We start from the raw sequence: 166,008 nt of genomic DNA on the forward strand, positions 1-166,008 counted from the left end.
GGCAGGAACCGGCGTGAGCGCCTGCCGTCGACGCGGTCGAGGCGGTGCAGGGCGATGAGGGAGGCGATCACCGCCAGCACGCCGACCACCATGGCGAGCAGCTTGAGCGTCGAGGGCGTCGAAGTGAAGCGCGAGTCGAGTTCCGCGGTGACATGCAGGCCTGCGGGCGCCGCACCCTGCAGGTCGGTGAACACCCCGACCATCTGGGGACGGAGGTCACCCTCGCGCACGGTCGGCGCGATCCCGGACCCGGTGATCTCGGCGGTGGTCCCCGTCGCATCGGAGGACACGGCGATCGCGCAGTCGCCACCCGCGAGGCGGTCGAGTGGCGCGGACAACAGCACCGTGTCGCGTAGGACCACCTCGACGCGACCGGGGTCATCCGCGCCCGCGGGCGTGACCTTGGCCACGAAGCCGTAGCGCTCGGCGTCGGGGGCGCCGTTCGGGGCGGTGGCGACAAGGGTGCCGCCTCGCTCGGAAAGCGGGCCGATCGCCGCACAGGGGATCTCGACGTCGAGGCTCAGCGGCGAGTACGAGACGAGCGGCGCCGAAACGCTGCGTGCCAGGTCCTGCTGCGGCCACGAGAGCACCGTCTCGTCCGTCTCGACGGGCAGCAGCGGCACCGACAGGGTGAGGAGCATGCCGATAAGACCCGTGACGATCGCGGTCCAGCGGACGCCACGCAGCGCCGACTTCGCGTGCGCCGGGTGGGGATCGTGCTCTGGACCGTTTGCCGATGCGGGTCTCGTCGCCACGATGCTGTCAACCACGGGTTCGGATGCTAACCGGAATCAACTCGTCGACGAAACGAGCGACTCCTGCGCTCACTCCCGCAGCGTGGCGAGGAATGCGACCCGATCTCCGCGGTAGATCGAGCGGACCCGCTCGATCGGTACGGCGTCCGTATCCAGGGAAATCCGGTTCAGCAACAGCATCGGCATCGCGGTCGTCGAGTCGAGCAGGGCGGCCTCGCGCGGCGACGCCAGCACCGTCTCGATCCGCTCGGTGGCCGAGTCGAAAGTCACGCCGGTGGCGCGTATGGCGGCGTACAACGAGGTGCCCGGATCGAACGACCGGGCCATCGAGGCGAACCGGCGGGCAGGCAGGTACGTACTCTCGAGTCCGATCTTCTGCCCGTCCGCAAGCAGCACCCGTTCGAGGTGGATCACGGTGGATCCAACGGACAGTCCGAGGTCCGCGGCGACCTCGGCGTCGGCGGGCACGTCCTCGAAGGTGACCAACTCCCGGCCAGGCACCCGGCCCTGACTGACCGCGCCCTCCGTGTACGAACGGAGCGAGAGCGGCTGGGTGAGTTTCGGGCTGGCCACCACGGTGCCCCGGCCACGACGCTGGATCCTGCCCTCCACCAGTAGTTCGTGCACGGCCTGGCGCACCGTCTCCCTCGACACCTCGAAGCGCACCGCGAGGTCGCGCTCCGCGGGCACGGGGTCGCCCTCGTCGAGGTCGTCGATGATGGCCGCGAGTTCGGTGCGCACCCGGTAGTACTTGGGCGCGGACTCCCCCGCATCGATGCGGGCGTTGATCTCGGTCATCGTGACGTCCCCATCCCGGCGCGTACCCGTCTCGCCACCGCGAGCACCTCGTCGATCGACGGAGCTTGCGCGCCTGCGACTTTCGCGCCGTCATCGTAACGTCGCAGCCGCACCGCATCGGGCCACCGCGGATCGGCGCTGAGCACCGGGTCGACGCCCGGCCCACCCTGCGCGTGCAGCGTGTGGACCGACTCCGCCGAAAGGGTCGCGACATACCCGGGCTCCGTGGCGACCAGGTAGCGCTTCGCGGCGACGTGTGCGCCCGCCAGCCATCCGACCCGCTCGCCGAATCGCGGGGTGAGCCACCGCCTCGCCGCGACGTCGTGCGCCGCGTCGTCTGGCAGTCCGAGCAGCGGACTGCGCGCGACGTCGTGCAGCGCGCTGGCGAGGACGAGCTCGTCGTCCGCACCGTCGGCCACCGCGCGTCCCGCCGCCTGCAGGGCGTGGTCCAGTTCGTCCACCGCGTCCTCGTCGAACACCCCGCGCAGCGAGCGCAGCACGATGGCCGTTTCCTCCAGTACGGCCTCGCCCGATCCGATCCCCTCGTCGTTCATGCAGGTCAGCGTACCTCAAATTGGTCTATACCAATTGTTCATCCGGCGTTCCCCTGGCCATCACCGGTTGGTCTAGACCAAACTGCATGCTCCTCGTCATGCGAATTCTGATCGTGGGCGGAGGCATCATCGGCACGACCCACGCCGACGAGGCGATCCGCCGCGGACACGACGTCATCCAGCTCGAGCGCGAGACCGAGGCCCGCGGGGCGACCGTGCGCAACTTCGGCCTGGTGTGGGTCTCCGGCCGCGCCGAACACGAGCTCGACGCCGCCCTGCGCTCGCACGAACTGTGGGAGGACCTCGCCGCCCGTGTCCCGGCGATCGGCTTCCGCGCGGCCGGCTCGATGACGCTGCTGCGCACCCCCGCGGAGGTCGCGGTCGCCGAGGAGGCGATGGCCCGCCCGGACGCCGAGGCCCGCGGCTTCGCCCTCCTCGAGCCGGAGCGGGTGCTCGCCGTCAACCCGGCCCTGCGCGGCAAGTTCCTCGCCGGCCTGCACTGCGGCCGCGACGGCGCCGTGGAATCCCGCGTCGCCCTGCCCGCGATCCGCCGCCACCTCGAGGCGAGCGGCCGCTACGCCTTCCACGCAGGCACCGAGGCCCGCGCGGTGACCTCCGACGGGGCGGGCGTCCACATCCGCGACGACCACGGCCGCGTATTCGACGCCGACCTGGCCATCGTCTGCCCCGGCGCGACGCTCGGCGGCCTGGCCCGGGACCTGGCCGGGGAGCTGCCCCTGCGGCGGGTCCGGCTTCAGATGATGCAGACCGCCCCGCTCGGCGAGGAGCTGACCACGGCCATCGCCGACGGCGACAGCCTGCGCTACTACCCGGGCTTCGCCGGCGCCGCGCTCGAGAACCTCAGGACCGTCCAGCCGCAGGCCCCGACCGCGGAGGCGCACCGCATGCAGCTGCTCTGCGTGCAGCGCCTCCACGGCGGACTGACCATCGGTGACACCCACGAGTACGACGAGCCGTTCGACTTCGACGTCGACGAGGCGCCGTACGAACACCTGACCGGAGTGGTCGAGGAGCTGCTCGGCCGCAGACTCCCCCCGATCGTCAAGCGCTGGGCGGGCGTATACAGCCAGTGCCTGGACCCCGGCGAGCTCGTGCACCGCGGCAGCCCCGCGGACAACGTCTGGGTGGTGGCAGGCCCAGGCGGCCGCGGCATGACCCTCGGCCCCGCCCTCGCCGAACAGACCGCCGACCAGCTCGGCCTCTGAATCACCGACCCATCCATCGCCCCAGGAGAAATCGTGACCGCCACCCCCATCGCCCTCGCCGTGCTCGACATGGCCGGCACCACCGTCTCCGACGACGGTCTGGTGCTGCGGGCCTTCGCCGCGGCGGCCGACGCCGCAGGCCTGCCCCCCGAGGGCGCCGAGGCAGACAACGCGCGCCGGTACGTACTCGACACCATGGGCCAGTCCAAGATCGTCGTCTTCCGCGCGCTGCTGCGCGACGAGGATCGCGCCCAGGCCGCCAACGCCGCCTTCGAGTCCGCCTATGACCGGCTGATCGAGGAGGGCAATGCCGAGCCGATTCCCGGTGCGGCGGAGTCGATCACCGCGCTGCGCGAGGCCGGGATCAAGGTCGCGCTGACCACCGGGTTCAGTCGCGGCACCCAGGACAAGCTGCTCGCCGCCCTCGGCTGGCAGACCATCGCCGACCTCACCCTGTCCCCCGCCGAGGCCGGGCGCGGTCGGCCCTATCCGGACCTCATCCTCACCGCACTGCTGCGCCTGCAGGTCGATGACGTGAAAGGCGTTGCCGTGCTGGGCGACACCTCCAATGACGTCACCAGCGGGCTGCGCTCGGGCGCGTCGATCGTCGCGGGCACCCTCACCGGCGCCCACGGCGAGGCCCAGCTCCGCGCGGCCGGCGCCACCCACGTCGTGCCCTCGGTGCGCGAGTTCGCCCAGCTCCTCCTGAAGTCCTAGCCGTTCCCCCACACCCACACCCACAGTTAGGAATCCGTCATGCGCATCCGCCCCAGCCTGGCCGCAGCCGCCCTCGCCGCGACCCTGCTCACGCTCACCACCGCCTGCGGTGGCACCGGCACCGCAGCGAGCTCCGGCACCGAGACCGTCACCGTCTACAGCGCCGACGGCCTGAGCAACTGGTACAAGGCCAGATTCGACGAGTTCACCGAGGAGACCGGCGTCGCCGTCAACCTGGTCGAGGCCGGCTCCGGCGAGGTGGTCTCCCGCGTCGAGAAGGAGCAGTCCAACCCGCAGGCCGACATCGTCGTCACGCTGCCGCCGTTCATCCAGAAGGCCGACGCGCAGGGCCTGCTCCAGCCCAGCGGGATCGACACCTCCGCGGTCCCGGCCGAGGAGAAGGACCCGGCGGGCAAGTACGTCCCCGTCGTCAACAACTACCTCAACTTCATCGCCAACCCTGGCGCGAACCCGGCCCCCGCGACCTGGGACGACCTCCTCGGCGAGCAGTTCAAGGGCAAGCTGCAGTACTCGACCCCCGGCCAGGCGGGCGACGGCACCGCGGTGCTGCTGCTGCTCCAGCACCTCAAGGGCAAGGAGGGCGCGCTCGAGTACTTGAACAAGTTGCAGGCCAACAACGTCGGGCCGTCCTCCTCCACCGGCAAGCTGCAGCCGAAGGTCAGCAACGGTGAGCTGCTCGTCGCGAACGGCGACGTGCAGATGAACCTCGCGTCCATCGCGGACGACGGCTCGAAGTTCAACATCTTCTTCCCGGCCGAGGCGGGCGGTGCCCGCACCACGGTGGCGCTGCCCTACGTGATGGGACTGGCCAAGGGCGCACCGCAGTCCGAGCAGGCCAAGAAGCTGATGGAGTACCTGCTCTCGGAGCAGGCGCAGAAGACGGTCGGACCCGACGCGCTCGGTGTCTCGGTCCGCAAGGACGTGCGCGAGGCCGCGACCGTCGACGTCAATGACAAGTCCACCCCGGCCGGCCTGCTGAACGGCGTCACGGTGTGGACCCCGAACTGGAACACCGTCATCACCGAGCTCGACGCCGACGTCGCCGCCTACCAGAAGGCCACCGGGAACTGACATGAGGAAGATCAACACCGGGCAGGCCTGGCCGAGAATCGGATCGGCTTCGACGAGAACGGCCGAATCCGGCATCCTCGGGGCCACCGACTACTCCGCTCCCGCCATCACCTTCGACCGCGTCAACGTGGCCTACGGGCGGGGCAGGAACGCCACCCGGGCGTTGATCGACTTCAACCTGCGGGTGTCCCCGGGAGAGACCGTCGCTCTCCTGGGGCCCAGCGGGTCCGGCAAGTCCACCGCTCTCAAGGCGCTGGCCGGCTTCACCCGGCCGGTCTCGGGCTCGGTCCGGCTGGCAGGCAGGGACGTCACAGACCTGCCGCCCGCCAAGCGTGGCATTGGCGTGGTCGTGCAGTCGTACGCGCTGTTCCCGCACATGCGGGTCTCGGAGAACGTCGCGTTCGGCCTGCGCTCGCACCGCGTGCCCCGCGCGGAGATCGGCACGCGGGTCGCCGAGGCACTCGAGATGGTGGGGATGTCCGCCTACGGCAAACGACTGCCCCGCGAGCTGTCCGGCGGGCAGCAGCAGCGGGTCGCCATCGCGCGCGCCCTTGCCATCCGTCCGAAGGTACTGCTACTCGACGAGCCGCTGGCCGCGCTCGACGCCCAACTCCGGCAGAGCATGCTGGCCGAGCTGCAACAGCTGCGGGCGGCCCTGCCGGACACCGCGATGCTCTACGTGACGCACGACCAGAGCGAGGCCCTGGCGCTGGCCGACCGGATCGCCGTGATGCGCGACGCCCGGCTCGTCGACATCGACACCGCGGAGAACCTGTGGAAGCGGCCGCCGAGCAGCTTCACGGCGGCCTTCCTCGGCGGCGCGAACCTGCTGCCCTGCACCGTGACCCGGGTGATCGGCACCTCGGCCCTGGTGTCGGTCGGCGGCACACCGGTCACCGCGCACGCCCCTCGGCCTGCCATCAGCCCGACCGAGTGGGAGTCCGACGCCGGGGCCCTGCTCTGCGTGCGCCCGCACGCGATCACCCTCACCGCGCCCACCGAGCGCGGCGCGCTCCCTGGACGGGTCACCGCCAGCGTCTGGCGCGGCTCGACCACCAGGCACACCGTCGCGCTCGCCGCCCTGCCCGACGCCCTGCTCGAGGTGGACGTGACCGGGCACGACGAACGACCGGCGGGAACCGCTGTCGGCGTTCGCATCCCGGACCAGGGTGCGGTGCTCGTCCCCGCACCGGGGCAGGCGTCATGACCGCGGTCCTCGATCCGGTACGCCTCGATCCCCCGCCGGTCCGGCCCGAGCCGCGCCGGTGGCGGTCGGTGGCCTTGGCGCTGCCGCCCCTGCTGCTGGTGCTGGGCTTCGCGGTCTACCCGATGGCCCGCGTGCTGGCCGAGTCCACGGTCACCGACGAGGGCAGGGGGCTGTCCACCTGGGCGGAGGTGCTCGCGTCCGCGCAGTTCCGGAACGCGTTGTGGCGCACGATCGAAATCGCGGTCGCCTCCACGCTGGGCTGCCTGGTGCTCGGCACCTTCCTCGCGCTGGTGCTCGCCTTCGTGCCCTTCCCCGGGTCGAAGGTGGTCGGCCGGCTGATCGACACCATCCTGTCGCTGCCCTCGTTCCTCATCACGCTGGCGTTCACGTTCCTGTACGGAACCGCGGGCGCGGTCAATGCTCTCCTCGCCCGGCTCACCGGCGCCGACGGCGGACCGCTGAACTTCGTGAACACCCCGCTCGGCGTGATCGCCGCCGAGATCACCTTCTTCACCCCGTTCGTGGTGCGGCCGCTGCTGGCCGCGTTCACCCAGATGCCCCGCGAACAGCTCGATGTCGCGGCAAGCCTCGGTGCCTCCCCGCTCCGGGTGCTGCGGACCGTCGTGATGCCGGAGGCCTGGCCCGCGCTGATGGCGGGCGGCTCGCTGGTGCTGCTGTTGACGCTCAACGAGTTCGGCATCGTGCTGTTCACCGGGGCCAAGGACGTCGTGACGCTGCCGGTGCTGATCTACACCCACGGCATCGTGACCTTCGACCTGCCGGGCGCCGCGGTGATCGCGAGCGTCCAGGTGGTGCTGTCACTGTCGCTGTACAGCGGCTACCGATTCCTGTTCAACCGACTGCTTGGAGGCCGCCGTGCTGCTGTGGACCACGCGTGCTAGGGCGTTGGCCCTCGCCCTCTTCGGCGTCGTGGTGGTCGTGGTGTTCGTCGCCCCCATCGCCACCGTCGTCGCCGCGGCGCTCGCGGGGGCCTGGACCGGGCCGCTGCCGTCGAACCTCGGCCCGAAGAACCTCTCCGCCGCGCTTTCCGACGAGAACCTCGCCAGCCTCACCGTCAGCCTGCAGACCGCGTTCATCGCGGGGGCGCTGGCGTTGTTCGTCGGCACCTGGGCGGCGCTCGCGGCCCGCGAGGCGCCCGCCTGGCTGCGCAAGACCACCGACGCGGTGTTCCACCTGCCGATCGCGGTGCCGTCGGTGGCGATCGGACTCGGACTTCTGATCGCGTTCAACGCCGAGCCGTTGCTGCTCGGGGGCACCAAGTGGATCGTGATCCTCGCGCACACCGTGCTGGTGCTCGCGTTCGCCTTCAGCGCGGTCTCGGCGGCGCTGGACCGGCTCGACCCGGCCTACCGGCAGGCCGCCGAGTCGCTCGGCGCCGGACCGACGCGGGTGCTCCTGCGGATCACCCTGCCGCTGTTGCTGCCCGCGCTCGGTGCGGCCGCGGGCCTGGCGATCGCGCTGTCGATGGGCGAGCTCGGCGCGACCATCATGGTGTACCCGGCCACCTGGAAGACCCTGCCCGTGACCATCTTCGGGCTGACCGACCGCGGCCAGGTGTTCCTCGCCGCCGCCGACACCACCCTGCTGCTGGCCGTCACCCTGGTCGCCCTGCTGGCGGTCGGGCGCATCCGAAGGCGCTGACGCGCCTGTGCGCGGTTGACGAGTCCCTGGACTCGTCAACCGCGCACGGGCGGCGCAGCCGCCTACTTCTGGCGGAGCAGGTAGCGCTGCACCTTGCCGCTGGGGGTCTTCGGCAGCGACGGCACGAAGTGCACGGTCCGCGGGTAGGCGTGCGCGGCGAACTTCTTCTTGACCAGCGTCTGCAGCTCGGCCTCGAGCTCGTCGGTGCCCTCGGTGCCGTCGCGGAGCACCACGAAGGCCTCGAGGACCTCGCCGCGCAGCTCGTCGGGCATGCCGACGACGGCCGCCTCGATCACCTGCTCGTGCATGACCAGGACGCTCTCCACGTCGAAGGGCCCGATGCGGTAGCCGGCCATGATGATCACGTCGTCGTCGCGCGAGGAGAAGAAAAAGTGGCCGTCCTCGTCGGTCTTGCCCGCGTCGCCGGTGATGTACCAGCGGCCGTCCGCACTGAACCGCTGCGCGGTCTTCTCCGGGGCGTCGACGTAGCCGGTGAACCACATCAGCGGGCTGGCCTGCGTGTCGATGGCGACGCGGCCAGGGGTGCCCGCGGGCGCGACCTCGTCCGCGTCGTCGAGCAGCACTGCGCAGCTCCAGCCCGGCAGCGGCCGGCCCATCGAGCCGGGCCGCACGTCCTCACGCAGGCCGTCCGCCCACGCGTTGACGATGAACATGCCGTGCTCGGTCTGCCCGTAGTGATCGCGCACCTCGACGCCGAGTGCGCTCTGCGACCAGGCCACCACGTCGGGGGTGAGCGGTTCGCCCGCCGAGGACGCGCGGCGCAGCGACAAACCCTCGGGTACCGGACTGGTGTCGGCGCGCAGGCTGCGGTAGACGGTCGGCGCGGCGGCGAAGTTGGTGACGCCGAACTTCTCGATGATCTGCCAGGTGAGCGGCGCGGAGAAGCCCGCGTGCAGCAGCAGGCTGCGGGTGCCCGCCGCCAGCGGACCCAGCAGCGCGTAATACAGCCCGTAGGCCCAGCCGGGGTCCGCGGCGTTCCAGAACACGTCGTCGGGGCGGACGTCGAGGCCGAACTCCTGGTAGGCGTGGAACGAGGCCAGCGCACGCACCGGCACCGGCACGCCCTTCGGGGTCCCGGTGGTACCACTGGTGAACAGCTGTACGAGCGGGCCGTTGCCGCCGACCGCGACCGCGGTGCCCGCCGCGTCGTCGGCGGTGTGCGCCCCGAGCAGATCGGCGAACCGCAGCTGGTCCTCGGACTCGGGCTCGCCCGCCGCGACGATGACCCGCCAGGGCGCGTCGGCCGGGATGTCCTCACCCGGCGCCAGCTTGGCGAGCTGGTTCTGGTCGGACACCACGAACTTGGCGCCGCTGGAGTCGAGCCGGAACGCGATGGCAGGGGACGCGAACGCGGTGAACAGCGGCACGTGCACGGCGCCGCGACGCCAGATGCCGAGCAGCGCGATGACCAGCTCCGCGGACTTGCCCATCAGCGTCGCCACGCAGTCGCCCGGCTCGACGCCGAGCTCCGCCAGCGCGGCCGCGAACTTGGTCGATTCCGCCCGCAGCTCGCCGTAGCTGAGGTCACGCGAGGTCAGATCGCCCTCGATCACCGTGAACGCGACATCGGTGTCGGGATGCCGGTCACACAGCAGGTCCGCGGCGCAGGCCTGCGGCGTGTCGTACTGCTCCAGCAGCTCGCGCACCCGCGAGGTGGCATCGGTGCCCATGGTTTGCTCCTTCAACAGCGGTCCGGCGGACACCGGACTTCTCCATGGCCCTATGATCTAGCTCACAAACAACACGCACCACCCCCGGAAAGGGGTAGTCAATGCTCTCCCGCACCCCACCCCTGCTGCGGCCCCGCGACGGCGACGCCCTGCGCGCCGAACTGCGCGCGGTCGCGGGACGGGCGAACGTGCCCGTGCTGTTCGGCGGCGAGGTCTCCGCGGGCACGCTGCACCTGACCGAGTTCTTCGGGACCAGGACCAACGGACTCAAGGGCCTGGTCATCCCCCCGAGCTCGGGCCTGGGCGGCCGGGTGGTGCTGCAGCGTCAGCCGGCCTCGGTGCCCGACTACGGCAGCGCGATGTCGATCACCCACCACTACGACCGGCCGGTCCTCGGCGAGGGCATCCGCTCGGTGCTCGCGGTCCCCGTCCTGGTCGACGGCGCCTCGAGGGCGGTCCTCTACGCCGCGGTCCGGGAATCGATGCCGATCGGCGACCGCACCGCCGAGATCCTGGTGCAGGCCGGCCGCCGACTCGGCACCGAGATCGCCATCCGCGACGAGGTGGACCGCCGCCTGCAGATGCTCGGGGTGCTCGACAGCAACCGGGGCAACGCCAGCGCGGCGGTGGCCGAGGGCATCCGGGACGCCCACGCCGAGCTGCGCGGGCTCGCCCAGTCGGTGCCCGACGGCCCGCTCCGGGGACGGCTGCGCGCGGTGTCCGAGAAGCTGGCAGCGCTGGTCAACGACGAGGTGGAGGCCGGCGACACCCCGGTCACCCTGTCTCCTCGCGAGCTGGATGTGCTCGCCCACATCGCCCTCGGCTGCACCAACAACGAAGTGGCCCATCGACTCTCGCTCCAGCCGGAGACGGTGAAGAGCTACCTGCGTGCCGCGATGGGCAAGCTCGACGCCCACTCACGGCACGAAGCGGTGGTCGCCGCCAGGAGGTTGGGTCTGCTTCCGTAAGCACCGCGGCCGGTCCGGCCGCCCTCACCGAGGGGATGCGCAGTGACGAAACCACCAGCCGCCGTGAGCGAATCGAAGGACGAACCGACCCTCAAGCGGGTGATGGGTCCGTGGCTGCTGCTGCTGTTCATCGTCGGTGACATCCTCGGCACCGGCATCTACGCCCTGACCGGGCAGGTCGCCAACGACGTCGGCGGCGTGGTGTGGCTGCCCTTCCTCGTCGCCTTCGTGGTCGCGCTGATCACCGCGTTCAGCTACCTCGAACTGGTCACCAAGTACCCCCAGGCCGCCGGTGCCGCGCTTTACACCCACAAGGCCTTCGGCATCCAGTTCTTCACCTTCATGGTGACTTTCGCGGTCATGTGCTCGGGGATCACCTCCGCCGCGACCGCCTCGCGCGCGTTCGCCGCCAACTTCGCCGAGGCCTTCGACCTGGACGTGCGGACAGGGGTCGGGATCACGCTGATCGGCATCGTCTTCATGATCGCGGTGGCTGCGGTCAACTTCCGGGGCGTCGGCGAGTCGGTCAAGCTGAACGTGCTGCTGACCTGCATCGAGCTGTCCGGGCTGCTGATCATCGTCTTCATCGGCATGTGGGCGCTCGGCATCGGCGAGGGCGATTTCTCGCGGGCGGCGACGTTCGACACCGGCGACCGCTCCGCGCTTGGTGGCGTCATCGCGGCCACCACCCTCGCCTTCTACGCGATGGTCGGCTTCGAGGACTCGGTGAACATGGCCGAGGAGTGCAAGGAGCCGAGCCGGATCTTCCCGAAGGTCCTGCTCATCGGCCTCGTCTCCACCGGCGTCATCTACGTGCTCGTGTCGGTCACGGCGATCGCCCTCGTGTCGGCGGACGAGCTCGGCGAGGGAGACACCCCGCTGCTCAAGGTCGTCCAGGCGGGCGCACCGGGCTTCCCGATCGGGATCTTCGCGTTCATCACCATGTTCGCGGTCGCCAACTCGGCGCTGATCAACATGCTGATGGCCAGCCGACTGCTCTACGGCATGAGCCGTCAGCACGTGCTGCCGCCGCAGCTCGGCCGGGTGCACCGCACCCGGCGGACCCCGTACATCGCGATCGGGTTCACCACGCTGCTGGCGCTGGGACTGATCACGATCGTCGGCGAGGTGCCCCAGCTCGGCGGCACCACCGCGCTGCTGCTGCTGTGCGTGTTCACCGTCGTCAACGTCGCCGTCCTGGTGTTGCGCAAGGACACGGTGGACCACAAGCACTTCCGCGCGCCGACCGTGCTGCCGATCATCGGCGCGCTCAGCTGCGCCTTCCTGGCAACGCCGCTCACCGACCGCGATCCCGCGCAGTACAGGATCGCGGGCGTGCTGCTGGCCATCGGCGTGGTGCTGTGGTTCGTCAACAACCTGGCCAACAAGAAGCTGGGCGTGAAGGCCGAGCTGCACCCCGAGTTCCTCGGCGAGGAGGGCGTGCCGCCCGGTCCGACGAACTGAGCGGGCACGGCGAAAGAATCTAGAACAAGTTCTACCTTTCCTGGCATACTCCGATCGACCGTCCGACGCCGATCCCAGGGGTGCCATGTCCGCGAATCCGTCCACCGACGACCTGCTGGCCCTTGCGCGCTCCTCCCCCACGGCCGTCGCCGTGCACGACAAGGCCGCGTGGCTCGGCCTGTTCGCGCGCCAGCACATCATCGAGGACCCGGTCGGCGGCCGCCCCGTGCTCGGCGGCCTGCACGACCGGAAGTCGGGCCGACGCGGCGGCGACCCGCTGGCCCGGTTCTGGGACACCTTCATCGCGCCCAACGGCATCAGCTTCGACATCGAGAACGAGGACATCGTCGACGGCCTGCACGTGGTCCGCGACGTGACCATCGAGACCCGGCTCTCGGCCGGGGTCGTGGCCAGGGCGCCGATGCACCTGCTCTACGAGGCCACCCTCGACGACGGCGAGCCGCGGATCCGCCGCATCGCCGCGCACTGGGAGGTGACGCCGATGTTCGCGCAGGTGGCAGGCGTCAGCGCCGAGCGGTTGACGGTCGCCGCCTCGATGAGCGCGCGGATGCTGCGCCTGCAGGGCCTCGGCGGCACGCTCGCCTTCGGCAAGGCCGCGCTGAGCGTGGGCAAGCGGGGCAAGGACGCGGTCCGGCGACTGGTCGATTCGGCGCAGCGCGGGGATGCCGATGCGCTGAAGATGCTCGGCGGCAACGTGATCACCGACCTGACCAAGGTGATCGCCGCGGGCGACGCGGTCACCGCGACCGGGACCGTTGACGGCGCGCACGCCGTGCTGTTCGCCTACCTCGACCGCCGGACGATGCGGGTGGTCAGCGCCGACGTCTACCGCTGAACCAACGGGGCCGACGGAACAAGTCGTCCGCCATCGGCTCGTCCACGGCGCGGATGCGAACCTCGGCCTCCTGCCCGCACCACCCGGACCCGAGGTGCCGCACCGACACGCACACGCCGGTCTGCACGTCGAGCCGCACCACCGAGTCCGCGGTCGGCACCCACGGGTCGGGATCGAGCTCGCCGTTGCCGGAGAGCAGCGCGCAGCACGTGCAGCGCGGGTCGTACTCCGGCGTCGGGCGCACGTGCGCCTGCCACGTCGGCCGGCCGTGGTGCGACACCGCCTCCACGGCCAGCACGTCGACACCGTCGGCGAGTTCGGCGGGATCGAGCAGCGCAACCCAGAAGTAGTCGTCGTGGAAGGGCGGGTCATAGTCGATCGCAAAGTCGTCCGGGCGCACCGCCACGAGCCCGTCCGCGTCGTAACCCGGCTCGACGTCGGCCGGCCAGACCCGAGCGAGCGGCACGCCGCCGCTATCGCTGTACGCGACCGCCACCGGGCGGTTGCGGCCCGTCGTGACGTGCACCCGACCGTCGCCATCCTCGACCCGCAGGTGGTCCGGCCGTCGGATCCAGGCGTGCTCGAGATCGTCACGGTCCAGGTCGAACTCGAGCGTCGACCAACGCCAGGGGGACGATCGCGCGAGGGCGCGGAATCGCTCGACGGTCGGGGCCAGATCGGTGTTCACACCCCGAGTCTGGCGCCTCCCCCGCGACGGGGCCATCGATTTTCCGGCGCTCAGTACCCACCAACCGGCCGAGCCGTCAGTACCCTTCCGGCAACGCCGTGAACATGTCCCGGGTCACGGCCACCGCGTTGTCGGAGCTGCCGCCCCTGACCACGAGCGTCGCGAACGCGATGTCGCCTCGGTACCCCACGAACCAGGCGTGCGAGCCGCCGTCGACCTCGGCCTCACCGGTCTTGCCGTAGATCTCGCCCTGGTCGGCGATGCGGGTGGCGGTACCGCTGGTGACCACGTCGCGCATCATTCCGCGCAGGCCCTCGACCATCTCCCGGCTGATGGGCGGGTGAGCGCCCTCGATCTTGGTCTCCTCCCCCGAGATCAGCGTCGGCACCGGCGTCGACCCGTTCGCGATCGTCGCGGCCGCCAGCGCCATGCCGAAGGTGCTCACCACGACCTTGCCCTGTCCGAAGCCGTCCTCGGTGCGCTGCACCAGTTCCGGTGCGGGCGGGACGGATCCGGAATCTGTCGGCAGGCCGGGCACGTCGTAGTCGGGCCCGATGCCGTAGCGCGCGGCCGCCACCGTCAGGGCGTCGGGCTTCATCTCGCTGGCCAGCTTGGCGAAGGTGGTGTTGCACGAGCGCGCGAACGCGGTGCTCATCGGCACCGTGCCCAGCGCGAACTCGTTGTAGTTGGGCACCGACCGTTCCCCGATCACGATCCGACCAGGGCAGCCGACGGGGGTACCGGGCTGGGCGAGGCCGTTGTCGATGGCCGCACCCGCGGTGATGATCTTGAAGGTGGAGCCGGGCGGGTACAGGCCCGTCGTCGCGACCGGGCCGTCCTTGTCGGCGGCCTTGTTCTGCGCGACCGCCAGGATCGCGCCGGTCGACGGCTGCAGCACCACCATCATCGCCTGTTCGACCCGCGCGTTGACCGCGTTCTGCGCGGCCACCTGGATGGGCCGATCCAGGCTCACGGAGAAGGACGGCGCCGGTTGGGGTTTGGTCTCGGTGAGGACATCGATGTCCACGCCGTTCTTGTTGACGGTGACCACACTCCAACCGGCCTTGCCGTCCACCTCGTCGATGACCCGCTTCTTGACCTGGCCGATCAGGTCGGGGGCGAAGCCGCGGTCGGTGGAGACCAGGTCCGCCTCCTCCGAGACCGTCACCCCGGACAGGCCGCTCAGCGCGGCGGCGACCGTCTCGTAGTCCTCCTGTCGCAGGCTCGCCACCAGGTAGGCGCCGCTGACCGAGGTCGCCGACTCCACGATCGACTGCGGGGTGAGGGTCGGGTCGAAGGGCTCCAGCGCGGTCGCCAGCGCGGTCGCGACGGCGGTCGGGTTGCCGGAGTCCTTGGCGTTGAACTTGATCCGCTCGATGGTCCCCGGCACGAGCACGTCCGAGCCGGCCCGCTCGTTCACCCGGGCCCGCGGCGCCGGGGTGGCCCGCAGCGTCATCGTCTGGGTGTCGCCGAGTTTCGGGTGCAGATCGGTGGCGCTCCAGCGGACAGCCCACTCCCCGTTCTTCCGCCCCATCTGCAGGTCGCCGCTGTAGGTCCACACCCGGTCCTTCGGCAGATGCCATTCGTAGGTGTAGCCGACGGTCGCGGTGTCGCCGTCCACCCGCACCGATCCCGTCGTCGCGGTGAGGGATTCGGCCTGCAGGCCCTCCCACGCGGCATCGATCGCGGGCTGGGCGTCCGCGGGCCGGTCGGACAGCGCGGCGGCCCGCTCGGATTCCCGGTCGGCCACGGCGTCGAGGAACTCCTGGGCTGCCGGTTCGGGGCCAGCCGGTTTCGGGGTGCACGCGACCGCGCCGAGCACGAGGGCGCCCGTGACGACGAGCGAGGAGAGGATGCGGGGTGCGGCGGTGGAGATCATCGCCTGCCATCGTAGGTCGGCCCACCGCCCAGGCCGGGAAGGCACCCGCACCGCGAGCGCTTTTCACCCCGATCGGGGTACGACTCGCGCACGGGCGGCGAAGCCGCTAGTCCAACAGGACCGTGGAGAACATGCCGACCTGGGTGAACCCGATGCGCTGGTAGGTCCGCCGCGCCTGGTGGTTGAAACTGTTCACGTAGAGGCTCGCGGTGCGGCCCGACGCCACGACCGCCGCCGCCACCGCTGCGGTCCCGGCCGCGCCGAGACCGTGGCCCCGGTACCGAGGATGCACCCACACGCCCTGGATCTGGCCGACCTGCGCGGACATCGAGCCGACCTCCGCCTTGAAGGTCACCTCCTCGCCGTCGAACCTGGCCCAGGCCCGTCCCGCGGCGATCAGGCCCGCGACCCGGCGGCGGTAGCCGCGGCCACCGTCGTTGGAGCGCGGGTCGACCCCGACCTCCTCGATGAACATCGCGATCGCGGCCGTGAGGTACGGCTCGAGCTGATCCATCCGCACCGGACGCACGTACGGATCCGGCGCGACGACGGGCGGCGCCGAGAGAGCGAGCAGCGGTTGCTCGGCGCGCACCTCGCGCGCCGGACCCCAGTCGGTCTCGAGCATCTCCCACAGCGGCAGTGCCAGCTCGCTGCGGCCGACCACCGACGAGCACATCCGCGGTCCCCGGCACGCCCGGTCCGCGAAGGCCCGCAGGTCGTCGAGGTCACCGCGCAGGGGAACCATGTTCGCGCCCGAGAAGCACAGCGACTCGGCCGGGCCGCCGCGGCTCCAGAGCTCGCCGTTGATCGCCCGCGGATCGATCCCGAGGTCCTGGATCCGCGCCGCGACCATGCACGAGGCGATCGGATCGGCGTCCAGCACGCGCAACACGTGCACCCTGTCGCGCGCACCGAGCTGCCTGGCGCCGAGCAGTTTGAGCACCGAGTCACCCCCGGGTCGGGTCGTCGGGATTCGAGTGGTCTTGTGATCCCACGATACGTGCGAGCGTCAGCTGACGGTAACGACCGGGGATCCCGATGCGGATTGGTCCTCGCCGAACTCCTCCGCGATCCGCATCGCCTCCTCGATCAGCGTCTCCACGATCATCGCCTCCGGCACCGTCTTGATGACCTTGCCCTTGACGAAGATCTGACCCTTGCCGTTGCCGGACGCGACCCCGAGGTCGGCCTCGCGGGCCTCGCCGGGACCGTTGACGACGCACCCCATCACGGCAACCCGCAGCGGGATCTCCATGCCCTCGAGACCGGCGGTGACCTGCTCGGCGAGGGTGTACACGTCCACCTGGGCGCGCCCGCAGGACGGGCAGGACACGATCTCCAGCTTGCGTGGACGCAGGTTCAGCGACTGCAGGATCTGGGTGCCGACCTTGATCTCCTCGGCGGGCGGCGCGGACAGCGAGACCCGGATGGTGTCGCCGATGCCCTCCGAGAGCAGCGCGCCGAAGGCGACCGCGGACTTGATCGTGCCCTGGAACGCCGGGCCCGCCTCGGTCACGCCGAGGTGCAGCGGGTAGTCGCACTGCGCGGCCAGCTGGCGGTACGCCTCGACCATGATCACCGGGTCGTTGTGCTTGACCGAGATCTTGATGTCGCCGAAGCCGTGCTCCTCGAACAGGCCCGCCTCCCACAGCGCCGACTCGACGAGCGCCTCCGGGGTGGCCTTGCCGTACTTCTGCATCAGGCGCGGGTCGAGCGAGCCGGCGTTGACGCCGATCCGGATCGGGATTCCCGCGTCGCCCGCGGCCTTGGCCACCTCGGCGACCCGGCCGTCGAACTCCTTGATGTTGCCGGGGTTCACCCGCACCGCCGCGCACCCGGCGTCGATGGCGGCGAAGATGTACCGCGGCTGGAAGTGGATGTCCGCGATGACCGGGATCTGGCTCTTCTTCGCGATCGTCGCCAGCGCATCGGCGTCCTCCTGCCGGGGGCAGGCCACGCGCACGATGTCGCAGCCGGACGCGGTCAGCTCGGCGATCTGCTGGAGGGTGGCGTTGACGTCGTGCGTCTTGGTGGTGCACATCGACTGCACCGATACCGGGAAGTCGCTGCCGACCCCGACGGATCCGACCTGGAGCTGTCGGGTCTTGCGGCGCGGCGCGAGGACGGCGGCCGGGCCTTCTGGCATGCCCAATCCGACGGGGCTGGTCACGTGGATGCCTTCTTTCGTAGCGTCAGGACAAGTTTAGCGAGCACTAGAAGATCTTGATCGGGTTCACGATGTCCGCGGTCAGCGTGAGCAGCATGTACGCGCCGCCCAACGCGATGACCACGTAGGTGATCGGCATCAGCTTCATGTAGTTGACAGGTCCGCCCGCGGGGAGTCCGCGGCGCGCGCGGATCGAGTCGCGGATCTTCTCGTAGATGGTCACCGCCATGTGCCCGCCGTCGAGCGGGAGCAGCGGCAGCAGGTTGAAGATGCCGAGGAAGAAGTTCAGCGTCGCGAGCAGGCCGATGAACAGGTCGATGTAGCCGCGTTCGGCCATCTGACCGCCGATGACGGAGGCGCCGACCACGCTGATCGGGGTCTCGATGTCGCGTTCGCCGCCGGTGACGGCGGTCCACAGGTCCGCGACCTTCGACGGCATCTGGACCAGGGCGTCGACGCTGCGGACGAAGACGTCGCCGGTGTAGACGAAACTGCCCGGGATGGCGGAGAGCGCCGAGTACTCGAGGAACGTCGGCGGGGCCTTGATGCCGATCGCGCCGACGTCCTGGGAGACGGGCGGCAGCGGGTTGCTGTTGGTGGAGTTCCGGTCGTTGACCCAGCGCTGCGCCTGCTGCACCTGCACGTCGATCACCTGGGTCTCGCCGTCCCTGTCGACGGTGAACTCGGCGGTGCCCGAGAGCGGTTGCGTCGCCTTGACGACGTCACCGAAGGTGGAGGTCGGCGTCCCGTTGACCGCGACGACCACGTCGCCGGGCAGGATGCCCGCCTGCTGGGCGGGCCCCTCGCCGGTGCAGTCCGCCAGCTTGTAGTCGCCGTCCTTGCCCGCCTGGGTCGGCGCCACGCAGGTGACGCCCTCCACGACGGCCCTGGTCTCGGTGTTGGGCAGGCCCCAGCCGACGGCCTGGATGTAGACCAGCACGAATCCGAAGATGAAGTTCATCGCGATGCCGCCGGACATGACGACCAGGCGCTTCCACGTCTTCTGCTTGTACATCGCGCGGTCGACCTCGTCGGGCGCGAGCTCGTCGTGCTGGGTCATGCCCGCGATGTCGCAGAAGCCGCCCGCGGGGATCGCCTTGAGTCCGTACTCGGTCTCGCCGCGCCGGAAGGAGAAGATCTTCGGTCCGAATCCGATGTAGTAGCGGCGGACCTTCATCCCCAACGCGCGGGCGGTCCACATGTGGCCTGCCTCGTGCAGCGCGATGGAGACGGTGATGCCCAACGCGAACAGCACCACACCTATGACGAACACCATGCGGCTCTAGTCCTCCTGCTTGACGAGCTCGTGTGCCCGTGCGCGCGCCCACGCGTCTGCGGCGAGCACATCCTCCACGGTAGCCGGTGGCGCGGTCCACTCGTCGGCACCAGCGAGGACGCGTTCGACCGTGCGCACGATCGCCGGGAACCTGACGGTCCCGTCGAGGAACGCCTGTGCGGCGACCTCGTTGGCGGCGTTGTAGATCGCGGTCAGGCACCCGCCGCCCTTGCCGGCGGCCCTTGCCAGGTCCACGGCCGGGAACACCGAGGCGTCGAGCGGCTCGAACGTCCAGGTCGCGGCCGTGGTGAAGTCGCAGGCCGCGGCGGCGCCCGGCACCCGGTCCGGCCAGCCGAGGGCGAGGGCAATCGGCAGCTTCATGTCCGGCGGGCTGGCCTGGGCGAGGGTGGAGCCGTCGGTGAAGGTGGCCATCGAGTGCACGATCGACTGCGGGTGCACGGTGACGTCGATGCGGTCGTAGTCGATGCCGAACAGCAGGTGCGTCTCGATCAGCTCGAGCCCCTTGTTGACCAGGGTCGCCGAGTTGAGGGTGTTCATCGGGCCCATCGACCAGGTCGGGTGCGCGCCTGCCTGCTCGGGGGTGACGGATTCGAGGGCGTCGGCGGTCCAGCCGCGGAACGGGCCGCCGGAGGCGGTGAGCACCAGCCGGTCCACCTCCTCGGCGCGCCCGCCGCGCAGGCACTGCGCGAGCGCCGAGTGCTCGGAGTCCACCGGCACGATCTGTCCCGGCGCGGCAGCGGCGGTGACCAGCGGGCCGCCCGCGACGAGCGATTCCTTGTTCGCGAGCGCCAGCCGGGCGCCGGATTCGAGTGCCGCGAGCGTCGGTTCGAGGCCGAGGGAGCCGACGAGCGCGTTGAGCACCACGTCCGCCTCGGTGGTGCGGACCAGTTCGGTGACGGCGCCTGCTCCGCTGAGCGCGGGGCCGTCGAGGCGGGCGGCGGCCGCCGGGTCGGCGACCGCGACCGCGTTCACCCCGGTCTCGCGGATCTGCCGGGCCAGCAGGTCGATGTTGCCGCCGCCCGCGGCCAGACCGACGACGGTGAACTTGTCGGGGTTGGCCGCGATGACCTCGAGGGCCTGGGTGCCGATTGATCCGGTGCTGCCGAGCAGGAGCACGCGCGTAGGTTCTGCCACCCGTCCATTCTTCACGACGGCACCTGAGAAGAAGCTGACAGGACTCCGACGCGGGGCCTAGCGGAAGGCGTCGGCGTTGGCGGTGACCCATTGCGCGAAGGTCGTGGCCGGGCGGCCGGTGACCTCCTCGACGGTGGCGGTCGCCCGCTGCGGCGCACCGACCAGCGACGCGACGGCGGTCTCGAGGTAGAACCGGGCGTTCGGGCCCATCACCGGTTCGAGGATCTCGACGGCCTCCTCGACGGGCACCCGGACGTACTCCACGGGCCGCCCGAGCACCTTGCCGAGTTCGTGCACCCGTTCGGCGCGCGAGAGGGCCCGCGGCCCGGTCAGCTCGTAGGTCCGGCCCTCGTGCCCGTCGCCGAGCAGGGCGGATGCCGCGACCCTTGCGATGTCGTCCATCGCGATCGGGGCGCTGACCACATCGGGGAACGGGTCGCGAACGTGTCCGGTGCGCCGCACCTGGTCGGCCCAGACGAGGTCGTTCTCGAGGAACTCCCCCGCCCACAGGTGGGTCCAGGCGATCCCCGATCGCTCGACGGCCGAGGTGACCGCGCCCCACCACGATTCGCGCTCTCCGGACAGGTCGACGATGTGCCGGACCCCGGCGTCGCGGGCCAGGGCAACGACCTCCTCGACGGTGTCCGGGGTTGGCGCCAGGTACATCTTCTCGACGCCCTCGAAGGCGGCAGGCAGCGACTCGGGCCGGCGCAGATAGCCCTCGGCGACCTCGACGCCGTCCGGAAGCATTGCCTTCGAGGGGTTGTTCGTCAGGGCTCGGACATCGGTCGCGCCTGCCGCCAGGAGGTGGTCGACGACCAGCCTGCCGATGTTCGCGGTGGACCCGGTCACCAGAATCGTCATGTAGTACACCGTACGGTTCATGCCGCCGACCGGCCACCCTGACAGGATGGCGAGCGTGAACCCGGACGCGCTGCGCACCGTGCCGTTGACCTACCCCGAGGTCGGCGGCACCCGCGCCGCCCTGCCCGACGGGTACCACCACGTGCACGAGAGCGCCGTCATCGGCGTCGGCGCCGAGGACTTCGAGCGGGCCGAACACGTGCTGCTGCACTGGGACATGCACCGCCGCGCGGGACTGCGCGTCCGGTCCACCCACGAGGAGGCCGTCGAGGGCGCCGTCGTGATCCTGCGACTGGGACCGGGTCCACTGGCCGTCACGGCGCCGTGCCGGGTGGTCTACCGGATCGACGAGCCGGGGCGGTCCGGCTTCGCCTACGGCACCCTGCCCGGTCACCCCGAGCGCGGCGAGGAACGCTTCGCGATCGAGCTCGGCGACGACGGCCGGGTGCGGGTGGTGGTCGACGCGTTCTCCACCGGCGGCAGCGCGCTGGCCCGGCTCGGCGGCCCGGCGAATCGGGCGGTGCAGCGGTGGATCACGCGCCGCTACCTCGGCGCGTTCACGCACACCGCGCGGGCGCGCCGACCCAGCTAGGTACGACGCACGGTCGTATGCCACGATATGCAGGCACACGCACACCCGTACGAGCAGGAGGATCGACCGTGGCCACCGAGCTGGATCCCAGCGTGAACGAGCCCCTCGTCGCCGCACACGTCGACACGGCAGAAGTTCCGTCCGCAGCCTGGGGCTGGAGCGGCGAGGCGCCGCGACTGTTCCGCTTCCTTGGCTGGTTCTTCGCAGCCTTCCTGCTCGTCTACACGATCGGTAACCACGAGGGCAGGGTCGAGGACCTGTGGCTCGTCGGCATTTCCGCCGGCATGGTGTTCCTGCTCGTGCGCGACATCATCCAGCGCCGCAAGCCCCGGTAGACAAGAACTTTCGACGACGGCCGCCAGGTTTACAAACCTGGCGGCCGTCGTTCGTAATTCAGTCCTGCCAGTAGAACAGCAGATCCCGCACACACAGAGGGCCCCGATCGCCGAAGAAATAGACGCACAGTCCGTCGACAACGACTTCTGCAAGCCTGTCATCGATACGGCGGAAACCGCCCGAGCTGGTGAGTAGGTCGGCGATGGAATCGCGCTGGGTGCGGAAGAAGGGTCCGAGGGTGCTGATCATGACGTCACCCTCAGCGGTGTGGATGCGGAAGTACGTGCCACCCCCGGAGCCCTCGTCCACGCCTGCAGGTACCGGCTCGCCGGGTTCCACACCGGAGGCTTTGAGTGCCTTCATGGCCGCCCGAACCGACGCCTCGTCGTCCCGGTCCTCGATCGACGGCTGTAGTGCGGCTTCGAGAATCCAGCGGGCGTCGGTACCACGTTGGCCGGGCGCATATTCTCGGATCAACGCGTCCCGCACATCGGTCGGCAGCCCGGCTACCTCGACGGGGCGTGGACCCAGTTCATTCCACATCTTGCGGACGTCGACCGGAAAGCGCCTGGCGAGCACCGCCATTGCCCACACCTGACCCGGGCCGGCCCGGGTCGCCATTGCCGTGAGCCCAGCGACGACGCCGGTGGCAAAACGGCCGTCGCGATAGCGCGCCGTAAGGAGGTCGAACGCCGCACGGGCAACCATCGTCGATTCGTCTGCCAGCGCCGGGGAAACGTCTATGCCCACCCGATCGCTCAGGCGCACACCCAGCAGCCGCAGCGCCGGTGTCTCGCCGCTCAGCATCAGTACGTTCGGCGATCCCCCAAACACAACGTCCGCCCCGTAGGAGGTAATGAGCGCGTCGATCGCATGCTCCGCGCGAACGCCCTCCCACGGGTCGGTAGCCCGTTCTACGAGAGCCGGTGCGGCGGATGTGTCACCAAGTTCGGCGCGGACAATGAGGGCAGCAAACCCGAGAGTGCTGAGGACATCACTGCCGTCGGCACCGCTCTCCTGCAGCTTCGCCCACGCCAGTACCTCACCGGAATGCTTCCCGGGCGAAACCGTCAGCAAGTCGAGTAACGCTCGGCGAAGTTCGCTGGTTTCTGTCGGATCGCGCAGAATCGCGAGCAAGTCTGCCGGACTTCCCGACGGAAGCCGCCCGACGAGCGCATCCGCGCAAGATCGACGGTGATTCCACTGTTGCGCTTTGTCAGTAACGAAGTGGACGAGTTCCTCGGGCGCTACCGCTGATAGGCGTCGAGCCAGCTGCACCGGTGAGATGTCTTCGAATCGGTCCCCGAACCACTTGGGACGGACGCTGCTCATCCCTCCGCGGCGAGCTGTCCGCAGGCGGCGGCGATCTCCTGGCCGCGGGTGTCGCGGACGGTGCAGGACACGCCCTGCGCGATGACCCGGCGCACGAACTCGCGCTCGACGTCCTTCGGGCTCGCGTCCCACTTGCTGCCCGGTGTCGGGTTCAACGGGATCAGGTTCACGTGCACCCGTGAGCCCAGCGCCTTGTGCAGCTTCTTGCCGAGCATGTCGGCGCGCCAGGGCTGGTCGTTGATGTCGCGGATCAACGCGTACTCGATCGATACCCGACGACCGGTCTGATCGGCGTAGTACTTGGCGGCATCGAGCACCTCGGCGACCGTCCAGCGGTTGTTGACCGGGACCAGGGTGTCGCGCAGCTCGTCGTCGGGGGTGTGCAGCGACACCGCCAGTGTCACCGACAATCCCTCGTCGGCCAGCTTGCGGATGGCGGGCGCCAGCCCGACCGTCGACACGGTCACCGAGCGCTGCGACAGCCCGAGGCCGTCCGGCGCGGGCGAGGTGATCCGTCGGACCGCCGCGACCACGCGCTTGTAGTTCGCGAGCGGCTCCCCCATGCCCATGAAGACCACGTTCGAGAGCCGGCCCTCGCCACCCGCGACGTCACCGTCCCGCATCGCCGCGGCCGCCGAGCGGACCTGATCCACGATCTCGGCGGTGGACAGGTTCCTGGTCAGTCCGGCCTGGCCGGTCGCGCAGAACGGGCAGGCCATGCCGCAGCCGGCCTGGCTGGAGATGCACAGCGTCGCCCGGTCCGGGTAACGCATGAGCACGCTCTCGAGCAGGGTGCCGTCGTTGGCCTTCCACAGCGTCTTGCGGGTGCTGCCGTCGTCGCAGGCGACGTGCTTGACCGCGGTGAGCAGCGTCGGGAACAGCGCCTCGCCGACCTTCTCGCGCACGGACGCGGGCAGGTCGGTCATCTTCTCGGGATCGGCCTCGAGCCGACCGTAGTACTGACGGGCCAGCTGATCCGCCCGGAATCCGGGCAGCCCCAGCTCCTGAACGGCCGCCTTTCTGCCCTCGGCGTCGAGGTCGGCGAGGTGCGTCGGCGGCATGCCGCGACGCGGAGCGTTGAACACGAGCGGGACTGAAACGGCCATAGTGTGCTCCAGTGTCCCATCCAGCACCCGCGACATGCGAATTCTCGTCGCGATGCGCGTGCAATCACACATCCCCTGCGAAATGATCGGGGCATGGCCACCAGCGACGGACCCACCGCTTCCCCCTCGGAACCGCTCGGCGATCCGCAGCCAGAGGCGGAGCCCGCCATCCCCCCTGCCGCGCCGGCCGCCCCGTCCGACACCGGCCTCGCGGGCACCAAGGCCGCCGCCACCTGGACCGGGCTCGTCATCGGGGTCCTGGTCCTGATCCTGCTGCTGGTGTTCATCCTGCAGAATCTGGACCAGGTCACCCTCAACCTGTTCCTGTGGGAGTTCTCGCTGCCGCTCGGTGTGAGCCTGCTGCTCGCGGCGATCGCAGGCGCGCTGATCATGGCCCTCGCGGGCGGCGTCCGCATCCTGCAGATTCGCCGGGTGGCGAAGAAAGCCAGATCCATCACCCACTGACCCGCGTTGTGCGGCAGCGCACATAACTTACGCAAACTGGCCCGGCACCCCCGACGGGAGGACGATGGAAACGTCGTCCCGATCACCGGAGGAGTTGCTGTGACCATTCACGCAGAGCGTCGAGGGGTTGCCGCCCCACCCGATCTCGCCCGGTCGTGGCTGCTGGTACCCGCTACCAAGCCCGAGAACTTCACACCGGCAGCGGAATCCGGGGTGGACGCGGTGATCCTCGACCTCGAGGACGCGGTGTCCCCACCCGCCAAGCCCGCCGCCCGCGACCGGGTCGTGGAGTGGCTGGGCCGCGGCGGCAGTGCCTGGGTCCGGATCAATGACGCCACCACGCCGTACTGGGCCGACGACCTCGCCGCCCTCTCGGCGGCACCGGGCCTGGCCGGGGTGATGCTCGCCAAGACCGAGAGCGGCAACCAGGCCGACGCGACCGCGGACCGGCTGCCCGAGGGCACCCGCATCCTCGCGCTGATCGAATCGGCGATGGGCTTGGAGGCCGCACCGGAGATCGCAAGGGCGGACGGCGTGTTCCGGCTCGCGTTCGGCAGCGGTGACTTCCGCCGCGACACCGGCATGAGCGACGACCCGATGGCCATGGCGTACCCGCGCTCCCGCCTCGTCGTCGCCAGCCGCGCGGCACGGCTGGCCGGACCGATTGACGGCCCGACCATCAGCACGAACGAGACCGTCCTGCAACGTGATTCGGCACTGACCGCGTCGATGGGTCTGACCGGCAAGCTCTGCATGCACCCCGATCAGGCCCTGGCGGTCAACCGGGCGCTGAGCCCGAGCCAGGATGACATCAACTGGGCACGGGAGGTGATCGCCGAGCTCGGCGAGGACGGCGAACGCGTCCGTGACGGCAGCGATCTGCCGCGCCTGGCCAAGGCGAAGAAGGTCGCGGAACTCGCCAGGGCGTTCGGCCTGGACTAGAACTCAGGCGACGCCCTTGATCCGGTAGACGAGCACCCCGGCGAGCACCGACAACGCGCCGGCGAGCACGTAGAGCCCGGTGTAGCCGCCGAGGGAGTTCACCATCACCGCCGCGACCACCGGCGCGAGCACGTTCGGTAACGCGATCGCGAGGTTGATGATGCCGATGTCCTTGCCGTTACTCTCGGCCTCCGGCAGCACCTCGGTCACCAGCGCGAAGTCGACGGCGGTGAACACCCCGGTCCCCAGCCCGAGGATGACGGCCGCGAGCACGGTCACCGGGAAGGTCGGGACGAAGGCCAGCAGCAGGGTCGCCACCGACATGAAGATCGCCGACGCCGCCACGAACGGCCTGCGACGCCCGACGCGGTCCGACACGGCACCGGCGACCACCACCGTGACGAGGACCGACACGGCGTAGACGACGGTGAGGATCAGGACCCCGTCGCTGACCCGGAGCCCGCCACCGGTCGCGGCGTCGTCACGCGTGAGTCCCACCTCGTCTTGCAGGTAGTAGAACAGGTAGAACAGCCCCGTCGCGCTGCTCATGGTGGCGAGGAACCGGGTCAGCCAGGCCCAGCCGAAGTCCGGGTACCGGCGCACGTCCACCCAGTAGCACGCGAGCAACTCGGCGAGCCGGAACGGCGGCTTCTCGACCGGGGCGAGCGGTGGTTCCCACCGTGAAAAGACGAACGGCACGATCGCCAGGACGCAGGCGGCCGCGCATAGCAGGTATCCCACGGTGATGCCCAGCGGACCCGCCCAGATCGCGGTCGCGGCGGTGCCGAGTGCGGTACCGACGACGACGGCGAGGGTGTACGCGAACCCGTACCACCCGGAGACCACGCCGCGCTGGGCGACCGGCACATGGTCGGCAACCGAGGCCGACACCGGCGTGATGACCGCGTTGATCACCGCCTGCACCGCGACCCAGCTCAGCAACACCGCCGGCAGCGTCTGCGCGAACCCCATGGCGACCAGCCCGGCCGCCACCACCACCGTTCCCCCCGCGATCCACGGGGTGCGACGGCCCCACCGAGAGACCGTGCAATCGGACAGGGCGCCCCACAATGGCGTCGACAGGAGCGCGAAGATACCCGCGATGAAGCCGATGACGGCGAGGTTGGTCTCCTTGCTGGTGGCCGAAAAGAACCACGGCGCACCCTCCGTCATGCGCTCCACCTGCGGCGACATCAGCACCTGCGCCGGCCCCGACCACGCGATGTTGATGCCGACGTAGGCGAGGGTGAACATCGCGATCCACCCGCGTGAGGCACGTGTGGTCGGCCCCACTGTCGGTTCCGGCGCGGTGGTCGCGGCGGACGCGGAGAGTGGAGCAGTCATCGGGATCCCTTCGGGCGGCGGCATTCCCACGTCAACTGGCCGGGGAACGAAGAAGCACCATCTCACGAGGACGTAGCGACCACAGGTCTTTTCGGTCTTGCACCGATTCGCCGGTCCAGACGTCAACGGATTCGGCGGTGAGCGGGCACAACACCGTTCCGTCCGACAGGACCAGCGCGTCATCGCGGACCCGGACCGAGATTGCGCGTCGACCCCGGTTCAGCACCCCGTAGACCACCGCACCGCTCAGCTGACGGCGCCACACCTCGACGCGCCCGAACCGGGCGACCCGCTCCCCCTGTCGGCCGAGCGCGTCCTGGGAGATCGCCAGCACGCCTGCGTGAGTGAGCAGCTCGCGCGTCTGCTCGGACATGGTGCGCAGGTCGTTCCCCGCGAACAGCGGCGCCGCCAGCATCGCCCACAGCATGAAGTGGCTGCGCGACTCCACCTCGCCGAGTCCGTGGTTACCCACCTCGAGCATGTCGGGGTCGTTCCAGCCGCCGGGACCGGCGTACCGGGCCAGGCCGTGCTGGCGGTCGGCGAGCCGCAGCACCGAGCGCCAGCTCGCACCGATGTCCGGAGTGGTGCGCCATAGGTGCCCGTACTCTCCCGCCCACTCCCACGGCCTGGTCATGCCATATTCGGAGATGCTGTAGACGATTGGCCTCCCGGTGTCCGCGAGGGCAGCGGCCATCCGTTCGAAGGCTCCCCGGTGGTCGAGTCCGGTGCCGCCGCCACCGGCCCGGCACCAGTCGTATTTGAGGTAGTCGACGCCCCATCCTGCGAGGGTCTCCGCATCGAGGTCCTCGTATCCGAAAGATCCGATGTCGCGGGCCGGGTAGCGGTCGTAGATCATCGCGCACGTCCTACGCCCGGGCGCCAGATAGAGGCCGAACTTCAGTCCGCGGGCGTGGATCTCCTCACCGAGGGCGGCCATCCCGCTCGGGAACCGTCTGGGGTGCGAGCGGAGTCGGCCATCGTCCCCGCGGGCGAAGGCCTGCCAGCAGTCGTCGACCACCAGGTACCGGTACCCCGCGTCACGCATCCCGCTATCGACCATGGCGTCCGCGGTCGCCAGCACCACCTCCTCGGTCAGGTCATAGCAGCGGAATCGGTTCCAGCTGTTCCAGCCCATCGGTGGAGTGGGCGCGAGGGCGGGGTCCTTGCGCGGCGCCGACCTCCCGCAGTCCCGGTTAGCAGCACTCACGTCAAGCTCCTTGGCGCTGCGGAACTTCGGCATCCTCAGAGGATAAGGCCGACCGGCGCGCGCCTGATGTGGATCCGGTACCCGACCTCGAGCGCCAGCCCCGGGGTCTGCCCGTAGGCGCGCTGCGCGACCTTGCCGCTGAACTCGATCCCGAGCACGGCGCGCAGGGCCGCCCTGCTGTCGAACTCCCACCGTGTCCTGACCCTCGAGAGCTCGAATCCCTGTGCGGCGAAGAACGACTCGACCCCGGCCGGGTCGTAGTGCGGCAGGTCCGCGCGCATCCACTCGCCGTACGGGCCGACCGTGGCGTCCAGATCCACCACCGCGAGCACTCCCCCTGGCCGCAGCACCCGCATGGACTCGGTGATACCGGGCCCGCAGCCCGGCCCGAAGAAGTACGCGGTCCGCGCGTGCACGAGGTCAACGGAGGCATCGGGCAGTGGGATCCGCTCGGCGGAGCCGGCGAGCACCGTGACGGCATCGTCTCCCGCCGTCCGGTTCCGCGCCCGGTCGACCAGCGGCGGGTGCGGTTCGACGCCGACCACCGACCGGGCCAGCGCCGCGAACACCGGCAGGTGGAACCCGGCGCCGCAGCCGAGGTCCAGCACGTCGCGCCCGGCCCAGTCGGCGACCCGCCGCAACTCGGCGAACACGGCGCCGTCCGCGTCCTGGGCGCGGTTCTCCACCTCGTAGACGTCCGGCCAGTGCCAGATGTTGGGGCTCGGGATCGGTGCCGTCACGACTGCGCTCGCACGGTCACAACAGCGCGGTGAACACCAGCCACGTGACGAACGCGGACGGCAGCAGCGAGTCCAGCCGGTCCATGATCCCGCCGTGTCCGGGCAGCAGGGTGCCCATGTCCTTGATTCCGAGCTCTCGCTTGACCTGCGACTCGATCAGGTCGCCGGTGGTGGCCACCAGGACCAGCACGACGCCGAGCACGACGCCGACCAGCGCGTCGGCATCGAGGATGAGGGTGACGGTGAGGACCGAGCCGATCACGCAGAAGACCAGCGAACCCGCGAAGCCCTCCCAGGACTTCTTCGGGCTGATCGCCGGGACCATCGGGTGCTTGCCGAACAGCACGCCGGCGGCATAGCCACCGACGTCGGAGCACACCACCCCGATGATCAGGCAGAAGATCCGTCCAGGACCGTCATCCTGGCGCACCATCAGCGTCGCGAACGAGGCCAGCAGCGGGATCCACGCGGCGACGAAGACCGCGACCCCGGTGTCGCGGAGGAAGTTCTGCGGGGTGGCCTTCAGCCCGCCCTGCAGCAGGCGCCACAGCATGCACGCGAGCACCGTGCCCGCGAACCCGCCGAGCACGCCGGTGGTGCCGTACGGCCAGCCCAGCCAGATCGTCGCCTGCCCACCGAGCAGCAGCGGGATGAACGGGACCGCGATCCCGCCCTCGCGCAATCGCTTGGTGACCTCCCACGTCGCGACGGCCATGGCGGCCGCCACGATGGCGAAGAACAGGTTCGGGAAGTAGAGCAGCGCGACGACGAGCATCGCCCCGAGCCCGACACCGACCGCGATCGCCGCAGGCAGGTCCCGGCCTGCCTTGGCGTTCACGGCCGCGGCGGCGCCCTGGGGCGCCGAGCCTTCGGTTGACACTAAACCTCCAGCAATTCAGCTTCCTTGTGCTTCACAAGTTCGTCGATGTGCGCCACGTACTTGGCGGTGGTCTTGTCGAGTTCCTTCTCTGCGCGCCCGACCTCGTCCTCGCCCGCGTCGCCGTCCTTCTGGATGCGCGAGAGCTCGTCCATCGCCTTGCGGCGGACGTTGCGGATGGAGACCTTGGCGTCCTCGCCCTTGCCCTTGGCCTGCTTGACGAACTCGCGGCGCCGCTCCTCGGTCAGCTGCGGCACCGAGATGCGGATGATGCTGCCGTCGTTGCTGGGGTTCAGGCCCAGGTCCGAGTTGCGGATCGCGGTCTCGATCGGCCCCAGCTGCGCGGCCTCGTACGGCTTGATGATCACCATGCGCGCCTCGGGCACGTTGATGCTCGCCAGCTGCGTGATCGGGGTGATCGAGCCGTAGTACTCGATATGGATCCGGTTGAACATGCCCGGGTTCGCGCGCCCGGTGCGGATTCCGCCGAGGTCCTCCTTGGCCACCGCGACGGCCTTCTCCATCTTCTCCTCGGCGTCGAAGAGAGCTTCATCAATCACGGTGTTCCTCCAGGCTCGGCGGGTGCGGTGGGATGGTTCATGACTTGACGAGTGTTCCGATCTTCTCACCGGCCACCGCGCGTGCGATGTTCCCCTCGGTGAGCAGGTTGAACACCATCATCGGCATCTGGTTGTCCATGCAGAGGCTGAATGCGGTGGCGTCGGCAACCTGGAGGCCCTGTTCGATGACCTCGCGGTGGCTGATCTCGGTGTACATGGTCGCGGTCGGGTCCACTCGCGGATCGGCGCTGTAGACGCCATCGACGGCCTTGGCCATCAGCACCACCTCGGCGCCGATCTCGAGGGCGCGCTGCGCGGCGGTCGTGTCGGTGGAGAAGTAGGGCATGCCCATGCCTGCGCCGAAGATGACGACCCGGCCCTTCTCGAGGTGACGGACGGCGCGCAGCGGCAGGTACGGCTCGGCGACCTGCCCCATGGTGATGGCGGTCTGCACGCGGGTGGCGACGCCCTGCTTCTCGAGGAAGTCCTGCAGCGCAAGGCAGTTCATCACGGTGCCGAGCATGCCCATGTAGTCGGACCTGGACCGGTCCATGCCGCGCTGCTGCAGCTCGGCGCCGCGGAAGAAGTTGCCGCCGCCGATGACGACCGCGACCTGCACGCCGGAGTTGACGACCTCGGCGATCTGCTCCGCCACCGTCTGCACCACGTCGGGGTCAAGGCCGACCTCGCCACCACCGAACATCTCGCCACCGAGCTTGAGGAGGACGCGCTTGAAGCCGTCCCGTCGGGGTGCGGAATCGGTCGGTGCGGGTTCGGTCATGGCTCTCCTCGATCGTCGGTGCCGCCGTGGGCGGTGTGCGGCCAGCATGAATAGGCCACCCGGTGTTCTGGCCACAGATGACCACTCCATCCTGCCTTATCCGCCCCCGGGAACGGCGCCCGGGGCCGTCGACGCGCGCCGCACACGCAGAAAGGCCCCGCACCCGGAAACCGGGGCGGGGCCTTTCGGTGGAGCTGGTGCCGTCTAGCTGGCGCCGACCTCGAACCGCGCGAAGCGGGTGATGGTCACGCCTGCCTCGTCGAGAAGCGCCTTGACGGTCTTCTTCGAGTCGGTGACGGAGGACTGCTCGGTGAGCACGACGTCCTTGAAGAAGCCGTTGACACGGCCCTCGACGATCTTGGGGAGTGCAGCCTCGGGCTTGCCCTCCTCCTTGGCGGTCTCCTCGGCGACGCGACGCTCGGCCTCGACGATCTCCGCGGGGACCTCGTCACGGGTCACGTACTTCGCCTTGAGCGCGGCGACCTGCATGGCGGCGGCGCGAGCGGCCTCCGCTGCTCCGTCACCCTCGCCCTGGTACTCGACCAGCACGCCAACGGCGGGCGGCAGGTCGGCACTGCGCTTGTGCAGGTAGGTCGCGACCGGGCCGTCGAACGCGACGACGCGACGCAGCTCGAGCTTCTCGCCGATCTTCGCGGACAGCGCCGCCACGAGCTCGTCGGCGGTCTGGTCGCCCGCGGAGGCGGCCTTCAGCGCGTCGAGGTCAGCAGCCTTGGCCGCGGCGGCCGCGGTGACGACCTTGTCCGCGAGCTCCTGGAACTCGGCGTTCTTGGCGACGAAGTCGGTCTCGCAGTTGAGCTCGACCATGACGCCGTCCTTGGCGACGACCAGGCCCTCGGCCGTGGTGCGCTCGGCGCGCTTGCCCACGTCCTTGGCACCCTTGATGCGGAGCAGCTCGACGGCCTTGTCGAAGTCGCCGTCCGTCTCTGCAAGCGCGTTCTTGCAATCCATCATTCCGGAGCCGGTGAGCTCGCGGAGCCGCTTCACGTCAGCGGCGGTGTAGTTCGCCATTGGGGGCGAGCCTCCTTGAGTGAGATTCGATGCCTGGGGTGGAGCGTGAAGTGAAGCGGCCCTGACCTTGGAAGGTCAGGGCCGAGTCACTAGGCCTGCGGGGCCTCGGCTGCGGGAGCCTCGGTCGCCTCGGCGGCGGGAGCCTCGGCTGCTGCCTCCGCCTCGGCGGCGGGGGCGGCCTGCGAGAGCAGCTCCTGCTCCCACTCGGCGAGCGGCTCGGCGCCGGCCTCGGGCTTCGCGTCGTCCGCGGAACCGCGGCCTGCGCGGGCCTGCAGGCCCTCGGCCACCGCGGAGGCGACGACCTTGGTCAGCAGAGCGGCGGAGCGGATCGCGTCGTCGTTACCCGGGATCGGGTAGTCGACCAGGTCGGGATCGCAGTTGGTGTCCAGGATCGCGATGACCGGGATGTTCAGCTTGCGGGCCTCAGAGACCGCGAGGTGCTCCTTGTTGGTGTCGACGACCCAGATGGCCGACGGGACCTTGGCCATGTCCCGGATGCCACCGAGGGTGCGGTCGAGCTTGGTCATCTCACGCGTGAGCATGAGGATTTCCTTCTTGGTGCGACCCTCGAAGCCACCGGTCTGCTCCATCGCCTCGAGATCCTTGAGGCGCAGCAGACGCTTGTGGACGGTGGAGAAGTTGGTCAGCATGCCGCCGAGCCAGCGCTGGTTCACGTAGGGCATGCCAACGCGGGTCGCCTCTTCGGCGATGGACTCCTGCGCCTGCTTCTTGGTGCCGACGAAGAGCACGGTGCCGCCGTGGGCAACGGTCTCCTTGACGAACTCGTACGCCTTGTCGATGTACGTGAGGGTCTGCTGCAGGTCGATGATGTAGATGCCGTTGCGGTCCGTGAGGATGAAACGCTTCATCTTCGGGTTCCAGCGACGGGTCTGGTGCCCGAAGTGGGTACCACTGTCGAGCATCTGCTTCATGGTTACGACAGCCATGGCTGTGTACCTCTTTCATAGCCGGTTGACGCAGGCGATCGGTGATCCCTGCCCTGGCGCCCACCAGCCTCCGGACCTGCACGGGTGCAGGACCAGCCGGAGGCCGTTGTTCATGCGCGGGCGCGCGAAGTCGGACTGTGCGAGCACAGACCGCATGGACAGTGTACGGGCTGGCCCCAGCAGGTCATAACCGGCGCTGTGGACAGCCGATCGGCCATCCACAGATCGTCCTGCGACGCCCCAGGTGCGCCACGGCGTGGCCCAGGGTGGACGGATGCGGATCCTGACCGTTCTCGGATTGTGCGCCGTGGTGCTGTTCGGCGGTCCGTCGCCGGTGGCCGCCGCGCCCGACGGCTACTCCTGGCCGCTTCGCCCCCGCCCCGCGCTGGCGCGGGCCTTCGACCCACCCGAACACGACTGGCTGCCCGGACACCGCGGCGTCGACCTGGTCGGCGCGCGCGGCCAGGCGGTGCTCTCCGCAGGCGAGGGGATGGTGGCGTTCGCGGGCGTGGTTGCGGGCAAGCCGGTGGTCTCGGTCGATCATCCCGGTGGCCTGCGGACCACCTATGAGCCGGTCCTTGCGGCGGTCGGCGTCGGCGCCCGGGTGGGGCGCGGGACACCGCTCGGCACCCTGGAGCCGGGACATCCCGGGTGCGGGACGTGCCTGCACTGGGGGCTGCGGCGCGGCCGGGAGTATCTCGACCCGCTCGGCCTGGTGCGGGCGGCGACGGTTCGGCTCAAGCCGCTGCGCGCGGACGTCGCGGGCCCCTAGCTCCACTCGGCCACGGCGTGCCTGCCAGCGGAGGCCGGGAAGTCGTCGGCGACCATCGCGGCGAGTTCGACGAAGGCCCTGCGGGTGGCGGGCCGGAGCAGGTCCAGGTCGATCTCGGCGCCCTCCGCGAGGTGCTCGTCGAAGGGCACCACCTGCACGGCGCGGCACCGGGCGAGGAAATGCCTGCTCAGCTCGTCGAGGTCGATCGTCGTCGCGCCCGGCCTGGCGGAACTGATCACCACGACCGTCCGTTCGACCAGGTGCCCGTAGCCGTGGTGCTGCAGCCAGTCCAGGGTTGCCGCGGCGCTGCGGGCCCCGTCGATCGCGGGCGAGCTCACCAGCACGAGCGAATTGGCAAGCTGCAGAACGCCGTTCATCGCGGAGTGCATGATCCCGGTGCCACAGTCGGTGAGGATGATGTTGTAGTACACCTGCAGGATGTCGATGACCGACCGGTAGTCGGCCTCGCTGAACGCCTCCGACATGGCCGGGTCCTGCTCGCTGGCCAGCACCTCCAGCCGGCTCGCGGCCTGCGAGGTGTGCCTGCGCACATCCGAGTAGCGCTTCAGGTTCGGCGCATCGGCGAGCAGGTCGCGCACCGTGGAGTCGGTCTGCAGCGGAACCCGCGTCGCCAGGGTGCCCATGTCCGGGTTCGCGTCCACCGCGATCACCTGGTCCCCGCGCAGCGAGGCGAAGGTCGAGCCGAGCCCGACCGTGGTCGTGGTCTTGCCGACGCCGCCCTTGAGCGAGAGGAAGGCGATCCGGTAGTCGCCGCGAATCGGCTGCTTGATCCGCTCGACCAGCGCCTGCAGACGCAGCTCGTCCCCGGACTGCCCGGGGTTGATGACCCCGCCGGAGAGGCGGTGCACCGCCGCGCGCCAGCCCGCGTCGGGGGTCCGGCGCGGCCGCTTGAGCAGCGCCCCCGCCACCAGGTCCCTGTTGGTGGGCTGGTGGGGCGGCGCAGGCGGGCGGACCGGCTCGGTCCAGGTCGGCTCGATCGGGGCGGGTTCGGGCGGCGCCCACGCGGGTTCGACGGCGTGGCCCGGCCCGGTCCACGGCTCCTCGGGGACGGCGGGCGCGGCGGGCGCGGCGGGCGACCACGCGGGCACGGCGGCGACCGGTGCATCCCGATCCGCCCAGACCGGCTCCCCCGCGGGCGCGGCGGCCCCCTGCAGCCAGGCCGGCGTCGAATGATCGCGGTTCACAATTCCCCCGAATGTGTGGCAGATCCACGGGTTCGACCCGCAGTGGTTCCGGGGCGAGGCTATCAAGTGGGTCCTGGACATCACCCCCGGCCGGGAGAAGCATCGGTGTCAGGCAACCACAGGAGGCAGCCATGTCCGGATTGGTTCGCAAGAGCTTCGATTCCCCCGAGGAGACCCGACCTTTCGAGGACGGCAAAGGCAGGGTCGATGTGGTCGACCTCGGCGCAGGTTCGGTCGGCCGCGGAGTATTCGAACCCGGCTGGAAGTGGTCCGACCACGTCAAGCCGATCGCGAAAACCGACAGCTGCCAGGCGGCCCACATTGGTTACTGCCTCTCGGGACGCATGGTCGTGGTGATGGATGACGGCGAACGGCTGGAGTTCGGTCCCGGCGACCTCATGATCACCCCGCCCGGGCACGACGCGTGGGTGGTCGGCGACGAGGCCTGCGTCCTGATCGACTGGCAGGGCTTCGCGGACTACGCGAAGCGCTAACGGCCGTCAGGCCCGCGGGTGCGCCTGGTCGTGCACCGCGCGCAGCCGCGCCACCGACACGTGGGTATAGAGCTGTGTGGTGGCCAGGCTGCTGTGACCCAACAGCTCCTGCACCACCCGGAGGTCGGCGCCGCCCTCGAGCAGGTGGGTCGCCGCCGAGTGCCGCAGCCCGTGCGGGCCGAGACTCGGCGCGCCGGGCACCGCCTCGAGGACCTCGTGCACGACGCTCCTCGCCTGCCGCTGATCGATCCGGCCGCCGCGACGGCCGAGCAGCAGCGCCCGGCCGGAGCGCTCGTTCACCAGCGCGGGGCGCCCCGACGTCAGCCAGGCGTCGACGGCGGCGGCCGCCGGTGCCCCGAACGGCACCGAGCGCTGCTTGTTTCCCTTGCCCAGCACCCGCAGCACCCGGCGTTCGAGGTCCACGTCGTCGAGGTCGAGGCCGCAGAGCTCCCCGACCCGGATTCCGCTGGCGTACAGCAACTCCACGATCAGCCGGTCCCGCACGGCGATCGGTTCGAGCTGCGCCGCACCGGATTCCGCTGCCTGCATGGCCTCTGCCGCCTGGCCCTGGCGCAACACCGCTGGCAGGGTGCGGTGCGCCTTGGGCGCGACGAGGCGGACGCCGGGATCGCGCGGGATCCGGCGGGTGCGGGTCAGCCAGGCGGTGAACGTGCGGGCGGCCGCGGTCCGACGAGCAAGGGTGGTGCGCGCGACCCCCGCCGACGCCTGCGCGGACAGCCAGGACCGCAGCGCCCGCAGGTCGATGTCCTCGAGGTCCGCGTCCGGCGACGCGGCGGCGAGGTGTGCGAGCAGTGACCGGGCGTCGGCCAGGTAGGCCCGGACGGTGTGCTCGGACCGGCCCCGCTCGAGCGACAGATACTCGGCGTAGGCGTCGAGGTGCGCCGCCAACCGCGCGGGCACCTCGCCCGGTTCCTGCCGCTTCGCATGCGAACTCATGTTCGCACCGTCTCCCCCCGACGGGAATAAATCAAGCACCCGCGCCGCTGGGTCACCCATGTGAGCCGAACCATTCCGATCCCGATGCTGTTGACCCTCGCCCTGCTGTCCGCGATCGCGCCGCTCGCGACGGACATGTACCTGCCGGGGCTGCCCGCCCTCGGCGAGGACCTCGGCACCTCGGCCTCGACGGTCCAGCTCACCCTGACCACCTTCATGGCGGGACTCGGCATCGGCCAGCTGATCATCGGCCCGCTCTCCGACGGATGGGGGCGGCGGAGGCTGCTCATCGGCGGCACCATCGTCTGCGCGATCAGCGGCGTGGCCTGCGCGCTCGCGCCGTCGGCTGAGGTGCTCATCGGCGCCCGACTGCTGCAGGGCCTCAGCGGCGGCGCGGGAATCGTGTTGGCGCGCGCGGTGATCGCCGACCGAGCCAGGGGCGACAACGCCGCAAAGCTCTTCAGCATCATGATGATCATCGGCGGCGTCGCCCCCGTGCTGGCCCCGCTGATGGGCGGCGCGCTGCTCGGACCGATCGGCTGGCGGGGCATCTTCTGGGTGCTCGCCGCCGCCTCCGTTGTGATGCTCGTCGGCGTCCTGACGGTGGTGCCCGAGACGCTGCCCGTCGAGCGCAGGCACGGCGGCGGACTCTCGGCGCTCGCCCGCAACATGCGGTACGTGACGGGCAACCGTCGCTACGTCGGGTACGCGCTGACCTTCATATTCGGATTCGGAGCGCTCTTCTCCTACATCTCCGCCTCGCCGTTCGTGGTGCAGGACGTGCTCGGCCTGACCCCCGGCCAGTTCTCGATCGTGTTCGGCGTCAACTCGATCGGCATCGTCGCGGGCAGCATCGTCAACACCAGGCTGATCGGACGATTCCATGCGCGTTCGCTGCTGAGGTTCGGGGTGTCGATGCTGCTCACCGCAGGCACCCTGCTGCTGCTCGAGGTGACCGTCGGCGGCGCCGCGACCCCGGTCGTGCTGCCCCTGCTGTTCCTGGTGACGACCAGTCTCGGGTTCATCATGGGCAACGCCACCGCGCTCGGGCAGTCTGAGGTGACCGCCGCCGCGGGCACCGGCTCGGCGCTGATGGGCGCGGGTCAGTTCGGCCTCGCGGCGCTGATCTCGCCGCTGGTGGGCGGGTCCGCGGTCGTGATGTCGATCGGCATCGTGGTGTGCGCGGTCGCGGCGATGACGGCGCTGCTCACCCTCGGCAGTCCCGCGAAGCCGGCGGCCACCGGCGCCGACGTGGTGGCGGCCCCGGTCCAGTCCGGCACGCCGATGTGACGCGCCCGGCGTCGACTACACCGTCTGGGACCCGGTGTCCGCGATGATGATCCGGTGAGCAACCGCAAAGAGAGGGGCAGCGGGTTCGCCGCAGTGGTCCTCGCGCTGGCCGTGTTCGGGCTGGCCGCGGGGGTGCTCGGCGCGGCGGGGTGGCGCCACGCGACCCCGTACGCCGACTACTCACCCACCGAGCCGAACGGCCGCCTCGGCGTCAGGACGATCTACTACGGGTTCATGTACTTCCCCGGCCCGCCGTGGCTCCCGGCGCTGCTGATCTTCCCGGCCGTCGGCGCGACGATGCTGGCCGTCGTCGGTGCGCTGGTGGGGTTGTCCGGCTGGCGGCTGGTCCGCCGTGGGGGCGGCGGACGATGGCCGGTCTACGCCGTCTTCGCGTTCTGCGGCCTGGTGTACGGGGCGATCGTCGCGCTCGTCGGCGGCATCCATCCACCCAAGCTGGGCGAGCCCTTCTCGCTGGATCGCGCACCGACCGGCGATCCCACCACCGCATCGCTGCCATGGCACATCGACCTCGGGCCCACCTGGCTCGCCTTCCCCACCATCGGCCTCGCGCTGGGGCTGATCATCGCGATGGTGCTCAGCGGCACCGGGATTCGCCTGGTTCGCCGCGGCGCGCCGGTCGCCGTCGGCTAGCGCGGGCGCTCGGGGTTCTCGGCGGCCGCGAGCTCCGACTTCCAGACCCGGAAGCCCTCCTCGGTGCGGCCGCGCCGCCAGTAGCCGGAGATCGACGCCCATTCGGCGGAGACACCGCGCTCCTTGCGGATGTAGGCGCGCAGACCGTGCATGACGGCATGCGCCTCGCCGTGGATGAACACGTGTGGCTGACCGGGCAACCACGGCACGGCCTTGACCGCGTCGATCAGCGGTGCGTTGTCGCCCGCCCGGTCGTCGCCCACCTCGTCGGCGCCGCCGCCGCGGTGCACCCAGGTGACCTCCACCGGCGCGGCCGAGGGCAGGGGAACCTCGTCGTCCGGGCCTGCGACCTCGAGCACCACCCGCGCCACCGCGTCCGCGGGCAGCGCGGCGACGGCCGCCGCGACCGCGGGGATCGCGGACTCGTCGCCTGCGATCAGGTGCCAGTCCGCGTCCGCGCGCGGGGCGTAGGCCCCGCCGGGGCCGTACAGCCGCACACTCTCCCCCGGCTGGGCGGAGGCGGCCCACGGTGCGGCCACCCCCTCGTCGCCGTGCACGACGAAATCGATGGCGACCTCGCGATTCTCATCGTCCACGGAGCTCACCGTGTACGTGCGCAGCACCTGATCGTCGTCCGGCCCGAAGATCAGCTTGACGTAGGCATCGGTGAAGTCGTTGGGGACGAACTCCTCGAAGCCGGGGTCTCCGAGATAGACGCGCACCAGGTGCGGGGTCAGCCGCTCGATGCGCGAGACCGTGAGCGTGGTGATTCGTCTGGCCATTCCGACTCCTCCACTTGTTAGCGTTACCTAACACAGTACGGGCGCATCGGACCGGATGGCGAGATTCCCCACTCGTTCGGCGTTTGCCTGAGATACTGCTGCCTGGCCGATTCGTCGCATGCGATCGACCGTCCACGCCGCGGCGAGGTGAACCAGCGCCGCCGCCAACGACTTCCGCGTCTTTTCTCGAGGGGCAATGACACATATCCGCCGCATCCGTTCACTCACCGCCCTGCTGCCGCTGACCGCCGTCCTGCTCGGCGGCTGCTCGGCCGCGTCCTCCGAGCCCGCCTCGGCGGACGGCGCGGCATGCGTCGACGCGACGCTCCCCAACGCCACCGCGGAGGAGCTCGTCGACGTGCTGCGGCCGAGGGGCGACGGGACCGCCGATTCCGTCGAGCAGAACCTGGTGGACCAGTTCGCCGCTGCGCGCCCGGCCCAGGTCGAGCGGGTCGAGCAGAGCGCGGTCTTCAAGAACGTGCCCGAGGATGGCGACGCGGGGTTCGCGGGCGCCGTCTGCGCGGACAGCCGCTGGGACGACATCACCGCGGGCGCGGTCACGCTGAGCCCGCGCACCGAACGCGCCGCCATCATCTCCGCGGGCCACGGCTACTGCGATGCGTACGAGCAGATGCTGCCCGCCGCCGTGTCCACCGGATCATGGGACGACTGGGCGGGCTTCACAGTGTCCATGGTCGGCGCCCGGCAGTCCGCCCTCGACGCCGCGAAGGCAGCGGGTCGCGACTCCGCAACCGAGCAGCAAGCGCTGGAGGAGGAGACTCGGGCCCTGGACGCGGCACGGCAACACATCTGCCCGCAGTTCGAGAACTGAGCGGGCCTCATCCCCGCCTGAACCACCCCGTCCCGTCGGACCCGACCAGCCCGGCCAACTCCAGCACCGGCAACGCACCCCGAACCGACTCGACCGGCACGCCCGAGCTCTCCGCGAGCTCGGGCAACCCGACCGAACCCGACGCGGGCAGCGCCTCGTACACCAGCGCCGCCTTGGCGGAGAGCCCGTCGAGCGGCCGCACCGGCCCGCCGTCCTCGCCGCCCACTCCCACGGGACCGGCGACCTCCACGACGTCCGCTGACCGCGAGGCGAGCAGCGCCTCGCCCTCCCTGATCATCCGGTGGCACCCCACCGAGGACGCCGAGGTCACCGGTCCCGGCACCGCCAGCACCGGGCGGCCCAGCCGCGACGCCCACGTGGCGGTGTTGCGCGCCCCGCTGCGGGCGCCGGCCTCCACCACCAGCACAGCGTCCGCGAGCGCCGCCACCAGCCGGTTACGGGCCAGGAAGCGGTGCCGGGCGGGGGTCGTGCCAGGAGCGTATTCGCTGACCACCGCGCCCTCCCCGGCGATCTCCCGCAGCAGCCGCGCGTGCCCGGCCGGATAGGCCCGGTCCACCCCACACGCCAGCACCGCCACCGTCGCCCCACCCGCGGCGAGGGCGGCGCGATGCGCGGCGCCGTCGATGCCGTAGGCGCCGCCCGAGACGACGGTCCAGCCCCTGCCCGCGAGGTCGTCGACGAACTGCCCGGTGACGTGCTCGCCGTAGCCGCTGGCGGCCCGGGTACCGACCACCGCGACCGCGCGCTCGGTCAGCTCGGTCAGCGGCCGCTCCCCCAGCACCCACAGCGCCAACGGCGGCGCGGACTCCCGCTCGCGCCGCGAGTCGAGGCCGTCGAAGGCCAGCAACCGCCACGCCGGCCAGTCCTCATCGTCGGGCGTGAGCAGCCTGCCGCCGAGCCGCCCGATCATGTCGAGGTCGCGGTCGGCGGAGTCGATGTGCCTGCGCGCCTGGGTCCTGGTGCTCAGCGCCTCCGGCAACGCCGCCCCACGCACCGCCCGCGCCGCCTCCTCCGGTCCGACCGCCTCGACCAGCTCCACCAGCGGGGCACACGGGCCCTGCGCCACCTGCGACAGATACGCCCAGGCCGCCCGCCGCGCACTCATTCGCCCCGCCGATCCCGGTAGCCCAGCGCGCACCCCACCTGGTCCTCGCCTGGCAATGCCAGGCCCGCGAGATCCGCGAGCGTCCACGCGACCCTGAGGGCACGATCGGCGCCGCGTGCGGTGATCTGCCCCTCCCGCAGCGCGCCTTCCAACGGACGGAGCGCCTGACGCGAGATTCGGAACCGTTGCCGCAGAGCCGGACCCGGCACCTCCGCGTTGGTACGCCAACCGAACTCACGCCACCGCTCGACCGCCGTCGCCCTGGCCGCCGCCACCCGCGCCCGCACCTCCGCCGTCGACTCGGCCGCCTCCCCGTTCAGCGCGCCGACCGAGAGCGGCTGCATGCTCACCCGCAGGTCCACCCGGTCGAGCAGCGGGCCCGACAGCTTCCCCAGGTAGCGCCTGCGCGCGGTCGGCGCGCAGACGCAGTCCTCCGTGCGGGGCGGCGCGCACGGGCACGGGTTCGCCGCCAGCACCAGCTGGAACCGTGCCGGATAGCAGGCCACCCCGTCCCGCCGCGCGATCCGGACCTCCCCGTCCTCGAGCGGGGTCCGCAGCGCCTCCAGCGCCTTGACGCCCAGCTCGGCGCACTCGTCGAGGAAGAGCACGCCCCGATGCGCCCGGCTCACCGCGCCGGGCCTGGCCATCCCGGACCCACCGCCGACCAGCGCGCTGATCGAACAGGTGTGGTGCGGGGCGACGAACGGCGGTTCGGTGATCAGCGGCCGCTCGCTGGTGAGCAGCCCCGCCACCGAGTGGATCGCGGTCACCTCGAGCGCCTCCTGCTCGCTCAGCGGCGGCAGCACCCCGGGAAGACGTTGTGCCAGCATCGTCTTCCCGATGCCGGGCGGACCGGTCAGCATCAGGTGGTGCGCGCCCGCGGCCGCCACCTCCAGCGCCAGGCGCGCATCCCCCTGGCCCGCCACGTCGCTGAGGTCGGCCGTCGTCCGTCCGGACACCACCTCCGCCGGGGCCGGGCCGGACAGCATCAGCTCCCCGCGCAGCCACTCGATCACCTCACGCAGGTTGCGTGCCCCCAGGACCTCGATGCCGTCCACCAGGCCTGCCTCGGCCAGCGCCGGGTACGGCACCACCACGGCGGGCCTGCCCGCGGCCTTCGCCGCCAGCACCGCGGGCAGCACGCCGCGTACCCCGCGCAGCCGCCCGTCCAGCGCGAGCTCGCCCAGGAGCACGGACTTGTCCAGATCCGCGCTCGGCACCCGTCCGTCCGCGACCAGAACCGCGCAGGCCAGGGCGAGGTCGAAGCCGCTGCCCCCCTTCGGCAGGGTCGCGGGCGAGAGCGCAAGGATCACCCGCGAATCCGGCCATCGCTCACCCGAATTGGTGACCGCCGCCCGCACCCGGTCCCGCGATTCCTGCAGCGCGGTGTCGGGCAACCCGACCAGGTGCACCCCCGGCAGCCCGCGCCCGATGTCCGCCTCGATCTCCACCAACTGCCCCTCGACCCCGCGCACCGCCACCGCGTAGGCCCGCCCGAGCGCCATCAGAACACCGCGCGCAGGTGCTCGAGCACCGGGTCCCGGCCGGACTCGACGATGACGGCGACCACGTCGAATCGCACCTGCCGCCAGCCATGCGGCTGCTCGGCCAGCCACAACCCCGCCAACCGGCGGATCCGGCCCCGCTTCGCGAACGTCACCGCCTCGGCGGGCGTGCCGTAGCCCCGACCTGACCGCGTCTTCACCTCGACGAAGACGACCGCCTCCCCGTCCCGGGCGATCAGGTCCAGCTCGCCGTACCGGCAGCGCCAGTTCCGCGCAAGGATCGTCATGCCCGCCCTGGTGAGGTGCCCCGCGGCCATGTCCTCACCCAATGCCCCCAGCTCCAGGTTTCGTGCCATGACCAGACGATGCACTGCGGCCGAGACGCAGCACGCGCATCGGCGGCCGATCTCGCGGTGCCTGTGGACGGAATCGGGCCTGTGGAGAACGCACGAGAACCGTCCTTGTCACCGGCGCCACCTACACTCTGCCGGTCACCCGATCCCGACCACAGACAGGAAATGGCGTGGCCAACCGCACGTACCTCTACACCACTCCCCTTGCCCCACAGGCGGATCCGGCCGAGGCCTGCAACCAGCGCCTCACGGGGATCTCCGAATGGCCGTACGCGATACCGCTGGTCCCCCGGATCCTCGTGTCCGTCGACCCGCGTGCCCGACAGTCGATCATCTGGGACGGCACCCCCGACCTGATCGCGGTCACGGCGCGCTGCGGACCCGGCATCACCCGGCTCGAGAAGTTCCTGAGCCGCATCCACCACCCGGGCCTCGGCACGATGGCAGACGACGCGCTGCGCTTCCTGCGCGCTCACACCGACCCCGACGACCACTTCGTCCTCGAATGCGGCGAGATCTTCGCGATGGACGACGAGCCCTTCGCCGAGCAGGGCGCGGCGCTGCTCTCCGGGCTGGCGGACATCGACGCCGAGATGGAGGCCGCGCTGGCCGAGCTCGCTCCCGCCAAGCCGAACTTCTGGCAGCGGGTGTTCGCGCCGGCCCAGCAGAGCATCGAGGAACCCCTCCACGAGCTCGGACTCGGCCACTGGTCCGACGCGCTGTACTTCGAGCTCGACGGCCCGCGATAGGCGCGGCCGGGCGTCGGTGCCGCGGTCTACGCTCGTCCGGGTGAGTTCCGAGAAGATGCTGGCCCGGATCGGCGGTCTGCTCCGCCAGGCCGAGTCCACCACCAATCCGCACGAGGCCCAGGCCTTCATGGAGGCCGCGCAGCGGCTGGCCACCGCCACCTCGATCGACCTCGCCGTCGCGCGCTCGCACACCTCGCGTCGCGAGCAGCGCGCCACCCCCACCCAGCGGGTCATCTCGATCGGCGAGACCGGCAAGAAGGGCCTGCGCACCTACGTGCACCTGTTCGTCAGCATCGCGGCCGCCAACGACGTGCAGTGCGACGTCGCGCACAACTCGACGCAGGTGTTCGCCTACGGGTTCGGCACCGACATCGACGCCTGCGAGGCGCTGTACTCGAGCCTGCTCGTGCAGATGGTCCGGGCGTCGGACGCGTTCATCAAGTCGGGGGCGCACCGGCCGGTCGCGGGGGTCACCGCCCGGCTGAACTTCCAGCTCGCGTTCGCCGCCCGGATCGGCGAGCGGCTGGCCACCGCGAAGAAGGCCGCCGAGGCGGAAGCCGTGCGCGCGGACGACGCGAAGGGCCCGGAATCGACCGGCACCGCGCTGGTGCTGCGCGACAAGCAGCTCGAGCTGTCGGACTTCTACCGTCAGACGTCGCAGGCACGCGGGACGTGGCGGGGCTCCAAGGCCACCGCGGGACACTCGTCGACCGCGCGGCGGGCGGGCGACCGAGCCGGCCGGGCCGCGCGCCTCGGTCACGCCCCTGAGCTCGCGGCCGCGACGAAGCAGCTCGAGTGAGCGCCGACCGCGACGCCCAGCGCAGCCGGGTGTACGAGGCCGAGGCGGTGGTGCGCACGGTCTTCGACCGCGCCGACAGGGGGGCGCGCGAGCTGGAGCTGTTCGGCTCCACGATCACACTGCCGGTCGAGCGAAAGTTCGCCTCGATCGACTCGGTGCAGGACTATGCGGACCGGGTGCTGGCCCTGAACTGGGTGCGCGAGCGCTGGGCGGGCGCGGCCGTCCCCGTTGCGGTCCGCGCGCGGGCGGGGGCGGCCGCGGCCCACTACGAGCCGGGGGCGGCGACCATCGCGGTGCCGCTGCACACCCGCGGCACCGCGTGGGCGCTGCGCGAGCTGGTTGTCCTGCACGAGCTGGCCCATCACCTCGAGCCGGGCGGCGAAGCGCTCGCCCCGCACGGCCCGGAGTTCGTCGACCGCTACCTGGTCCTGGTCGGCGAGATCATCGGGGGCGAGGCCGCCTTCCTGCTGCGGACAACGATGCTGGAGAACGGTGTCCGGATCACCTGACCCGGGGCCGCGCTACTCCCCGAACGGGCCGTTCTCGGGCAGCCGCAGGTCGGACTTCTCCAGCTCCTCGATGTTGACGTCCTTGAAGGTGATCACCCGGACGTGCTTGACGAAGCGCGCGGGGCGGTACATGTCCCACACCCAGGCGTCGGCCATCCGCACCTCGAAGTAGATCTCCCCGTCCGCGTTGTGCGGGATCAGCTCGACGGAGTTCGCCAGGTAGAACCGGCGTTCGGTCTCCACTACGTAGGCGAACTGGCCGACGATGTCCTTGTACTCACGGTAGAGCGAGAGCTCCATCTCCGTTTCGTACTTCTCGAGATCTTCGGCACTCATCTGTTTCGCCGTCCTCCTGCTCTGTGGTGAACCATCATCATCCCGCACGCACCGCCGCGGTGTACATTTCGCCCACCCCATCGGCCACCAAGCGGTCCTCGCGGACCGGATCGCGCTGCATCAGTCGCGCGGCGGCGACGTTCGCGTACGACATCCGGTGCTCACGGCTCGGGCCGAGCGCGGCCATCGCCGCGGTGTGCGCGGCCGTGCTGTACCCCTTGTGCGCCGCGAACCCGTACCCGGGCAGGTCCGTGTCCATCGCGACCATCGTGCGGTCGCGCGAGACCTTCGCCAGCACGCTTGCCGCCGCGATACAGGCCGCCGACGCGTCGCCGCCGATGACCGGCAGCGACGGCGCGGGCAGGCCCGGCACCCGAAACCCGTCCGTCAGAACGTATCCCGGGGACAGCGTCAGACCCGCGACCGCGCGCCGCATGCCCTCGATGTTCGCCACGTGCACGCCGAGCGAGTCGACCTCCCATGCCGGGATCTCCACGATGCACCAGGCCCTGGCGATCCGCGTGATGGCGGGGAACAGTTCCTCCCGCGTCCGCTCCGTCAGCTTCTTGGAGTCGTCGAGGTTCGCAAGGGCAGGATGCAGCTTGGGCCCCAGCGCGCAGGCGGCGACCACGAGCGGGCCCGCGCAGGCGCCGCGGCCGGCCTCGTCGACGCCGACCACGGGGCCGAGGCCGCTCCGGATGAGGGCGGATTCCATCGTCCGCAGACCAGCCGCTCTGCGGATGATCGTCCTCGGTGGCCAGGTACTCACTGTCCTTGGATATCAGGCGAATCGATGAGGCCCCAACGCGAGGGCGGCAGCACGATGGCGACGGCCTTGCCGATGACGTTGTCCACGGGCACGCTTCCGTTGTACTCGTCGCCGACGTGGTAGCGCGAGTCCGCGGAATTGCTGCGGTTGTCGCCCATCATCCAGAGGTTGCCCTCGGGGACGGTGACGGGGCCGAAGCAGCGCCCCGACTTGAGCGGGGTGTCGCAGGTCTGGGTGCCGGGGGTGAAGGGGAAATCGGTGACGACGTACGGCTCGTCGATCGGCTTGCCGTCGACCAGGATCCGGCCCTGGTCGTCGCAGCATTCGACGGTCTGACCACCGGTCGCGATGACCCGCTTGACCAGGTCGTTCTCGTCCGGCGGCACCAGCCCCACCAGTGAACCGAACTCCTGCAATCCGCGGACAACCGGGTTGTCGGAGCGGGTGGACGTCCAGCCGCCGTTCCAGGACTCCGGACCCTTGAACACGATCACGTCACCGGGCTGCGGTTCGCCGAAGCGGTAGCTGATCTTCTCGACGGCGATCCGGTCGCCGGTGCAGCCGTTGCAGCCGTGCAGCGTGGGTTCCATCGACTCCGACGGAATCAGGTACACCCTGACGATGAAGGTCTGGAGGAGAAAGCTCATCACGAGCGCGACGAGAATGAGGATGGGGAGTTCCCGCCAGAACGAGCGGGGTTTCTTCTCGACCCTTCCCGACGTCGGTTCGGGGGATTCGGCACCATCCGGCGCCGTCGATTCCTGAGGGGTATTTACCACCGGAACAGGTTAGCCCGGCCCCGGAACGGTCGTGCTGTTCCGGGGCCGGGCCGACGTGAAAAAGATCAGCGCTTTTCCTTGATCTTGGCGGCCTTGCCACGCAGATCGCGGAGGTAGTACAGCTTGGCGCGACGGACGTCACCACGGGTGAGGACCTCGACCTGAGCGATGTTGGGGCTGTGCACCGGGAAGGTGCGCTCGACGCCGACGCCGAAGGACACCTTGCGAACGGTGAAGGTCTCGCGGATGCCGCCGCCCTGGCGACGGATCACGACGCCCTTGAAGACCTGCACGCGCTCCTTCGAGCCTTCGATGACCTTGACGTGCACGTTCAGGGTGTCGCCGGGACGGAACTCCGGAATGTCGTCGCGGAGAGAGCGGGCGTCCAGAAAGTCCAGGGTGTTCATCGGTTGTTCCATCCTTGCGTTTTCGCACGAGTAGAGGAACCGAGCGGCACTGCTAACGCTGTGCTCGGCTGGTTCGTACTCCGATTAGGTAGGTGTCGCCCGTACAGGCAACCCGTCAATTGTGCCAGACGACCAGGACGGGACGAAATCCGGACTACCGGGGCACCCGCTCGTGGTGCGGGGCCGGGGGCGCGGCCTGCACGGTCCGCTCGAGCTCCTCCTCCGTCGCCACCCTGACGTGCTCGACGCTCGGCTTACCCGCGACGAGGTCCTGCACATAGATCTTCGCCTGGATCATCGGCCTGCGGTACCGCTTCTCCCGCTCGAGGGCCCTGCGCATCCGCTTCGGCCGGTCCTCGTAGCGCCAGCGCGCCCACGGCGCGCCCGGACGGCTCAGCCGGATGGCGCCGACCAGCAGGGCCGGGAAGAAGAACATCCCGAACAGGCCCGTCCAGATCTTGCCCTTCGCGATCACGACGGCCGCGATCAGGAAGCTCAGCAGCGTGAGCAGCGCCACCAGCCCGCGGGCCCACCCCGGGAGTTCCCCGCGGAAGTCCTCGACGTCAAAGATCGCCGTTGGTCTGGCACCGAGTAGCAGCAGTCCGGTGACGGCGATGGCGACGAACACGGCATCGACGGAGGTCCGTCCCTGCTCGGCCCAGTACACGTCCTTGAGGTAGAAGATCAGCGCGAACTCGTCGAGGACCAGTGCGGCGCCGATCCCGAACGCCGCCGCGAGCACCGCGCCGGTCGTCGAGCTGCCGTCCTCGTAGACGGCGATCACCCACACGCCGCTGATGAGCATCGTCACGACGCCGAACACCACGTGGTGAACGTGCTGGCCGCCGGGGGTGACGTTGCCTGGCCACCACCGGACCTGCGCCCGGATCATGCGCACGCTGAGCCGGATGAACGCGAAGCCGCCGATGAACCCCAGGAAGAACATGAGCAGCGGCAGCTTGCCCGGCTCGATGATCTCGTGCTGCAGCCACCCGCCCATCAGCGTGGCCCGGGCGACCTGACGATGCACCGGAACCCGAGGTGACAGGTCGAGGTCTCCTCGGTCTCCCCCTGGCGGGCGGCGGGGCGGTAGCGGAGGCAGTAGTTGGGCGCGCACAGGTGCGAGCCGCCCTTGATGACCCGGCGCGGGTAGCTCTCACCCTCGGCCTGCGCCGCCGACTCCGACCTCGGGTTGCGAGGGATGCAGCACGAGCTCGCCGGGTTGACGTTCTTCCCGCCCGCGCTGTGGTCGGTGGTGTGGAAGTCGGTGGTCCACTCCCAGACGTTGCCCGCGACGTCCACGAGCCCGTAGCCGTTGGGCCGGAAGCTCCCGACCGGAGAGGTCCCCACGAACCCGTCCTCGGCGAGGTTCTGCCACGGGAACTGGCCCTGCCAGGTGTTGGCCTGCTGCTTCCCCCCGGGGGTGTACTCCTCACCCCACGCGTAGGCCTTGCGGTCCAGACCGCCGCGGGCGGCGAACTCCCACTCGGCCTCGGTCGGCAGTTCCTTGCCCGCCCACGCTGCGTAGGCCTTGGCGTCCGCGTAGGCGACGTGCGTCACCGGGTGCCGCTCGCGGCCGCCGACATTGCTGTCCGGGCCCTCCGGGTGACGCCAGTCCGCGCCCGGCACCCATGACCACCACTGCTGGTAGTCGTCGAGCGAGACCGGCCCCGGCGGCGGGGTGAACACCAGCGAGCCGGGTACCAGCAGCGCCGGGTCGGCGCCGGGATAGTCGGCCGGGTCGGGCGCGGTCTCGGCGACGGTGACGTGGCCGGTGTCCTTCACGAAACGCCGGAACTCCGCGACGGTCACCTGGTGGGTGTCCATCCAGAAGCCGTCGACCTCGACCTGATGGACGGGCCTCTCCTCCGGGTAGAAGTCCTCCGAGCCCATCCAGAACAGCCCGCCCGGCACCCAGGACATGTTTTTGAGCGATCCCGCCTCTGGCGATCCCGCCTTGGGGGACTCGATGTTCAACGACTGGGAGTTCGACGCCATGGAACGAAGCATGTCACCTCACCCGCACCACGCGCAGCCACCCGCAGTCACCCTTTTCGGGTGGTTCCCGCCCATCCTCCGACTGCGAGCATGCCAATCATGGGAACAGCCATCGGTGACATCCTTCCGCTCGCACTCGGCGTGGCGATCAGTCCGATCCCGATCATCGCCGCGATCCTCATGCTGCTGACGCCGAAGGCGGGGAGCACCGCGACGGCGTTCACCGCCGGCTGGGTTCTCGGCATCGCGGTCGCGTACACGGTGATCGTCGCGATCGCGAGCGCGGTCGGCCTCGACACCTCGTCGGACGGGAACGCGACGACCGCGACCATCAAGATCGTCCTCGGCGTCGCGCTGCTTTGGCTGGCGCTCAAGCAGTGGCGGGGCAGGCCGGCGCCCGGCGCGGAACCGACCATGCCCGGCTGGCTCGCCGCCATCGACAAGGTCACTCCCGGCAAGGCGATGGGGCTCGGCTTCGCGCTGTCCGCGGTGAACCCGAAGAACCTGCTGATGATCGTCGGCGCGGCTGTGGCGGTCGCCAACCTCGGGGTCAGCGGCGCCACGCTGGTGGTCACCGGGGTGGTCTTCACGGTCCTGGCCGCAAGCACGGTGGCCGTGCCGGTGATCGCCTACTTCGTCGCTCGGGAGAAGGCGACGGCCTGGCTGCAGAACCTCAAGTCCTGGCTGACCGCCAACAACGCGGCCGTGATGGCGACGCTGCTGCTGGTGATCGGTGTCGTGATGATCGGCAAGGGCCTCGGCGGGTACTAGGCGCTGCGCGCCCGTGCGTGGTTGACGAGTCCAGGGACTCGTCAACCACGCACGGGCGGCGGAGCCGCCTACTTGCCGAAGCCGGCCTTGCGGAGCGCGTCGGCCATAGAGCCGCCCGCGGGGCTGCTGCCCGAGCCACCGCCCTGACGCTGGCCGCCTCGCTGCCCTCCGCCGCGCTGGCCGCCACCCTGACGTGATCCGCCGTCCCGCTGGCCGCCCTGCCGCTGGCCACCGCCCTGACCGCGCGGGCCGTCCTGCTTCGCGGCGCCGGGCTCGTCGTCCAGGCGCAGGCTCAGCCCGATGCGCTGGCGCGGGATGTCGACCTCCATCACCTTCACCTTGACCACGTCGCCGGACTTGACCACCTCGCGCGGGTCCTTGACGAAGTTGTGCGACATCGCGGAGACGTGCACGAGCCCGTCCTGGTGCACGCCGACGTCCACGAAGGCGCCGAACGCGGCGACGTTGGTGACCACGCCCTCGAGCGTCATGCCGGGCTTGAGGTCGGCGACCTTCTCCACGCCCGACGCGAACGTCGCGGTCTTGAACTCCGGGCGCGGGTCGCGGCCCGGCTTCTCCAGCTCGGCGATGATGTCGGTGACGGTCGGGAGGCCGAACTTCTCGTCGGCGAAGTCCTGCGGCCGCAGCGCCCGCAGTGCCGTGGTGTTGCCGATGATCTCCTTGACCCCGGTTCCGGTGGCCTCGACGATCCGTCGCACGACGGGATACGCCTCCGGGTGCACCGCGGAGGCGTCAAGCGGGTCGTCGCCGTCGGTGATCTTGAGGAAGCCCGCGCACTGCTCGAAAGCCTTCGGACCCAACCGGGCCACGTCGAGGATGCCCGCGCGGGCACGGAAGGGACCGTTCGCGTCGCGATGCGCGACGATCGACTCGGCCAGCGAGCCGGTGATGCCCGAGACCCGCGAGAGCAGCGGCACCGATGCGGTGTTGACGTCGACACCGACCGCGTTCACCGCGTCCTCGACCACCGCGGCCAGCGAGCGCGCCAGCAGCGTCTCGGAGATGTCGTGCTGGTACTGGCCGACGCCGATCGACTTCGGATCGATCTTCACCAGCTCGGCCAGCGGATCCTGCAGGCGGCGCGCGATCGAGACCGCGCCGCGGATGGACACGTCCAGGTCCGGCAGCTCGGCGGAGGCGTACGCCGAGGCGGAGTACACCGAGGCGCCCGCCTCCGAGACCATCACCTTGGTGAGCCCGGCCTCCGGGAACCTCTTGATCAGGTCCGCAGCCAGGGCGTCCGTCTCGCGCGAGGCGGTGCCGTTGCCGATCGCGATCAGGTCGACCTTGTGCTTGGCGGCCAGCGCGGCGAGCGTGGCCAGCGACTGGTCCCACTTGTTGGCCGGCTGGTGCGGGTAGATGGTGTCGTGGGCGAGCACCTTGCCGGTGGAGTCGACGACGGCGACCTTCGTGCCGGTCCGGAAGCCGGGGTCGAGGCCCATCGTGGCGCGGGTGCCTGCGGGGGCGGCGAGCAGCAGGTCCTTGAGGTTCATCGCGAACACGTCGACGGCGTCCTGCTCGGCGGACTGACGCAGCCGCATCCGGGTGTCGATGCCGAGCGTGATGAGCATCTTGGTCTTCCAGGCCCAGCGGACCGTGTCGAGCAGCCACCGGTCCGCTGCACGTCCGCGGTCGGCGACGCCGAACCGGCCTGCGATGCGGCCCTCGTAGACGCTGACCTCACCGAGCGGGAGCTCCTCGGTCTCGGGGTCGAGGGTCAGCGAGAGCACCTCCTCCTTCTCGCCGCGGAACATGGCGAGGATGCGGTGGCTGGGCAGCTTGCCGAAGGGCTCGGAGAACTCGAAGTAGTCGGCGAACTTGGCGCCCTCGGTCTCCTTGCCCTTGCGGACCGCGGACTTGACCTGGCCGCGGGTCCACATCAGCTCGCGCAGCTCGCCCACCAGGTCGGCGTCCTCGGCGAACTGCTCGACAAGGATGGCGCGGGCGCCCTCGAGCTGCTCGGCGTCGTACTGCGCGGGGTCCGTGGTCGGGTCCGACAGCAGGGCGTCGGCGACGGGCTGGTGCCCGGCCTCGCGCGCGATCTGCGCCTTGGTGCGACGCTTCGGCTTGAACGGCAGGTAGATGTCCTCGAGCCGAGCCTTGGTGTCCGCCAACATGATCTGGCCCGCGAGCTCGTCGGTGAGCTTGTCCTGGGAACGGATCGACTCGAGCACCGCGACCCGGCGCTCGTCGAGCTCACGCAGGTAGCGCAGGCGCTCTTCGAGCAGACGCAGCTGGGCGTCGTCGAGGGTGCCGGTGACTTCCTTGCGGTAGCGGGCGATGAACGGGACCGTCGCGCCGCCGTCGAGCAGTTCCACCGCAGCGCGGACCTGCTCCTCCCGGACGTCGAGTTCGGTGGCGATACGTGCGTTGACTGATTTCAGAACGGGTGCGTTCACAGCTGAGGTCACGGCGATCGACCCTACCGGCAGGCGCCGACACCACCCGACACCTCGGGACGGTCAGGACTCCAGAACCGCACGATCCGCGGCGGAGAGCTCGACGTGTTCGAGCAGGTCGGGACGGCGTTCGCCGGTGCGCAACAGCGACTGCTCCCTGCGCCACCTGGCCACCTTGGCGTGGTCGCCGGAGAGCAGGATCGGCGGCACGTCGAGCTCACGCCAGCTCACCGGCCGGGTGTAGCTCGGGCCCTCCAGCAGGCCGTCGGAGAACGAATCCTCTTGGTGCGACTGCTGATTGCCGAGCACGCCGGGGAGCAGCCGGACGACGGCCTCCGCCATCACCAGCACAGCGGCCTCGCCCCCGATGAGGACGTAGTCGCCGATGCTGACCTCCTCGACCCGCACCCGCCTTGCCGCGTCGTCGAACACCCGCTGGTCGATGCCCTCGTACCGGCCGCAGGCGAACACGAGGCGCTTCTCCCCCGCCCATCGGTGCGCGGTCTCCTGCGTGAAGGGCACGCCCGCCGGGGTCGGGACCACCAGCAGCGTGTCGGGGTCCGGCTCGGTGCCGAGCACCTCGTCCAGGGCCTCGCCCCACACGGTCGGCTTCATCACCATGCCGGGGCCGCCGCCGTACGGCGAGTCGTCGACCGCCTTGTGGACGTCATGCGTCCAGTCGCGCAGGTCGTGCACGCCGACGGAGATCAGGCCCTTGTCGATGGCCTTGCCCAGCAACGCCGTTCGCAACGGCTCGAGGTACTCGGGGAAGATCGTGATGACGTCGAGGCGCACAGCTACTCCGGATTCAGAAGTCCCTCAGGCGGATCGATCTCGATGACTCCGTCGGCGACGGACACGGAGGTGACGATGGCCGCGACGAACGGGATCAGGATCTCGCCGGACTTCTGCCCCTCCGGACGCACGGAGAGCAGCTCACCCGCGGCCGAGTGCAGCACCTCGAGGACGGAGCCGACCGGGGTGCCGTCGCCCAACCGGACGGCGAGACCCTCGAGCTCGTGGTCGTAGAACTCGTCGGGATCATCCGACGGCGGCAGGTCCGCGGTGTCGACGATGAACAGCGTGCCGCGGATCGCGTCCGCGGCCGTGCGGTCGTCGATTCCCTTGAGACGCAGCAGAAGCCGCCCGGAGTGTTCCCGGGCGGCTTCCACCGTGTAACTGGTGAGTTTCTGCTCGCGGGGCTTGCGGCCGTGCAGCACGGCGCCGACCGCAAAACGCTCAGCGGGATCGTCGGTCCGTATGTCTACGGCCAGTTCACCCCTGATGCCGTGTGACTTGGCCACACGCCCGATGACGAGCTCCACTGATCGCTTACTGATCGGTGTCGACCACGTCGACGCGGATGCCGCGGCCACCGATACCGGTGACCAGGGTCCGCAACGCGGTGGCGGTGCGTCCGCCACGACCGATGACCTTGCCCAGGTCCTCGGGGTTCACGTGCACCTCGACCGTCCGCCCACGACGTCCGGTCGAGAGCTCGACCCGGACGTCGTCGGGGTTGGCGACGATGCCGCGAACGAGCTGTTCGACGGCATCGGCGACAACGGCACTCACTTGTCAGAAGCCTCGGAGTCCGCGGCGGCCTCGGCCTCGGCGGGAGCCTCGGCAGCAGCCTCGGCCTCGTCGGCCTTGGCGGCCTTCTTCTTCTTCGGGGTGATGGCCTCGGCCACCGGCTCGCTGTCGGCCTGCGCCAGCGCGGCCTGGAAGAGTTCCAGCTTGGTCGGCTTGGCTTCCTTGACCTTCAGGGTGCCCTCGGCGCCCGGCAGGCCCTTGAACTTCTGCCAGTCGCCGGTGATCTTGAGCAGGTTCTCGACCGGCTCGGTCGGCTGCGCGCCGACACCCAGCCAGTACTGCGCACGCTCCGAGTCGATCTCGATCAGGGAGGGCTCTTCCTTGGGGTGGTACTTGCCGATGGTCTCGATCGCACGGCCGTTGCGGCGGGTGCGAGAGTCGGCGATGACGATGCGGTAGTGCGGGGTACGGATCTTGCCGAGCCGCATGAGCTTGATCTTGACAGCCATGGTGGAGCCTTTCAGATGGTCACGGCGCAATTCAGCGATGCGCAAGGCCTGCGCACCCGGTTTCGCGTTGAGGGGTTGTCGTGACCGCCGCGCGGTACGTAACCGGAGACGGGCGAACAGCGATCCATTGTGCCAGACGATGGGGTCGCGCCGTTAATCGCGCGCGGCCGCCGGTGTTTCTCGCTTCGCAGGGCTCGCCCTCGGCCTAGACTTCGTTGGCACGTCATCATCGCAGGTCGGTGACGAATTCGACCGAAGTCGTCGCTCGTTCACGAGGGGGATCATGTCCAACGCGCCGCTCGCAGCGCCCACCGCGGGACCACCGGTTCCGGCCGTCGGCCGACCGAACGCACTCGGCATCGCAGTGCTGACGCTCGGTCTGCTCAATCTGTTGCTCGGCTTCGGCCCGTACTTCGTCGTCCGGGCCTCGGGCGACGTGTTCAACATCAGCGGCTTCCTCCTCCCGCAGGCCCTGCTCGTCGTGGTCTTCCTGCTGTTCTCCGGCATCAGCGCCGGCCTGTCCACCGTGTCCCGGCTGTCCCAGTTCCCCGGCGCGGCGCCGGCCCTGCGTGCGATCGCGACAGCCGCGGCCGCGGTCGGCGCCCTGCTGGCGCTGTTCCTGCTGATCGCGATCAGCAACGTCCCCACCTTCACCGGCAACTTCTTCGACGACTCCGACGACGCGAGCCTCGGCGTCTCGCTCGGCTGGGGCGGGATCGCGATCCTGGCCCTGTCGATCCTGCAGACCGTGGCGGCCTTCCTCGCCCTGGCCTACGACCTCGGGCTGGTCCAGCCCCGGGCAGCCCGCGTGCTCGATCAGGGCGCCGGCCTCCCGCCCGCACCGGCGGAGCCCACCGACGGGGAGACGCCGGGGACGCAGCCGCCCGCGGCCGGGGCGCCCGCGCCGACCAAGCCGTACACGCAGGCGCTCGCGCTCGACCCGTACACCCCGCTGCAGACGCTCGGCCACATCGCCCAGTCCGATGCCGCGCTGCGTCCGTACGTCGCGGCGAACCCCAGCACCTACCCCGACCTGCTGGACTGGCTGGCGGAGCTGGGCGACCCGGAGGTGGACGCCGCGCTGAAGGCTCGGCCGGACCGCCCCGAAGCCAAGAGCGGGGACAAGTCCGCGGACGAGAGCGCCGACAACGACAAGTCCGACAAGATCGACAAGCAGTCCGCCGACGAGGCCACGGCAAAGACCACCGTGAAGGTGGAGGCCCCGTGACCCCCGACGACGGACCGCGCCCCGCCGCCGAGGCGACTCCCCCGCCGCCGCCACCGCCTCCGCCGCCCGCCCAGCCCTTTTTCGACGCACCGACTGGGTTCGACACACCGACTGGGCCCACAACCGGCCGCGGGCCGCTGTCCTGGAAGGGCTGGCTCGGCATCGTCGCGGCCGTGACCGCCGCGGTCGTGCTGCTCGCGGGCGGCGGGTTCCTGCTCAACTGGTCGTTGGCCCGCGACACCGACGGCGAGGCGACGGCCGCCGAGGAGGCCTACGACAGCGACGCTTTCAGCGGTGGCGACTTCGGTGACGGCGACTTCGGCACCGACTCCACCCCGATCACCCCGACCGGCGCCGTCCCGACCTGCGCCGCCTACCCACCCGCGGTCGACTCGACGGGACGCAAGAACTCCTACGAGGCCCCGAACGCCACCGACGGCGACGTCACCACCGCGTGGCGCTGCGGGGGCACGAAGGGCCAGGTGCTCTCGGTGAGCTTCGCCTGCAAGCTGGACCTCACCTCCGTCGGGATCGATCCCGGCTACGACAAGAAGGACGTGGACGGTTCGGACCGGTTCGCCCAGAACCGCAAGGTCACGAAGGTGACCTGGGCCTTCGACGACGGCACCTCGGTCACCCAGGAGGTCCGGCCGGAGCGCGGCATCCAGGCGCTCGAGGTCGACAAGGCGGCCAAGACGGTCACGATGACGATCAACGAGACCGTGGACGGTCAGCCGGTGAAGAACACGGCGGGCCAGGAGTCCGCGCCGTTCAACGACGTCACCTCGGTCAGCGAGGTCCGGTTCACCGGTCGCGCCGAAGCCGGGGCCGATCCCTGCGTCGAATAGACCGCATCACACGACCCGGCCGCGCACCTCGACCACCCTGCCGCGCAGCATGACCAGGTCCGGGGCGGAGAGCACCTCGGGCCCGGTGCGCGGGTCCTGTTCGTAGACGAGCAGGTCTGCAGGCGCGCCGGGTTCGAGCCCGGGCCTGCCCAGCCAGGACCGGGCGTCCCAGCACGCCGCGCCGAGGGCCTTGGTCGGGCCGAGCCCGGCCTGCGCGAGCGCGGCGACCTCGTCCGCGACCCGCCCGTGCACGATCGAGCCGCCCGCGTCGGTGCCCGCGTAGATCGGGATGCCTGCGTCGTGCGCGTCGCCGACGGTGCGACGGACCCGCGCGTGCAGCTCGCGCATGTGGCGCGCGTAGACGGGGTAACGGGTGGCCGAGTCCGCGATGCCGGGGAAGGTGTCGATGTTGATCAGCGTCGGCACCAGCGCGGTGCCGCGCTCGACCATCAGCTCGATCGTCTCGGAGGTCAGGCCGGTGCCGTGTTCGATGCAGTCGATGCCCGCGTTGATCAGGCCCGGCAGCGCGTCCTCGGAGAAGACGTGCGCGGTAACCCTGGCGCCGACCCGGTGCGCGGCCTCGATGGACTCCTTGAGGATGTCGTCGCTCCACAACGGGCGCAGGTCGCCCACCGAGCGGTCGATCCAGTCCCCGACGATCTTGACCCAGCCGTCGCCCAGCAGCGCCTGCTGGGTGACCGCCTCCGGCAGCTGCGACTCGTCCTCGAGGTCGACCGCCAGCCCGGGGATGTACCGCTTCGGCATCGCGATGTGCCGACCGGCCCGGATGATCCGCGGCAGGTCCTCGCGCGCGTCGAGGTCCCTGGTGTCCACCGGCGACCCCGCGTCGCGCAGCAGCAGCGCGCCGACCGCGCGTTCGGCCTCGGCCTGCGCGACAAGTCCCTGCTCGTCCTCGTGACCCCCGCCGTACTTGATGCCGACGTGGCAGTGCGCGTCGACCAGCCCGGGCAGGATCCAGCCCGATTCGCACAGGGACTCCGCGCCGGGCACCGGCTGATCGGAGATCACCCCGCCGTCGACCCACAGTTCCAACGGCTGCCCGTCGGGCAGACCGACACCGCGCAGCCGGAAGGACCCTGGACGGGCGGGCACCACGGCTACTTCTTGGGCAGCTTCAACTGGGACAGGTCGATGCCCTCGAGGCCGGGCGGCAGCTCGTCGAGCCCCTTCGGCATCTTCGACAAGTCCATGCCGGCGGGCAGTCCGGGGAACCCGGCGGGCATCCCGCCCGGCATCCCGCCTGGCATGCCGGGGAAGCCGCCGCGGATCTTCGGCTGCGTCGGCCCCTTGCCGCCCTTCTTGCCCTTCTTGCCCTTCTTGCTGCGCTGGCTCGAACGGGCCCCTGGCATCCCCATCCGGCCCGCCATCGCGGCCATCATCTTGCGGGCCTCGAAGAACCGGTCCACCAGCTGGTTGACGTCGGAGACCTTGACGCCGGAGCCGTTGGCGATGCGCAGCCGACGGGAGGCGTTGATGATCTTCGGGTCCTCGCGCTCCGCGGGCGTCATGCCCCGGATGATCGCCTGGACGCGGTCGAGCTGCTTCTCGTCGACGTTCGCCAGCGCGTCCTTCATCTGCCCGGCGCCCGGCAGCATGCCGAGCAGGTTGCCGATCGGGCCCATCTTCCGCACGGCCATCATCTGCTCGAGGAAGTCCTCGAGGGTGAGCTGCCCGGAACCGATCTTCTGGGCGGTGGCCTCGGCCTGCTGCTGGTCGAAGACCTGCTCGGCCTGCTCGATCAGGCTGAGCACGTCGCCCATGCCGAGGATCCGGCTGGCCATCCGGTCCGGGTGGAAGACGTCGAAGTCCTCGAGCTTCTCGCCCGTTGACGCGAACAGGATCGGCTCGCCGGTGATGTCGCGGACGCTCAGTGCGGCACCGCCGCGGGCGTCGCCGTCGAGCTTGGTGAGCACCACACCGGTGAAGCCGACGCCCGACTTGAACGCCTCGGCGGTGTGCACCGCATCCTGACCGGTCATCGCGTCGAGGACGAACAGCACCTCGTCCGGTTCGACCGCGGTGCGGATGTCCGCGGCCTGCCCCATCAACTCGTCGTCGATGGCGAGGCGTCCCGCGGTGTCGACGATCACCACGTCGTGCTGCTTGGTTCGCGCCTCCGCGATGCCCTGCCTGGCGACCTCGACCGGGTCCGCGGCCGAGACGCCGAGCGGGTTCTCGCCACCGCCGATCGACGTGCCCGGGTGCGGCGCGAACACCGGCACGCCCGCACGCTCGCCGACGATCTGCAGCTGGCTGACCGCGCCGGGACGCTGTAGGTCACAGGCCACCAGGAGCGGCGTGTGACCCTGCCCGGTCAGCCACTTCGCGAGCTTGCCCGCGAGGGTCGTCTTACCAGAGCCCTGCAGGCCGGCCAGCATGATGACGGTCGGCGGGTTCTTCGCGAACCGGAGCCGCCTGGTCTCGCCGCCGAGGATCCCGACGAGCTCCTCGTTGACGATCTTGACGACCTGCTGGGCCGGGTTCAGCGCGCCGGAGACCTCGGCGCCCTTGGCGCGCTCCTTGATCTTCGCGATGAAGGCCCGCACCACCGGCAGCGCCACGTCCGCCTCGAGCAGGGCGAGCCGGATCTCCCTGCAGGTGGCGTCGATGTCGGCGCCGGAGAGGCGCCCCTTGCCCCGGAGGTCCTTGAGGGCACCGGTCAACCTGTCGGAAAGGGATTCGAACACCGATCGGGCTCCTGGCTGTCGCGTGGGCGTTTCGGTCAAGCCTAGCCGCTCTACCCGGCGCCCCCTTCCGTGACGCCATCCTCGGCGCCCTCACCCGTGCGCGGCCGGGGTGCAGGGACCACCGCGAGCATCGCCTCCTCGAACTCTTCCCTGGTGACCCGTGAGTCGGTGTCACCGAGATGGAGACAGAACGCGTCGACCACCGACGAGCCGAGCGTGGAGACCCGTGCCCAGCGGATGTCGGCACCGTGCCGCTCGAGCACGCTCGCCAGCCGGCACAGCAGGCCGAGCCGGTCCTCGGCCCTCAGTTCGAGGATCACCTGGCCGTCCACCTGGGTGTCGAACCAGATGATCCGCGGCGGCGCCTGCGCGTACTGGACGGGCACCCCCTCCGCTCCCCGCTCGAGGGCCTGTTCGGCCAGCGCCTGATTCTCCTTCGCCTCGAGCATCGCGACCAGGTCCAGTTCCCCGGAGATGGCCCGGATCAGTTCCTGGCGCAGCAGGCCTGCCTGCGGCGGCGCACCGAACCGGGGCGCAACGGTGAACGAGTTCACCGCGGCGCCCTCGTGACTGCCGAGGGAGGCCGAGAGCACCCGCAGCGAGTGCAGCGCCAGCACGCCCGCGGCATCCGAGAGCAGGCCGGGAGTGTCCGGCGCGACGACGGTAACGGTGTAGGTGTGCGCGCCCTCCGCGGGTTGCAGCAGCACGTGCACTCCCCCGTCCGCCGCAAGCGCCGCGTGCTCCGGGTCGATCGGATCCGGCGTCGGCAAGTGCTCGCCCGCCATCACCATCCGGCAGCGCCGGACCAGTTCCCTGATCAGCGAGGACTTCCAGTCCCCCCACACACCGGGACCGGTGGCAAGGGAATCGGCCTCGGCGAGCGCGTAGAGCAGTTCGAGCAGCACCGTGTCGCCGCCGAGGGCCTCCGCGACCATCCGGACCGTCGCCGGATCGTCCAGATCGCGGCGGGTGGCGGTTTCCGGCAGCAGCAGGTGGTAGCGCACCATCGCGCTGAGCACCGCCACGTCCGAGGGCCACAGCCCGAGCCGATTGCCGATCTGGTTGGCGAGCTCGGCACCGACGAGGCTGTGGTCGCCGCCGCGCCCCTTCCCGATGTCGTGCAGGAGGGCGCCGAGCACCAGCAGATCGGGCCGCGAGACCCGGGTGGTGAACCCGCTGGCGTAGGCGGCGGTCTCGACGAGGTGCCGGTCCACCGTCCACGTGTGCACCGCGTCCCGCGGCGGCAGGTCGCGGATCGCACCCCATTCCGGCAGCAGCCGCCCCCACAGGCCGGTGCGGTCGAGCGCCTCTATCACCGCGATCGTGTTCCGACCGGACCCCAGCAGCACGAGGAGGTCGTCGAGGGCCTCCTTCGGCCACGGCTCCCTGAGCTCGGGCGCGCTGTCCGAGAGCCGGTTCAACGTCGACGCGGAGATCGGCATGCCGGTCTGCGCGGCCGCGGCCGCCACCCGCATGATCAGCCCCGGGTCCTTGTTCGGCTTGGCATCGCGCGCCAGCACCACCTCACCGGCGTGCTCGACGACGCCCTCGTCGAGGGGTCGCCGCACCGGTACCCGGCGCAGCCGCGACAGGCCCCGGCGCGGCAGCGCGTTGCCCGCCGTCCGCAGCCCGACGTCGACGGAGTAGCTGATCGTGCGGGCCGAGTCGCTGAGCATCCGGGCCAGGTCGAAGCGGTCCCCGATCCGCAGGGCCGCGCCGATCTCGTCGGCGTCCTGGGCACGGAGCTGGTCGCGGCCGCGGCCGGCCACCCGGTGCAGTTCGGTGCGCACGTCAAGCAGCCGCTCGTGCGCGAATGCCAGTCCGCCGCCGGGTGTCTGCGGCCCCAACCCCGGCACCGCGTCGGTCAGCTGCGCGATCGCGAGCGCGCTCAGCAGCTGGATGTCGCGCAGCCCGCCGCGGCCGTTCTTGATGTCCGGTTCGGCCCTGTGCGCGATCTCGCCGCTGCGTGCCCACCTCGCGCGGGACTGCTCGACGAGTTCGTCGAAACGCGAACGGATCCCGGTGCGCCACTGCCGCCGCACCCCGCCGATCAGCAGGTTGCTCAGCTCCACGTCGCCCGCGATGTGCCTGGCCTCCAGCAGACCGAGGGCCGCGGTGAGGTCCGAGGACGCCACCTGCAGCGCCTGCGGGACGGTCCGCACGCTGTGGTCGAGCTTGATGTGCGCGTCCCACAACGGATACCAGAGCCGGTCGGCCACCTCGGAGACGACGGCCGGGTCGAGATCGTCGTGCAGCAGCACCAGGTCAAGGTCGGAGTACGGGAGCAGTTCACGGCGCCCGAGCCCGCCGACGGCGACGATGGCGAATCCGCTGTCCGGCTTGATGCCGAGCTCGGCCCCCTTGGTGGTCAGCCAGAACTCGTGCAGGTCCACCAGCGCCTGGCGAAGGGCGACGGTGTCGAGGCGGCGGCTCCGGGATCCACCGTCGAGCAGCTGCTTCCGGGCGCGGACCAGGTCGTCGGCGGCAACCATGCCCCCGGACGCGGGTGGCCCCGATCCCGCCGACGTCGCGGCGGGATCGGGGCCACCAGATCCGGACCCTGTTGGGTCAGAGCGCATCCGCGCCCCGTTCACCCGTGCGTACGCGGATGACGGATTCGACGGGCGATACCCACACCTTGCCGTCTCCGATCTTCCCGGTACGCGCGGCCTCGACGATGACCTCGACGACCTTGTCCACTGCGGCGTCGTCGACGACGACCTCGACGCGAACCTTCGGCACGAAGTCGACCGAGTACTCGGCACCGCGGTAAACCTCGGTGTGGCCCTTCTGGCGGCCGTAGCCCTGGACCTCACTGACGGTCATACCGAGCACCCCGGCCTGCTCCAGGCCGGTCTTGACGTCCTCGAGGGTGAACGGTTTGACGATTGCGGTGATCAGCTTCATGTTTCTCATGCCTCCCTGACGGTCGAGCGCCCCGGTACCGAGCTTCCGCCGAGCGCGGCGAAATCGTATGCGTTCTCAGCGTGTTCTGCTTCGTCCACGCCGAGCGACTCGGCCTCGTCGCTGGCCCGGAGGCCGATCGTGTACTTGACGATGAGCGCGACGATCGTCGTGGCGACGAGCGAGTACAGCAGAACCGCACCCGCGCCAACTGCCTGACGCCACAGCTGGTCGAAACCTCCACCATAGAACAGACCCTTGACGCCCGCGGGCGCCTCCGCGGTCGCGACGAATCCGACCAGCAGGGTGCCGACCAGACCACCGACGAGGTGGACACCGACGACGTCGAGCGAATCGTCGTAGCCGAAGCGGTACTTCAGGCCGACCGCGAGAGCGCAGAGGACACCCGCGGCGATGCCGATTGCCAGCGCACCGAGCACGTTCACCGAGGAACAGGCCGGGGTGATGGCGACCAGACCGGCGACGATGCCGGAGGCGGCGCCGAGGGTGGTGGCGTGCCCGTCACGAATCCGCTCGACGAGGAGCCAGGACAGCATCGCGGCGCAGGTGGCGATGACGGTGGTGAGGAAGGTGGCACCGGCGATCCCGTTGGAGCCCACCGCGGATCCCGCGTTGAAGCCGAACCAGCCGAACCACAGCAGCGCGGCGCCGAGCATCACGAACGGCAGGTTGTGGGGGCGGAACGGCGTTCCCGGCCATCCGCGGCGCTTGCCGAGGACGATGGCGAGGACCAGACCGGCGATACCGGCGTTGATGTGGACCGCGGTACCACCCGCGAAGTCGATTGCCTTGAGCTGGTTGGCGATCCAGCCGCCCTTCTCCGCGGTCACGCCGTCGAAGGCGAAGACCCAGTGCGCCACCGGGAAGTACACGATGGTCGCCCACAGGCCCGCGAACAGGAGCCAGGGCCCGAACCGGAGGCGGTCGGCGACCGCGCCCGAGATCAGGGCGACGGTGATGATCGCGAACATCGCCTGGAAGGCGACGAACACGGTGGCCGGGATGGTTCCGACGAGCGGGATCGCCACGCCTGCGCCGGTGTCGGCGTCGGCCAGATAGGCGCCGCCGAAGATGCCCTTCAGGCCGAAGTACTGGAACGGATCGCCGAAGAGGCCACCCTTGTCCTCACCGAAGGCCACCGAGTAGCCGTACAGGACCCAGAGGATGCCCACGACGCCCATCGCGCCGATGCTCATCATGATCATGTTCAGCACGCTCTTGGCCCGGACCATGCCGCCGTAGAAGAACGCGAGCCCCGGCGTCATCAGCAACACGAGCGCGGCGCTGATCAGCATCCACGCGGTGTCCCCGGTGTCCGGCGCCCCGATTGTGGGAAATTCCACGTTGAGCCTCCTCCTTCTGTCGTCCCGCCCCTTGCGGCTTTCGACTTGGTGTGAAGACTGCTGATCCGGTGTTTCAGCTGTGGCGCTGCCGTGTTTCGCTCGAGTGAACGCATCGCGGGAATGTGTTGCTTCTGCGTTTCACGATCCTGTCGCCCCCGTGAATGTCCCTGTGCGGAGTCCGAGCCGGGCGTGGCCCGGCCGGTTCGTTACTGATTCGTTAGGCGTCCGGCCACGGCCACGACCGCACCGAGAGGGCACCCCCGGATCAGCCGAGCAGCGCGTCCACGAAGGCACCCGGCTCGAACGGCGCGAGGTCGTCCGCACCCTCCCCCAGCCCGACGAGCTTCACCGGAACCCCCAGCTCGTGCTGCACCTGGAAGACGATGCCGCCCTTCGCCGTGCCGTCGAGCTTGGTCAGCACCACGCCGGTGATGTCGACGACCTCGGCGAACACCCGGGCCTGGACCAGCCCGTTCTGACCGACGGTTGCGTCGAGCACCAGCAGCACCTCGTCGACGACGGCGCGCTTCTCCACGACCCGCTTGACCTTGCCCAGCTCGTCCATCAGCCCGGTCTTGGTGTGCAGGCGGCCCGCGGTGTCCACGATCACGACGTCGACCCCGGTCTCGATGCCCTTGGTCACCGAGTCGAAGGCGATCGCGGCGGGGTCACCGCCCTCGGGACCACGCACCACCTCGGCGCCCACCCGCTCAGCCCAGGTCTGCAGCTGGTCGGCGGCGGCAGCGCGGAAGGTGTCGGCGGCGCCCAGCAGCACCCGGCGACCGTCCGCGACGAGCACGCGCGCCAGTTTGCCGGTGCTCGTGGTCTTGCCGGTGCCGTTGACACCGACGACGAGCAGCACCCCTGGAGTCGCATCGTGCGGCAGCGCCTTGATCGAGCGGTCGAACTCGGGATGAAGCGCGTCGATCAGCACCGCGCGCAGCATGGCCCTCGCCTCCGCCTCGGTCTTGACCGTGCCCGCGGCCATCTCGGCCCGCAGCCTGGTCACGATCTGCTCGGTGGTGGCGCTGCCGAGGTCCGCGATCAGCAGCGTGTCCTCGATCTCCTCCCAGGAGTCCTCGTCCAGGTCGCCGCCGCCGAGCAGACCCAGCAGGCTCTTGCCGACCGCGGACTGCGAGCGCGAGAGCCGGCCGCGCAGCCGGTCCAGCCGGCCCGCGGTCGGCGCGATCTCCTCCACCGGGGCGGGGGCGGCCGCAGGCGCCTCCTCGACGGGGGCAGGCTCTGCGGGAGCCGGAGCCGGAGCAGCCGCAGGCGCCTTTTCTACAGGGGCCGCCTCGACCGGAGCGGGCGCGGCGGGGGCTTCGGGGGCGGGAGCGGCCGCGGGCGCCTCCTCCACGGGAGCAGGCGGGGCAGGGGTGGGCGCGGGCTCAACCGGGGCGGGTGCCGACTCGGCCGGGGCAGGCGGCACCTCCGTCACCCGCTCCTCGACCGGCTCCGCCACCGGCGGAGTCGGCCGCGACACTGGCGGCGCGGTGGCCGTCGCGCCCTGGCTGAAGCTGAACCCGCTCTCGGGCTTGTATCCGCCCGAGCGGTCCTTCGCTTCCCCGATCTGACCGGGCGCCTGCTGGGTGGGCTGCAGGCTGACCCGCCGCCTCCTGTACAGCGCCCAGCCCGCGACGAGCGCGACGAGAAGGACGGCCACGACGGCCGCGATTGCGATCCAAGCTCCGGTAGTCACGCCCCCCATCCTTTCAGGCACCGATCCGGCGCAGAGAGGCGACGCGAGATCCCCCGGTCAGCGAGCGGTCGGGGACCCGCTCGTCACTCCGCGACCGGCTGGGGAACGGCCAGGTTCTGCCCCCGCAGACGCTGCGAGATGACCTGCGTGATGCCGTCGCCACGCATGCTGACGCCGTACAGCGCGTCGGCCACCTCCATGGTCGGCTTCTGGTGCGTGATGACGATCAGCTGCGACTTCTCGCGGAGCTGCTCGAACAGACCGATCAGGCGCCGGAGGTTGGTGTCGTCGAGGGCGGCCTCCACCTCGTCCATCACATAGAACGGGGAGGGACGGGCACGGAAGATCGCCACGAGCATGGCCACCGCGGTCAGCGACTTCTCGCCACCGGAGAGCAGCGAGAGGCGCTTGACCTTCTTGCCCGGCGGACGCGCCTCCACCTCGATGCCGGTGGTGAGCATGTCGGACGGATCGGTCAGCACCAGCCTGCCCTCGCCGCCGGGGAACAGTTTCGCGAACACCCCGACGAACTCGCGCTCGACGTCCAGCCACGCATCGGTGAACACCTGCAGGATCCGGGCGTCGACGTCAGCGACCACCCCGAGCAGGTCCTTGCGCGCGGTCTTGACGTCCTCGAGCTGGGTGGCCAGGAAGTTGTAGCGCTCCTCGAGCGCCGCAAACTCCTCCAGCGCAAGCGGATTGACCTTGCCGAGGGTCGCGAGGTCCCGCTCGGCCCGTTTGGCCCGCCGTTCCTGGGTCTCCCGGTCGTACGGCATCGGTGCCGGCGCCACCACCTGTTCGCCCCGCTCACGCGCCTGCTCGTACTCGGCCATCTCCAGGGCCGAGGGCGGCAGCGGTACGTCGGGTCCGTACTCCGCGACGAGGTCTTCCAGGCCGATGCCGTGCTGCTCCGAGATGGTCTCCTCGAGCTGCTCGATCCGCAGCGCGGCCTGAGCCCGGGCGACCTCGTCGCGGTGCACGGCGTCGGTGAGCGCGGTCAGCTGGCCGGTGTACTGCCGCACCCGCTCCTTGACCGTCTCCAGTTGCTGCGTCCGCTCCGTCCGCTGCCGGGTCAGCTCGTCGCGGTGCGCCACGGCGGCCGCGACCACCTGTTCCAGGTGAGCCGCCACCCGCTGGCCCGACTCGGCGACCGCGGCGGCGACGGCGGCCGCGTTCTGTCGCGCGGCCATGGCACGCTCGGCGCGGGCCCGTGCCTCGCGTTCCACCTGCGCCGCGCGCCGAAGCGAATCCGCCTTGCCGCGAACCGATTCCGCTCGTTCCTCGGCGGTCCGCAGCGTCAGCCGCGCTTCCATCTCCACGGACCGCACCTCGGCCAGCGCCGCGGCCGCGGCCTCCCGCTCGCCGCTGCTCGGGTCTCCTGCCGCGGGATCGCTGTCCAGCGACTGCTCCTGCTGGGCCAGCGCGAGGCGCTCCTCCAGCTCCCGCAACGACGCGACCGCCTCCTCACGGCGCGCCTCCGCCGCGGTGCGCTGGCCCGCCAGCCGATCGGACTCGGCGTGCGCGGCGCGGGCCACCTGACCGAGCCTGCCGAGCTGCTCGTAGATCGCCGACAGGGCCGCGTCGGACTCGTTGAGCGCGGCCAGGGTCTGCTCCGCGGACTCGGCGCGGAGCTCGCGTTCGGTGGTGGCCCCCGACAGCGCGGCGGAGAGCTCGTCCGCGCGCCGCTCGGCGTCCGCGAGGCCGGCCGTGGACGCGTCGATGGCCGACTGCACCTCGAGGGTGGAGGGTCGCCGATCGGAGCCACCGGTCATCCAGCCGGACCCGAGGAGGTCGCCGTCCCTGGTGACCGCGCGCAGGCCGGGCCGTCCTGCGACGAGGTCCACGGCCTCCTCGAGGGTGTCCACAACTGCCACCTCGCCGAGCAGCGCGCTCAGCGCTCCCCGCAGGTTGTCGGGATGTTCGACCAGGTCGAGGGCGCGCTGCGCGGATCCGGGCAGCGCGGCGTCGTCACGCGGCGACGCCGGGGCGCCATCCCCGACCACCAGTGCGGCCCTGCCTCCGTCGGCCTCCTTGAGCGCGGCGACGGCCGACCGCGCGGCCGCCACCGTCTGTGCCGCGATGGCGTCGGCGGCGGGCCCGAGCGCGGCGGCGATCGCGACCTCGTAGCCGTGCCGGATGCGGAGCATCCCGGCGAGCGGGCCGATCAATCCGTCCCCGGAACGATGTTCGATCAGCCAGGCGGCGCCGTCCTTCTGCTGCAGTCCGATCGAGAGCGCCTCGATCCTGGCCCTCAGCGACGCGACCTCCTGACCGGCGGCGCGCTCGGCGTCCTGCAGTTCGGTGACCCGGGCGGTGGCCGCCTCGAGCGCGGCGACGGCGCGTTCGTTCTGGGTGTCGAGCCCGAGTTCGCCCTCGTCGAGATCACCGATCTGCGCCTGCACGCCTTCGAATTCCGCCTGCGCCGCATCGCCGCGGGCGCGCGCGTCCTCGATGGCCAACGTCAGCCGCGCCATCTCGGCGTCGACGGAGTCCGCCCGGGTGCGGAGGGTGTCCACCTGGCCGGAGAGCCGGGCCAGGCCCTCACGACGGTCGGCGATGGCCCTGACCGCGGCCATGTGCGCCCGCTCGGCAGCGGCGGAGGCCTCTTCGTACTCGGTCAGCGTGTCCTTCGCGGCGTCGAGGGTGGCCCTGGCCATCTCGACCGCGGCCACCAGCTCCTCCTCCTCCGCCGCGACGCGTTCGGCCTGTGCCTCGAGCTGGTCGGGGTCCTGCCCGCGACTCGAGGTGGGCGCGCTGTCGAGGTGGCGGGCACGTTCGCTGGCGATCCTGATCGTGGCGTTGACCCGCTCGGCCAGCGCGGAGAGCTGGAACCATGTCTGACCCGCGGCCTCCGCACTCGGGGTCAGCCGGGCCAACGCCTGCTCGTGGGCACCGAGTTCAGCGGACGCCGCCTCGAGCTCGGCCTGCACGTGCTCCTGCTGGGCTCTGGCCATCGCCTCGTCCTTGGACTGCGACGCCAGCTCGGCCCGCCGGGTGACCAGGTCGTCGGCCACCAACCGAAGCCGGGCGTCGCGCAGGTCGGCCTGCACGGTCTGCGCGCGGCGCGCGACCTCGGCCTGCCTGCTCAGCGGTTTGAGCTGACGACGCAGTTCGGTCGTGAGGTCGGTCAGCCGGGCGAGGTTGGCCTGCATGGCGTCCAGCTTGCGGACGGCCTTTTCCTTGCGCTTGCGGTGTTTGAGGACGCCCGCGGCCTCCTCGATGAACGCGCGGCGATCCTCCGGACGGGACTCCAGGATGGCGGCCAGGCGGCCCTGACCCACGATGACATGCATCTCCCGGCCGATGCCGGAGTCGCTGAGCAGCTCCTGGACGTCCATCAACCGGCACGAGCTGCCGTTGATCTCGTATTCGCCCGCGCCGTCGCGGAACATCCTCCTGGTGATCGAGACCTCGGAGTACTCGATCGGCAGCGCGCCGTCGGAGTTGTCGATGGTGAGCGTCACCTCGGCGCGGCCGAGCGGGGGCCTGCCGGAGGTGCCTGCGAAGATGACGTCTTCCATCTTGCCGCCGCGCAGGGCCTTCGCGCCCTGCTCGCCCATCACCCAGGTGAGGGCGTCGAGGATGTTCGACTTGCCGGACCCGTTCGGTCCCACCACGCAGGTGATGCCCGGTTCGAACCGCAGAGTCGTGGCGGACGCGAAGGATTTGAAGCCCTTCAGCGTCAGACTCTTGAGATGCATGGCGAATGACGTTACTGCACCGCACCGACCGAATCGGCCATTGAACGCCGCGCCGGGGCGAGCACCAGACCTTCGCCCCGGCGCCCTCGAGTTACCCCCGGGCGCCGGGAACCGGGGAGCCCACCGTGAACTTCGCGCCGAACGGGTCGGTGACCTCCGCGGTCCGCCCGTACGGCATGTCCGTCGGGTCGTCCGCGGTGCCCCCGGCCGCTCGGGCAGCGGCGACGGCCGCGTTCGCATCGTCCACCTGGAACAGCGTGCCCCAGACCGATGCGGGCGCGCCCGGGTCTCCCATGATGCCGCCGATCTCGTGTCCGTCCGGTCGGCGTAGAAATGTGAAGTCCATACCGGGCAGGTCGTCGTTCCCATCGAGTGTGAAGTCGAACACTGCTGCGTAGAAGTCGCGGGCCGGGCCGGGTCTCGGCGTCACCAGGTCGTTGCGCAGCAGCGTGTTCGGCTCGTTCACCAACTCGCAGCCGACGTGCGCCTGCCCCTGCCACAGCCCGAACTGTCCGCCCGAGGGATCACGCATGATCGCCATCCGGCCCTGCCCCATCACGTCCATCGGTTCGACCAGCACGACACCGCCCGCGTCCCTGGAACGAGCGACCGTTTCGTCGACGTCGTCGGTTGCCAGGTAGACGTTCCACCAGAAATCGGTCGCGTTCTCGTCGGGGTTCGGCATAAGTGCGGCGACCTTCTTGCCCCGCAACAGACACATCGTGTACCGCCCGGATTCTTCGGGGCCGATGTCGAATTCCCAGCCGAAGACCTGCCCGTAGAACGACATCGCCCGATCCAGGTCGGGGATGCCCAGGTCGATCCAGGTAGGGGTGCCAAGCGGTTGGTTCGTCGTGACGGCGCTCATCGCTACTCCTCAACTGTCGGGTACGCCGTCGACGGTAGCCTTCGGCGCCGACACGGACCCTGCATTACTCTCCCCCGAGTGATCGATGATGTGACCAGTTCCAAGGGGCTCAGGGCGGGGGCCCTGAGCCTGACTTCCAGCGTGGTGATCGGGGTGGCCTCGGCCGGCCCCGCCTACAGCATCGCCGCCACCCTCGGCCTCGTCGTCGCCGCGGTCGGGCTGCAGGCCCCTGTGGTCGCGTTGCTCGCGTTCGTCCCGATCCTGTTCGCCGCGTTCGGCTACAAGGAACTCAACCGCGCCGACCCGGACTGCGGCACCACCTTCGTCTGGGCCACGCGTGCGTTCGGCCCGTCCTGGGGATGGATGGCCGGCTGGGCCATTGTGGTCGCGGACGTCCTGGTGATGGCGAGCATGGCCCAGGTCGCGGGCCAGTACACCTTCCTGCTGTTCGGCGCGGACGGGATCGGCCACGACGCGACCAGCGTCTGGGTGCTCCTGCTCGGCGTCGCGTTCATGCTCGCCATGACCTACCTGTGCTTCCGCGGCATCGACATCTCGGCTCGCTTCCAGTCGGTGCTGCTGACGATCGAGTTCGTCGCGCTTGTGGTGTTCGCGGTGGTCGCCCTCGTCCGAGTGTGGATGGGCAACGCGGGCGCGGCGGCCCTGACCCCACAGTGGAGCTGGTTCAACCCGTTCGAGATCGGTTCGTTCTCCACGTTCGTCAACGCGATCCTGCTGATGGTGTTCATCTACTGGGGCTGGGACTCGGTGGTGTCCGTCAACGAGGAGACCGTCGACAAGCGGAGCACTCCCGGTCGCTCCGCGGTCATCTCGACCGTCGTGCTCGTCTCGTTGTACGTGCTGGTGACGGTCGCCGCGCAGTCCTTCGCCGGTGTCGGCACCGAGGGCACGGGGTTGGCCAATCCCGAGCATTTCGACGACTTCTTCGCCGCGATCGGGACCGCGGTGTTCGGCGAGGGCCTGCTGGGACAGCTGCTCGTGCACGTCCTGCTGCTGATGATCCTGACCTCGGCGATCGCGTCGACGCAGACCACAATCCTGCCGACCGCACGCACCACCCTGTCGATGGGTGTGTTCAAGGCGCTGCCGGACAGCTTCGCGAAGGTGCATCCCCGCTTCCTGACACCCACGGTGTCCACCCTGGCGATGGGCGGGGTGTCCGCGGGGCTCTACATCGCGTTCAACTTCGTCTCCGCGGGCAACCTGATCTTCGATTCGGTCTCCGCGATCGGGATCGCCGTCGGCTTCTACTACGGCATCACCGGCGTGTCCTGCGCCTGGCTGTACCGCGACACCCTGCGCGACGGTCGACGCGAACTGTGGATGCGGGGCATCCTCCCGCTTCTCGGCGGCGCGATGCTGCTGTTCTCCGCAGGTTGGACGGCGGTCACCTCGTTCGCCTCGGACTACGGCGAGACCAGCTGGACGATGCCCTTCGCCCCGCACTGGCAGGTCGGTGGCGTGTTCATCCTCGGCGTCGGGTCGATGCTGTTGGGCCTGCCGCTGATGTGGTGGTGGCGCAGCCGCAACCGCGTGTTCTTCGACGGCGAGATCATCGAGCGCCGACTGCCCGGACCCGAGGCCCGCGACCGCGAGCCGGTCGCCTGAGGTCGCCCCGCTCCCCCTACGGCGGGTCAGTCGCGCTTGGCGGACGGCATGACCCGCTTGAGCACCTCGAGCATGGGGCGCTGATACCACGAACCGAGAACGCGCACCATGAGGTCCAGCCCGCGGGCATCGCCACCGACGAGCACCCGGGCCCGGTTCTTCGCGACGCCGTCGAGGATGATCTCCGCCGCCTTCTCCGGGCTCATCCTCAGCAGCTTCTCGTTGTAGAGCGCGGTCTCCGCCTCGTCCTTTGTCGGACCCGCGTGCCCGGCGTTGTTGGCGACGTTGGTCTTGACGCCTCCCGGGTGCACACACGTGACGCGCACGGGGTGTCCGCCTGCGAGCATCTCCAGTCGCAACGACTCGGTGAAGCCGCGGACCGCGAACTTCGCTGAGTTGTAAGCACTCTGACGGGGCAGGGCGAGAATGCCGTAGAGGCTGGACGTGTTGATCACGTGTCCGTCGCCCGACTCGATGAGATGCGGCAGGAAGGCCTTGGTGCCGTTGACGACGCCCCAGTAGTCGACGTCGACGACCCGCTCGATGTCCTTGAACTCGGATTCGAGAATGGTGCCGGAGAAGGCGATTCCCGCGTTGTTGTAGACCTGGTTGACGACGCCGAAATGCTCGACAACGGCATCGGCGTAGCGCAGGACCGATTCGCGTTCGGACACGTCGAGCCGGTCCGACCGCACGTCGGCGCCCAATTCCTCGAGCAGCGCGACGGTCGCGGCGAGACCATCGGTGTCCACGTCGGACACCGCGAGTCGCGCCCCGCGGCGCGCCAGACCGAGTGCCAGGGTTCGCCCCATACCGGAGCCTGCGCCGGTGACGACCGCGACACGGCCGGCGAATTCGCTCATGTCGCCAACCTACCCCCACCGTGGAAGTGGGGCGCCCCTACAGGATCGCGACCGCGACGATCAGACCGAGCGCGACGTGAGCGGCCGCCACGACGAGCACCTCGGGGGTGAAGCGCTCCTCGGCGAGCACCTCGCCGATGTCGATGCCGGTCACGAGCTCGATGAATCGCACGGAGAACACCTGCGCGACGATCCCCAACAGGCCGAAGACGAGCGTGTAGATCAGGCCCTCGACCAGCCGGCCGGAGGAGGCGTAGATCGCCAGCACGATGATCAGCGCCATGCTCACCATGCCCGCGGACGTCACGATCGCGGCGTTGGGCCTGCCCTCGCGCACCAGCGTCCGCAGATGACCGGGCGTGGTCCAGTCGATGGCGTAGAAGCCGAGGACCATCAGCACCAGACCGACGATCGCGTACAGCGCGATCGCGGAGACACCCCTGCCCAGATCGGACCAGTAGTCACTGCCGAGGGCCAGCACCTCAGTCGTCATCAATCGCTCCGTTTCGGTATGCGTCGGGTTCCAGAGTGCGGTCACGGCTGCGGGATCCGGTGCGGCACGAAGGCGGCGCCGTCATCGGTGATCAGCCCGGAGGTCTCCCTGATGCCGAGGCCCGCGGCGGTGTCGCCGACGATCCAGGCTCCGAGTGCCGGGCGCATGCCGTCGAATTCCGGTAGCGGGTCGAGCAATTGGTAGACAAAGCCCTCGTCGCCGTAGATGCCGCCGGTGGTCGTCTCCATGCCTGCCCCGACCACCGAGATGTTCGCGCCCTCCCGGCCGAGCCTGGGCTTGCGCACGTACTCGGTGAGCTCGTGCGGGTCATCGAGATAGGCGGGCAACAGGTTCGGGTGCCCGGGGTACATGCCCCACAGCACCGCCAGGATCGCCTTGTTGCTCAGCAGCGTCTTCCAGAGCGGCTCGATCCACATCGTCTCCGGGAGCAGCTCGAGGGCCTTCTTCCCGAAGTCGTCGTCGAGCACCCACTCCCAGGGGTAGAGCTTGAACAGGGTCGAGATAGGTGCCTCTTCGAGGTCGACGAACCGGTGCAGGTCCTCGTCGTAGCCGATCTCCTCGATCGCCAGCGCCACGGTGTTCAGTCCCGCCTCCGCCGCGGTCTCCTGGAGGTAGGCGACGGTGATGTTGTCCTCCCCGCTGGCATCCGCGGACGACCAGGAGAAGTGCGCCTCGTCGCCGGGCAACCGGTCGCGGATCGCTCCCCATCGCTCGACCAGCGCCTCGTGCAGCGAGTTCCACTGGTCGTCGTCGGGATGGGTGTCCTTGAGCCAATGCCATTGCAGGATTGACGCTTCGAGCAGCGTGGTCGGCGTGTCCGCGTTGTACTCCAGCAGCTTCGCCGGACGCCGACCGTCGTAACGGAGGTCGAAGCGACCGTAGACGTGCGGGTCGCCGCGGCGCCAGGACTCGGCGATCGGACCCCAGGTCCATTCCGGCAGACCGAAGTCCGCGAACCGTTCGGTGAGGATCACTTGCTCGACCGCGTTGAGGCACATCGAGTGCAGCAGTTCGACATCGGCCTCGATCGCCAGGATCTCGTCCATGTCGAACTCGTAGTGCACCGACTCGTCCCAGTAGGGCCGTGCGGTGCCGTCCCCGAGCCGGGCAGGGGTGCCGTAGACCAGCCCCTGGGACTCGACGATCTTCTGCCACCCCTGACGCGGGGTGGAACGAACTCTGCGCACGTCAGCTCCCGCCGCTGCCGGTCGACTTGCTGCCGAACCCGCCTCGTTGAACCGTGGTACCGGACTTGGTCAAGACGGTGGTGGACCCCTTGGGCGTGACGACCGTGCCGCCGGTCACCGTCGTGCCGACTCCGCCGGAACTCCCGCCGTAGTAGTAGCGGTACGGCGAGCCCGCGTAGATGAACATGCCCGCCATGGCGCCCGAGCCGGGAGACCCCGTCGTGCAGTACGACTCGTCGACCTCCACCTTGGTGTTCGGGTCGATACAGGTGGCCTGGACCTCGTCCGAGGACAGCGCGGTGTATCCGAGCGCGACCAGCCCGACCACGCCGACCACCGCGGCGCCGCCGATCAGGCCCTTGCGCCGCTTGCGACGGCGTTCCTCGGCCTTGGCCTCGGCCTCGGCCTCCAGTCGCTCCTGCTCGGCGCGTTCCTTGCGGGCCTTGTCCCTGGCTCGCGCCTCTCCGACGGTAGGCGGACGCGGCACGGTGGTACCGGGTTCCTGACGCCGTATCCGGCCGCCGCTCGGGGCCTGCGCGGCCTTGTCGCCGGCACCGGCCCCGTCCGCGCCGCCGGCATCGCCCGCACCGCTGCGGTCGTCCGGTTCGCCCTGATCCGGTCCCACTCGTCCATCCCCATCCTGTGACGTCATCGCACCGACGTCAGCGTTCGTCGAAACCGGTGAGATTTCCCGTTGCCCCCGACCAGCTCTCCACCACGAGATCGACCTGCCCTGGTGTCGAACCGGACCGGAGCAGCTCCAGCAGCAGCTCGCACTGCGGCCGGGGCCCCTCGGCGATCACCAGCACTCGGCCGTCCGGGCGATTGGTGGCATGCCCCACGAGGCCGAGTTCGAGTGCCCTCGACCGCGTCCACCACCGAAAACCCACGCCCTGAACGAACCCGTGCACCCAGGCGGTCAGGCGCACCTGCTCCGGTAGGCGCATCGGGGGCTCGCTCAGCTACTTCTTCGGCGGCGTGAGCTTGTGCACGCTGCCGTCAAAGCTGGTGGTGTACAACGCCGCCGGATCCCAGCCGGGGCCGGATCCGAACCGGACGGAGCTCGTAAGCGGCAGATCGGAGCCGATCTCGCAGGTGGATCCGGTGGCGGGGTCGACCCGAACGACCTTGCCCGCGCCGTTGAGCGCCATGTAGACGTTGCCGTCGGCTCCCACGGTGAGGTCGTCGCCCGCGTTGGTCGCACCGGATCCCGCGACCTTCAGAGTGCGCACCGAGCCCTTGAGATCGCTCGCGCTCAGCTCCCGGATCTCGGTGTTCGAGTCAAAGGTGTTGCCGACGTAGACGGTTGCGCCGTCCGCGGACGCGGCGAGGCCGTTGGCGGAGCCCAGGTCGGTGCGCACCGACGTCGGGGTGTGCGGCTGCGCGGCCGGAATGCGGATCAGACCCTGGTCGGACCCGAGGTTCCTGGTGACCAGCAGGTCACCGTTCGCCAGCCGGGCAAGGCCGTTCGGCATGGTCAGCCCCTTGGCCACCGTGGTCTGCTCGCCGGTGTCCAGGTTGAGGGACTCGACGGTGCCGTTCTTGCTGTTCGAAAGGCCGGCCATCGCGGTGTTCCCGGTGGTGAACAGGATGTTGTCACCGTTGAGAACGATGCCGCCCGGCCCGGTGAAGTCCGAGACCAGCGTGCCGGTCTTGCCCCCGGGGGACAGCGTGCGGATGGCTCCGTCGCCGAACAGGGTGCCCTCGGAAAGCAGCATCTTTCCGCGGCCGTCGAACGCCAGGTTCTCCAGCATCCCGAATCCACCGGCCACCTTGCTCGCCGTCCACGGCGTACACGACTGCGCGACAGCGGTGGTCGTGGTGGCGGACGGCGTCGTGGTCGCGGCGGCAGGCGCGGGCGCCGAGCTCGCGGGCGTCGACGTCGCGGTCGCCACGGTCGACGGTGCGGTGGTCGCGGGCGTCGCGACAGCAGCTGCCGTCGTGGTCGGCGCGGCGGCCGTGGTGGTCGTGGTCGTCGGCGCGGCGGCCGTCGTCGTCGGCGCGGCGGACGACGGCTCGGCCTGTCCCGGCAACGGCGAGGTCAGGCCGGGCAGCGAGAAGGGCGGCGCGACAGCGGTCGTCGTCGTGGCCGCCGGCTCCGTCGGGGTGGGAGCTGGCTGAGCGGGAGCGGGCTGGGCGACGGCGATCGGGGCACCCACGATCGCGCCGGTGGCCACCAGGGCACCGACCATCGCAACACGAGAGAGCAACATGGCGCCTATTTGATCACGAATCAGATTCAACCGTCAGGTTCACCACGGTGCCATTTTTCAGAGTACGTCCGACCGTGCACACCTTGTCCACGGATTTGAGCACAACGGTGAGCAGACGCTCCTGCGCCTCGGCGTCGAGTTCACTGAGATCGACCTGGAGGACCTCGTCCAGTCGGGGGTACACCTCGTTCTCACGGTCCGCCGCACCCGACACCCGGACTGTCGCGTCGTAGTTGTCCCCGAGCCTGCGCGAGAGCGGCAGGTCCGAGCTCATGCCGGTGCACGCGGCCAGCGCGATCTTGAGCAGCTCACCGGGGGTGAACACGCCCTCGACCCTCTCCGAACCGATCAGCACCTCGGCGCCACGGGAGCTGCGGCCCGTGTAGCGGCGCGTGCCGGTGCGCTCGACCCACAGCTCGGTGGACGCGGCGGGGACGGGAGCGGAACTCTGATCAGCCATACCCCGAATCCTGCCATTCGCCACCGACGGCCCTGCAGCCGACGTGCGACCTCAGCCCTCCCTCGCCGGGGTCGGACTGTGAAGATCCGGGCATCCTCCATCGGCTACACCTGGAAGCGGTACCCCATCCCGGATTCGGTGATCAGATGCTTGGGCTGCGAAGGATCCCGCTCCAATTTGCGGCGCAGCTGCGCGAGATACACACGCAGGTAGTGGGTTTCGGTGGCATACGACGGGCCCCACACCTCGCGCAGCAGCTCCTTCTGCCCGACCAGCTTGCCCTTGTTGCGGACCAGCATCTCCAGCATCCCCCACTCGGTTGGCGTCAGGTGCACCTCGCGCTCGTCCTTGATCACCCGCTTCGCGGCCAGGTCGACGGTGAACGACTCGGTCACCACCACCGGCTCGCCGACGTCGGTTGCCGCGGAGTGCCGCCGCACCGCGGCCCGCAGCCGTGCCAGGAACTCGTCCATGCCGAAGGGCTTGGTGACGTAGTCGTCGGCGCCCGCGTCGAGCGCCTCGACCTTGTCCGCCGAATCGGTGCGCGCGGAGAGCACGATCACCGGGGCGGTCGACCAGCCGCGCAGGCCGGCCAGCACCTCGATGCCGTCCATGTCCGGCAGACCCAGGTCGAGCACGATCACCTCGGGGTGCTTCTCGGCGGCGGCCCGCAGCGCCGCCGCCCCTGTCGCCGCGGTGGTCACCTCGTAGCCCCGCACGCTCAGATTGATCCGCAGTGCCCGCAGGATCTGCGGTTCGTCGTCGATCACCAGCACCCGTGTCACGCAGTCACCTTCCCGATCCCAGCCAAGTCCACCACCATTGTCAGCCCGCCGCCCGGCGTGTCCGTGGCACTGACGCTTCCCCCCATCGCCTCGACGAACCCGCGCACCACCGACAGTCCCAGGCCGACCCCTGTGGACATGTCGCGGTCACCGAGGCGTTGGAACGAATCGAAGATCTGCTCCTCCGCGCCTCTGGCGATCCCGGGTCCGGTGTCCGCGACCGTGATCAGCACCCGATCCTTCACGGGCGCGGCCGCGATCCGCACCATCGAGTCCGGTGCGTAGCGGAGTGCGTTGTCCATCAAATTCGCGAGCACCCGCTCGAGCAGCCCGCTGTCCGCCATCACCGCATTGCCGCCGACCTCGACCTTCACTCGGTCCGGGCCTGCCCGGCCGAATCCGGGCGCGCCCACCCCGACGCCGACCAGCGCGCGATGAACCACCTCTTCGAGGTAGACCGGACGCAGGGTCGGTCGCACCACGCCAGCGGCCAGCCGCGACGAGTCGAGCAGGTTGCCCACCAGATTGGTCAGCTGGTCGGCCGACTCCTCCACCGTGGCAAGCAGTTCCGCCGTGTCCTCAGGCGAGAACTCCACGTCGTCGCTGCGCAGGCTCGAGACCGCGGCCTTCACCGCGGCGAGGGGCGTCCGAAGGTCGTGGCTCACCGCGGACAGCAGCGACCGCCGCAGCCGGTCCGCCTCCGCGAGGGCCTGCGCCTTGCTGGCCTCCTCGGCGAGCTCGCTCTGCCGGATCAGCCCCACCGCCTGATTCGCGACGGCCAGCAGCACCCGTCGGTCGCGCGCGTGCAGTTCGTCGCCGCGCAGCGCCAACGCGTACTCGCCGTCGTTGACCTCACACACGGTGTCGGCCTGGTCGACCTCCGCGGGCGGATTCGGTCCCACCGAGCTCACCACCCCGTGCCCGCGGCGGATCATGCTCACCGACTGTTGGGCGTACGTCTCTTTCACCTTCTCCAGCAGCGCGGGCAGGTCGGCGCCGCGCAGCACCGACCCCGCGAACAGGGCGAGCAGTTCCGCCTCCTTCGATGCCCGGCGCGCCTCCCGTGCCCGCTTGGCGGCGGCGTCCACCAGGACGGCCACCGCGACCGCGATCACCAGCAGCACCACCGTGGTGATGAAGTTGTCCGGCTCGGCGATCGTGAAGCTGCGCAGCGGAGGGGTGAAGAAATAGTTGAGGAGCAGGCCCGAGATCAGCGCGGAAAGGGCGGCGGGCGCGACGCCGCCGAGCAGGGCGACGAGGAGCACCACGATGAAGAACAGTGCGCTCTCCCCGCCCCACCCGAATGACCGGTTGACCACGCCCATGACCAGCGCGGCGGCCGAGGGCACCAGGACCGCGGCGACCCAGGCCAGTATCTTTCGCGAACGGGTGCCGACCGGGGTCAGCCTGCGGGGAGTGCTCGACTCACCGTGCGTGACCATGTGCACGTCGATCGATCCGGACTCCTGCACGACGGCCGCGCCGATGCCCTCGTCGAAGATGCGGGCCCAGCGCGACCGTCTCGAGGTCCCCAGCACCAGCTGGGTCGCGTTGGCGGCTCGCGCGAACTCGAGCAGCGTCGACGGCACGTCGTCGCCGACCACGCTGTGCAGGCTCGCGCCGATGCTGGTCGCCAGCTTGCGCACCTTGCCCATCTCCGGCGCGGACACCCCGGCCAGCCCGTCGCCGCGCACCACATGCACGACGATCAGTTCGGCACTGGACTTCGAGGCGATCCGGCCGGCCCGGCGCACGAGGGTCTCCGACTCCGGCCCCCCGGTGACGGCCACCACCACCCGCTCCCTGGCCTCCCAGGTGTCCGTGATCTCGTTCTCCGCGCGGTACTTCGCCAGCGCCGCGTCCACCTGGTCGGCTACCCACAACAGCGCGAGCTCGCGCAGCGCGGTGAGGTTGCCACGGCGGAAGTAGTTGCTCAGCGCCGCGTCGACCTTCTCCGCGGCGTAGATGTTTCCGTGGGAGAGCCTGCGGCGCAGTGCCTCCGGGGTGACGTCCACGAGCTCGACCTGGGTGGCGGCACGCACCACCTCGTCGGGGACGGTCTCCCGCTGCGTCACCCCGGTGATCTGCTGGACCACGTCGTTGAGACTCTCGAGGTGTTGCACGTTGAGCGTGCTGAGCACGTCGATACCGGCGGCGAGCACCTCCTCGACGTCCTGCCACCGCTTCTCGTTCCGGCTGCCGGGGGTGTTGGTGTGGGCCAGCTCGTCGACCAGCACCAGTGCCGGCCTACGGCGAAGGACCGCGTCCACATCCAGTTCGGGCATTGTGGTACCGCGGTAGTCGATCAGCTTCGGCGGCACCACCTCGAGGTCGCCGATCTGCGCGGCCGTGCGGGCGCGGCCGTGGGTCTCCACCACGGCCGCGACCACATCGGTGCCCCGTTCGCGACGGCGATGGGCCTCGCCGAGCATCGCGAACGTCTTGCCCACCCCGGGGGCGGCGCCCAGGTAGATGCGCAGCTCACCGCGCCTGCCCTCGCCCCCGGAACCGGTACCGCTCACTCCGTCATCATCCACCAGTTGGCACTTCAGTCGCAGGAAGGCGCGGTCAAGCCCAGTGCGAGGTTCAGCTCGAGCACGTTGACCCGTTCCTCGCCGAGCAGGCCGAGCTGGCGGCCCTCGGTGTGTTCGTCGACGAGCTGACGCACCCGCTGCTCGTCGAGCCGGTTCACCTCGGCGACCCTTGGCACCTGGATCTCGGCGTACGCCGGGCTGATGTGCGGGTCGATGCCGGACCCGGAACCGGTCACCGCGTCGACGGGAACCTGGTCGGGGCGCACGCCCTCCCGCTCTGCGATCGCCGTCCGGCGCTCGGCGATGAACGTCGCCAGGATCTCACTGCTGGGACCCTGGTTGGTCGGCAGCGCGGTCGCCGGGTCGCCGGGCGCGAACGGGTCCTCATCGGAGACCGAGCCGGTGACCCTGTTGTGGAAGAACGGATCCGGCGCACCGGACTCCACCTGCGGATCCACCCCGACCCAGCGACTGCCGACCACGCATCCGTTGCTGTCGCGCACCGGCGAGCCCTCCGCGGATCCCGAACTGATCCGGCCCACACCCCACACCGCGGCAGGGTAGATCACCCCGAGGATCACGGTGAGCGCGAGCAGGACCAGCAGGCCGGCCCACACCTGCTTCACGAAACCGATTGTGAATCGCATTCAAGCTCACCCAATTCCAGGAATAAGTCGTACTACGAGGTCGATCAGCCAGATGCCGATGAACGGCGTGATCACGCCGCCGAGCCCGTAGATCAAGAGGTTTCGGCCCAGCAGCTGCGAGGCCGAGGACGGCCGGTATCGCACACCCTTGAGCGCCAACGGGATCAGCGCCACGATCACCAGCGCGTTGAAGATCACCGCCGACACGATCGCCGACTGCGGCGTCGCCAGACGCATGATGTTGAGCGTGTCGAGTTGCGGGTAGATCCCGCTGAACAGCGCGGGCAGGATGGCGAAGTACTTCGCCAGGTCGTTGGCCAGGGAGAAGGTGGTCAACGCCCCGCGGGTGATGAGCAGCTGCTTGCCGATTTCCACCACCTCGATGAGCTTGGTGGGATCCGAATCCAGATCCACCATGTTCCCGGCCTCCTTGGCCGCGGAGGTGCCGGTGTTCATCGCCACGCCCACGTCGGCCTGGGCCAGTGCGGGAGCGTCGTTGGTGCCGTCACCGGTCATCGCGACAAGACGGCCACCCCGCTGCTCCTTGCGGATCAGCTCGAGCTTGTCCTCCGGGGTCGCCTCCGCCATGAAGTCGTCCACCCCGGCCTCGGCCGCGATCGCCTTGGCGGTCAACGGGTTGTCGCCGGTGATCATCACCGTGCGGATGCCCATGGCCCGCAGCTCGGCGAACCGCTCGGCGATGCCCGGCTTGACCACGTCGGAGAGCTGGATGACACCGAGGACCCTCGGGCTCCCCGCCTCGACCACGGCCACCACCAGCGGCGTGCCACCGACCTGGGCGATCTCGTTGACGGTGTCGGTCACCGCGGGGGCCACACCGCCCCCCTGCTCCCGCACCCACGACAGCGTGGCGTCGCTGGCACCCTTGCGGATCTGCATTCCGTTGAGGTCGAGACCGCTCATCCGGGTCTGTGCGGTGAACGGCACGAACTCGCCGTTCTTCTCCGCCTCGGACGGCTCAGCGGCGAGCCCGAAGTCCTTGGCGCACAGCTCCACGATGCTGCGTCCCTCGGGTGTGCCGTCCGCAAGGCTGGACAGTCGCGCGGCTTCCGCGAGCTCCCCCGCGATGACCCCCGGAGCGGGGTGCAGGGCGGTGGCCCTGCGATTGCCGTAGGTGATGGTGCCGGTCTTGTCCATCAGCAGCGTGTCGATGTCGCCCGCCGCCTCGACCGCGCGGCCCGACATGGCCAGTACATTGCGCTGCACCAGTCGATCCATGCCCGCGATGCCGATGGCCGAGAGCAACGCGCCGATGGTCGTCGGGATGAGGCAGACGAGCAGCGCGATCAGCTTGATCGGGTCCTGCTCCTGGCCCGCGTACATGCCCATCGGACCGATGGCGACCACGGCCAGCATGAAGATGATGGTCAGCGAGGCCAGGAGGATGTTCAGCGCGATCTCGTTGGGCGTCTTCTGCCGCGCGGCGCCCTCGACGAGGGCGATCATCCGGTCCACGAAGGAGTGTCCCGGCGCCGCCGTGATCTCGACGACGATCCGGTCGGACAGCACGATGGTGCCGCCGGTCACCGCACAGCGGTCGCCGCCGGACTCGCGGACCACGGGCGCGGATTCGCCGGTGATGGCCGACTCATCCACGGTGGCGATGCCCTCGACGACGTCGCCGTCGCCGGGGATCACCTCTCCAGCGACCACGACCACCCGATCACCGACCACCAGCTCCGCGCCCGGGATCGACTCGACGGCACCCCCTGCGGTGATGCGGTGAGCAGTGGTGTCCTGCTTGACCTTCCGCAGACTTGCCGCCTGGGCCTTGCCGCGCCCCTCGGCGACGGACTCAGCCAGGTTCGCGAAGAGCACCGTGAACCACAGCCAGGCCGCGACCACCCAGGAGAACACCGACGGGTCGGCGATCGCCATCACTGTGGTGACGACCGAGCCGACGAGCACGACGAACATGACGGGGTTGCGCGCGAGGTGCCGCGGGTCGAGCTTGCGGACCGCGCCTGGCAGCGACGTGAGCAGCTGCCTCGGGCTGAAGATCCCGCCCTGCACCCGGTTCTGGTGGTGCTGCTCGTCCCCCACGCCTTCCCCGGATCGCGGGGCGACGTCGGGTCGTTCGGTTGTGTTCACACTCATTGCAGAGCCTCCGCGATCGGGCCCAGAGCCAGGGCCGGGAAGAATGTCAGCGCCGCGACCAGGACGACGGTTCCGGTGAGGAGTCCGGCGAACATCGGGCCTGCGGTGGGCAGGGTGCCTGCGCCAGGCGCCGTCTTCTTCTGCGACGCCAACGATCCGGCGAGCGCGAGCACGAAGATGATCGGCAGGAAGCGTCCGAGCAGCATGCAGACGCCGAGCGAGGACTGGAACCAGTCGCTCGTCACGGTCAGGCCACCGAAGGCGCTGCCGTTGTTGTTCGAGGCCGAGGCGAACGCGTAGAGCACCTCGGAGAAACCGTGGATGGAACCGGGCGTGCCCGGATCTCCGCTGTTGCCCTGGTATCCGGTGGTGGACGACAGGATGACCGTGATTCCGGTGCCGATGAGCACCAGTGCGGGCATCACGAGCACCGAGAGCGCCGCCAGGGTGATCTCCCGCTGCCCCAGCTTCTTGCCGAGGTACTCGGGGGTGCGGCCGACGAGCAGTCCACCGACGAACACGGCGATCAGCGCCAACACGAGGATGCCGTACAGGCCGGTGCCGACGCCGCCGGGCGCGATCTCGCCGAGCAGCATGTTCAGCATCACCGCGCCGCCGCCGAGGGGCGACATGCTGTCGTGCGCGGCATTGACCGCGCCGGTGGACGTTCCCGTGGTGCTGACCGCGAACAACGCGGTGCCGGGGATCCCGAATCGGACCTCCTTGCCCTCCATCATGCCGCCGGCCGCGGTGGCCGCGACGCCGCGCTGACCGGATTCGGCGGCGAGGGTCACTGCGAGCAGGCCTGACCAGAGGATGCCCATGACGGCCAGCAGGGTCAGGCCCTGCTTGCGATCGCCGACCATGGTGCCGAAGGTGCGGGTCAGCGCCACCGGGATGAGCAGGATCGCGATGATCTCGACGACATTGCTCAGCGGGGTCGGATTCTCGAAGGGATGCGCCGAGTTCGCTGCGAGGATGCCGCCACCGTTGGTGCCGAGCTCCTTGATGGCCTCCTGCGAGGCCACCGGCGCGAGCGCGTTGGTCACGGAGTTCCCGTCGAGGCCGGTCGAGGTGAACCCGGAATCGAAGGACTGGATCACGCCCTGGCTCAACAGGATCAGCGCGATGACGAACGAGATGGGGAGCAGGATCCGAATGCAGCCACGGGTCAGATCCACCCAGAAATTGCCGATCTCGCCGCCGCGGGAGACCCGGACGAAGCCGCGGATCAGCGCGGCCGCGACCGCCATCCCGACGGCCGCGGAAACGAAGTTCTGCACCGCGAGGCCGATCGGCTGGGTCAGGTTGGACATCGTGGTCTCGGGCGCGTAGGACTGCCAGTTGGTGTTCGCCACGAACGATGCGGCGGTGTTGAACGCCATCGCCGGGCTCACTCCGGACAGGTCACCGCTGAGCGGGAGCACGCCCTGGATGCGCTGCAGGAAGTAGAGGAACAGCACGCTCGCGGCCGAGAAGCCGAGCAGGCTCCCGGCGTAGCCGTACCAGGTCTGGTCGGTGCGGGCGTTGATGCGGCAGAGCCGGTACAGAACCGTCTCGATGCGCAGATCCCCGGAGCGGAGATCGGTGTCGGTGGTGTAGACCTTGGCCATGTAGTCACCGACGGGGACATACAGAATCGCTAGCACGGCGATCACCAGTGCTATCTGCAGTCCCGCAGCAAGCGCGGGATTCATGTGTCAGAACCTCTCGGGGTCAAGAAGCGCGATCAGCAGGTAGATCACGAGGGCCGCCGCGATGGCGATCAGGATGACGCTCAGCGTCCCGGCGGCGGTCACTGCGCACGCTTTGTCTGCAGCCCGCGCAGCACCAGCGCGCAGAAGCCGAAGGTGCCGAAGATGAGCGCCACGTAGGCCAGATCAGCCATGACAGTTCCTTTTCGAAAGTCACACGCGCGCCGTCCATCGGCGTGCGCCGTCCCTGATTTCGGGCACAGTGCAGCGTGCTCCCGGACGGGGACGAATTGGGACTTCCTTACGGCTCGCTAACACCACTACCTGGGCTGTTGACGCCTTCTTTACGCGGGTGCGATCGCTGTCACGTAGCCGGAGTGCGCGAGCCGCAGCACCGATGCGGGCACCGGGGTGTCCCCGTCCACCCATGGCGCCGGGATCGGTGTGCCCGCAACGGTCCGCAACGGCACCACGCCCGCCCAGGCACCGCCGTCCCCGCTGGGAGCGCTCGGCGGGGCGTTGCGCACCTTGACAGTCCACCCGCCCGCGGTGATCGGCAGCGCGATGGTCAGCGTGGCCGCGAGCTCCTTCTTGGTGTGGCCGCGCACCTCCGCACTCCGTCCCGGGATCAGGGCGTCCGAAAGCGCGTTCAGCGCGTCGGCGGACTCGTCCCGCGTCAGCGCGGTCAGGTGCCCGCGGACCACTGCGGATCGGTAGTTGGCCGAGGAATTGAAGAGGTTGTCCGCCACCACGATTCCGTCGAGCATGGCGACGCACAGCGCGGCGGGTGCGCCCGCGGCGACCTGGCGCAGTGCCCCGGCGCCGGTGGAGCCGTGCAGGATGATCCGGTCGCCGTCCCTGGCGTAGAGCATCGGAACCGCCCACGGCATGCCGTCGACGACGGTGGCGAGGGTGCCCACCGCCGCGGCGTCGAGCACCTCGTCGAGCCGGCTTCGTTCGAGCATCGAGCGTTCGGGGTGTCTGTTGATCTTGTCCACGCCACCAGCCTCGGACAATTCTGGCGCATTCAACAGGTCCAGAATCCTCAGTTCATACAGACCAGTATTATCATCGGCCCATGGCCCGCCACCCCCGCGACGTCCAACTGACGCTGACGCTGCCGCCCACCGGCGCGGCACTCCGGCACCGCATCGCGGAGGCGATCATCGACGCGATCCGGCTCGGCCGGCTCCACCCCGGCGATGCACTGCCGCCGACCAGGGCGCTCGCGGCCGAGCTGGGCGTGGCCAGGGCAGGCGTGGTCGAGGCCTATGACGAACTCTGCGCGGCCGGATATGCCTGCGCGCGGCCGGGATCCGGGACCCTGATCGCGCCGGGCGCCGACGCCGCGGCCGCGGCGGGCGCCGGTTCCCACGTGTCGGACCGGCCGACACCGGTCCCGGACACCGAACCGACAACGGCGGCCCCGACCTGGGACCTGACCCCGGGCTGCCCGGACACCGGCCTCATCTCCCCCGACGACTGGCGGCGCGCCTGGCGCACGGCGGCGGCGGCACCGATCCACCCGCGCTCGGCAGGCCCGACCGGCCATCCGGAGCTGCGCCACGCGCTGGCCGTGCACCTGCGCCGTACCCGCGGGATCCTCGCGCACCCGGACGAACTGGTGCTCGTCCCAGGAGTCGACTCCGCGCTACGCACCCTCGCCGCGGCCGCCGACCTGGCCGGACGCGACATCGCCTTCGAGGAACCGGGGTACCGCAATGCCCGGCGAGCGCTCGAGATGTCGGGCGCCCGGCTACGACCGGTCGGCATCGACGCCGATGGCCTGGACCCGGCGGCGCTCCGCGATACCGATGCGGCCGTGTATTGCACTCCGGCACACCAGTATCCGCTCGGCGCCCGGATGCCGGTGACCCGTCGCGCCGATCTGCTGGCCCGGGCGGCCGAGTCGGGAACACTGATCATCGAGGACGACTACGACGGCGAGTTCCGCTACGACGTCTCGGCGCTGCCCGCCCTGCGGAGCGTCGAGGGCGGCCGGGAGCACGTCGCGTACATCGGCACCGCCTCGAAGATCATCTCGCCCTCGATCCGCCTGGCCTGGCTGCTCCCCCCGCCCGCCCTGCTCCAGCGGGTGCACGATGCGTTGCGCCGCACCGGCGAGAACTGTTGCGGGGTCACCGGCCTCGCGCTGGCCCACTTCATCGAATCCGGGGCGCTCACCCGGCACCTCGCCCGGGCGTCGCGCACCTACTCGGCGCGGCGGGCGGCTCTTGTCGACGCGCTGAGGAGCCGACCGGCCCTGATGGACCGGCCGGGGATTCACCTGGCCGGCATCGAGGCAGGGCTGCACATGGTGCTGCGCCTGCCGGACCGCGCCGACGACGACGCCATCGCCGCGGAGCTCGGCACCAGGGGCATCGCGGTGCCCGGGCTGGGTCCGTACCGTACCGACGCCGCGGGCCCACGGGGCCTGATGTGCGGGTACGCGCAGTTACCCGAGTCCCAGGCCGACGCCGTCGCGGGGGCGATCGCGGACGTGGTCGGCAGGCATCTCGACCGCTGACTCACGCCTGCTCATCCGGCTCCTGCTCGAGAACCTTCTCCAGGAAGTCCTTCAGCTCCTGGATCGCCGACGCCCCAGGTATGGAACTGAGGCTGGCCAACGCCGCGTTCAACGCAGCCAGGAGGGCTCGAAAGATTTGCCGTCTGATCGTCCCGCCGCCGCGGACGACCCCCATCACCTCGCCGCGGCCTGCCAACTCGATCACCGAGAGCTTGAAATCGCGCATGGCGCCGTCCCAGCCCGCCGACCCCAACGCGGCGATCACGGCGTCGGCGGGGAACTCCGTGTTCTGGCCACTGAGGGTACGGAGCGCCTCCGCGCCCTGGTTCGCCACGAGTTGTTCGACGGCCGAGGCGAACTGGCTCCGGAGGCCCTCGTCGGGCACCACGGCTGTCTCAACGCCGCGGTCGTCGCCAAGGGTCGCATCCGGCTGCGCCGACCAGCGCAAGACCAGCAGGACATCGTCGACGAGCTGGCGCACGATGAGCATGTCGTCGTAGTCGGCCACGGGACCTCCTCGCCGAAGGACACTCGCCAGTGTGCGCGTCGCGGGTGGGGCCTACAAGCCTCGCGGCCTCGGCTGACACTTCGGGCAGCTGTAGGAGGACCTGTTCATGAACTTCTCCCGCCGGATGGGCGCGCCACAGCGCGGGCACGGACGGTCCTCGCGGCCATAGGCGGACAGCGACCGGTCGAAGTAGCCGGACTCCCCGTTCACGTTGACGTACAGCGCATCGAACGAGGTACCGCCCTGCGCCAGCGCCTCGCTCATCACCTCGGTGACCGAGGCGAGTAGCAGGCGCACCTGCGGTCGGGTCAGCCGGTCCGCGGGCCTGTTCCCGTGAATCCCGGTGCGCCACAGCGCCTCGTCGGCATAGATGTTGCCGACCCCGGACACCACAGTCTGATCGAGCAGGATCCGCTTGATCTCGCTGCGCTTGCCGCGGATCGCCGCGACCACCGCCTCGCCGTCGAACCCGGGGTCGAGCGGGTCCCGCGCGATGTGGGCGACCGGCTCGGGCAGCGCCGCGCCGTCCACCTCCACCATGGGGGCGAGCACCCAGCCACCGAAGGTGCGCTGATCGACGAAGCGGAGTTCGGTGCCGTTGTCCAGCGCGGCCAGGATCCGCAGGTGCTTCTCGCGGGTGGCGCTCGGCGGCTGGACCAGCATCTGCCCGCTCATCCCGAGATGGACGACAACCGCGAGATCGCCGGGCGCCAATTCGAGCCAGAGGTACTTTCCGCGGCGCCGGGCACCCGTGACCGCCAGACCGGCGAGCTGCGCCGCCAGATCGTGACCGCCGAGGACGTGCCTGCGGACCGCACGGGGGTGCAGGACCTCGACGGCATCGATCCGGGATCCGACGACGTGGGACTCGAGCCCGCGCCGGACCACCTCGACCTCGGGCAGCTCCGGCACGGCGTCAGCCGACCTGGTCGGAGTCGCCCTCCGAGAGGGACTTCCAGGCGGTACTCGCCGCCTTCTGCTCGGCTTCCTTCTTCGACCGCCCGACACCCACGCCGAGCGCGTCCCCCGCGACCATCACGGTCGCGGTGAACTCCTTGTCGTGGTCGGGACCGGTCGCGCTGATCTCGTAGACCGGCACGCCCTGCCCGCGCTCCGCGGTCAGCTCCTGGAGGCTGGTCTTCCAGTCGAGGCCCGCGCCCAGCTTGGGCGCGCGCTCGAGGAGATCACCGAACAGCGAGAGCACGACGGTCCGCGCGGTGTCGATGCCGTGCTGCAGGTGCACGGCGCCGAGCAGCGACTCCATCCCGTCGGCCAGGATGCTCGCCTTGCCGCGGCCCCCGGTCATCTCCTCGCCCTTGCCGAGCAGCAGATGGGCGCCGAGGCCACCCTCACCGAGATCGCGGGCGACCTCCGCAAGGGCGTGCATGTTGACGATGCTGGCCCTGATCTTGGCCAGCTCACCCTCGGACTTGTCCGGATGCGCGACGTAGAGCTTCTCGGTGATGGTCAGACCGAGCACCGAGTCGCCCAAGAACTCGAGCCGCTCATTGGTCGGCAACCCGCCGTTCTCGTACGCGTACGAGCGGTGGGTCAGCGCCAGCGTGAGCAGCGGTTCGTCCAGGACAACGCCAAGAGCGGCGAGGAGGGAATCATGCTCCCCCTCGCCGCCGGCGGGTGCTGCGTTGCTACTGCTTGTCACTGCGCGACTAGACCGCAGCGGTGACCTGACGACCCTTGTAGGTGCCGCAGGACGGGCACGCAATGTGGGGCAGGGTCTTCTCGCCACAGCCACGGTTCGGGCAGGTGATGAGGGTGGGCACAGTGGTCTTCCACTGGCTACGACGCGACCTGGTGTTGGATCGCGACATTCTGCGCTTGGGGACAGCCACTTCTACTTCTCCTCGGCTTCGGTGTTCACACGACTCGTGCTGGGCTGGGATGATGCATCCTCAGCGTCGAACTTCCCCGCGAGGGCAGCCCAGCGAGGATCAAGTATCTCATGCCCATGCCCAGATTCTGCAATCGCCAGGCGAACCCCACATTCGGGGCACAGTCCCTGGCAATCTTCGCTGCACAACGGCTGCAGCGGAAGTTCCAGCCCAGCCGCATTCACGATGACCGGTTCGAGATCGATCAGGTCGTCGATGATGCGGTAGATCTCGTCTTCTTCGGTGGTCGCCTCGGTGGTGCTGTTCGGGTATGCGAACAGCTCGGTAAGGTACAGGTCGAGTTCGCCGTCGAACGGTTCGAGGCAGCGCGAGCACTCCCCCTCGGTGGCCGCTCGGACGGTGCCGGTGACCAGCACGCCCTCCGAGACGGACTCAAGGCGCAGGTCGAGTTCGACCTCACCGCCGACCGGCACCGCGATCATGTCGAGGCCGATCCGGGAGGCCGTCGGCACCGTGCGGGTGACCGTGCTCATCGACCCGGGGCGACGCCCGAGGCTGAGGGTGTCCAGCACGAAGCCGCCGTCGTGGCGACGGGGCGAACCGGAACGATGCGAGGACACGCGAATACTCTTTCGTCAGCGAAGAAGGGAATGGGCAACCACTCCACGATACGCGACGGCGTGCCCCGAGCGGAAATCTGCGCGGCGGCTACCGGTGCCGGCTCGACCGGCTCGGTCGCTCGTCGGGCTCGTCGTAGTCGGGGATCCCGGAGCCGGTCCGCAGCTGCTGGCGGCCCCGCCCAACGGAGCGGATGGTCCCGCTGAGGAACTCCTCGAACTCCGCGAGCTTGCCGTCGACGTACAGGTCGCATTCGCCCCGCAGCCGGTCCGACTCGGCGTGCGCGGAGTCGATCACCCGCGCCGACTCGGCGTGCGCGGCCTGCACGACCTCGGTCTGCGACACCAGCCGCTCCTGCTCGGCGCGGCCGTCCGCGACCGACCGTTCGTGTGCGGCGCGGCCGGATTCGACCAGGCGCTCCGCCTCCGCCGCGGCCCGTCCGGTGAGGGTGTCGTACTCGTGCTGGCCCTCCGCGACGGTCCGGTCGGCCTCCTCGCGCGCGTCGGCGACCAGCTCATCGGCGTGTGCCTGCGCCTCGGAGACCATCCGGTCGGCCTTCGCCTTGGCGTCGGCGAGGATCCGGTCGGCGTTGTCGCGCGATTCGGCGAGGGTGGCCGCGGCCTCGGCGTCCGCGCTCGAGACGGCCTGCTCGGCGTGCGCCCGAGCGTCACCGACGAGCTTGTCGCGGTGGTCGAGCACGTCCTGCGCGTCGTCGAGCTCGCCGGGAATCGCCTCTCGGACGTCGTCGAGGAGTTCGAGGACGTCGCCGCGGGGCACGACGCATCCCGCCGTCATCGGGACCCCGCGCGCCTCTTCCACGATCGCGACGAGCTCGTCGAGCGCCTCGAATACCCGATACACGCCAAACCCCAATCGTCGACGACGGCTTACGGGACCAGTCTGCCCGTCACGCCGCTCACGGGCGCGCCGCCACGCCCAGTGTGTCGAGGATCAACCGCTATGCGGTATCGCCTGCGCGGCTCGCCGCGGTCGACTCCGCGGCACGTTCCGCCAGCCGGGCCAGCAGCCGCTCGTGCACCTTCGCGGGCAGCATGTCCGCGACATCGCCGCCGTAGGTCGCCACCTCCTTGACCAGCGAACTGGAGAGGTAGCTGTAGCGCGGGTTCGTCGCGATGAAGAGGGTGTCGACGCCGGTGAGCTTGTGGTTCATCTGCGCCATCTGCAGCTCGTAGTCGAAGTCGTTGGCGCCGCGCAGGCCCTTGACGATCGCGCTGGCCCCGTTGGCCTTTGCGTAGTCGACGAGGAGTCCCTGCCAGGAGTCGACCCGGACGTTCGGCAGGTCCGCGACGGCCTCGCGCAGCATCTCGAGGCGTTCGTCGATGCTGAACAGCCCCTTCTTGTTCTTGTTGATCATCACCGTGACGATGACCTCGTCGAACTGAACCGCCACCCGGCCGATCACGTCGAGATGGCCGTTGGTGATGGGATCGAAGGACCCGGGGCAGACCGCACTGCTCATGACTGCAGACCGTAACAGGCGATCTCGATCCGGGTCTCGCCGTACTTGCGCACCCGGTCCGCCGACAGGCCGGCAGGCCACACCGTCTCCGGCGATCGCGACGACCGCTCGAGCACGACCAGCGAGTCCTCCCCGATCCAGCCCCCGCCGACGAGCGCGCCGAGCACCGACCCGACCTCGTCCTCGCCCATCGCGTACGGCGGGTCGAGGAAGACCAGGTCGTACTCGCGGTCGGGGCTGCCCGCGACGACCGCGGCCACCGGCGACGACCGCACGACGGCGCCGGGCAACCCGAGCGTCGCCACGTTCTCGCGCGCCACCGCGGCCGCCTTCGCGTCCGACTCGACCAGCACCACGTGCTCGGCGCCCCGCGAGAGCGCCTCGAGGCCAAGCGCTCCCGATCCCGCGAACAGGTCGAGCACGGCGGCGCCGTCGAGGTCCATCCTGGCGTCGAGCGAACTGAACAGCGCCTCGCGCACTCGCTCCGAGGTGGGCCGGGTGCCCTTGGGCGGGACCCGGAGCCGGCGCCCACCCGCGGCGCCGGCGACGATCCGGGTCACTGCGGCCCGTCCTCCTCCGTCGACACCACGGAGATCACGGCCAGCAGGTCGCCGCCCTCGACCTGCTGCACGGGGGTGATCGCGAGCCTGCTCACGACGCCACCGCGGGTGGCGGTGATCGCCGCCTCCATCTTCATCGCCTCGATCGTCGCGACGGTGTCGCCAGCGGCGACCTTCTGCCCCTCCGCCACGACGAGGGTGACGACGCCCGCGAACGGCGCGGCCACGTGGCCCGGGTTGCCCCTGTCCGCCTTCTCCGCGGCGGGGATCTCGCTGGCGATCGAGCGGTCACGCACCGACACCGGCCGCAGCTGGCCGTTGAGGATGCACATCACCGTGCGCATGCCGCGCTCGTCGGGCTCGGAGATCGCCTCGAGTCCGATGAGCAGCTCGACACCGGGAGCCAGCGCGACCCGGTGCTCCTCGCCGCGCCGCAGGCCGTAGAAGAACTGGTTCGCCGACAGCCGCGAGGTGTCGCCGTACTTCTCGCGGTGCTCGAGGAACTCGCGGGTCGGTCCGGGGAACAGCAGCCGGTTGAGGGTGCCGCGGCGCTCGGCCGGAGAACCGTCGAGTCCGGCCTGGTCGTCCGCGGTCAGGGGCGTCTCGGGCTTCGCCTCGCCACGGCCCTCGAGCGCCCTGGTCCGGAACGGCTCCGGCCAGCCGCCTGCCGGGCTGCCCAGTTCGCCGCGCAGGAACCCGATCACCGACTCCGGGATGTCGTATCCGGCGGGGTTCTCCGCGAATTCGTCCGTCGACACACCCGAGCCGACGAGGTGCAGCGCCAGGTCGCCGACCACCTTGGAGGACGGGGTCACCTTCACCAGGCGACCGAGCATCCGGTCCGCAGCCGCGTACTTCGCCTCGACCTCCTCGAACTGGTCCCCCAGCCCGAGCGCGATTGCCTGCTGGCGCAGGTTCGACAGCTGACCGCCGGGGATCTCGTGCGTGTAGACGCGGCCGGTGGGTGCCGGTAGCCCGGACTCGAACGGCGCGTACACCTTTCGCAGCGCCTCCCAGTACGGCTCGAGGTCGCACACGGCCTGCAGATCCAGGCCGGTGTCCCGCGACGAGTGGGCGGTGGCCGCGACGATCGCCGACAACGCGGGCTGACTGGTGGTGCCCGCCAGCGCCGCGCTCGCGCCGTCGACGGCGTCGGCTCCCGCCTGCCACGCCGCCAGGTAGGTGGCCAGCTGGCCGCCGGGGGTGTCGTGGGTGTGCACGTGCACGGGCAGGTCGAAGTTGCTGCGCAACGCCGACACCAGCTTGGCGGCCGCCGGGGCACGCAGTAGTCCGGCCATGTCCTTGATGGCCAGCACGTGGGCGCCCGCGTCCACGATCTGCTCGGCCAGCTTCAGGTAGTAGTCGAGGGTGTAGAGGTCCTCGTTCGGGTTCGACAGGTCACCGGTGTAGCTCATCGCGACCTCGGCGACAGCGGTGCCGGTCTCGCGGACCGCGTCGATGGCAGGCCGCATCTGGTCGACGTTGTTGAGCGCGTCGAAGATCCGGAAGATGTCAACGCCCGTCGAGGTGGCCTCGCGCACGAACGCGCGGGTGACCGACTCGGGGTATGGCGTGTAGCCGACGGTGTTGCGGCCGCGCAGCAGCATCTGCAGGCAGATGTTCGGCATCGCCTCGCGCAGAGCGGCCAGCCGCTCCCATGGGTCCTCGTGCAGGAAGCGGAGCGCGACGTCATAGGTCGCGCCGCCCCATGCCTCCACCGACAGCAGTTCGGGCGTCATCCGGGCGACGTGACCGGCGACGTCGAGCAGGCCGCCGGTGCGCACCCGGGTCGCCAGCAGGGACTGGTGCGCGTCGCGGAAGGTGGTGTCGGTGACACCGAGCGCGTCCTGCGCTCGCAGCGCGGCGGCGAAGCCCTCGGGTCCGAGCTCGACCAGTCGCTGCTTCGAGCCTGCGGGCGGCGGCGTGGTCAGGTCGATCTTGGGCAGCTTGTCGCGCGCGTAGACGGTGGTGGGGCGCTCGCCGTGCGGCTTGTTGACGGTCACGTCGGCGAGGTAGGTCAGGATCTTGGTGCCGCGGTCGGCGGACGCCCTCGAGGTCAGCAGCGCCGGGCGCTCCTCGATGAACGAGGTCGTCACGTTGCCTGCGCGGAAGTCGGGGTCGTCGAGGACGGCCTGCAGGAACGGGATGTTCGTGGCAACGCCGCGGATCCGGAACTCGGTCACCGCCCGACGCGCCCGCGCCACGGCCGCGGGCAGGTCCCGGCCGCGACAGGTGAGCTTGACGAGCATCGAGTCGAAGTAGGCGCCGACCTCGGCGCCCAGGTTCGCGCCGCCGTCGAGGCGCACACCGGCACCGCCGGGCGTGCGGTAGGCGGTGATCCGGCCGGTGTCGGGACGGAATCCGTTGGCCGGGTCCTCCGTGGTGATGCGGAGCTGCAGCGCCGCGCCGCGGAGCTTGATCGACTCCTGGGCCAGCCCCAGGTCGGCCAGCGTCTCGCCGGAGGCGATCCGGAGCTGCGCCTGCACCAGGTCCACGTCCGTCACCTCCTCGGTGACGGTGTGCTCGACCTGGATGCGCGGGTTCATCTCGATGAACACGTGGTTGCCGCGGGTGTCGAGGAGGAACTCCACCGTGCCAGCGCAGCTGTAGTTGATCTCCTTGGCGAAGGCGACAGCGTCGGCGCAGATCCGCGCGCGCAGCTCCTCCGGCAGGTTCGGCGCGGGCGCCAGCTCGATCACCTTCTGGTGCCGTCGCTGCACGCTGCAGTCGCGCTCGAACAGGTGGATCACGTTGCCCTGACCGTCGGCCAGGATCTGCACCTCGATGTGCCGCGGGTCGACGACGGCCTGCTCCAGGAACACGGTGGCGTCACCGAAGGCGGACTCCGCCTCGCGGGCCGCGGCTTCGATCGCCTCACGCAACTGGGCGGGCTCGGCGACCCGGCGCATGCCGCGACCACCGCCACCGGCGACCGCCTTGACGAACAGCGGGAACTGCATGGACTCGGCGGCCGCGAGCAGCTCGTCCACGTCGGCGGACGGCTCCGACGAGGCGAGCACGGGGAGACCTGCCGCCTTCGCGGCGGCGATCGCGCGGGCCTTGTTGCCGGTGAGCTCGAGCACCTCCGCGGACGGTCCGACGAAGGTGATGCCCTCTGCGGCGCAGGCCGCGGCGAGGTCCGGGTTCTCGGAGAGGAAACCGTAACCGGGGTAGATGGCGTCGGCGCCGGACTTCTTCGCCGCCGCGACGATCTCGGCGATCGACAGGTAGGCCCGGACCGGGTGCCCCTCCTCCCCGATCTGGTAACTCTCGTCGGCCTTCAGACGGTGGACCGAGTTGCGGTCCTCGTACGGAAAGACAGCTACGGTCCCCGCGCCCAGCTCGTAGGAGGCACGGAATGCCCTGATCGCGATTTCCCCGCGATTGGCAACCAAAACTTTAGAGAACATTGCTGAAAATTACCCTTGCTCTCGTACCGCTCGCCGGACGGTGTCCTAGCATCCGGGAAATTCCCGCATACTCGACCCGCTGTAACGATGCAGTACGCTACCGGCCGCCGCCTCACAGCAACACGGCACCCGCCGTGAACTGCGGATTCATCTGATTCTCGACCGCTTTCGCAGGGTTCGCAGACGGGCCGAACGGCGGGCGAATGCCCCCGCAGCGAGCTGCTGGGCCGGTCTCGTTCCGCCTATACTCGGCGGTGCAATCGGTCCGCCCGGTGTGGTCGTGAGGAGCCCCGAAGTCCGCGCCCGGCGTCGAAGCACGTCTCCCTGTCTATGAGGAGAGGGGTGTGAGAGGGAACCCGGTGAGAATCCGGGACTGTCCCGCAGCGGTATGCAGGAACGACCGCCGTCACCACGCACTGGACTCATGTCTGGGAAGCGACGGCCACTAGGACCGGTGTCGATCACCGGGCGCCTGCGAGTCCGAAGACCTGCCGACTGCGTCGGGCACGCCGTGCCCGACGGTCCACCGCCTCGTGGAATGGGCGAGTTGATCGGATCGGTGCTCACGGCTGCCCCCATGCGGGCACAAACAGGGCTCGGTCCGTGTTCTCGCCTGCCGGTGGTGGCCACCCACGCTGTCAGCAACTGGAGAACACCGTGACATCCATCTTCACCGCAACCGTGCTGGGCTCCCCGCGCATCGGTCCCCGCCGCGAACTCAAGAAGGCCGTCGAGTCCTTCTGGGCCGGCACGCTCGACGCTCCCGCGCTCGGCGCCGTCGCGCGAGAGCTGCGCAGACAGAGCTGGACCGATCTGCGCGACGCCGGGATCGATTCCGTTCCCGTCAACGTCTTCTCGTACTACGACCAGATGCTCGACACCGCCGCGATGCTCGGCGCCCTGCCGGATCGGGTCGCAGGCGAATCGACGGCGCTCGATCGCTATTTCGCTGCCGCTCGCGGCACCGCCACCGTCACCCCGCTCGAGATGACGAAGTGGTTCGACACCAACTATCACTACCTGGTCCCCGAGATCAGCCCCTCGACCCGGTTCACCCTCGACCCGTCGAAGGTGCTGGGCGAGGTGGAGGAGGCGCAGGCGCTCGGCATCGCGGCGCGACCGGTGCTGATCGGACCGGTCACCTTCCTGCTCCTGTCGAAGGCGATCGACTCCGAGTCGTCGCTCCTCTCGCGGGTCGGGGAACTGCTCCCGCTGTACGCCGAGCTGCTCGGGCGGCTGGCGGACGCGGGCGTCGAGTGGGTCCAGATCGACGAGCCGGCGCTGGTCGCCGATCGCACGGAATCCGAGATCGCGACCGCGGGCGAGGTCTATCGGGCGCTGTCCGCGATCGAGCACCGGCCCGCGATACTGCTCGCCTCCTACTTCGGCGACCTCGGCGCCGCGCTGCCCACGCTCGCGAAGACCGGCGTCGAGGGACTGGCGGTCGACCTCGTCGCAGGCGATCCGGGGGCACTGGCCGCGATCCCCGAACTCGCGGGCAAACACCTCGTCGCCGGGATCGTGGACGGCAGGAACGTCTGGCGCAACGACCTGACCGAATCGCTGACGACCCTCGAAACCCTGCGCGGGAGTGCTCGTTCGATCGCGGTCTCCACCTCCTGCTCCCTGCTGCACGTGCCGTACTCGCTCGCGAGCGAGACCGGACTCGACGACTCGCTGGGATCCTGGCTGGCCTTCGGATCCGAGAAGATGCGCGAGGTGACCGCCCTCGCGACCGGCCTGCTGTCCGGCCGCGATGCCGTCGCCGCGGAACTGGCTGGGGCGGCGGCCGCCCTGGCCTCCCGGGCGGCCGATCCGCGGCTGCACGACCGGGCGATCCGCGAGCGGCTCGCCACCCTGAAGGCGTCCGACGACGGACGGCGTCCCGCCGCGGAGCGTCGCGAGGTGCAGGCGGCCGTCCTGCCGCTGCCGCTGCTGCCCACCACCACGATCGGCTCCTACCCGCAGACGACCGCGATCCGGGTGGCCAGGGCCGCGCTGCGGAAGGGCGAGATCGACGAGGCCGAGTACCTGCGCCGGATGCGCGGCGAGGTGGCCGATGTCATCGCCCTTCAGGAACGGCTGGGTCTGGACGTGCTGGTGCACGGCGAGCCCGAACGCAATGACATGGTGCAGTACTTCGCCGAACAGCTCGACGGATTCTTCGCCACTGCCGACGGCTGGGTGCAGTCCTACGGGACCCGCTGCGTGCGACCGCCGATCCTGTTCGGCGACGTCCGCAGGCCGCGCCCGATGACGGTCGAGTGGACCTCGTACGCCCAGTCACTGACGGCCAAGCCGGTCAAGGGCATGCTCACCGGGCCGGTCACCATCCTGGCGTGGTCGTTCGTCCGCGACGACCAGCCGCTGTCCGAGTCGGCCGACCAGGTGGCTCTCGCGATCCGCGAGGAGACCGTCGACCTGGAGGCGGCGGGAGCGCAGGTGGTGCAGGTGGACGAACCCGCGCTGCGTGAGCTGTTGCCGCTGCGGGCGGCGGATCAACCCGCCTACCTGGACTGGTCGGTCGGCGCGTTCCGGCTGGCCACCTCCGGGGTCGCCGATGCGACCGCGGTCCACACCCACCTGTGTTACTCGGAGTTCGGCGAGGTGATCGGAGCGATCGCCGGTCTGGACGCCGACGTCACCTCCATCGAGGCGGCGCGCTCGCACATGGAGGTCCTCGACGATCTCAACGCGGTCGGGTTCGATCTCGGTGTCGGCCCTGGCGTCTACGACATCCACTCCCCCAGGGTGCCCTCGGTCGGCGAGATCGCCGACTCGTTGCGGGCCGCGCTGAAGACGGTTCCTGCGGAACGGCTCTGGGTCAACCCCGACTGCGGCCTGAAGACCCGCGGCCGGGCCGAGGTCGAGGCGTCCCTGCACAACCTGGTCGCCGCGACCGAGCTGGTCCGGGCCGAGCTGTAAGCACCGAGCCGCACCCGCGCTCGCCACGGCGGGCGCGGGTGCGGCTACGTGTGCGGGTACGGCAGGTGGCCGCTGCTGTTCTCGTTCACCAGGACCGACCGCCCCAACTGTGGGAAGGCCCGTTGCGCGCACGCGGGGCGGTCGCACACCTTGCACCCGGCGCCGATCGGCACGATCGTCGCAGGATCGTCGGTCTGGATGCCGCGCGAGTACACCATCCGATCGGCGTAGGCGATGTCGCAGCCGAGCCCGATCGCGAAATTGCGTTCGGGCGCCAGGTATCCCAGGCCGCCGCTGTGCGTGGTCCTGGCCACCCACAGATAGGTGCGCCCGTCGGGCATCTTCGCCACCTGCGTGTGGATCCGGCCGGGATTGGCAAAGGCCTCGTGGACCACCCACAGCGGGCAACTCCCACCAACCCGGGAGAAATGAAAGGCAGTGGCGGACTGCCGTTTGGAGATGTTCCCTGCGCGATCGGTGCGGACGAAGAAGAACGGCACCCCGCGCTGACGGTGCCGCTGCAGCGTGGACAACCGGTGGCAGATGGTCTCGAAGCCGACCTCGAACTTCATGCCGAGCAGGTCGATGTCGTATCGCAGCGATTCGGCCGCGTCCAGGAACAGGCTGTACGGCAGGACCAGCGCTCCCGCGAAGTAGTGCGCCAACCCGATCCGCGTGAGCGCGGCGGATTCGGCGCTCAGCGAATCATCCTCCGCCACAATCGAGTCGATCGTCTCGGCCTGCGTCAGGAAGGCCAACTGCATCGCGATCTGGAAGGCGCGCTGACCCACCGTGAGCCGCCGAGCGAGTGTGAGGGTCGACCTTTCCGGGTCGTAGAAGCGCTTCGGGCCCAATTGATCCGGTTCATCGGTCCGGATACGGACCGTGACGCCGTGCCGATCGCGCATCAGCCTCGCGAGCTGCAGATCGAGCGCGCCGATGGTCAGCTCGTTTCGGGTGAACATCTGCTCCGCGGCGTCATCGAGCCGGGCGATGTGGTTGCGGCGATCGTAGAAGAAGTCGCGAACCTCCTCGTAGGGCATCGGAACGCGCGCGGACCCGGCCTGCGACTCCCCTGACAGCTGCGCCGAGAACTGGTCCAGTTGATCGTTCGCCGCATGCAGGCGGCGGTGCAGCGTCACCAGGGTTCGGCCAACCGCGGGCATCCGGGCGACCAGCTCGTCGAGCTCCGCGAGCGAGACGTCGCCGGACTCGGACGTCTCCGCCAGCGCCTGGTGGACATCGGCGACCAGGCGGGCATCGGAGTCCGCCGCGAAGAACTGGACGTCGAGATCGAACTCGGAGTTGAGCTTGAGGAGCACCGGCACCGTGAGCGGGCGCTGATCGTTCTCGAGCTGATTGACGTAGCTCGGCGAGAGCCCGAGCGTCTTCGCCAGCGCGAGCTGCGACAGGTGACGCTCCTCGCGGAGCCGTCGCAACCGGGCTCCTGCGTACATCTTCTTCATCGGACCACTCCTCACTGGCCACTGAGACTACCGCCCACGAATTCACAAGATTCGCAAGAACTGCAGCCGCCTCACGCAGAAATAGGCAAGTGCAACGTATTTCATGCGCATTGCCCAATGCGTAGCGTGCGAATGAGAAGCAGCAGGCATCACGACGGAGGATTGATGAAGACACATCTCGTACGCACACACCGGTCCGCGGAGGAGTTCCCCAAGCCCGAGCACCTGGCCTGGAGGATCGCCGAGGTCGCCACCGACGCGGTCGAGGTCCCCGCCGCCACCTCCGAGATGATCGTCAACCGGATCATCGACAACGCGGCCGTCGCGGCCGCCTCGCTCGTGCGCCGCCCCGTCGCGAACGCGCGCGCCCAGGCACAGTCGCACCCGTACAGCCCCGGGTCGAGCGTGTTCGGGGTGGCCGGTACTTACGCGCCCGAGTGGGCCGCCTGGGCCAACGGCGTCGCTGTCCGTGAGCTCGACTTCCACGACACCTTCCTTGCCGCCGAGTACTCGCACCCCGGCGACAACATCCCGCCGATCCTCGCCGTCGCCCAGCACGCGGGTCGTAGCGGCGCCGATCTGATCCGCGGGCTGGCAACGGGCTACGAGATCCAGGTCGACCTGGTGCGCGCGATCTGCCTGCACGAGCACAAGATTGACCACGTCGCCCACCTCGGCCCCTCCGCCGCAGCCGGCATCGGGACCCTGCTGGGCCTGGACACCGAGACGGTGTACCAGGCCGTCGGCCAGGCGCTGCACACCACCACCGCGACGCGTCAGTCCCGCAAGGGCGAGATCTCCAGCTGGAAGGCGTACGCACCAGCGTTCGCCGGGAAGATGGCCGTCGAGGCCGTGGACCGCGCGATGCGTGGCGAGGGCGCACCGTCGCCGATCTGGGAGGGTGAGGACGGCGTCATCGCCTGGCTGCTCGGCGGGCCGAAGGTCGAGTACCGGGTTCCGCTGCCCGGCCCCGGCGAGGCCAAGCGCGCGATCCTGGACACCTACACCAAGGAACACTCCGCGGAGTACCAGAGCCAGGCCCCGATCGACCTGGCCCGCCGGATGCGTGGCCGGATCGGCGATCTGGACCAGATCGCCTCGATCGTCCTGCACACGAGCCACCACACGCACGTGGTGATCGGCACCGGCTCGAACGATCCGCAGAAGTTCGACCCCACCGCGTCCCGCGAGACCCTGGACCACTCGGTGATGTACATCTTCGCCGTCGCCCTGCAGGACGGCACCTGGCATCACGAGCGCTCGTACGCGCCCGAGCGCGCGCAGCGCCAGGACACGATCGAGCTGTGGCAGAAGATCTCCACGGCCGAGGACCCGGAGTGGACCCGCCGCTACCACTCGACCGACCCGGACGAGAAGGCGTTCGGCGCCCGCGCCGAGGTGACGCTCAAGAGCGGCGAGGTGATCGTCGACGAGCTCGCGATCGCGGACGCACATCCGTTGGGCGCCCGCCCCTTCGCGCGGGACCAGTACATCGCCAAGTTCCGCACCCTCGCCGAGGGCATCGTCGCCCCGGCCGAGCAGGACCGCTTCCTGGAGGCGGCGCAGCGCACCCCCGAACTGGGGTCCGGCGAGCTGAACCAGCTCACGTTCACCGTCGCCGACGACGTGCTCGCTCGTGCGCCGAAGTCGCCGAAGGGGCTGTTCTGATGTCGGGACTGCTCGCCGCCGCCACCTCCGCGTCCGACAAGCGGATCGCGTTTCGGCGCGGCCTCACGTCGGGTTCGATTCAGCGCCTGCCGGGGGCGTTCAATCCCCTGGTCGCCAAGCTGATCCAGGAGATCGGCTTCGAGGGCGTCTACGTCTCCGGCGCCGTCGTCTCCGCCGACCTCGCGCTGCCCGACATCGGGCTGACCACCCTGACCGAGGTGGCCGAGCGCGGCAGGCAGATCGCCCGGGTCACCGATCTGCCCGTGCTGATCGACGCGGACACCGGGTTCGGCGAGCCGATGAGCGCGGCCCGCACCGTCACGGTGCTCGAGGACGCCGGGATCGCGGGCTGCCACCTCGAGGACCAGGTCAACCCCAAGCGGTGCGGACACCTCGACGGCAAGGCCGTGGTGCCGACAGCCGAGATGGTGCGACGCCTGCGCGCGGCGGTCTCGGCTCGCCGGGACCCGACCTTCGTGATCTGCGCCCGCACCGACGCGGCGGGCATCAACGGAATCGACGACGCGATCGAGCGGGCCAAGGCCTACGCGGACGCGGGCGCCGACCTGATCTTCACCGAGGCTTTGCACACCGAGGCCGAGTTCGAGAAGTTCCGCGCGGCCTTGGATATCCCGTTGCTGGCGAACATGACCGAATTCGGCAAGTCGGAACTCATTTCGGCGAGGACCCTCGAGGACATCGGCTTCAACGCCGTGATCTACCCGGTGACCACGCTGCGGCTGGCGATGTTCGCGGCCGAGCAGGGTCTCCGCGAGATCCACGCCGAGGGAACACAGTCCGGGCTGCTCGAGAAGATGCAGCACCGTAGCCGGCTCTACGAACTGCTCGAGTACGAGCGCTACAACGAATTCGACAGCGGCATCTTCAACTTCCGAATTGAGGAGAGTGGCTCATGACCGAGGCGATCCCGATGATCTACAAGGGCCTCGCGGGTGTCGTGGTCGACACCACCGCGATCTCCAAGGTGGTCCCCGAAACCAACTCGCTGACATACCGCGGGTACGCGGTGCAGGACCTCGCGGCGCACTGCAGCTTCGAGGAGGTCGCGTACCTGCTCTGGTACGGCGAGCTTCCCACGCCCGCACAGTTGGAGCTGATGTGCCAGCGCGAACGCGCGGCGCGCCGGGCCGACCGTTCGCTGCTGTCGCTGCTGGCCAAGATGCCCGACAACTGTCACCCGATGGACGTCGTCCGCACCGCGATCAGCTACCTCGGCGCGGAAGACCCAGCGGAGGAGGACAACTCGCGGGAAGAAAACCTGGCGAAGGCGCTGCGGATGACCGCGGTGCTCCCGACCATCGTCGCGGCCGACTTCCGGCGCAGGCGCGGGCTCGACCCGATCGCGCCGCACTCGCACCGGGGCTTCGCGGAGAACTTCCTCAACATGTGCTTCGGCACGGTCCCCGACCCGGCGATCGTGCGGGCCTTCGAGGTCTCGCTGATCCTGTACGCGGAGCACAGCTTCAACGCCTCGACCTTCGCGGCGCGGGTGGTGACCTCGACCCTGTCGGACATCTACAGCGCGGTGACCGCCGCTATCGGCGCGCTCAAGGGGCCGCTGCACGGCGGCGCCAACGAGGCCGTCATGCACGACATGCTCGAGATCGCCACCCCCGACCGCGCCGAGGAATGGCTGCTCGCCAAGCTCGCCGCCAAGGAGAAGGTGATGGGCTTCGGCCACCGGGTCTACAAGAACGGCGATTCGCGGGTGCCGACGATGAGGTCAGCGCTGGCCGATGTCGCCGAGCGCACCGGCGGCGAGAACTGGCTGCGGATCTACGAGATCCTCGAGAAGACGATGGTGAGCGCGACGGGCATCAAGCCGAACCTCGACTTCCCGACCGGGCCCGCGTACTACCTGATGGGTTTCGACGTCGAGATGTTCACGCCGATCTTCGTGATGAGCCGCATCACCGGGTGGACCGCGCACATCATCGAGCAGGGCGGCTCCAACGCGCTGATCCGCCCGCTGAGTCAGTACTCGGGGGTGCCGCAGCGCACGGTCGTGGCCTGAGCCCGGGTCAGCAGGCTCGCAGGGCACCGCGCAACGCCTCGGCGGACGCCCTGTCGATCGGCAGCCCGTACTCCCGGAGCACCGAGGTGAAACGGTGCGCGTAGTCGCAGCGGAACGCCTCGTTGGGCGGCATCCAACTGGCGGGGGTGTGCGAGGCCTTGGCGAAGTTCGCCTCCCCCGCCACCGCGATCAGGTTCGCGGGGTCGTTCGCGAACCTGGCGCGGCGCTCCGGAGTCCAGGTGTTCGCGCCCATGTCCCAGGCGAGAGCCAGCGAGACGATGTGATCGATCTGAACGGCGCTGCTGGTGTCTTCGCCGTGCTGGAAGGCGATCACGGCGCCGCTGTACGGGTCGTGCAGGGTCCCGCTCCTGACCGCCCATGGACAGCGCCAGATGTCGAAGTTCACCCTGTCCACCAGGTCGCGCTCGAGGATGTCGTTGCGGGTGTCGCAGCCGTTGTGGCCCAGCGGCGCGTCGGTGTCATCCGCCCACGCGGGGCCGAAGTCGCCGCGGTCGTAGCCCGGCACCTTGGTGCGCCTTTCCACCACCGCGATGCCCGCCAGCGGGTCGGGTGCCGGTTCACCGGGTGGTTCGGCGCTCACGGCGCCGGACCCGCCCGGCCCCTCGGAGTCCGATCCGCGGGACTGCAGAAACCCGACGACGACCAGGATCACGATGGCGAGCACCACGACGACCCCGAGACCACCGCGAAACCCCATACGCCGCACGGCGTTCAGTATGCGTGAGGCGACGCCGTCAGGTGCCGCATCTCGGACGCGGCCGCTGCCCGACCCGCCGTCCTCAGCCGGCCGTGTTCACCGTATCGCCCCGGCGGGCGACATCGGACCGCGGCGGCGGGTCCAGCCGACCCGAACGCTCGAGCAGATACAGGAAACCGACACAGGCGATGCCGATGAGCGTGAGCACCGCCCACGTCAGCGCCCCAAGCCCGGCCTCGCGGGCCCGCCCGAACACCGCGCCCGTGCCGAGATTCCCGAGCAGGATGCCCACCCCCACAACCGTGTTGTAGAAGCCGTAATGCGTCGCGACGAGTCGATTGCCCGACAGCGCGACGATCGTGTCCATCTCGAAGGGGAACACCGCGGCCGTCCCGACCGCCAGCAGGCCCGCCGTCAGCAGCACCGCGCCCACCGCGGACCACCATCCGAGGCCGGTCCCCGGCACCACGATCAGCGGCACGAACGCCGCTGCCATGACTGCCATCCCGACGACCAGGCTTCGGCCCGAACCCCACCGCCGGGCGAACCACGACGTGATCCGCAGCTGACCCGCGATCGCCACGGTCCCCGACAGGACGAACATCGCGGTCACCAACGCGGTCTCGGCACGGGGTTCCCCCGCCACGACCGCCGCCTGCAACGGCAGTGCGAGGTAGACCTGGAACGAGAGCACATACGACCCGATCATCGCCACCGCGAACAGCACGAACGGACGATTCGACACGACCACTCGCCAGTCGTCGAGCACGGACGTTCGAGCCACCACCGACTCACCCCTGCGCGTCGGCAGGACCCAGATCTGCACAACGGTCAGGACCGCGAACACCGCCGCCGCGACCATGGCGGTGGCGCGGAAATCCAAGGCCGTCAGCGCGAGTCCCACGAGGGGCCCGAGCAGGATCCCCGCCTGATAGAAGACGTTGAACACCGCGAAGGCCTCAACGCGGCGTGGCCCCGAGTCCGCGGCGAGGTACGCGCGCACCGCGGGATTGAACAGTGCCCCGGCGAATCCCGTCGCGACCGCGGCCACGAGGACCGCGGGCAGCGAATCCACCATCGCGAGCAGGAGGAAACCGCCGGTGCGCAAAAGGCATCCGGCGACGATCAGCGGTTTGTACCCCCATCGATCGGCCAGCGTGCCGCCGACCAGGAACATGCCCTGCTGGGAGAAGTTGCGGACCCCGAGCACGAGCCCGACCGCCCAGGCCGCCAGCCCGAGCGGGCCCGCGAGATACCCCGCGAGGTACGGCATCAGCATGTAGAAGCCGATGTTGATCGAGAACTGGTTGACCATCAGGACCCGGCTCGGCCGGTCGAAGCTCCGGAACTGGTCGACGAGCCGCCTCATGCGTCCGGCCCGCTCGGATCGACGACGGTGGCGCAGCGGGTCCATCGGTCCACGACCTGGTCATCGGGTCGGTGGATCGTCAGCGGCTCGGCAGGCGGGGGGCCGCCGAGCAGCCCGTTCGACGCGCAGAATTCGTCGTTGTAGACGGTGTCGAAGTATCGCTGCGGCCCGTCCGGGAAGATCGCGGCCACGCGGACGTCGGGGGCCGAGTTCCGCGCCACCCAGCCCGCGGTCAGTGCGACGGCTCCTACGCTCCACCCACCACTCGCGTGATGGGTCGCGGCCAGGGTCCGGCACGACCACACCGCCTCCGACGGCGCCACCCAATGGACCTCATCGAACGCCGGGTAGTCGACGTTCGCCGGATAGATGCTCGACCCGAGGCCGCGCATGATCCGGGTGCCTGCAGGCTGCCCGAAGATCGTCGAGCCGACCGTGTCCACCCCGACCAGCCTGAGATCGGGACAGTACTGGCGCAGAACCCTGGCGACACCGGCCGAGTGCCCTCCGGTCCCAACCGAACAGACCAGCACGTCGACCCTGCCGAGCTGCGCGATCATCTCGAGCGCCAGCGACGCGTAGGCGTCGACGTTGTCGGGGTTCTGGTACTGATCCGGGCACCAGGATCCGGGGTGTCGTTCGAGGAGCTCGCGCACCCTGTCGCGCCGCGCCTGCTGCCACCCACCGGTCGCGTGCGGTTCGGTGACCAACTCCACCGACGCCCCGTAGGCGGCGAGCAGATGGTGCACGATCGGTTCCATTCCCGGGTCGGTGACGAGCGTGACCGGGTGTCGGTGCACGATCCCGGCCAGTGCGAGACCGAGGCCCAATGTGCCGCTTGTTGATTCGATGATCATCGCGCCGGGAGCCAGATCGCCCCTGCGCCGCGCCTGTTCCACCATGTACAGCGCAGGCCGGTCCTTCATCCCGCCGGGATTGGCACCCTCGAGTTTCGCCCAGAACCCGCGGCCTGCGTCGGCGAAGGGTTCGCCGATCCAGAGCACGGGCGTGTTCCCCACCATCGTGCTCGGCCTCGGGCAGCGCCCGGCGGTGGTCAGCAGCTGCGCCGCAGGCGCCGCAACGGAGTCGGTCGGCGGCATGGTGTCGATCGTGGTCGCGAACGTGTTCATGTGACATCAAGTCCCTGTGTGTCGGCTGCGCCGCGCGCAGTCGGTGTGATCGGAGGTCGCGGTGACGGACCGCCGAGAAGAACTCGGGTGTCCGTCTGGAACCGATCAGCACCTGTCGATGCACAGCTCGATCAACACGGCGCGCCCCTGGCGCGCGGGTTCGGACACCGCGGGCGGGGCTCGCGAGGACGGCGCGGACCACAAAACCGTTGCGACCGCCACCGCGACGATCGCCACCACGACGGCCAGCAGCCTCAGCGGGTTGTCGACGCGCGGCAACGACGCGATGGCGTGCTCGGCGTGCGCCGCGTGCCCGAGGACATCACCGATGTGGGCATGCGCGGGTGAGAGTTCCGTTTCGATCGTCGACGCCGACAGCACGTGCGTCGACCCGGACTCGCGGCCGTGTTCGACCGCGAACACGCACTGCGCGATCGTGTGGGCGAGCAGATAGGCGACGCCGACCAGAATCGCCGCCCGCACGCGGGGCCGTCCGATCACAGGACCACCGGCGGGCACCACATCGCGCCTGCACCGGCCATCAGCGCGGGAACCAGGGCGAGCAGGACACTCGCGGCGGCGAGCCGGGCCCGCGCGCGGCCCCGGTCCGGCGCGGGCAGCGACGCCGCCAGCCGACCGGCCCGGTCGAGGACGGCGACGGAGGTGGCACCCATCCCCTCGGCGGGAGCAGGACCCGACCCGGCAAGGGCGATCAGTCCGGCGAGAAGCGCGCTCCTACCGTGGATCCGGGTCGCCGCGTCGTCGGCGCACATCTCCAGCAGCCGCGAGACCTCGGCTGCCCCTGCGCTGAACAGGGCCACCCGCGGCAGCGTCTCGGCCAGCACCCGGAGCACCGCAACCAATTGCGGGTGATGCCCGTTCAGGTGGGCTCGCTCATGCGCGAGAACGGCGTCGAGTTCGTGTGCGCCGAGCGCTTCCAGGGCGGAACTGGTGACGATGATGACGCTCGGACGCCCGGGAACGCAGTAGGCCGCCCGTTCCCCTGCGTCCAGGACGAGGGCGTCGACCCCCCGGACGCGTCGCGCCACCAGCCGGGCGTCGCGCGCGTGTGCGTGGGTCCGTCTGCGCGTCGTGATCAGGCCGCGAACCAGCCGCCACCCCACGACGGCCGCCGCCGCGCTCGCGGACGCGAGCAGGCCGATCTGCACCCCGACGGCCACCCCGTCGCCGGCGAGCTCGCGCAACCACCGAAGGCAGGATCCGACGACCCCCGCGCCCGAGGCGGGGATCGCATGCGACAGTTCGACGGCCAGCAGTGCGGCCCCGGTGATCCACGACGCCAGCGCACCCGCGATGGCGGTCGTCCAGGCGGCGACCCCGAGCCGGGGGGCGTTGCCCCGGTGCGTGAGCCGGATCAGTAAAGAGGGCGCGAACACGGCGATCAGCACCGAGTACAGCAGCAGGAACGCCCCCATTCCCATCAGGCGCCCCCGGGATCGGCGAGGCGACGCAGCGCGTCCCGCAGCGTCGCCGATTCCTCTTCGCTCATCTGCTCAAGGAAATGCGTCAGGACGACATCGGATCGGCCGCCACCCTCGAAGGCCTCGCGCATCAGCCGCGCGGTGTGTTGCTCCCGCGTCAGCGTGGGCCAATAGGCGAAGGCCTTGCCTACGCGTTCACGCTCGAGCCAGCCCTTGCGGTGCAGGTTGTCCATCGTGGACATCACCGTGGTGTAGGCGATCTCGCGGTCCGCCAAGAGGTCGTCGAAGACCTCACGCACCGTCGTCGCCCCCTCGCGGCTCCACAGCCGATCCATCACGGCCGCCTCGAGCTCGCCGAACCCCCGCACCCGCACCGTTGTCCCCCTCTTCCATCCGCCGCCACGGGCGGAACGACCAATTCACCTACTACCTACGTACGTAAATAGTAGATTACCCTGACCCGGTCCGGCACGACCGTCGCCGGGCCCGGCAGCTCAGACGGAAGGCCACCAGATGCGCCCGACGAGTATTCGTGTCGCCCATCGACGATTCGCCCGGTCGACGGCCGGTGTCCTCGCCGCCGCCATCGCGGCGGCGCTGACCGCAGGGACCGCGGCCGCCGCAGCACCACGTCCGGATGGCGCAGACCCCTCACTCGTGGGGTTGGTCGCGGGCCTGCTGTCCTCGACACCCGACGAGGCGGCCGACACCCTCGTCGATCCCGCCCTGTGGCAGACGATCGCGAACATCACCAGCGACAGCCTGGAGAACGCGGAGGCGAACGGATCGCTCGCGGACCTCGTGTCGGCACAGCGTGGACTCTCCGAATGCCTGAGCCCCTACGGCGCCGCCGATGCGGAGCTTGCGGTCGCGGCCTGCTCGGACGAGTTCACGGCAATCGATCCGATGCTCATCGTTCGATTGCTCGCCGCCATCGATCTCGGTAAGACTGACGGCGAGCATCCGGGCCACCACGCGGGCACCGCAACGCTGCCGGACGAGAATCTCTCCGGCGAAACGGATTCGGAGCCGGCGGTGACCGAGGACGACACCGGGGGCCGGACGGGGAGCGACCCGTCGACCCGCCGCGTCGTGGCACCGACCGCGGGCAGTGTCACCTCGACCTTCGGAGACGGTCGCAGGCACGCGGGCATCGACATCGCGAACACGCTCGGATCGCCGATCGTCGCGGTCGCGGACGGCGAGGTGATCAGCGCGGGTCCGGCCAAGGGCTTCGGGCTGTGGGTCCGCATCCGGCACGACGACGGAACCGTGACCACCTACGGCCACAACAACGACAACACGGTGTCGGTCGGCCAGCGGGTCAGGGCCGGTCAGCGGATCGCGACGGTCGGCAATCGCGGCAACTCCACCGGTCCGCACCTGCATTTCGAGGTGGAATCGCCGTCCGGAGACACCGTCGATCCCCTGGAGTGGTTGACGGCGCGGGGCGCGTCGGTCCTCGGTCCGGAGGACTGATCGGGGCACTCGGGCGCGCGGCGATCACCGCGCGGTCACGACTTCTCCAGGTACTCGATCCGGTCGGCATCGATCGCGGCGGTCACCATCGACGCCAGGCCGGGATGCCGGGTCAGGTCCGGATCGGCGTCGATCACGGTGCGCGAGAACTCGCGCGCGGCGACGATCACGTCCTCGTGGTCGAGCAGCGAGAGCAGCCGGAGGGTGGTGGTGCTGCCGGACTGCGCGGCACCGAGGACGTCACCCTCGCGCCGCTGGGCGAGGTCGAGTTGGGCGAGCTCGAAGCCGTCGTTGGTGCCCGCAACGGCGGTCAGTCGTTCGAACGGCGGGGAGCCCGGGTTCGTGTCGGTGATGAGCAGGCACAGCCCCTGGTGGGCGCCGCGACCGACCCGGCCGCGGAGCTGATGGAGCTGGCTGACGCCGAAGCGGTCCGCGTCCTTGAGCACCATCACGGTGGCGTTCGGCACGTCGACGCCGACCTCGACGACGGTGGTGCACACCAGCACGTCGATCAGTCCCGCGGTGAAATCACGCATCACCGCGTCCTTCTCGTCCGCAGGCAACCTGCCGTGCAGCAGGCCGACCCGAAGATCCGACAGCGGGCCGAACCGCAGCTCCTCGAACAGCGCAAGCGCCGCGGTCGTCGGCTGCTCCTTCGCGTCCGGGGCGTCGTCACCCTCGCCGATCCGCGAGCACACCACATAGGCCTGCCTGCCGTCGGCGACCTCCTCGCGGATCCGTTCCCAGGCCCGGTCCACCCAGGCCGGCTGGGTCCGGGCAGGCACGACCTTGCTGACGATGGGCGACCGCCCGCCGGGCAGCTGCCGCAGCGTCGAGGTCTCCAGGTCGCCGAGCACGGTCATCGCGATCGTCCGGGGAATGGGCGTCGCCGTCATCACCAGCAGGTGTGGGCTGAGCCCCTCGCGCGCCCGGCCACGCAACTCGTCGCGCTGCTCGACGCCGAACCGGTGCTGCTCGTCGACCACCACCATGCCGAGGTTGAAGAACTCGACGCCGTCCTGGATGAGGGCGTGGGTGCCGATCACGATCCCGGCATCGCCGGTCACCGCCTCCAGCAACGCGGCGCGGCGGGCCGCCACCGACATCGACCCGGTCAGCAGGGTCACCCGCGTGGCCAGCTCGTCGGCACCGAGTTCGCCTGCCAGGGCGAGGCTTCCGAGCATCTGCCGCAGCGACCGGGCGTGCTGCGCGGCGAGCACCTCCGTCGGCGCCAGCAGCGCGCACTGGTAGCCGGCATCGATCACCTGCAGCATGGCGCGCAGCGCGACGACGGTCTTGCCCGAACCGACCTCACCCTGCAGCAACCGGTTCATCGGGTGTGCCCGGCCGAGGTCCGCGGAGATCTCTTCGGCGACCGCGTGCTGCCCCTCGGTCAGCGTGAAGGGCAACCGGGTCTCGAACGCGGCGGCGACGCCGTCGGGTTTCGGCGGGCATGCCGGCGCCACCCGTCCCGCCACCTCGTGGCTGCGCTGCGCGAGCACCAACTGCAGGGCGACCGCCTCGTCGAACCGGAGTCGCTCGCGGGCGCGGTCCACCTCGTCTTTCGTCTCCGGCAGGTGCACCGATCGCAGCGCCTCATCGAGACCGATCAGACCGTGCTCACGCCGAATCTCCTCGGGCAGCGGGTCCTGCACCTCGTCGAGTTGGTCGAGCACCTGGCGTATGCACCGCAGCAGGGTCCAGCTCTCGACCTCGCGGGTCGCCGGATACAGCGGGATGAGGTTCCGCTCGAAGATCGACATGTCGACGCCTGCGCCGGGATCCTGCGCGCTGCGCGCCATCCCGGCCAGCGCCCCACCGCCGCGGACCTTGCCCGCGGCGACCACCGAACCGTCGTCCTCGTCGCGGTTCGGCAGGATGAGATAGCTGGGATGCGTGAGGCCCAGCTTACCCCTGAAGTACTTCACATTTCCCGAGAACATCGCGCGCACACCGGGTTTGATGGCATGAGCCACCTTCTGCGGGTTGAAGAAGGTGGCGTCGACGCTCTGCTTGTCGGACGTCAGCACCACCTTGAGCATCTTCCCGCTGCGCGACTTCATCGAGACGATCGCGGCCGAGGTCACCGTCGCCAGGATCGTCAGGTGCGTCCCCTCAGGCGGTTCCTTCTCGCCGAGCTCCGCGCCCTGCGTCGCGTACCGGTGCGGATAGTGCCGCAGCAGGTCCTGCACGGTCTCGATCCCGAACGCCTCCGCCAGCGGCTCCGCGACCTTGCGTCCGAGCAGGTGATCGATCCGATCGGTCAGAGTTGCCATCACATACCGCCTATTCGACGCCGAGCTGCAGCAGGTCTCCCGACTGCCCGCCCTCGTAGATCAAGACCTCGATGCCAGGGTGGTGTGCCGCGACATGATCCGAGAGGAGGTCGGCGAAGCCCGCGGGCACCTCGGCCCCCAGCAACAACGTCAACAGTTCGCCGCCGACCCCGAGAACCTGGTCGATCAGGCGCCTGCCCGCCTCGGCCGGGTCGGGCGCGATCACCACGACCTCACGTCCGATCAGCCCGAGCCCGTCACCGGCCTCGCAGGTACCCATCAGGGTCAGCGCCCGCTCCGTGGCGACGCGCAGCGATCCCCAGCGCGTCGTCGCGGCCGCCTCCGACATCGCGAACACGTCGTCGACGGCGGCCCGGCCCGGGTCGTGCACGGCCAGGGCGGCGAGCCCCTGCACCATCGACGAGCTGGGCAGCAGCAGCACCTCGTGGCTCTCGTCGCGGGCGGCGACACCGATGGTCACCAGCTCCGGCGCCGAGAGCGCGCCGTTCGGGAGCACCAGCACCTCGCCGCTGTCGAGCGCACGGATCGCGTCGAGCAGCTGATCGGGGGTGACCGGTTCGTCGCAGCGGAGCACCGTCGCCCCCTCGCCTGCGAAGAGGTCGGCGGCGCCATCGCCCGCGACGATCGCGAGGACTCCGCGGTCGGCCGCGGCCGCCCGCCTGCGCACCCGCCCGGCGCGCGCCTCGTCGAGGACAAAGCAGGAGATCCGGATGTCGTGGGTGCGGCCGGCGGCCAGTCCGGCCTCGATCGCCGGGCCGGGATCCGAGCAGTGCACGTGCACCGACCAGGAACCCTCGCCGTCACCGACGATGATCACCGAATCGCCGAGCTCACCGAGCCGGGACCGCAACGTGTCCACCCGTCGCGAGTCGGACCCGGAGAGTAGATACATCACCTCGTAGTCCTGATCGCCCGGTTCGTCCGCGCAGGCAGACGGCTGCGCGACCACGACCGGGGTCGCAGGCGCGACCGGCGCGACCACGATGTCCTCACGCTCGGGCGTCGCCCCCGTGACCACGCCGACGAGCGCGTCGAGGATGACGAGCAGCCCGAGCCCACCGGCGTCGACCACCCCGGCCGCGCCGAGAACGGACAGTTGCGAGGGGGTGCGCGCGAGCGCCTCGGCGGCGGCATCGGCTGCCTCGACGGCCACCACGGCCAGCGCGGCGTCGTGCGGGCACGCGTCCGCCGCCGCGGCGGCGTGCCGGAGCACCGTCACGATCGTGCCCTCGACCGGGATGCTGATCGCCTCGGTCGCCAGCACGGCGGCCTCGTTCAGTGCGCCGCGCAGCAGTCGGCCGTCCAGCGGCTCGTCACCTGCGACCTCGGCGATCCCGCGCAGCACCTGGGACAGGATCACGCCGGAGTTGCCGCGCGCTCCCGCGACCGCACCCCTGGCCAGTGCCGCGGCCACCGCGCCAACCGAAGCGGCCCGGCCGACGACCTCCGCGCCTTCGGCGGCCGCGCGCATGGTGAAGAGGAGATTCGTGCCGGTGTCCGAGTCCGCAACCGGGAAGACATTGAGGCTGTTGATCTCCTCGCAGCGGGTGACGAGACCGTCCACACACCGCCGCGACCAACGCAGCAACGCCTCGCCGTCCACGCTGTCCAGGGCAATGAGCAAGTCGGTTCGTCCTCTCTGCCCTAGTGGGAACTGCTCGGCTCGGCCAGACTATCCTTCTCCACAGACGGTCCGCCCGGCTCCACGTGCGGGACAGGCCGGTTTGGTCAAACGACACGGATACGGCTACTCTTGCAGGGTTGCCTCGCAAGGGTCACTTCGGTGTCCCGTGTTCGTAGGCCAGCACCAAAGAAGATATCCGTACATCAATTCAAGGAGTTCGCGACTATGGCTGCCGTCTGCGACGTATGCGCCAAGGGGCCCGGCTTCGGTAAGTCGGTCTCGCACTCGCACCGGCGTACCAACCGTCGTTGGAACCCGAACATTCAGACTGTCCGGGCCCAGGTTGGTCCCGGTACCCGTCAGAAGCTCAACGTGTGCACCTCCTGCCTCAAGGCGGGCAAGGTCGTCCGCGGCTGACGCGTTCCACGCTTTCACGACTGTGCCCCGACACCTCAGGTGTCGGGGCACAGTCGTATTTACGGCCCGATATGGTTCATCGGTGACTTCACTCGACGGCCTCAGCCACGTCCGCCTCGAAGGCGACGTACTCCGAATCGCAATCGCCACTGCCGACAACGGCACCTCCCTCGACTTCGACGGGGTGAGCCAGGGCACCACGGCCCTGCAAGCCGTGGCGGCGGGCACCCTCGCCGCGCGCAGCGTTCTGCTGATCGGCGAGGGCGCCAACTTCTGCGCGGGCGGCAACGTCCGGGCCTTCGCCGCCGCGGAGAACCGGGGCGAGTTCGTCGACTACCTCGCGCGCACCCTGCACGACTTCGTCCGGGCGATCGACGCCGTCGAGGTCCCCGTGGTCGCGGCGGTCCAGGGCTGGGCGGCGGGCGCGGGAATGAGCCTGGTCTGCGCCTCCGACGTCTCCATCGGCGGCCCCTCCACCAAGCTCCGCCCGGCATACCCCTCGATCGGGTACACCCCCGACGGCGGCATGTCCTGGACGCTGCCCCGGATCGTCGGCATCGCCAAGGCCCGCGAGATCCTGCTCACCGACGCGATCATCGGCGGCGACGAGGCCGTCCGACTGGGCATCCTGAGCAGGCTGGTCGGCGACGACGAGATCCGCGAGGAGGCACTGCGGGTCGCCCGCACCCTCGCGGCCGGTCCGACCGCCGCGTACGCGGGCATCAAGCGCCTGCTCGCCCAGTCGGGTCAGCGTTCACTGTCCGAGCAACTGGACGCGGAGACCGCATCGATCTCGGCCGCGGCCGCGGGCCCGACCGGCCGCGAGGGCGTCGACGCCTTCGTCGAGAAGCGCCGCGCCGACTTCTCCGCCGGCCAGTAGCCGCACCGGCGCCTCCGACTTTCAGCGCGGGCGGCCCCGTTGTCGAACCGACGAGTTCGCAGCGTGCCGCCCGCGTCTGCGCCCAACGCGGACGTTGGGCTCTTCGCAGTCCGGTTGCGACTGTCCCCGCTAGTCGCCGAGATATCCGGTCTCAGGGTTGATCTGGCCGAGGAAGTCGCGGATCGCCTCGCGATGCTCGTCAACTGCTATCGGCTGAAGTCCGGACGGCGTGCCTGCACGATCTTGAATGCTGCGGTAGGCCACCTGTTGAAAGCTCGAGAATCCGTAACCTTTGTTCGGTCCGGATACCCATTCATAGTCGCAGGCCCCTGGTTCCTTCTGTCGCAGTCTCACAGTGAAGACCTCACCATCGACTGTTAGCGTAATCAGCCCATCGTTAGCGGTCGGGCGCTGGTCGCCTGGTGGCTCGCGGTTTTCGTCAGTATCTATGGTTCGCTCCTGTCATACGAGTGAAACTGGGCTCTGAACCCTCAAACCCTCATCGTCTCTTGACGGTCCGCGAGCGAGACCGCGTTCCCTTGCTTTCCTCGCCCCGAAAGCGACCTGCTGAACCGTCACAGCGACCAATCCAAGGGCCGCCATGGGAGCAGCGAAAAGCAGCGCAATCCAGTGCGAAGACCAGTTCGCCAGCCCAACGATCGATAGACCCACGAGTGCGGCGACCGCCAACCAGGAAACCCAATTCCGCATCGCTAGCGCCGCCACCACAGGTGGAGTCACCAGCAACAGTCCGAGGCAGATCAAGGGCCATACCCCCAGCACGTGAACAATCGAGGCATCGCATTGCAGTGAGGATCGGCCACCATCGAGGTACAGATCGCCGCTCTTCGAGCAGGACAACGACACGTCAGCGATCGGCAGAGTAGCGACCCACACGGCAAATCCCGACGCAACAACGGCTAAGGCACACCACACTGCCCTCGGTATCGACACGTCCGGAGCCTAGACCGGTGCGCGCCTAACAGCCGGTCACCGCCCGCCGCGATTCACAGTGTGCAGGCTGCCGAACGCGGACGAAACCGTTGCAGACATGTCCCAGGAATCAGCGGTGGTATGTCTTGCTGTGAACCGAGTAGCCGAAGGCATGGACCCTACCCACGGACTATCTGCCGACCGGATCCGCCGACGCGATGCACCGTCTTGTGTCGGACCCCGGCGGTAGAATTCGCACATGAGTTCGATCGATGGTATCGGGGTCTCGGATCAGGTGCACGTTCACCTGTCCGCGATCGCCGACGCCGTCGATGGACTGTGCGCGACCGATCTGACCGGGCTCCCCGACGGCGAGCTGACCGTCACCATGCGCCGGCTGGAAAGATCACTGCGCCGGGCGTCGACGGTCGGCCACAACCTGATCGTCGAAACCGCCGAACGTTCCCTGCCGGGCAAGCTCGGCCACAAAACCGTCAACAAGATGCTCGTCGAGGTGCTGCGGATCTCCGCGACCGACGCCTCCGCCCGGGTCACCGCGGCGAAATCGCTGGGCACCTGGCATTCGTTGTCCGGTCAGCCGCTTCCCGCGGATCTGCCCGAAACCGCTGCCGCGCAACGCGACGGCGCGATTGGCCCGGATCACGCCCGCGCGGTACGCGAGGTCATCCGCAAGATCCCACACGCGGTCAGCAGTTCCGACATCGCCGTCGCGGAACAAATCCTGGCGGACCTGGCGCGTTCGGCGACCCCGGAGGACGTGGAGAAGGCCGGGCACGACCTGCTCGCGCACCTGAACCCCGACGGCGACCTCACCGACGTGAAGGACCGCAAGCGACTGCGGGGGATCCGGTTCGGCCGCCAAGACCAGAACCTCATGACCCCGATCTCCGGTCACCTGGATCCGGAGACCCGGGCGTTGCTCGAACCGATCCTGGCGAAGTGGGCGCGGCCGGGAATGAACAACCCCGACGACCCCGAATCACCCACCGGCAACGCCGAACACCCACACGTCGACCGCGACCAACTTGCCGCCGCGGCGGGCCGCACCGCAACACAAAGAAACCACGACGCCGTCAAGGAAGCTCTACGCACGCTCCTCGGATCGGGGGTATTAGGTTCGCATCGCGGGCTGCCCGTCACGGCGATCATCACCATGACCCTCGACCAACTCGAGCACGCCACCGGCGTAGCCACGACCGCGTCCGGTGGCATCGTCCCCATCAAGGACGCCCTCAAGCTGGCCGAGCGGTCGCATCCGGTACTGGTGTTGTTCGACCACAACGGCAGGCCCCTGCACCTCGGGCGCTCGAAGCGTCTCGCCACCGCGGATCAACGACTGGCCCTGATCGCCGCCGATCGAGGATGCACCAGACCCGGCTGCGACGCCCCCGCCACGATGACCGCCGTCCACCACGTCCGAGACTGGTCCAAAGGCGGCACCACCGACATCGGCGGACTTGCCCTCGGCTGCGACGCCTGCCACGCCCTCATCCACGACGGACCCGGCGGCTGGCACACCCACACCGCCCCCGAGGGCACCGAATACGCCGGACGCACCGAGTGGATCCCACCGCCACACCTCGACCCCGACCAGACACCCCGCATCAACCACCGCCACCACCCACGTGAGCTCCTCGACCGCGCCCGACGAAGGGCGCAGGCGCGTCGGGAGGCTGACATACGGGAGTGGCGCGGCCATCACGGGCGACAGCCGCGTCCCCCGCGCGATGATAAGGGCGATGTCCCGTAACCGAACCGATACGCCGTCCAGAGAGTCACAGCAGCCTATTTGAGCTAACCGCAGCACGGCCTGGTGCTCGGCCATTGCCCAATCCTAGAAAGGATTGAGCACGAACACCTTCGGCAAATACCCGTAGAGTCGCACGAGCCCGATCGCAGCCACAGTTGGCGCAAACAAGACCGCAGGCGAGTGGACCGGCCTAGAACAGCGAGCCGCTGGGCAGCCGCCAGTCGACCGGCTTCTCCCCCAATTCGTCGAGGAGCAGGTTGGCTCGACTGAAGGGCCGCGACCCGAAGAATCCACGCCGGGCAGACAGCGGCGACGGGTGCGCAGACTCGATCACCGGCACATCGCCGAGCATCGGCTTCAGGGTGCCCGCGTCGCGACCCCACAGGATCGCCACCATCGCCTCGGGCCGGGCCACCAGCGCCCGGATGGCCTGCTCGGTCACGGCCTCCCAGCCCTTGCCCCGATGCGCGGCGGCCCGGCCGGACTCGACGGTGAGCACCCTGTTGAGCAGCAGCACCCCCTGCTCGGTCCACGGCGTCAGGTCGCCGGTATCGGGCGTCGGCAGGCCCAGATCCTCGGTGTACTCGGCGAAGATGTTGCCGAGGCTGCGCGGCACCGGACGCACATCGGGCGCCACCGAGAAGCTCAGTCCCACCGCATGGCCCGGCGTCGGGTAGGGATCCTGGCCCACGATCAGCACGCGGACGTCGCGAAACGGCTGCCGGAACGCCCGCAGCACGTTCTCCTGGGCCGGCAGGGTGTCGCGGCCCTGCGCGGCCTCGTCGCGCAGGAACCCCTGCATCGCCGAGATCTGCCCGGCGACCGGCGCCAGGGCCTGCGCCCAGCCCGCCTCCATCGACTCGTCGAGCGGTCGCTCCGGCATCAGTCGAGGCGCCGGAGCGCATCCCGGTAGAACGCGGCGTTCGCGGTATAGGTCTTCACGTTGATCTCCAGGTGACCCTCGGGCACCTCGTAGCCCTCGCGGATCTTCGCAGGCACGCCGAGCGCCATCCGGCGCGCGGGCACCTCGAACGAGAACGGGACGACGGCGCCTGCGCCGACGATCGCGCCGCTGCCGACCTTCGAACCGTTCAACACGACCGATCCGGACGCGATCAGGCAGTGGTCACCGATCGTCGCACCCTCGATGTGCGCGCTGTGCCCCACCACGCAGCCCGAGCCGATCACCGTCGGGTCGATCGGGGTGCAGTGGATGACGGTGCCGTCCTGGATGTTGGTGTCCGCGCCGATCGTGATGGTGCCGTAGTCGCCGCGCAGGACCGCCTGCGGCCACACCGAGGCGCCCGCGGCCAGCGTGACCGCGCCGATCACGACGGCGTCTGGGTGGACGTACGCGTCCGGATGGATGTCGGGCACGCGGTCGCCGAGGGCGTAGATAGGCATGCGGGCAATCTATCTAATCGAAACTCTGCCACCCGCCGCCGCCCGCCCAGGCACGGCCGTCGACCTGCACGCCGTCGCCGGCCAGGACCGACCCGATCCGGCGCCAGCCGGCGGGCAGCGCTGCATCGGCGGGAAAGGCCGCGGCAAGCGCGTGGTCCTCGCCGCCGGTGAGCACCCAGTCGAGCGCATCGGCCCCGAGCGCCGCCGCAGCGGCGGAGAGCTCGGGCCCCGGCTCGAGCAGCGCGCTGTCCAGGTCCATCGCGACACCCGAGGCACTGCACATGTGACCCAGATCCGCGATCAACCCGTCGGACACATCCGTCATCGCGGTGGCCCCTGCGCGCGCCGCCACCGGACCGCTCTCATAGGGAGGGACCGGAACCTTGTGCGCGGCAACCAGTTCCGGGAATCGATCCGATTCGGCGAGGAGCGCGGACAATCCCGCCGCGGACCAGCCGAGCCGACCGGCGACGGCCACCTGATCGTCGGGGCGCGCGCCCGATCGCAACACCGGCGCATGCCCGCCGAGATCTCCGAGCACCGTGATCGACACCACCAGCTGCTCCGCCTGCACCATGTCGCCGCCGATCACGCCCGCGCCGAATCCTGCCACCTCGGCCCAGATCCCGTCCGTCAACGCGTCGGTGACGGACACCGGGGTGCTCGGCGGGCACCCGATCGCCACCAGGAACGAGGTCGGCCAGGCCCCCATCGCGACGATGTCCGCGCCGTTCTGTGCGACCGCCTTGCGTCCGACCTGTTCGGGAGTCGACCAGTCCAGCCGGAAGTGCCTGCCCTCGACCAGCATGTCGGTCGATACGACCACCGAGCCGTCCGGCGCCCGCACCACCGCGGCATCGTCACCGGGACCGAGAAGCGTGCTCTCGGGTTGTGCTCGCCCCGCCACCGCACGGTCGATCACCGCGAACTCGCCGATGTCGGCGACCGTGCGCCCGGCATCGGTGCCGCGATCAGTCGATTCGATGACCCACCTCCGAGGAATGAGACCCGGTACCCTTTATCGGAGCCGGGAGTGACCCGACCGTGCAAGTGGCAGGCCAGGGCCACCGCGACTCTACCGAGGTCGCGGGCACTGCACCGAGAAGGGGCGTCAGCGATGCAAGCTTTCGTTCTGATCCAGACCGAGGTCGGCAAGGCCTTGCTCGTCGCCGAGGCGATCAGCCTGTTGCCAGGCGTTCTCGTCGCGGAGGACGTCCTCGGCCCGTACGACGTGGTGGTCCGGGTCGAGGCCGCGGACACGACCGAGCTGCCAGGCGTGGTGCAGCGGATTCAACGCGTCCCGGGAATCACCCGGACCCTCACATGTCAGGTTGCGGCACACTAGTAGCCGTGAACGACCCCGATCTCCCCGAGTCCGCAGACGCTCCCGATCCCGCAGAACCGCATCCCACCGCCCGGCGCAGTCCGGCACTGATCGCGGTCGCGGTCGCCCTCCCGGTCGCCCTGGTGGTCGGCGTGCTGGTCGCCGCCGTGATGGCCGGACGCGACCCCATCCGGGAACCTGTCGCGCTCGGCACCGTGCCCGCCCCCGCCGCCGAGTCCCCCGAGTGCGCCGCCCTGATCGAGGCACTGCCCGAGAACATCGGCGATTTCGAAAGGGCCGAACTGATGGATCCGGCCCCCGTTGGCGCGGCCGCCTGGCAGGCGGACGACCTCAAGGAGATCGTGCTGCGCTGCGGAGTGGACCGTCCGCTGGAGTTCAACGCGGCATCGGCGTTGCAGATGGTCGACGCGGTGCAGTGGTTCCAGGTGCCCGGCGAGGAGGGACTGGACGCCAGCACCTGGTTCGCGGTCGATCGTGGGGTCTACGTCGCGCTGACCGTGCCGGACGGATCGGGGCCGACCCCGTTGCAGGACGCCTCGAGCGCCATCACCGGCGCGCTGGAGCAGCGCCCGATCGACCCGGCGCCCCTGCCGAACCCCTGACCCGCGGCCGGCCTGCCGTCAGCGCAGGCCGGTCCCCCGGGCCAGCGCCGTCTCGACCAGAGTCGACACCAGGGTCCGGTAGTCGATCCCGGCCGCATCCCACATCCGTGGGTACATCGAGATCGAGGTGAATCCGGGCATCGTGTTGATCTCGTTGATCACCGGGCCGTCCTCGGTGATGAAGAAGTCGACCCGGGCGAGCCCCTGGCAGTCGAGCGCGGCGAAGGCCCGCACGGCGATCGCCCGGATCTCCTCGCTGATCGCGTCGTCGAGCTTGGCAGGCACGTCGAACTCACAGATGTCGTCGAGGTACTTGGTGTCGAAGTCATAGAAGGCCCCGTCGTCGCCCAAGAACTCCGGCATCCGGATCTCCGCCACGACACTGGATTTCACTGAGCCATCCGCGAATTCGAGCACACCGCACTCGACCTCGCGGCCGACGATGCCCGCCTCCACGATGACCTTCGGGTCATGGCTGCGGGCCAGCGCGATCGCCGCGTCGAGGTCATCCCAGGACGACACCCGGGAGATACCGATCGAGGACCCACCGCGGGCGGGCTTGACGAACACCGGAAGGCCGAGCCGCTCGCGATCCTCCCGAGACACGGTCGCCGTGCCTGCGCGCAGCACCACCTGCTGTCCGATCGGCAGCCCCTCGGCCGCGAGCAGCTTCTTGGTGAACTCCTTGTCCATGCCCGCCGCGCTGGCCAGCACGCCGGGACCGACGTAGGGCAGGCCCGCGAGCTCGAGCAGGCCCTGGATGGTGCCGTCCTCGCCGTAGGCGCCGTGCAGGACCGGGAACACCACGTCGACCGACGCGAGGACCGCTCCCGCCTCGTCGTTGCTCAGGGACACCAGCGCGCCCGAACGGGTCGGGTCGGCGGTCAGGGTCAGTGCGGTGCCCGCCGCGTCGACGGTGGGCAGCGAGCGGCCCGCGATGGTGAGGGCGTCGGGGTCCGTAGGGCCGAGCACCCACGCACCGTCAGGGGTGATGCCGATCGGCACCACCTCGTAGCGCTCGGGATCGAGGTTGCGAAGCACACTGCCAGCGGAAACACAGGAAACGGAGTGCTCACTGCTACGGCCACCGAAGACCACAGCCACCCTCGTACGCGGATTACTCACGTACCGAACCGTACCGTTGAACCAAGCGATCTGCCGCGTCAGGTCACCGCTGATCGGGACCGGTCGAACCCTGCGGGCATGCTCACTCGGGCTTGGTGCGCCGCCCCAGGAGCAGTCCGACCGCATCCGGGACCGACATGCCCTCGTGGCAGACCAGATGGACCGCCTCGGTGAGCGGCATCTCGACGTCGTGACTCGCCGCCAGCGCCCGCACCGAGGTGCAGGACTTTACGCCCTCGGCCACCTGCCCCTTCGTGGCCTGCTGCGCGCTCTCCATGGAGCCGCCCGCACCGAGATGGTGGCCGAAGGTCCGGTTCCGCGAGAGCGGCGAGGAGCAGGTCGCGACCAGGTCGCCGACGCCCGCCAGTCCGGCCAGCGTCGCCGGGTTCGCGCCGAGCGCCACCCCGAGCCTGATCATCTCCGCCAGCCCACGGGTGATGATGGTGGCGTTCGTGTTCTCCCCGAGACCGATCCCCGACGCCATTCCACAGGCAAGGGCGATCACGTTCTTGCATGCCCCGCCCACCTCGCAGCCGATCACATCAGGATTGGTATAAGGGCGGAAATACCCAGTGGCGCATGCTTTTTGAAGGTCCACTGCGCGAACGGAATCGGTGCACGCGATCACGGTGGCAGCGGGCTGTCCCGCAGCGATCTCCCTGGCCAGGTTCGGTCCCGACAGCACCGCAACCCGCGACGGATCCGCGCCTGTCACCTGGCTGATGACCTGGCTCATCCGCATCAATGTCCCGCTCTCGATGCCCTTCGCCAGGGACAACAGCGTCGAATCGGGCTCGATCGACGACGTCCAGGCGCCGAGGTTCTCGCGCAGCGACTGCGAGGGCACGGCCAGGACCACGATGTCGGCGCCCTCGAGCGCGAGGCGATGGTCACTGGTCGCCTTGAGCGACGGCGGCAACGTGATGCCCTCGAGGTAGAACGGATTCTGGTGATCCACCGAGATCGCCTCGGCCACTTCGGGTCTCCGCGCCCACATCGTGACGTCGGTGCCGGCATCGGCCAGAACCTTCGCGAACGCCGTCCCCCAGGATCCCGCCCCCAGTACCGCTGCCTTGCTCATGGAATGTCCTTCCCATCGCCACCCGCTGCCGCCGGGACCCAAGAGTAGACGGCCGCCGGGGCACCGCGGTCTGCTCGCCCGCGGCGGCGTGCTGGCAGGATTGCCGGTATGGACCAAGCGCATCACACGCCGCCCGCGGGGCAGGCGCACGTGTTGATCGCGGTCAAGGAGCTCGGCCGGGCAAAGAGCAGGCTGGCCGCCCGGCTCGGGCCGCAGGAGCGGACCGCGCTCGTGCTGGCCATGCTGCGCGACACCCTGACGGCGGCCGCGACCGCGACGGGAATCGCCGAGATCACGGTCATCACCCCGGACCCGTCGGTGGCCCGCGTGGCACGCGAGTGCGGGGCCGGGCACTACGCCGATCCCGCAGGCGAGGGTGAAGATCGCCTCAACGCCGTCCTGCGCGCCGCCGCCGCGCACCTGCGATCGACCCACGGTCGCGGACCGATCGTGGCACTGCAGGGCGATCTGCCCTGCCTGCGCCCCGACGAGCTGTCTGAGGCGCTGGCCGCGGGCACGGGGACACCACGCTCGTTCGTGGTCGACCATCACGGCACCGGGACCGCCGCGCTGATCGTCGGGGATCCGGAGGCCGACCTCGATCCCGGGTTCGGCCCGGACTCCGCGCGGCGCCACCGCCTTTCCGGGGCCGCTGAACTGACCGGCGATTGGCCGGGGCTGCGACTCGACGTCGACACCGCGGCCGACCTCGACGCCGCGGTGATGCTGGGGCCAGGCCGGTCGACCGCCGCGGAGCTCGACCGGATCGGCTGGCCCGGTGTGGTCGGGACCGCCAGGCGAGTTCGCCGAATATAAATGCGCATCGATTGTCGCCCGCTCGCGATCTGGGGGATGATCTACGCGTGAGTAACGGTGAGGTACGCGGACAGGACGCCGGGCAGCAGACGGCGTCGGGCACCGGCGAGCGCGAGTGGAGCGCACCGATCGTCAATCACCTTCCGGTGATCCCGACCGCGCCACCTGCCGCCACCCCGGTGGTGGTCGACGGTTCGGTCATCCCGCTGCCCGCGGATCGGTACCTCAACCGCGAACTGAGCTGGCTCGACTTCAACTCCCGGGTGCTCAGCCTCGCCGAGGATCCGTCGATTCCGCTGCTCGAGCGCGCCAAGTTCCTGGCGATCTTCGCCTCGAACCTCGACGAGTTCTACATGGTCCGGGTCGCGGGCCTCAAGCGCCGGGACGAGACCGGGCTCTCGGTCCGTTCCGCCGACGGCCTGAGCCCGCGCGAACAGTTGGCGCTGATCAACCGGCGTACCCAGGAGATCGCGGAGAAGCACGCCAGGACCTTCCTGGACAAGGTCCAGCCCCAGCTCGCCGAGGAGGGCATCTCCATCATCGGCTGGGCCGACCTCGATGCCGACGAGGAGGAGCGCCTGTCCGCGCACTTCCGCGAGCAGGTGTTCCCCGTGCTGACCCCCCTCGCGGTCGACCCGGCCCACCCGTTCCCCTACATCAGCGGCCTGAGCCTGAACCTCGCGGTGACCGTGAAGGATTCGTCGACCGGCGGCGAGCACTTCGCGAGGGTGAAGGTGCCCGACAACGTCGACCGGTTCGTCCGCGTCAACCGCACCGATTCGCCCGCGACGACCCCGGCCTTCCTGCCCATGGAGGCGCTCATCGCGGCGCACCTGAACGCGCTGTTCCCCGGCATGGAGATCGTCGAGCACCACGCGTTCCGGATCACCCGCAACGCAGACTTCGAGGTCGAGGAGGACCGCGACGAGGATCTGCTGCAGGCTCTCGAGCGCGAGCTGGCCCGCAGGCGGTTCGGGTCGCCGGTGCGGCTCGAGGTCGCGGACGACATGACCGAGCACATGCTCGAACTGCTGCTGCGCGAGCTCGACGTGGATCCGGGCGACGTGATCCAGGTCCCCGGCCTGCTCGACCTGTCCTGCCTGTGGCAGGTCTACGGCGTCGACCGCGCCAATCTCAAGGACGCTCCCTTCGTGCCTGCGACCCATCCGGCATTCGGAGAGCGGGAGACCCCGAAGAGCGTGTTCTCGACGCTGCGCGACGGTGACGTCCTCGTGCACCACCCCTACGACTCGTTCTCGACCAGCGTGCAGCGGTTCATCGAGCAGGCGGCCGCCGATCCCCATGTGCTGGCGATCAAGCAGACGCTGTACCGCACCTCGGGCGACTCCCCGATCGTCAACGCGCTGATCGACGCCGCCGAGGCGGGCAAGCAGGTGGTGGCGCTCGTCGAGATCAAGGCGCGGTTCGACGAGCAGGCGAACATCAAGTGGGCGCGCAAGCTCGAACAGGCGGGCGTGCACGTGGTGTACGGACTGGTCGGCCTCAAGACCCATTGCAAGACTTGCCTGGTCGTGCGCCGGGAGGGCTCGGCCATCCGCCGGTACTGCCACATCGGCACCGGGAACTACAACCCGAAGACGGCCCGGCTGTACGAGGACGTCGGCCTGCTCACCGCCGCGCCGGAGATCGGCGCCGACCTCACGGACCTGTTCAACTCGCTGACCGGATACTCGCGCAAGGCGCAGTACCGGAACCTGCTGGTCGCCCCCTACGGGGTCCGCGACGGCATCATCAAGCGAATCGACGCGGAGGTCGCGCGCCAGCTCGAGGGCAAGTCCGCAGGCGTCCGGCTCAAGGCCAACGCCCTTGTGGACGAGCAGGTGATCGACGCGCTCTATCGTGCCTCGCAGGCAGGCGTCCCCGTGCAGGTGGTGGTCCGCGGTATCTGCGCGCTCAAGCCGGGCGTGCCAGGTCTGAGCGAGAACATCGAGGTCCGTTCGATTCTCGGGCGGTTCCTCGAGCATTCACGCATCCTGCATTTCGTCGGTGCGGAGGAATTCTGGATCGGTAGCGCGGACATGATGCACCGCAACCTCGACCGGCGGGTGGAGGTGATGGCCCAGGTGAAGGATCCCCGGCTGGCCCGCCAGCTCGGCGACATCTTCGACTCCGCTCTCGACCCGACCACCCGGTGCTGGGTACTCCAGTCCGACGGGCACTGGGCGGCCTCGCCCGCCCGGGGCGAAAGCGTCCGTGAGCACCAGCAGGAGCTGATGCGCGGCCGCCGTGCGATCGGCTCGTAGGTACGTTTTCCAGCCACCACAGGAAGGCAGCTCGTGAGCTCGAAGTCGGATCGACCCATCAAGGCCAATATCTTCGCGGCAGGCGCCGTGCTCTGGCGTAAGTCACCGACCAATCCCTACGAGATCGAGATCGCTCTGATCCACCGACCCAAGTACGACGACTGGTCCTTCCCCAAGGGCAAGCTCGACCCAGGAGAGACGCCGATCGTCGCGGCGCTGCGAGAGGTGCAGGAGGAGACCGGGCTACGGGCGCGCCTGGACCGGCGGGTGACCCGGGTCGCCTACGAGATCCCCGGTCATCGCAAGCGGAAGCGGGTCGACTACTGGGCCGCCGAGGCAGTCGGCGGCGAGTTCGTACCGAACACCGAGGTCGACGAGCTCCGGTGGGTGGCGCCCGAGGACGTCGCGGGCGAGCTCTCATACTCGGTGGACGGCAAGGTGATGCGCCGGTTCATGAAGATTCCCGCCGACACCACCACCATGCTGGTCGTCCGGCACGGCAAGGCCGGGCGCCGAAAGGATTCACCGGACGACACGCTGCGACCGTTGGACAAGCTCGGACGCGCCCAGGCCGAGGCCCTGGTGCCCCAGCTCCTCGCCTTCGGTGCGACGGCGGTCCATTCGGCCGATCGAACCCGCTGTGAGCAGACGGTTGAACCGCTGGCGCGGGCGCTGGGCACCGAGATCGTGCCGGAGCCGCTGCTTTCCGAGGAGGCCTACGCGGAGGATCCGGCCGCGGCCCGCTCACGCGTGCGGAAGATCGCCACCCTCGGCGGCGTCCAGGTGATCTGCAGTCAGAGCGGGGTGATTCCCGACCTGCTGAGCTGGTGGGCGGAACGGGACGGGATCACCCTGCCGCCCGCCCGCAACCGGAAGGGCAGCACCTGGGTCCTCTCGTTCTCCGGGGGCAAGCTGGTGGACGCCAGCCACATCGACAGCCCGCTGCCCGAGAACTCCTGAGGCGGCCACCAACCCGATCGAGGGCGGCGACGGTTTCCCGTCGCCGCCCTCGATCTCGTGCGATGCACGAGTAGTCGGTCGTGCCTACTTCTTGCGAGCCGGCGCCTTCTTCGCGGGTGCCTTCTTCGCCGGAGCCTTCTTGGCCGGTGCCGCCTTCTTCGCCACGACCTTCTTGGCCGGAGCCTTCTTCGCCGGAGCCTTCTTCGCGGGCGCCGCCTTCTTCACGACCGCCTTCTTGGCCGGTGCCGCCTTCTTCGCCACGACCTTCTTGGCCGGAGCCTTCTTCGCGGGTGCCGCCTTCACGACCGCCTTCTTCGCGGGCGCCGCCTTCTTCACGACCGCCTTCTTGGCCGGTGCCGCCTTCTTCGCCACGACCTTCTTGGCCGGAGCCTTCTTGGCCGGTGCCGCCTTCTTGGCCGCAACCTTCTTCGCGGCCGTCTTCTTCGCCGCGGCCTTCTTCGCAGGTGCGGCCGCAGCCGAGCCGCGCTTGACCGCGGGTCCACTGGCCGGGAGCTTCTGGCTACCGGCGATCACGGCCTTGAACTGGGCGCCGGGACGGAACGCAGGCACCGAGGTCGGCTTGACCTTGACGGTCTCACCGGTGCGCGGGTTGCGCGCGACCCGGGCCGCACGGCGACGCTGCTCGAAGACGCCGAAGCCGGTGATCGTGACGCTCTCGCCCCTGTGCACGGCGCGCACGATGGTATCGACAATGTGCTCGACCGCATCGGTGGCAGTACGGCGATCCGAGTCCAACCGTTCGGTCAAGATGTCAATGAGCTCTGCTTTGTTCATGGAAGTCCTCCGCAAACTGATGGCCCATTGTCGGACCGACTAGCAAACACGGTAATCCGGAAAAGGGCAAGAGTCTATGTGCCACGCCAATTCTCATGCCTCTCTCAGCGGCGTGGCACCCTCTTTCGTGCCTGAATCCCGTTAGTCGGTCGTATTAGTTTCCCTCGGCAACCCGTGCCGGGAGGGTGGCAGGTTTCCATGACGGCCTTGACTTTTCGAACTCCGAAATCGCATCTACCTGCCGCAATGTCAATCCGATATCGTCCAGACCCTCGAGCAGACGCCACCGTGTGTAGTCATCAATGTTGAAGCGCACCACCAGCGTTCCTGCGGTCACAGTGCGCTCCGTGAGATCGACAACAATTTCGAGACCGGGCTGCTCTTCAAGCAACTTCCAGAGCAGTTCGACGTCCGATTGGTCGACCTGAGCGGCCAGCAGGCCCGCCTTGCCGGAGTTGCCGCGGAAGATGTCCGCGAAGCGAGACGCGATCACAACGCGAAATCCGTAGTCCGATAGCGCCCACACCGCGTGCTCGCGGGACGAGCCGGTTCCGAAGTCCGGGCCCGCGACGAGAACCGAGCCCTTGTCGTACGGCGGGATGTTCAGGATGAACTCGGGGTCGGCCCGCCAACCCGCGAAGAGGCCGTCCTCGAAACCGCTACGAGAGACCGACTTTAGGTAGACCGCCGGAATGATCTGGTCGGTGTCGACATTGGAGCGCCGCAGGGGGACGCCGATTCCCTTGTGTGTCGTAAAGGCTTCCATCAAATACTCCTGTCGTTCCGGTGGTCTTCAGTTCAGGTCCGCGGGCGCCGAGAGCGTGCCTCGCACTGCCGTCGCCGCCGCAACCAGCGGGGAGACGAGATGCGTCCGCCCGCCCTTGCCCTGCCTACCTTCGAAATTCCGGTTGGAGGTCGATGCCGAGCGCTCACCCGAGGACAGCTGATCGGGATTCATGCCGAGACACATCGAGCACCCCGCCTGCCGCCATTCCGCACCGGCTGCGGTGAAGATCTCACCGAGGCCCTCCTCCTCGGCCTGAGCTCGAACCCTCATCGAGCCGGGGACGACAAGCATCCGCACGCCCTCGGCCACCTTGCGGCCCTTCAGCACGCCCGCCACGGCCCGCAGATCCTCGATCCGGCCATTGGTGCAGGAACCGACGAACACCGTGTCCACGGCGATCTCACGCAGCGGAGTGCCTGCCGTCAGGCCCATGTAGCTCAACGCCTTCTCGGCGGCCTGGCGTTCGCTCTCGTCGACCATCTGCGTGGGATCCGGAACCGAGTCGCCCAGCGGCGCGCCCTGCGCCGGGTTGGTCCCCCAGGTGACGAACGGGGTCAGCGAGTTCGCGTCGATGTAGACCTCCTGGTCGAAAGTCGCGCCCTCGTCGGTCTTCAGCTGATCCCACGCGGCGACGGCGGCATCCCAGTCCGCGCCCTGCGGCGCGTGCGGCCGTCCCTTGATGAACTCGTAGGTGATCTCGTCGGGCGCGATCATGCCCGCCCTGGCACCGGCCTCGATCGACATGTTGCAGACCGTCATTCGGGCTTCCATCGACATTTGACGGATGGCCGATCCGCGATACTCCAGCACATAGCCCTGGCCGCCGCCGGTGCCGATCTTCGCGATGACGGCCAGCACGACGTCCTTGCTCGTCACCCCGGGCTGGAGTTCGCCGTCGACGTTGATCGCCATCGTCTTGAACGGGCGCAGCGACAGCGTCTGGGTCGCCATCACGTGCTCGACCTCGCTGGTACCGATACCCATTGCGAGAGCACCGAAGGCGCCGTGGGTGGAGGTGTGACTGTCGCCGCACACCACCGTCATACCGGGCTGGGTCAGACCCAGCTGCGGACCGACGACGTGCACGATGCCCTGATCGAGGTCGCCCATCGGGTGCAGGCGGACACCGAACTCCTCGCAGTTACGACGAAGGGTCTCCACCTGGGTGCGTGAGACCGGGTCCGCGATCGGCTTGTCGATGTCGACGGTCGGGACGTTGTGATCCTCGGTGGCGATCGTGAGATCGGGGCGGCGCAACGGCCTGCCCGCCAGCCGAAGGCCGTCGAAGGCTTGAGGACTGGTCACTTCGTGTACGAGGTGGAGATCGATGTAGATGAGGTCCGGGTTACGCGAGGCGCCCTCCCCCTCGCCCTGGACGACGACGTGCTCGTCCCACACCTTCTCCGCCAGGGTGCGCTTTCTACTGACCATGTTCTCCACCTCTCAGTGTGACTAGTGCGTCCCGGACATCGGGCGGCCTGGAGTGCGCCACTTCCATCATCTCCCCGATCACGCCCGATCGAAGCCGTCCGAATTTCCATCTCAGAATGCGAGACGGTAGTATCGCCCTATGAGACAGCATAGCGGCTCCCCCGCCTCCAGCGGGATCGGGGTGCTCGACAAGGCGATGACCGTTCTCCATGCCGTTGCGGAGCAGCCCTGCAATCTCGGAGAGCTGTGCGCCCGTACGGGCCTGCCGAGGGCGACGGCCCATCGACTGGCGGTCGGCCTCGAGGTGCACCGGCTCCTCGCCCGCGACGGCGACGGACTCTGGCGCCCCGGTCCCGGCCTGGCGGAGCTGGCTCCGACCGCACACGACAGCCTCCTCGAGGCGGCCGCCATGATCCTGCCTCGACTGCGCGAGATCACCGGCGAGAGCGTGCAGCTGTACCGCAGGGAGGGCACCCAACGGGTGTGCGTGGCCTCCATGGAGCCGCCGACCGGCCTCCGGGACACGGTACTGGTCGGCGCACGACTGCCGATGACCGCGGGCTCGGGAGCCAAGGTGCTGCTGGCATGGGCGGATCCGCAGACCCAGCGAACGGTGCTGGCCGACGCGCTCTTCAGCGAGCGGGCACTGCTCGAGGTGCGCAAGCGCGGCTGGGCGCAGAGTGCGGCCGAACGCGAACCCGGCGTGGCGAGCGTCGCGGCGCCGGTGCGCGACGGCGCGGGCACCGTGATCGCGGCGATCTCGGTCTCGGGTCCGATCGACCGGATGGGCAGGCGTCCCGGCGCCCGCTGGGCCGCCGACCTGCTCGCCGCCGCGGACGCACTCCACAAACGCCTGTAGCCGCCTGCGCATCCGATGTGGCCCATGGCACAGTGCATGCGAGAACAGGTTCCAATCCCCATGGGAGGACAGCGCAGTGGGCACCAACCAACGTAGCCAGATCACGATGGACGACGACGAGATCGCCGGGTTCATCGAACGCAGCCGGGTCGCCACCATGGCGACGGTGGGCGCGAAGGGTGCGCCGCACCTGATCGCCATGTGGTACGCGGTGATCGACGGCGAACTCTGGTTCGAGACGAAGTCGAAATCACAGAAGGCCGTCAACCTCCGCCGGGATGACCGGATCACCGTCATGATCGAGGACGGCAACACCTACGACACCCTGCGTGGCATCTCCATCGAGGGCACCGCCGAGATCATCGACGACCGAGACGCCCTCTGGCAGGTCGGCGTCAGCATCTGGGAGCGCTACACGGGCCCGTACTCCACCGACGTGGACCCCGCTATCGAGATGATGCTCAACAAGCGGGTCGCCGTGCGGGTGAAGCCCGACCGCATCCGGTCATGGGACCACCGCAAGCTCGGATTGCCCCAGATGCCCGTAGGCGGCACCACAGCGGCCTTCCTGTAGCGCCGGAGAATTCACGGGACTTCGCGACGCAGCGGCGGTACCGTCGGCCTTGAACCACCTACGGGAGGAGCAAGACGTGACCGACTCGGAGAACGAGAAGATCAAGCAGCAGTTCCGCGAGGCGCTCGACCGCAAGAATCATCAGCACGCGAACCCGACGTCCGCAACGGCCGGCGATTCGAAGATTCATCACACGCACGGCCCCGCGGATCACAAAAGAGAATTCCGCCGCAAGAGCGGCTGAGAAGATTCGAGCGAAGGCGCTCACCCGACTCGGGTGGGCGCCTTTTTTCGAGCGCCACTCGTTCGAGGTGGCACACAAGAAAAAGACCCCCTGGCATGTGCCAGAGGGTCTTTTTCGTTTGTAGCCCCGACGGGATTCGAACCCGCGCTACCGCCTTGAGAGGGCGGCGTCCTAGGCCGCTAGACGACGGGGCCAAGAACACGCTGTACTGATTTGTTGCGCTGTTGTGGAACTCTTCCGAAGAGAAGTGCCGCATCAGTGGAAGCTCGGCTAGCTTAGCTGGCCGGAGTTCAGAGTCAAAATCGTCTGAACTCTCCGCTGGGGTACCAGGACTCGAACCTAGAATGGCGGTACCAGAAACCGCTGTGTTGCCAATTACACCATACCCCAATGACCTCGGCGGCTCGCTCAACCTTGCGGCTGTGCTCTCCGTTTCGGACGAGGAGAACAATAGCAAAGCCCTAGGGCCATTCTCCAAATCGGCTGGTCAGGGGGCTGAAATGACCCCCTGGCCAGCCGAGGGGAGCTCCTACTGACCCACCTGTGCACGTGCCGCGTGCAGCCGCGCCATCGTCTTCTCCCGGCCGAGCAGCTCCATCGACTCGTACAACGGCGGGCTGATGTGCGAACCGGTCACCGCGACCCGCACCGGCGCAAAGGCCTTGCGCGGCTTGAGTTCCAGGCCATCGATGAGTGCGGCCTTGAGAGACTCCTCAAGGTCAGCGGTCACCCAGTTCGTCGTGGCCTCGAGGGCGGCGATCGTCGCGTCGAGCACGGGAGCCGAGTCGGCGCCCAGGTTCTTCGCGGCCGCGGCTGGATCGATCGCGAACTCGGACTCGCCAACGAAGAGGAACTTGAGCAGGTCCCACGCATCGGACAGCACGACGATGCGCGTCTGCACGAGCTCGGCGGCCTCGGCGAACGAGGCCTCGTCGAGCGCGTCGACGGGATGACCGTGCCCGGTCAGGAAGGCGCGCAGCCGCGCCGTGAAGTCCGCGGGCTCGAGCAGCCGGATGTGCTCGGCGTTGATCGCGTCGGCCTTCTTCTGGTCGAAACGCGCCGGATTGGAGTTGACCTTCGAGATGTCGAAGGCCTCCACCATCTCCGTGAGCGAAAACACATCGTGATCGTCCGCGATGCCCCAGCCGAGCAGGGCCAGGTAGTTGAGCAGGCCCTCCGGAATGAAGCCGCGGTCTCGGTGGATGAACAGGTTCGACTCCGGATCGCGCTTGGACAGCTTCTTGTTGCCCTGTCCCATCACGAACGGGAGGTGACCGAACTCCGGGGTGAGCTCCGCGACACCGATCCGCTGCAGTGCCTCGTAGAGCGCCAGCTGGCGCGGCGTCGACGAGAGCAGGTCCTCGCCGCGCAGCACGTGGGTGATCTTCATCAGCGCGTCGTCGACCGGATTCACCAGCGTGTACAGCGGGATGCCGTTACCCCGGGTGAGCGCGAAGTCGGGCACCGTGCCCGCCTTGAAGGTGGTCTCGCCGCGAACCAGGTCGTTCCAGGTGAGGTCGTGGTCGGGCATCCGCAACCGCACGACGGGCTTACGCCCCTCGTCGAGGTACGCCTGACGCTGCTCGGCGCTCAGATCCCGATCGAAATTGTCGTACCCGAGCTTGGGGTCACGGCCGGCTGCCTTGTGCCGCTCCTCGACCTCCTCGGGAGTGGAGAAGGACTCGTACGCCTCCCCCGCCGCCAGCAACTTCGCGACGACCTCGAGGTGCAGGTCGCGCCGCTGCGACTGCCGGTACGGCTCGTAAGGGCCGCCCACCTCGGGACCCTCGTCCCAGGTCAGGCCGAGCCAATTCAGCGCGTCGAGGATCGCCTGGTAGGACTCCTCCGAGTCCCTCGCGGCGTCGGTGTCCTCGATGCGGAAGACGAACTTGCCGCCGTGGTGCCGGGCATAGGCCCAGTTGAACAGGGCCGTACGGATCAGCCCGACATGGGGCGTGCCGGTCGGCGAGGGACAGAAACGAACGCGCACTTCGCTGGAGGTCATGGCTCACTTGGGTCGGAGGGGGAAAACGGTCCCCTACAGGCTAGTCTTCCCCGCCCGCCCCCGGCTGGGCAGTGACCACCGGCCGTCGCAACGCCGCAGGAACTCAGCCCTTGGCGGCCACCGGGTTGGCGAGGGTGCCGATTCCCTCGATGGTGACGCTGACGGTGTCGCCCGCGACGATCGGGCCGACGCCCTCGGGGGTGCCGGTGAGGATGACATCGCCGGGGAGCAGCGTCATCACCGCGGAGACCCACTCGATGATCTTCGGAATGTCATGCAGCAGAAGCGAAGTCCGGCTGCGCTGCTTGACGGCACCGTCGACCTCGGTCCTGATCTCGAGATCGGAGGCGTCGAGCGTGGTCTCGATCCACGGCCCGAGCGGGCAGAACGTGTCATGGCCCTTGGCCCTGGTCCACTGACCGTCCTGGCGCTGGTGGTCGCGCGCGGACACGTCGTTCGCGGCGGTGTATCCGAGCACCACGTCGAGTGCCTTCGAGGCGGGCACGTCCTTACAGGGACGCCCGATGACGATCGCGAGCTCGCCCTCGTAGTGCACCTCATTCGAGCTGGGCGGCAACATGATCGGCACGCCGGGGCCGATGATCGAGGTGTTCGGCTTGAGGAAGATCACCGGATCCTCGGGGGCCCCGGAACCCATCTCGGCCGCGTGCGCCGCGTAGTTCTTACCGATGCAGATCACCTTGCTGGCCAGGATCGGTGCCAGCAGCCGGACGTCGGCGAGCGGCCAGCTCCGGCCGGTGAAGGTGGGGTTGCCGAACGGATGCTCGGCGATCTCCTTCGCGGTCTGTGCGTCACCCTCCCCCTCGATGGAAACAAAGGCGACCCCATCGGGGCTGGCGATTCGACCTAGGCGCATGGCGGCAGTCTATCGACCGCGCCCGCGCGCACCCTCGACCGCCCGCGGCGCGCGACCTCTCGTGGTCGCGATACACTCGATCCAGAATTCCAAAATATAAGACATCCATTCCACATATTGGGACGGCAGCATGAGTGTTCAGGTACAGAACAGGCAGGACGAGCGGAGCACCGCATCGAGGCGCTGGACCATGCTCGGGCTCGGCGTCCTCGCGCAGACTGCGGGAGGCGTCGTCGCCAACGCGCCCGCCTTCCTGATCCCGACCCTGCACGACGCGCAGGGCATGAGCCTGGCCCGCGCCGGGCTGATCGCGGCCGCACCGACGGTCGGCTTCCTGGTCAGCCTGTTCGCCTGGGGTCTGGTGGTCGACCGGATCGGCGAACGTCGGGTGCTGGCGATCGGACTCGGTGGCGCCGCCATCGCGAGCGCCGCCGCTGCCGCGTTGAGCACGTCCTTCCCGGCGCTCGGCGTTTTCCTGTTCCTCGGCGGTGTGGCCGCCTCGAGCGCCAACGCCGCCAGCGGGCGGGTGGTTGTGGGCTGGTTCCCGCCGGACCGGCGCGGATTCGCGATGGGTGTGCGGCAGATGGCGCTGCCCCTCGGGGTCGCGGTCGCAGCGCTGACCGTCCCGAACCTGGCCGCCGACCACGGCATCCGCCCGGCACTGACCGTGCCCGCGGTCATCTGCGCGGTCGCCGCGCTGGCCTGCCTGGTGTTCGTGATCGACCCACCGCGACCCAGCCGCACCGCCGCGTCCTCACAGGGACTGCTGGACAACCCGTACCGGAACCAGAGCGTGCTGTGGCGGATCCACTCGGTCTCGGCGGTGCTGGTGGTCCCGCAATACCTGGTGTGGACCTTCGTCCCGGTCTGGTTGATCACCGACCGGCACTGGTCGGCGGCGTCGGCGGGCATCCTCATCACCGCGACCCAGCTGCTGGGTGCGGTGGGACGGATCGGTGCCGGGATCTGGTCGGACCGGGTCGGCAGCCGGATGGGCCCGCTGCGGACCGTCGCGGTCGCCGCGGCGCTGTCCATGGCGGCGCTCGCGGTCACGGACTGGCTCGACTCGCCGATCTCGGTAGCCCTGATGGTGGTGGCCTCGGTGATCACGGTCGCCGACAACGGGCTCGCCTTCACCGCGGTCGCGGAGATCGCGGGCCCGTACTGGAGCGGCCGGACCCTCGGCGCCCAGAACACCGGCCAGTACCTGGTTGCCGCGTTCGTGCCGCCGGTGTTCGGTGCGGTGATCGGGACCCTCGGCTTCCCGGCCGCCTTCGCACTCGCCGCCGCGCTGCCACTGGCCGCCGCCCCGCTGGTCCCTGCCGATCCGCCCCCGCCGTCGGCGTGACCCCCCCGAACGCACTCCGCCCGCGAACCTCTCGGTTCGCGGGCGGAGTGCTACTTCGGAGTCTCGCCGAGCCTAGAGGCTCGCGGCGATGCGGTCGCCGACCTCGGAGGTCTTGATCGGACCGTCGCCACGGGCCGCGAGATCTGCCTCGACGGCCTGCTCGATGCGGGCCGCGTCCTCGTCGCGCCCGAGGTGACGCAGCATCAGCGCAACCGACAGGATCGCGGCAGTGGGATCGGCGATGCCCTTGCCCGCGATGTCAGGGGCGCTGCCGTGCACCGGCTCGAACATCGAGGGGTTGGTGCCGGAGGCGTCGATGTTGCCGCTCGCCGAGAGGCCGATGCCACCGGTGACCGCGCCGGCCAGGTCGGTGATGATGTCGCCGAACAGGTTGTCGGTGACGATCACGTCGAAGCGGGACGGGTCGCTGACCATGTAGATGGTGGCCGCGTCGATGTGGCAGTACGCGGTTTCGACGTCCGGGTACTCGGCGCCGACGGTCTCCATCGCACGAGACCAGATCGCGCCCGCGTTGGAGAGCACGTTGGTCTTGTGGATCAGCGTCAGGTGCTTACGCCGCGTCTGCGCCAACGCGAAGGCATAGCGGACGACACGCTCGGCACCGAACCAGGTGTTGATCGACACCTCGGTGGCGATCTCGTGCGGCGTGCCGACGCGGATGGCGCCGCCGTTGCCGGTGTACGGGCCCTCGGTGCCCTCGCGCACCACCACGAAATCGATGTCCGGGTTGGCGGCCAGCGGCGACGTCGCCCCCGGGTACAGCCGCGACGGACGCAGGTTCACGTGGTGATCGAGCTGGAACCGCATGTTCAGCAGCAGGCCCCGCTCGAGGATGCCAGGGCCGACGAGACGCGGGTCGCCGATCGCGCCGAGCAGGATCGCATCGTGCTCGCGGATCTGCGCGAGCTCCTCGTCCGGCAGCAGTTCGCCGGTTGCGTTGTAGCGCGTGGCGCCGAGGTCGTACTCGGTCGTCTGCAGGTCCGGGACCAACTTGCGCAGCACCTTGAGTGCCTCCGCCGTGACCTCGACCCCGATGCCGTCGCCGGGAATGACTGCAAGCTTCATGTACTTACTCACTTCCTCGCAGAGACGAAATCAGGACAGGTCGACCTGGGCCACGCGGGCGTCGAGCTGGGAGACGACCTCCGCGACCTCGGCATCGCCGACCACGCGGTCGACGCGCAGGATGACGGTGGCGCCCTCGCCCTCCACGTCCTGGCTCAGCGCCGCGGCCTGGATGTCGATGCCCGCGTTGCCCAGCACCGTGCCGAGGGTGCCGAGCACGCCCGGACGATCCTGGTAGTGCACGACGATGTTGTGGCCCTCGGCGCGCAGGTCGAAGCTGCGGCCGTTGACGTTGACGATCTTCTCGATCTGCTGCAGGCCGGTCAGCGCGCCCGCGACGGCGGTGACGGTGCCGTCGGCCGCGACGGCCCGCACCTCGACCGCGCTGCGGTGCGTGAGCGCCTCGCTGTGCTTGTCGACCTCGACGCTCACGCCACGCTGCTCGGCGAGCGCGGGCGCGTTGACGAAGGTGACCGGCTCGTCGCTGCTGGCCGAGAAGAGTCCGCGCAGCGCGGCGAGGCCGAGGATCTCGACGTTCTCCGCCGACAGCTCACCGCTGACGATGACCTGCACGTTCTGCACCGCCTCCGGGGAGAGGGTGCCCGCGAGCAGGCCGAGCTTGCGGACCAGGTCGAGCCACGGCGCGACCTCCTCGCCGACCGGGCCGCCGGAGACGTTGACGGCCTCGGGCACGAACTCGCCCGCCAGCGCCAGCAGCACGCTCTTGGCGACGTCGGTGCCCGCGCGGTCCTGGGCCTCCGAGGTGGACGCGCCGAGGTGCGGGGTGACGACGACGTTGTCGAGGTCGAACAGCTTCGAATCGGTGCACGGCTCGGTGTTGAACACGTCGAGGCCAGCGGCGCGCACCTTGCCGGACACGAGCGCGTCGTACAGCGCGTCCTCGTCGATCAGGCCACCGCGGGCGGCGTTGACGATGATCAGCCCGTCCTTGGCCGTGGCGAGACGCTCGGCGTTGATCAGGCCCGCGGTCTCCTTGGTCTTCGGCAGGTGCACGGAGATGAAGTCCGAGCGCTTGACCAGTTCGTCGATGTCGACGAGCTCGATGCCGAGCTGCGCGGCGCGGGCCGCGGGCAGGTAGGGGTCGTACGCGATGACGTGGGTCTCGAACGCCGCGAGGCGCTGCGCGAACAGCTGCCCGATCCGGCCGAGGCCGACGACGCCGACGGTCTTGCCGAGGATCTCGGTGCCGTTGAAGCTCGAACGCTTCCAGGTCTTCTCGCGCAGCGTGCGGTCGGCGGCCGGGATCTGGCGGGCGGTGGCCAGCAGCAGCGCGACGGCGTGCTCGGCGGCGGTGTGGATGTTCGAGGTCGGCGCGTTGACGACCATCACGCCGCGCTCGGTGGCGGCCGGGATGTCGACATTGTCGAGGCCGACGCCGGCGCGGCCGACGATCTTCAGCTTGGTGCCCGCGGCGAGGACGTCCGCGTCCACGGTGGTCGCGGAGCGGACCAGGATCGCGTCGGCCTCGGGGACGGCGGCCAGCAGGGCGGGACGGTCGGGACCGTCGACCCAGCGCACTTCCACGCCATCGCCGAGCGCCTCGACCGTGGACGGCGCGAGCTTGTCTGCGATCAGAACAACGGGACGGCCTGGCTGGCTCACGAGTGAACTCCTGTGTTAGGTGTCGGGCGGATCGTCCGCGGCCCGGCGCCGCCTCGGGCGCCCACGTGAGGCCGTGACCGAAGACAGCTTAGTGTGCGGGCGCCCGGGTTTCGGCACCCTGGGTGCGCCGATACCAGATAGTGGACACCTCGTGGGACGGATCACTCAGTCGGCGCGGCCGGCATCGAACGCCTCCACCGCGGCGTCGAGCGTCGGATAGAACCGGTCGTGGCCGAAGCGGTCGCCGACCCCGAACCGGATCAGCCGATCCTTGACCGGTCCCTTCATCTCGGCGAAGGCCAGTCGCACCCCGCGGCTCTCCAGGTACTGGTCGAGCTCGACCAGCTCGTCCACCGCCGTCGTATCCAGGCCGGTCAGCGGTTCCGAGGCGATCACCACCCAGCGGACCCGATCGGGCGCATCGGCGACGAGCCCCCGCACGTAGTCGTCGAAGATCGCGCCGTTCGCGAAGAAGAGCTGCGCGTCGAACCGCGCGATGACCAGACCGGGGATCCGGTGACCCTCGGGGTGCCGGGCGAGGTCGTGGTAGCCGTCGAGGCCGGGCACCACCACCAGTTCCGCACGGTACGGCTGCCACGCGTGCACGACGACCGCCACGAAGGACAGGGCGATCGCCACCAGGATGCCCTCCAGCACCCCGACCAGCGCGACGCCGAGGAGCGCCGCGATCGCCAGGGACGCCTCCACCCTGCTCATCCGCCACATCGCCACCATGCTGCGGATGTCCACCAGCGAGGTCGCCGCCACGATCACCACGGCCGCCAGCGCCGACGACGGCAGGTAGCCGGTGACGCCGGGTGCGACGAGGATGAACAGCACGATGGCCAGCGCGCCGATCACCCCGACCAGCTGGGTCTTGGCGCCGTTCTGTTCCGCGACCGGGGTGCGCGAGGAGCTCGCGGACATCGGGAACCCGCCGAGCAGCCCGCTCGCCACGTTCGCGGTACCGATCGCACGCATCTCGACGCTGCCGTTGACGCTCTCGCCGCGCCGCGCCGCGAAGGTGCGCGAGAGCACCCCGGTGTCGGCGAACGCGATCAGCGCGATACCTGCCGCCGGGACGATCAGTTCGCCGACATCGGACCAGGTCAGACCGCCGAGCGCGGGCGCGGGCAGGCCGTGCGGCAGCGCTCCGACCATCGGGATCTGGTCCTTGAGACCCAGGACGTACGCCAGGACTACCGCTCCGACCACGGCGACCAGCACGCCGGGGATGCGGCTGTGCAGCAGCTTGAAGGCCAGGATGACCGCGATGGCGCCGACGCCGATCGCGCTCGCGGTCGGGTCGATCTCGCCGTCCGCGATTGCCGCGACGGTGTTGCGCGCCTCGTCGATGAGGTTGACCCCGTCGACGGAGAATCCGAGCAGCTTCGGGATCTGGCTGACGATCACCACCAGGGCGATGCCGTTGAGATAGCCGAGCCGGATCGGCTTGGACAGCAGGTCGGTGACGAAACCCAGGTTCAGCAGGCCGCCGACGACCAGGATCGCGCCCATCAGGATCGCGAGCAGGCCGGCGAGGGCGACCGCCCGCGCCGAATCCCCAGCGGCCAGCGGGATCACGGCCGCGCCGATGATCGGGGCGAGCGAGGAGTCAGGACCGAGCACCAGGATCTTCGAGGGACCGACCAGCGCGTAGACGAGCAGGGGGACGATGGTGGCGTAGAGACCGGTCTCCGGGGGCAGGCCCGCGGCCTCGGCGTATCCCATGCCTGCGGGGATCAGCAGCGCGGTGAGCGCGATCCCCGCGGTGAGGTCGGAGCGCAGCCACGACCGCTCGTATCGGCGGGCCACCTCCAGACCGGGAAGCCATGACCGCAGTGACGATTGTTGTGCCATCCACCACCTACCCCGGACAACGCAAAGGGCCCGATGCCCTCCGTGACAGTGTGCACCGTCACGGGGTGACATCGGGCCCCGAAATGCGCTTCGCGCCCCGTGAGTCTTTTCGGCCCTTGACGGGACCGAAAGGACTCACGGGTGGCGCAGCCGCCTAAGCGGTTTCGGTGATCGGGCGATCGACCCAGCTCATCAGGTCGCGCAGCTTCTTGCCGGTGACCTCGATCGGGTGCTCGGCGTTGGCCTTGCGCAGGCCCTCGAGCTCGGTGTTGCCGTTCTCGACGTTGGCGACCAGGCGACGGGTGAACTCGCCCGACTGGATGTCGGCGAGGATCGCCTTCATGCGCTCCTTGGTGCCGGCGTCGATGACCCGCGGGCCGGACAGGTAGCCACCGAACTCGGCGGTGTCGGACACCGAGTAGTTCATGCGCGCGATGCCACCCTCGTACATGAGGTCGACGATCAGCTTGAGCTCGTGCAGGACCTCGAAGTACGCCATCTCGGGCGCGTAGCCGGCCTCGACCATGACCTCGAAGCCCGTCTTCACGAGCTCCTCGGTGCCGCCGCAGAGCACGGCCTGCTCGCCGAAGAGGTCCGTCTCGGTCTCTTCCTTGAAGGTGGTCTTGATGACGCCCGCGCGGGTGCCACCGATCGCCTTGGCGTAGGACAGCGCCAGGGCCTGGCCCTCGCCCTTCGGGTCCTGGTCGACGGCGATGAGGGCGGGAACGCCCTTGCCGTCGACGAACTGACGACGCACCAGGTGGCCGGGGCCCTTCGGGGCGACCATGCCGACGGTGACGAACTCCGGAGCCTTGATCAGGTCGAAGTGGATGTTCAGGCCGTGCCCGAAGAACAGCGCGTCGCCGTCCTTGAGGTTCGGCTCGATGTCGTTGGTGAAGATCGACGCCTGCGCGGTGTCGGGTGCCAGCACCATGATCACGTCGGCCCACTCGGCGACCTCGGCAGGCGTGCCGACGGTCAGGCCCTGCTCCTCGGCCTTGGCCCGCGACTTCGAACCCTCCTTGAGGCCGATGCGCACATCGACGCCCGAATCACGCAGGCTGAGCGAATGCGCGTGTCCCTGGCTGCCGTAGCCGATCACAGCGACCTTGCGGCCCTGGATGATCGACAGGTCGGCGTCATCGTCGTAGAACATCTCGACTGCCACTGGTATTACCTCTCCTCGGTTATCTGAAGACTTGATTCGTGAATAGAAAGTACTAGCGAGCCGCGGTGATGGACTTCGGCCCACGGCCGACAGCCACGACACCGGACTGCACGATCTCCCGGATGCCATAGGGATCGAGCATCCGCAGCAACGCGTCGAGCTTGGACCGGGTGCCGGTCGCCTCGATGGTCACCGACTCAGGCGAGACGTCGATCACCTTGGCGCGGAACAGGTTCACCGTCTCGAGGACCTGCGTCCGAACGCTGGCGTCCGCCCGCACCTTGATCAGCACGAGCTCACGGGCCACCGAGGCCTCGGTGTCCTGCTCGACGATCTTGAGCACGTTGACCAGCTTGTTGAGCTGCTTGGTCACCTGCTCGAGCGGGAACTCGTCGACGGTCACGACGATGGTCATGCGGGAAACGTCGGGGAGTTCGGTCCCCCCGACCGCGAGGGACTCGATGTTGAAGCCCCGGCGCGAGAACAGCGCGGCCACCCTGGCCAACACTCCCGGCTTGTCCTCGACGAGAACGCTGAGGGTGTGGCTGGTGCTCACTGGTTGTCCTCCCTTGCTGCGGCAGCGGCCTGACCCGACTGCTGCTCGCGCTCCATGGCCTCGTGGATGACGGCGGGCTCACTGAGGGCCTCGTCATCGTCGAACAGCGGCCGGATGCCCCGCGCCGCCTGGATCTCGTCGTTGCTGGTGCCCGCGGCGACCATCGGCCACACCTGGGCGTCCTTGCCGACGATGAAGTCGATCACGACCGGCTTGTCGTTGATCGACTGCGCCTCGCGGATCGCCGCCTCCACGTCCTCCTCGCGCTCGACGCGAATCGAGTGGCAGCCGAGCGCCTCACCGAGCTTGACGAAGTCGGGGATGCGGACGGCGCCGTGCGTGCCGAGGTTGGTGTTCGAGTACCGCTCGTCGTAGAACAGGGTCTGCCACTGCCGGACCATGCCGAGGTTGCCGTTGTTGATCAGCGCGACCTTGATCGGCACACCCTCGAGCGCGCAGGTCGCGAGCTCCTGGTTGGTCATCTGGAAGCAGCCGTCACCGTCGATGGCCCAGACTTCCTTGTCCGGCGCGCCCATCTTGGCGCCCATCGCGGCTGGCACCGCGTAGCCCATGGTGCCGAGGCCGCCGGAGTTGAGCCAGGTGCGCGGCTTCTCGTACTTGACGAACTGCGCGGCCCACATCTGGTGCTGGCCGACGCCCGCGCAGTAGATCGCGTCCGGGCCCGCGAGCCGGCCGACCGCCTCGATCACGTACTCCGGGGACAGCGCGCCGTCCGACGGCTTGCCGTATGCCAGCGGGTAGGTCTTGCGCAGGCCGTCCAGGTACGACCACCACTCGGTGTAGTCCAGCGTGGTCCCGGTGGCCTGATCCGCCTTGATCGCCTCGATCAGCTCGGTGATCACCTCGCCGCAGTCACCGACGATCGGGACGTCCGCGTACCGGTTCTTGCCGATCTCGGCCGGGTCGATGTCGGCGTGGATCACCTTGGCGTCGGGCGCGAACGAGTCGAGCTGGCCGGTCACCCGATCGTCGAAACGCGCGCCGAGGGTGATCAGCAGATCGCTCTTCTGCAGCGCGCCGACCGCCGCGACGGTGCCGTGCATGCCAGGCATGCCGCAGTGCAGCTGGTGGCTGTCGGGGAACGCGCCGCGGGCCATCAGCGTCGTCACGACGGGGATACCGGTCAGCTCCGCGAGCTCGAGCAGTTCGGCGGACGCGTCGGCCTTGATGACGCCGCCACCGACGTAGAGCACCGGCGCCTTCGACTCGGCGATCAGCCGGGCCGCCTCGCGGACCTGCTTGCCGTGCGGCTTGCTCACCGGGCGGTAGCCGGGCAGGTGCATCTCCGGCGGCCACGAGAACGTGGTCTGCGCCTGCAGGACGTCCTTCGGGATGTCGACGAGGACGGCGCCCGGCCGACCCGAGGACGCCAGGTAGAAGGCCTCCGCCATGATCCGCGGGATGTCGGCGCCGTCGGTGATCAGGAAGTTGTGCTTGGTCACCGGCATGGTGATGCCGGAGATGTCGGCCTCCTGGAACGCGTCGGTGCCGATCAGGCTACGACCGACCTGGCCGGTGATCGCGACGATCGGGACCGAGTCCATCTGCGCGTCGGCGATCGGGGTCACCAGGTTGGTGGCGCCGGGGCCGGAGGTGGCCATGCAGACACCGACCTTGCCGGTGGCCTGGGCGTATCCGGTGGCGGCGTGTCCGGCGCCCTGCTCGTGCCGGACCAGGACGTGGCGAACCGTCTTCGAGTCGAAGAGCGGGTCGTAGACGGGCAGAACGGCGCCGCCGGGAATGCCGAATACAGTGTCGACCTCGAGCTCTTCGAGGGCCCGAACCACGGACTGGGCGCCGGTCACTCGCTCGGGGGCGATCTGACGGCGGTTACCGGGCTGGGCGGCCGGCGCTGCCGCGGGGCTGGGCTGACCCGATCCCCCCGACTTGCGCGGCGTGGGCTGCGGCCGTGCGGTTGGTGCGCTCACTGCATAATCCTCTGGTCTTGACGGTTCAAGCTGGCTCCGGGCAAGAAAAAACCCCCGTCAGCAATCTTGCTGTACGAGGGTGGCGCGTCGTGCTTGTGAGTAGACGAAATCGACTCAGGCGACGACGCGCCGGCCGATTACGAGCCACTCATTCTGCTTCACGCGCTCGAAGGTAGGCGCGTCAAGGGTGAACAGTCAACTTGGTGAGTCTGCTGTCCCAGAATGTGAGAAGCGCTGACCGCAATGCAAGGATGGTGCGGTGTCATCCTCATCGCAGCCCGTGCCACCGAACTCATCCTCGCACACTGCCGAACCCATCGAGCAGTCCATACACATCTCGAAGCTCGGACTCCTCGCGGTTGGCCTGCTGGCGATCTGCCTGAGCCCGATCATCCTCACCAACCCGGCACTCCTGTCCGTCCTGCTGGTGATCCCCATCGTGGTCGCCTGGTGGATGCTGCGGGTACGGACGACGGTGACCGCCGACGGACTGCGCCTGCGCCGGATGTTCTCCAGCGAGCACATCGAGTGGAGCCAGATCAAGGGCTTCCGCTTCCCCAAGCAGGGATGGGCGCGCGCCGACCTGACGGACGGCCGCGAGGTGAGCCTGCCCGTGGTCACCTTCGGCAGGCTGCCCCAGATCGCGGCGGCCAGTGGCGGCCGGGTGACCGATCCCTATGCGGCGGCGGATCGCGCGGCCCGCGAGAAGGCCGCCGCCGAGAGGGCCGCGGCCGAGAACGACGAGACCGAGTCCGGCACGGAGTCGGATCCGGGAACGAAATAGCCCGCGAGTAGCGTTGCAACGCACACTCGACGCCCGGGGCGCCGACGGCACCAACCCCATGCCGAGGACCCGCCCACCGGCCCAGCCCGCCGGAGCCGCTCGAGCCACGGCAACGTTCGCAGTTTGACGATTAAGGACAGCCCTATGCCCCCGTTGAGGTCACGCACAACCACCGTCGGACGCAACGCCGCCGGAGCCCGCGCCCTGTGGCGCGCCACCGGAATGACGGACTCCGATTTCGGCAAGCCGATCGTCGCGATCGCCAATTCCTACACCCAGTTCGTGCCCGGCCACGTGCACCTCAAGGACGTGGGCGAGATCGTCGCCGAGGCCGTGCGCGCCGCGGGCGGCGTGCCCCGCGAGTTCCACACCATCGCGGTCGACGACGGCATCGCCATGGGCCACGGCGGCATGCTCTACTCGCTGCCCAGCCGCGAGATCATCGCCGACTCGGTCGAGTACATGGCGAATGCGCACACCGCCGACGCCCTCGTCTGCATATCCAACTGCGACAAGATCACCCCCGGCATGCTCAATGCCGCGATGCGCCTGAACATCCCGACCGTCTTCGTCTCGGGTGGTCCGATGGAGGCAGGCAAGGCCGTCGTCGTCGGCGGCGTGGCGCAGGCCCCCACCGACCTGATCACCGCCATCTCGGCATCCGCGAACGACGCGGTGTCCGAGGAGGGCCTCGACGAGGTCGAGCGCAGCGCCTGCCCGACCTGCGGCTCCTGCTCCGGCATGTTCACGGCCAACTCGATGAACTGCCTCACCGAGGCACTCGGCCTTGCGCTGCCCGGCAACGGCTCGACCCTGGCCACCCACGAGGCCCGCCGCGCGCTGTTCTCCCGCGCAGGCACCACGGTCGTCGAGGCCGCGATCAAGTACTACCGCGACGAGGACGAGTCGGTGCTCCCCCGGAACATCGCCACCCCCAAGGCGTTCCGCAACGCCATGGCCCTCGACGTCGCGATGGGCGGCTCGACCAACACGGTCCTGCACACCCTCGCCGCCGCACAGGAGGGCGAGGTCGACTTCGACCTCGACACCATCGACGAGATCAGCCGCAAGGTGCCGTGCCTGTCGAAGGTCTCCCCCAACTCCGACTACCACATGGAAGACGTGCACCGGGCGGGCGGAATCCCCGCGCTGCTCGGCGAACTGCGGCGCGCGAACCTGCTCGAGACGGACGTATCGACGGTCCACACCAAGAGCTTCGACCAGTGGCTCGACGACTGGGACATCCGCTCCGGCAAGGCGACCGACGAGGCGATCGAGCTCTTCCACGCCGCACCGGGCGGGGTCCGCACCACCGAGCCGTTCTCCACCGCCAACCGCTGGAGCGCGCTGGACACCGACGCCGCAGGCGGGTGCATCCGGGACAAGGAGCACGCGTACACCGTCGAGGGCGGACTCGTCGTGCTGCGCGGCAACATCGCGCTGGACGGCGCGATCCTCAAGACGGCCGGCATCGACGAGGAGCTGTTCACCTTCCAGGGTCCGGCGCTCGTCGTCGAATCGCAGGAAGAGGCCGTCTCGGTGATCCTGCAGAAGAAGATCAAGCCCGGCGACGTCCTCGTGGTCCGCTACGAGGGCCCCAAGGGCGGACCGGGCATGCAGGAGATGCTGCACCCCACCGCATTCCTCAAGGGCGCCGGCCTCGGCAAGGAGTGCGCGCTGATCACCGACGGCCGCTTCTCCGGCGGCACCTCCGGTCTGTCGATCGGGCACATCTCGCCCGAGGCCGCGGCGGGCGGCGTGATCGGCCTGGTGGAGAACGGCGATCAGGTCCGCATCGACGTCGCGACCCGGACCCTCGAGATCCTCGTCGACGACGCCGTGCTCGCCGAGCGCCGCGCCAAGATGGAGGCGTCCGAGCGTCCGTGGCAGCCGGTCGACCGTCAGCGCACCGTCACCACCGCGCTGCGCGCCTACGCGGCGCTGGCGACCTCCGCCGACAAGGGCGCCGTTCGCTACGTGCCGTAGTCCTCGCGATTCGCAGACGCGCCCCTGCGGTGCCGGGAATGCCCGGAACCGCAGGGGCGCGTTCGTGTCTGGCGCCCTCAGGCCGCGCGGACCTCCGCGATCCGCCGCTCGGCCAGTTCGATCGCGGCGGTGGAGGTGTCCACCCCGGTCACCCTGGCCCGGTCGAGGATCTCCATCACCACATCCGCGATCCGGTCCACCTTGCCGACGAAGTCCGTCAGCCCGTTCACCTCGGCGTCGCAGGAGATCAGGCCGCCCGCGTTCGACACGAAGTCCGGGACGTGCACGATCCCGCGGGCGGTCAGCGCATCACCCGCCGCCTGAGACGCGAGCATGTTGTTCGCCGCACCGACGAGTGCCACCGCCTTGAGCCGGTCGACCGCACGCTCGTCGATCACCAGGCCAGGACCGGCGGGGCAGACCACATCGACGTCGGTGTGCAGGATCTCGTCCAGCGAACTCGCCTGCGCGCCAAAACCTTCCACCGCGAGCCGCACTCGCTCCGGATCGGGGTCGGCAACCAGCACCGTCGCCCCGGCCGCGGAGAGGAGTTCGACGATCCCAAGGCCGACATTGCCCGCACCCTGCACGGCGACGCGCAGACCCTCGACGCCGTCACGCCCCAGGTGATCCGCGACCGCCGAGATCGAGGCGACCACTCCCCTTGCCGTGTACGGCGAGGGGTCGCGTCCGTCGCTGGAGACCCGGGGGGCATGTTCCGCGATCACCTTCAGGTCGGCCGGTCCGGTGCCCATGTCGGCGCCGGGGATGTACCGGCCACCGAGCAAGCCGATGTGCCTGCCGTGCGCCTCGAGGAGCGCGCGCGTCTTCTGGCTGCGGGGATCGGCGTTGATCACGCTCTTCCCGCCGCCGAGCGCGAGTCCGGCGAGCGCCGCCTTGTAGGTCATCGCGCGCGCGAGGCGCATCGCGTCCGCCGCGGCCGCATCGTCGGACTCGTACCGGCGAATCCGGACGCCGCCGAGCGCGGGCCCCAGGGTGGTGTCGTGGACGGCGATGATGCTGGCGAGCCCGTTCTCGACGCGCTGGATCGACAGCTGCTCGAAGTCCTGCTCGGCAAGGGAATTGATGGCGCTCAATGCTGCTCCTGAGGTCAGCCCACGACAGATGACGCCCTTGTGAGGCGAATCCATTGCGGGACAGAGAGTTACGGCTCTTGTGGCCGCGATGGGCGGAGTACCTGCCCGGCATGAACTGTAAGGCGCGTCACACGGATGTCAAGCCACCGGCCGCCATGACCCCGATGGGGCAGGGGTCGTGGCCACAGGTGGAGAGCAGCGGAATTCGGCGAATCGGCCCGGGTTGGTGCGCACAGCGCGCAGTTCACCCGAGCGATCCGACGCGCAGCTGCGCACGATGCACCATCGAGCGACCGGGTGTTGCGCATCGGGTTCTCAGGTGGTTCTCTCTTCACGCCGATGAGACACAGATCACATTCGGTCAGGCACAGCCCCCACCCGGCGACCCACAAGGTCATCGGGAGTCAACCAAGGAGCCCATCCATGCCCGGAGTCGGTATTTGGCGCACCAAGTCCGTCGAACAGTCGATATCTGATACCGATGAACCCGGTACCCGTCTACGCAAAGAGCTCACCGCCTGGGACCTGACCGTCTTCGGCGTCGCCGTGGTGATCGGGGCGGGCATCTTCACCCTCACCGCCAGGACGGCAGGCAACGTCGCCGGGCCGTCCATCTCGCTTGCCTTCGTCCTCGCCGCCATCGCGTGCGGGCTCGCCGCCCTCTGTTATGCCGAGTTCGCCTCCACCGTTCCGGTCGCAGGCAGTGCGTACACCTTCTCCTATGCGACGTTCGGAGAGTTCGTCGCCTGGATCATCGGATGGGACCTCATCCTCGAGTTCGCGCTGGCGTCGGCGGTGGTCGCCAAGGGCTGGTCGCTGTACCTGGGCAACGTGATCGGGGCCAGCGGTTCGACCACCGCACATCTCGGCCCCATCGACTTCGACTGGGGCGCCCTGCTGATCATCGGCGCGATCACCACCGTGCTCGCCATCGGAACCAAGGTGTCCTCGCGGGTGTCGGCCATCATCACCGCCATCAAGATCGCCGTGGTCCTGCTCGTCATCGTGGTCGGCTCGTTCTACATCAACAAGGACAACTACTCCCCGTACATCCCGCCCGCCGAGGGCGCGTCCAGCTCGGCCAGCGGTGTCCACCAGACCCTGTTCTCGTTCCTCACCGGCGCCGACGGCAGCAGCTACGGCTGGTACGGCCTGCTCGCAGCGGCCAGCCTCGTGTTCTTCGCGTTCATCGGGTTCGATGTCGTGGCCACCACCGCCGAAGAGACCAAGAACCCGCAGAAGGCACTCCCCCGCGGCATCCTCGGCTCGCTCGCCATCGTCACCGTCCTGTACGTGGCGGTGACCCTGGTCTTGACCGGCATGGTCAAGTACACCGACCTGAAGACCGGCAGCCCGCTCGTCGGCGACAGCAGCGCCACCCTCGCGACCGCCTTCGAGGCGCACGGGATCACCTGGGCCCAGATGGCGATCAACTTCGGCGGCCTCGCCGGACTGACGACCGTCGTCATGGTCATGATGCTCGGTCAGACCCGGGTGCTGTTCGCGATGTCGCGGGACGGGCTGATGCCGCGCGGCCTCGCCAAGACCGGCAGCAAAGGCACCCCGGCGCGGATCACCGTCGTCGTCGGCGTGATCGTCGCACTGCTCGCGGCCTTCTTCCCGATGGGCACCCTCGAGGAGATGGTCAACATCGGCACCCTCTTCGCCTTCGTCCTGGTGTGCATCGGTGTCGTGGTGCTGCGCAAGACCCGACCCGACCTGCCGCGCGGATTCCGGGTTCCGCTGGTTCCCCTCGTGCCGATCCTCGCGGTGCTGGCCTGCGGGTGGCTGATGCTGAACCTGTCCGTGGAGACCTGGATCCGGTTCCTGGTCTGGATGGCGATCGGTGTGGTCATCTACTTCGCCTACGGCAAGCGCAAGTCGGTGCTCGGCCAGCGGCTCGCTGCGGAGGCGACACAGCCCCCGGAGGAGCAGCTGGAGACGGTCACCGCCTGACCGACCCCGACGCGAACCCCCTGGTCACTCAGATCAGGGGGTTCGCACCGTTGAGGAAGATCCACAGGCAGACACCGGCCGCGACGCCGAGGATCAGCGCGACGAACGAACCGACGTGCGGCCTGGTCGCCCACTTCCGGCCGCCGTCAACCGAGAACCGTCCCGGGCCGGTCAATATCACCGCGACGGCCGCGGCGACCAGCATCGTCTCGTGCTCGACGCCGGACGGCGCGAAGAACTGCAGCCCTGGCTCCGCGACCTGGCGGACGCACCAGGCGTTGATCAGCACCGCGAGCACCGCGGCGCCCGCCAGCGGCGTGGCAAGACCGAAGATCAGCAGGGTGCCGGCCGCGACCTCACCGACCGCCCCGAGGATCGAGAGCAGCCGGGCCTGCTCGAACCCGGCGTCGAACAGCGTCGTCTCGAAGCCTGCGAGTCCGGGGCCGTTCCACCAGCCGAACAGCTTCTGCAGACCGTGGAACAGCGCGACGGTGCCGAGCCCCAGCCGGAGGACGAGCAGACCGAGGTCGAGCGTGCCTCGCCCGGACGGCGTCTCCGGCGAGATCGTCTCGGGCATCGCCTGCGAGACGGGTGAGGTGAAAGCGGACACGACGGCGGGCTCGATCGGATCTGCGAAACGCAGTTCCTCGGTGGGATACACCTCGGCGACCGAACTGCCGCGGTACGTCGGGATCTGCTCGGTCGGCATCAGACCGAGATCGTCGTCGGACACGGGCAGCGCACCGCTCGAGGAGGTGGGAAGTTGCTCGGTCGGCAGGTCGAACGGACTGGAGGCGGTGCGATCGGTGCCGTCACGGTCCGGGTTCCCTTGCTGCTTCGCTGTCACGATGGACAGCGTAAGGGCGAGCGGCAGATACGCCGTCCGGCGCGCCGCACCGGGCCGCCGTGGCGCCGCCCGCACGGGATTCCGTACCGTTTGCAGTCATGGGAGCAAGTCGGGTCAGGGTGTTGGCGGCCGTGTCCATCGTCGTCGCGGTGGCGGGCTGTGCCCGGTTCGACGACTCGGCGACGAGCCCGTTCACTCCGGCGCCGACGTTCGACGCAGGCGGCGAGGTCCGGCCCCGACCGCCCGGCACGCCCCCGACCAGCCCCCGCACGCCCAGCCCACCCGTGGCGCAGGCACCCTGCCTGGACCCGGACCCCGCCGTCCTGGTGACCTGCCTGGACACCACCGGCGGAATGGTCATGCTGCCGGGAGGCGATTCGGCGCTGGTCACCGAGCGCCGCACCGGCCGCATCCTCCGCGTCACCCCCGGCAAGCCGACCGAGGAGTTCGCCCGACTCCAGGTGGACGGCTCCTCCGACGGTGGCCTGCTCGACGTCGCGCTGTCGCCGACCTACGTCGAGGACAACCTGGTGTATGCCTACATCTCCACCGGCGGCGACAATCGGGTGGTGCGGATCGCGCCGGGCGATGTGCCAAAGGATGTCCTGACCGGCATCCCGCGCGGACCCGTCGGCAACACAGGGGCCCTGACCTTCGCCGGCCCGAACGAACTGCTGGTGCTCACCGGCAACGCCGGGAACCCTTCCGCCGCAAACGATCCCGGCTCGCTGGCCGGAAAGCTGCTCCGCGTGACCGCGCTGACGCCCGGGTCTCCCGGATCGCAGCCGTTCCCCCAGGTCGCGCTGTCGGGCATCGGCGGCGCGGGCGACGTCTGCGTTGACCCGACCGACCAGAACATCTGGGTGACCGATCGAACCCCACTCGAGGACCGGCTGCAGAAGATCGCGCCGAACGGCGCGGCGGGCGTGCCGGTCTGGACCTGGCCGGACCGACCAGGCGTCGCGGGCTGCACGGCGGGCGGCGGTTCGGTCGCCATCGCGCTGACCGCGGGCAGGGCGCTCGCGCTGCTCGATACCGATCCGCAGACGGGGGCGGTGACCGCAGCACCGTCGCTGGTCGTCGAGGATCGGTACGGCAAGCTCGGTGCGGCCGCGCTCGGTGCCGAGAACACGATCTGGGTGTCGACCGTCAACAAGACCGACGGTGTCGGCGGCCCGACCGACGACCGGGTGGTCAAGATCCCGGCACCGCAGGGCGGCGGCGGCTTCGACTGACAACGGGGGCGCGGTTCCGCCGATCAGGACAACGCGAAATCGGGTGGTGCCGACTCGGCGAACGCGGAACCCACGTCACCGAGGAGCCCCGGCGCGGAGAGGTCGAGCTTGCGGCAGGACGTGAAGTCGAAATCGGCGAGCCGCGTCCACACGATGTTCGGACTGAACGACGACTCGTAGATGTAGGTCCCGGTCGTCAGATCCGCGAGCGTTCGCCAGATCGTCATCGAGATGTTCGGCCGGTCCGGGTCGGGCTCGCCGAACGGCTGCGCCGCGTTGCGCATCACGCTGAGCAGCGCGGCGTAGGAACGTTCGGTGGTCTCCGAAGCGGGCAGCCGGTCGAGGTAGTAGCTGGCACGGACGAATCGGTCCGCGGCCTCGGTGGTGCCCGGCAACGGCTGTGTTCCGCCGAATCCGGTGTACCGCTTTCGCAGTTCCAGTTGTTCGTCGTAGGGCGGTGAGTTCGTCATGACCGTGTTCGCACGATCGTGGTGCAACCGGACCGATCCGTCGATGTACTCGATGATCAACGAGTCACCGGTCGCGTCCTCGAGCGCGAGGTGCACCGTCGCGCTGCGACCTGAGCGCGGCTCGACGAGCGGCCGAATCTGGAAGGGCTGCGCCGTCATCAGTTCGATGCACTCGGCGACCGATGCACAGCGGTCGAGAAAGACCTGCGCCCACATCGAGGCGGCCAGGGCGGGGACCGCTGGATCACGCTCGCCGAAGTCGGCCTCCGCGAGCCACAGGATGTGTGCGGCGAGACCGCGCTCATTGATTCCGTCAGTCGTCGTCTGATCCCAGGTGGTGGTGACGATGCTGCCGTAGACCGCTGTCCACGACAGCGGATTCGGGTCGGCGTCGTGACCCACCCGGCTGGCGCCCCGCGGCAGTACCCAGAGGTTGGTGTCCATCTCCTCGCACCAGTCCATGTTCCGGCCGACCAGGACGCCGTGGCCGCTACCGGTCCACAGTGCTCGTGTACACATCGCAACTCCTCGCTTCACTCATACAGCAGAAAGGTTTCCGTGGTAGCCGACGATCGGCTCAGGACGTGGTCTCCTGGTCGGCCCGTTGCACGGGCTCTGCCGTGGATGCGGGGGTCCGGCCGAGCAGTGAGGCGGTCAGCGGCAGGACCAGCACGGTGATCGCGCCCGCGGCGACGAGGATCGAGGCGTTGGACGCGGTCATCTGACCGGCGTTCACCGCGACCTCCGTCACCGCGACGATCAGTGGCAGCCCGGTCGCGGCGTACAGCGCCACCTGCCCCCGCTCGCGCACGGTCGGCTGCGGATCCTTGAGCTCCGGACCCCGGTCGAAGCGTTCGGCGAAGAACACCGGCAGCCCGCGAACCAACAGGATCAGCACCAGGAACGCCAGCAGGACGCCCGGCGCGGCGGCAACGGCCTTGACGTCGATCGCCATCCCCGAGGTGACGAAGAAGATCGGGATGAGCAGCCCGAAGGCCAGTCCGTCCAGCTTCGCCTCCAGCTTCTCGTCGCCCGACGGCATCGCGCGGCGCAGGATGAAGCCCGCGGCGAAGGCGCCGAGGATGATGTCGAGATCGAAGATCGTCGCGACCGCGATCAGCGTGACCAGCAGCAGGATCGTCAGCCGCACGGTCGTCTGCGCCGTGGTCTCGGAGCCGAGCCGGATGATCGAGGCCAGCTTCGAGCCCTCGCGGCGCAGGCCCGCCGGGATGAACGCGACTCCAACCGCCGCCGCGGCGAAGGCCGCGAGGACGACCAGCGACGCGCCCGCGCTCCGTGAGCTCAGCAGGATCGCCATCGCGATCACCGGGCCGAGCTCGCCGAAGGCACCGTGGTTGAGAACGGTTCGGCCCAAGCGGGTTCCGAGCATGCCGCTGTCCTTGAGGATCGGCAACAACGTGCCGAGCGCCGTGGAGGTGAGGGCGATCGCCACCGCGATCTCCGCGTCGATCGCGCCGCTCATGCCGAGCAACCCGATCACCACGAACGCCAACACCAGGCAGGACAACCAGGTGATCAGCGCCCGGCGCCCGCCACGGCCCGTCAGCTCACTGGTGTCGATCTCGTAACCGGCGAGCAGGAACAGCATGCCGAGACCGAGCTCACGGAGCAGGTCGATCTCGCTGCCCATGACGGCGAGATCGAGAACGTGCGGACCGACGATGACGCCTGCGATCAGCAGCAGCACGACCTCCGGCACCAGCTTGCGGGGCACCAGCCCGGCGACCAGCGGGGCGACGACCGCGCAGAGCGCAATCCAGAAGAACGAAGCGGAGACTGAGGGCACCGCCTGATTCTGCTAGACGCGGACCACCATCGACGACAGGAGCCGTACGCCGTGTGTCGGCTCAGGAGCAGGCCGCGATGACCATGTCCTTGACCTGGGCCGGGTCTGCCTGGCCTCGGGTCGCCTTCATGACGTCGCCGACGATCTTGCCCGCCGCGGCGACCTTGCCGGAGCGGATCTTCTCGGCGATGTCCGGGTTGGCGGCCAGCGCGGCATCGACCGCGGCCTGCAGCGCCGAGTCGTCGCGCATCACGGCGAGTTCCCGCTTGGCGACGACCTCGTCCGGCTCACCCTCGCCTGCGAGCACGCCGTCCACGGCCTGCCGCGCCTGCTTGTTCGCGAGCGTGCCGTCGGCGACGAGCGCGATGACCCGCGCGAGCTGCGCCGGCGTGATCGGCAGCTCGGCCAGCGTCACGCCGCGGGAGTTCGCCTGCTGCGAGAGGTACGCCACCCACCATGAGCGCGCCGCGTCCGCGGGGGCTCCTGCCTCGGTGGTCGCGATGACCAGTTCCAGTGCACCGGAGTTCACCAGGTCACGCATCTCCTCGTCGGAGACACCCCAGTCGGCCTGGATGCGCGCGCGCCGGATCCACGGCAGCTCGGGCAGCGTGCCGCGCAGCTCCTCGACCCACTCGGCGCTCGGGGCGACCGGCTCGAGGTCCGGCTCGGGGAAGTAGCGGTAGTCCTCGGCGGTCTCCTTGCGCCGACCGGCGGAGGTGGTGCCGTCGGCCTCCTGGAAGTGGCGGGTCTCCTGGATGACCTCGCCGCCCGCACTGAGCACGGCGGCCTGGCGGCGCATCTCGTAGCGGACGGCCACCTCGACGCTCTTGAGGGAGTTGACGTTCTTGGTCTCGGTGCGGGTACCGAACTCCTTGGCGCCGATCGGCATCAGCGAGATGTTCGCGTCGCACCGCATCGAGCCCTGGTCCATCCGGACGTCGGACACGTCGAGCGACTTGAGGAGATCACGCAGCGCGGTGACGTAGGCGCGGGCGACCTCGGGGGCGCGCTCGCCCGCACCGGAGATGGTCTTGGTGACGATCTCCACCAGCGGGACACCGGCGCGGTTGTAGTCGAGCAGCGAGTGGCTGGCGCCGTGGATCCGGCCGGTGGCGCCGCCGACGTGCAGCGACTTGCCGGTGTCCTCCTCCATGTGCGCCCGCTCGATCTCGACCCGCCAGGTGGTGCCGTCGTCGAGCACCACGTCGAGGTAGCCCTCGGTGGCGATCGGCTCGTCGTACTGCGAGATCTGGTAGTTCTTCGGCTGATCCGGGTAGAAGTAGTTCTTCCTGGCGAAGCGGCCCCACGGGGTGATCGAACAGTTCAGCGCGAGACCGATGCGGATGGCGGACTCGACCGCCGACTGGTTGACCACCGGCAGCGAGCCCGGCATGCCGAGGCAGACCGGGCACACCTGGGTGTTGGGCTCGGCGCCGAAGGTCGTGGGGCACGGGCAGAACATCTTCGTCGCGGTGTGCAGCTCGACGTGCACCTCCATGCCCATGACGGGCTCGAAGCGGGCGAGCACCTCGTCGTAGTCGAGAAGGTCAGTACTTGTCGCCACCCGGCCGGCTGCAGTCATGGTCCCGAGTTTATGCGCCCCGCTTCGGCAGCAGCAGATCGGCCAGGTTGTCGATCTGCTCGTGCGCGTCCGGCCAGGGGTCGCGGGCCGCAGCCGCGTGCGGATAACGGGCTTGCGCGAGGCGCAGCGCCACCATGCCGTGCGTCGCGCTCCACAGGTGCAACGCGAGCATCACCGTCTCCTTCGCGTCCGCGGGCAGGCCCAGGTACCGCCCCACCTCCTCGGTGATGAGCAGGATCGCGCGGTGCGCGTGCGAGTCGGCCAGCTTCTCACCGGCCTGATGACGCAGGTCGGAGACGAACAGCACCCGGTAGTGCCCGGGATTGGCCAGCCCGTAGCCGACGTAGGCATGCCCCATCGCCCGAAGCCGGGCGCCCGGGTCGTCCCCCGCCGCCTCGGCGGCAGCCTGCAGCACGGCGGCGAACTCCTCGAACCTGAGCTGCTTCACCGCGAGATGGAGCTCCTCGCGGTCCGCGAAGTGCAGGTAGATCGAGGTCGGTGTGACGCCGACGCGCCTGGCGACCCCGCGCAGCGACACCGCGTCGACGTCACCGGTCTCGCCGAGCATCTCCGCGGCGGCCGCGAGGATGTCCGTCCGCAGCGACTCACCCGCGCCCCGCCTGGACGGCGTGCGCTGGGCCTTCTTCCTCGTCGAGATCACGCGAGTCACCTTAGTCGCGGGCCGTGGGCCCGCCGGGGCCGGGCGCTGGGCATTGACACCCGTAGGGCTACAGCTGTTAATTTACACCCGTAGCGCCACCCGATCCGGCACGGCGCGTCCGCACAGGAGGACCGATGGCCGGTACCGGCTCGCTCACCGACGTTTCCGACGAGTCCACTGCGGAATCGACCGCCACCCACCCGACCGCGACGCTGATCACGGTCTGCATCGGGATGTTCATGCTGATGCTGGACATGACGATCGTCGCGGCCGCGCTGGCCGACATCCAGTCCTCGCTCGACGCCTCCCTCAGCGGGCTGCAGTGGGTGGTCGACGCCTACACGCTGCCGGTCGCGGCCTTGCTCCTGACCGCGGCGACCCTCGGCGACCGGCTCGGCCGACGTCGGCTGTACATCGCGGGCATGGCCATCTTCACCATCGCCTCGCTCGGTTGCGCGCTCGCGGGCGACATCGTCACGCTCAACATCGTGCGCGCTGTCCAGGGCGTCGGTGCGGCCCTGCTGTTCGGCGTCTCCCTGCCCCTCGTCGCGGCCGCATTCCCCGATCCGATGAAGCGGGCCAAGGCGATCGGCCTCTACGGCGCGGTGATGGCCTCGGCGACCGCCGCCGGTCCCCTGGTCGGCGGGGCCCTCGTCACGGCGATCGGCTGGGAGTGGATCTTCCTGATCAACGTCCCGATCGGCATCGTCGCGGTGGCGTTGGCCTACCGGTACGTCACCGAATCCCGTTCGGACAGTGCGGCGCCCCCGGACTGGGCGGGCACCGGGCTGCTCACCCTCGCGCTCCTGCCAGGGGTGCTGGCCCTGATCCAGGGCAACGAGTGGGGCTGGTCATCCGCGCGGGTGATCGCCCTCGGCGCCACCTCGATCGCCGGATTATTCGCCTTCGTCGCCTGGGAGCTGCATGCCGCCCACCCGATGCTGGACCTGCGCCTGATCGTAAGGCCCTCCTTTGCCGCCAACGCGCTCGCGGCCTTCGCCGGCGCCGGAACCCTGGTCGCCGCAACGAATTTCCTGGCGCTGTACTTCATCAACACGCTCGGCCACGACCCCTTCCAGGCGGGCCTGCGGGCCCTGCCGCTCACCCTGTCCGCATTGGTCGTCGCCCCGCCGATCGCCGTGCTGCACGACCGCCTGCCGGCGCGATGGTCGCTGCCGACCTCGATGGCGGTGGTCGCGACGGGGCTGTGGCTGTGCACCGGCGCGGACGCCTCCACCACGTGGACGCACTACATCGCCGGGTCGATCCTCGGCGGCGCCGGACTCGGCGCGGTCACGGTGATCGCCTCGCAGTCCGCACTGTCCTTCGTCGAGGTGGAGCGAGCGGGCATGGCAACTGGGGCGGTCAACACCGCCCGCCAGATCGGCATCGTGGTCGGGGTGGCCGGCCTCGGCGCGGTCTTCTCCCACGCGGTCGCCACCGAGGCGGGTGCCGGGCTCGCCTCGCTGACCGTCGGGACGATGACGGTCGCGGTGCCGGATGAGCAGGCCGGCATGATCACCGAGGCGCTCAGTTCCGGTGCCGGACAACGGGTCATCGAGTTCGTCCCCGATCAGTTCTCCGCGGCGGTGCCTGCGCTGTCGCAGCTGGCCCGCGGGGCGACCGCGCAGGGACTGGACGCCGTGATGGCGACGAGTTCGGCGATCGCGGCCGCGGCCACCATCGCGGTCTTCGTCCTGCTCCGGATCCGGCGGCGCTGACCGGGATTCACCCGAAGATGACGCGCATCTCCTGATACCGGTGCGCGGGCACCGACTTGTGGTCGACGAGCGCCTCGTCGAAACCCACCCGGACGATCTCGGTTCCGTGCAGCGCCACCATGTGGCCCCACTGCTCGTCCGCCACCAGGTCGGTGACCGCCATGCCGAGCCTGGTCGCGAGGACACGGTCGAACGCGGTCGGCACGCCGCCCCGCTGGATGTGGCCCAACACCGTCGCCCTGGTCTCGATTCCGGTGCGCTCCTGGATCATCGGGGCCAGCAGCTCGGCGATCCCACCGAGCCGCGGGCGGTCGAAGCCGTCCATGCCCTTTGTCGAATGCGCCTGCGCCATGTCCGGCAGGGTGAAGCCCTCCGCGACGACCACCATCGGGGCCCTGCCGCGTTCGCGGACGCTGTTCGTCCACGCGCAGATCTGCTCGATGCTCTCGGGGTGTTCGGGGATCAGGATCGCGTGTGCGCCGCCTGCCGTCCCCGAGTGCAGGGCGATCCACCCCGCGTTGCGCCCCATCACCTCGAGCACCATGCACCGCTTGTGGGAGTTGCCGGTGGTCCGCAGCCGGTCGATCGCCTCGGTCGCGATCTCGACCGCGGTGTCGAACCCGAAGGTGTAGTCGGTCTGGTCGAGGTCGTTGTCGATGGTCTTCGGCACCCCGACGATCCGGATGCCCTCGTCGAACAGGCGCTGGGCGGCGGCGGCGGTGCCCTCGCCGCCGATGGCGACCACGGCGTCGACCCCCAGTCGTTCCATGGTGCGGGCGATGTTCGCCGCCCCGCCGTTCGGTCCCTGATACGGACCGATGCGGCTGGTCCCGAGAATGGTCCCGCCCTCGTGCGAGAGTCCGCGGACGCGGCTGCGGTCCAGGGGCATCGCGTCGCCCTCGACCAGGCCGCGCCACCCGTCGAGGAACCCGACGAACTCCTGTCCGTGCACCTCGGAGCCCTTGAGCACCGCGCCCCGGATCACCGCGTTGAGGCCGGGGCAGTCGCCGCCGCTGGTGAGAATGCCGATCCTCGTCATCGTCGATCACCCGTTCTGCGTGCAGATGGATGCGCTCAGTGTCCCACTGCATACTGCCCCCCGCCCGGCGGTTCGGGCACGCCGACGGGTCAGCCGGGGGTGACCAGGCCCGTCTCGTAGGCCAGCACCACGGCCTGCGCCCGGTCCCGCAGGTGCAGCTTGCCGAGCACCTTGCCGACGTGCGTCTTGACGGTCTGCTCGGCCACGAACAGCGACTCCGCGATCTCGACGTTCGACAGCCCGCGGGCGATCAGCTCCAGCACCTCGCGCTCGCGGGGCGTCAGCGCCGCGAGCTGCGCAGGCTCGCGCCGCGCGGGCGCTCGCCTGCTGGTGACGTCGGCAATGAGCCGACGGGTCACCGTCGGCGCGAGCAGGGCCTGCCCGTCCGCCACCACCCGGACCGCCCGGATCAGCTCCTCGGCGGGGGCGTCCTTGAGCATGAAGCCGCTCGCCCCGACGCGCAGCGCCTCGTAGACGTAGTCGTCGATGTCGAAGGTGGTGAGCATCAGCACCCGCACCGGCTTGTCGAACGAGGCCGACAGGATCTGCTGCGCCGCCTCCAGGCCGTTGAGATGCGGCATCCGCACATCCATCAGGACGACGTCCGGGCGGAGGCGCATCACCTCGTCGACCGCGACCTTCCCGTCCGGGGCGTCGCCGACAACGCTGATGTCGGGCTGTGCGCCGAGAAGTGCGCCGAAACCCTGGCGCACCATCGCCTGATCGTCCGCAATGAATACCGTGATCGCCACCCGGTCACCCTATGCCGGGGACCGCGGGGACCCGCGCCAGCACCTCGAATCCGCCGTCGGGGCGTGGCTGCGCGGTCAGGCTCCCGCCCACCGACGAGGCCCGATCGCGCATGCCGGTGATGCCGTGCCCACCGGCATGATCGGCGACCGCCGAGGGAGCGGCACCGACGGGCGGGGCGTTGACCACCGCCAGCGTGGCAAGGCCCCCGTCCCGGCCGAGGGTGACGCGAACCGGCGCCCCGGGGGCGTGCCGGGCCGCATTGGACAGCGATTCCTGCAGGATCCGGTACATCGTCAGGCCCGCCGAATCCGACAACCGTTCGGGCATCCCGATCCGGTCCACCTGCACCTGCATGCCCGCCCGCCTGCTGCCCTCGACCAGCTCGTCGATCCGGTCGAGGCCGGGCATCGGGGCGTCCTCGGCGAGTTGGCCGTCGCTACGGAGCACCCCGAGCATGCCCCTGATCTCGTTGAGAGCGTCGCGGGCCGTGGCACCGATGGATTCGAACTCCGCCTGTGCCGCGGGCGAGACGTCCTCGATCCGGTACGGCGCGCTCTGCGCCTGCACCACGACCAGCGACATGTGGTGGGCGACGACGTCGTGCAGGTCGCGGGCGATGCGCGCCTTCTCCTCGAGAATCGCCCGACGCGCCCGCTCGACCTCGTTGACCTCCTCCTGCCGGGCGAGTTCGCGCCGGGAGAGCACCAGCCAGCGGATCAGCAGCCCGAACAGCACCAACGCGGTGAGCCCGACCGCCCAGCCCCTGCCATCCTGGCCAGGGGCGTTCGCGAGGAAAAGCAGCGCGGTCGCCATCCACGAGACGCCGACGACGGCGAGCGGCGAACGCATGCTGACGGCGAGGAGCAGCGCCATGATCACCATGACGTGCACGACCTGCCACGGAAAGTCGTAGTCGTCGGTGCGTTCGAACACCAGCGGGATCACCAGCGCGCCCGCCGCCGAGATCGCCCATCCGAGAGCGGGATTCGCCCGGATCAGCAACAGGGGCAGCGCCGCGAGACCGGCGATCACCGGCTGCACCCCGGCCGGCACATGGTGGGTGACCTGCAGCGTCGGCCAGGCAACGGCGAAGAGCACGCCCGTGACGAAGACGATGAAGACGTCTACCCACAGGCTCGAGCTCATCCGCTTGAGTCGCGGCGCTGCCGCCACCGCGGCCTCGTTCGCGACCTTCTTGAGCGCACGATTCGTCTTACTCACATCCAGAACAGTAGGAACCAGGACCCGAAAAGTCCTCATACTGCGGGGTGAGACCGGCGCGGCACCACGGTATGAGGGCGCCGCGCCGACGCCACCAGCGCGGGTACCCGGAACCACGCTTCGGGGTGATGTGCCCGGGTCCTGCGGATTCCTAGCGTTTTGCTCCATGCGGAAGACGACCTGGACAGCGCTGACGGTGGCCGCGGCGGCCGCCATGACGACCACCCTGATGGCCGACCCGGCCGCGGCAGAGCAGCCGCGCGAGAGCACCCCAACCGCGGCCGCGATCGCCTCGATCACCACCGCCGACCACGCGGCCCCCAGATCGTCGATTCCGGCGGACTTCGCCGCCACGATGGGCTACCGCCCTGCCGTCGAATCCGGGATGCTGGTGAACCCGACCGGCGACTGCTCGTCTCCTGTCACGCTGCCCGCGGAGTTCGAGACCGCCTGCAAGGCCCACGATCTCGGCTACGACCTGCTGCGGTACGCGGACCGCCACGGCGCGGCGCTCGGGCCGTGGGCACGGAAAAGCCTTGACGCGCAGCTGGACCGGCGAATGCACAACGCCTGCGACGCGCGCACCGTCGACGCGGCACGGACCTCCTGCTATGTGATGGCGAACATCGCGTCCACCGCGGTGACCTCGAACTCCTGGCGACAGGGATATGTCGCACCGCGGCCCGAGCCGATGACCGGCTACGCGCTCGCGGGCGGAGTGGGAGCCGTGCTGATCGTCGGCGCGGTCGCGGCCACCAATCGGCGCAGGCGGGTCACCGCAGGCACCGTCGCGCCGACCGGAACGGTGCTCGCGTGACCGCCGTGATCGATCGGCCCGCCGCGACGGTCGACGTCGCCGCCGTCGCGCTGCCCCGGGTGTTCACCAGCGTGGCCGTGACCTCGATGGTCGCGGTCTCGCTCGCGCCCTCCCTGCTCCCCCGCAGCGCCGTGGTCCAGGCGATCCTCACCGGGCTGCTCGCGGCGCTCGGCTGGGGCCTGGCGACCGCGTGGCATCACCGGCCCCGCAGGCGCGGGGCCGCCCGCCCCGCGCCCTCGCGGGATTCCGCGCGACTGCTGATCCTGCTGGCCGGCGCGGTGACCGTGGCCGCGGCGATGCTGCTCGCCGACCACTGGCAGGATTCGTTGCGCGTGGCGATGGGCGTACCGACGGTCGGCGGCGGCCATTGGGCACAGGTGGTCGCGGGAGGCGCCGCGATCGCGCTGACCCTGGCGGCCGGGGCGAGCGCCGTGGCGGCCGGTATCCGTCGACTCGGCGCGCTCCGCTCGGCCGCGGTCGTCGCCGCGCTCGCGATCGCGACGCAGTTCTGGGTCGGACCCGCGCTCTGGCAGTCGCGGGCCCAGTCGTACCACGCGGCGAACGCGACCGTCGACACCTCACTGCGGCAACCGGTTTCGCCGTCGATCTCCGGAAGCCCCGGCTCGTTGACGTCCTGGGACTCGCTCGGCGCGCAGGGGCGCAAGTTCGTCGCGGCCCGGGCCGCCTCCGGCGCGGTGCGCACCTACGCAGGCATCGACAGCGCACCCGACCAGGACGCCCGGGTCAGCCTGGCCGCCCGCGAACTGGAACGCGCGGGCGGCCTGGCCAAGTCCACCGTCGTGGTGGCCGTGCCCACCGGCTCCGGATGGATCGACGGCAACGCCGTGCAGGGTCTCGAGCGGCGCTTCGGCGACGACGTCGCCGTCGTCGGGGTGCAGTACTCGAGCGCCCCGAGCTGGGTGACGTTCCTGTTCGATCGCGACGCGGCCGAGCAGTCCGCGCGAGCGCTGTTCACCGCGGTCTCGGACCGGATCTCGCTGCTGCCCGAGGGGGAACGCCCCCGGCTGTACGTCTACGGACAGAGCCTCGGCGCGGTGGGCGCGAGCTCGATCTTCCTGGACGAGGGACTCGGCGAGCGGGCCTGCGGCGCCCTCTATGCGGGCCCACCCGCCGGATCCGCCCGCACCGCGGGCGCGACGGTGCTGGCGAACTCGTCCGATCCGGTGGTCCGGTGGTCGCCGCGACTGTTGCTGCACCCGCCGGCACTGGACCGGACGCGGACCGATGCGCCCCGGCCGGCCTGGCTGCCGATCGTCAGTTTCGTGCAGACCAGCGTCGACCTGCTCTCCGCCCTCGATGCTCCGGCCGGGCACGGTCACCGGTACGGCACCGACCAGGGCACGGCTCTGCCCGACCGCGGCTGCGCCGTCGGTGCGGCCTATGCATGACGTCGACCGCCTGCATTTGCACAGCTCACGCACACTCACCCGAGGTGCCGGTAGAGCGTGCTTCGGGCGACCTCGAGCACCTCGGCGATCTCAGCCATGAGCGTGTTCAGCACGCATTCTCTTGGCCTGACGCTTCTTCGCCGGGGTGTGTGCGGGCGGGCGTCCGCCGACACGGCCGCGCTCGCGGGCCGCGGCGAGTCCGGCCATAGTGCGCTCGCGGATGAGGCTGCGCTGGAAATCAGCGAGCGCACCGAAGATGTGCGCTCACGGCCGTGAGTGTCCCAGAACTCACCGACAGCACCAGGTTTCGGGACACCAGCATTGAGACACGTTTTTGGGACACTCCGGCAGCTGGTCGCTCGCCGCCGCTCCCCTTTGTGACTTTCAGCCCAAGATGGCGGGGTTCTGACGAGGTTATGTGGCGCCGATGACGAGGGTGCTGCGGGCGGTTGCGACGAGGTCGGCGGTGAGGGTGTGGAGTTGGTTGATCCGCATGATTCGCTGGATCTGGGTGGATAGCCGTTTGACGAGTCCTGGTCGAGTTCGAGGCCGAGGGTGCGCCAGTGCCGGGTCAGGACGAAGGCCAGTTCCTCTGCGCCGAGCAGGATATGGCGTTGTGCTCCCGACGCCTGAGGGTCCCGGCGATTCGGTCTGACTCGTACTGTTGTCGCGCGAACTCACACCGCGCCGTACAGATCAGGTCTGCGCCGGCGCCTGGGTTTTCGCCTGTTGGGCTCTGGCCTGCGCGGCGCGGGTGAGTTCGAATACCTGGTCAACAATTGAGGGAGTGCGTCGCTCGGCTTCGGCTTTGCAGGCGCGGTGCAGGATCGTGCCCACACCGCCGACCGTCATGCCGACCTCGTCCGCGATATCGCGTAGTTTGAGGCCCTCGGCGCGCAGTTCCAGTACCCGACGGCGGCGCTCGGCGGCACGTACCTTGTACTCGGATCGAGGCTCGGCCGTCATGTTGCGCACCGTGCGCGGTGAGACGCCGAGATGCTCGGCGGCTTCGCGGGCCGACGTAGTACGTCGTGCGGGTTTTACAGCACCCACCGGTCGACTCCCTTCCGCATCGGGTCGCGGGCGATCGCACGCCGCGTGTTGGTGGCCACGATTGTCTCGCGGCGCTTGTCGGTCATCCGCCGGCCCCACCGGGGTGATGTGCGGACGATCGGGCGCGCTTCGTAGACGGCGATGCCGTCCGCCCAGCACGCTGCGCTCAGGTCTACCTGAACAGCCACTGCGTTCGGCCACCCCTGCTCATTGCGCTGATCTCGCGGCAGTCGACCGGCGAGCGAAAGGTTAGTGCAAGTCGGAGCAGAACTCGAAGCAATTCCACGACGAATTGACAATGCACTGTTGCCAGTGGGGATCGCGATGGAATGAGATCCGCAGGCCGGGCAACTCTGGGGATCACCTAGCCCCAGCCCCCGTAGGCCCGGACCGCCCCCACGCCGCTGCGGCCAATATTCGTCCCACCAATTTTCGGTAGGCGACGGCGGAAATCACCCCTACAGTTCCGCAATCGACCCGGCCCGAACGCCTCGGTCGTACCCGCACACGTCCTCGAACCGAAAGGTCCCCATGCGTAGTACCCGCGCCCGCCGTGCCGCGATGATCGGCACCGCGGCACTCCTGCTGGTCGCGCCCTGCGCGACCCTCGCGCAGGCCGAACCCGCCGCACCGGCTCCCGCGCTGCCCGCGGACATGGTCGCCGCGATCCAACGCGACCTCCGGCTCAGCCCCGCCCAGTACCTCGAGCGGGCCGAGACCGGGCAGGAATTGGCGACGTTCGCCGACACGCTGCGCGGCAAGTTCCCCACCGCTTACGCGGGCGCCTGGCTCGATCCGGCCGGCACCCCGCTGGTCGGCCTGGCCGACGGACCGGACAAGGCCGCCGCCCGCACAGCCGTCGAGGCCGCCGGCTTCAAGGTCAAGGACCAGTCGCGCAGCGAAAACGCCCTGTCCGA

General features: G+C 69.7%; 158 protein-coding genes, 2 tRNA genes, 1 pseudogene and 1 riboswitch. Of the genes and pseudogenes, 52 read left to right on the plus strand and 109 right to left on the minus strand.

Annotation, left to right across the window (positions count from 1 at the left end; all coding sequences use genetic code 11):
- The 3 genes from RM1_RS03715 to RM1_RS03725 form a co-directional block, all read right to left on the minus strand.
- A partial coding sequence (locus tag RM1_RS03715) for an arabinosyltransferase domain-containing protein (protein ID WP_245816004.1) occupies window positions 1-770 on the minus strand: 770 nt, incomplete at its 3' end.
- 54 nt (window positions 771-824) lie between these two features.
- The gene (locus RM1_RS03720) at window positions 825-1,553 is read right to left on the minus strand and encodes a GntR family transcriptional regulator (RefSeq protein ID WP_072750061.1); all 729 of its coding nucleotides are present in this window, start codon (window positions 1,551-1,553) and stop codon (window positions 825-827) included.
- On the minus strand, window positions 1,550-2,107 hold the full coding sequence (locus RM1_RS03725) for an HD domain-containing protein (protein WP_072750062.1): 558 nt from the start codon (window positions 2,105-2,107) through the stop codon (window positions 1,550-1,552). The genes RM1_RS03720 and RM1_RS03725 overlap by 4 nt, the downstream gene beginning before the upstream one ends.
- Window positions 2,108-2,205: 98 nt before the next feature.
- Between RM1_RS03725 and RM1_RS03730 the strand changes: the two genes are divergently transcribed.
- From RM1_RS03730 to RM1_RS03755, 6 genes are read left to right on the plus strand one after another with little or no spacing between them, the layout of a single operon-like run.
- Window positions 2,206-3,333 carry a TIGR03364 family FAD-dependent oxidoreductase gene (locus tag RM1_RS03730; RefSeq protein ID WP_072750174.1) on the plus strand — a complete coding sequence of 376 codons (1,128 nt, stop codon included), beginning with the start codon at window positions 2,206-2,208 and terminating at the stop codon, window positions 3,331-3,333.
- 33 nt (window positions 3,334-3,366) lie between these two features.
- On the plus strand, window positions 3,367-4,050 hold the full coding sequence (locus RM1_RS03735) for a phosphonatase-like hydrolase (protein WP_072750063.1): 684 nt from the start codon (window positions 3,367-3,369) through the stop codon (window positions 4,048-4,050).
- A gap of 39 nt (window positions 4,051-4,089) precedes the next feature.
- Window positions 4,090-5,142, plus strand: a complete 1,053-nt coding sequence (locus tag RM1_RS03740) for a 2-aminoethylphosphonate ABC transporter substrate-binding protein (protein WP_072750064.1) — start codon at window positions 4,090-4,092, stop codon at window positions 5,140-5,142.
- A 1-nt stretch (window position 5,143) separates the two neighbouring features.
- On the plus strand, window positions 5,144-6,349 hold the full coding sequence (locus tag RM1_RS03745; RefSeq protein ID WP_083576513.1) for an ABC transporter ATP-binding protein: 1,206 nt from the start codon (window positions 5,144-5,146) through the stop codon (window positions 6,347-6,349).
- Entirely contained in the window at window positions 6,346-7,251 is a 906-nt protein-coding gene (locus tag RM1_RS03750) for a 2-aminoethylphosphonate ABC transporter permease subunit (RefSeq protein ID WP_072750065.1), read from the plus strand. The genes RM1_RS03745 and RM1_RS03750 overlap by 4 nt, the downstream gene beginning before the upstream one ends.
- Window positions 7,226-8,011: an ABC transporter permease subunit gene (locus RM1_RS03755; RefSeq protein WP_072750175.1), complete on the plus strand. Its 786-nt coding sequence runs from the start codon at window positions 7,226-7,228 to the stop codon at window positions 8,009-8,011. The genes RM1_RS03750 and RM1_RS03755 overlap by 26 nt, the downstream gene beginning before the upstream one ends.
- Window positions 8,012-8,073: 62 nt before the next feature.
- On the opposite strand, the gene RM1_RS03760 is transcribed toward RM1_RS03755, so the two are convergent.
- Window positions 8,074-9,702 (minus strand): AMP-binding protein, encoded by a 1,629-nt coding sequence (locus tag RM1_RS03760; protein WP_072750066.1) that lies wholly within the window; start codon window positions 9,700-9,702, stop codon window positions 8,074-8,076.
- A 101-nt stretch (window positions 9,703-9,803) separates the two neighbouring features.
- On the opposite strand from RM1_RS03760, the gene RM1_RS03765 reads away from it, so the two are divergent.
- The 3 genes from RM1_RS03765 (at window position 9,804) to RM1_RS03775 (ending at window position 12,990) form a co-directional block, all read left to right on the plus strand.
- Window positions 9,804-10,670, plus strand: a complete 867-nt coding sequence (locus RM1_RS03765) for a helix-turn-helix transcriptional regulator (protein ID WP_072750067.1) — start codon at window positions 9,804-9,806, stop codon at window positions 10,668-10,670.
- Between the two features lie 102 nt (window positions 10,671-10,772).
- Window positions 10,773-12,134 carry an APC family permease gene (locus RM1_RS03770; RefSeq protein WP_083576523.1) on the plus strand — a complete coding sequence of 454 codons (1,362 nt, stop codon included), beginning with the start codon at window positions 10,773-10,775 and terminating at the stop codon, window positions 12,132-12,134.
- Window positions 12,135-12,219: 85 nt separating this feature from the next.
- Complete coding sequence (locus RM1_RS03775; RefSeq protein WP_072750069.1) at window positions 12,220-12,990, plus strand: transporter; 771 nt, start codon at window positions 12,220-12,222, stop codon at window positions 12,988-12,990.
- On the opposite strand, the gene RM1_RS03780 is transcribed toward RM1_RS03775, so the two are convergent.
- The 7 genes from RM1_RS03780 to RM1_RS03810 all read right to left on the minus strand — a co-directional run bounded on the left by RM1_RS03780 (window position 12,968) and on the right by RM1_RS03810 (window position 21,019).
- Window positions 12,968-13,678: a hypothetical protein gene (locus RM1_RS03780; RefSeq protein ID WP_083576514.1), complete on the minus strand. Its 711-nt coding sequence runs from the start codon at window positions 13,676-13,678 to the stop codon at window positions 12,968-12,970. The genes RM1_RS03775 and RM1_RS03780 overlap by 23 nt on opposite strands.
- A gap of 76 nt (window positions 13,679-13,754) precedes the next feature.
- On the minus strand, window positions 13,755-15,557 hold the full coding sequence (locus tag RM1_RS03785; protein WP_072750071.1) for a penicillin-binding transpeptidase domain-containing protein: 1,803 nt from the start codon (window positions 15,555-15,557) through the stop codon (window positions 13,755-13,757).
- 106 nt (window positions 15,558-15,663) lie between these two features.
- The gene (locus RM1_RS03790) at window positions 15,664-16,500 is read right to left on the minus strand and encodes a GNAT family N-acetyltransferase (RefSeq protein ID WP_027499324.1); all 837 of its coding nucleotides are present in this window, start codon (window positions 16,498-16,500) and stop codon (window positions 15,664-15,666) included.
- 66 nt (window positions 16,501-16,566) lie between these two features.
- The gene (ispG, locus tag RM1_RS03795; protein WP_027499323.1) at window positions 16,567-17,727 is read right to left on the minus strand and encodes a flavodoxin-dependent (E)-4-hydroxy-3-methylbut-2-enyl-diphosphate synthase; all 1,161 of its coding nucleotides are present in this window, start codon (window positions 17,725-17,727) and stop codon (window positions 16,567-16,569) included.
- A gap of 43 nt (window positions 17,728-17,770) precedes the next feature.
- Window positions 17,771-19,000, minus strand: a complete 1,230-nt coding sequence (locus tag RM1_RS03800; RefSeq protein WP_072750072.1) for a M50 family metallopeptidase — start codon at window positions 18,998-19,000, stop codon at window positions 17,771-17,773.
- A gap of 6 nt (window positions 19,001-19,006) precedes the next feature.
- A complete protein-coding gene (gene dxr / locus RM1_RS03805; RefSeq protein ID WP_092667695.1) occupies window positions 19,007-20,155 on the minus strand; it encodes a 1-deoxy-D-xylulose-5-phosphate reductoisomerase in 1,149 nt (382 codons plus the stop codon).
- Window positions 20,156-20,212: 57 nt separating this feature from the next.
- The gene (locus tag RM1_RS03810) at window positions 20,213-21,019 is read right to left on the minus strand and encodes an NmrA family NAD(P)-binding protein (protein ID WP_072750177.1); all 807 of its coding nucleotides are present in this window, start codon (window positions 21,017-21,019) and stop codon (window positions 20,213-20,215) included.
- Between the two features lie 46 nt (window positions 21,020-21,065).
- Between RM1_RS03810 and RM1_RS03815 the strand changes: the two genes are divergently transcribed.
- Together RM1_RS03815 and RM1_RS03820 are read left to right on the plus strand one after the other, a co-directional pair.
- Window positions 21,066-21,611: a DUF1990 domain-containing protein gene (locus tag RM1_RS03815; protein WP_072750074.1), complete on the plus strand. Its 546-nt coding sequence runs from the start codon at window positions 21,066-21,068 to the stop codon at window positions 21,609-21,611.
- A gap of 17 nt (window positions 21,612-21,628) precedes the next feature.
- Complete coding sequence (locus RM1_RS03820; RefSeq protein WP_072750075.1) at window positions 21,629-21,946, plus strand: DUF2631 domain-containing protein; 318 nt, start codon at window positions 21,629-21,631, stop codon at window positions 21,944-21,946.
- Between the two features lie 58 nt (window positions 21,947-22,004).
- Here RM1_RS03820 and RM1_RS03825 read toward each other — a convergent pair whose 3' ends face one another.
- Window positions 22,005-23,279, minus strand: coding sequence for a hypothetical protein (locus tag RM1_RS03825; RefSeq protein WP_143069380.1), 1,275 nt, complete (start codon window positions 23,277-23,279; stop codon window positions 22,005-22,007).
- Window positions 23,276-24,385 carry a dual-specificity RNA methyltransferase RlmN gene (rlmN, locus tag RM1_RS03830; RefSeq protein WP_072750077.1) on the minus strand — a complete coding sequence of 370 codons (1,110 nt, stop codon included), beginning with the start codon at window positions 24,383-24,385 and terminating at the stop codon, window positions 23,276-23,278. The genes RM1_RS03825 and rlmN overlap by 4 nt, the downstream gene beginning before the upstream one ends.
- A gap of 93 nt (window positions 24,386-24,478) precedes the next feature.
- Between rlmN and RM1_RS03835 the strand changes: the two genes are divergently transcribed.
- Entirely contained in the window at window positions 24,479-24,850 is a 372-nt protein-coding gene (locus tag RM1_RS03835; RefSeq protein ID WP_072750078.1) for a lipopolysaccharide assembly protein LapA domain-containing protein, read from the plus strand.
- A gap of 105 nt (window positions 24,851-24,955) precedes the next feature.
- Complete coding sequence (locus RM1_RS03840) at window positions 24,956-25,792, plus strand: HpcH/HpaI aldolase/citrate lyase family protein (protein WP_425528668.1); 837 nt, start codon at window positions 24,956-24,958, stop codon at window positions 25,790-25,792.
- Between the two features lie 3 nt (window positions 25,793-25,795).
- On the opposite strand, the gene RM1_RS03845 is transcribed toward RM1_RS03840, so the two are convergent.
- The 8 genes from RM1_RS03845 to rpsB all read right to left on the minus strand — a co-directional run bounded on the left by RM1_RS03845 (window position 25,796) and on the right by rpsB (window position 33,277).
- Window positions 25,796-27,136: an MFS transporter gene (locus tag RM1_RS03845; RefSeq protein WP_169922282.1), complete on the minus strand. Its 1,341-nt coding sequence runs from the start codon at window positions 27,134-27,136 to the stop codon at window positions 25,796-25,798.
- A gap of 31 nt (window positions 27,137-27,167) precedes the next feature.
- Complete coding sequence (locus RM1_RS03850; RefSeq protein WP_169922283.1) at window positions 27,168-28,343, minus strand: glycoside hydrolase family 27 protein; 1,176 nt, start codon at window positions 28,341-28,343, stop codon at window positions 27,168-27,170.
- Between the two features lie 35 nt (window positions 28,344-28,378).
- Complete coding sequence (locus tag RM1_RS03855; RefSeq protein WP_072750082.1) at window positions 28,379-29,083, minus strand: class I SAM-dependent methyltransferase; 705 nt, start codon at window positions 29,081-29,083, stop codon at window positions 28,379-28,381.
- Between the two features lie 16 nt (window positions 29,084-29,099).
- Complete coding sequence (locus RM1_RS03860; RefSeq protein WP_051636854.1) at window positions 29,100-29,963, minus strand: phosphatidate cytidylyltransferase; 864 nt, start codon at window positions 29,961-29,963, stop codon at window positions 29,100-29,102.
- Entirely contained in the window at window positions 29,963-30,520 is a 558-nt protein-coding gene (frr, locus tag RM1_RS03865) for a ribosome recycling factor (protein ID WP_027499313.1), read from the minus strand. The genes RM1_RS03860 and frr overlap by 1 nt, the downstream gene beginning before the upstream one ends.
- Window positions 30,521-30,557: 37 nt before the next feature.
- Window positions 30,558-31,301, minus strand: coding sequence for a UMP kinase (pyrH, locus tag RM1_RS03870; protein ID WP_072750083.1), 744 nt, complete (start codon window positions 31,299-31,301; stop codon window positions 30,558-30,560).
- A gap of 204 nt (window positions 31,302-31,505) precedes the next feature.
- Complete coding sequence (gene tsf / locus RM1_RS03875) at window positions 31,506-32,330, minus strand: translation elongation factor Ts (protein ID WP_027499311.1); 825 nt, start codon at window positions 32,328-32,330, stop codon at window positions 31,506-31,508.
- A gap of 89 nt (window positions 32,331-32,419) precedes the next feature.
- Window positions 32,420-33,277 carry a 30S ribosomal protein S2 gene (rpsB, locus tag RM1_RS03880; RefSeq protein WP_072750084.1) on the minus strand — a complete coding sequence of 286 codons (858 nt, stop codon included), beginning with the start codon at window positions 33,275-33,277 and terminating at the stop codon, window positions 32,420-32,422.
- A 274-nt stretch (window positions 33,278-33,551) separates the two neighbouring features.
- On the opposite strand from rpsB, the gene RM1_RS03885 reads away from it, so the two are divergent.
- Window positions 33,552-34,049 (plus strand): M23 family metallopeptidase, encoded by a 498-nt coding sequence (locus tag RM1_RS03885; RefSeq protein ID WP_072750085.1) that lies wholly within the window; start codon window positions 33,552-33,554, stop codon window positions 34,047-34,049.
- On the opposite strand, the gene RM1_RS03890 is transcribed toward RM1_RS03885, so the two are convergent.
- The gene (locus RM1_RS03890; protein WP_072750178.1) at window positions 34,046-35,047 is read right to left on the minus strand and encodes a MinD/ParA family ATP-binding protein; all 1,002 of its coding nucleotides are present in this window, start codon (window positions 35,045-35,047) and stop codon (window positions 34,046-34,048) included. The two genes, RM1_RS03885 and RM1_RS03890, sit on opposite strands and share 4 nt — an antisense overlap.
- 338 nt (window positions 35,048-35,385) lie before the next feature.
- Between RM1_RS03890 and RM1_RS03895 the strand changes: the two genes are divergently transcribed.
- A complete protein-coding gene (locus RM1_RS03895) occupies window positions 35,386-35,748 on the plus strand; it encodes a cupin domain-containing protein (RefSeq protein ID WP_072750086.1) in 363 nt (120 codons plus the stop codon).
- Between the two features lie 6 nt (window positions 35,749-35,754).
- Here RM1_RS03895 and RM1_RS03900 read toward each other — a convergent pair whose 3' ends face one another.
- The gene (locus tag RM1_RS03900) at window positions 35,755-36,705 is read right to left on the minus strand and encodes a tyrosine recombinase XerC (RefSeq protein ID WP_051636853.1); all 951 of its coding nucleotides are present in this window, start codon (window positions 36,703-36,705) and stop codon (window positions 35,755-35,757) included.
- Window positions 36,706-36,789: 84 nt separating this feature from the next.
- Here RM1_RS03900 and RM1_RS03905 point away from each other — a divergent pair, with 84 nt between their 5' ends.
- The gene (locus RM1_RS03905; protein WP_083576517.1) at window positions 36,790-37,995 is read left to right on the plus strand and encodes a multidrug effflux MFS transporter; all 1,206 of its coding nucleotides are present in this window, start codon (window positions 36,790-36,792) and stop codon (window positions 37,993-37,995) included.
- Window positions 37,996-38,049: 54 nt separating this feature from the next.
- Window positions 38,050-38,646: a hypothetical protein gene (locus RM1_RS03910; RefSeq protein WP_072750088.1), complete on the plus strand. Its 597-nt coding sequence runs from the start codon at window positions 38,050-38,052 to the stop codon at window positions 38,644-38,646.
- Here RM1_RS03910 and RM1_RS03915 read toward each other — a convergent pair.
- Entirely contained in the window at window positions 38,643-39,428 is a 786-nt protein-coding gene (locus RM1_RS03915) for a siderophore-interacting protein (RefSeq protein WP_072750089.1), read from the minus strand. The two genes, RM1_RS03910 and RM1_RS03915, sit on opposite strands and share 4 nt — an antisense overlap.
- 196 nt (window positions 39,429-39,624) lie before the next feature.
- Here RM1_RS03915 and RM1_RS03920 point away from each other — a divergent pair, with 196 nt between their 5' ends.
- Window positions 39,625-40,260 carry a hypothetical protein gene (locus RM1_RS03920; RefSeq protein WP_072750090.1) on the plus strand — a complete coding sequence of 212 codons (636 nt, stop codon included), beginning with the start codon at window positions 39,625-39,627 and terminating at the stop codon, window positions 40,258-40,260.
- A 7-nt stretch (window positions 40,261-40,267) separates the two neighbouring features.
- On the opposite strand, the gene dprA is transcribed toward RM1_RS03920, so the two are convergent.
- The 3 genes from dprA to RM1_RS03935 are packed head-to-tail and all read right to left on the minus strand — an operon-like array spanning window position 40,268 to window position 43,247.
- Window positions 40,268-41,386 carry a DNA-processing protein DprA gene (gene dprA / locus RM1_RS03925; RefSeq protein ID WP_072750091.1) on the minus strand — a complete coding sequence of 373 codons (1,119 nt, stop codon included), beginning with the start codon at window positions 41,384-41,386 and terminating at the stop codon, window positions 40,268-40,270.
- Window positions 41,383-42,891: a YifB family Mg chelatase-like AAA ATPase gene (locus RM1_RS03930; RefSeq protein WP_072750092.1), complete on the minus strand. Its 1,509-nt coding sequence runs from the start codon at window positions 42,889-42,891 to the stop codon at window positions 41,383-41,385. The genes dprA and RM1_RS03930 overlap by 4 nt, the downstream gene beginning before the upstream one ends.
- A complete protein-coding gene (locus RM1_RS03935) occupies window positions 42,891-43,247 on the minus strand; it encodes a YraN family protein (protein WP_072750179.1) in 357 nt (118 codons plus the stop codon). Before RM1_RS03935 ends, RM1_RS03930 begins: the two co-directional genes overlap by 1 nt.
- 167 nt (window positions 43,248-43,414) lie before the next feature.
- Between RM1_RS03935 and RM1_RS03940 the strand changes: the two genes are divergently transcribed.
- From RM1_RS03940 to RM1_RS03950, 3 genes are read left to right on the plus strand one after another with little or no spacing between them, the layout of a single operon-like run.
- Window positions 43,415-43,993 (plus strand): DUF7822 domain-containing protein, encoded by a 579-nt coding sequence (locus RM1_RS03940; protein WP_072750093.1) that lies wholly within the window; start codon window positions 43,415-43,417, stop codon window positions 43,991-43,993.
- A gap of 40 nt (window positions 43,994-44,033) precedes the next feature.
- Entirely contained in the window at window positions 44,034-44,792 is a 759-nt protein-coding gene (locus tag RM1_RS03945) for a DUF2786 domain-containing protein (protein ID WP_072750094.1), read from the plus strand.
- Window positions 44,789-45,301 (plus strand): TIGR04338 family metallohydrolase, encoded by a 513-nt coding sequence (locus RM1_RS03950; protein WP_072750095.1) that lies wholly within the window; start codon window positions 44,789-44,791, stop codon window positions 45,299-45,301. The genes RM1_RS03945 and RM1_RS03950 overlap by 4 nt, the downstream gene beginning before the upstream one ends.
- A 12-nt stretch (window positions 45,302-45,313) precedes the next feature.
- On the opposite strand, the gene RM1_RS03955 is transcribed toward RM1_RS03950, so the two are convergent.
- The 6 genes from RM1_RS03955 to RM1_RS03980 form a co-directional block, all read right to left on the minus strand.
- On the minus strand, window positions 45,314-45,637 hold the full coding sequence (locus RM1_RS03955; protein WP_072750096.1) for a DUF2469 domain-containing protein: 324 nt from the start codon (window positions 45,635-45,637) through the stop codon (window positions 45,314-45,316).
- 37 nt (window positions 45,638-45,674) lie between these two features.
- On the minus strand, window positions 45,675-46,406 hold the full coding sequence (locus tag RM1_RS03960) for a ribonuclease HII (protein WP_072750097.1): 732 nt from the start codon (window positions 46,404-46,406) through the stop codon (window positions 45,675-45,677).
- Window positions 46,403-47,185, minus strand: coding sequence for a signal peptidase I (gene lepB, locus RM1_RS03965; protein WP_072750098.1), 783 nt, complete (start codon window positions 47,183-47,185; stop codon window positions 46,403-46,405). The genes RM1_RS03960 and lepB overlap by 4 nt, the downstream gene beginning before the upstream one ends.
- A gap of 65 nt (window positions 47,186-47,250) precedes the next feature.
- Window positions 47,251-47,592 (minus strand): 50S ribosomal protein L19, encoded by a 342-nt coding sequence (gene rplS / locus RM1_RS03970; protein ID WP_027499292.1) that lies wholly within the window; start codon window positions 47,590-47,592, stop codon window positions 47,251-47,253.
- A 154-nt stretch (window positions 47,593-47,746) separates the two neighbouring features.
- Window positions 47,747-48,592: a hypothetical protein gene (locus RM1_RS03975; protein WP_083576525.1), complete on the minus strand. Its 846-nt coding sequence runs from the start codon at window positions 48,590-48,592 to the stop codon at window positions 47,747-47,749.
- The gene (locus tag RM1_RS03980) at window positions 48,592-49,515 is read right to left on the minus strand and encodes a formylglycine-generating enzyme family protein (RefSeq protein WP_072750180.1); all 924 of its coding nucleotides are present in this window, start codon (window positions 49,513-49,515) and stop codon (window positions 48,592-48,594) included. Before RM1_RS03980 ends, RM1_RS03975 begins: the two co-directional genes overlap by 1 nt.
- Before the next feature lie 174 nt (window positions 49,516-49,689).
- Here RM1_RS03980 and RM1_RS03985 point away from each other — a divergent pair, with 174 nt between their 5' ends.
- Window positions 49,690-50,361 carry a GAP family protein gene (locus tag RM1_RS03985; RefSeq protein WP_072750099.1) on the plus strand — a complete coding sequence of 224 codons (672 nt, stop codon included), beginning with the start codon at window positions 49,690-49,692 and terminating at the stop codon, window positions 50,359-50,361.
- A gap of 68 nt (window positions 50,362-50,429) precedes the next feature.
- Here RM1_RS03985 and RM1_RS03990 read toward each other — a convergent pair whose 3' ends face one another.
- Genes RM1_RS03990 through rpsP form a run of 5 tightly spaced genes read right to left on the minus strand, consistent with a single transcriptional unit; the run spans window position 50,430 to window position 54,823 of the window.
- Window positions 50,430-52,793, minus strand: coding sequence for a Tex family protein (locus RM1_RS03990; protein ID WP_245816011.1), 2,364 nt, complete (start codon window positions 52,791-52,793; stop codon window positions 50,430-50,432).
- Window positions 52,794-52,844: 51 nt separating this feature from the next.
- Complete coding sequence (trmD, locus tag RM1_RS03995; protein ID WP_072750100.1) at window positions 52,845-53,576, minus strand: tRNA (guanosine(37)-N1)-methyltransferase TrmD; 732 nt, start codon at window positions 53,574-53,576, stop codon at window positions 52,845-52,847.
- 2 nt (window positions 53,577-53,578) lie between these two features.
- Window positions 53,579-54,106: a ribosome maturation factor RimM gene (rimM, locus tag RM1_RS04000; RefSeq protein ID WP_072750101.1), complete on the minus strand. Its 528-nt coding sequence runs from the start codon at window positions 54,104-54,106 to the stop codon at window positions 53,579-53,581.
- Between the two features lie 7 nt (window positions 54,107-54,113).
- Complete coding sequence (locus tag RM1_RS04005) at window positions 54,114-54,356, minus strand: RNA-binding protein (protein WP_027499286.1); 243 nt, start codon at window positions 54,354-54,356, stop codon at window positions 54,114-54,116.
- Entirely contained in the window at window positions 54,353-54,823 is a 471-nt protein-coding gene (gene rpsP, locus RM1_RS04010) for a 30S ribosomal protein S16 (protein ID WP_072750102.1), read from the minus strand. The genes RM1_RS04005 and rpsP overlap by 4 nt, the downstream gene beginning before the upstream one ends.
- 283 nt (window positions 54,824-55,106) lie before the next feature.
- Here rpsP and RM1_RS04015 point away from each other — a divergent pair, with 283 nt between their 5' ends.
- Window positions 55,107-56,051 (plus strand): DUF5336 domain-containing protein, encoded by a 945-nt coding sequence (locus tag RM1_RS04015; RefSeq protein WP_072750103.1) that lies wholly within the window; start codon window positions 55,107-55,109, stop codon window positions 56,049-56,051.
- Window positions 56,048-56,899: an NADase-type glycan-binding domain-containing protein gene (locus tag RM1_RS04020; RefSeq protein ID WP_143069379.1), complete on the plus strand. Its 852-nt coding sequence runs from the start codon at window positions 56,048-56,050 to the stop codon at window positions 56,897-56,899. The genes RM1_RS04015 and RM1_RS04020 overlap by 4 nt, the downstream gene beginning before the upstream one ends.
- A 6-nt stretch (window positions 56,900-56,905) precedes the next feature.
- On the opposite strand, the gene RM1_RS04025 is transcribed toward RM1_RS04020, so the two are convergent.
- The 8 genes from RM1_RS04025 to RM1_RS04060 form a co-directional block, all read right to left on the minus strand.
- Window positions 56,906-58,012 carry an amidohydrolase family protein gene (locus tag RM1_RS04025; protein WP_072750182.1) on the minus strand — a complete coding sequence of 369 codons (1,107 nt, stop codon included), beginning with the start codon at window positions 58,010-58,012 and terminating at the stop codon, window positions 56,906-56,908.
- Window positions 58,013-58,017: 5 nt separating this feature from the next.
- Complete coding sequence (gene ffh, locus RM1_RS04030; RefSeq protein WP_072750105.1) at window positions 58,018-59,607, minus strand: signal recognition particle protein; 1,590 nt, start codon at window positions 59,605-59,607, stop codon at window positions 58,018-58,020.
- 50 nt (window positions 59,608-59,657) lie between these two features.
- Window positions 59,658-62,186, minus strand: coding sequence for a [protein-PII] uridylyltransferase (locus RM1_RS04035; protein WP_072750183.1), 2,529 nt, complete (start codon window positions 62,184-62,186; stop codon window positions 59,658-59,660).
- The gene (locus RM1_RS04040; protein WP_005240467.1) at window positions 62,176-62,514 is read right to left on the minus strand and encodes a P-II family nitrogen regulator; all 339 of its coding nucleotides are present in this window, start codon (window positions 62,512-62,514) and stop codon (window positions 62,176-62,178) included. Before RM1_RS04040 ends, RM1_RS04035 begins: the two co-directional genes overlap by 11 nt.
- Window positions 62,515-62,519: 5 nt before the next feature.
- Window positions 62,520-63,827: an ammonium transporter gene (locus tag RM1_RS04045; RefSeq protein WP_174562912.1), complete on the minus strand. Its 1,308-nt coding sequence runs from the start codon at window positions 63,825-63,827 to the stop codon at window positions 62,520-62,522.
- 313 nt (window positions 63,828-64,140) lie between these two features.
- Window positions 64,141-65,583: a signal recognition particle-docking protein FtsY gene (gene ftsY / locus RM1_RS04050; RefSeq protein WP_174562907.1), complete on the minus strand. Its 1,443-nt coding sequence runs from the start codon at window positions 65,581-65,583 to the stop codon at window positions 64,141-64,143.
- 74 nt (window positions 65,584-65,657) lie between these two features.
- Entirely contained in the window at window positions 65,658-69,275 is a 3,618-nt protein-coding gene (smc, locus tag RM1_RS04055) for a chromosome segregation protein SMC (protein WP_072750108.1), read from the minus strand.
- Window positions 69,276-69,366: 91 nt separating this feature from the next.
- A complete protein-coding gene (locus tag RM1_RS04060) occupies window positions 69,367-70,143 on the minus strand; it encodes a VOC family protein (RefSeq protein ID WP_072750109.1) in 777 nt (258 codons plus the stop codon).
- A 78-nt stretch (window positions 70,144-70,221) separates the two neighbouring features.
- Here RM1_RS04060 and RM1_RS04065 point away from each other — a divergent pair, with 78 nt between their 5' ends.
- A complete protein-coding gene (locus tag RM1_RS04065; RefSeq protein WP_245816012.1) occupies window positions 70,222-71,772 on the plus strand; it encodes an APC family permease in 1,551 nt (516 codons plus the stop codon).
- Between the two features lie 26 nt (window positions 71,773-71,798).
- On the opposite strand, the gene RM1_RS04070 is transcribed toward RM1_RS04065, so the two are convergent.
- The 6 genes from RM1_RS04070 to RM1_RS26690 form a co-directional block, all read right to left on the minus strand.
- Window positions 71,799-72,635, minus strand: a complete 837-nt coding sequence (locus tag RM1_RS04070) for an SDR family NAD(P)-dependent oxidoreductase (protein WP_072750110.1) — start codon at window positions 72,633-72,635, stop codon at window positions 71,799-71,801.
- Between the two features lie 37 nt (window positions 72,636-72,672).
- Window positions 72,673-73,128 carry a DUF350 domain-containing protein gene (locus RM1_RS04075; protein ID WP_027499271.1) on the minus strand — a complete coding sequence of 152 codons (456 nt, stop codon included), beginning with the start codon at window positions 73,126-73,128 and terminating at the stop codon, window positions 72,673-72,675.
- 41 nt (window positions 73,129-73,169) lie between these two features.
- The gene (locus tag RM1_RS04080; RefSeq protein WP_072750111.1) at window positions 73,170-74,336 is read right to left on the minus strand and encodes a glutathionylspermidine synthase family protein; all 1,167 of its coding nucleotides are present in this window, start codon (window positions 74,334-74,336) and stop codon (window positions 73,170-73,172) included.
- 1 nt (window position 74,337) lies between these two features.
- Window positions 74,338-74,850, minus strand: coding sequence for a hypothetical protein (locus tag RM1_RS04085; RefSeq protein ID WP_072750185.1), 513 nt, complete (start codon window positions 74,848-74,850; stop codon window positions 74,338-74,340).
- Between the two features lie 148 nt (window positions 74,851-74,998).
- Window positions 74,999-75,283 (minus strand): acylphosphatase, encoded by a 285-nt coding sequence (locus tag RM1_RS04090; protein ID WP_072750112.1) that lies wholly within the window; start codon window positions 75,281-75,283, stop codon window positions 74,999-75,001.
- 15 nt (window positions 75,284-75,298) lie between these two features.
- A complete protein-coding gene (locus RM1_RS26690; protein ID WP_245816016.1) occupies window positions 75,299-76,090 on the minus strand; it encodes an SMP-30/gluconolactonase/LRE family protein in 792 nt (263 codons plus the stop codon).
- Window positions 76,091-76,109: 19 nt separating this feature from the next.
- On the opposite strand from RM1_RS26690, the gene RM1_RS26695 reads away from it, so the two are divergent.
- Window positions 76,110-76,457, plus strand: coding sequence for a hypothetical protein (locus tag RM1_RS26695; RefSeq protein WP_245816018.1), 348 nt, complete (start codon window positions 76,110-76,112; stop codon window positions 76,455-76,457).
- 105 nt (window positions 76,458-76,562) lie between these two features.
- Here the strand turns inward: RM1_RS26695 and RM1_RS04100 are convergent, their stop codons facing one another.
- From RM1_RS04100 to RM1_RS04135, 8 genes are all read right to left on the minus strand, one after another.
- Window positions 76,563-77,009: an OsmC family protein gene (locus RM1_RS04100; protein ID WP_072750113.1), complete on the minus strand. Its 447-nt coding sequence runs from the start codon at window positions 77,007-77,009 to the stop codon at window positions 76,563-76,565.
- 104 nt (window positions 77,010-77,113) lie between these two features.
- Entirely contained in the window at window positions 77,114-77,794 is a 681-nt protein-coding gene (locus RM1_RS04105) for a response regulator (protein ID WP_027499265.1), read from the minus strand.
- Window positions 77,791-80,316 carry a sensor histidine kinase gene (locus RM1_RS04110; protein ID WP_072750114.1) on the minus strand — a complete coding sequence of 842 codons (2,526 nt, stop codon included), beginning with the start codon at window positions 80,314-80,316 and terminating at the stop codon, window positions 77,791-77,793. The genes RM1_RS04105 and RM1_RS04110 overlap by 4 nt, the downstream gene beginning before the upstream one ends.
- 26 nt (window positions 80,317-80,342) lie before the next feature.
- The gene (locus RM1_RS04115) at window positions 80,343-80,975 is read right to left on the minus strand and encodes a potassium-transporting ATPase subunit C (protein ID WP_072750115.1); all 633 of its coding nucleotides are present in this window, start codon (window positions 80,973-80,975) and stop codon (window positions 80,343-80,345) included.
- 6 nt (window positions 80,976-80,981) lie between these two features.
- A complete protein-coding gene (kdpB, locus tag RM1_RS04120; protein ID WP_072750116.1) occupies window positions 80,982-83,093 on the minus strand; it encodes a potassium-transporting ATPase subunit KdpB in 2,112 nt (703 codons plus the stop codon).
- Window positions 83,090-84,790 (minus strand): potassium-transporting ATPase subunit KdpA, encoded by a 1,701-nt coding sequence (kdpA, locus tag RM1_RS04125; protein ID WP_072750117.1) that lies wholly within the window; start codon window positions 84,788-84,790, stop codon window positions 83,090-83,092. Before kdpA ends, kdpB begins: the two co-directional genes overlap by 4 nt.
- 3 nt (window positions 84,791-84,793) lie before the next feature.
- The gene (kdpF, locus tag RM1_RS04130) at window positions 84,794-84,892 is read right to left on the minus strand and encodes a K(+)-transporting ATPase subunit F (protein ID WP_072750118.1); all 99 of its coding nucleotides are present in this window, start codon (window positions 84,890-84,892) and stop codon (window positions 84,794-84,796) included.
- A 239-nt stretch (window positions 84,893-85,131) separates the two neighbouring features.
- The gene (locus tag RM1_RS04135; RefSeq protein WP_072750119.1) at window positions 85,132-85,785 is read right to left on the minus strand and encodes a pyridoxamine 5'-phosphate oxidase family protein; all 654 of its coding nucleotides are present in this window, start codon (window positions 85,783-85,785) and stop codon (window positions 85,132-85,134) included.
- An 80-nt stretch (window positions 85,786-85,865) separates the two neighbouring features.
- Here RM1_RS04135 and pdxR point away from each other — a divergent pair, with 80 nt between their 5' ends.
- The gene (gene pdxR / locus RM1_RS04140; RefSeq protein WP_072750120.1) at window positions 85,866-87,314 is read left to right on the plus strand and encodes a MocR-like pyridoxine biosynthesis transcription factor PdxR; all 1,449 of its coding nucleotides are present in this window, start codon (window positions 85,866-85,868) and stop codon (window positions 87,312-87,314) included.
- Between the two features lies 1 nt (window position 87,315).
- On the opposite strand, the gene RM1_RS04145 is transcribed toward pdxR, so the two are convergent.
- From RM1_RS04145 to RM1_RS04185, 9 genes are all read right to left on the minus strand, one after another.
- A complete protein-coding gene (locus RM1_RS04145) occupies window positions 87,316-87,822 on the minus strand; it encodes a hypothetical protein (RefSeq protein ID WP_072750121.1) in 507 nt (168 codons plus the stop codon).
- A gap of 51 nt (window positions 87,823-87,873) precedes the next feature.
- Window positions 87,874-88,734 carry a bifunctional DNA-formamidopyrimidine glycosylase/DNA-(apurinic or apyrimidinic site) lyase gene (mutM, locus tag RM1_RS04150; protein WP_072750122.1) on the minus strand — a complete coding sequence of 287 codons (861 nt, stop codon included), beginning with the start codon at window positions 88,732-88,734 and terminating at the stop codon, window positions 87,874-87,876.
- A gap of 4 nt (window positions 88,735-88,738) precedes the next feature.
- Entirely contained in the window at window positions 88,739-89,482 is a 744-nt protein-coding gene (gene rnc / locus RM1_RS04155) for a ribonuclease III (protein WP_072750123.1), read from the minus strand.
- Window positions 89,483-89,489: 7 nt separating this feature from the next.
- Window positions 89,490-89,672, minus strand: a complete 183-nt coding sequence (rpmF, locus tag RM1_RS04160; protein ID WP_072750124.1) for a 50S ribosomal protein L32 — start codon at window positions 89,670-89,672, stop codon at window positions 89,490-89,492.
- Window positions 89,673-89,674: 2 nt separating this feature from the next.
- Window positions 89,675-90,244 carry a YceD family protein gene (locus RM1_RS04165; RefSeq protein WP_083576527.1) on the minus strand — a complete coding sequence of 190 codons (570 nt, stop codon included), beginning with the start codon at window positions 90,242-90,244 and terminating at the stop codon, window positions 89,675-89,677.
- Window positions 90,245-90,380: 136 nt separating this feature from the next.
- Window positions 90,381-91,151: a polarized growth protein Scy-related protein gene (locus tag RM1_RS04170; RefSeq protein ID WP_072750126.1), complete on the minus strand. Its 771-nt coding sequence runs from the start codon at window positions 91,149-91,151 to the stop codon at window positions 90,381-90,383.
- A gap of 97 nt (window positions 91,152-91,248) precedes the next feature.
- The gene (coaD, locus tag RM1_RS04175; protein WP_072750127.1) at window positions 91,249-91,770 is read right to left on the minus strand and encodes a pantetheine-phosphate adenylyltransferase; all 522 of its coding nucleotides are present in this window, start codon (window positions 91,768-91,770) and stop codon (window positions 91,249-91,251) included.
- Window positions 91,767-92,330, minus strand: coding sequence for a 16S rRNA (guanine(966)-N(2))-methyltransferase RsmD (rsmD, locus tag RM1_RS04180; RefSeq protein WP_072750128.1), 564 nt, complete (start codon window positions 92,328-92,330; stop codon window positions 91,767-91,769). Before rsmD ends, coaD begins: the two co-directional genes overlap by 4 nt.
- Window positions 92,327-95,740, minus strand: a complete 3,414-nt coding sequence (locus RM1_RS04185) for a pyruvate carboxylase (RefSeq protein WP_072750129.1) — start codon at window positions 95,738-95,740, stop codon at window positions 92,327-92,329. The genes rsmD and RM1_RS04185 overlap by 4 nt, the downstream gene beginning before the upstream one ends.
- 299 nt (window positions 95,741-96,039) lie before the next feature.
- Window positions 96,040-96,250: riboswitch (cobalamin riboswitch) on the plus strand.
- A gap of 147 nt (window positions 96,251-96,397) precedes the next feature.
- Between RM1_RS04185 and metE the strand changes: the two genes are divergently transcribed.
- Window positions 96,398-98,665: a 5-methyltetrahydropteroyltriglutamate--homocysteine S-methyltransferase gene (metE, locus tag RM1_RS04190; protein ID WP_072750130.1), complete on the plus strand. Its 2,268-nt coding sequence runs from the start codon at window positions 96,398-96,400 to the stop codon at window positions 98,663-98,665.
- Between the two features lie 44 nt (window positions 98,666-98,709).
- Here metE and RM1_RS04195 read toward each other — a convergent pair whose 3' ends face one another.
- Window positions 98,710-100,131: a short-chain fatty acyl-CoA regulator family protein gene (locus RM1_RS04195; RefSeq protein ID WP_072750131.1), complete on the minus strand. Its 1,422-nt coding sequence runs from the start codon at window positions 100,129-100,131 to the stop codon at window positions 98,710-98,712.
- A 165-nt stretch (window positions 100,132-100,296) separates the two neighbouring features.
- Between RM1_RS04195 and prpD the strand changes: the two genes are divergently transcribed.
- The 3 genes from prpD to RM1_RS04210 are packed head-to-tail and all read left to right on the plus strand — an operon-like array spanning window position 100,297 to window position 103,834.
- The gene (gene prpD / locus RM1_RS04200; protein ID WP_072750132.1) at window positions 100,297-101,799 is read left to right on the plus strand and encodes a 2-methylcitrate dehydratase PrpD; all 1,503 of its coding nucleotides are present in this window, start codon (window positions 100,297-100,299) and stop codon (window positions 101,797-101,799) included.
- On the plus strand, window positions 101,799-102,716 hold the full coding sequence (gene prpB, locus RM1_RS04205) for a methylisocitrate lyase (RefSeq protein WP_072750133.1): 918 nt from the start codon (window positions 101,799-101,801) through the stop codon (window positions 102,714-102,716). Before prpD ends, prpB begins: the two co-directional genes overlap by 1 nt.
- Window positions 102,713-103,834, plus strand: coding sequence for a bifunctional 2-methylcitrate synthase/citrate synthase (locus RM1_RS04210; protein ID WP_072750134.1), 1,122 nt, complete (start codon window positions 102,713-102,715; stop codon window positions 103,832-103,834). Before prpB ends, RM1_RS04210 begins: the two co-directional genes overlap by 4 nt.
- A gap of 7 nt (window positions 103,835-103,841) precedes the next feature.
- On the opposite strand, the gene RM1_RS04215 is transcribed toward RM1_RS04210, so the two are convergent.
- The 6 genes from RM1_RS04215 to RM1_RS04240 all read right to left on the minus strand — a co-directional run bounded on the left by RM1_RS04215 (window position 103,842) and on the right by RM1_RS04240 (window position 108,867).
- Window positions 103,842-104,552: an HNH endonuclease family protein gene (locus RM1_RS04215; RefSeq protein ID WP_072750135.1), complete on the minus strand. Its 711-nt coding sequence runs from the start codon at window positions 104,550-104,552 to the stop codon at window positions 103,842-103,844.
- An 82-nt stretch (window positions 104,553-104,634) separates the two neighbouring features.
- Window positions 104,635-105,921 (minus strand): MFS transporter, encoded by a 1,287-nt coding sequence (locus RM1_RS04220; protein ID WP_072750187.1) that lies wholly within the window; start codon window positions 105,919-105,921, stop codon window positions 104,635-104,637.
- Window positions 105,918-106,943, minus strand: a complete 1,026-nt coding sequence (locus RM1_RS04225) for a PLP-dependent cysteine synthase family protein (protein WP_092667704.1) — start codon at window positions 106,941-106,943, stop codon at window positions 105,918-105,920. The genes RM1_RS04220 and RM1_RS04225 overlap by 4 nt, the downstream gene beginning before the upstream one ends.
- Window positions 106,944-107,156: 213 nt before the next feature.
- A complete protein-coding gene (gene lpqS, locus RM1_RS04230; RefSeq protein WP_072750188.1) occupies window positions 107,157-107,534 on the minus strand; it encodes a putative copper homeostasis (lipo)protein LpqS in 378 nt (125 codons plus the stop codon).
- Window positions 107,535-107,548: 14 nt separating this feature from the next.
- Window positions 107,549-108,493: a M56 family metallopeptidase gene (locus RM1_RS04235; RefSeq protein ID WP_072750137.1), complete on the minus strand. Its 945-nt coding sequence runs from the start codon at window positions 108,491-108,493 to the stop codon at window positions 107,549-107,551.
- On the minus strand, window positions 108,493-108,867 hold the full coding sequence (locus RM1_RS04240; RefSeq protein ID WP_027499238.1) for a BlaI/MecI/CopY family transcriptional regulator: 375 nt from the start codon (window positions 108,865-108,867) through the stop codon (window positions 108,493-108,495). Before RM1_RS04240 ends, RM1_RS04235 begins: the two co-directional genes overlap by 1 nt.
- 139 nt (window positions 108,868-109,006) lie before the next feature.
- On the opposite strand from RM1_RS04240, the gene RM1_RS04245 reads away from it, so the two are divergent.
- Complete coding sequence (locus RM1_RS04245; RefSeq protein WP_072750138.1) at window positions 109,007-109,972, plus strand: M23 family metallopeptidase; 966 nt, start codon at window positions 109,007-109,009, stop codon at window positions 109,970-109,972.
- Between the two features lie 35 nt (window positions 109,973-110,007).
- Here RM1_RS04245 and recG read toward each other — a convergent pair whose 3' ends face one another.
- Both recG and RM1_RS04255 read right to left on the minus strand, forming a co-directional pair.
- Window positions 110,008-112,248, minus strand: a complete 2,241-nt coding sequence (gene recG, locus RM1_RS04250; protein WP_072750139.1) for an ATP-dependent DNA helicase RecG — start codon at window positions 112,246-112,248, stop codon at window positions 110,008-110,010.
- Between the two features lie 10 nt (window positions 112,249-112,258).
- On the minus strand, window positions 112,259-113,893 hold the full coding sequence (locus RM1_RS04255) for a DAK2 domain-containing protein (RefSeq protein ID WP_072750140.1): 1,635 nt from the start codon (window positions 113,891-113,893) through the stop codon (window positions 112,259-112,261).
- 225 nt (window positions 113,894-114,118) lie between these two features.
- Here RM1_RS04255 and rpmB point away from each other — a divergent pair, with 225 nt between their 5' ends.
- Both rpmB and RM1_RS04265 read left to right on the plus strand, forming a co-directional pair.
- Window positions 114,119-114,310 (plus strand): 50S ribosomal protein L28, encoded by a 192-nt coding sequence (gene rpmB / locus RM1_RS04260; protein WP_072750141.1) that lies wholly within the window; start codon window positions 114,119-114,121, stop codon window positions 114,308-114,310.
- 82 nt (window positions 114,311-114,392) lie between these two features.
- Window positions 114,393-115,190, plus strand: coding sequence for an enoyl-CoA hydratase-related protein (locus tag RM1_RS04265; protein WP_072750142.1), 798 nt, complete (start codon window positions 114,393-114,395; stop codon window positions 115,188-115,190).
- A 129-nt stretch (window positions 115,191-115,319) separates the two neighbouring features.
- Here the strand turns inward: RM1_RS04265 and RM1_RS26995 are convergent, their stop codons facing one another.
- Window positions 115,320-115,454 carry a hypothetical protein gene (locus tag RM1_RS26995; protein WP_281252124.1) on the minus strand — a complete coding sequence of 45 codons (135 nt, stop codon included), beginning with the start codon at window positions 115,452-115,454 and terminating at the stop codon, window positions 115,320-115,322.
- 928 nt (window positions 115,455-116,382) lie between these two features.
- On the opposite strand from RM1_RS26995, the gene RM1_RS04275 reads away from it, so the two are divergent.
- Window positions 116,383-117,894, plus strand: a complete 1,512-nt coding sequence (locus RM1_RS04275) for an HNH endonuclease signature motif containing protein (protein WP_072750144.1) — start codon at window positions 116,383-116,385, stop codon at window positions 117,892-117,894.
- Between the two features lie 190 nt (window positions 117,895-118,084).
- On the opposite strand, the gene RM1_RS04280 is transcribed toward RM1_RS04275, so the two are convergent.
- Genes RM1_RS04280 through RM1_RS04290 form a run of 3 tightly spaced genes read right to left on the minus strand, consistent with a single transcriptional unit; the run spans window position 118,085 to window position 120,283 of the window.
- Window positions 118,085-118,777: a uracil-DNA glycosylase gene (locus RM1_RS04280; protein ID WP_072750145.1), complete on the minus strand. Its 693-nt coding sequence runs from the start codon at window positions 118,775-118,777 to the stop codon at window positions 118,085-118,087.
- The gene (locus RM1_RS04285; protein ID WP_072750146.1) at window positions 118,777-119,298 is read right to left on the minus strand and encodes a gamma carbonic anhydrase family protein; all 522 of its coding nucleotides are present in this window, start codon (window positions 119,296-119,298) and stop codon (window positions 118,777-118,779) included. The genes RM1_RS04280 and RM1_RS04285 overlap by 1 nt, the downstream gene beginning before the upstream one ends.
- A 13-nt stretch (window positions 119,299-119,311) precedes the next feature.
- Window positions 119,312-120,283 carry a thiamine-phosphate kinase gene (locus tag RM1_RS04290; RefSeq protein WP_083576519.1) on the minus strand — a complete coding sequence of 324 codons (972 nt, stop codon included), beginning with the start codon at window positions 120,281-120,283 and terminating at the stop codon, window positions 119,312-119,314.
- A 132-nt stretch (window positions 120,284-120,415) separates the two neighbouring features.
- Here RM1_RS04290 and RM1_RS04295 point away from each other — a divergent pair, with 132 nt between their 5' ends.
- A complete protein-coding gene (locus RM1_RS04295; protein ID WP_072750148.1) occupies window positions 120,416-120,643 on the plus strand; it encodes an Lrp/AsnC ligand binding domain-containing protein in 228 nt (75 codons plus the stop codon).
- Window positions 120,622-121,245 carry a DUF3515 domain-containing protein gene (locus RM1_RS04300; RefSeq protein WP_083576520.1) on the plus strand — a complete coding sequence of 208 codons (624 nt, stop codon included), beginning with the start codon at window positions 120,622-120,624 and terminating at the stop codon, window positions 121,243-121,245. Before RM1_RS04295 ends, RM1_RS04300 begins: the two co-directional genes overlap by 22 nt.
- Before the next feature lie 18 nt (window positions 121,246-121,263).
- On the opposite strand, the gene RM1_RS04305 is transcribed toward RM1_RS04300, so the two are convergent.
- Both RM1_RS04305 and RM1_RS04310 read right to left on the minus strand, forming a co-directional pair.
- A complete protein-coding gene (locus tag RM1_RS04305) occupies window positions 121,264-122,370 on the minus strand; it encodes a D-alanine--D-alanine ligase family protein (RefSeq protein WP_072750189.1) in 1,107 nt (368 codons plus the stop codon).
- An 82-nt stretch (window positions 122,371-122,452) separates the two neighbouring features.
- On the minus strand, window positions 122,453-123,451 hold the full coding sequence (locus RM1_RS04310) for an NAD(P)H-dependent glycerol-3-phosphate dehydrogenase (RefSeq protein ID WP_072750150.1): 999 nt from the start codon (window positions 123,449-123,451) through the stop codon (window positions 122,453-122,455).
- 108 nt (window positions 123,452-123,559) lie between these two features.
- Here RM1_RS04310 and cofC point away from each other — a divergent pair, with 108 nt between their 5' ends.
- From cofC to RM1_RS04325, 3 genes are all read left to right on the plus strand, one after another.
- On the plus strand, window positions 123,560-124,267 hold the full coding sequence (cofC, locus tag RM1_RS04315; RefSeq protein ID WP_072750151.1) for a 2-phospho-L-lactate guanylyltransferase: 708 nt from the start codon (window positions 123,560-123,562) through the stop codon (window positions 124,265-124,267).
- Between the two features lie 128 nt (window positions 124,268-124,395).
- Window positions 124,396-126,531 carry an RNA degradosome polyphosphate kinase gene (locus tag RM1_RS04320; protein WP_425528667.1) on the plus strand — a complete coding sequence of 712 codons (2,136 nt, stop codon included), beginning with the start codon at window positions 124,396-124,398 and terminating at the stop codon, window positions 126,529-126,531.
- 33 nt (window positions 126,532-126,564) lie between these two features.
- Entirely contained in the window at window positions 126,565-127,491 is a 927-nt protein-coding gene (locus tag RM1_RS04325; protein ID WP_072750153.1) for an NUDIX hydrolase, read from the plus strand.
- Window positions 127,492-127,575: 84 nt separating this feature from the next.
- Here RM1_RS04325 and RM1_RS04330 read toward each other — a convergent pair whose 3' ends face one another.
- The 3 genes from RM1_RS04330 to leuC form a co-directional block, all read right to left on the minus strand.
- The gene (locus RM1_RS04330; protein WP_072750154.1) at window positions 127,576-128,286 is read right to left on the minus strand and encodes an HU family DNA-binding protein; all 711 of its coding nucleotides are present in this window, start codon (window positions 128,284-128,286) and stop codon (window positions 127,576-127,578) included.
- Window positions 128,287-128,440: 154 nt separating this feature from the next.
- Entirely contained in the window at window positions 128,441-129,052 is a 612-nt protein-coding gene (gene leuD, locus RM1_RS04335; RefSeq protein ID WP_027499220.1) for a 3-isopropylmalate dehydratase small subunit, read from the minus strand.
- A gap of 27 nt (window positions 129,053-129,079) precedes the next feature.
- Window positions 129,080-130,504 carry a 3-isopropylmalate dehydratase large subunit gene (gene leuC, locus RM1_RS04340; protein WP_425528662.1) on the minus strand — a complete coding sequence of 475 codons (1,425 nt, stop codon included), beginning with the start codon at window positions 130,502-130,504 and terminating at the stop codon, window positions 129,080-129,082.
- A gap of 139 nt (window positions 130,505-130,643) precedes the next feature.
- On the opposite strand from leuC, the gene RM1_RS04345 reads away from it, so the two are divergent.
- From RM1_RS04345 to RM1_RS26345, 3 genes are all read left to right on the plus strand, one after another.
- Window positions 130,644-131,363 carry an IclR family transcriptional regulator gene (locus RM1_RS04345; RefSeq protein ID WP_072750156.1) on the plus strand — a complete coding sequence of 240 codons (720 nt, stop codon included), beginning with the start codon at window positions 130,644-130,646 and terminating at the stop codon, window positions 131,361-131,363.
- 76 nt (window positions 131,364-131,439) lie between these two features.
- Window positions 131,440-131,937 carry a pyridoxamine 5'-phosphate oxidase family protein gene (locus tag RM1_RS04350; protein ID WP_072750157.1) on the plus strand — a complete coding sequence of 166 codons (498 nt, stop codon included), beginning with the start codon at window positions 131,440-131,442 and terminating at the stop codon, window positions 131,935-131,937.
- A 76-nt stretch (window positions 131,938-132,013) separates the two neighbouring features.
- Window positions 132,014-132,181, plus strand: a complete 168-nt coding sequence (locus RM1_RS26345; protein WP_169922285.1) for a DUF5302 domain-containing protein — start codon at window positions 132,014-132,016, stop codon at window positions 132,179-132,181.
- Window positions 132,182-132,302: 121 nt separating this feature from the next.
- Here RM1_RS26345 and RM1_RS04355 read toward each other — a convergent pair.
- The 4 genes from RM1_RS04355 to RM1_RS04370 form a co-directional block, all read right to left on the minus strand.
- A tRNA-Glu gene (locus RM1_RS04355) sits at window positions 132,303-132,375 on the minus strand.
- A gap of 124 nt (window positions 132,376-132,499) precedes the next feature.
- A tRNA-Gln gene (locus tag RM1_RS04360) sits at window positions 132,500-132,571 on the minus strand.
- A 139-nt stretch (window positions 132,572-132,710) separates the two neighbouring features.
- Entirely contained in the window at window positions 132,711-134,186 is a 1,476-nt protein-coding gene (gene gltX / locus RM1_RS04365; RefSeq protein WP_072750158.1) for a glutamate--tRNA ligase, read from the minus strand.
- A gap of 103 nt (window positions 134,187-134,289) precedes the next feature.
- Entirely contained in the window at window positions 134,290-135,063 is a 774-nt protein-coding gene (locus tag RM1_RS04370) for a fumarylacetoacetate hydrolase family protein (protein WP_072750159.1), read from the minus strand.
- A 130-nt stretch (window positions 135,064-135,193) separates the two neighbouring features.
- Here RM1_RS04370 and RM1_RS04375 point away from each other — a divergent pair, with 130 nt between their 5' ends.
- Window positions 135,194-136,411, plus strand: coding sequence for an MFS transporter (locus RM1_RS04375; RefSeq protein ID WP_218019674.1), 1,218 nt, complete (start codon window positions 135,194-135,196; stop codon window positions 136,409-136,411).
- A gap of 72 nt (window positions 136,412-136,483) precedes the next feature.
- Here the strand turns inward: RM1_RS04375 and RM1_RS04380 are convergent, their stop codons facing one another.
- The 6 genes from RM1_RS04380 to RM1_RS04405 all read right to left on the minus strand — a co-directional run bounded on the left by RM1_RS04380 (window position 136,484) and on the right by RM1_RS04405 (window position 144,653).
- Window positions 136,484-137,497: a 3-isopropylmalate dehydrogenase gene (locus RM1_RS04380; protein ID WP_072750161.1), complete on the minus strand. Its 1,014-nt coding sequence runs from the start codon at window positions 137,495-137,497 to the stop codon at window positions 136,484-136,486.
- A gap of 30 nt (window positions 137,498-137,527) precedes the next feature.
- Window positions 137,528-139,120 carry a phosphoglycerate dehydrogenase gene (serA, locus tag RM1_RS04385; RefSeq protein ID WP_027499212.1) on the minus strand — a complete coding sequence of 531 codons (1,593 nt, stop codon included), beginning with the start codon at window positions 139,118-139,120 and terminating at the stop codon, window positions 137,528-137,530.
- Window positions 139,121-139,285: 165 nt separating this feature from the next.
- Window positions 139,286-140,980 carry a SulP family inorganic anion transporter gene (locus RM1_RS04390; protein ID WP_072750162.1) on the minus strand — a complete coding sequence of 565 codons (1,695 nt, stop codon included), beginning with the start codon at window positions 140,978-140,980 and terminating at the stop codon, window positions 139,286-139,288.
- Between the two features lie 154 nt (window positions 140,981-141,134).
- Complete coding sequence (ilvC, locus tag RM1_RS04395; protein WP_027499210.1) at window positions 141,135-142,136, minus strand: ketol-acid reductoisomerase; 1,002 nt, start codon at window positions 142,134-142,136, stop codon at window positions 141,135-141,137.
- 64 nt (window positions 142,137-142,200) lie between these two features.
- Window positions 142,201-142,704: an acetolactate synthase small subunit gene (gene ilvN / locus RM1_RS04400; protein WP_072750163.1), complete on the minus strand. Its 504-nt coding sequence runs from the start codon at window positions 142,702-142,704 to the stop codon at window positions 142,201-142,203.
- Entirely contained in the window at window positions 142,701-144,653 is a 1,953-nt protein-coding gene (locus tag RM1_RS04405) for an acetolactate synthase large subunit (protein ID WP_072750164.1), read from the minus strand. The genes ilvN and RM1_RS04405 overlap by 4 nt, the downstream gene beginning before the upstream one ends.
- A gap of 280 nt (window positions 144,654-144,933) precedes the next feature.
- Between RM1_RS04405 and RM1_RS04410 the strand changes: the two genes are divergently transcribed.
- Together RM1_RS04410 and ilvD are read left to right on the plus strand one after the other, a co-directional pair.
- The gene (locus RM1_RS04410) at window positions 144,934-145,437 is read left to right on the plus strand and encodes a PH domain-containing protein (RefSeq protein WP_072750165.1); all 504 of its coding nucleotides are present in this window, start codon (window positions 144,934-144,936) and stop codon (window positions 145,435-145,437) included.
- 144 nt (window positions 145,438-145,581) lie between these two features.
- Window positions 145,582-147,423, plus strand: coding sequence for a dihydroxy-acid dehydratase (ilvD, locus tag RM1_RS04415; protein ID WP_027499206.1), 1,842 nt, complete (start codon window positions 145,582-145,584; stop codon window positions 147,421-147,423).
- Between the two features lie 77 nt (window positions 147,424-147,500).
- On the opposite strand, the gene RM1_RS04420 is transcribed toward ilvD, so the two are convergent.
- On the minus strand, window positions 147,501-148,520 hold the full coding sequence (locus tag RM1_RS04420) for a Glu/Leu/Phe/Val dehydrogenase family protein (protein WP_245816026.1): 1,020 nt from the start codon (window positions 148,518-148,520) through the stop codon (window positions 147,501-147,503).
- A gap of 423 nt (window positions 148,521-148,943) precedes the next feature.
- On the opposite strand from RM1_RS04420, the gene RM1_RS04425 reads away from it, so the two are divergent.
- A complete protein-coding gene (locus tag RM1_RS04425) occupies window positions 148,944-150,476 on the plus strand; it encodes an amino acid permease (protein WP_072750166.1) in 1,533 nt (510 codons plus the stop codon).
- 28 nt (window positions 150,477-150,504) lie between these two features.
- On the opposite strand, the gene RM1_RS04430 is transcribed toward RM1_RS04425, so the two are convergent.
- Window positions 150,505-151,323, minus strand: a complete 819-nt coding sequence (locus tag RM1_RS04430) for a DoxX family protein (protein WP_072750191.1) — start codon at window positions 151,321-151,323, stop codon at window positions 150,505-150,507.
- A gap of 98 nt (window positions 151,324-151,421) precedes the next feature.
- On the opposite strand from RM1_RS04430, the gene RM1_RS04435 reads away from it, so the two are divergent.
- On the plus strand, window positions 151,422-152,558 hold the full coding sequence (locus RM1_RS04435; RefSeq protein ID WP_072750167.1) for a PQQ-dependent sugar dehydrogenase: 1,137 nt from the start codon (window positions 151,422-151,424) through the stop codon (window positions 152,556-152,558).
- A gap of 23 nt (window positions 152,559-152,581) precedes the next feature.
- Here RM1_RS04435 and RM1_RS04440 read toward each other — a convergent pair whose 3' ends face one another.
- The 4 genes from RM1_RS04440 to RM1_RS04455 form a co-directional block, all read right to left on the minus strand.
- Complete coding sequence (locus tag RM1_RS04440) at window positions 152,582-153,547, minus strand: linear amide C-N hydrolase (protein ID WP_245816028.1); 966 nt, start codon at window positions 153,545-153,547, stop codon at window positions 152,582-152,584.
- A gap of 58 nt (window positions 153,548-153,605) precedes the next feature.
- Window positions 153,606-154,835: a cation:proton antiporter gene (locus RM1_RS04445; protein ID WP_072750168.1), complete on the minus strand. Its 1,230-nt coding sequence runs from the start codon at window positions 154,833-154,835 to the stop codon at window positions 153,606-153,608.
- 61 nt (window positions 154,836-154,896) lie between these two features.
- The gene (gene gatB, locus RM1_RS04450) at window positions 154,897-156,417 is read right to left on the minus strand and encodes an Asp-tRNA(Asn)/Glu-tRNA(Gln) amidotransferase subunit GatB (RefSeq protein ID WP_072750169.1); all 1,521 of its coding nucleotides are present in this window, start codon (window positions 156,415-156,417) and stop codon (window positions 154,897-154,899) included.
- Window positions 156,418-156,427: 10 nt separating this feature from the next.
- Window positions 156,428-157,078, minus strand: coding sequence for a TetR/AcrR family transcriptional regulator (locus RM1_RS04455; RefSeq protein ID WP_072750170.1), 651 nt, complete (start codon window positions 157,076-157,078; stop codon window positions 156,428-156,430).
- 134 nt (window positions 157,079-157,212) lie between these two features.
- Between RM1_RS04455 and RM1_RS04460 the strand changes: the two genes are divergently transcribed.
- Window positions 157,213-158,799, plus strand: coding sequence for an MFS transporter (locus RM1_RS04460; RefSeq protein ID WP_245816030.1), 1,587 nt, complete (start codon window positions 157,213-157,215; stop codon window positions 158,797-158,799).
- Between the two features lie 7 nt (window positions 158,800-158,806).
- On the opposite strand, the gene RM1_RS04465 is transcribed toward RM1_RS04460, so the two are convergent.
- The 3 genes from RM1_RS04465 to RM1_RS04475 form a co-directional block, all read right to left on the minus strand.
- Entirely contained in the window at window positions 158,807-159,838 is a 1,032-nt protein-coding gene (locus RM1_RS04465) for a 6-phosphofructokinase (protein WP_072750171.1), read from the minus strand.
- 89 nt (window positions 159,839-159,927) lie between these two features.
- A complete protein-coding gene (locus tag RM1_RS04470) occupies window positions 159,928-160,590 on the minus strand; it encodes a response regulator (protein WP_027499198.1) in 663 nt (220 codons plus the stop codon).
- Between the two features lie 4 nt (window positions 160,591-160,594).
- Complete coding sequence (locus RM1_RS04475) at window positions 160,595-161,737, minus strand: sensor histidine kinase (RefSeq protein WP_072750194.1); 1,143 nt, start codon at window positions 161,735-161,737, stop codon at window positions 160,595-160,597.
- 241 nt (window positions 161,738-161,978) lie between these two features.
- On the opposite strand from RM1_RS04475, the gene RM1_RS04480 reads away from it, so the two are divergent.
- Together RM1_RS04480 and RM1_RS04485 are read left to right on the plus strand one after the other, a co-directional pair.
- On the plus strand, window positions 161,979-162,629 hold the full coding sequence (locus RM1_RS04480; protein ID WP_072750172.1) for a hypothetical protein: 651 nt from the start codon (window positions 161,979-161,981) through the stop codon (window positions 162,627-162,629).
- On the plus strand, window positions 162,626-164,038 hold the full coding sequence (locus RM1_RS04485; RefSeq protein WP_245816032.1) for an alpha/beta-hydrolase family protein: 1,413 nt from the start codon (window positions 162,626-162,628) through the stop codon (window positions 164,036-164,038). The genes RM1_RS04480 and RM1_RS04485 overlap by 4 nt, the downstream gene beginning before the upstream one ends.
- Before the next feature lie 90 nt (window positions 164,039-164,128).
- Here the strand turns inward: RM1_RS04485 and RM1_RS27000 are convergent, their stop codons facing one another.
- From RM1_RS27000 to RM1_RS26060, 3 genes are all read right to left on the minus strand, one after another.
- Window positions 164,129-164,296, minus strand: a complete 168-nt coding sequence (locus tag RM1_RS27000; protein ID WP_143069385.1) for a recombinase family protein — start codon at window positions 164,294-164,296, stop codon at window positions 164,129-164,131.
- A 438-nt stretch (window positions 164,297-164,734) separates the two neighbouring features.
- Window positions 164,735-165,091, minus strand: coding sequence for a sigma factor-like helix-turn-helix DNA-binding protein (locus tag RM1_RS04495; protein ID WP_083576522.1), 357 nt, complete (start codon window positions 165,089-165,091; stop codon window positions 164,735-164,737).
- Window positions 165,079-165,279, minus strand: coding sequence for a hypothetical protein (locus RM1_RS26060; protein ID WP_143069378.1), 201 nt, complete (start codon window positions 165,277-165,279; stop codon window positions 165,079-165,081). The genes RM1_RS04495 and RM1_RS26060 overlap by 13 nt, the downstream gene beginning before the upstream one ends.
- Before the next feature lie 343 nt (window positions 165,280-165,622).
- Here RM1_RS26060 and RM1_RS04500 point away from each other — a divergent pair.
- Window positions 165,623-166,008 (plus strand): annotated as a pseudogene (locus RM1_RS04500) (S1 family peptidase); the annotation flags it as partial.

It is taken from the genome of Rhodococcus maanshanensis NBRC 100610 (assembly GCF_001894865.1).
Classification (GTDB): Bacteria; Actinomycetota; Actinomycetes; order Mycobacteriales; family Mycobacteriaceae; genus Rhodococcus_G; species Rhodococcus_G maanshanensis.

Coding starts and splice junctions, on each gene's coding strand:
- RM1_RS03845 (WP_169922282.1), bottom strand. CDS start 27,136: ATGACTGCTCCACTCTCCGCGTCCGCCGCGACCACCGCGCCGGAACCG.
- ftsY (WP_174562907.1), bottom strand. CDS start 65,583: ATGGGGGGCGTGACTACCGGAGCTTGGATCGCAATCGCGGCCGTCGTG.
- RM1_RS03920 (WP_072750090.1), top strand. CDS start 39,625: ATGACACATATCCGCCGCATCCGTTCACTCACCGCCCTGCTGCCGCTG.
- RM1_RS04185 (WP_072750129.1), bottom strand. CDS start 95,740: ATGTTCTCTAAAGTTTTGGTTGCCAATCGCGGGGAAATCGCGATCAGG.
- smc (WP_072750108.1), bottom strand. CDS start 69,275: ATGCATCTCAAGAGTCTGACGCTGAAGGGCTTCAAATCCTTCGCGTCC.
- RM1_RS04475 (WP_072750194.1), bottom strand. CDS start 161,737: ATGAGCTCGAGCCTGTGGGTAGACGTCTTCATCGTCTTCGTCACGGGC.
- RM1_RS04035 (WP_072750183.1), bottom strand. CDS start 62,186: ATGCGCTCTGACCCAACAGGGTCCGGATCTGGTGGCCCCGATCCCGCC.
- RM1_RS03750 (WP_072750065.1), top strand. CDS start 6,346: ATGACCGCGGTCCTCGATCCGGTACGCCTCGATCCCCCGCCGGTCCGG.
- RM1_RS04090 (WP_072750112.1), bottom strand. CDS start 75,283: ATGCGCCTACCGGAGCAGGTGCGCCTGACCGCCTGGGTGCACGGGTTC.
- RM1_RS04115 (WP_072750115.1), bottom strand. CDS start 80,975: ATGCGATTCACAATCGGTTTCGTGAAGCAGGTGTGGGCCGGCCTGCTG.
- RM1_RS03935 (WP_072750179.1), bottom strand. CDS start 43,247: ATGGCACGAAACCTGGAGCTGGGGGCATTGGGTGAGGACATGGCCGCG.
- RM1_RS04060 (WP_072750109.1), bottom strand. CDS start 70,143: ATGAGCGCCGTCACGACGAACCAACCGCTTGGCACCCCTACCTGGATC.
- RM1_RS04425 (WP_072750166.1), top strand. CDS start 148,944: ATGCCCGGAGTCGGTATTTGGCGCACCAAGTCCGTCGAACAGTCGATA.
- RM1_RS03775 (WP_072750069.1), top strand. CDS start 12,220: ATGTCCGCGAATCCGTCCACCGACGACCTGCTGGCCCTTGCGCGCTCC.
- RM1_RS04245 (WP_072750138.1), top strand. CDS start 109,007: ATGCGCCCGACGAGTATTCGTGTCGCCCATCGACGATTCGCCCGGTCG.
- recG (WP_072750139.1), bottom strand. CDS start 112,248: ATGGCAACTCTGACCGATCGGATCGATCACCTGCTCGGACGCAAGGTC.
- RM1_RS04045 (WP_174562912.1), bottom strand. CDS start 63,827: ATGCTGATCAGCGCCGCGCTCGTGTTGCTGATGACGCCGGGGCTCGCG.
- RM1_RS03915 (WP_072750089.1), bottom strand. CDS start 39,428: ATGGCCAGACGAATCACCACGCTCACGGTCTCGCGCATCGAGCGGCTG.
- RM1_RS04220 (WP_072750187.1), bottom strand. CDS start 105,921: ATGAGGCGGCTCGTCGACCAGTTCCGGAGCTTCGACCGGCCGAGCCGG.
- RM1_RS03900 (WP_051636853.1), bottom strand. CDS start 36,705: ATGAGTTCGCATGCGAAGCGGCAGGAACCGGGCGAGGTGCCCGCGCGG.
- rpsB (WP_072750084.1), bottom strand. CDS start 33,277: ATGGCTGTCGTAACCATGAAGCAGATGCTCGACAGTGGTACCCACTTC.
- cofC (WP_072750151.1), top strand. CDS start 123,560: ATGGACCAAGCGCATCACACGCCGCCCGCGGGGCAGGCGCACGTGTTG.
- RM1_RS04225 (WP_092667704.1), bottom strand. CDS start 106,943: ATGGTGGGGAACACGCCCGTGCTCTGGATCGGCGAACCCTTCGCCGAC.
- gatB (WP_072750169.1), bottom strand. CDS start 156,417: ATGACTGCAGCCGGCCGGGTGGCGACAAGTACTGACCTTCTCGACTAC.
- coaD (WP_072750127.1), bottom strand. CDS start 91,770: ATGAGCAGTGCGGTCTGCCCCGGGTCCTTCGATCCCATCACCAACGGC.
- RM1_RS04015 (WP_072750103.1), top strand. CDS start 55,107: ATGTCCAACGCGCCGCTCGCAGCGCCCACCGCGGGACCACCGGTTCCG.
- RM1_RS04070 (WP_072750110.1), bottom strand. CDS start 72,635: ATGAGCGAATTCGCCGGCCGTGTCGCGGTCGTCACCGGCGCAGGCTCC.
- tsf (WP_027499311.1), bottom strand. CDS start 32,330: ATGGCGAACTACACCGCCGCTGACGTGAAGCGGCTCCGCGAGCTCACC.
- rpsP (WP_072750102.1), bottom strand. CDS start 54,823: ATGGCTGTCAAGATCAAGCTCATGCGGCTCGGCAAGATCCGTACCCCG.
- RM1_RS04345 (WP_072750156.1), top strand. CDS start 130,644: ATGAGACAGCATAGCGGCTCCCCCGCCTCCAGCGGGATCGGGGTGCTC.
- RM1_RS03885 (WP_072750085.1), top strand. CDS start 33,552: ATGCGGATCCTGACCGTTCTCGGATTGTGCGCCGTGGTGCTGTTCGGC.
- RM1_RS04235 (WP_072750137.1), bottom strand. CDS start 108,493: ATGGGAATGGGGGCGTTCCTGCTGCTGTACTCGGTGCTGATCGCCGTG.
- RM1_RS04295 (WP_072750148.1), top strand. CDS start 120,416: ATGCAAGCTTTCGTTCTGATCCAGACCGAGGTCGGCAAGGCCTTGCTC.
- RM1_RS04310 (WP_072750150.1), bottom strand. CDS start 123,451: ATGAGCAAGGCAGCGGTACTGGGGGCGGGATCCTGGGGGACGGCGTTC.
- RM1_RS03815 (WP_072750074.1), top strand. CDS start 21,066: ATGGCGAGCGTGAACCCGGACGCGCTGCGCACCGTGCCGTTGACCTAC.
- rplS (WP_027499292.1), bottom strand. CDS start 47,592: ATGAACACCCTGGACTTTCTGGACGCCCGCTCTCTCCGCGACGACATT.
- rpmB (WP_072750141.1), top strand. CDS start 114,119: ATGGCTGCCGTCTGCGACGTATGCGCCAAGGGGCCCGGCTTCGGTAAG.
- RM1_RS04040 (WP_005240467.1), bottom strand. CDS start 62,514: ATGAAGCTGATCACCGCAATCGTCAAACCGTTCACCCTCGAGGACGTC.
- RM1_RS04300 (WP_083576520.1), top strand. CDS start 120,622: ATGTCAGGTTGCGGCACACTAGTAGCCGTGAACGACCCCGATCTCCCC.
- RM1_RS03800 (WP_072750072.1), bottom strand. CDS start 19,000: ATGGTGTTCGTCATAGGTGTGGTGCTGTTCGCGTTGGGCATCACCGTC.
- RM1_RS04075 (WP_027499271.1), bottom strand. CDS start 73,128: ATGACGACTGAGGTGCTGGCCCTCGGCAGTGACTACTGGTCCGATCTG.
- RM1_RS03785 (WP_072750071.1), bottom strand. CDS start 15,557: ATGATCTCCACCGCCGCACCCCGCATCCTCTCCTCGCTCGTCGTCACG.
- RM1_RS03825 (WP_143069380.1), bottom strand. CDS start 23,279: ATGAGCAGCGTCCGTCCCAAGTGGTTCGGGGACCGATTCGAAGACATC.
- RM1_RS04435 (WP_072750167.1), top strand. CDS start 151,422: ATGGGAGCAAGTCGGGTCAGGGTGTTGGCGGCCGTGTCCATCGTCGTC.
- RM1_RS03810 (WP_072750177.1), bottom strand. CDS start 21,019: ATGACGATTCTGGTGACCGGGTCCACCGCGAACATCGGCAGGCTGGTC.
- RM1_RS04460 (WP_245816030.1), top strand. CDS start 157,213: ATGGCCGGTACCGGCTCGCTCACCGACGTTTCCGACGAGTCCACTGCG.
- gltX (WP_072750158.1), bottom strand. CDS start 134,186: ATGACCTCCAGCGAAGTGCGCGTTCGTTTCTGTCCCTCGCCGACCGGC.
- RM1_RS03975 (WP_083576525.1), bottom strand. CDS start 48,592: ATGGGCGGGTGGCTGCAGCACGAGATCATCGAGCCGGGCAAGCTGCCG.
- RM1_RS03930 (WP_072750092.1), bottom strand. CDS start 42,891: ATGGCGCTCGGGCGGGCCTACGCGGTGGCGGTGCGCGGGGTCGAGGGG.
- leuD (WP_027499220.1), bottom strand. CDS start 129,052: ATGGAAGCCTTTACGACACACAAGGGAATCGGCGTCCCCCTGCGGCGC.
- RM1_RS03730 (WP_072750174.1), top strand. CDS start 2,206: ATGCGAATTCTGATCGTGGGCGGAGGCATCATCGGCACGACCCACGCC.
- RM1_RS03985 (WP_072750099.1), top strand. CDS start 49,690: ATGGGAACAGCCATCGGTGACATCCTTCCGCTCGCACTCGGCGTGGCG.
- RM1_RS03835 (WP_072750078.1), top strand. CDS start 24,479: ATGGCCACCAGCGACGGACCCACCGCTTCCCCCTCGGAACCGCTCGGC.
- prpD (WP_072750132.1), top strand. CDS start 100,297: ATGAAGACACATCTCGTACGCACACACCGGTCCGCGGAGGAGTTCCCC.
- pdxR (WP_072750120.1), top strand. CDS start 85,866: ATGGCCCGCCACCCCCGCGACGTCCAACTGACGCTGACGCTGCCGCCC.
- pyrH (WP_072750083.1), bottom strand. CDS start 31,301: ATGACCGAACCCGCACCGACCGATTCCGCACCCCGACGGGACGGCTTC.
- RM1_RS04465 (WP_072750171.1), bottom strand. CDS start 159,838: ATGACGAGGATCGGCATTCTCACCAGCGGCGGCGACTGCCCCGGCCTC.
- rlmN (WP_072750077.1), bottom strand. CDS start 24,385: ATGGCCGTTTCAGTCCCGCTCGTGTTCAACGCTCCGCGTCGCGGCATG.
- ilvC (WP_027499210.1), bottom strand. CDS start 142,136: ATGTTCTACGACGATGACGCCGACCTGTCGATCATCCAGGGCCGCAAG.
- RM1_RS03760 (WP_072750066.1), bottom strand. CDS start 9,702: ATGGGCACCGATGCCACCTCGCGGGTGCGCGAGCTGCTGGAGCAGTAC.
- RM1_RS03895 (WP_072750086.1), top strand. CDS start 35,386: ATGTCCGGATTGGTTCGCAAGAGCTTCGATTCCCCCGAGGAGACCCGA.
- RM1_RS04390 (WP_072750162.1), bottom strand. CDS start 140,980: ATGGCACAACAATCGTCACTGCGGTCATGGCTTCCCGGTCTGGAGGTG.
- RM1_RS03745 (WP_083576513.1), top strand. CDS start 5,144: ATGAGGAAGATCAACACCGGGCAGGCCTGGCCGAGAATCGGATCGGCT.
- RM1_RS04210 (WP_072750134.1), top strand. CDS start 102,713: ATGACCGAGGCGATCCCGATGATCTACAAGGGCCTCGCGGGTGTCGTG.
- RM1_RS04370 (WP_072750159.1), bottom strand. CDS start 135,063: ATGCGCCTAGGTCGAATCGCCAGCCCCGATGGGGTCGCCTTTGTTTCC.
- RM1_RS04275 (WP_072750144.1), top strand. CDS start 116,383: ATGAGTTCGATCGATGGTATCGGGGTCTCGGATCAGGTGCACGTTCAC.
- RM1_RS04480 (WP_072750172.1), top strand. CDS start 161,979: ATGCGGAAGACGACCTGGACAGCGCTGACGGTGGCCGCGGCGGCCGCC.
- RM1_RS04330 (WP_072750154.1), bottom strand. CDS start 128,286: ATGAACAAAGCAGAGCTCATTGACATCTTGACCGAACGGTTGGACTCG.
- RM1_RS03770 (WP_083576523.1), top strand. CDS start 10,773: ATGGGTCCGTGGCTGCTGCTGCTGTTCATCGTCGGTGACATCCTCGGC.
- leuC (WP_425528662.1), bottom strand. CDS start 130,504: ATGGTCAGTAGAAAGCGCACCCTGGCGGAGAAGGTGTGGGACGAGCAC.
- kdpA (WP_072750117.1), bottom strand. CDS start 84,790: ATGAATCCCGCGCTTGCTGCGGGACTGCAGATAGCACTGGTGATCGCC.
- RM1_RS04440 (WP_245816028.1), bottom strand. CDS start 153,547: ATGTGTACACGAGCACTGTGGACCGGTAGCGGCCACGGCGTCCTGGTC.
- kdpB (WP_072750116.1), bottom strand. CDS start 83,093: ATGAGTGTGAACACAACCGAACGACCCGACGTCGCCCCGCGATCCGGG.
- RM1_RS04380 (WP_072750161.1), bottom strand. CDS start 137,497: ATGAAGCTTGCAGTCATTCCCGGCGACGGCATCGGGGTCGAGGTCACG.
- RM1_RS04195 (WP_072750131.1), bottom strand. CDS start 100,131: ATGAAGAAGATGTACGCAGGAGCCCGGTTGCGACGGCTCCGCGAGGAG.
- RM1_RS03955 (WP_072750096.1), bottom strand. CDS start 45,637: ATGAGTGCCGAAGATCTCGAGAAGTACGAAACGGAGATGGAGCTCTCG.
- RM1_RS03905 (WP_083576517.1), top strand. CDS start 36,790: ATGCTGTTGACCCTCGCCCTGCTGTCCGCGATCGCGCCGCTCGCGACG.
- RM1_RS03720 (WP_072750061.1), bottom strand. CDS start 1,553: ATGACCGAGATCAACGCCCGCATCGATGCGGGGGAGTCCGCGCCCAAG.
- RM1_RS04280 (WP_072750145.1), bottom strand. CDS start 118,777: ATGCCGGAGCGACCGCTCGACGAGTCGATGGAGGCGGGCTGGGCGCAG.
- RM1_RS03765 (WP_072750067.1), top strand. CDS start 9,804: ATGCTCTCCCGCACCCCACCCCTGCTGCGGCCCCGCGACGGCGACGCC.
- dprA (WP_072750091.1), bottom strand. CDS start 41,386: ATGAGTGCGCGGCGGGCGGCCTGGGCGTATCTGTCGCAGGTGGCGCAG.
- RM1_RS26690 (WP_245816016.1), bottom strand. CDS start 76,090: ATGCTGGAGAACCTGGCGTTCGACGGCCGCGGAAAGATGCTGCTTTCC.
- RM1_RS04285 (WP_072750146.1), bottom strand. CDS start 119,298: ATGCCTATCTACGCCCTCGGCGACCGCGTGCCCGACATCCATCCGGAC.
- RM1_RS03980 (WP_072750180.1), bottom strand. CDS start 49,515: ATGTCCTGGGTGCCGGGCGGGCTGTTCTGGATGGGCTCGGAGGACTTC.
- RM1_RS04100 (WP_072750113.1), bottom strand. CDS start 77,009: ATGGCTGATCAGAGTTCCGCTCCCGTCCCCGCCGCGTCCACCGAGCTG.
- prpB (WP_072750133.1), top strand. CDS start 101,799: ATGTCGGGACTGCTCGCCGCCGCCACCTCCGCGTCCGACAAGCGGATC.
- RM1_RS04215 (WP_072750135.1), bottom strand. CDS start 104,552: ATGGGGTTTCGCGGTGGTCTCGGGGTCGTCGTGGTGCTCGCCATCGTG.
- RM1_RS03820 (WP_072750075.1), top strand. CDS start 21,629: ATGCCACGATATGCAGGCACACGCACACCCGTACGAGCAGGAGGATCG.
- RM1_RS03725 (WP_072750062.1), bottom strand. CDS start 2,107: ATGAACGACGAGGGGATCGGATCGGGCGAGGCCGTACTGGAGGAAACG.
- RM1_RS03740 (WP_072750064.1), top strand. CDS start 4,090: ATGCGCATCCGCCCCAGCCTGGCCGCAGCCGCCCTCGCCGCGACCCTG.
- ilvD (WP_027499206.1), top strand. CDS start 145,582: ATGCCCCCGTTGAGGTCACGCACAACCACCGTCGGACGCAACGCCGCC.
- RM1_RS04375 (WP_218019674.1), top strand. CDS start 135,194: ATGAGTGTTCAGGTACAGAACAGGCAGGACGAGCGGAGCACCGCATCG.